The organism is Thalassospira tepidiphila MCCC 1A03514 (genome assembly GCF_001662875.1).
In the GTDB taxonomy this organism is placed as follows: Bacteria; Pseudomonadota; Alphaproteobacteria; order Rhodospirillales; family Thalassospiraceae; genus Thalassospira; species Thalassospira tepidiphila.
In genome coordinates this window covers 1-230,686 of record NZ_JPVZ01000003.1, presented here as the reverse complement: position 1 = coordinate 230,686, position 230,686 = coordinate 1, and the positions used below count along the sequence as shown (strand labels likewise).

The 230,686-nt window shown below is 55.5% G+C and carries 236 protein-coding genes, 1 other RNA gene and 1 pseudogene (1 of these 238 cut by a window edge); 103 read left to right on the top strand and 135 right to left on the bottom strand.

Translation table 11 applies throughout. The annotated features are described in order from the left end of the window. A protein-coding gene (thiD, locus tag TH4_RS08315; RefSeq protein WP_064780644.1) for a bifunctional hydroxymethylpyrimidine kinase/phosphomethylpyrimidine kinase crosses the window boundary here: on the bottom strand, positions 1-718 show its 5' portion. The gene continues 80 nt to the left of window position 1, outside the view; 718 of the gene's 798 nt are visible here — the first part of the coding sequence; it begins with the start codon at positions 716-718; the stop codon falls past the left edge of the window. Positions 719-767: 49 nt separating this feature from the next. After that, entirely contained in the window at positions 768-2,117 is a 1,350-nt protein-coding gene (glmM, locus tag TH4_RS08310; RefSeq protein WP_064781012.1) for a phosphoglucosamine mutase, read from the bottom strand. A gap of 265 nt (positions 2,118-2,382) precedes the next feature. On the opposite strand from glmM, the gene TH4_RS08300 reads away from it, so the two are divergent. Both TH4_RS08300 and TH4_RS08295 read left to right on the top strand, forming a co-directional pair. Then, a complete protein-coding gene (locus TH4_RS08300; protein WP_064780642.1) occupies positions 2,383-4,404 on the top strand; it encodes a sensor histidine kinase in 2,022 nt (673 codons plus the stop codon). Next, positions 4,401-6,398: a sensor histidine kinase gene (locus TH4_RS08295; RefSeq protein WP_083997021.1), complete on the top strand. Its 1,998-nt coding sequence runs from the start codon at positions 4,401-4,403 to the stop codon at positions 6,396-6,398. The genes TH4_RS08300 and TH4_RS08295 overlap by 4 nt, the downstream gene beginning before the upstream one ends. A gap of 35 nt (positions 6,399-6,433) precedes the next feature. Here the strand turns inward: TH4_RS08295 and TH4_RS08290 are convergent, their stop codons facing one another. From TH4_RS08290 to TH4_RS08220, 15 genes are all read right to left on the bottom strand, one after another. Beyond that, entirely contained in the window at positions 6,434-7,159 is a 726-nt protein-coding gene (locus TH4_RS08290; protein ID WP_245227791.1) for a response regulator transcription factor, read from the bottom strand. A gap of 325 nt (positions 7,160-7,484) precedes the next feature. After that, positions 7,485-8,600: a dihydropteroate synthase gene (gene folP, locus TH4_RS08285; protein ID WP_064780639.1), complete on the bottom strand. Its 1,116-nt coding sequence runs from the start codon at positions 8,598-8,600 to the stop codon at positions 7,485-7,487. Between the two features lie 13 nt (positions 8,601-8,613). Then, positions 8,614-10,557, bottom strand: a complete 1,944-nt coding sequence (ftsH, locus tag TH4_RS08280) for an ATP-dependent zinc metalloprotease FtsH (protein WP_063087190.1) — start codon at positions 10,555-10,557, stop codon at positions 8,614-8,616. A gap of 85 nt (positions 10,558-10,642) precedes the next feature. After that, entirely contained in the window at positions 10,643-12,097 is a 1,455-nt protein-coding gene (gene tilS, locus TH4_RS08275; RefSeq protein WP_167351205.1) for a tRNA lysidine(34) synthetase TilS, read from the bottom strand. A gap of 20 nt (positions 12,098-12,117) precedes the next feature. Then, a complete protein-coding gene (gene ybgF / locus TH4_RS08270; RefSeq protein ID WP_064781011.1) occupies positions 12,118-13,170 on the bottom strand; it encodes a tol-pal system protein YbgF in 1,053 nt (350 codons plus the stop codon). A gap of 153 nt (positions 13,171-13,323) precedes the next feature. Further along, positions 13,324-13,818, bottom strand: coding sequence for a peptidoglycan-associated lipoprotein Pal (pal, locus tag TH4_RS08265; protein WP_064780637.1), 495 nt, complete (start codon positions 13,816-13,818; stop codon positions 13,324-13,326). Between the two features lie 129 nt (positions 13,819-13,947). Beyond that, positions 13,948-15,318: a Tol-Pal system beta propeller repeat protein TolB gene (gene tolB / locus TH4_RS08260; protein WP_064780636.1), complete on the bottom strand. Its 1,371-nt coding sequence runs from the start codon at positions 15,316-15,318 to the stop codon at positions 13,948-13,950. 41 nt (positions 15,319-15,359) lie between these two features. After that, positions 15,360-16,304 carry a hypothetical protein gene (locus TH4_RS08255; protein WP_064780635.1) on the bottom strand — a complete coding sequence of 315 codons (945 nt, stop codon included), beginning with the start codon at positions 16,302-16,304 and terminating at the stop codon, positions 15,360-15,362. A gap of 7 nt (positions 16,305-16,311) precedes the next feature. Further along, entirely contained in the window at positions 16,312-16,764 is a 453-nt protein-coding gene (tolR, locus tag TH4_RS08250) for a protein TolR (RefSeq protein ID WP_040824151.1), read from the bottom strand. 2 nt (positions 16,765-16,766) lie between these two features. Continuing rightward, the gene (gene tolQ, locus TH4_RS08245; RefSeq protein ID WP_008891378.1) at positions 16,767-17,498 is read right to left on the bottom strand and encodes a protein TolQ; all 732 of its coding nucleotides are present in this window, start codon (positions 17,496-17,498) and stop codon (positions 16,767-16,769) included. Between the two features lie 7 nt (positions 17,499-17,505). Beyond that, positions 17,506-17,967 carry a YbgC/FadM family acyl-CoA thioesterase gene (locus TH4_RS08240; protein WP_064780634.1) on the bottom strand — a complete coding sequence of 154 codons (462 nt, stop codon included), beginning with the start codon at positions 17,965-17,967 and terminating at the stop codon, positions 17,506-17,508. Next, positions 17,967-19,028: a Holliday junction branch migration DNA helicase RuvB gene (ruvB, locus tag TH4_RS08235; RefSeq protein ID WP_008891376.1), complete on the bottom strand. Its 1,062-nt coding sequence runs from the start codon at positions 19,026-19,028 to the stop codon at positions 17,967-17,969. Before ruvB ends, TH4_RS08240 begins: the two co-directional genes overlap by 1 nt. Next, the gene (ruvA, locus tag TH4_RS08230) at positions 19,025-19,720 is read right to left on the bottom strand and encodes a Holliday junction branch migration protein RuvA (protein ID WP_008891375.1); all 696 of its coding nucleotides are present in this window, start codon (positions 19,718-19,720) and stop codon (positions 19,025-19,027) included. Before ruvA ends, ruvB begins: the two co-directional genes overlap by 4 nt. Continuing rightward, positions 19,717-20,292, bottom strand: a complete 576-nt coding sequence (gene ruvC / locus TH4_RS08225) for a crossover junction endodeoxyribonuclease RuvC (RefSeq protein ID WP_051007649.1) — start codon at positions 20,290-20,292, stop codon at positions 19,717-19,719. Before ruvC ends, ruvA begins: the two co-directional genes overlap by 4 nt. A gap of 34 nt (positions 20,293-20,326) precedes the next feature. Next, a complete protein-coding gene (locus TH4_RS08220; protein WP_064780633.1) occupies positions 20,327-21,073 on the bottom strand; it encodes a YebC/PmpR family DNA-binding transcriptional regulator in 747 nt (248 codons plus the stop codon). 482 nt (positions 21,074-21,555) lie between these two features. Between TH4_RS08220 and TH4_RS08215 the strand changes: the two genes are divergently transcribed. Further along, positions 21,556-23,730: a HAMP domain-containing methyl-accepting chemotaxis protein gene (locus TH4_RS08215; RefSeq protein ID WP_083997020.1), complete on the top strand. Its 2,175-nt coding sequence runs from the start codon at positions 21,556-21,558 to the stop codon at positions 23,728-23,730. Between the two features lie 371 nt (positions 23,731-24,101). After that, positions 24,102-26,339: a methyl-accepting chemotaxis protein gene (locus tag TH4_RS08210; protein ID WP_064780631.1), complete on the top strand. Its 2,238-nt coding sequence runs from the start codon at positions 24,102-24,104 to the stop codon at positions 26,337-26,339. An 81-nt stretch (positions 26,340-26,420) separates the two neighbouring features. On the opposite strand, the gene TH4_RS08205 is transcribed toward TH4_RS08210, so the two are convergent. The 4 genes from TH4_RS08205 to TH4_RS08190 all read right to left on the bottom strand — a co-directional run bounded on the left by TH4_RS08205 (position 26,421) and on the right by TH4_RS08190 (position 28,280). Further along, positions 26,421-27,236: a TIGR00282 family metallophosphoesterase gene (locus TH4_RS08205; protein WP_008891370.1), complete on the bottom strand. Its 816-nt coding sequence runs from the start codon at positions 27,234-27,236 to the stop codon at positions 26,421-26,423. Between the two features lie 127 nt (positions 27,237-27,363). Beyond that, a non-coding RNA gene (gene ssrS, locus TH4_RS08200) (6S RNA) lies at positions 27,364-27,524 on the bottom strand. Between the two features lie 144 nt (positions 27,525-27,668). Then, positions 27,669-28,010, bottom strand: a complete 342-nt coding sequence (locus TH4_RS08195) for a cell division protein ZapA (protein ID WP_064780630.1) — start codon at positions 28,008-28,010, stop codon at positions 27,669-27,671. 3 nt (positions 28,011-28,013) lie between these two features. Next, a complete protein-coding gene (locus TH4_RS08190) occupies positions 28,014-28,280 on the bottom strand; it encodes a hypothetical protein (protein WP_062957704.1) in 267 nt (88 codons plus the stop codon). A gap of 408 nt (positions 28,281-28,688) precedes the next feature. Here TH4_RS08190 and tkt point away from each other — a divergent pair, with 408 nt between their 5' ends. The 11 genes from tkt to TH4_RS08135 all read left to right on the top strand — a co-directional run bounded on the left by tkt (position 28,689) and on the right by TH4_RS08135 (position 39,950). Further along, complete coding sequence (gene tkt / locus TH4_RS08185) at positions 28,689-30,671, top strand: transketolase (protein ID WP_062957703.1); 1,983 nt, start codon at positions 28,689-28,691, stop codon at positions 30,669-30,671. A gap of 113 nt (positions 30,672-30,784) precedes the next feature. Further along, positions 30,785-31,792: a type I glyceraldehyde-3-phosphate dehydrogenase gene (gap, locus tag TH4_RS08180; RefSeq protein ID WP_064780629.1), complete on the top strand. Its 1,008-nt coding sequence runs from the start codon at positions 30,785-30,787 to the stop codon at positions 31,790-31,792. A gap of 120 nt (positions 31,793-31,912) precedes the next feature. Beyond that, positions 31,913-32,635, top strand: coding sequence for a polyamine aminopropyltransferase (locus TH4_RS08175; RefSeq protein WP_064780628.1), 723 nt, complete (start codon positions 31,913-31,915; stop codon positions 32,633-32,635). An 11-nt stretch (positions 32,636-32,646) separates the two neighbouring features. Continuing rightward, positions 32,647-33,078: a hypothetical protein gene (locus tag TH4_RS08170; protein ID WP_064780627.1), complete on the top strand. Its 432-nt coding sequence runs from the start codon at positions 32,647-32,649 to the stop codon at positions 33,076-33,078. A 68-nt stretch (positions 33,079-33,146) separates the two neighbouring features. Further along, positions 33,147-33,788, top strand: a complete 642-nt coding sequence (thiE, locus tag TH4_RS08165; protein WP_064781010.1) for a thiamine phosphate synthase — start codon at positions 33,147-33,149, stop codon at positions 33,786-33,788. 166 nt (positions 33,789-33,954) lie between these two features. Continuing rightward, positions 33,955-34,521, top strand: a complete 567-nt coding sequence (gene efp, locus TH4_RS08160) for an elongation factor P (protein ID WP_008891362.1) — start codon at positions 33,955-33,957, stop codon at positions 34,519-34,521. 54 nt (positions 34,522-34,575) lie between these two features. Next, a complete protein-coding gene (locus TH4_RS08155; protein ID WP_197145227.1) occupies positions 34,576-35,385 on the top strand; it encodes an inositol monophosphatase family protein in 810 nt (269 codons plus the stop codon). Between the two features lie 267 nt (positions 35,386-35,652). After that, positions 35,653-36,867 carry an OmpA family protein gene (locus tag TH4_RS08150; RefSeq protein WP_064780626.1) on the top strand — a complete coding sequence of 405 codons (1,215 nt, stop codon included), beginning with the start codon at positions 35,653-35,655 and terminating at the stop codon, positions 36,865-36,867. 12 nt (positions 36,868-36,879) lie between these two features. After that, on the top strand, positions 36,880-38,064 hold the full coding sequence (locus TH4_RS08145; RefSeq protein ID WP_008891359.1) for a hypothetical protein: 1,185 nt from the start codon (positions 36,880-36,882) through the stop codon (positions 38,062-38,064). A 4-nt stretch (positions 38,065-38,068) separates the two neighbouring features. Continuing rightward, positions 38,069-39,232 (top strand): peptidoglycan -binding protein, encoded by a 1,164-nt coding sequence (locus tag TH4_RS08140; protein WP_008891358.1) that lies wholly within the window; start codon positions 38,069-38,071, stop codon positions 39,230-39,232. Positions 39,233-39,377: 145 nt separating this feature from the next. Continuing rightward, positions 39,378-39,950 carry a hypothetical protein gene (locus TH4_RS08135; RefSeq protein WP_008891357.1) on the top strand — a complete coding sequence of 191 codons (573 nt, stop codon included), beginning with the start codon at positions 39,378-39,380 and terminating at the stop codon, positions 39,948-39,950. Between the two features lie 130 nt (positions 39,951-40,080). Here the strand turns inward: TH4_RS08135 and TH4_RS08130 are convergent, their stop codons facing one another. Beyond that, positions 40,081-40,734 carry a peroxiredoxin gene (locus tag TH4_RS08130; RefSeq protein WP_008891356.1) on the bottom strand — a complete coding sequence of 218 codons (654 nt, stop codon included), beginning with the start codon at positions 40,732-40,734 and terminating at the stop codon, positions 40,081-40,083. Between the two features lie 315 nt (positions 40,735-41,049). On the opposite strand from TH4_RS08130, the gene TH4_RS08125 reads away from it, so the two are divergent. After that, on the top strand, positions 41,050-42,240 hold the full coding sequence (locus TH4_RS08125) for a benzoate/H(+) symporter BenE family transporter (RefSeq protein WP_064780625.1): 1,191 nt from the start codon (positions 41,050-41,052) through the stop codon (positions 42,238-42,240). 28 nt (positions 42,241-42,268) lie between these two features. Here TH4_RS08125 and TH4_RS08120 read toward each other — a convergent pair whose 3' ends face one another. The 6 genes from TH4_RS08120 to TH4_RS08095 form a co-directional block, all read right to left on the bottom strand. Continuing rightward, a complete protein-coding gene (locus TH4_RS08120) occupies positions 42,269-44,035 on the bottom strand; it encodes a SulP family inorganic anion transporter (RefSeq protein ID WP_064780624.1) in 1,767 nt (588 codons plus the stop codon). 65 nt (positions 44,036-44,100) lie between these two features. Beyond that, positions 44,101-45,774 carry a bifunctional protein tyrosine phosphatase family protein/NAD(P)/FAD-dependent oxidoreductase gene (locus TH4_RS08115; RefSeq protein WP_064780623.1) on the bottom strand — a complete coding sequence of 558 codons (1,674 nt, stop codon included), beginning with the start codon at positions 45,772-45,774 and terminating at the stop codon, positions 44,101-44,103. Positions 45,775-45,798: 24 nt separating this feature from the next. Then, positions 45,799-46,683: an MBL fold metallo-hydrolase gene (locus TH4_RS08110; protein ID WP_008891352.1), complete on the bottom strand. Its 885-nt coding sequence runs from the start codon at positions 46,681-46,683 to the stop codon at positions 45,799-45,801. 222 nt (positions 46,684-46,905) lie between these two features. Further along, positions 46,906-47,559, bottom strand: coding sequence for a Crp/Fnr family transcriptional regulator (locus TH4_RS08105; RefSeq protein WP_064780622.1), 654 nt, complete (start codon positions 47,557-47,559; stop codon positions 46,906-46,908). Positions 47,560-47,718: 159 nt separating this feature from the next. Further along, the gene (locus tag TH4_RS08100) at positions 47,719-48,165 is read right to left on the bottom strand and encodes a VOC family protein (protein ID WP_064780621.1); all 447 of its coding nucleotides are present in this window, start codon (positions 48,163-48,165) and stop codon (positions 47,719-47,721) included. A gap of 76 nt (positions 48,166-48,241) precedes the next feature. Further along, positions 48,242-49,051, bottom strand: a complete 810-nt coding sequence (locus tag TH4_RS08095) for a hypothetical protein (protein WP_064780620.1) — start codon at positions 49,049-49,051, stop codon at positions 48,242-48,244. Positions 49,052-49,363: 312 nt separating this feature from the next. Between TH4_RS08095 and TH4_RS08090 the strand changes: the two genes are divergently transcribed. Further along, positions 49,364-52,849, top strand: a complete 3,486-nt coding sequence (locus TH4_RS08090) for an indolepyruvate ferredoxin oxidoreductase family protein (RefSeq protein ID WP_064780619.1) — start codon at positions 49,364-49,366, stop codon at positions 52,847-52,849. A gap of 45 nt (positions 52,850-52,894) precedes the next feature. Here the strand turns inward: TH4_RS08090 and TH4_RS08085 are convergent, their stop codons facing one another. The 8 genes from TH4_RS08085 to TH4_RS08050 all read right to left on the bottom strand — a co-directional run bounded on the left by TH4_RS08085 (position 52,895) and on the right by TH4_RS08050 (position 60,353). Beyond that, positions 52,895-54,073, bottom strand: a complete 1,179-nt coding sequence (locus TH4_RS08085; RefSeq protein WP_064780618.1) for a patatin-like phospholipase family protein — start codon at positions 54,071-54,073, stop codon at positions 52,895-52,897. 404 nt (positions 54,074-54,477) lie between these two features. Further along, positions 54,478-54,948 (bottom strand): cache domain-containing protein, encoded by a 471-nt coding sequence (locus tag TH4_RS08080; RefSeq protein WP_008891347.1) that lies wholly within the window; start codon positions 54,946-54,948, stop codon positions 54,478-54,480. Between the two features lie 79 nt (positions 54,949-55,027). Continuing rightward, complete coding sequence (locus TH4_RS08075; RefSeq protein ID WP_008891346.1) at positions 55,028-56,728, bottom strand: methyl-accepting chemotaxis protein; 1,701 nt, start codon at positions 56,726-56,728, stop codon at positions 55,028-55,030. 36 nt (positions 56,729-56,764) lie between these two features. Next, complete coding sequence (locus tag TH4_RS08070) at positions 56,765-57,118, bottom strand: hypothetical protein (protein ID WP_064780617.1); 354 nt, start codon at positions 57,116-57,118, stop codon at positions 56,765-56,767. A gap of 380 nt (positions 57,119-57,498) precedes the next feature. Continuing rightward, the gene (locus tag TH4_RS08065) at positions 57,499-57,945 is read right to left on the bottom strand and encodes an MmcB family DNA repair protein (protein ID WP_064780616.1); all 447 of its coding nucleotides are present in this window, start codon (positions 57,943-57,945) and stop codon (positions 57,499-57,501) included. Positions 57,946-58,023: 78 nt separating this feature from the next. Continuing rightward, positions 58,024-58,269 (bottom strand): DUF2312 domain-containing protein, encoded by a 246-nt coding sequence (locus tag TH4_RS08060; RefSeq protein WP_007090950.1) that lies wholly within the window; start codon positions 58,267-58,269, stop codon positions 58,024-58,026. 112 nt (positions 58,270-58,381) lie between these two features. Further along, the gene (locus TH4_RS08055; RefSeq protein WP_008891343.1) at positions 58,382-59,551 is read right to left on the bottom strand and encodes a carboxylate-amine ligase; all 1,170 of its coding nucleotides are present in this window, start codon (positions 59,549-59,551) and stop codon (positions 58,382-58,384) included. 1 nt (position 59,552) lies between these two features. Then, positions 59,553-60,353, bottom strand: coding sequence for an N-formylglutamate amidohydrolase (locus TH4_RS08050; protein ID WP_008891342.1), 801 nt, complete (start codon positions 60,351-60,353; stop codon positions 59,553-59,555). 294 nt (positions 60,354-60,647) lie between these two features. Here TH4_RS08050 and TH4_RS08045 point away from each other — a divergent pair, with 294 nt between their 5' ends. After that, positions 60,648-61,397, top strand: coding sequence for a FadR/GntR family transcriptional regulator (locus TH4_RS08045; RefSeq protein WP_064780615.1), 750 nt, complete (start codon positions 60,648-60,650; stop codon positions 61,395-61,397). Between the two features lie 44 nt (positions 61,398-61,441). Next, positions 61,442-62,704 (top strand): glycerate kinase type-2 family protein, encoded by a 1,263-nt coding sequence (locus TH4_RS08040; RefSeq protein ID WP_083997018.1) that lies wholly within the window; start codon positions 61,442-61,444, stop codon positions 62,702-62,704. A 10-nt stretch (positions 62,705-62,714) separates the two neighbouring features. Here the strand turns inward: TH4_RS08040 and otnI are convergent, their stop codons facing one another. Together otnI and gcvA are read right to left on the bottom strand one after the other, a co-directional pair. Further along, positions 62,715-63,506, bottom strand: coding sequence for a 2-oxo-tetronate isomerase (gene otnI, locus TH4_RS08035; protein WP_064780613.1), 792 nt, complete (start codon positions 63,504-63,506; stop codon positions 62,715-62,717). Positions 63,507-63,570: 64 nt separating this feature from the next. After that, the gene (gene gcvA, locus TH4_RS08030) at positions 63,571-64,479 is read right to left on the bottom strand and encodes a transcriptional regulator GcvA (RefSeq protein ID WP_064780612.1); all 909 of its coding nucleotides are present in this window, start codon (positions 64,477-64,479) and stop codon (positions 63,571-63,573) included. 123 nt (positions 64,480-64,602) lie between these two features. Between gcvA and TH4_RS08025 the strand changes: the two genes are divergently transcribed. The 4 genes from TH4_RS08025 (at position 64,603) to hemN (ending at position 67,717) form a co-directional block, all read left to right on the top strand. Then, positions 64,603-65,292, top strand: a complete 690-nt coding sequence (locus TH4_RS08025) for an FMN-dependent NADH-azoreductase (RefSeq protein ID WP_064781009.1) — start codon at positions 64,603-64,605, stop codon at positions 65,290-65,292. A 153-nt stretch (positions 65,293-65,445) separates the two neighbouring features. Continuing rightward, positions 65,446-65,874, top strand: coding sequence for an HIT domain-containing protein (locus tag TH4_RS08020; protein WP_064780611.1), 429 nt, complete (start codon positions 65,446-65,448; stop codon positions 65,872-65,874). Between the two features lie 61 nt (positions 65,875-65,935). Next, the gene (locus tag TH4_RS08015; protein WP_157097724.1) at positions 65,936-66,292 is read left to right on the top strand and encodes a DUF3088 domain-containing protein; all 357 of its coding nucleotides are present in this window, start codon (positions 65,936-65,938) and stop codon (positions 66,290-66,292) included. Between the two features lie 69 nt (positions 66,293-66,361). Next, on the top strand, positions 66,362-67,717 hold the full coding sequence (hemN, locus tag TH4_RS08010; protein ID WP_064780610.1) for an oxygen-independent coproporphyrinogen III oxidase: 1,356 nt from the start codon (positions 66,362-66,364) through the stop codon (positions 67,715-67,717). 51 nt (positions 67,718-67,768) lie between these two features. Here the strand turns inward: hemN and TH4_RS08005 are convergent, their stop codons facing one another. Beyond that, entirely contained in the window at positions 67,769-68,719 is a 951-nt protein-coding gene (locus tag TH4_RS08005) for an EamA family transporter (RefSeq protein WP_064780609.1), read from the bottom strand. 82 nt (positions 68,720-68,801) lie between these two features. Beyond that, the gene (locus TH4_RS08000; RefSeq protein WP_064780608.1) at positions 68,802-69,791 is read right to left on the bottom strand and encodes a mitochondrial fission ELM1 family protein; all 990 of its coding nucleotides are present in this window, start codon (positions 69,789-69,791) and stop codon (positions 68,802-68,804) included. 302 nt (positions 69,792-70,093) lie between these two features. On the opposite strand from TH4_RS08000, the gene TH4_RS07995 reads away from it, so the two are divergent. The 8 genes from TH4_RS07995 to TH4_RS07955 all read left to right on the top strand — a co-directional run bounded on the left by TH4_RS07995 (position 70,094) and on the right by TH4_RS07955 (position 79,458). Next, the gene (locus TH4_RS07995; protein ID WP_245227789.1) at positions 70,094-72,046 is read left to right on the top strand and encodes a sensor histidine kinase; all 1,953 of its coding nucleotides are present in this window, start codon (positions 70,094-70,096) and stop codon (positions 72,044-72,046) included. Positions 72,047-72,093: 47 nt separating this feature from the next. Next, positions 72,094-73,443: a sigma-54-dependent transcriptional regulator gene (locus TH4_RS07990; RefSeq protein WP_064780606.1), complete on the top strand. Its 1,350-nt coding sequence runs from the start codon at positions 72,094-72,096 to the stop codon at positions 73,441-73,443. A 323-nt stretch (positions 73,444-73,766) separates the two neighbouring features. Further along, positions 73,767-74,759: a TRAP transporter substrate-binding protein gene (locus tag TH4_RS07985; protein WP_063087151.1), complete on the top strand. Its 993-nt coding sequence runs from the start codon at positions 73,767-73,769 to the stop codon at positions 74,757-74,759. Between the two features lie 43 nt (positions 74,760-74,802). Then, on the top strand, positions 74,803-75,372 hold the full coding sequence (locus tag TH4_RS07980; protein ID WP_008891328.1) for a TRAP transporter small permease: 570 nt from the start codon (positions 74,803-74,805) through the stop codon (positions 75,370-75,372). A gap of 22 nt (positions 75,373-75,394) precedes the next feature. Further along, entirely contained in the window at positions 75,395-76,804 is a 1,410-nt protein-coding gene (locus tag TH4_RS07975; RefSeq protein ID WP_008891327.1) for a TRAP transporter large permease, read from the top strand. Positions 76,805-76,969: 165 nt separating this feature from the next. Next, complete coding sequence (locus tag TH4_RS07970; protein ID WP_083997017.1) at positions 76,970-77,482, top strand: DinB family protein; 513 nt, start codon at positions 76,970-76,972, stop codon at positions 77,480-77,482. A 198-nt stretch (positions 77,483-77,680) separates the two neighbouring features. Continuing rightward, entirely contained in the window at positions 77,681-78,898 is a 1,218-nt protein-coding gene (locus TH4_RS07960; protein ID WP_064780604.1) for a multidrug effflux MFS transporter, read from the top strand. Between the two features lie 50 nt (positions 78,899-78,948). After that, entirely contained in the window at positions 78,949-79,458 is a 510-nt protein-coding gene (locus tag TH4_RS07955; protein ID WP_083997016.1) for a DinB family protein, read from the top strand. A gap of 27 nt (positions 79,459-79,485) precedes the next feature. Here TH4_RS07955 and TH4_RS07950 read toward each other — a convergent pair whose 3' ends face one another. The 3 genes from TH4_RS07950 to TH4_RS07940 form a co-directional block, all read right to left on the bottom strand. Beyond that, on the bottom strand, positions 79,486-80,271 hold the full coding sequence (locus TH4_RS07950) for an enoyl-CoA hydratase-related protein (protein ID WP_008891323.1): 786 nt from the start codon (positions 80,269-80,271) through the stop codon (positions 79,486-79,488). Positions 80,272-80,388: 117 nt separating this feature from the next. Continuing rightward, a complete protein-coding gene (locus tag TH4_RS07945; RefSeq protein WP_064780603.1) occupies positions 80,389-82,113 on the bottom strand; it encodes a SulP family inorganic anion transporter in 1,725 nt (574 codons plus the stop codon). Between the two features lie 128 nt (positions 82,114-82,241). Beyond that, a complete protein-coding gene (locus TH4_RS07940) occupies positions 82,242-82,514 on the bottom strand; it encodes a helix-turn-helix domain-containing protein (protein ID WP_064780602.1) in 273 nt (90 codons plus the stop codon). Positions 82,515-82,776: 262 nt separating this feature from the next. Here TH4_RS07940 and TH4_RS07935 point away from each other — a divergent pair, with 262 nt between their 5' ends. After that, positions 82,777-83,466 (top strand): orotate phosphoribosyltransferase, encoded by a 690-nt coding sequence (locus TH4_RS07935; RefSeq protein ID WP_064780601.1) that lies wholly within the window; start codon positions 82,777-82,779, stop codon positions 83,464-83,466. An 85-nt stretch (positions 83,467-83,551) separates the two neighbouring features. Here TH4_RS07935 and TH4_RS07930 read toward each other — a convergent pair whose 3' ends face one another. Beyond that, positions 83,552-84,265 carry a glutathione S-transferase family protein gene (locus tag TH4_RS07930; RefSeq protein WP_064780600.1) on the bottom strand — a complete coding sequence of 238 codons (714 nt, stop codon included), beginning with the start codon at positions 84,263-84,265 and terminating at the stop codon, positions 83,552-83,554. Positions 84,266-84,304: 39 nt separating this feature from the next. Then, positions 84,305-84,676 carry a VOC family protein gene (locus TH4_RS07925; RefSeq protein WP_064780599.1) on the bottom strand — a complete coding sequence of 124 codons (372 nt, stop codon included), beginning with the start codon at positions 84,674-84,676 and terminating at the stop codon, positions 84,305-84,307. Positions 84,677-84,795: 119 nt separating this feature from the next. Between TH4_RS07925 and TH4_RS07920 the strand changes: the two genes are divergently transcribed. The 6 genes from TH4_RS07920 to TH4_RS07895 all read left to right on the top strand — a co-directional run bounded on the left by TH4_RS07920 (position 84,796) and on the right by TH4_RS07895 (position 90,639). Next, positions 84,796-85,665 (top strand): LysR family transcriptional regulator, encoded by an 870-nt coding sequence (locus TH4_RS07920; protein ID WP_064780598.1) that lies wholly within the window; start codon positions 84,796-84,798, stop codon positions 85,663-85,665. A gap of 198 nt (positions 85,666-85,863) precedes the next feature. Then, positions 85,864-86,460 carry a hypothetical protein gene (locus TH4_RS07915; RefSeq protein WP_064780597.1) on the top strand — a complete coding sequence of 199 codons (597 nt, stop codon included), beginning with the start codon at positions 85,864-85,866 and terminating at the stop codon, positions 86,458-86,460. 157 nt (positions 86,461-86,617) lie between these two features. Next, positions 86,618-87,460 (top strand): universal stress protein, encoded by an 843-nt coding sequence (locus tag TH4_RS07910; protein ID WP_063087139.1) that lies wholly within the window; start codon positions 86,618-86,620, stop codon positions 87,458-87,460. A gap of 608 nt (positions 87,461-88,068) precedes the next feature. Further along, entirely contained in the window at positions 88,069-89,286 is a 1,218-nt protein-coding gene (gene hemA / locus TH4_RS07905) for a 5-aminolevulinate synthase (protein WP_064780596.1), read from the top strand. Positions 89,287-89,520: 234 nt separating this feature from the next. Next, on the top strand, positions 89,521-90,060 hold the full coding sequence (locus tag TH4_RS07900) for a hypothetical protein (RefSeq protein ID WP_008891313.1): 540 nt from the start codon (positions 89,521-89,523) through the stop codon (positions 90,058-90,060). Positions 90,061-90,132: 72 nt separating this feature from the next. After that, positions 90,133-90,639, top strand: a complete 507-nt coding sequence (locus TH4_RS07895; protein ID WP_063087137.1) for a GNAT family N-acetyltransferase — start codon at positions 90,133-90,135, stop codon at positions 90,637-90,639. Positions 90,640-90,665: 26 nt separating this feature from the next. On the opposite strand, the gene TH4_RS07890 is transcribed toward TH4_RS07895, so the two are convergent. Then, on the bottom strand, positions 90,666-91,409 hold the full coding sequence (locus tag TH4_RS07890) for an SDR family NAD(P)-dependent oxidoreductase (RefSeq protein ID WP_008891311.1): 744 nt from the start codon (positions 91,407-91,409) through the stop codon (positions 90,666-90,668). Positions 91,410-91,612: 203 nt separating this feature from the next. On the opposite strand from TH4_RS07890, the gene TH4_RS07885 reads away from it, so the two are divergent. Continuing rightward, complete coding sequence (locus tag TH4_RS07885; protein WP_064781004.1) at positions 91,613-92,308, top strand: SOS response-associated peptidase; 696 nt, start codon at positions 91,613-91,615, stop codon at positions 92,306-92,308. Between the two features lie 61 nt (positions 92,309-92,369). Here the strand turns inward: TH4_RS07885 and TH4_RS07880 are convergent, their stop codons facing one another. Next, a complete protein-coding gene (locus TH4_RS07880) occupies positions 92,370-92,549 on the bottom strand; it encodes a hypothetical protein (RefSeq protein ID WP_064780595.1) in 180 nt (59 codons plus the stop codon). Between the two features lie 225 nt (positions 92,550-92,774). Continuing rightward, entirely contained in the window at positions 92,775-93,632 is an 858-nt protein-coding gene (locus tag TH4_RS07875; RefSeq protein ID WP_064780594.1) for a universal stress protein, read from the bottom strand. Between the two features lie 340 nt (positions 93,633-93,972). Between TH4_RS07875 and TH4_RS07865 the strand changes: the two genes are divergently transcribed. Further along, a complete protein-coding gene (locus TH4_RS07865; RefSeq protein ID WP_008891308.1) occupies positions 93,973-94,281 on the top strand; it encodes an ArsR/SmtB family transcription factor in 309 nt (102 codons plus the stop codon). Positions 94,282-94,362: 81 nt separating this feature from the next. On the opposite strand, the gene pdxH is transcribed toward TH4_RS07865, so the two are convergent. Continuing rightward, positions 94,363-94,983 (bottom strand): pyridoxamine 5'-phosphate oxidase, encoded by a 621-nt coding sequence (gene pdxH / locus TH4_RS07860; RefSeq protein ID WP_064780593.1) that lies wholly within the window; start codon positions 94,981-94,983, stop codon positions 94,363-94,365. A 146-nt stretch (positions 94,984-95,129) separates the two neighbouring features. On the opposite strand from pdxH, the gene TH4_RS07855 reads away from it, so the two are divergent. The 7 genes from TH4_RS07855 to TH4_RS07825 all read left to right on the top strand — a co-directional run bounded on the left by TH4_RS07855 (position 95,130) and on the right by TH4_RS07825 (position 102,555). Then, positions 95,130-95,606, top strand: a complete 477-nt coding sequence (locus tag TH4_RS07855; protein WP_008891306.1) for an RT0821/Lpp0805 family surface protein — start codon at positions 95,130-95,132, stop codon at positions 95,604-95,606. A 216-nt stretch (positions 95,607-95,822) separates the two neighbouring features. Continuing rightward, positions 95,823-96,752: a DnaJ C-terminal domain-containing protein gene (locus tag TH4_RS07850; protein WP_064780592.1), complete on the top strand. Its 930-nt coding sequence runs from the start codon at positions 95,823-95,825 to the stop codon at positions 96,750-96,752. Between the two features lie 171 nt (positions 96,753-96,923). Further along, entirely contained in the window at positions 96,924-98,264 is a 1,341-nt protein-coding gene (locus tag TH4_RS07845) for a mechanosensitive ion channel family protein (protein WP_064780591.1), read from the top strand. Between the two features lie 101 nt (positions 98,265-98,365). Further along, positions 98,366-99,064 (top strand): thermostable hemolysin, encoded by a 699-nt coding sequence (locus TH4_RS07840; RefSeq protein WP_064780590.1) that lies wholly within the window; start codon positions 98,366-98,368, stop codon positions 99,062-99,064. A gap of 8 nt (positions 99,065-99,072) precedes the next feature. Next, complete coding sequence (locus tag TH4_RS07835) at positions 99,073-101,109, top strand: AMP-binding protein (RefSeq protein WP_064780589.1); 2,037 nt, start codon at positions 99,073-99,075, stop codon at positions 101,107-101,109. Further along, a complete protein-coding gene (locus TH4_RS07830) occupies positions 101,081-101,890 on the top strand; it encodes an SDR family NAD(P)-dependent oxidoreductase (RefSeq protein WP_245227786.1) in 810 nt (269 codons plus the stop codon). The genes TH4_RS07835 and TH4_RS07830 overlap by 29 nt, the downstream gene beginning before the upstream one ends. Next, positions 101,887-102,555 (top strand): tetratricopeptide repeat protein, encoded by a 669-nt coding sequence (locus TH4_RS07825; protein WP_064780588.1) that lies wholly within the window; start codon positions 101,887-101,889, stop codon positions 102,553-102,555. The genes TH4_RS07830 and TH4_RS07825 overlap by 4 nt, the downstream gene beginning before the upstream one ends. Positions 102,556-102,635: 80 nt before the next feature. On the opposite strand, the gene TH4_RS07820 is transcribed toward TH4_RS07825, so the two are convergent. Then, positions 102,636-103,994, bottom strand: a complete 1,359-nt coding sequence (locus tag TH4_RS07820; protein WP_064781002.1) for a YihY family inner membrane protein — start codon at positions 103,992-103,994, stop codon at positions 102,636-102,638. A 202-nt stretch (positions 103,995-104,196) separates the two neighbouring features. On the opposite strand from TH4_RS07820, the gene fabI reads away from it, so the two are divergent. The 7 genes from fabI to TH4_RS07785 all read left to right on the top strand — a co-directional run bounded on the left by fabI (position 104,197) and on the right by TH4_RS07785 (position 110,034). After that, a complete protein-coding gene (gene fabI, locus TH4_RS07815; protein WP_064780587.1) occupies positions 104,197-105,027 on the top strand; it encodes an enoyl-ACP reductase FabI in 831 nt (276 codons plus the stop codon). 83 nt (positions 105,028-105,110) lie between these two features. Further along, entirely contained in the window at positions 105,111-106,214 is a 1,104-nt protein-coding gene (gene aroC / locus TH4_RS07810) for a chorismate synthase (protein WP_064780586.1), read from the top strand. Between the two features lie 48 nt (positions 106,215-106,262). Next, entirely contained in the window at positions 106,263-107,402 is a 1,140-nt protein-coding gene (locus TH4_RS07805; RefSeq protein ID WP_157097723.1) for a hypothetical protein, read from the top strand. 181 nt (positions 107,403-107,583) lie between these two features. Further along, the gene (locus tag TH4_RS07800) at positions 107,584-108,198 is read left to right on the top strand and encodes a dioxygenase family protein (protein ID WP_064780584.1); all 615 of its coding nucleotides are present in this window, start codon (positions 107,584-107,586) and stop codon (positions 108,196-108,198) included. A 143-nt stretch (positions 108,199-108,341) separates the two neighbouring features. Further along, complete coding sequence (locus TH4_RS07795) at positions 108,342-108,959, top strand: TetR/AcrR family transcriptional regulator (RefSeq protein WP_064780583.1); 618 nt, start codon at positions 108,342-108,344, stop codon at positions 108,957-108,959. A 40-nt stretch (positions 108,960-108,999) separates the two neighbouring features. Further along, entirely contained in the window at positions 109,000-109,476 is a 477-nt protein-coding gene (locus tag TH4_RS07790; protein ID WP_064780582.1) for a DUF2269 family protein, read from the top strand. A gap of 129 nt (positions 109,477-109,605) precedes the next feature. Further along, positions 109,606-110,034: a GlcG/HbpS family heme-binding protein gene (locus TH4_RS07785; protein ID WP_008891292.1), complete on the top strand. Its 429-nt coding sequence runs from the start codon at positions 109,606-109,608 to the stop codon at positions 110,032-110,034. 34 nt (positions 110,035-110,068) lie between these two features. Here TH4_RS07785 and TH4_RS07780 read toward each other — a convergent pair whose 3' ends face one another. Both TH4_RS07780 and TH4_RS07775 read right to left on the bottom strand, forming a co-directional pair. Then, positions 110,069-110,809, bottom strand: coding sequence for a TlyA family RNA methyltransferase (locus tag TH4_RS07780; RefSeq protein WP_064780581.1), 741 nt, complete (start codon positions 110,807-110,809; stop codon positions 110,069-110,071). A 62-nt stretch (positions 110,810-110,871) separates the two neighbouring features. Then, complete coding sequence (locus TH4_RS07775) at positions 110,872-111,549, bottom strand: GntR family transcriptional regulator (RefSeq protein WP_008891290.1); 678 nt, start codon at positions 111,547-111,549, stop codon at positions 110,872-110,874. A 318-nt stretch (positions 111,550-111,867) separates the two neighbouring features. Here TH4_RS07775 and dctP point away from each other — a divergent pair, with 318 nt between their 5' ends. The 7 genes from dctP (at position 111,868) to TH4_RS07740 (ending at position 119,722) form a co-directional block, all read left to right on the top strand. Continuing rightward, positions 111,868-112,875: a TRAP transporter substrate-binding protein DctP gene (gene dctP, locus TH4_RS07770; RefSeq protein WP_064780580.1), complete on the top strand. Its 1,008-nt coding sequence runs from the start codon at positions 111,868-111,870 to the stop codon at positions 112,873-112,875. Between the two features lie 106 nt (positions 112,876-112,981). Further along, positions 112,982-113,671 (top strand): TRAP transporter small permease, encoded by a 690-nt coding sequence (locus TH4_RS07765; protein ID WP_008891288.1) that lies wholly within the window; start codon positions 112,982-112,984, stop codon positions 113,669-113,671. Positions 113,672-113,683: 12 nt separating this feature from the next. Further along, entirely contained in the window at positions 113,684-115,000 is a 1,317-nt protein-coding gene (locus TH4_RS07760) for a TRAP transporter large permease (RefSeq protein ID WP_008891287.1), read from the top strand. Then, complete coding sequence (locus TH4_RS07755; RefSeq protein ID WP_064780579.1) at positions 115,000-116,316, top strand: malonyl-CoA decarboxylase; 1,317 nt, start codon at positions 115,000-115,002, stop codon at positions 116,314-116,316. The genes TH4_RS07760 and TH4_RS07755 overlap by 1 nt, the downstream gene beginning before the upstream one ends. Before the next feature lie 12 nt (positions 116,317-116,328). Continuing rightward, the gene (locus TH4_RS07750) at positions 116,329-117,855 is read left to right on the top strand and encodes a malonate--CoA ligase (protein WP_064781001.1); all 1,527 of its coding nucleotides are present in this window, start codon (positions 116,329-116,331) and stop codon (positions 117,853-117,855) included. A 268-nt stretch (positions 117,856-118,123) separates the two neighbouring features. Further along, on the top strand, positions 118,124-118,831 hold the full coding sequence (locus TH4_RS07745; RefSeq protein WP_064780578.1) for a YkgJ family cysteine cluster protein: 708 nt from the start codon (positions 118,124-118,126) through the stop codon (positions 118,829-118,831). A 102-nt stretch (positions 118,832-118,933) separates the two neighbouring features. Further along, positions 118,934-119,722 carry an SDR family oxidoreductase gene (locus TH4_RS07740; protein ID WP_064780577.1) on the top strand — a complete coding sequence of 263 codons (789 nt, stop codon included), beginning with the start codon at positions 118,934-118,936 and terminating at the stop codon, positions 119,720-119,722. Between the two features lie 77 nt (positions 119,723-119,799). On the opposite strand, the gene dxs is transcribed toward TH4_RS07740, so the two are convergent. The 6 genes from dxs to TH4_RS20635 all read right to left on the bottom strand — a co-directional run bounded on the left by dxs (position 119,800) and on the right by TH4_RS20635 (position 125,622). Further along, positions 119,800-121,719, bottom strand: coding sequence for a 1-deoxy-D-xylulose-5-phosphate synthase (gene dxs / locus TH4_RS07735; protein ID WP_008891282.1), 1,920 nt, complete (start codon positions 121,717-121,719; stop codon positions 119,800-119,802). 100 nt (positions 121,720-121,819) lie between these two features. Next, a complete protein-coding gene (locus TH4_RS07730; protein WP_064780576.1) occupies positions 121,820-122,788 on the bottom strand; it encodes an alpha/beta hydrolase family protein in 969 nt (322 codons plus the stop codon). A 25-nt stretch (positions 122,789-122,813) separates the two neighbouring features. Further along, complete coding sequence (locus TH4_RS07725; RefSeq protein ID WP_064780575.1) at positions 122,814-123,695, bottom strand: polyprenyl synthetase family protein; 882 nt, start codon at positions 123,693-123,695, stop codon at positions 122,814-122,816. 24 nt (positions 123,696-123,719) lie between these two features. Continuing rightward, positions 123,720-123,983 (bottom strand): exodeoxyribonuclease VII small subunit, encoded by a 264-nt coding sequence (locus tag TH4_RS07720; RefSeq protein WP_044828501.1) that lies wholly within the window; start codon positions 123,981-123,983, stop codon positions 123,720-123,722. 150 nt (positions 123,984-124,133) lie between these two features. Next, positions 124,134-125,066, bottom strand: a complete 933-nt coding sequence (locus TH4_RS07715; RefSeq protein WP_064780574.1) for a histone deacetylase family protein — start codon at positions 125,064-125,066, stop codon at positions 124,134-124,136. A gap of 307 nt (positions 125,067-125,373) precedes the next feature. After that, positions 125,374-125,622 (bottom strand): hypothetical protein, encoded by a 249-nt coding sequence (locus tag TH4_RS20635; protein ID WP_157097722.1) that lies wholly within the window; start codon positions 125,620-125,622, stop codon positions 125,374-125,376. Positions 125,623-125,755: 133 nt separating this feature from the next. Here TH4_RS20635 and TH4_RS07710 point away from each other — a divergent pair, with 133 nt between their 5' ends. Then, entirely contained in the window at positions 125,756-126,073 is a 318-nt protein-coding gene (locus TH4_RS07710) for an ArsR/SmtB family transcription factor (RefSeq protein WP_008891276.1), read from the top strand. 76 nt (positions 126,074-126,149) lie between these two features. Here TH4_RS07710 and TH4_RS07705 read toward each other — a convergent pair whose 3' ends face one another. From TH4_RS07705 to TH4_RS07690, 4 genes are all read right to left on the bottom strand, one after another. Then, complete coding sequence (locus TH4_RS07705) at positions 126,150-127,004, bottom strand: EipB family protein (RefSeq protein WP_008891275.1); 855 nt, start codon at positions 127,002-127,004, stop codon at positions 126,150-126,152. Beyond that, positions 127,004-127,945 carry an SPOR domain-containing protein gene (locus TH4_RS07700; protein ID WP_209272175.1) on the bottom strand — a complete coding sequence of 314 codons (942 nt, stop codon included), beginning with the start codon at positions 127,943-127,945 and terminating at the stop codon, positions 127,004-127,006. The genes TH4_RS07705 and TH4_RS07700 overlap by 1 nt, the downstream gene beginning before the upstream one ends. A gap of 163 nt (positions 127,946-128,108) precedes the next feature. Further along, on the bottom strand, positions 128,109-129,896 hold the full coding sequence (gene aspS, locus TH4_RS07695; protein ID WP_064781000.1) for an aspartate--tRNA ligase: 1,788 nt from the start codon (positions 129,894-129,896) through the stop codon (positions 128,109-128,111). A 256-nt stretch (positions 129,897-130,152) separates the two neighbouring features. Continuing rightward, the gene (locus TH4_RS07690; RefSeq protein ID WP_064780999.1) at positions 130,153-130,689 is read right to left on the bottom strand and encodes a SixA phosphatase family protein; all 537 of its coding nucleotides are present in this window, start codon (positions 130,687-130,689) and stop codon (positions 130,153-130,155) included. Between the two features lie 190 nt (positions 130,690-130,879). On the opposite strand from TH4_RS07690, the gene TH4_RS07685 reads away from it, so the two are divergent. The 4 genes from TH4_RS07685 (at position 130,880) to TH4_RS07670 (ending at position 135,936) form a co-directional block, all read left to right on the top strand. Next, complete coding sequence (locus tag TH4_RS07685) at positions 130,880-133,027, top strand: RNA degradosome polyphosphate kinase (RefSeq protein ID WP_008891271.1); 2,148 nt, start codon at positions 130,880-130,882, stop codon at positions 133,025-133,027. Between the two features lie 26 nt (positions 133,028-133,053). Then, positions 133,054-134,535, top strand: coding sequence for an exopolyphosphatase (gene ppx, locus TH4_RS07680; protein WP_064780572.1), 1,482 nt, complete (start codon positions 133,054-133,056; stop codon positions 134,533-134,535). 97 nt (positions 134,536-134,632) lie between these two features. Next, positions 134,633-134,974 carry a hypothetical protein gene (locus TH4_RS20860; RefSeq protein WP_245227782.1) on the top strand — a complete coding sequence of 114 codons (342 nt, stop codon included), beginning with the start codon at positions 134,633-134,635 and terminating at the stop codon, positions 134,972-134,974. Continuing rightward, positions 134,974-135,936 carry a DUF1835 domain-containing protein gene (locus TH4_RS07670; RefSeq protein WP_064780570.1) on the top strand — a complete coding sequence of 321 codons (963 nt, stop codon included), beginning with the start codon at positions 134,974-134,976 and terminating at the stop codon, positions 135,934-135,936. Before TH4_RS20860 ends, TH4_RS07670 begins: the two co-directional genes overlap by 1 nt. Before the next feature lie 27 nt (positions 135,937-135,963). Here TH4_RS07670 and TH4_RS07665 read toward each other — a convergent pair whose 3' ends face one another. Further along, positions 135,964-137,124, bottom strand: coding sequence for an NAD-dependent epimerase/dehydratase family protein (locus TH4_RS07665; protein WP_157097721.1), 1,161 nt, complete (start codon positions 137,122-137,124; stop codon positions 135,964-135,966). A gap of 163 nt (positions 137,125-137,287) precedes the next feature. On the opposite strand from TH4_RS07665, the gene TH4_RS07655 reads away from it, so the two are divergent. The 5 genes from TH4_RS07655 to TH4_RS07635 all read left to right on the top strand — a co-directional run bounded on the left by TH4_RS07655 (position 137,288) and on the right by TH4_RS07635 (position 141,740). After that, entirely contained in the window at positions 137,288-138,181 is an 894-nt protein-coding gene (locus TH4_RS07655; RefSeq protein WP_064780567.1) for a glycosyltransferase family 2 protein, read from the top strand. 42 nt (positions 138,182-138,223) lie between these two features. Continuing rightward, positions 138,224-138,994, top strand: a complete 771-nt coding sequence (gene rfbF, locus TH4_RS07650; protein WP_064780566.1) for a glucose-1-phosphate cytidylyltransferase — start codon at positions 138,224-138,226, stop codon at positions 138,992-138,994. A gap of 78 nt (positions 138,995-139,072) precedes the next feature. Beyond that, on the top strand, positions 139,073-140,305 hold the full coding sequence (locus tag TH4_RS07645; protein WP_064780565.1) for a class I SAM-dependent methyltransferase: 1,233 nt from the start codon (positions 139,073-139,075) through the stop codon (positions 140,303-140,305). After that, the gene (rfbC, locus tag TH4_RS07640; RefSeq protein WP_064780564.1) at positions 140,302-140,838 is read left to right on the top strand and encodes a dTDP-4-dehydrorhamnose 3,5-epimerase; all 537 of its coding nucleotides are present in this window, start codon (positions 140,302-140,304) and stop codon (positions 140,836-140,838) included. The genes TH4_RS07645 and rfbC overlap by 4 nt, the downstream gene beginning before the upstream one ends. Next, the gene (locus TH4_RS07635; protein ID WP_064780563.1) at positions 140,835-141,740 is read left to right on the top strand and encodes an NAD-dependent epimerase/dehydratase family protein; all 906 of its coding nucleotides are present in this window, start codon (positions 140,835-140,837) and stop codon (positions 141,738-141,740) included. The genes rfbC and TH4_RS07635 overlap by 4 nt, the downstream gene beginning before the upstream one ends. Positions 141,741-141,763: 23 nt before the next feature. Here the strand turns inward: TH4_RS07635 and TH4_RS07630 are convergent, their stop codons facing one another. After that, positions 141,764-142,678: a LysR family transcriptional regulator gene (locus TH4_RS07630; RefSeq protein ID WP_064780562.1), complete on the bottom strand. Its 915-nt coding sequence runs from the start codon at positions 142,676-142,678 to the stop codon at positions 141,764-141,766. A 101-nt stretch (positions 142,679-142,779) separates the two neighbouring features. Here TH4_RS07630 and TH4_RS07625 point away from each other — a divergent pair, with 101 nt between their 5' ends. After that, a complete protein-coding gene (locus tag TH4_RS07625) occupies positions 142,780-143,643 on the top strand; it encodes an SDR family oxidoreductase (protein ID WP_064780561.1) in 864 nt (287 codons plus the stop codon). Beyond that, complete coding sequence (locus tag TH4_RS07620) at positions 143,640-144,095, top strand: nuclear transport factor 2 family protein (protein ID WP_064780560.1); 456 nt, start codon at positions 143,640-143,642, stop codon at positions 144,093-144,095. The genes TH4_RS07625 and TH4_RS07620 overlap by 4 nt, the downstream gene beginning before the upstream one ends. 361 nt (positions 144,096-144,456) lie before the next feature. On the opposite strand, the gene TH4_RS07615 is transcribed toward TH4_RS07620, so the two are convergent. Next, positions 144,457-144,921 (bottom strand): nuclear transport factor 2 family protein, encoded by a 465-nt coding sequence (locus TH4_RS07615; protein ID WP_064780559.1) that lies wholly within the window; start codon positions 144,919-144,921, stop codon positions 144,457-144,459. Between the two features lie 107 nt (positions 144,922-145,028). Continuing rightward, complete coding sequence (locus TH4_RS07610; protein ID WP_064780558.1) at positions 145,029-145,577, bottom strand: carboxymuconolactone decarboxylase family protein; 549 nt, start codon at positions 145,575-145,577, stop codon at positions 145,029-145,031. 175 nt (positions 145,578-145,752) lie between these two features. Here TH4_RS07610 and TH4_RS07605 point away from each other — a divergent pair, with 175 nt between their 5' ends. After that, complete coding sequence (locus TH4_RS07605; protein ID WP_064780557.1) at positions 145,753-146,331, top strand: TetR/AcrR family transcriptional regulator; 579 nt, start codon at positions 145,753-145,755, stop codon at positions 146,329-146,331. A gap of 87 nt (positions 146,332-146,418) precedes the next feature. Here the strand turns inward: TH4_RS07605 and TH4_RS07600 are convergent, their stop codons facing one another. The 8 genes from TH4_RS07600 to TH4_RS07565 all read right to left on the bottom strand — a co-directional run bounded on the left by TH4_RS07600 (position 146,419) and on the right by TH4_RS07565 (position 154,214). Beyond that, on the bottom strand, positions 146,419-147,051 hold the full coding sequence (locus TH4_RS07600; RefSeq protein ID WP_157097720.1) for a hypothetical protein: 633 nt from the start codon (positions 147,049-147,051) through the stop codon (positions 146,419-146,421). A gap of 144 nt (positions 147,052-147,195) precedes the next feature. Continuing rightward, complete coding sequence (rnd, locus tag TH4_RS07595; protein ID WP_064780555.1) at positions 147,196-148,359, bottom strand: ribonuclease D; 1,164 nt, start codon at positions 148,357-148,359, stop codon at positions 147,196-147,198. 102 nt (positions 148,360-148,461) lie between these two features. After that, positions 148,462-149,550: a succinylglutamate desuccinylase/aspartoacylase family protein gene (locus TH4_RS07590; RefSeq protein WP_082923579.1), complete on the bottom strand. Its 1,089-nt coding sequence runs from the start codon at positions 149,548-149,550 to the stop codon at positions 148,462-148,464. A 17-nt stretch (positions 149,551-149,567) separates the two neighbouring features. After that, positions 149,568-150,473 carry a 30S ribosomal protein S6--L-glutamate ligase gene (gene rimK, locus TH4_RS07585; protein WP_064780554.1) on the bottom strand — a complete coding sequence of 302 codons (906 nt, stop codon included), beginning with the start codon at positions 150,471-150,473 and terminating at the stop codon, positions 149,568-149,570. 132 nt (positions 150,474-150,605) lie between these two features. Then, entirely contained in the window at positions 150,606-151,106 is a 501-nt protein-coding gene (locus TH4_RS07580; protein ID WP_083997014.1) for an ATP-dependent zinc protease family protein, read from the bottom strand. 90 nt (positions 151,107-151,196) lie between these two features. Then, a complete protein-coding gene (locus TH4_RS07575) occupies positions 151,197-151,919 on the bottom strand; it encodes an HdaA/DnaA family protein (protein WP_083997013.1) in 723 nt (240 codons plus the stop codon). A 35-nt stretch (positions 151,920-151,954) separates the two neighbouring features. Further along, complete coding sequence (locus TH4_RS07570; RefSeq protein WP_064780553.1) at positions 151,955-153,049, bottom strand: AI-2E family transporter; 1,095 nt, start codon at positions 153,047-153,049, stop codon at positions 151,955-151,957. Positions 153,050-153,089: 40 nt separating this feature from the next. Beyond that, positions 153,090-154,214: a DUF2066 domain-containing protein gene (locus TH4_RS07565; protein ID WP_245227780.1), complete on the bottom strand. Its 1,125-nt coding sequence runs from the start codon at positions 154,212-154,214 to the stop codon at positions 153,090-153,092. Positions 154,215-154,584: 370 nt separating this feature from the next. On the opposite strand from TH4_RS07565, the gene purM reads away from it, so the two are divergent. From purM to TH4_RS07535, 6 genes are all read left to right on the top strand, one after another. Continuing rightward, positions 154,585-155,658, top strand: a complete 1,074-nt coding sequence (gene purM / locus TH4_RS07560; RefSeq protein WP_064780995.1) for a phosphoribosylformylglycinamidine cyclo-ligase — start codon at positions 154,585-154,587, stop codon at positions 155,656-155,658. After that, a complete protein-coding gene (purN, locus tag TH4_RS07555; protein WP_064780551.1) occupies positions 155,646-156,320 on the top strand; it encodes a phosphoribosylglycinamide formyltransferase in 675 nt (224 codons plus the stop codon). Before purM ends, purN begins: the two co-directional genes overlap by 13 nt. A gap of 178 nt (positions 156,321-156,498) precedes the next feature. Beyond that, positions 156,499-156,882, top strand: a complete 384-nt coding sequence (locus TH4_RS07550; protein ID WP_157097719.1) for a hypothetical protein — start codon at positions 156,499-156,501, stop codon at positions 156,880-156,882. Positions 156,883-157,025: 143 nt separating this feature from the next. Next, positions 157,026-157,154: an aa3-type cytochrome c oxidase subunit IV gene (locus TH4_RS20810; RefSeq protein ID WP_198157185.1), complete on the top strand. Its 129-nt coding sequence runs from the start codon at positions 157,026-157,028 to the stop codon at positions 157,152-157,154. A 212-nt stretch (positions 157,155-157,366) separates the two neighbouring features. Further along, on the top strand, positions 157,367-157,504 hold the full coding sequence (locus TH4_RS07540) for an aa3-type cytochrome c oxidase subunit IV (RefSeq protein WP_114129841.1): 138 nt from the start codon (positions 157,367-157,369) through the stop codon (positions 157,502-157,504). A gap of 175 nt (positions 157,505-157,679) precedes the next feature. Next, positions 157,680-159,731 carry a methyl-accepting chemotaxis protein gene (locus tag TH4_RS07535; RefSeq protein WP_064780548.1) on the top strand — a complete coding sequence of 684 codons (2,052 nt, stop codon included), beginning with the start codon at positions 157,680-157,682 and terminating at the stop codon, positions 159,729-159,731. Between the two features lie 106 nt (positions 159,732-159,837). Here TH4_RS07535 and ndk read toward each other — a convergent pair whose 3' ends face one another. After that, positions 159,838-160,260 (bottom strand): nucleoside-diphosphate kinase, encoded by a 423-nt coding sequence (ndk, locus tag TH4_RS07530; protein WP_008891250.1) that lies wholly within the window; start codon positions 160,258-160,260, stop codon positions 159,838-159,840. 427 nt (positions 160,261-160,687) lie between these two features. Between ndk and TH4_RS07525 the strand changes: the two genes are divergently transcribed. Together TH4_RS07525 and TH4_RS07520 are read left to right on the top strand one after the other, a co-directional pair. Beyond that, the gene (locus TH4_RS07525) at positions 160,688-162,595 is read left to right on the top strand and encodes an ABC-F family ATP-binding cassette domain-containing protein (RefSeq protein ID WP_064780547.1); all 1,908 of its coding nucleotides are present in this window, start codon (positions 160,688-160,690) and stop codon (positions 162,593-162,595) included. Between the two features lie 184 nt (positions 162,596-162,779). Then, entirely contained in the window at positions 162,780-164,081 is a 1,302-nt protein-coding gene (locus TH4_RS07520) for a calcium-binding protein (protein ID WP_064780994.1), read from the top strand. 123 nt (positions 164,082-164,204) lie between these two features. On the opposite strand, the gene TH4_RS07515 is transcribed toward TH4_RS07520, so the two are convergent. The 3 genes and pseudogenes from TH4_RS07515 to TH4_RS07505 all read right to left on the bottom strand — a co-directional run. Further along, on the bottom strand, positions 164,205-165,005 hold the full coding sequence (locus tag TH4_RS07515) for a MetQ/NlpA family ABC transporter substrate-binding protein (protein WP_063087084.1): 801 nt from the start codon (positions 165,003-165,005) through the stop codon (positions 164,205-164,207). 88 nt (positions 165,006-165,093) lie between these two features. Beyond that, positions 165,094-165,753 (bottom strand): methionine ABC transporter permease, encoded by a 660-nt coding sequence (locus TH4_RS07510; protein WP_008891244.1) that lies wholly within the window; start codon positions 165,751-165,753, stop codon positions 165,094-165,096. Positions 165,754-165,855: 102 nt separating this feature from the next. Next, positions 165,856-166,584 (bottom strand): annotated as a pseudogene (locus TH4_RS07505) (methionine ABC transporter ATP-binding protein); the annotation flags it as partial. Positions 166,585-166,908: 324 nt separating this feature from the next. Between TH4_RS07505 and TH4_RS07500 the strand changes: the two are divergent. The 3 genes from TH4_RS07500 to TH4_RS07490 all read left to right on the top strand — a co-directional run bounded on the left by TH4_RS07500 (position 166,909) and on the right by TH4_RS07490 (position 170,778). Next, a complete protein-coding gene (locus TH4_RS07500) occupies positions 166,909-167,778 on the top strand; it encodes a hypothetical protein (RefSeq protein WP_157097718.1) in 870 nt (289 codons plus the stop codon). An 84-nt stretch (positions 167,779-167,862) separates the two neighbouring features. After that, positions 167,863-170,121, top strand: coding sequence for a protein-arginine deiminase family protein (locus tag TH4_RS07495; protein ID WP_167727152.1), 2,259 nt, complete (start codon positions 167,863-167,865; stop codon positions 170,119-170,121). 45 nt (positions 170,122-170,166) lie between these two features. Beyond that, positions 170,167-170,778, top strand: a complete 612-nt coding sequence (locus tag TH4_RS07490) for a hypothetical protein (protein ID WP_245227779.1) — start codon at positions 170,167-170,169, stop codon at positions 170,776-170,778. Between the two features lie 77 nt (positions 170,779-170,855). On the opposite strand, the gene TH4_RS07485 is transcribed toward TH4_RS07490, so the two are convergent. Then, positions 170,856-171,503, bottom strand: coding sequence for a TetR/AcrR family transcriptional regulator (locus tag TH4_RS07485; protein WP_064780542.1), 648 nt, complete (start codon positions 171,501-171,503; stop codon positions 170,856-170,858). 235 nt (positions 171,504-171,738) lie between these two features. Here TH4_RS07485 and TH4_RS07480 point away from each other — a divergent pair, with 235 nt between their 5' ends. After that, complete coding sequence (locus TH4_RS07480) at positions 171,739-172,701, top strand: homocysteine S-methyltransferase family protein (protein ID WP_064780541.1); 963 nt, start codon at positions 171,739-171,741, stop codon at positions 172,699-172,701. 41 nt (positions 172,702-172,742) lie between these two features. Beyond that, positions 172,743-173,390, top strand: coding sequence for a GNAT family N-acetyltransferase (locus TH4_RS07475; protein ID WP_083997011.1), 648 nt, complete (start codon positions 172,743-172,745; stop codon positions 173,388-173,390). A gap of 33 nt (positions 173,391-173,423) precedes the next feature. On the opposite strand, the gene TH4_RS07470 is transcribed toward TH4_RS07475, so the two are convergent. Together TH4_RS07470 and TH4_RS07465 are read right to left on the bottom strand one after the other, a co-directional pair. After that, entirely contained in the window at positions 173,424-173,879 is a 456-nt protein-coding gene (locus tag TH4_RS07470; protein WP_063087092.1) for a DNA polymerase III subunit chi, read from the bottom strand. An 84-nt stretch (positions 173,880-173,963) separates the two neighbouring features. Further along, positions 173,964-175,433, bottom strand: coding sequence for a leucyl aminopeptidase (locus tag TH4_RS07465; protein WP_064780993.1), 1,470 nt, complete (start codon positions 175,431-175,433; stop codon positions 173,964-173,966). Between the two features lie 243 nt (positions 175,434-175,676). On the opposite strand from TH4_RS07465, the gene TH4_RS07460 reads away from it, so the two are divergent. Then, positions 175,677-176,909, top strand: coding sequence for an NnrS family protein (locus TH4_RS07460; RefSeq protein WP_064780539.1), 1,233 nt, complete (start codon positions 175,677-175,679; stop codon positions 176,907-176,909). Positions 176,910-176,920: 11 nt separating this feature from the next. Here TH4_RS07460 and TH4_RS07455 read toward each other — a convergent pair whose 3' ends face one another. From TH4_RS07455 to amrS, 3 genes are all read right to left on the bottom strand, one after another. Beyond that, positions 176,921-177,385 carry a GNAT family N-acetyltransferase gene (locus TH4_RS07455; RefSeq protein WP_064780538.1) on the bottom strand — a complete coding sequence of 155 codons (465 nt, stop codon included), beginning with the start codon at positions 177,383-177,385 and terminating at the stop codon, positions 176,921-176,923. Positions 177,386-177,497: 112 nt separating this feature from the next. Beyond that, on the bottom strand, positions 177,498-177,896 hold the full coding sequence (locus TH4_RS07450) for a (R)-mandelonitrile lyase (protein WP_064780537.1): 399 nt from the start codon (positions 177,894-177,896) through the stop codon (positions 177,498-177,500). Positions 177,897-177,945: 49 nt separating this feature from the next. Continuing rightward, a complete protein-coding gene (gene amrS, locus TH4_RS07445; protein ID WP_064780536.1) occupies positions 177,946-179,043 on the bottom strand; it encodes an AmmeMemoRadiSam system radical SAM enzyme in 1,098 nt (365 codons plus the stop codon). Between the two features lie 117 nt (positions 179,044-179,160). Here amrS and TH4_RS07440 point away from each other — a divergent pair, with 117 nt between their 5' ends. Then, on the top strand, positions 179,161-179,667 hold the full coding sequence (locus TH4_RS07440; RefSeq protein ID WP_064780535.1) for a hypothetical protein: 507 nt from the start codon (positions 179,161-179,163) through the stop codon (positions 179,665-179,667). Further along, positions 179,664-181,127, top strand: coding sequence for an AmmeMemoRadiSam system protein B (gene amrB / locus TH4_RS07435; RefSeq protein ID WP_064780534.1), 1,464 nt, complete (start codon positions 179,664-179,666; stop codon positions 181,125-181,127). Before TH4_RS07440 ends, amrB begins: the two co-directional genes overlap by 4 nt. On the opposite strand, the gene TH4_RS07430 is transcribed toward amrB, so the two are convergent. Together TH4_RS07430 and TH4_RS07425 are read right to left on the bottom strand one after the other, a co-directional pair. Beyond that, complete coding sequence (locus TH4_RS07430) at positions 181,086-181,589, bottom strand: GNAT family N-acetyltransferase (protein WP_064780533.1); 504 nt, start codon at positions 181,587-181,589, stop codon at positions 181,086-181,088. The genes amrB and TH4_RS07430 overlap by 42 nt on opposite strands. Positions 181,590-181,662: 73 nt before the next feature. Then, on the bottom strand, positions 181,663-182,064 hold the full coding sequence (locus TH4_RS07425; protein WP_063087068.1) for a rhodanese-like domain-containing protein: 402 nt from the start codon (positions 182,062-182,064) through the stop codon (positions 181,663-181,665). Positions 182,065-182,170: 106 nt separating this feature from the next. On the opposite strand from TH4_RS07425, the gene ftrA reads away from it, so the two are divergent. The 3 genes from ftrA (at position 182,171) to cysQ (ending at position 184,646) form a co-directional block, all read left to right on the top strand. Next, complete coding sequence (gene ftrA / locus TH4_RS07420) at positions 182,171-183,184, top strand: transcriptional regulator FtrA (RefSeq protein ID WP_083997010.1); 1,014 nt, start codon at positions 182,171-182,173, stop codon at positions 183,182-183,184. A gap of 166 nt (positions 183,185-183,350) precedes the next feature. Then, positions 183,351-183,734 (top strand): DUF2750 domain-containing protein, encoded by a 384-nt coding sequence (locus tag TH4_RS07415; RefSeq protein ID WP_167351204.1) that lies wholly within the window; start codon positions 183,351-183,353, stop codon positions 183,732-183,734. Positions 183,735-183,830: 96 nt separating this feature from the next. Further along, positions 183,831-184,646, top strand: a complete 816-nt coding sequence (gene cysQ / locus TH4_RS07410; protein WP_064780531.1) for a 3'(2'),5'-bisphosphate nucleotidase CysQ — start codon at positions 183,831-183,833, stop codon at positions 184,644-184,646. Here the strand turns inward: cysQ and TH4_RS20625 are convergent. Both TH4_RS20625 and TH4_RS07400 read right to left on the bottom strand, forming a co-directional pair. Next, positions 184,630-184,803, bottom strand: a complete 174-nt coding sequence (locus TH4_RS20625) for a hypothetical protein (RefSeq protein WP_157097717.1) — start codon at positions 184,801-184,803, stop codon at positions 184,630-184,632. The two genes, cysQ and TH4_RS20625, sit on opposite strands and share 17 nt — an antisense overlap. A gap of 171 nt (positions 184,804-184,974) precedes the next feature. Then, a complete protein-coding gene (locus TH4_RS07400) occupies positions 184,975-186,141 on the bottom strand; it encodes an MFS transporter (protein WP_064780529.1) in 1,167 nt (388 codons plus the stop codon). A gap of 270 nt (positions 186,142-186,411) precedes the next feature. On the opposite strand from TH4_RS07400, the gene TH4_RS07395 reads away from it, so the two are divergent. From TH4_RS07395 to TH4_RS07385, 3 genes are all read left to right on the top strand, one after another. Continuing rightward, positions 186,412-187,407 carry an L-threonylcarbamoyladenylate synthase gene (locus TH4_RS07395; protein ID WP_064780991.1) on the top strand — a complete coding sequence of 332 codons (996 nt, stop codon included), beginning with the start codon at positions 186,412-186,414 and terminating at the stop codon, positions 187,405-187,407. Between the two features lie 12 nt (positions 187,408-187,419). Then, positions 187,420-188,832, top strand: a complete 1,413-nt coding sequence (locus tag TH4_RS07390; RefSeq protein WP_064780528.1) for an FAD-binding oxidoreductase — start codon at positions 187,420-187,422, stop codon at positions 188,830-188,832. A 62-nt stretch (positions 188,833-188,894) separates the two neighbouring features. Further along, positions 188,895-189,644 (top strand): DUF4336 domain-containing protein, encoded by a 750-nt coding sequence (locus TH4_RS07385; protein ID WP_064780990.1) that lies wholly within the window; start codon positions 188,895-188,897, stop codon positions 189,642-189,644. A gap of 14 nt (positions 189,645-189,658) precedes the next feature. Here TH4_RS07385 and TH4_RS07380 read toward each other — a convergent pair whose 3' ends face one another. From TH4_RS07380 to TH4_RS07340, 8 genes are all read right to left on the bottom strand, one after another. Next, positions 189,659-190,576 carry a DMT family transporter gene (locus tag TH4_RS07380; RefSeq protein ID WP_064780527.1) on the bottom strand — a complete coding sequence of 306 codons (918 nt, stop codon included), beginning with the start codon at positions 190,574-190,576 and terminating at the stop codon, positions 189,659-189,661. Positions 190,577-190,754: 178 nt separating this feature from the next. Continuing rightward, the gene (locus tag TH4_RS07375) at positions 190,755-191,606 is read right to left on the bottom strand and encodes a 5'-nucleotidase, lipoprotein e(P4) family (protein WP_064780526.1); all 852 of its coding nucleotides are present in this window, start codon (positions 191,604-191,606) and stop codon (positions 190,755-190,757) included. Between the two features lie 171 nt (positions 191,607-191,777). After that, on the bottom strand, positions 191,778-192,092 hold the full coding sequence (locus tag TH4_RS07370; RefSeq protein WP_064780525.1) for an acylphosphatase: 315 nt from the start codon (positions 192,090-192,092) through the stop codon (positions 191,778-191,780). 39 nt (positions 192,093-192,131) lie between these two features. Then, the gene (locus TH4_RS07365; RefSeq protein WP_209272174.1) at positions 192,132-192,515 is read right to left on the bottom strand and encodes a DUF1244 domain-containing protein; all 384 of its coding nucleotides are present in this window, start codon (positions 192,513-192,515) and stop codon (positions 192,132-192,134) included. Continuing rightward, positions 192,508-193,242 carry an HAD family hydrolase gene (locus TH4_RS07360; protein ID WP_008892220.1) on the bottom strand — a complete coding sequence of 245 codons (735 nt, stop codon included), beginning with the start codon at positions 193,240-193,242 and terminating at the stop codon, positions 192,508-192,510. The genes TH4_RS07365 and TH4_RS07360 overlap by 8 nt, the downstream gene beginning before the upstream one ends. Before the next feature lie 281 nt (positions 193,243-193,523). After that, the gene (locus TH4_RS07350; protein WP_157097716.1) at positions 193,524-194,207 is read right to left on the bottom strand and encodes a hypothetical protein; all 684 of its coding nucleotides are present in this window, start codon (positions 194,205-194,207) and stop codon (positions 193,524-193,526) included. Between the two features lie 80 nt (positions 194,208-194,287). Then, positions 194,288-196,288, bottom strand: coding sequence for an acetyl-CoA carboxylase biotin carboxylase subunit (gene accC, locus TH4_RS07345; protein ID WP_064780522.1), 2,001 nt, complete (start codon positions 196,286-196,288; stop codon positions 194,288-194,290). A gap of 21 nt (positions 196,289-196,309) precedes the next feature. Next, positions 196,310-197,842 (bottom strand): acyl-CoA carboxylase subunit beta, encoded by a 1,533-nt coding sequence (locus tag TH4_RS07340; protein WP_063087055.1) that lies wholly within the window; start codon positions 197,840-197,842, stop codon positions 196,310-196,312. Between the two features lie 363 nt (positions 197,843-198,205). On the opposite strand from TH4_RS07340, the gene TH4_RS07335 reads away from it, so the two are divergent. Next, positions 198,206-199,171: an ABC transporter ATP-binding protein gene (locus tag TH4_RS07335; protein WP_064780521.1), complete on the top strand. Its 966-nt coding sequence runs from the start codon at positions 198,206-198,208 to the stop codon at positions 199,169-199,171. A gap of 25 nt (positions 199,172-199,196) precedes the next feature. Here the strand turns inward: TH4_RS07335 and TH4_RS07330 are convergent, their stop codons facing one another. Further along, positions 199,197-201,386: a diguanylate cyclase domain-containing protein gene (locus tag TH4_RS07330; RefSeq protein ID WP_064780520.1), complete on the bottom strand. Its 2,190-nt coding sequence runs from the start codon at positions 201,384-201,386 to the stop codon at positions 199,197-199,199. Positions 201,387-201,675: 289 nt separating this feature from the next. Then, positions 201,676-202,389 carry an ATP12 family chaperone protein gene (locus tag TH4_RS07325; protein ID WP_245227777.1) on the bottom strand — a complete coding sequence of 238 codons (714 nt, stop codon included), beginning with the start codon at positions 202,387-202,389 and terminating at the stop codon, positions 201,676-201,678. Between the two features lie 283 nt (positions 202,390-202,672). On the opposite strand from TH4_RS07325, the gene TH4_RS07320 reads away from it, so the two are divergent. The 3 genes from TH4_RS07320 (at position 202,673) to TH4_RS07310 (ending at position 205,368) form a co-directional block, all read left to right on the top strand. Beyond that, positions 202,673-203,695, top strand: a complete 1,023-nt coding sequence (locus TH4_RS07320; RefSeq protein ID WP_064780519.1) for an ABC transporter substrate-binding protein — start codon at positions 202,673-202,675, stop codon at positions 203,693-203,695. Between the two features lie 98 nt (positions 203,696-203,793). Further along, positions 203,794-204,579 (top strand): ABC transporter ATP-binding protein, encoded by a 786-nt coding sequence (locus TH4_RS07315; protein ID WP_064780518.1) that lies wholly within the window; start codon positions 203,794-203,796, stop codon positions 204,577-204,579. A gap of 18 nt (positions 204,580-204,597) precedes the next feature. After that, positions 204,598-205,368 carry an ABC transporter permease gene (locus TH4_RS07310; protein ID WP_008892212.1) on the top strand — a complete coding sequence of 257 codons (771 nt, stop codon included), beginning with the start codon at positions 204,598-204,600 and terminating at the stop codon, positions 205,366-205,368. A gap of 78 nt (positions 205,369-205,446) precedes the next feature. On the opposite strand, the gene TH4_RS07305 is transcribed toward TH4_RS07310, so the two are convergent. Further along, positions 205,447-206,271 (bottom strand): dienelactone hydrolase family protein, encoded by an 825-nt coding sequence (locus TH4_RS07305; RefSeq protein WP_064780517.1) that lies wholly within the window; start codon positions 206,269-206,271, stop codon positions 205,447-205,449. 281 nt (positions 206,272-206,552) lie between these two features. Between TH4_RS07305 and TH4_RS07300 the strand changes: the two genes are divergently transcribed. Then, complete coding sequence (locus TH4_RS07300) at positions 206,553-207,167, top strand: HAD family hydrolase (RefSeq protein WP_063087047.1); 615 nt, start codon at positions 206,553-206,555, stop codon at positions 207,165-207,167. A gap of 26 nt (positions 207,168-207,193) precedes the next feature. Here the strand turns inward: TH4_RS07300 and TH4_RS07295 are convergent, their stop codons facing one another. Together TH4_RS07295 and TH4_RS07290 are read right to left on the bottom strand one after the other, a co-directional pair. Next, on the bottom strand, positions 207,194-207,667 hold the full coding sequence (locus tag TH4_RS07295) for an SRPBCC domain-containing protein (protein WP_064780516.1): 474 nt from the start codon (positions 207,665-207,667) through the stop codon (positions 207,194-207,196). Further along, the gene (locus tag TH4_RS07290) at positions 207,654-208,352 is read right to left on the bottom strand and encodes an HAD-IA family hydrolase (protein WP_008892208.1); all 699 of its coding nucleotides are present in this window, start codon (positions 208,350-208,352) and stop codon (positions 207,654-207,656) included. The genes TH4_RS07295 and TH4_RS07290 overlap by 14 nt, the downstream gene beginning before the upstream one ends. 230 nt (positions 208,353-208,582) lie before the next feature. Between TH4_RS07290 and TH4_RS07285 the strand changes: the two genes are divergently transcribed. Continuing rightward, positions 208,583-208,849: a hypothetical protein gene (locus tag TH4_RS07285; protein WP_063087045.1), complete on the top strand. Its 267-nt coding sequence runs from the start codon at positions 208,583-208,585 to the stop codon at positions 208,847-208,849. Between the two features lie 94 nt (positions 208,850-208,943). Here the strand turns inward: TH4_RS07285 and TH4_RS07280 are convergent, their stop codons facing one another. The 5 genes from TH4_RS07280 to TH4_RS07260 form a co-directional block, all read right to left on the bottom strand. Beyond that, the gene (locus TH4_RS07280; protein ID WP_008892206.1) at positions 208,944-210,047 is read right to left on the bottom strand and encodes an RluA family pseudouridine synthase; all 1,104 of its coding nucleotides are present in this window, start codon (positions 210,045-210,047) and stop codon (positions 208,944-208,946) included. After that, positions 210,044-210,436, bottom strand: a complete 393-nt coding sequence (gene crcB / locus TH4_RS07275; RefSeq protein WP_063087043.1) for a fluoride efflux transporter CrcB — start codon at positions 210,434-210,436, stop codon at positions 210,044-210,046. The genes TH4_RS07280 and crcB overlap by 4 nt, the downstream gene beginning before the upstream one ends. A 130-nt stretch (positions 210,437-210,566) precedes the next feature. Continuing rightward, positions 210,567-211,097 (bottom strand): DUF1499 domain-containing protein, encoded by a 531-nt coding sequence (locus TH4_RS07270; protein ID WP_167351202.1) that lies wholly within the window; start codon positions 211,095-211,097, stop codon positions 210,567-210,569. Positions 211,098-211,278: 181 nt separating this feature from the next. Next, entirely contained in the window at positions 211,279-211,884 is a 606-nt protein-coding gene (locus TH4_RS07265) for an FMN-dependent NADH-azoreductase (RefSeq protein WP_063087040.1), read from the bottom strand. A gap of 118 nt (positions 211,885-212,002) precedes the next feature. Further along, positions 212,003-213,316 carry a replication-associated recombination protein A gene (locus tag TH4_RS07260; protein WP_064780514.1) on the bottom strand — a complete coding sequence of 438 codons (1,314 nt, stop codon included), beginning with the start codon at positions 213,314-213,316 and terminating at the stop codon, positions 212,003-212,005. Between the two features lie 206 nt (positions 213,317-213,522). Between TH4_RS07260 and TH4_RS07255 the strand changes: the two genes are divergently transcribed. Next, the gene (locus tag TH4_RS07255) at positions 213,523-214,740 is read left to right on the top strand and encodes an MFS transporter (RefSeq protein ID WP_064780513.1); all 1,218 of its coding nucleotides are present in this window, start codon (positions 213,523-213,525) and stop codon (positions 214,738-214,740) included. A 65-nt stretch (positions 214,741-214,805) separates the two neighbouring features. Here the strand turns inward: TH4_RS07255 and TH4_RS07250 are convergent, their stop codons facing one another. The 29 genes from TH4_RS07250 to TH4_RS20455 form a co-directional block, all read right to left on the bottom strand. After that, complete coding sequence (locus TH4_RS07250) at positions 214,806-216,263, bottom strand: DegQ family serine endoprotease (protein WP_064780512.1); 1,458 nt, start codon at positions 216,261-216,263, stop codon at positions 214,806-214,808. Positions 216,264-216,451: 188 nt separating this feature from the next. Then, complete coding sequence (gene rplQ, locus TH4_RS07245; RefSeq protein WP_008892198.1) at positions 216,452-216,883, bottom strand: 50S ribosomal protein L17; 432 nt, start codon at positions 216,881-216,883, stop codon at positions 216,452-216,454. A 197-nt stretch (positions 216,884-217,080) separates the two neighbouring features. Continuing rightward, on the bottom strand, positions 217,081-218,097 hold the full coding sequence (locus tag TH4_RS07240) for a DNA-directed RNA polymerase subunit alpha (RefSeq protein ID WP_008892197.1): 1,017 nt from the start codon (positions 218,095-218,097) through the stop codon (positions 217,081-217,083). 123 nt (positions 218,098-218,220) lie between these two features. Continuing rightward, the gene (rpsK, locus tag TH4_RS07235; protein ID WP_008892196.1) at positions 218,221-218,613 is read right to left on the bottom strand and encodes a 30S ribosomal protein S11; all 393 of its coding nucleotides are present in this window, start codon (positions 218,611-218,613) and stop codon (positions 218,221-218,223) included. Positions 218,614-218,628: 15 nt separating this feature from the next. Further along, a complete protein-coding gene (gene rpsM, locus TH4_RS07230; RefSeq protein ID WP_008892195.1) occupies positions 218,629-218,997 on the bottom strand; it encodes a 30S ribosomal protein S13 in 369 nt (122 codons plus the stop codon). Between the two features lie 119 nt (positions 218,998-219,116). Continuing rightward, positions 219,117-219,761: an adenylate kinase gene (locus tag TH4_RS07225; protein ID WP_008892194.1), complete on the bottom strand. Its 645-nt coding sequence runs from the start codon at positions 219,759-219,761 to the stop codon at positions 219,117-219,119. A gap of 30 nt (positions 219,762-219,791) precedes the next feature. After that, entirely contained in the window at positions 219,792-221,138 is a 1,347-nt protein-coding gene (secY, locus tag TH4_RS07220) for a preprotein translocase subunit SecY (protein ID WP_008892193.1), read from the bottom strand. A gap of 80 nt (positions 221,139-221,218) precedes the next feature. Continuing rightward, positions 221,219-221,704, bottom strand: a complete 486-nt coding sequence (gene rplO, locus TH4_RS07215) for a 50S ribosomal protein L15 (RefSeq protein ID WP_008892192.1) — start codon at positions 221,702-221,704, stop codon at positions 221,219-221,221. Between the two features lie 29 nt (positions 221,705-221,733). Next, positions 221,734-221,928, bottom strand: a complete 195-nt coding sequence (gene rpmD, locus TH4_RS07210) for a 50S ribosomal protein L30 (protein WP_007091489.1) — start codon at positions 221,926-221,928, stop codon at positions 221,734-221,736. A gap of 6 nt (positions 221,929-221,934) precedes the next feature. Further along, complete coding sequence (gene rpsE / locus TH4_RS07205) at positions 221,935-222,510, bottom strand: 30S ribosomal protein S5 (RefSeq protein WP_008892191.1); 576 nt, start codon at positions 222,508-222,510, stop codon at positions 221,935-221,937. Between the two features lie 11 nt (positions 222,511-222,521). Beyond that, complete coding sequence (rplR, locus tag TH4_RS07200; RefSeq protein WP_008892190.1) at positions 222,522-222,875, bottom strand: 50S ribosomal protein L18; 354 nt, start codon at positions 222,873-222,875, stop codon at positions 222,522-222,524. An 11-nt stretch (positions 222,876-222,886) separates the two neighbouring features. After that, positions 222,887-223,420 carry a 50S ribosomal protein L6 gene (gene rplF / locus TH4_RS07195; RefSeq protein ID WP_008892189.1) on the bottom strand — a complete coding sequence of 178 codons (534 nt, stop codon included), beginning with the start codon at positions 223,418-223,420 and terminating at the stop codon, positions 222,887-222,889. A 12-nt stretch (positions 223,421-223,432) separates the two neighbouring features. Then, on the bottom strand, positions 223,433-223,831 hold the full coding sequence (gene rpsH / locus TH4_RS07190; protein ID WP_008892188.1) for a 30S ribosomal protein S8: 399 nt from the start codon (positions 223,829-223,831) through the stop codon (positions 223,433-223,435). Between the two features lie 12 nt (positions 223,832-223,843). After that, the gene (gene rpsN, locus TH4_RS07185) at positions 223,844-224,149 is read right to left on the bottom strand and encodes a 30S ribosomal protein S14 (protein ID WP_064780511.1); all 306 of its coding nucleotides are present in this window, start codon (positions 224,147-224,149) and stop codon (positions 223,844-223,846) included. A 13-nt stretch (positions 224,150-224,162) separates the two neighbouring features. Further along, the gene (gene rplE, locus TH4_RS07180; protein ID WP_008892186.1) at positions 224,163-224,702 is read right to left on the bottom strand and encodes a 50S ribosomal protein L5; all 540 of its coding nucleotides are present in this window, start codon (positions 224,700-224,702) and stop codon (positions 224,163-224,165) included. An 11-nt stretch (positions 224,703-224,713) separates the two neighbouring features. Then, entirely contained in the window at positions 224,714-225,031 is a 318-nt protein-coding gene (rplX, locus tag TH4_RS07175) for a 50S ribosomal protein L24 (protein ID WP_008892185.1), read from the bottom strand. Further along, positions 225,031-225,399: a 50S ribosomal protein L14 gene (gene rplN, locus TH4_RS07170; RefSeq protein ID WP_008892184.1), complete on the bottom strand. Its 369-nt coding sequence runs from the start codon at positions 225,397-225,399 to the stop codon at positions 225,031-225,033. Before rplN ends, rplX begins: the two co-directional genes overlap by 1 nt. 34 nt (positions 225,400-225,433) lie before the next feature. After that, a complete protein-coding gene (rpsQ, locus tag TH4_RS07165) occupies positions 225,434-225,667 on the bottom strand; it encodes a 30S ribosomal protein S17 (RefSeq protein WP_008892183.1) in 234 nt (77 codons plus the stop codon). Between the two features lie 26 nt (positions 225,668-225,693). Further along, complete coding sequence (rpmC, locus tag TH4_RS07160; protein ID WP_008892182.1) at positions 225,694-225,894, bottom strand: 50S ribosomal protein L29; 201 nt, start codon at positions 225,892-225,894, stop codon at positions 225,694-225,696. Between the two features lie 6 nt (positions 225,895-225,900). Continuing rightward, complete coding sequence (gene rplP, locus TH4_RS07155) at positions 225,901-226,320, bottom strand: 50S ribosomal protein L16 (protein WP_008892181.1); 420 nt, start codon at positions 226,318-226,320, stop codon at positions 225,901-225,903. A gap of 12 nt (positions 226,321-226,332) precedes the next feature. Next, complete coding sequence (rpsC, locus tag TH4_RS07150) at positions 226,333-227,019, bottom strand: 30S ribosomal protein S3 (protein WP_008892180.1); 687 nt, start codon at positions 227,017-227,019, stop codon at positions 226,333-226,335. Further along, positions 227,019-227,399, bottom strand: coding sequence for a 50S ribosomal protein L22 (rplV, locus tag TH4_RS07145; protein WP_008892179.1), 381 nt, complete (start codon positions 227,397-227,399; stop codon positions 227,019-227,021). The genes rpsC and rplV overlap by 1 nt, the downstream gene beginning before the upstream one ends. Before the next feature lie 2 nt (positions 227,400-227,401). Beyond that, positions 227,402-227,680, bottom strand: coding sequence for a 30S ribosomal protein S19 (rpsS, locus tag TH4_RS07140; RefSeq protein WP_008892178.1), 279 nt, complete (start codon positions 227,678-227,680; stop codon positions 227,402-227,404). A gap of 16 nt (positions 227,681-227,696) precedes the next feature. Then, on the bottom strand, positions 227,697-228,524 hold the full coding sequence (rplB, locus tag TH4_RS07135) for a 50S ribosomal protein L2 (RefSeq protein ID WP_063087033.1): 828 nt from the start codon (positions 228,522-228,524) through the stop codon (positions 227,697-227,699). 4 nt (positions 228,525-228,528) lie between these two features. Further along, entirely contained in the window at positions 228,529-228,831 is a 303-nt protein-coding gene (locus tag TH4_RS07130; protein WP_008892176.1) for a 50S ribosomal protein L23, read from the bottom strand. Beyond that, complete coding sequence (rplD, locus tag TH4_RS07125; RefSeq protein WP_008892175.1) at positions 228,828-229,448, bottom strand: 50S ribosomal protein L4; 621 nt, start codon at positions 229,446-229,448, stop codon at positions 228,828-228,830. The genes TH4_RS07130 and rplD overlap by 4 nt, the downstream gene beginning before the upstream one ends. Before the next feature lie 5 nt (positions 229,449-229,453). Next, a complete protein-coding gene (gene rplC, locus TH4_RS07120) occupies positions 229,454-230,170 on the bottom strand; it encodes a 50S ribosomal protein L3 (RefSeq protein ID WP_008892174.1) in 717 nt (238 codons plus the stop codon). A gap of 16 nt (positions 230,171-230,186) precedes the next feature. After that, positions 230,187-230,495: a 30S ribosomal protein S10 gene (gene rpsJ / locus TH4_RS07115; protein WP_008892173.1), complete on the bottom strand. Its 309-nt coding sequence runs from the start codon at positions 230,493-230,495 to the stop codon at positions 230,187-230,189. Between the two features lie 120 nt (positions 230,496-230,615). Continuing rightward, on the bottom strand, positions 230,616-230,686 hold a 71-nt coding region (locus tag TH4_RS20455), incomplete at its 5' end, for an EF-Tu C-terminal domain-related protein (protein WP_198525954.1).

Below are 230,686 nucleotides of genomic sequence, written 5' to 3'. Positions count from 1 at the left end.
CATATGCCCGCGCACGGGCAACGGAATCACTTAATCCCATGCCCTGAGCCAGCCCGGTTGCAATGGCACTTGCAAGCGAGCAGCCCGTACCATGATTATTCTCAGACGGAATGCGGGTATCTTCGAAACCTTCGATATCGCGATCCCGGCGCCACAAGATATCGACGATTTTGTCCCCGTCGGCGTGACCACCTTTTATCAGGACGGCCTCGCAACCGAGATCACCAATTTTGTGCGCTGCAGCAATCATATCAGCTTCGCTGGTGATTTTCATACCTGATAATACTTCGGCCTCTGGAATATTTGGTGTCAGCACGGTCGCAAGCGGCACCATATGGGTCATTAGCGCTTCGACCGCGTCTTCCTGAAGCAGGCGTGAACCGCTTTGCGATACCATCACTGGGTCTACAACGACCGAAATACCTGTTGCCTTTGATTTGATAAATTCCGCCACCGCGGTAATGACCGGCACCGAATGCAGCATCCCGGTTTTAAGCGCATCCGCGCCAATATCATCAATCGTCACGGTGGCCTGATGGATGATCATGTCCGGATCGATGCCAAGAACATCGAAGACTCCGGTGGTGTTTTGCACCGTGAGCGCCGTTATCGCAGTTGCAGCATAGCCGCCAAGGGCCGTCACCGATTTGATATCGGCCTGAATTCCGGCCCCACCGGAGCAATCCGACCCGGCGATAATCAAGACACGACCCTTCATACGACCCTTCCTTATCCTGCAGATATCAGGTTTTCGTCACAATGACCGGTTAACCGGCAACGGCGGTGATTTCGGCAACGATGCCATCAACGATCTGTTCGACCTTAATCGCGTCATCACCTTCGGCCATCACACGGATCAGCGGTTCGGTGCCAGATTTACGGATCAGGATACGACCATCACCGTTAAAGGCCCGTTCTGCCAGGGATATGGCTTCGATGACGCTGCTTTGCGCCAAGGGATCAGAACCGGCACTGTAGCGCACGTTTTTCAGGATCTGCGGCAGCGGTTCGAACACACGGCTGAGTTCGGAAACCGGGCCTTCGCGGCTGGCAAGGACCGCCAGCACCTGAAGGGCTGCCAACAGGCCATCGCCGGTCGATGCGAAGTCGGACAGAACGATATGGCCCGACTGTTCACCACCGACATTGCAATCAAGGGCGCGCATCTGTTCGACAACATAGCGATCACCGACCTTGGTGCGGATCAGACGGACATCGTTGCTTTCAAGGTAGCGTTCAAGACCAAGGTTCGACATCACAGTCGCGACCAGCGCGTTCCCGCGCAGCTGACCGGTGCGTTTCCAGTGGGTTACAACAAGGCCCATCAACTGGTCGCCGTCGATCAGATGTCCCTTTTCATCACACATCTGGACACGGTCGGCATCGCCATCAAGGGCAATCCCGACATCGGCCTTTTCGGCCAGAACCCGGTCACACATGGTTTTGGTGTAGGTCGACCCACACTGATCATTGATGTTCAGACCATTCGGGCTGGTGCCGATTTCAATTACATCTGCACCCAGTTCACGCAGAACCTTGGGCGCGACGGAGTAGCCGGCACCGTGGGCGCAATCAAGCACGATGCGCAGACCTTCAAGCGTGACGGAGCCCGGCAGGGATGATTTGACGGCCTCGATATAGCGGCCCGGCGCATCATCAATGCGTTTGGCACGGCCCAGCGCATTGGCAGGTACCAGTTTGCCCGAAAGATCGCTTTCCATCAGGGCTTCGATTTCAAGTTCGACCTCGTCCGACAGCTTGAAGCCATCCGGGCCAAACAGCTTGATGCCGTTATCCTGGAACGGGTTGTGGGAGGCCGAGATCATCACACCGATATCAGCGCGCATCGATTTGGTCAGCATGGCCACCGCCGGGGTCGGCATCGGGCCGACCAGCATGACATCCATCCCCATCGAGGTGAAACCTGCAACAAGGGCCGGTTCAAGCATATAGCCCGACAGTCGGGTATCCTTGCCAATCACGACCTTGTGGCGGTGATCACCACGGGTGAAATAATGGCCGGCAGCCATCCCGACTTTCAGGGCGACTTCTGCGGTCATCGGCGCTGTATTGGCAGTTCCGCGAATGCCATCGGTGCCAAAATACTTGCGGCTCATATTCTGTGTCTCTGCTTGCTTTGCGGGCATTATGCCCTGTCAATTCATTCTGACTGCCGGTTATATCAAAGTGGCGGCGCAATGCCACCGGCAATCGGCATATTTCAGCGCCTATTCTAGTGCCAAACTGGCAATCAATCCGTTAACAGGCAAACAGGGCGATATTCGGATAAAAGCGATGACCTTCGGTCAAAAACCCGCTATCACAAGATGAAGGGGCTAAGGGGCTGAAACCGGGGGAATTTTGCGCAGCATCCGCTTGAATATGTTTCTTTTTGCGATGTTGATTGTGACCGCGTCCGGCATTTTTGCCGTTTACGGACCCAAAATCGCTGCGCATGAGGTTGCCAAAACACTCGTCCTGCCACCCAGCGGACCTGCGGAAGTTATCAATCTGAACCGCTATCTGACGCGTCTGGTGACAGACCGCAAAGAGGAAAGCGCATTTAAAATCCCGTCGATTGCCGAATCTGAATTCGCTTCTGTCCTTGAGGCACGCGGTCCGGGCTATACAGATCGCACCATCTGGTATCGCGCGCCGGTCAAAATCGTTGATCAGCCCGGACGAACGGGAAGAAGCGCCTTTATCGATATCGGACATGTGTATCTGAATGATATCGAGATCAGCATCCTGTCAAATGACGCGCGCCAGATCATCTGGCAGGAACATCTCGGCGATCGAATTCCAAGAGCCAAGGGTGGCCTGCAAAATCTTTCGCACGTTGCCGAATGGCCGAAACTTTCACTTGGCGAATATTGGCTGATTATCGCGGTCCATACCAACAGTGCGCATGTCTTTGAGGCCGAACTCCTGCCTGATACGGCGCTGATCACCAAATCGGGCAGCAACAGTTTCATCAAGGGGGCTACCCTTGGTGTTCTGCTTCTTGCATTCGGGATTTATTTCGCGTTTGGCGTGATGTCGGGGGATCGGTCTGTTCTCTGGTATTCGGGTTATATCTTTTCGCTGTTTCTGATTTCGTTCGGGGTGACGGGCTATGCCCAACTGATTTTCAAACCGTTCTGGTCGCTGGCCTCGGACTTCGTGACGGGAACCGGAACGGCGTTTGCGCTTGGTACAAGCATCATGATGTGGAGCTACATGACCCGTCTTGATCGCGAGAACCGGCCGCTGTTTCGGATCATGGTCGGGTATTCGGTTCTGGCGATGGCAGGTTGTCTGACTGCCACTTCGGACTGGTATATCCTGTATGCCAAAGTGTTTTTCGGGCCTCAGATATTCCTTCTTGCGGTTTTGCTGATCAATCTGATGTATCGCGGATATCGCCAGAAGCACACATTCCAAATGAGTTATTTGATGGTCGCGCTTGGTGTTCCGACCATCGGGGCAATGGCGCATTTGCTGTTGCTGATCGGGTGGTTGCCGGTCAACGGATTTACCACGAGCATCTTTGCCCTCAGTTCATTTATTCAGCTTGTACTGGTCGCCATCGCCATGGCCTATCGCACCTATGGCGTGATCAACCGGCGTGTTGATGCCCTTGCCTCCGGCCAGCGGGCCGACCAACTTGCCAGTGAACAGCGTACCTTTATCACCATGCTGTCACATGAATTCCGCACACCGCTTGCGATCATTCAGCGCTCTGCTGAAATCCTCGGACTACATTTGCAAAAAGAGCCTGAAAGCGTTCTGAACCGGCTGTCGACGATCCAGTCCAATGCCCGGCAGCTGTCGGGCCTTGTCGATGCGTTCCTGACCAAGGAAACCCTTGATAGCGCGACATTCACCACTACGCGCGAAGCGGTTGCCATCGATGCGTTTCTGCGCGATTTGATTGCACAGCGCCAACGCGAGGTCCCCGGCCAGAATATCAGCCTGATCCAAAGCGATGTTGTGATCGTCGAGATTGACCGGATCCTGATGGAACGTGCGCTAATCAACCTGATCGAGAATGCGCGCAAATATGCGCCGGGTGCCGCTGTCTGGATTTCAGCCGAAAGGGCTGCCAATGGCTATGTCTATATCCGGGTTGTCGACGAGGGACCGGGCATTGCCGCCGACGATCTGCAGAATGTTCTGAACGCCTTTTACCGCGGACGGGATTCGGTCAAAATCCAGGGTGTCGGGCTTGGATTGCATCTGACCAAACGCATCATCGAGGCCCATGACGGATCCCTGTCGGTTAGTGTTGGCGAAGAAGGCGGAACAACAATCCTGATCAAACTGCCCTATGACCGCGACATGACGGTGCTTAGGAACAATGAAAACAGGGCTGGCTTCCCGCTTGGTTATACCGAGACGTCCCATGACGGGGGGCGGTCATGAGGGTCAGATCGCCGCTGTTCATGACGCCAACAACACATTCCCTGTCCACCATGGCATCGGCGGCGGCATTGGTGTTGCTCATAATTGCAACCATGGTTTTGATGCCATGGCACGGCGCAAACGCGCAATCAGCCGTGATGCCGAGCAATGATCAGGATCATCTGGTTCTGCCGGGCAATGTCACAGAACCGATTGAGATCACCCGGTTTGTTGCGTCCTTTGCCGACACCACACGCAAGCTTGGCTTTGAAGAGATCCGGGCCCTTCCGGATGCGACCTTTCAGCAGTCACATGCCATACCGTCCTTTGGGTATACCCGCGATGTGATCTGGCATCAGCTTGACCTCACCATCACCAATGACATGACGAAACGCGCCCTACTTGAAATCGGGCCGAACTATTTGAATTTCATTGATGTGTTTCTGGTTCCCGATGGACTGGGTGATCCGGTCTGGCATACCCGCCTTGGCGATCATGTACCCGCCAGCGCGCGCCAATATGGCGGGCGAACACATATTGCCGCCCTGCCATTGATGGAGCCGGGCGATTATCGCCTTTATGTCCGGTCGCAAAGCAATAGCGCCAATCTGATCTGGATGACACTCTGGCCGGCAACCGATCTGGTTTCCTCGCTGTCTTTCCGTGATCTGGCGTCGAATGTTTTCTTTGGCTTCATTCTGGCATTGGGTCTGGCCTATCTGGCGCTTGGTCTGATTGCGCGGGACCGGATTGTCGTTTTGTACAGCATCTGGGTCCTGGCAATCGGTGTCACGGCGGCAGTCGTCAATGGCGTGGTCTTAAGCGAGCTACGACCGGAAATACCGTGGCTGAATGACTTTTTGTTGGGAACAGCCAACATCATTACCTATGGCGTGACGGTGTTTCTGTGGCTCTACATCATCGATGCCAAAAAGAAGCATCCTTTGGCCTACAAGATATGTTGCGCGTACGGTTTTTTCATTCTGGCCTTTGCAGCCGGGGCCACGACCGATCTGTACACCGTCTTTGGCACCTATATCGTGCCAAGCCATTCGGTCTTTATGGCCACGATGTGCGCAATTCTGATCAAACGGGCGTTTGAGGACATCCACAACCCGCGTTACTGGGCGTTCCTTGTGGTTCTGGCCGTTCCGACCGGGGCGGCGATCATGATCCAGCTTGCCCTTTCGGGGGTGATCGATGCGACCAGATTGCGTCTGGAACTGCACAGCTACACCTTGATGTTCCACCTTGTCGGGATGGGCATCATCATGACGGTGCGGTTGTCGCGCATGGACAAGGAACGCGTCACGGTCGTTCGCAAGGCAGAAGAAACCACCTCGCTGGTCGAGGAACAGCGCAAACTGATTTCGATGCTGTCGCATGAATTCCGAACACCACTTGCGGTGATCCAGCGATCATCGGAAATGCTGATGCTGCGTCTGACAAACCACAAGGATGACGTTCTTGAACGTTTGCGACGCATTCAGCTTCAGGCGCAGAAACTGGCGCGCCTTGTCGATATTTTCCTGACCAAGGACGGTATCGATACCCAGGAACTGTCACTTGCGCGCAAGACAGTTCCGATCAACCGGTTCCTTCAGGAATTTGTCGCCCAGACAACACGCGAAGGTGCGGAAGTTCAGGCTGTATTGAGCCGGACCACAGGTATCGAGGTCTTTATCGACGAAACCCTGATGGGGCTTGCGATCACGAACCTGGTTGAAACGTCACGCCGCTTTGCGCACGGGGCACCGATCCACATCAGTACTCACCGACATTCGGAGATGCGGGTTGAAATCAGCATCCCCTGCCGCGGTGAAGAACTTGATGAAGACGAGACCGCCATGATTTCCGATGCGCTGTTCCGACGCGACATGGAAAGCCAGTCATTGCAGCGCGCACTCGGGCTGCATATTTCGCAACGTATTGTCGTTGCCCACGGCGGATCGATCACGCTGCGCCAGAAGGGCGCACGCAGCATCGAGCTTTGCCTGCTTTTACCGTGCGAGTAGCTGGCCGCACGTTATTCGGGCGGGGAACAAACGGATCAGGAAGCCTCGGCCTCGCCGGCAATGGCGGCGGGTGACGTAAAGGCATAGCCACGACCGTAAGCCGTTCGCACAGGCAGTTCTTCGCCGATTTCCTTGATGATTTTTTGACGCACGCGCCGGATTGCCGTATCCAGATTGCGGCAGTTTTCCGCCGTGTCGGCCTTGCCGAGCGCCTCGACGATTTCAGGACGTGTCAGCCACGCCCCATTGGCATCAATCAGGATCTTGACGATGGTGCGTTCGGTCGCTGTCAGTTTGGCTTCATTGCCTTCGGGATTGCGCAGGGTCCAGTTAAGCATATCAAGAACCCAGCTATCCTCGGGAATTGCCGTTTCCGCCGTCGCTTCGTTGTCTGAGCGTGACGCGCGGCGCAGAAGTGGTTTGAGGGCGGCCTCGATCACCGATAGCGGACTGTCCTTCGTCAGATAGACATCGGCACCAGATTTATAGCCGGTCAGGTGATTGTCCATTCCCGAAAGCGAGGTCAGCATCATGATGCCGCAATCAACGGTTTTGCGGACATGCTGGGCCAGTTCATAGCCATCCGCGTCGGGTAGCATAATATCAAGAATGACCGCATCAGGTTTGCGCGCAGCAAGGGCGCGGTAAAATGCAGCGCCGGTTTCACAACCGACCACATCGAAACCGCACATCTCAAGATATTCACACAGATCCTTGTTGAGATCGGTGTTATCTTCCACGACATATACACAGTGCGTCATAGCATTCCAGCCAGACCTGACATCAGCAGGGAACGGCTGCGTCAGACCGCCTATCTCGTTCATCTAAAGACCTTCGCGTTCGCTTGTTGTCCAACCATCAACTGTGACTTTGGTGTCACTTTTGTTTGATACTTATTGGTATGTGGTCAAAGGACCGATTCTGCAAGTATCAACCGTAAATGGTCAGAAAATGCCAGAATCGAATTTGCCGCAAAAAAGCTCGCAACCGATCAGAAGCCAGGCCTCCTTGCGATTGCGAGCCATGTTTTAAACGATGCCGATAAAATGACAAGTTATACGTGCAGACGATGCGCTAAATACACCGTCATACAATGGATGTGGAACTGGCCACAGAAATCGCCTGCACCGTTTCGGGCACATCATGTACGCGGATCATCTGAACCCCGTGACGCCATCCATTGACCGCAGACGCAATTGAACCACCCAGACGCTGCTTCGGGTCGGCCTTGGGATCAATCTTGCCGATGAATGACTTTCGCGAGGTCCCCAGCAGGATCGGGCAGCCCACTCCATGGAAAATGGCCAGACGCGACAGCAGTTCAAGATTGTGCGATAGCGTCTTGCCAAAGCCGATGCCCGGGTCAATGCAAATGCGATCACGTGAAATACCAGCCCGCTCGCAGCTTTCGATGCGATCGAGCAGATAGTCATAGATATCAAGCACCGCACAATCATATTTCGGGTCGGCCTGCATGGTGCCTGGTTCGCCCTGCATATGCATCAGCATCACCGGCTTACCCGACGCAGCCGCAACCTCCATCGAACGTTCGTCGCCTTCAAGCCCCGTGACGTCATTGATGATCGCAGCACCGGCCTCAATCGCGGCCTCCATCACGCCCGCGTGGCGGGTGTCGATCGAAACGACGTGCCCCTTGGATGCCAATTCGCGGATAACCGGGACCACACGATTGATTTCCTCATCCTCGGACACGGTATCGGCCCCCGGACGAGTTGATTCGCCGCCGACATCAATGATCGATGCGCCCTGCTCTATCATCGCCGTGGCGCGTGCCACAGACTGTTCGGTGGTGTTGTAATCGCCGCCATCGGAAAAGCTGTCAGGCGTGACATTTATGATGCCCATCACATGGCAGGACGCCATATCAAGCCCTGCATAGTCCGGGCGTTTGGCCATCAGTCGGTCCAGCACCGCATTGATTTCATCAACCCGGCCACTGTTTTGCACCCAGCCTTCAAGGGCGAGCAGCGGCAAGATCATGCTTTCAGCACCGCCACCTTCGCGGCGGCGGATGATTTCAAGTGCCGAAAAACCCCGGCGTGATCCGGCGAGTGGCAAGGTATTGGGATCATCGGCATGGTCAATGAAACCGGTCGGTGCGTAGTAAAGCGGTCCTTCAAAATCGGCAAAGCCCCGCACATCGGCGGGGCTTCGCAGGACCGATCGTTTGATCTCGTCCATCAGTCTCTTTCTGTTAGCTTCCCGGTTGCGGTTCCGGGGAGAGGTCCCCGCCGCCGTCACCAGGGTTATCCTTGCGGGCACCGCCGGTGCTTGGCACCGTGGAGCGACGTCCGCCACCTGCATCCTTGCCGCCACCCGAAGTATGGCCCGGACGGTTGATTTCCTCGCCACGCAGCAGCGCGTCGATTTCCTTGCCCGACAGGGTTTCATATTCCAGAAGACCTTTTGCAAGCTTGTGCAGGTCATCAAGATGTTCGGTCAGAACGCGCTTGGCGAATTCATACGCCTCGTCGGAATAACGACGGACTTCTTCGTCAATCAGCTGTGCTGTTTTTTCCGAAACGTTTTTGTGCTGGGCAACGCTGTGACCAAGGAACACTTCTTCCTGGTTATCAACGTATTTGACATTCCCGAGCTTGTCGGAGAAGCCCCACTCGGTCACCATCTTGCGCGCATATTGCGTCACCATGTTGATGTCCGAAGATGCCCCCGTGGTGACCTTGTCCTTGCCAAAGATGATTTCCTCGGCAACGCGGCCGCCCATGGCAACCGCAAGGTCGGAAATCAGCTGTTCATAGGATTTGGACACCTGATCACGTTCCGGCAGACGCATCACCATGCCCAGTGCGCGACCGCGCGGGATGATGGTGGCCTTGTGGATCGGATCAGACGCAGGCGTATGGAGCGCGACCAGTGCGTGGCCACCTTCGTGATAGGCGGTCAGCTTTTTCTCGTCATCGGTCATGATCATGGAGCGACGTTCAGCCCCCATCATGACCTTGTCCTTGGCGTTTTCGAAATCAGCCATGGTGACGACGCGCTTGCCAAGACGGGCCGCAAGCAAAGCTGCCTCGTTAACAAGGTTTGCCAGATCCGCACCCGAGAAGCCCGGGGTACCACGTGCAACGGTGCGCAGATCGACATCCGGACCCAGCGGAACTTTACGCGCATGAACACCCAGAATGCGTTCACGGCCTTCCAGATCCGGGTTCGGCACGACGACCTGACGGTCGAAACGACCCGGACGCAGCAATGCAGGATCCAGAACGTCCGGACGGTTGGTAGCAGCCACAAGGATCACACCTTCGTTGGCTTCGAAACCATCCATCTCGACAAGGAGCTGGTTCAAGGTCTGTTCGCGTTCATCGTTACCGCCGCCAAGACCGGCACCACGATGGCGGCCCACAGCGTCGATTTCATCGATGAAGATGATGCAAGGTGCGTTTTTCTTGCCCTGTTCGAACATGTCACGCACACGCGATGCACCGACACCAACGAACATTTCAACGAAGTCAGAACCCGAGATGGTGAAGAACGGAACGTTTGCTTCGCCGGCAATCGCACGTGCCAGCAGCGTTTTACCGGTACCCGGAGGACCGACAAGCAGCATGCCTTTGGGGATTTTACCGCCAAGGCGCTGGAACTTCTGCGGATCGCGCAGGAAGTCGACGACTTCTTCAAGCTCGCTTTTGGCTTCTTCAATACCGGCGACATCTTCGAAGGTCACGCGACCGGATTTCTCGGTCAGCATCTTGGCCTTGGACTTGCCAAAGCCCATGGCCTTGCCGCCGCCGCCCTGCATCTGGCGCATGAAGAAGATCCAGACACCGATGATCAGAAGCATCGGGAACCAGCTGATCAAAGCGCTCATCAAAGGAGACAGGCTTTCTTCAGGCTGTGCGATGATGCGCACGCCCTTGTCGTTCAGCTTTTCAACGAGGTTCGGATAATCCGGGGTGTAAACATTAACAGAGCGACCGTCGCGCGTTTCTGCAGTCAGGTTGTTGCCCTGGATGGTGACTTCGGAAATCTGACCTGAATCCACTTCGGCCAGGAAGTCCGAAAATGCCAGCGACGACTGACCGGACCGTCCGGAGGGCGACTGAAACAGGTTAAACAGCGCCACCAAAAGGATGGCGATAATAACCCACAGTGCGAGATTTTTTCCCATATTCATTCCAAGCTACTGGTCGCAATTTGTGTGTGCCGTGACGCAAAACTTCCTGCGCAGGGTCTGACAATCAAATAGTCATAAGCCCCGCTTACGCAAGTAGGTTGTCGGGTTTCGGTGACGATTTGAAACCACTTTCCCACAAAGGTACTTGCGGCGCAAACTGCCAACTGCCACCAGACGCGATCAGGCCCCTGCCCAGAGGCCGTCCGCAACCGGCGGCGGATAGTACGTCGGAAAGCTCCGAAACCTCAAGCCCGCCAACAGATAACAAGCCTTCTTTATCGTAGAGTGCAGGCACGGATGCAAGGGCCGCGCGCGGTAAATTACCAATAAATGGTGCAATTTCGCCCAACGCGGCGCGAAAAGACTTCGTGTGAAACACATCACAAAGGCCAAGCGGGGCGATCCAACGTCCAGTTTGCCTCAACAGATCAGCGTCATCCGCCTGCCATTCAAAGCGATTATCAAACCGCACAACCAAAGATCGTGTGAGTGATTCGGTATCCAACGCAATCGGATCCTGCTTCATTCGGCCAAGTTCGCGATAAACGCAAATCCCGCCTTTCCGACCGTGCAAGACGCAGCCGCCCAGACTGATGCGGGCTGTTTTATCCGCACCAAGGCGATCAAGCGCATCGCGCAGTTTATCAAGTGCAGGCATATATCCTGCGCCCCCAACCGTACGCACCACCTGCCCCAGCGCATGGATGGCAGCGTTGCGATCTGTTTTCGGATCCAGCAGCACATCCGGGTTAAGGATCGCAACCCCGTTCGCATGCAGGGTCACCGCCCCGGCCAGCAATCGGCCAATGCCCGTTTCAAGATCGCGGCGCGCCGATGCGTCGGCGGTTATATCGGACGGGTGTGATGCCCCTGCCTCAAACGCCTTGCGCACGCGCACACGCTCGAACTTTTCGTCGATGTTGGAAGGATCTTCGATCCACGTCTGCCCGCGTGCCGTCAGGGTCGCCACCAAGTCAGCCTTGGCAACGGCCAAAAGCGGACGCAGCACCCGGCCATGTCGCAGATAGCGCCGCGCAGACATTCCCGCCTGCCCAATCGGGGTCGTGCCGCGATCCCGGCGCATGGCAATGGTTTCGCGTTGGTCGCCTGCATGATGGGCAACCAATAGATGGAAAATGCCGGTATCACGCATCAGGTCATCAAAAATCTGATAGCGGGCCTGGCGCGCCTTTTCCTGCACGGCACCGGTTGGCTTTTCACCCTGCCAGTGTTTGGTGATGTGTTCGATGTTATGGCGGGCAAGTTCGGCTGCGACCCAGCGGGCCTCGTCAGAGGCGGCCTTGCGCAGACCATGATCAACCGTAACGGCGACCACGCGGCCGCCTTGTGCCTGACACCAGTCATGGGCCAAAAGGGCCAGTGCCATGCTGTCGGCCCCGCCCGAGACACCAACAAGGATTTCAGGGGCGGTTTCAAACGGGGCAAACGCCATCATCAGTCTATCAAAGGCAACGGCGTCCAGTGGGGATCCACCGGACGCCGTATTTTGATTTTCTGATGTCGTAAGGTTGCCGATCATCGGTCTGTCATACGCAGGGTTTACTGCGGACATCCACGGTTCTGGCGTTCCTGACGGGCGCGATCCAGAACGACGTTCGAGGCGTTCGGGAAATTGTCGATCAGGTGACCAAAGGCCGTGCAGGCATCTTCGTTCTTGCCAAGATTGGCCAGCGACATGCCAAGCTTCAGAAGGTTATCGGGTGCCTTGGTGCTGTCGGGGTAGGTCTGGAAACCTTCGGTAAAGGCGATGGCAGCATTTTCATACTGGCCACGCACATAATAGGTTTCACCCAACCAGTATTGCGCATTGCCCGCCAGCGGATCGTTGGGATGGTTGCTGACGAAATTGCCCAGCGCCTGTTCGGCTGCCTGGAAATCCTGTTTGCGCAGAAGACCAAAGGCCTCGCGGTATTGTTCTTCAGGCGTGCCGGTGGTTGCCGCCGCACTCTGGGTTGGTGCGGATGCGTTGGATGCGGCAGCGCCACTTGGAATTTGCGGCGGCTGGCCTTCGCTTTCAATCACGCCAAACAGCTGGGTGCCACGGTCATTAAGGGGCTCACCCGAACCGGCAGCCCCCGGTGCGCTGTTGGCGGAAGAGTTATTGGCGCCCTGTGCAGCCGTGCCCCCAGCAAGCGGTGCAGTTGCCCCACCGGCATTTGCGCCACTTGTCGCAACGCCGCCACTTTCAAGCTGATTGAGGCGGAAATCAATATCGGCCACCAGACGTTCCAGACGGTCTTCCATCTTGCGAATGCGGTAGTCGAATTCTTCAAGCTGACCGGTCAATTGGGTGGTCGTGCGTTCCAGTGCGCTGATCTGGACCTGCTGGCGTGCGGCAGCCGGGGTCGCAGCCCCGCCGCCATCACCAGACGAGACAGCTGCCTGTGCGGCGTCACCGGTGCCTTCGCGATAGACATAACGCTGCAAAAGATCGAGGTCCTTGCGCAATTGTTCTACCTGACGCGACATGTTGGCGTCTTGCGCGTGAACCGGCAGGGACCCGAGTGATGTCATGCCAAACACAGCTCCGACGGCAAGGGCCATCAGGATGTTGCGGTTCTTTGGCGAAATGGCGGATCGAACGCGGATCATTTTCGGGTCCTTTTTCGTCAATTCAGTCTTTGAAGGTTCACTATGGAAATACCTGTCGTGACTTTCAAACATTTTCAGGCGGCAAAAATAAGGCGCCTGCCCCAAACGGGACAGGCGCCTTGATCTTCAAGTCAGGCTTTCACCTGCACGCGCTTAACGGATAACCGATACAGAGCGGCGGTTTTTACCCCAGCTTTCTTCGTCATGGCCAAGAGCAACCGGGCGCTCTTTACCATAAGAAATGGTCTCGATGCGCGACGGGTCGATGCCCAGAGCGATCAGGTAATCTTTGACCGAGTTCGCGCGGCGTTCGCCGAGTGCAAGGTTGTATTCACGGGTGCCGCGCTCGTCGGCATGACCTTCAACAACAACTTTGTACTGCGGATATTTCTTCAGCCAAGCGGCCTGCAGTTCGAGGGTGCGACGTGCTTCACCGGCAAGATCGTATTTGTCGAAACCAAAGAAGACGCGGTCACCAACGTTGACAGCGAACCACTCAGGGCTGCTTTCAGCCAAAGAGGTCGAAGACGACGCGCTAGAAGAAGTGCTTGCACCGTCGCCACCAGTGGTTGCCGTGCTATCAGGTGCAGTTTCACAAGCAGCCAGAAGAGCGGCAGCAGCAAAAACGCTCAGAATACGAAGTTTCATTTAAGTTTTCCCCTTAACACCGGACGCATTCGCCCGAGGTTGGTGTTTTCCATGTCTCGCGACACCGAAAATGCCCGCGATTAAAGCGAATCGCATTCAGTGCTTCGCGATGACTATACTCTTGAGATATCAGGGAATCAAGGGCGACCATGCAGGATCCGACCCATCCGCCGGTGTAACGATCTCTCGCTCGTTATAACCGGTAAGATCAATCGAATACAAACGATAGCGATCCTTGGTCCCGTCCCTGGACGGGTGCTGGCGGTAGTACATCAAAACTCGACCGTTCGGTGCCCATGTTGGTCCCTCAACGAGGTAACCCTCGGCCAGCAGCCTTTCTCCACTGCCGTCTGGCCGCATGACGCCGATATAATAACGACCTCCTTCGGATTTGGTGAATGCGATCAGGTCTCCGCGCGGCGACCAGACCGGTGTGGCATAACGTCCACCACCGAAGCTGATGCGCTGTACGCCCCCACCATCGGCATTCATCACATAAAGTTGTTGTGCCCCACTGCGGTCGGAGTTGAACGCAATGCGAGACCCGTCCGGAGAATAGGAAGGCGAGGTATCCACGGCCGGATGGCGCGTCAATTGACGCTTTTCACGCGTGCGCAGGTCCAGTCCATAAATTTCACTGTTCCCGTCAAGCGCTTGTGACATCACAACCGAGTTCCCGTCTGGCGCGAATCGGGGCGCAAAGGTCATCCCCGGAAAATCACCCAGCAATTCCAACTCACCGGTATCAATATCCAAAACATAAACGCGCGGCTTGTCGTTAAAGTACGACATATAAACCACTTCCTGTGCCGTCGGCGAGAAGCGCGGGTTCAGCACGAGGAACCGTCCATCAGACAGGAACCGGTGGTTTGCACCGTCCTGATCCATGATGGCCAGTCGTTTGGTCCGGTTATCGGCCGGACCGGATTCCGAGACGTAGACAACGCGCGTATCGAAATAGCCGGTTTCACCGGTGATACGTTTGTAAATCTCGTCCGCAATCTTGTGGGCAATCCGACGCCAGTTGTTTGGCTGCGTACGATAGGCAACGCCAGACATCTGGGTTTCAGCCAAAACATCCCACAGGCGGAATTCAACACGCAGAAGACCATTTGGTTCGGTCACAACACGACCGTTCACCAGAGCCTGCGCATTGATGGCCCGCCATTCGGCAAAGTTCGGATTCACCGCCAATGATGCAGCACTCTGAATGAATGCCTTTTCATCAATCGGTGAAAACAGGCCCGAACGTTCGAGATCTGCGGCAATCACCTGGGTCATGTTCTGACCGATCTCGGTTTCGGCAACGCCTTCGCCCGGGAAGCGGGTGACGGCAATTGGCATCGGCTTCAATTCGCCCCGGGTAATATCAATCCGGAGTTCCGCCTTTGCCGGCGATATGAACCCGACATTCAGGCCAGCGACAACGGCAAGGGCGCACAGTGCTGCGACACTGCCTTTAGCCCAAAATCGTTTTATTGCGTTGGTCTTGATCGTCATCCTGCCTCGCTATTTTCCACGCGTGTTCAAGAACTTGGTCGTTAAAGGCCCAGCATTTCACGCATGTCAAAATTGAACGTGAATGTGCGCCACATTTCGTATTTATCCAGCGGCAGTTTTAGAGGACTGCATTGCGGATTTAGCACTGCTCGAAGCGCGCTTTCTGCAATCGTACGGCGGGAAGTGTCGCCCTGGATTTCGTTCAGATTGCTAATCCGCGCCAAACGGACGGTTCCGTCCGGGTTTGCACTGACATGAATTTCAACCGCAAAGTTGCCCGCTTCCTTGGCCCCGGCCGGGGGGCTCCAGCATTTTTCGATCTGACGTTTTACGGCATCAAGCTCGCTCATGGTCAGATTGGCATCAAGCCTGGTCGCGACAACCTCGCTGGCATTTTCTTCCGGCGTTTCGTCTGGCTGCTGCTCCGGTGTGGCTTCTGCCGTTTCCTTAAGCTTGCTGACATCCTTAAGAACGCTCATGAGATCGCGTTTCTTCGGCTCTTCCTTTTTCGGCTCCGGCTTTTTGACCGGTTCCGGTTTCGGCGGCGTCGGCTTGGATTCCGGCTTTACAGCGGCAAGCTCTGTCGGCTCCGGTTTCGGCTCAGGCTCTTTTTTAACGTCTGGCGTCGGAACCGGTTCCGGCTTTGGTGTCGGTTTTGGCTCTGGCTTCGGCTCTGGCTTGGGCTCTGGCTTGGGCTCCGGTTTTGGTTCGGGCTTCGGCTCAGGCTTGGGTTCCGGCTTTGGTTCCGGTTTCGGCTCTGGCTTGGGTTCCGGCTTCGGGGTCGGCTTTGGTTTCGGTTCCTCTTTGGGTTCCGGTTTTGGCAAAGCCTTGGTCGGGGCCGCGGAAAATTCATCCACTGTCACGACTTCAACCGAAATGGACTGCAATTCCAACGGTGTTTCATCAAACAGATCGGGCAGCCCAAGCCACGCCACCAGAAACAGGACAGCGTGCAGACCAAGCGATATGAGAGCGTAACGCAGCATGATTCGTTTACGAACCCTTTGCCGGCAATTCGGCGATCAGGGCGACTTTGGTGAAACCGGCATCCTTGATCAGGCCCATGACTTCCATCACACGGCCATAATCAATCGTCTTGTCACCGCGGACAAAGATGCGGGTATCGGCCTTGTTGTCGGTAATGGCGGCAAGCTTTTCGGTCAGGGTGTCCTGCGCGATTTCGCTATCCATGATGTAGATCGTGCCTTCGGCAGAGACCGACACCACCAGCGGCTCATCCTGACCGGTCATCGGTGCGGCACTGGTTTCCGGCAGATCAACCTCTACCCCGACCGTCATCAGCGGGGCTGCGACCATGAAGATCACAAGCAACACCAGCATGACGTCGACCATCGGGGTGACGTTGATGTCACTCATCGCTGCCCGCCGGTTACTCCGGCGACCGCGACGGCGTCCTCCGCCTGATTTGGCAAGCTGTGCGCCCATAATCAGTCTCTCGTGTCGTCAAGTTGGCGCGAAAGGATCGAGGAGAACTCGTCCACGAAAGCTTCGAGGCGGTTGCTGTAACGGTTCAGGTCGCTGGAAATCTTGTTATAGGCAACCACAGCCGGGATCGCAGCAACAAGGCCCATGGCCGTTGCAAAAAGAGCCTCGGCAATACCCGGTGCGACAACCGCAAGCGAGGTATTCTTGGATGCCGCAATCGACTGGAACGAAACCATGATGCCCCAGACCGTGCCAAACAGACCAACAAACGGTGCGGTCGAACCAACGGATGCCAGGAAGGTCATATACCGTTCCACCCGGTCCATTTCACGACCAAGGGTAATTTCCATGGATTTTTCAAGGCGCTGCTGAAGGCGGGCACGCATAGTGTCGCCATGGACACCCTTTGCGTTCGAACGACGCCATTCACGCATAGCCGAAACAAAGATGGCTGACATCGGATCGCGCGGCTTGTCGGCGATACGATCATACAGATCTTCAAGTGATCCACCCGACCAGAAGGCTTCTTCGAAGGTGTTAGCCTGGGCGCGCAATTTGCGCAGCCGCAGGATCTTTTCGAAGACAATCGCCCAAACCCAGACAGAAGCCAGCAAAAGACCGATCATCACTGTTTTGACGACCAGTCCAGCCTGCATGAAAAGTCCCCACAGAGACATATCATGTGCCATGACCGACTGCCCCAGCGTTACCGCGTCGACCACTTGATTTTCCATATTCCCGTCAGTCCTTTGTCACATCAAGACAACTATTAAATACTGTTCTTAGTTCGTCGGGCAGACGTTGTGCCCGAAATTCTTCCAACGACATGCAGGCGAGATAAATCTCGATCACCACCAGTTCGTCGTCGCCCCGCATAATCTTTTGTTCAAAACCAAGCGATGCGCCCCCAACCTTGATCACCCGGCTTTCGACCGTAATACGGTCTTCCAAAAGCGCCGGACGTCGAAAGTCGAGCGTACACTGTCGAACGGCTATGGCAACTTTGTGGCGTTCTGCAATATTTCGATTGGTAAAGCCCAACAGGTTAAGCATCGCTGAACGTGCCCGTTCGGCGAACGCTAAATAGTTGGCGTGATAGACAACGCCACCGGCATCTGTGTTCTCGTAATAGACAATCAGCGGATAGATATGCCGCTTGCCTTCGAAGCGGCCAAGAATGGCGTCGTGATCATTTTGGGCCATCAGGATTCTTCCCCCGCCTGCCCGTCAAACAGATCGGAAAGCGGCATCCCGCCCGCTTGGCGCGGCGGGGTCAGACCAAGATGCTTGAAACCCTTGACACCCAGCATGCGCCCGCGCGGGGTACGCTGGATCAGGCCCTGTTGCAGCAGATAGGGTTCGATCACGTCTTCGATGGTATCGCGTTCTTCGGACAGGGCTGCGGCCAATGTATCGACACCGACCGGACCACCGCCATAGTTGCTGGCGATACAATTAAGGTAGCGTCTGTCCTGGCTGTCGAGGCCAAGGTTATCGACCTCAAGCCGGGTCAGAGCGGCGTCGGCAATGAATTTATCGACCGGCGATTTTTCCGCCACGGCTGCGAAGTCACGCACACGGCGCAACAGCCGACCGGCAATACGCGGCGTGCCACGTGACCGACGGGCAATTTCCATCGCGCCTTCTTCGGTCATGTCGAAATTCAAAAGCCGTGCCCCACGGGCAACGATGCTGACCAGTTCTTCGGGCTCATAGAACCGAAGGCGCAGCGGAATACCGAAACGATCCCGCAGTGGCGTGGTCAGAAGACCCGAACGCGTGGTTGCACCGACCAGGGTAAAGGGCGGCAGGTCAATCCGCACAGAGCGCGCAGCAGGACCTTCGCCAATGATCAGGTCAAGCTGGAAGTCTTCCATCGCCGGATAGAGGATTTCCTCCACCGCCGGGTTCAGGCGATGGATTTCATCGATAAACAAAACATCGCGCGGCTGAAGATTGGTCAGAAGGGCTGCAAGGTCACCGGCCTTGGCAATCACCGGGCCGGATGTTGCGCGAAAGCCGACACCGAGTTCACTGGCAACAATTTGCGAAAGCGTGGTTTTGCCCAGCCCCGGCGGGCCAAAGAACAGGACATGGTCCATGGCTTCTTCGCGCGCACTGGCAGCCTTGATGAAGACATCAAGGTTTTCACGGACTTCTTTCTGGCCGGTAAAATCGTCAAGCCGACGGGGACGCAGCGATCCATCCTGATGATCTTCTTCGCGGCGCTCACCACTGAGCAGACGGTCTTCTTCTTCGCTCACGCGCTAAGCTCCTTTAGTCCCAGACGGATCAGGGTATCGATCGACTTGTCGTCACCCGCCTGCTGGGCGGCCTTGCCCACCGCACCAAATGCCTCGGACCGGCCATAGCCAAGATTGACCAGTGCCGATACCGCGTCTGCCAAAACGACGCTATCATCCACAACCGGTTCGGCTGGCGCTGTGTCGATGCTCACATCTGTGGTGGCCTTGGCTGATTTCTTGGATTTCGCGGCTGGCTTTGCGTCTTCGACGGCGGGGGCCGCTGGGGCCGCAACCGGGCCAAGGTTCAGTTTTGCGGCCTTGTCTTTCAGTTCGCCAACAATACGGGTTGCGACCTTGGGGCCGATTCCCGGTGCGCGGCAAAGGGCCGTGGTATCCTGGGCGGCCAGTGCGCGCAAAAGATCGGTCGGCGTCAGAACCGACAACAGGGCGAGTGCAACCTTGGCACCAACACCCTGAACAGTGGTGAGCAAGGCAAACCATTGCTTTTCGGCGTTATCGGCAAAGCCATAGAGATGAATGTGATCTTCGCGAACGTGGGTTTCGATCATCAGGCCGGCATCGCCGCCCTTTGGCGGCAACATCGAAAGCGTGCGGCGCGAGGCAAAAACAAGATAGCCCACGCCGTTGACATCGATAATCACGCTGTCTTCGCCGATGAAATCCACAATTCCGCGCAGTTTGGCGATCACCTGTATTTTCTCCCGTTTCGTGTTGGGTGCGCCGCCATCGAATTGGCAAGCGACCGGTTCCCGGCATGTTGCGCGTGGCATATGGCAACCGCAAGGGCATCTGCGGCGTCCGGCCCGGCAATGTCACATCCCGGCAGCAGGGTTGAAACCATCATTTCGACCTGCTGTTTGGCAGCATGACCGGCACCAACCACAGTCTTTTTGACGGCATTGGGTGTATATTCCGTTACCGGAATGCCACTGCGCGCCGGTGCAAGCAATGCAACACCACGCGCCTGCCCCAGTTTCAGGGTCGAAACCGGGTTTTTATTCACGAACGTTTCTTCAACCGCGGCCTCGTCAGGTGTCCAGATCCGGATCACTTCGATCAGGCCGGTGTGCAGTTGATCAAGGCGTTCGGCAAGGGTCAATGACTGGGTGGACGTCACCACGCCATTGGCGACATGGCGCATACGATTGTTATCGAGGTCAATGACGCCCCAACCGGTTCGTTGCAGACCGGGATCAATCCCGAGCACTCTGACCACTACATCCCCCAAAAAAGCGGGTTCCAGATACAAAACACCCGCCATTCAAAAGCGAAAGGCGGGTGTTGGCAAATATTAATTAGTTATCGAGACCAGCGACGATTTCGTCGGTCCAGTTAACGTTGGTCCAGACATTCTGGACGTCGTCGTTATCTTCAAGCACATCGACCAGTTTCATAATGCTTTGCGCCTGTTCGACAGAAATGTCGGCTTCGGTGGTCGCGCGGAAGACCAGCTTTGCGCTTTCCGGATCGCCGAATTTTTCGGTCAGGGCTTCGCGCACAGCGTTGAGGTCTTCGATCTCGGTATCGATGACGTGGTTCTGATCATCGGACTCCGCATTCGCTGCACCGGCTTCAAGGGCTGCTTCGAAGATTTCGTCAGCATCGGCCTTGTCGATCGGATAGATGATTTCGCCGACACGGTTGAACATGAAGCCTACCGAACCCGTTTCGCCAAGGTTGCCGCCATGCTTGGTAAAGGCAGCACGCACTTCGGATGCGGTACGGTTACGGTTGTCGGTCAGTGCTTCGACGATGACGGCAACACCTGCGGTGCCATAACCCTCGTAGCGGACTTCTTCGTAGTTGTCGCCCTCGCCTGCACCGGTCGCCTTTTTGATGGCACGATCGATGTTGTCCTTGGGCATGTTCTGGGCACGGGCCGCAGAAATCGCCGCACGCAGACGCGGGTTGCTGTCGATATCTTCGCTGATTTTCGCGGCAACAGTGATTTCACGCGCGAGTTTGGTGAAGATCTTGGCGCGCTTTTTATCCTGCGCACCTTTGCGGTGCATGATGTTCTTAAATTGGGAATGGCCGGCCATAACCTGTAACCTGTCGTCAATGAATTCGAAGTGGAACGGTATCGGGTGATACCACGCCGGTCATACGGGCGTTCCCTGACAGACCAGCCCGCCCGGGCATGTGCAGGATGACACATTCATATCTGCGACATACGCGAACGAAAATTTCGACCGCTCCTATATCCTGTTTACCCAGCAAGGTCCAGCCATGCTTGGCGAGATCGCCAAATATCGGGGGCAAGGGTCAGGTTTTGGGGCTGAATGCACCGAAATCATGACCAACCTATCCGGGGATAGTCGTGCACTATACGCGGATAGATGTTGCAGACGTCTTGATATTCTTTCATTAATGTTCTCTGGTGTAGATATTAAACTAAAGCAGAATACTCTCTAGGGCCAAGCTGTCGCCTAACGCAGGACTGCATATGATCCTGCGGTGCCAGAAACAACCGGAATGGACAAAGAAGCCATACGGAAACAGCCAGGAAAAAAGGTTAGATAGAATGGGAACTAAATTCGGGGTCCAAAGCAAACTTTTGATATCGTTTGCTGTGGTCGGATTGATGGCAGTGATTTCTGCTATTGTCGGTGCTATTTCCTTCAATCAGTTCGGTAATGCGCTTAATACCATTACCGAAGAAAAGCTTCCGCCGATTGCCGCGGCTCAGTCACTGGCAACCGGAAGTGCAGAAATTGTCGCCATTGCGCCGCGCATCGTGGCCGCCGCCAATCCGGAAGAAGAAACCGCGATTAACGAAGAACTTGCGGTTCGTCTTGAAGAGCTTAATGTCCGCATCGCAGAAATTGAGGCGACCGGCTTTATGCCCGCGGTAATTGCAAGCATCAACGACAATCGCGCCCTGCTTGAGGATAACCTCAAACAGCTGCACGAAGTGACCCAGGAACGTTTCCAGATCAGCGACGAAAAAGCCGCGAAACTCGAAGAGTTCCAGAATCTGGCGAAACGGTATGGTGACACCTTAAAGCCGGTGCTGTCCTATACCCAGAACGACATCGCCCAAGGCAGCGAATACGCCGCGTCGTTTGAAGAAGACCCTTCAAAGAAATACAGCGCGGACAAAGAAGAAATTCTTGAGTCCTTCCAGAAGTTCGCATCAGCGATCGAGACGCGTACACCGATCCTTGATATCGAGCGTCTGGGTTCTGCCGCATCAAACATGATCATTTCCAGCACCACGGAAACCCAGGCGGTGCGCCTGTCGATCATTCCGGTGCGTATTCGCGGAACGTACACCGATGCGCTGAGCAAGCTTGAAGAGCTTGATAACGATCGCCTCAAGGCATTCTATGTCGATCTGATCGACAAGATGCAGAAGCTTTCGGTTGGTGAAGGCAGCCTGCCTGAACTTCGCAAACGTGAACTTGAGGCAACCGAACAAAGCCAGGCGCTGGTTGTGCAGAGTGGCGAATATGCCAACGCAATGCGTAACAGCGTTGCCGAACTGGTTGCCGGTCTGAATGCAGAAGTCAATGATGCCGCCGCCCAGGCAAAGGTTGTCGAGAAACAGAGCCTGACCGCCCTGTTTGTTGTCGCCGTCGCAGCCATCATTATCTCGCTTGCGATTTATGTGTTGTATGTGCGTGGCAACGTCCTGCGCCGTCTTGGTGGTTTGCAGAAAACCATGGTTCAGCTTGCTGATGGCAATCTTGATGTCGTCGTGCCGTCCAAGGGCAATGACGAAATCAGTGCCATGGGCCGTGCGGTTGATGTCTTTAAGGACAACGCCCTTAAGGTCCAGGCCATGCAGGCCGAGGAAGAACGCCTTAACCATGAACGCAACGAAGCACTTCGTGACGAGTTGCTGGCACTGGCAGACACCCTGCAGAATGAAGTTGAAAGTGCCGTGAACGAAATCGCGGCCCTTGGTGATCAGCTTCAGGGTGTTTCCGGTCAGATGACCTCAAGTGCGGAACTGGTTTCGGGCCAGACCGAAGAAGTTGCAAGCTCTGCCCAGGAAGCGACCGGCAACGTTGAAACGGTTGCTGCAGCGACCGAACAGCTTTCGGCATCGAATGCGGAAATTAACCGTCAGATGGCGGAATCGACCCGTATCTCGAACGAAGCATCCAACCGTGCACAGGAAACCAACGAACTGGTGGTCAGCCTGTCGCAGTCTGCAGACCGCATTGGCGAAGTGATCGCACTGATCACCGACATTGCCGAGCAGACCAACCTTCTGGCACTGAACGCCACCATCGAGGCGGCACGTGCCGGGGATGCAGGCAAGGGCTTTGCGGTTGTTGCCGCCGAGGTCAAAAACCTTGCCAACCAGACGGAAAAAGCCACCGAGGAAATTTCTGGCCAGATTTCGGGCATTCAGAAAGCCACCGGTGAGTCCGTCAATGCCATCGGCGATATCGGTCGTATCATTGAAAACATCAATGAGATCGCGACCACCATTTCGGCTGCGGTCGAGGAACAGGGTGCCGCCACCGACGAGATCACGCGCAACGTGCGCGGGGCTGCGGATCGCACGCGTTCTGTTTCGGCCTCGATCAACGAGGTTGCCAATGAAACCAGCAAGACAGGCGAACTGTCCAGTCAGGTTCTGGCAACTGCACAGGATGCATCGCAGAAGGTCGAAAACCTGCGTTCGCGGATCAACGGCATTCTGGATGATCTGCGCAAACAGGCACATGATCGCGCAGCGTCCTGATCACAGGCAAAACTTGATGAGAAAAGGCCCGCCATTGGCGGGCCTTTTTGTTTGGCGGTCACATTGAAAGCAGCGTCTTTCGATCCGAAATAAAGTGCAGTCGCTGCGAAAAGCCACTTTGCGCGACCCTGAATTTTATACAGCAGTACAGGTTTGGCCGAAAATTCATGATCCCGATGCGATTCCTGTGCTATATCGGAGAACAATAATAATAGATCAGGCCCCAAATTTCCCGAGATCCTTTCAGGGTCGGATATCGGGTATTCCCCAAAGTGGCTTGGCTGGGAACAAACGTTCAGACGACGTACATACATGCGTCGGCACCATATGTGGCGACGCTTGTCTCTTTGGTCTACGGGGTAGGTTTAATTATGGGTTTAAGTTTCAAGCGCGGCGCAAAGCCGTCATCGTCAAAAAAGAAAAACTCAACAAAGACGAACAAAGCAGGGCTTGGCGTACGTGAAAAGTTGGCGGGTGCCTTCTTTCTTGTCGGTCTGATTGCAATTCTGGCTGCGGCCGTATCGGTCTTCTCTTTTACCAAATTCGGCAACCAGCTTGACACGATTGCCTACGAGCAACTTCCGCCAATGTTTGCTGCCCAGCAGCTTGCAACAACCAGTGCGAAAATTGTGGCCTCCGCACCACGCATTATCGCGGCATCCACCGTTGAAGAAGAACAGGCGGTCAAGGCGGACCTTGATGTGATGCTTGCGAACTTGCAGGAAAATCTTGCGGTGCTGAGCCAGTCGGGCCTTCCGGAAGAAACGCTGTCGGTGATCGAAACGAACGGCCAAAGCCTTGCTGAGTCGCTTCAGGAACTTCATGACACGACGATTGAGCGTTTCGAGGTCGCAGGCCAACTTTCGGATTCCCTTGCGAAGTTCCAGCAACTGACCGGCAAATACAACTCGATGATCCAGCCGATCCTGTCGGCATCCCAAACCAAAATCACCGAAGTCACCAGTCAGGTTCATGACCTGCGTCAGGCCGGCGCCTTCTTGACCGATGAACAGGAAGCCTCAACCAAGGGACTTCTGTTCAAACTCGATGAATTGATGGCAGCCCAAGCCCCGATCCTGCAGCTTGCGAATAGTGGTGCTGAAATCAGCAACACCGTTCTGTCCGCCGCATCATCAGATGATCGCATGCAGCTTCGCATCATGGGCGTTCAGGTCCGTGGGGCGGTTGGTGTCGTTGCCAATACCATTGGCGAACTTGAGAACGAGAAGCTCAAGAAATTCTATGAAGGCCTGCTTGGCGATATCAAAAAGCTGTCGATGGGCCGCAAAAGCATTTCATCCCTGCGCAGCGAAGAACTTAAACTGGCCGATGACCAGATCGACATCGTTGAAGACAGCGCCGAATTTGCCGCCGCGATGGAAGATGGTGTGAACGCGCTTGTCGCCGATCTTCAATCCGGCGTCGACAAGTCAGCCGACACCGCAAGCACCCTGACCCAGCAAAGCTCGATGGTGATGTACGGCGTTGGTGCCGCGGCGATCATTATTCCGCTTCTGATCTATCTGGTTTATGTGCGTGGCAACCTGTTGCGTCGCCTTGCCGGTCTTCAGAAATCGATGATTTCGCTGGCCGATGGCGATCTTGACGCGGCCGTTCCATCAGGTGGCAATGACGAGATTTCTGCCATGGGCCGGGCGGTTGATGTGTTCAAGGCAAACGCGATCAAGGTCCGCGACATGCAAGCCGAGGAAGAACGCCTGAACCGTGAACGCAACGAGGCACTGCGCGATGAATTGCTGTCACTTGCCGATACCCTGCAGGGTGAAGTCGAAAGTGCGGTAACGGAAATCGCCACCCTTGCCGAACAGCTTCAGGGCGTATCAGGTCAGATGACCGACAGTGCCGAACTGGTGTCAGGTCAGAGTGACGAGGTGTCGAAATCGGCCGATGAAGCCACCGGCAATGTTGAAACCGTTGCCTCCGCCACCGAGCAGCTTTCAAGCTCGAACGCGGAGATTAACCGTCAGATGGCGGAAACCACGCGCATTTCGAACGAAGCCGCGCAACGCGCCCAGCATACCAACGAACTGGTCAACAGCCTGTCGCAGTCGGCAAGTCGCATTGGCGAGGTGATCGCACTGATCACCGACATTGCCGAGCAGACCAACCTGCTGGCCCTGAACGCCACCATCGAGGCGGCACGTGCCGGTGATGCCGGCAAGGGCTTTGCGGTTGTCGCGGCAGAGGTCAAAAACCTTGCCAACCAGACCGAAAAAGCGACCGAGGAAATCTCGGGCCAGATTTCCGGCATTCAGAAAGCGACCGGTGAATCTGTTACCGCCATTGGCGAGATCGGCTCGATCATTGATAGCCTCAATGAGATTGCCACGACGATTTCGGCCGCAGTCGAGCAGCAAGGGGCCGCAACCGACGAAATCACGCGCAACGTGCGTGGTGCGGCGGACCGTACCCGTGCAGTTTCCGCATCGATTGCCGAGGTTGCCAATGAAACCGGTCGCACCGGCCAGTTGTCGGGCGAAGTCCTGAACACGTCGCGTTCAGCGTCCGAGAAAGTCAGTGAACTGCGCACGCGCATTACTGTCATCCTTGATGATCTGCGTCAGCAGGCCCGTGATCGCGCAGCCTGATCAAAACCGCACACCTGAAACGACAAAGGCCCGTCATCTGGCGGGCCTTTTTCTTTGATCGGTTGAAAGTCGGCTTGGGTGTCAGGCGCTGGGCCAACTGCCCTTAAGGCGGCCACCGATACGCACCGCTTCAATCCGCTTTGCCAACCCGGTCTTGTCATCGGTTTCAACATAGACGCCGCATACCGTTGCCGGGCCTTCGGCCGGTTCGAACCGGCCGGACGGCATCTTGGTGATGAATTTGCGAACAGAGTTTTCTTTTTTCATGCCAATGACGGAATCAAAATCGCCGCACATGCCAACATCGGTCTGATAGCCGGTACCATTTGGCAGGATCTGGGCATCGGCAGTCGGCACGTGGGTGTGGGTTCCCAGTACAAGCGACGCCCGCCCATCGCAATGATGGCCAAACGCCATTTTTTCCGAGGTGGTTTCGGCGTGGAAATCGACGATCACGGCATCGACATTCTTGCCAAGCTTATGCTTGTTAAACAGCTTGTCCGCGCCTTGGAACGGACAGGACAACGGATCCATGAACAGACGGCCCATCATGTTAATCACGCAGACCTTCTTGCCCGACTTGGTCTTAAAGACATAATCGCCGTTGCCCGGCGTACCATCGGGGAAGTTCCAGGGACGCAGCAGTTTTTCATCTTCGTCGATATAGGCGATGATTTCGCGCTGATCCCAGACATGATTGCCCGTGGTCAGTACATCAGCACCGGCGTCATAGAATTCCTTGCAGATTTTTGCCGTGACGCCAAAGCCGTGCGCTGCGTTTTCGACATTCACCACTGCGATATCAACCGACAACCGATCACGTAGCATCGGGAGCGCTTCAAGCGCTGCCTTGCGACCGGACTGCCCCAGAACGTCGCCAAGATGAAGTAAACGCATTGTGCTTCCTGTATTGCGTCAGCCAGCAGGCAGACATGTTTCGTTTAATGCACCCTGCCCCGGGACGCATGACCGGCATCACGAAAAGGAAAAGGGAGTTTTAGGGTCATGACCCTAAGCAAAATAAGCGGGAGCCACCACTGCCGTTGGCCATTTGGTAATTCCTCGTGACCTGCGAGTGCAGGTGGGCGCCGTATAACGAGACCACGGCCTCGACAGGGACAGCTCCCTAGAGAAATGAGCATCGGCCCCGGGAATTAGCGAACCTGACGAACAGGGCAGCTCCCTTGTGCTGGGTTCTTGATCGCCGCGAACGACGCATCGCAAACTGTCAGCGACCGGAACTTAGTCCTCGACCAGCTGAATTTCAAGTAGATTGCATGAATTCAGCCCGTGATCAGGCCAGCCATGCAGCAGACAACAGTCGCCTGATCAGCCTTTGGCAAGACGATCGGCAAGCACCTCGACGCGTTCGGCCATGCTTTCGATATTTTCTGCCAGTGCGTCACCTTCGGCGGCGGACAGGCTGCCGACCTCTGCAACCGCCGGGCTTTGGCCGGTATTGAGTTTTTCCTGTGCCATGCCGAGCTCGTCGGCAATCAGAAGGCTTGTCATGACCAGCAGACGCTGTTCACCGATCTGGCCCACCGCATCGGAGATTTCCTTGACCCGCTCGTCGACATAGCTGGCAAGCGCGTGAATGCGATCTTCCTGACCGTCGTCACATGCGATGTCATAGCTGCGACCGTTAATGCGAATGGAAACCTGTGCCATGGGTTATGCCTGCTTCTTTGCGGGTTCTTCATCAAGGACGAGTTTGAGTTGATCAACCGCACCATCAAGGCGGTTGGAAACCGTTTCGGTCGTCTGGCAAAGCCGGTCGTAATCTTCGCGGAGAGCCGAAAGTTGTCCGCGCAGGGCTTCGACTTCTGCCGTGTCAGCATTTGCGTCCTGGCTTTTGGCGTCGATCGCCGACTCCGCGACCGTTTCCAGACGTTCCAATGCTGCTTTCAGTCGATCACTTGCCTGTTGCAACCGCGACATGACCCTACCCAAATATTTGCTGTTAACTCAAAGATTACAGACGTCAAACGTCTGCTACGACAGTCCATATTCCAATATGACCTGTCGAAGATGTCATGATCATGGCTGATTTAACACCACAGATTCCGATCAACAACCGTTTTACCCGACTGTGTGCAAAACCAGTCTGATCGGGTGGCACGACAGCCATGCCCGAAACATAGAACTGGCGCTGCAAACAGGTCAACAGGACCCGTAATTGGCCCCGTCAATGCCCGTGTGGTTAACCATAATCGCGAGAACATGGCAGATTTTCGATAGAAGCGGTTGACGTATGCCCCCTGTAAGGGCATCTTCCGCGCGAATTCCGTTAATAAATGGAAAAGTGTTTTCATCGCCCGACCGCGAAACCCCCAGGAACCGCATCACATGACGACGCAAGTAGAACACAACCGCATGGCCAATGCCATCCGCTTCCTCTCGGCAGATGCTGTCGAGAAAGCCAAATCCGGTCATCCGGGCATGCCGATGGGCATGGCAGACGTTGCGACTGTTCTTTATACCAAATTCTTGAAATTCGATCCGAAGCACCCGAACTGGCCAGACCGCGACCGTTTCATCCTGTCCGCAGGTCACGGTTCGATGCTTCTTTATTCGCTTCTGCACCTGACCGGGTATGACGATTTCGATCTCGATCAGATCAAGAATTTCCGTCAGATGGGCTATCGCACTGCGGGCCACCCGGAATATGGCCACGGCGAAGGCATTGAAACCACCACGGGCCCGCTCGGCCAGGGTATTGCGACCTCGGTCGGTTTCGCCCTTGGCGAGCGCATCATGAATGCCCGCTTTGGTGACAGCGTTGTTGACCACTACACCTATGTGATTGCCGGTGACGGTTGCCTGATGGAAGGTATTTCCCAGGAAGCCATTTCGATGGCCGGTCACATGAAACTGTCGAAACTCATCGTTCTGTTCGATGACAACGGCATTTCGATTGATGGCCCGACCTCGCTTTCGACATCGGAAGACCACAAGAAGCGCTTTGAAGCTGCTGGCTGGGACGTTCAGGAAATTGACGGCCACGATCCTGCTGCGATTGAAGCCGCCATTGCCAAAGCAAAATCCACCAACACCCCGTCGATGATTGCCTGCAAAACCGAAATCGGCTTTGGCGCACCGACCAAGGGTGGCACCGCGGCAACGCACGGCGCACCGCTTGGTGCGGAAGAACTTGCTGGCATGCGCAAGAAACTCGGCTGGGATTCTGAGCCGTTTGAAATCCCGGCAGATGTCCGTGACGCATGGCTTTCTGCTGGCGCACGCGGTGCCGAGGACTTCAATGCGTGGGGTTCACGTTTTGATGGTCTCGAAGCTGCCCTGAAAGACGAGTTCGAACGTCGTATCGAAGGCAAGCTTCCGGAAAACTGGATCGAAGCGTTCAACGACTACAAAAAGCAGATCACCGAAGAACTGCCGAAGGTTGCAACCCGCAAGGCGTCGCAGAACGTTCTTGAAGTTCTGACCAAGGCGATCCCGGAAATGATCGGCGGTTCTGCCGACCTGACCGGTTCGAACAACACCAAGACCGGCGTTCAGGCACCGATCACCGCCGACGGTGGTTATGAAGGCGCGTATATCTATTACGGTATCCGCGAACACGGCATGGCAGCAGCCATGAACGGTCTGGCGCTGCATGGTGGCGTTCTGCCCTATGGTGGCACCTTCCTGGTCTTCACCGACTATTGCCGTCCGTCGATCCGCCTTTCGGCCCTGATGAACCAGCGCGTTGTTTACGTCATGACCCATGATTCCATCGGCCTTGGCGAAGACGGCCCGACCCATCAGCCGGTCGAACATGTTGCGTCGCTGCGCGCCATGCCGAACGTGACCGTGATCCGCCCGGCCGATGCTGTTGAAACCGCCGAAGCATGGGCAATGTCGATCACCAACGAAAGCGGCCCGACCGTTCTCGCCCTCACCCGTCAGAACCTGCCGGTTCTGCGCACCGAATATCGTGACGACAACCTTGTCGCACGTGGCGGCTACGTGATTTCCGATTGCGATGGCGATCGTCAGGTCACCCTGATCGCGACCGGTTCGGAAGTCGAGATCGCGGTTGACGCGCAGGCCAAGCTGAAAGCAGACGGCATCAATGCTGCTGTTGTTTCGCTGCCGAGCTGGGAACTGTTTGACGCCCAGTCGCCGGAATACCGCAAGGACGTTCTGGGCAGCGCACCACGCGTTGCCATCGAAGCCCTTTCGGTCTTTGGCTGGGAAAAATATGTTGGCGACAACGGCAAGGTTGTCGGCATGCACGGATTTGGTGCCTCGGCACCGGCCCCGGTCCTTTACGAGCATTTCGGCATCACCGCCGACGCGCTGGTCAAAGCGGCCAAGGAACTGGTTTAATTTACAGGGCCGGATCGGTAACATGCCGATCCGGCCTTTTTTCTATGGGTTCTTGACCCTAAGCCGTGATTGATACTCCCCAGGTACCAATCATTATAATTTTGGAGGGATGAATGGCTATTCGCGTAGCGATTAATGGTTTTGGCCGTATCGGCCGTCTGGTTCTGCGTTCTATCGTTGAAAGCGGTCGCACCGACGTTGAAGTTGTTGCCATCAACGACCTGGGTGACGTCAACACCAACGCACATCTTCTGAAATATGATTCCGTTCATGGCGTTCTGGCCAATGACGTCAAAGCCGAAGGCGACGATCTGGTCATTGACGGCAAGGCGATCAAGGTTTGCTCTGAACGTGACCCGGCGAACCTGCCGTGGGCCGACCTTAAAGTCGACATCGCGTTTGAGTGCACCGGTATCTTCCTTGACGAGGCAGGCGCAGGCAAACACCTGACTGCCGGCGCCAAGCGCGTTCTGATCTCTGCCCCGGCAAAGGGTGACATCAAGACCGTTGTTTACGGTGTTAACTCTGACAGCCTGACCGCTGATGACGTCATCGTTTCGAACGCATCCTGCACCACCAACTGCCTTGCACCGGTTGCAGATGTTCTCAACAAAACCGTTGGCATCACCAAAGGCTTCATGACCACTGTTCACGCCTTCACCGGCGACCAGAACACCGTGGACAGCCTGCACAAAGACCTGCGCCGTGCCCGTTCGGCATCGCTTTCGATGATCCCGACCTCGACCGGTGCTGCAAAGGCTGTTGGTCTTGTTCTTCCGGAACTCAAAGGCAAGCTCGACGGTACCGCGATCCGTGTCCCGACCCCGAACGTCTCGATGGTTGACCTGACCTTCGTGGCTGGTCGTGACACCACCGTTGATGAAGTCAACGCAGCCATCAAGGAAGCCGCAAACGGCCCGCTTAAAGGCGTTCTTGGCGTTTGCGAAGCTCCGCTGGTTTCGGTTGATTTCAACCACAACCCGAACAGCTCGACCTTTGATGCGACCCAGACCCAGGTGATGGACGGCAACTTCGTTCGTATCCTGTCCTGGTATGACAACGAGTGGGGCTTCTCCAACCGTATGAGCGACACCGCTGTCGCCATGGCGAAGTTCCTCTAAGCATCGCTTAGGTCAAAATTTTCAAGGTGCCCGAAGTTCTGCTTCGGGCACTTTTCTTTTGCGCCTCTTTCCGTCACTGTCTAGGTGACACGCCTATCAAGACAAACAGGAGCCCGGCCCGTGAGCCTTCTTTTCAAGGAACTTGATTATCGCCCGACACCGATGGGGGTATTAAGCCTGCGTCGCCGACGTGAGCTGAGCCTTGATATCGATGTCTACGAGATCAAGCTTAATGAAGAATATCTGATGTCGAGCCTGTTTACCGACGCCGAGATTGCGCTGGCCGACCTTGGCCTGGCGGAGCTTGATCGCGACAACCTTGATGTCGTTGTCGGCGGGCTTGGCCTTGGTTATACCGCCAAGGCAGCGCTTGATAATCCCAAGACCGGCAAGCTGACGGTGCTTGATACCCTGCCCGAGGTGATCGAATGGCATCAGCAAGGTTTGCTTCCGCTGGGCGAACAGCTTTCAAACGATCCGCGCTGCGCGCTGGTGCATGGCGATTTCTTCGGTGCGTCGCTTTCCAACACACCGGGCATGAACCCGGATGCGCCCGAGAAACGGCATGACGCGATCCTTTTGGATGTTGATCATTCACCGGGCAATGTCCTGCATGAAGACCACAAGTGCCTTTACACCAAGGATGGTCTGGCCAAGCTTGCCGCCCATCTTGTGCCGGGCGGGATTTTTGCCCTGTGGTCGACCGAGATGCCCGAACCGTGGTTTGAAGAAAACCTGAAATCCGCGTTCGAGACCATCCGGGCTGATGTCATTAAATTCAAACACCCGCTGATTGACCGTGAAGATATCAACACGGTCTATGTCGCGCGCACCAAAGCATAAGAACAACGCAAATGAGCCCCCTGCCCGATCCCGTCATTCGCATTCATGGCATCACCGGCGCCAGATCGGCCTGCCGGGTGATGGGCGATCGTGCCTTTGGGTTGCTGTCGCCGGAACATGCCGCACAAACGCACGGGGCACAGTGGTTTACCGATCTGGTCACGCTGGTGCGTGAAGACTTCCCGGCATGTAATATCACGGCGATCCTTGATTGTCGTGGGAGGGTTTCTGGCGCGTTGGCAGGCATTGAGCTGGGCCTCGATGCGGTGATTGTCGATCCGATACCCGAGCCGCAGTTGGAAAACCTTCGGGATATGGCAGGCCAGACAAGCTGTCTGGTCATGACAGAGTTCCCGGCCAAAGATGTAATTTATCAGATGGCCGATGACCTGTTGCCCGATCATGAACTCGACAAGCGGTTGCTTGCACATATTGCCGCGTAGCCTTGGCAATTGCCAAAACCAACGTCAAAGGTTACATAACACGCAGGAAATCATCAGGAATTATCATCGTGAATTCAGACGAACTTGCCGGTCTTTATCTTCTGACCCCGCCGAAAATCGACCTTGCACCCTTTGGCGAGAAGCTGAAATCCGTGCTGGATACCGGTGCGGTTGATTGCCTGCAATTGCGCCTGAAGGATGTCAGCGATGATGAAATCCGCAAGGCGATTGATACGATCCTGCCAATGTGCGTGGATCGTGACATTCCGCTGATCCTGAATGATCGTCCCGACATTGCCAGGAAATCGGGCTGCGATGGTGTGCATGTTGGCGAAGGTGATGCCAGCTATGACGAAGCCCGCGCCATCATGGGCGAGGAACATATCGTTGGTGTGTCGTGCTATGACAGCCGCCACAAGGCGATGATCGTTGGTGACAAAGGGGCCGATTACGTCGCATTCGGCGCGTTTTATCCGACCCAAACCAAAGAAGCCAAAACCAGCGTCACCCCGGAAATCCTTGAAATCTGGACGACCTTTACCACGGTGCCCTGTGTGGCGATTGGTGGTATTACGGCTGAAAACGTTGCACCGCTTGTTTTGGCAGGTGCCGACTTCATTGCCGTTACCGGTGGCGTCTGGAACCATCCGGACGGGCCAGAGGCCGGTGCGAAGGCCATCAAGGCAGCGATTGCGGCAACCGAGATCTGATTTCATTCATTGGTCCAGCCATGCGCGAATGATGGGGCGTTATGCGCGCAAACCCGGATCAATCTGCTTGCAGCAAAACAGCCAAACTGGTAGGTAGGGCGCCTGAAATGGGGCGCTTGCCCCTTATTGCATTGTGAATCTGTGATCTGAAAGAACGGTTTGTGCCATGAAAATCAACGGCAACGAAATCCGTCCGGGTAACCTTATCGAACATAAAGGTGCCCTGTGGCGTGCAGTAAAATGCCAGGCTGTGAAGCCGGGTAAAGGCGGTGCTTTTAACCAGGTTGAACTCAAAGACATTCGTACCGGCACCAAGCTGAACGAGCGTTTCCGCGCTTCGGAAACCGTCGAAAAGGTTCGTCTTGAACAGAAAGAATACACCTATCTGTTCGCCGATGGTGACATGATCACCTTCATGGACAGCGAAACCTATGAACAGATCACAGTAAATGCCGACCTTGTTGGCGAAGCGGCTGTTTATCTTCAGGATGGTATGGTTGTGACCATCGAATCCTTCGAAGGTGAGCCGCTTGGTGTGACCCTTCCCGAGCATGTCGTCTTCCAGATTGTCGAAGCCGATGCGGTTGTCAAAGGTCAGACCCAGTCTTCTTCTTTCAAACCGGCTGTTCTTGAGAACGGTGTTCGTGTGATGGTGCCCCCGCATATTGAATCGGGTACGCGCATTGTCGTGAACACTGTTGAAGGCACCTATATCGAGCGTGCCAAGGACTAAGGGCGAACCCCGCCCTCTGGTTTTCATTTTAATTCAAACACCGGGAGATATGCCGTGCGAGGCGCCGCCCGTCGTTCTGCGAACATCAATGTGATGTACAAGGCTGTCGAAAAGGCAGCCTACGGACTGAAACGCGACTTCGGTGAAGTCGAGAACCTTCAGGTTTCGATGAAAGGCCCGGCAGATTTCGTATCTGCGGCTGATCACCGTGCCGAAAAACGCCTGCGTGAAGAGCTTGAGCGTTCCCGCCCCGGTTATGGCTTCCTTATGGAAGAAGGTGGCGAGATCAAGGGCACCGATCCTGAGCACCGCTGGATCATTGATCCGCTTGATGGCACCACCAACTTCCTGCATGGCATCCCGCATTTTGCGATTTCGGTTGCCCTGCAGAAGGGTGACGAAATCATCGCCGGCATGATCTATGACGTCGCCAAGGACGAATGCTTCTGGGCGGAAAAGGGCGTTGGTGCGTTTCTTGATAACCGCCGCCTGCGCGTTTCGGGCCGTCGTCGTCTGAACGAATGCGTTCTGGCATGCGGTGTTCCGCATCTTGGTCACGGTGATCACGCGGTATTTGAAAAGCAGCTGCACTCGGTCATGGATCGTTGTGCTGGCGTGCGTCGTATGGGGGCAGCGGCCCTTGATATGGCCTATGTCGCGGCCGGCCGTTATGACGGTTATTGGGAATCCCACCTCAATGCTTGGGATATTGCAGCCGGGATCATCCTGATCTCCGAAGCTGGCGGTTATATCCGCGATGACAAAGGCGGCACCAACATGCTTGGTACCGGCAGCGTCGTTGCAGCCAATGACTATATCCAGCCGGTGCTGGCCAAAACGCTTAAAAAGGCAATCACGGGCTAACACCCGGCTTTTGTTACCCTTTTTTGAAAGGGGCGCTTCGCAATTTGCCGAAGCGCCCCTTTTGCGTTTTCGGTCAAAGCGGTTGTCCATCATCTGTCTCTAAGCTATGGTGCTTGGGACTGTGCGGTCTGATTGCGGGCCCACGGACACCAAGGGGGGGCATTCGGAAAGTTTTGCGGGTGCCTAATGATCGACACAAAACTGTGTGAAATAGAACAACGTTACCAAACGATTTCAAACACAGGGTATTAAGGGGCCTGCGATTTGATGATGGGGTATTCCAAGATTTCGGTGCTTGCGATGACGGCTGCACTGGGCACAACCGTGTTCTTTGCGCCAGATGCATCGGCGCAACAATACTCCCCCGTTTCGAATGACAGCAGCGTTCAGGTAAACTGGGACGTTGCAGATGGCTATGGCGGACAGCCGACCGTTCCGCAATATCTGTCTCCCACCGTTTCACGTGATCATATCGTCATGCCGGGCGGTGATCTGATTTTCCCGGAAACCCGACCGAAATCGACTTTCCTCGCCGCTGAACAATTTGCCAGTGCGACAGGCAATGCTGGCTATGACGGCGGGTTTGAAACCGTTGTCATCGACGGATCAAGTGGCGGCGGCAATGCCTTCCCGACCCAATCAGAATTTTATGGCGTTCCTGGCGTCGTCCCAAATGCAAACCAGCGTGTCGCGGACATGGACGATGGCGCAAACCAGACCATTGCGCTGACCCAGCCGGAACCGACCGCCGCACCGCGCAGCAAACCGGTTGCACCACCTGTGACCGAAAGCAGCGCATCGAACGCACCGACGCCGCTGACCAAACCAACGCCGGCACCGGAGCCTGCGCCGACTGTCGCACCGGCGGCACCGGAACCAACCCCGGCTCCGACAACTTCCCCGGCGACCGAGACGGCAGAAGTATCTGATGCCCCTGTGGCACCGCCTGCCCCGGTCGAGCAAAACAACGCAGCACCCGCGCCGGCAGCACCGGAAGTCGCACCGATTTCCGACACACCTGCGCCCCCGGCAGCCCCTGCACCAGACACCACCCAGCCTGCGACCGAGATGGCAGAACCGGCCCCCGCGCCGACGGTGCCACCGGCACCGGCTGAAGAAGCATCCATCCCGCCTGAAACCTCTGCACCGGCTGCAATGCCGGCCACCGGTGGCGATGAATACAGCCTTGGCTTCGCCGCAGACAGCTTCGAGCTGAGTGCGGCCGCCAGAAGCCAGCTCGACAGCGTGATCGCAACGATGGGGCAGGATGAAGATCTTCGAATTCAGTTGCAGGCCTATGCGCAGGGTGACGGGGCGAATGCCTCCAAGGCGCGTCGTCTGTCGCTGTCACGCGCGCTTCAGGTGCGTTCCTATCTGATTGACAGGGGTGTGCGCTCCACGCGCATTGATGTTCGTGCCCTGGGTGCGAATGTTCCGTCCGGCCCCGCAGATCGCGTCGATATCAAAACCGTTCAACGCTAGGATTAATCCGCTATGAGCAGCAATTCGGCCAGTGGTACGGGATCCCTCCCGCCTATTACCAAACCCGGTAGTTATCTGACACGCATGGCAATCTTTGTTGCCATCATCGCCGGGGTTGGCGCCCTGCTGTTCCCGGCGCTGTCTGATGCCTTTATGGCCAATGCTGTTCTTAATGGCCTGATCCTTGGCGTGTTTGTGGTTGGGGTTATCTACACCTTCCGAATGGCGGCCAGCCTTTCACCCGAAGTGACATGGATCGAGGATTTTCGTCGGTCCCGCCCGGGTCTGACCTCGCAGGTGCCGCCGAAACTTCTGGCGCCGATGGCCAGCATGATGGCCGAACAGCGCCGCGATCGCCCGCAGCTTTCAACCACCTCGACCCGGACCATCCTTGACTCGATCCGCTCCCGTCTGGATGAAAGCCGCGAATTGTCGCGCTATGTCGTTGGCCTTTTGGTGTTCCTGGGTCTGCTCGGCACCTTCTGGGGCCTGCTTCAGACCGTGAACTCGGTCGCTGGGGTGATCAGCAACGTCAATGTCGGCAGCGGGTCCAACATGGACCTTTGGTTCTCTGAACTCAAAGACGGTCTTTCCGAACCGCTGAGCGGCATGGGCACGGCGTTTTCGTCCTCGCTGTTTGGTCTTGCAGGATCGCTGGCGCTTGGCCTTCTGGACATGCAGGCCGGTCAGGCACAGAACCGGTTCTTCAATGATCTTGAAGAATGGCTTTCAAGCTTTACCCGCCTTGGTTCGGGTGGCGGCATTTCCGATGGTGAACAGTCTGTTCCGGCGTATCTTTCGGCCCTGATCGAACAGATGGCCGATAATATGGAAGGGTTGCAAAACTCTATCCAACGGTCGGAAAGTTCACAGATCAAATCGCACAACACGCTGATTGATCTGGCCGACAAGCTATCCACCCTGACTGATCAGATGAAGGCCGAACAGCAATTGATGGTCAAGCTGGCGGAAAACCAGATGCACCTCAAACCGGTCCTTGATCAGCTGGCGGATTCGATGAAAATGGGCAGCTTCGGCATTGATGATAATACCCGCGCCCACATCCGTTCGCTTGATAATACGCTTGGCCGTATTGGCGAAGAACTGACCATGGGCCGCCAGCAATCCACACAGGAAATCAGAAGCGAGATCAAGCTCCTCGCCCGCACCATCGCTGCCATCGCCGAGGAGGGCTGATCGAATGATCGGACTTTCGCGCCGTCGTAACCGCGATGTAAATACCTGGCCGGGCTTTGTTGATGCGCTTGCAACACTTTTGATGGTGATCATCTTTCTTCTGATGATCTTTGTCATTGCACAGGTGTATCTGGGTGCGGCCCTTTCCGGGCGGGACGAGGCGCTAAGTGATCTGACCGCCCAGGTTAACGAGCTGACCAATCTGCTGTCACTTGAGCGTGGCAACAACCAGCGTATGGAACTCGAACTCACCCAGCTGACGACCGAGCTTTCCAATACCGCTGATCAGCGTGATGACCTGCGTGCGCGTGCTGCCACCCTTGCCGATCAGTTGGCGGCAGCCGAACTTTCAACGGACGAAATCGAACAGAAACTTCTGGCCGCCCTTGCGTCGCTTGAAGACAAGGAAGCCGAACTGACCGAGCTTCGGGAAACCACGGGCGAAAAGATCACTGATCAGGAAACCCGTATTGACGAGCTTTCGGCCCTTCTGGCATCACGCGCGGCCGAGTTGGAAGAACAAAAGAACCTTAGTGACGAAGCCAAGGCACAGGTCGCGGCGCTTAATCAGCAGATGTTGGCTCTCCGCCAACAACTGGCCCGGATCGAAGCCGCGCTTGAAACGTCCGAACGCGAGAACGAGGAAAAAGACGCCCAGATTGTCAATCTTGGCAATCGCCTGAATGCGGCCCTTGCCACCAAGGTTGCCGAGTTGCAGCGATATCGTTCTGAATTCTTTGGCCGCCTGCGTGAAGTTCTGGGCGATCGTCAGGATATCCGCGTTGTCGGGGACCGGTTTGTCTTCCAGTCCGAAGTTTTGTTTGGATCGGGTGAGGCAGAGCTTGGCGAAGAAGGCAAGGATCAGTTGGCCAAACTGGGCGAAACGCTGACCACGATTGCCGCCGACATTCCCGATGATATCGACTGGGTGATGCGCGTTGATGGCCATACTGACAAGGTGCCGATCCGAAACCTTCAGTTCGCTTCGAACTGGGAGCTTTCGGCAGCGCGTGCGATTTCGGTGGTCAAGTTCCTGATTGATCAGGGGGTACCGCCCAACCGCTTGGTTGCTGCGGGCTTTGGCGAATATCAGCCGCTTGATAACCGGGATGACGAAATCGCCTATCGCCGCAACCGCCGCATCGAGTTCAAGATTACCGAGCGGTAATCGGATTTAGGAGAACATAGCTTTTAACGGCACCCTTTATGGGTGCCGTTTTCGTTTGGGCGCATTGAAAATCAACAAAAATGGAACCAATCCGCGTTGTGTTACGTTCAATACAGATGAGCCTTTCAACAAACAGGAGGCCCAAATGACCAAAACACATCGCGAGACCGTTGGCGTTTTTGACGATATCAAAATACTCCAACAGGCGGCTGATGATCTGGCGCAAGTCGGGTTTGATCAGCAAAAGGAGCTTAGCCTTCTTGCGAGCGAGAAAACCGTCGACGACAAGCTTGGCCATATTTATCGCAAGGCCGAGGATGTCGACAGCGATCCTGACATGCCACCACTGGCCTACACAACACCGACACCGATTGGTAATGCCGAAGGCGCACTGATCGGTGCCCCGATGTATGCGGCAGCCTTTGGTGCAGCCGGTGCAGTAATCGCGGCTGGTGGCCCCATTGCCCTGACCATTTCGGCAATCCTCGGTGCGGGCGGTGTTGGTGCCGCCGCAGGCGGCGTGATTGCCGCAATGATCGGCAAGAAGTACTCCAGCAGACTGCAAGAAGAGCTTGATCAAGGCGGCTTGTTGCTTTGGATCAGAACACCCGATCCGCAGACCGAGGAACGCGCCAAGGATGTGCTTGGTCGTCACGACGCGCGCCTGATTGAAACCCATGACGTATCAAACGCCACAACCAAACGTGACGTGGTCTGATACGCATTTACCACCAACAGTTTGAATTGCGTGATGCCTGACAAACGGAACAAAACCCCGCCAGATTGCTCTGGCGGGGTTTTGCCTTTGTGCGGTCCCTTGCCCCGGGAACCGCACATCGGGGTTTTGATCAGAGGGACTTGGTGCAGAAGTAGAAGTCCACGTAATCATAATCCGGATTGGATGCCCGTTCTGCGGCGGCCTTGGCGGTATGGGCCGGTGGGACAATGACCTTGTCACCCGGCTGCCAGCCTTCTGGCGTTGCCACACCGTGCTTGTCGCTGGTCTGCATCGCATCAATCATGCGCAGGAATTCCGGGATCGAACGCCCGTTGCTCATCGGGTAGTAGACCATGGCACGCAGTACGCCTTCCGGATCGATGATAAAGGTCGCGCGCACGGCCGACGTATCACCTGCACCCGGATGGATCATGCCATAGGCTTGGGCGACCTCCATTTTAAGGTCGGCAATGATCGGGAACGGGATTTCCACACCAAAGTTCTGTTCGATGTTGCGCATCCACGCAATGTGCGAATGCGTGCTGTCAATCGACAGGCCCAGCAATTCACAATCGCGTTTGGCAAATTCATCGGCGTGTTTGGCAAAGGCGATAAACTCGGTCGTGCAGACCGGTGTGAAATCAGCGGGATGGGAAAACAGCACAAGCCATTTACCACGATAGTCGGACAGGGATTTGACACCATCGGTGGTCGGCGCAGTGAAATCCGGCGCCGGTTCATTAATGCGCGGCAAACCGACACTAATCTTCGGAGATTCAGTCATAGTCAGACTCCTACGTCAGGAATTTGGATCCGCTCCAATTCATTACATTATAATTATTTAACTTATCAAACGAGTACGATGATATTTGTCAATGTAGGATCCGCTCAGTGCGAAAAAAATTCGTGTGAAAACAGTGCCGTGTTTCCTATTTGTCAGTGTTGCATTGTTATTTGATCGACTCTCACCGTCGCGGTTGTTCTGACACGTTTACGGCATTGCAGATGGTGGTTTTCGCTGGCTTGACTTGCGGCTTATGGTTAGGGTCTTTGCGCTCGCCACCAGATTTTGAAACACCTTTCTTGCGTCGGAGCCCCCATGCTGCGTGATATTTCGCCCCAAAGTATATTCATGGGCCTGCTGGCAGGTTTTGTCGGGACGGCCAGTTCGTTTGCGGTTGTCTTGCAAGGTCTTGCCGGGGTCGGTGCCAGCCCCGAACAAGCTGCATCCGGGCTGATGGCGTTGTCCATTTCCATGGGGCTTTGCGCAATTGTCCTGTCGCTTAAAACCCGACTTCCGATCAGCATTGCTTGGTCAACACCCGGTGCGGCCCTTCTGGCGACATCCGGTGCCATTGAGGGTGGATTTGCCGTTGCCGTTGGCGCGTTCATTGTTTGCGCCATCCTGATTATCATCAGTGGCGTTTGGAAGCCATTGGGCCGTGCGGTTGCTGGCATCCCTGCCCCCTTGGCAAACGCGATGCTGGCCGGTGTCTTGCTGGGTCTGTGTCTGGCACCGGTCAAGGCGGTTGCCTTTGACCCGTTGCTTGGTCTTCCGATTGTGATTGCGTGGATCGTGATGGGGCGGTTTAACCGGTTGCTTGCCATCCCTGCCGCCCTTCTCGCATTCGTTGCAGTGATGGTGTTTGGCGTCGAGTTTCCTGAAAATGCCATCGCCGATCTGGGCAGTGCAATTGCGCCCCCCGTCGAATTTGTCATGCCTGAATTTACCCTGACCGGATTGATCGGCATTGCCTTGCCGCTTTTCATCGTCACCATGGCATCCCAAAACATTCCGGGCACAGCGGTTCTGCGCGCCAATGATTATGATACCCCACCGGGGCCGCTCTTTACCGTGACCGGGATCTTCTCGTTACTCTCAGCCCCGTTTGGTGGCCATGCGGTGAACTTGGCGGCCATCACCGCGGCCCTGTGTGCGGGCAAGGATGCCCACCCCGATCCGGCCAAACGGTATTGGGCGGCGGTATCGGGCGGCGTTTTCTATATCGTGTTTGGGCTTCTGGCCGGGTTGGTGACCGCGTTTATCAGTCTGGCACCGGGCATCCTGATCGAGGCGGTTGCAGGTCTCGCCCTGATCGGGGCGTTTGCGGGTTCCGCCGTTGCGGCCTTCAAGGACGAAGACGGACGTGAAGCAGCCGCTGTAACCTTTATCGTCACCGCAGCAGGTCTGACATTCTACGGGATTTCTGGTGCGTTCTGGGGTTTGCTTGCTGGTGGACTGATTTACTTCCTGATGCATCTGCGCAATGGCAAAAAGAAACCGGACTGAAAACTCAATCCGGTTTCGATCTTCGGTCTTAGACCAGTTTGACTTTGGGTTCGGTGCTTGGTGGTGTTTCTGCCACCTGCCCGTCTGTCAGTTTCGAAACAGCTTCGAACTGGGACAGGAAAACCTCGCCGGTCAGTTCATCAAGGAAGTGGGTCTTTTTCAGACGATCCATGACCGGGCCTTTGACCTCGGACATGTGAAGGGAAATACCCATTTCCTCAAGCCGGTGATTGATCGCCTCAAGCGATTCAAGCGCGCTTAGATCGATCTCGTTCACGGCCGAGCACATCAGAACCACATGTTTGAGGTTCTTGCACCCGACCACCCGGTCATAGAGGTAATCCTCAAGATACCGCGCATTGGCGAAATAAAGGCTTTCATCAATCCGGATCGTCAGGACAGACGGATGGGTGATGACCTTATGACGCAGGATGTTGCGGAAATGCTGGGTATCGGGCACAAGGCCGACCTCGGCAATGTGCGGGCGCGATGTTTTATACAAAAACAGCCCGATCGACAGAACCACACCGGCGGTCACCCCGACCTCGACCCCAAGACCAAGGGTCAGAAGGATGGTTGCCAGAACCGCAATGAAATCCGCCTTGGAATATTGCCAACTGGTTTTAAGGATCGAGAAATCGACCAGCGACAGCACCGCAACAATGATGGTCGCGGCAAGGGTTGCCTTTGGCAGGAAGTAAACCAGCGGGGTCAGCGCCACGGCGGCAATCGCCAGACCAACAGCGGTAAAGGCCCCGGCCGCAGGTGTTTGCGCCCCGGCATCAAAGTTCACGACCGAGCGGGCAAAACCACCCGTCACCGGATAACCGCCCGTAAAGGCCGCCCCGATATTGGCCGCCCCAAGCCCGATCAATTCCTGATCCGGGTTGATGCGTTGACGGCGTTTGGCCGCCAGCGTCTGCGCGACAGAGATCGACTCAACAAAGCCGATGACAGAAATCAGGATCGCCGGCACCAGAAGGTCCGCCATCAGCCCCGGGCTGAAGTCCGGCATGGTCAGCGGCGGCAGGCTTTGCGGAACCTCGCCCACGATCTTAACCCCTTTTTCAGCCAGACCAAGATACCAGGTCGCCGCTGTGGTGGCGAAAACGGCAAAGACTGGGCCGGCCTTGGTCAGGACATCGGCGGTACGCGCACCAAGACCCAGTTTGCGCAAGGCGGGTTTAAGGCCCTTGCGCACCCAGAACAGAAAGCCCGTGGCACAAATGCCGATAATCAGGGTCGTCTGATTGGTTTCGGGAATATGGGCAATCAGGGAGGTGACAATTTCCCAAAGGTTATGGCCACCGGCATCCACACCAAGGATGTGTTTGAGCTGACTGGCAGCAATAATCATGCCAGATGCAGTGATGAAACCGGCAATCACTGGGTGGGAGAGGAAGTTGGCCAGAAAGCCCAGCTTGAACACCCCCATCGCCAGCAGGATCGCCCCGGACAGGGCGGCAAGCGTCAGGGCAGCCAGCGCATAACCCATGGTGCCGGTTTCGGCAATATTGCCCACGGCGGCCGCGGTCATCAGCGAGACAACCGCAACCGGCCCGACCGCAAGGGCGCGGCTGGTGCCAAAGATGGCATAAAGAATGATCGGCGCGATGGAGGCATAAAGCCCCGCCTCGGGCGGCAGACCGGCCAGCAACGCATAGGCAAGCGATTGCGGGATCAGCATGATCGTCACGATCACGGCTGCAATCATGTCATTGCCAAAGGCCGTCCTGTCATAGGTCTGTCCCCAGTCAAAAATCGGGACATATTTCCGAAGCATTTTGAAACGCATTGATCGATCTCTTAGATCAAGGTTGATCCAAGGCAGCGTGATCGCTGCCTTGGACGAAGGGTGTTTTAGGCGCCGGTGACTTTTTCAGGCTTCGCCAGCCATTCCTTGCCACGCAGCATCGCCTTCCAATAAATCGGCGGCAGGATTTTTTCCTTAAGCAACCAGGCAAGGTGCGACGGTTTGGTGCCATCGATCAGCCATTTCGGGAAGGACGGCAAAAGCGTTCCGCCATACCCGAATTCAGCCAGAACGATGCGGCCACGTTCGACGGTGAGCGGACAGGACCCATAACCGTCATATTGCGCAACCGGGGATTTTCCATCGATATCGGCAACCACGTTTTCGGCAACTACCGGCGCCTGTTTGCGGGCCGCAGCAGCCGTTTTGGCGTTGGGGGCATTCATCACATCACCCAGTGACCAGATGTTTGTAAATGACTTGTGGCGAAGGGTCGCCTGATCGACATCCACCCATCCGGCGGCATCGGCCAGCGGGGACACACGAATGAAGTCCGGTGCCACCTGCGGCGGGCAGACATGGATCATGTCAAAGGACTTCTCAACGCGTTCGACCTCGGTGTCGGGCTTGGCGACATCGAACCAAGCCTTTTTCGCCTGCCCGTCAATCGCCACCAGATTATGGAAGAAATCGAGATGTGCGTCGTATTTCTTCACATAGCTTTCAAGCGCCGGGACATAGTCCTTTACCCCGAACAGAACCCCACCGGCATTGCAGAAATCGATATCAATGTTCTTCAGAACACCGGTGCGATGCCAATGATCGGCCGAGAGATACATCGCCTTTTGCGGGGCACCGGCACATTTGATCGGCATCGGCGGCTGGGTAAAGATCGCCTTGCCTTCGCGCATCGAGGAAACCAGTTCCCACGTGTAAGGGGCAAGATCATAACGATAGTTTGACGTCACACCATTGCGGCCAAGCGTCTCGACCAAACCTTCAACCCGGTTCCAGTCAAGCTTGAGCCCCGGACAAACGATCAGACGGTCATATTTGACCACCCGGCACCCATCAAGGATGACAGCATCGTCTTGCGGCTCAAACGCAGCAACCGCGGCCTTGATCCAGTGCACGCCCTTGGGGATCAGCGATCCCATGGTCTGGGCCGTGGTGCTGGCTTCAAACACGCCACCGCCAACCATGGTCCAGCCCGGCTGGTAATAGTGGATGTCGGCCGGATCAATCACCGCAATCTCAAGCCCCGAACGACGGGCGATCAGGCTGGATGCCACCGAAATACCAGCAGCACCGCCACCGATGATCACGATGTCATATTTTGCATCGCCCTGATCGGTCGGCGTTTTACCGCCATTCACAATCCGGCGGACAACACCGCCCATGTCATAACCGGCCGCCTTGGTGGCGCGAAGGATTTCGCTGGTATCAAGATGCGCGGCCTGGCTCAGCGACCAAAGTGTGGTCGACCGGGTGCCGGTGCGGCAATAGGCAAAGACCGGCTTGGGCAATTCATCATAAAGGCGACCAAAGTCGCGGGCATCATCATCGCTGACCTTGCCTGAAACAATCGGCTGATAGCGGACCTCAAGCCCGGCCTCCTTGGCCGCGTTTGAAATCTCTTCAAAGGTTGGCTGATCGGCGCCCTCGCCGTCCGGACGGTTACAGACGATGGACCGGAAGCCGCGCTTGGCGATTTCCTTGACATCGTCTGCCACGATCTGCGGACTGACTGAGAACCCGTTGCTTATTGTTTTGATTTCCATGGCTTTTCCTCACCTGAGTGTTGATCAGAGCCCGTTTACCGGGACTTTCAGCATTTTTTTGCCGCTGCTATCCGTCGGCACCTGACCGGCGCGCATATTGACCTGAAGCGACGGGATGATCAGACGCGGCATATCAAGCTGGGCATCACGCTCGGTGCGGAACTTGATGAAGTCTTCGCGGGTTTTGCCTTCGCCAACGTGGATGTTGTGCTTTTTCTCTTCGCCGACGGTGGTTTCCCACTTGATCTCGCGACCGTTGGGGCCGTAGTCGTGGCACATGAACAAACGCATATCGTCGGGCAGCGCGAGGAGCTTCTGGATGCTGTCATACAGCGTCCCGGCATCACCGCCCGGGAAGTCGGCACGGGCCGAGCCGCCATCAGGCATGAACAGGGTATCGCCGACAAAGGCGGCATCGCCCATGACATGCACCATGCAGGCCGGGGTATGACCCGGGGTATAGATGGCAAAGCAGGTCATGGAGCCGACCTGATAGGTATCGCCATCTTCAAACAGGCGATCAAACTGACTGCCATCACGCTGGAATTCGGTGCCTTCGTTAAACACCTTGCCAAAGGTATCCTGAACCACGGTGATCTTGCTGCCGATGCCAAGCTTGCCGCCGAGCTTTTGCTGAATATAGGGTGCTGCCGACAAGTGGTCGGCATGGACATGGGTCTCGATGATCCATTCCAGTTTCAGGCCGTTATCCTTGATAAAGGCAATGATGTTATCGGCGTGGGTAAAGGTGATCCGACCCGCCGCATAATCGATATCCATCACGGAATCGACAACCGCACAGGCGTTGCTTTCCGGGTCCTTGACCACATAGCTGATCGTGTTGGTGTCTTCGTCGAAAAAGGCCGTAACTTCGGGTTTTACGGACATATTGACCGGGTATGCAGACATGGAGTCCTCCTAAACAACTGCCTCCGTGCCGCCTTATGACTGGCGCGCACCGGATGGATTTGCGATGTCCCTTGCCCGCCTTGTTTGCGGACAAAACATCTGGCTATGATCTTTATTTTAGGAGTTCGCGATGTGCACTTCAGTGATGAAGTCACCAAACATCGAAACATTAACACCTAATAATTCTAAAGTCGTAAGGCGGCCGTGCTTGCGACTGCAAATCTAGCTCTGTGCCAGTTTTTCCAACGCCGCGCGATCAATCAGCCGGATGGTGCCGCGTGATTGTTCAATCCAGCACCGACGCTGAAATTCCTGAAGCTGGCGCGAAATCACTTCACGGGCAGAACCGAGTTCGACGGCCAGTTTCTGGTGGGTTGCTGACACCGTATCATTGTCCCCGGCCAGTTCGATCAGCTTGTGGGCCAGACGGATATCAAGCTTCTGGAACGCGATTTCTTCGATCACCATGAACAGATCGGTGATGCGTTTGGAATAGGCGGTAAAGACAAACTGGCGGAACTCGATTGAATCCGAGACAAGCTTGTCAAACACCTTGCGCGGAATTGCCACCGCCCGGGTTTCGGTTTCGGCAATCCCCTCTGCCGAGTAATCCTCATAAGCCAGAAGACAGGCCGTGGTCAGAACACAGCTTTCCCCGGCATGGACGCGATAGAGCACGATTTCACGGCCGGTATCGGATGTTTGCTGGACACGCACAGTGCCATCAAGCAGCAACAACAGGTTTTCCGGCGACTTGCCCGGTCCGAAAATGACCGTATTGGCAGGAACCGTGACGATCTTGCTTTCTTCGACAAGGTAGGATCGGATGGCATCGGGCAAACGTGACAGACCCGGAAACTGGTCGATCCAACTCAAAACCTTATCCCCCTTGAAAGCATGGATTAAAACTACATCACGTTCGATGTAAAAGTAAATTGTCCCCGATGCAACTGTACTTTGGAATATCTATGAAAACGGGCAGCATGTTGCTGCCCGTGCTATGAAGATATGGCGTGATGATGTGATGAATGCGCCCTACCCGGTTTTCTGTGGCGGGATGTGCAGATTGCCCTTCTCGTCAATTTCCCAGAATGGATTAAACGCCACTTCCCACGCATGGCCATCCGGATCACGGAAATAACCGGAATACCCGCCCCAAAAGACCTTTTCGGCAGGCTTCTGGATTTTGGCCCCGGCCTTCTCAGCCTCTGCCATCACCTGATCGACTTCTTCTTCGCTGCGCGCGTTATAGGCCAGCGTCAATCCGGCAAAGCTGGCACCTGTGTCGTCATCAAAGTGCCCGTCTTCCTTAAGCGCTTCGCGCCCGAACAGACCTAGGGCCAAACCGTTGGAGAGTTGGTAAAACACCACCTGCCCTTCGACCATCTCGGTCATTTGCCAACCAAGGCCACCTTCGTAAAAACGCCGCGATCGATCCAGATCCGCAACACCCAGAGTAATCAGCGAAACACGTTGATCCATTTTTCCCTTATCCGTTCGAGCAGATGACTCCATAGCCTCTGTCTGCGAGACTTAATAGAGGTTGAAACCGCTAAGGTTACTTCGTTTCCCATGCGGGGAATTCCGAATCACTCGGTACGAGCCCTTCTCTCTTTTCGTTTGCAAATGAGACCGAAATCGCCGTCGGCTTACGAACGTAAATCGAGTTTACTATATTTTGGGAAGATTTTGCCAACTCGTCACAGACCTTCATGCTGAAGAAAATTGTAGCGTCTAAAGCTCTCAAAACCTGATCAATCGTATCGGGATATCTTGTATCACTGTGACCGTCATTGGAAACTCGACCGAAGTATTTCTCAATAGCCATCTGATGATTTGATTTATCAATTTTAGACAGTTCAAGAGCCAAATCATTCAGATAGTCGATTGATGAATTTAACGTCTCCAAAGCGTCCGCCAAGAAATTAACTAGTGATATCGTCTCTGGAGACGCAGACATATGCTCATATACCAATGACCTTAGATAAAAAATTGGTGGATCTAACTTGTTGATTTTAAGAAGATTCACATGGGCAGTTATTTCGACGTTCCCAGGTTTGGAATAGTATCGGGAGAACGCCTTGTCTATCTCCTCATGCTGCTGAGAATACTTAGTATAAAAAGGGCCGAAGCTCTCCTTTTTGAGATTGATTGAGAACTCGCAAATGTTCTTCGCGGTAATCACGGCAGCATTTATACAGCGAACTTCCGTAACTTTTTCTGCACGCTCTGATTTCCAGCTATGCAGCATATGGGTTACCAAAGCACCAGCGCCGACACTAATGAGCGCCTTCAAATCAAAGGTGTCGAGCATCTTTGTTATCAACGACTCTTCCAAAACTTCACCTCCGCGAACCCAAAAAGACATCCTGTCAGCCGAGTGCAGCGCAACAGGGCCGCAATTTTATTGCGCGTAAATCGGTACCGGAATAAGTAAATAATAAGTTGACCTTACGTCAACAGATGCAATCAGGCGTTTTGCATAGTGCGATGCGACTTCGCTTTGAAAAAAGGTCAGTCTTTATTACCATTTCAAGGTCAGGCACAGGTCCCGCACACCCGACCTGACAGATAAATTAAAGGTCATACCGAAACACTGCACAAACACCCATATCAATAAAAGCAGTGCATCGGGCCCGAAATGACCCCGCATATCAGAGAGATCCCAGGGAGACCGGTCATGGCACAACAATTGGCGGCAGTCCAACTCGACGACAAATACACGCTTGAGGAAGGCCGGGTTTACCTTACAGGTATCCAGGCACTGGTCCGTTTGCCCCTGATGCAGCGCCAGCTTGATGCGCGCGCGGGGCTTAATACCGCCGGGTGCATTTCGGGATATCGCGGATCGCCGCTTGGTGGACTTGATCAGCAACTTTGGCGCGCCCAAAAATTCCTGACCAAGCAGCAGATCGAATTTCAGCCGGGTGTGAACGAAGACCTTGCTGCCACCGTCGTTTGGGGCAGTCAGCAGGTTAATATGTACAAGGATGCCAAATATGATGGCGTCTTTGGCATGTGGTATGGCAAGGGCCCGGGTGTTGACCGGTCCGGTGACGTTTTCAAACACGCCAACCATGCCGGCACGTCCAAGCATGGCGGTGTTCTGGTTCTGGCCGGTGATGACCACAGTTGCAAATCATCCACCCTGCCCCATCAGACCGAATATGCCTTTATCGATGCGCAGATCCCGGTTCTTAACCCGTCCGGTGTTCAGGACATTCTCGATTACGGCCTGCATGGCTGGGCGATGAGCCGCTATTCCGGTTGCTGGGTGGCGATGAAAACCATCGCCGAAACGGTGGAAAGTTCGGCCGCGGCCGATGTCGCACCGGATCGCATTACCCCCGTCATCCCGACCGATTTCCCCATGCCCGAGGGCGGCCTGCATATCCGTTGGCCCGATACGCCCAAGGAGCAAGAACATCGCCTGATGAAATACAAGCTCTATGCCGCACTGGCATATGCGCGGGCGAACAAGCTGAATAAAACCGTGATCGACAGCCCGAATGCGCGGCTTGGCATCATTACCACCGGCAAGGCCTATCTTGATGTCATGCAGGCATTTGATGACCTTGGCATTTCCGAAGAAGACGCCGCCAAGATCGGCATTCGCGTGCTTAAGGTCGGCATGAGCTGGCCACTGAACCGCGAGGATGTCCGCGAGTTCGCCCTGGGGCTTGAGGAAATCATCGTCGTCGAAGAAAAACGCGCGGTGATGGAAAACCAGGTCAAGGAACAGCTTTATAACTGGCGCGAAGACGTCCGCCCGACCGTGATCGGCAAGTTCGATGAAAAGGGCGAATGGATCCTGCCATCGATGGACGAACTGACCCCTGCCCGTGTTGCCGTGGTTCTGGCCGAACGGATCAAGCGGTTCTATGACAGCCCGGCCATTCATGAACGCATCGACTGGCTTGCCGAAAAAGAAAAGGAAATTGCCGAACCGCGCCCGGATGTTGCACGCATTCCCTGGTTCTGCCCGGGTTGCCCGCATAACAGTTCAACCAAGGTCCCCGAAGGCAGCCGTGCCATGGCCGGTATCGGCTGCCATTACATGGTCAACTGGATGGATCGATCCACCGAAACCTTTACCCATATGGGCGGCGAAGGTGCGACATGGATCGGACAGGCACCGTTCACCCATACAAAGCACGTCTTCCAGAACCTGGGCGATGGCACCTATTACCATTCAGGCTCCCTTGCCGTGCGTGCCGCAGTCGCATCGGGTGTGAACATCACCTATAAGATCCTGTTTAACGACGCGGTCGCCATGACCGGCGGGCAGCCGGTTGACGGGCCACTGACCGTGCCGCAAATCACACGCCAGATGTTTGACGAAGGTGCCAAACGCATCATCGTTTTGTCAGACGAGCCCGAAAAATACCCGATGGGTGCTGACTTTGCGCCGGGCGTTGATATCCGCCATCGCGACACGCTGGAAGACACCCAGAAAGAACTGCGTGAGATCGAAGGCGTTTCGATCCTGATCTTTGATCAGACCTGTGCGGCCGAAAAACGCCGTCGTCGCAAACGCAAACTGATGGTTGATCCGCCCAAGCGCGTGTTTATCAATGATCTGGTCTGCGAAGGCTGCGGTGATTGTGGCGAACAGTCGAACTGCCTTGCCATCGTTCCGGTCGAAACCGAGTTTGGCCGCAAACGCGCGATTGACCAGTCGGCGTGCAACAAGGATTTCTCCTGCCTCAAGGGCTTCTGCCCAAGCTTTGTCACCATCGAAGGCGGCGAACTTCGCAAACCCGATGCCGCCGCCAAGGGTGATACCGGTACGGATGCAGTCTTCGCCAGCCTGCCACGCCCGACCCTGCCTGAAATTGACGAACCATGGTCGGTTCTTGTCACGGGTGTTGGCGGCACGGGTGTTGTCACGATCGGAGCACTCCTTGGAATGGCGGCCCACATCGAGGGCAAGGGTATTGTCGGCCTTGATATGGCGGGCTTGGCACAAAAAGGCGGGGCTGTTGTCAGCCATATCCGCTTTGCCAACGATCAGAACAAGCTGCATGCCGCGCGCATACCGGCTGGTGAAGCCAATGTGGTTCTGGGCTGTGACCTTCTGGTTGCGGCAAGCTATGAAGGGCTTGCCAAAATGCGCCGGAACTTTACCCAGGCGGTGATCAACACCCATGAAACCGTTACCGGCGCCTTTACCCATAACCCGGATTTTGAGCTTAAGATCAACGAGCACATGAAGGTCATCAGTGACGCCTGTGGATCTGATGCGGTGCATTTCGTTGAAGGCAGCGACATTGCGACCCGCCTGATGGGCAATTCGATTGCGACCAACCTGTTCATGCTGGGCGTTGCCTGGCAGCGCGGTCTGATCCCGATCAGTGAAGAAGCCCTGATGCAGGCGATTGAGCTTAATGGCGTGTCGATCGATATGAACAAGCAGTCCTTCCATTGGGGACGCCTGTATGCCTATGACCGTGATCGCGTGATCGGGATCGTCGGCCCGAACGAGGCCGAAGCCCACCCGATTGCGACCGAGCTTTCCGATATCGTCGCCAAGCGCCGCGCCTTCCTGACCGATTATCAGAACGCAGCCTATGCCGACCGTTTCACGACCCTTGTTGATAAGGTTGCAGCCGCCGAGAAGCGCCTTGGCGATGAAGATGATCTGGCCCGGACAGTGGCGAAATACTATTTCAAACTGCTGGCCTACAAGGACGAGTATGAGGTTGCCCGTCTTTACACCGATCCGGCGTTCCTGAAAAAGGTCACCCAGACCTTTACGGGGGATTACAAGATCAACTTCCATCTTGCGCCGCCGTCACTTGCCAATACCGATCCCGAAAGTGGCAAGCCGCAAAAGTCGGTTTACGGTCCGTGGATGATGTCGGCGTTCCGCATGCTGGCGAAACTGAAGTTCCTGCGCGGCACCAAACTTGATCCGTTTGGCCGCAACCCGGAACGCAAGATCGAACGCCAGTTGATCACGGATTACGAAAAACTGGTAACAGAGGTGATTGACGGCCTTAACCACGAAAATGCACGCATCGCCAAGGCGTTGCTGGCCCTGCCCGAACACATACGCGGTTACGGCCACGTCAAGGAAGAACACATCACCAGGGTCAAGGTGCGCGAAGCCGAACTGCTTGAACAGTTCCGCAACCCGCCCAAACATCTCAAGGCGGCGGAATAAGCCAAAAATCAAAAGGGCCGCATCATGCGGCCCTTTTTTTGTTACTTACACAAAGCGCGGAAACCGGCTTTGGAATTCAGGCAGAATGCGCATCGCGCCTTCGCGCAAACTTTTAACAGACTTTTCCTGACGTTTGCGTTGGCGGTAATCCGCAATCATGTGATCGGTTGACTCAAAGCCATCCTCGATCCCGCGATCAAGGTTTTCCCACGTCCAGTCATAGTTGATGTGCGGGGAAACCGGGATTTCAACGATATCGATCTTGCGGCCACTTTCGGCGACTTCACGTTTGAAGGCAGCAACAGCGTCTTCGCTGGCCGATGCGGCAAACAGCATGATCAGGTTGTTGAGCGCGTCATACAGGTTTTCTGGCTGACGCACCTGCTTAAGATCAAGAATACGACTTACCCAGACCTCATCAACATCCGGATGCAGGCGCAGAAAATCAAAGAAGTTGACCGTATCAACAGTCGCCCCTTCGCAATAGGTATCGCCGTTGATTTCGACCGGCTCTTCGATAAACGGCAAGGCAGAACAGGCACACAGCGTCTGCGCGTTCATCTGTGGCAGGTCGTAGTGATCTGGTTTGTTGGTGAAAAGTTCAAGCCGCTGTTTGGAAAGGTTATAGGCGTTGTGGAACATGGCCGGCTTGTCGGGTTGATACAGCCGATCAAAGTTCAGCCGGTCCAAAAACATGCTGTCTGGTGAATAGATCTTGGCCAGTCCCTTGGTCTGGGTCTGATAGATCGATCCGACCAGAAGACGCGACAGGGGATTTGCCGCCAGAAAACCGTTTAGCAAAACATCGTTGAAATTGTGCGGCGTCCAGTATTTCGGATTGCCCATGAAATGCTGCACATGTTCAACGGCCTCGCCGATGGCGTCGGGCACGATCAGCCCCTGATAGCTGTTAGGGTTAAAGAAGTAATTGAGTTTGTTGGTGAAATCAGAAAAGAAGTCCGGTGCAAAGGCCGATGCAATCGGGAACCGTTCATAGACACTTGCGGGTCGGAAAATTTTACGAAAGAAGGTGATGGTCTGGTCAAGTTCCTGACCCTCGTCGGCCTGATGCCAGGCAACCGAGAGCCAAGCGCCAATACAGGCAGACGACCAGATATCAAATTTTATATCCGGTTCCTGCTGCAGACGCTTAAGCACCCCGATGCTTAAGCCAACAGCAGGCCCGCCGCCTGACAGAAAGATAGCTCGTTTGATCTTTTCCACGTCGCGATCTCCTTGTTGAAAACCGAATGGTTCGGTCCAAACAACATGGCGCAAACGATAAGAATGCCATCGCGTGCACCACCGCTCACCCCCAGGAGATACCAGTCCATCTTTGCGGACCTGTAGATACAGCCATCATTATAATGATTTTAAGCCGCTACATTTGAGACAATTATTCAATAGTGATGTGACAAAATGCGCGATTACATATACTTAGATATATTAAATCTGTTGACTCATATACTAAATCGCACTTTTGAACAGATTTATGTTAAGTATTTTCTAAACTATTCACACGAAATCCCACTCATTTAACTTAACAAATATTTTACTATTCGATCCATTTTACTTGAAACACAAAAACCGCCCGAAGGCGGTTTTTGCTTTTTGGAAATTATTACTTCTTAGTCGTAATAGCCCACCATGAAAATCTTGCCGTCATGGGCTTTCACCCAGGTTTTCTTTTCGGCAAGTTTTTTGGTCTGCGGATGAGTCCACGTGTAGTTGGACCAACCACCATCCGGCGATGCCTTTCCGGTTTCGACCATGTCACGAATGATGAACTTGCTGTTCACATCCTGAAGGTCCCAAAGGCCCGGGTTGTTAACAAGCTTCGGGTTGATCGCGTGTGTCAGGAACGTGCCTTTTTCGCCATCAGCAACAATGACGTAAAACTCGTCAAATACGAATTCACCGGACTTGTCGTTGAACATATCAAAGGATTTCTCCTGCCCGACGTCGTCATAAAGGGCGATTGCCTTATCCACCAGATCCTTGGCAGTTGCTTCCTTATCCTGGGCCATGGCCGACGATACACTCAAAACCATCAGCAACGACGCCAGAGCCGCACCGAAAGAACGCAAAACCTTATTCATCCTGAATTTCCCTTGTTGATCATAGATAGATGTCGTGATTGACGATTGGTTGGTTGAAACAAATGAACACAAAGGTCCGTCAGACGGCGCGCAGCCGTGCAACAAGACCATCAACCGAACTGCTTAGCCCTGCCATTTCGCGGCTAAGCTCTGCGGTTGCCTCGCCCACACTTCCCGCAGAATCACGGGTCGCCCGGGCAATGTCGCGCACATCACCAATGCCGCCTGACACGGTTTCCGCATAACCGGCAGCCTCGGTGATACTGGTGCTGATCTGGCCTGTCGCGTTGCCTTGCTCCATGACAGATTCAGCCGTCAGTCTCAGAATTTCGTTGATGCCCTGAACGCTTTCGACAATCGTTCGGATCGCTTCGACCGCCTGCCCGGTTTCGGCACGGACATTGGCAATTTCAGATGCAATTTCCTCGGTCGATTTCGCCGTCTGGCTGGCAAGGTTTTTGACCTCGTTGGCAACAACGGCAAACCCTTTGCCGGCCTCACCGGCACGGGCGGATTCAATCGTGGCGTTAAGGGCCAGAAGGTTGGTCTGTTCGGCAATATTGCCGATCAGGGCAGCGACATCCTCGATGCGGATGCTGGCTTCTTCAAGACGGCGGATTTTCTCATCCGCGTCGCGGGCCTGTTCGCTGGCTTCCTGTGCCTGACGGCTACTTTTCTGGATTTCCTCGCTGATATTGGCAATCGCCGAAGCCAGGCCGGATGCCGCCTGGGCGATCTCGCCCATGTTGTGGCTGGACTTGCCGGATGCATCAAAGGCGTTCTCGCTCTGATGGTCGGTGCGTTCGGCATTGTCGAGAAGGGCCGATGCGGATGCGCCGATTTCCTCGATCGCGGCACTGACAGCCGTTGCTGTGCCCTGTACCGACGTTTCAATATCGCGCGCCAGTTCCTGCATGATCTGGCGTTTTTCCTCGACTGCGCGGGCTTCGTCCTGCAGGCGCTGTTCTTCGGCGGCTTCAAGGCTTTCGGCGTTCTGGCGGAACACTTCAACCGCATCGGCCATCTTGCCCATCTCATCCTTGCGTGCGGTATAGGGAACCGAAATATCGGTTTTGCCTTCGGCAATTTCGCGCATGACATGGGTCAGCTTTTTGACCGGCGCCCCGATCAGGCTTGCGATGACAAAACTGATCACCGCCATGGCGATCGATGCCGACACAGCTGCGATAATTGTCTGATCTTGGGCTGAACTGCCAACCGCCATGGCCGCACCGCTCGCACTGTCCATTCTGAGTTCTGCGGTTCCGCGCAGCTTGGAAAGAATATCCATCAGTGCTTCATAGTCGGACTGTGCAGACCAGGAAAAGCTGAGCGCCCCGGTATAGTCGATGTCGAGCATGCCAAGGACCTGATTGACCTTGCCAAGATAGCCATCAAAGCGTTCCTGCGCATCAACCGACATCTGGCGACCGGATTCCGGGAGACTTTCGTTTTCAAGCAACGTCACAAAGGACTGACGCGCTTCTTCGATCTGGGTTTCAAGATCCTGGGAAACGGCTTCCATCCGGTCGCCTTCAACACCGGCGGCCGACCAGGACAGCATGCGATAAAGGGTCTGGTGCACCCGGGTCACATTACGATCAATCTCGCCAATATCCTTGACCTCGGGATATGCCTTGCTGACAGCGAACTCCAGACCATCTGAAAGTGACATGATGGCCCGCCCGCCAATCAGGCTGACAGCGATGATCGCAATAACCGCAATAACCGGCAAAATGGAAAGTTTGGTCCCGATATTCAGATTCGCAAAAGTCTTCATTCTTTGGATATCCAAAATTGACATTCACAGATGACATCAGGCGGCGTCGTTACTTGCCGCCAGAAGTTTGGCAACAGTCACGTCGCCGGTGGTATTTCGATATGCAGAAAGAACATCGTTGGTCGCGCGATAGCCGTCCTCGATGCTTTGATCGAGGTTTTCCCACGTCCAGTCGCAGCTGATATTTGCGTCAACCGGGATTTCGATGACCCGGATATCGCGCCCGCTTTCGGCGACCTTGTATTTGAAGAGCTTGACGTCATCTTCGCTGGTGGTTGCCACAAACAGCATCACCAGATTGTTCAGCGCGTCATAAAGATTTTCGGGTTGGCGGATCTGTTTGATGTCGAGGATACGGCTGGCCCACACCTCGTCGAGATCAGGTTTCAAGCGCAACCTTCTTAAGGCACCGATACTAAAACCAACTGCTGGTCCACCCCCAGCCAAAGCGATCGCACGTTTCTTTTCCGCCATGTCGTCGTCCCCCGATGAAGGAACCGGGCATTACACCCAACACGGGCCAGTCGACACAAAGGTCAAAGACAGAAATCGAAAACTGCTCAGTCTGGCCCAAACGTTCTCGCAATGCTTATATTGCATCGCACAAACACAACCCTTAGACCAGTGCGCTTCGTCACACCTAAACCTATACGTTTTGATACTACTCAGATGTATATTAAAAGTTGAAATCCATATTATTACTCAAATATCAATAACTTAATACCATTCATAAATATGAAATAATAACAGGAAACTATCCTTTCGAGAGCCTATCCCAATACATTTTCCTTTGAAGAAAACTTGTTTACTCGCCCTGCTGCGGTCTGTCCGAAGGAGATCAGAAGCTTTTTTCGACGCGCTGCGGAAAGCTTTTTTTCCGCACTTGCACGGATGATCGCGGCTTCAAACCGGTCGGCAACGATCAGCCCGACATCATCAGGAATCAGATCCTTGGGAAAGTGCATCGGAACTGCAAAAAAGAACCGGTCACAATAATCCAGATAGCTTTGCCATTTTTGGTCGACACGGAAATCCTCGACCGATGACTTGACCTCGACCGCCCAAAGCTCCCCTTTGGGGCCAAGCGCCAACACATCAAGCCTGCGACCATTGCCCAGACGAAGCTCCGTCAGGCAGGCCATTTCATGATGATATAACAGCCGACAGACACCTTCGGTGACCTCGGCGGTGATTTCGGGGCGGGATGCGGTTGTCATGCGCCAAGATTACAAAAGCAAAAGCCCGCTTGAAAGCGGGCTTTTGGTATTCTCGGCAGGTCTGCTGACAGGACGGCGTCAGCTCATACCCAGCGCACGTTTGTACACTTCCAGGATTTCTTCCTGTTCGGTGCGCTCGTGGTCTTCCATTTTGCGCAGACGAATGATCTGGCGCAGGATTTTCACGTCATAGCCAAGCGCCTTGGCTTCGCCATAGACTTCCTTGATGTCAGCCATCAGGTTGGCTTTTTCTTCTTCAAGGCGTTCGATACGCTCGACATAACTCGCAAGCTGATCGGCTGCGATACCACCGACTTCGGTCATCAATTCTTCTCCGATGATGGATTGCACAGCGGATATCCGATGCGCGGAATTCAAAGGGCCCAAACCCGTTTCGGCGCGACGATACTCAATGCACCGGTCGCTGACAAGCCCGTTAGGTATCCGATCTTGCGTTGGGATCCGTCCGTTCAATCAGCACGTCGGCAACCGCGATCAATGCGTCCTTTGACGAGGCACCGAGTTCGATTGCCGCATCATAGATTTCGCGCTGTCTGCGGGCACTGGTGCCGCGTTTTATGATGGTGCGTGCATGTTCGACTTCATCGACACAGCCAAAGAATTCGGCGTCGGGTCGGATCAGTTCCAAGATTTCCTCAAGCAGATCGGCATAAGGCACGATTTCACCCCGGCCAAAATCGATCAGCCCGGCCTTCTCACCCGGATCACTGCCATAACGGCATGCCCGCCAGCGGTTTTCGCGCACCAGCATGTTGGCATAAATTCGCCAGCGTTGATTGTTGCGCCGCAATCGATACAGCATCCGCATCAGGCATCGCGTAATCGATGCAACACAGACCGCGTCTTCCAGATCCGTGCAAACATCGGCGATCCGCATTTCAAGCGTCGGCCAACGATCAGAGGGCCGCAAATCCCACCAAAGCTTCGTGCCATCTTCGATCACACCGGCATTGATCAGCATATCGACATGGCGGCGATATTCCGCCCAGGATCCAAACACTTCCGGAAGGCCGGTTCGAGGCAGGTTATCAAACACAGACAAACGAAATGTCTGAAGTCCGGTTTCCTTGCCACGCCAGAAGGGTGAACTTGTGGTCAGTGCCAGAAGATGGGGCAAGAAATAGCTCGCCTGCGCCATCAGTTCGATACGCAGGTCGTCATCTTCGATCCCGACATGAACATGCATCCCGCAAATCAGCAAACGGTCGACCACGGTGCGCAGATCACGCGCGATGGTGTTGTACCGTTCGCCATCGGTATGTTTCTGATCGTCCCATTGGGCAAAGGGATGGGTCGATGCCGCCAGCAGCGCCATATCGTATTTCGCCGCCACCTCGGAAAGCGTGCTGCGCATTTCAATAAGCTGCTCGCGCGCTTCAAGTGCGCTGTTGCAAACCTTGCTTCCGGTTTCGACCTGACAGCGCATGAACTCGCTTGAGACCTGGTCGCCAAGCTTTGCCTTGGCATCCTTAAGGAATTCGGCAGGCGGGTCTTTGGCAAGATCGCGGGTTTCACGATCCACGAGCCAGAATTCTTCTTCTATGCCGATGGAAAATCCCGGCTCCCGTGCGTTGGCCCCTGCCAAATCAGTCTCTCCTGATCTTGTATAGGTTCGGATCCGCAAGGATGTCGGCAAAGGCATCGCCAAGGATTTTTGCCCATTTTTCACATCCCGCATCAGTATCAATCAGATCCTGACGGATTTCAATCGACACACAGGGAAGACCAGCCGCCTCGCCGTGATGGTCAATGGTGTAATCGGCCAAATGACGCCCGGAATAAGGTTCGTTATCGCCAATGGTCAAATCCGGGTTTTGCGCCCGAAGTGTTTCAAGCAGAGGCACCGGAATGCGATCATCCTGATCCCACAACACACCAATCTCCCACGGGCGCTCAAAGCCCTGAAACACGGGGGTAAAGCTGTGAATGGCGATCAGCGCCGGGGCGATTTTATGGGCGTGGAAATTGGCAATCTGTTCTTCGATCGCCCAATGATAAGGCAGGAAAATCTCGCGGATGCGCTGCATATGTTCGCTGGGCGAAACATTCTTGTTGCCCGGCACCACGGTCTGGTCGGCGATTTCAGGCATCCCGGTCGGATCCCAAAGCTGGCGGTTACAATCAATGACAAGCCGCGAAAATCCGCCAAGAACTGCGCGGCAATCAAACCGTTCAACCAGAATTTCGGTCACCTTGCGCGCACCAATATCCCAACCGATATGGCGTTTGCGCTCTTCCTCGGGCAGGCCAAGCGTGCCAAGGCTTTTGGGGATTTCCCGGGACGCGTGGTCACAGACAAAAAGCGAATGACCCTTGCCGTTTTCGTTCAATATCTCAAACGGGGCGGGATCATCATGGCCCAAAAGGGTCCCGGCTTGGTTCGGCACGCGTGTTCTCCTGAAATCTGGTGGTCATTGGGTATCTGCAAGGTCCGATGGCGGTATCCCTCGGTATCACTGCCGCCGAAACGCCAGTGAAAGTGGGGCGGATACGCCACTCATCCCTTGTTGAACTATCAATTTATCTCTACCGAAACAAGATTGCACTGCAATAAGCGCGCGCGGTGCATATCGACACTTTGCGTCGCCGCCAAACATCCCGTAAACTGGTATGACCATTGCGCGAACCAATATCGACATCGCTGCACTGGCAGAGAAAAACACGATTGGAGACAACCCAACATGCCGTCTGCCAAGACGCTTCAGGCACAAGACGACGCGGAAACCAGGCGTCCCAAAAGGATTGCGGATCAGGTTGCCGATCAAATTCTTGAAAAGATCTCGGATGGCATTTTTCTGCCCGGTGATCGTCTGCCCGGCGAACGCCAGCTTGCCGAAAGCATGTCGGTCAGCCGCGTGTCGGTACGTGCCGCCTTGCAAAAGCTCAAGACCCGCGGGTACTTGCGCGCGGTTCAGGGTGGCGGCACGGAAATCCTGTCATCCACCGGGATTGACATGGACACCGCGATGACCGATCTGGTGCGCGATTCGATCAGTAATCTGCGCGATCTTCAGGAAATTCGCTGCACACTTGAAACCTGGGCCGCACGGCGGGCTGCGATCAACGCCAGTGACGAGGATATCAAACTTCTGCGCATGGCCTATCGTCAGGCGCATGACCCACGGCGGGCCGCCAAATACCGCGCGGATGATGACCACCGCCTGCACATGATGATCGGGCGGGCGACGGGCTCGATCATTTACTATCACGTGATGAAAATGCTGCATGATGTGTTGCAGGCAGCACTCAATGAAATCCGCTTCAATGGTATGGTCGGCCCGACCTTTGATCGCATGGTGCAGGAACATCACCGCGACATTATCGAAGCCATCGCGGCCCACGACCCGGACGCCGCCGAAAAGGCGATGTCGAACCATCTGCAGGCCGTGATCGATTTCTTCAAGACCGCATCCGACAAGCAGGCAACCTAAAAACCCGGACCAAACCGGCCACAATCCAATCAGGGAAACCCGATATGACGACTTCGCGCGAAAAACTTCTGGCTTTGATGGATGCGGCACTAAAGGCCGCCGACCCCGGGGTTCAGATCCCGCGCAACCTGCCCGAACCGCCAAAGGGCAAAACCATCGTCATTGGTGCGGGCAAGGCATCGGCCAATATGGCGCGTGCGTTCGAAAAGGCCTGGAAAGGCGATGTCGAAGGTCTGGTCGTCACCCGCTATGGCCATGCGGTTGAGTGTGACCAAATCGAAATTGTCGAGGCATCCCACCCGGTACCCGATGCGGCGGGCGAAAAGGCAGCAAAGCGTATTCTTGATATTGTTTCCGATGCCGGCCCCGATGATCTGGTCGTTTGCATGATTTCCGGCGGTGGGTCGGCCCTTCTTGCCCTGCCCGGTCCGGGTTTGACACTTGAAGACAAACAGGCCATCAGCAAGGCGCTTTTGCGCAGCGGTGCGACGATTTCGGAAATGAACTGTGTACGCAAACATCTATCCGCGATCAAGGGTGGCCGCCTGGCAAAGGCCTCGGCACCGGCGCGCATAGTGACCTATCTTGTATCTGATGTGCCGGGTGATGATCCGGCGATCATTGCGTCTGGCCCAACGGTTTCCGATCCGACGACCGGGCAGGATGCGCTTGATATCATCCGCCATTATCAGATCGATATTCCGCAGGCTGCCAAGGACCTTCTGCAAAGTGCAGAGGACGAAACAATAAAGCCCGATGATCCCTGCTTTGACGGCCATGAAACCATCATGCTGGCCCGCCCGCAGGACAGCCTCGAGGCCGCCGCATCGGTTGCACGCGACATGGGGCTTAATGCCGTCATCCTTGGTGACGCCATCGAGGGTGAGGCACGCGAAGTTGCCATCGTTCATGCCGGAATTGCCCATCAGGTTGCCAATCATGGCCAACCGGCGGCAAAGCCCTGTGTCCTGCTTTCGGGCGGTGAAACCACCGTCACCGTGCGTGGCAAGGGTGGCCGGGGTGGCCGCAATAGCGAGTTCTTGCTGTCACTTTTGCTGCAACTTCGTGATCAGCCGGGTTTCACGGCACTGGCGATTGATACCGATGGCATTGATGGCAGCGAGGACAACGCCGGGGCAATCATTGACGCCAAAAGTTGGCAAACCGCCCAGAAGGCCGGTATTGACCTTCGCGAATATCTTGCCAACAACGATGCCTATAGCGCGTTTGCCAAGATCGATGATCTTCTGGTGACCGGCCCGACGCTGACAAACGTGAACGATTTCCGTGCCATCCTGATTGAATAAATCCGGGCGATCAGGCGCCGGGTTTTGGCATCCAAGGACGGACCCAGCCAAGCCCGTCTTCGGTCTTGCCGTGCGGTTTGTATTCGCAGCCAATCCAGCCTTCATAGCCAATGCGATCCAGCATATAGAACAGGAAGGGGTAATTCAGTTCCCCGCTGTCAGGCTCATGCCGACCGGGCGCACCGGCGACCTGAACATGGGCGATGCTGTCGATATGCTTATCCAGCCGTGCAGCGATGTTCCCGCCGACAATCTGGGCGTGATAGATGTCGAACTGTAGTTTCAGTCGCGGGTGATCAAGCTGCTCAAGGATCACGGCCGCCTGCTCGATGGAATTAAGCAGATAGCCCGGCATATCAAGCGGATTGATCGGCTCGATCAGGATATCGACCCCGGCCTGATCGGCAAGGTCCGCAGCATAAAGCAGATTGTCGCAATAAAGCCGGGCGAGTTCGCCGGGATCTTCGCCCTTGCCTATCAGCCCTGCCATGCAATGAAGCATCTTGCAATCGGTTGCCGCCGCGTAATCAAGCGCCTGCACGACTGAGTCGCGAAAAGCTTCCTCGCGCCCCGGGCGACAGGCAATACCACGGTCACCCGCCTCCCAGTTACCGGCTGGTAGGTTAAACAAAACCTGCTCCAGACCGTTGTCGCTCAAAAGCGATTTGACCGTGGAGAGCGGCATGTCATAGGCGCCGATATATTCCACCCCGACAAAGCCGGCATCTGCCGCCGCTGCGAACCGTTTTTCAAACGGCAAGTCGGCAAACAGAAACGAAAGGTTGGCGGCAAAGCGGGGCATGATCCATCCACACGAATGATTAACAATGGCACATGGTTTCCGATGCAGCCCGCAAGGTCAATCATCAATCGCCGGATTGCTCGGTACGTAGCGCCGAAGATGCCACTTCGCTTCTGATCCACTCCCCGAATGCTTCAACTTCGCGAAGGTTGTCGCCCCGGCCAGTGTGCACATAGTGATAACAATGCCCTTTGATTTCGGGGCCAAATGGCATCACCAGCAATCCTGCATCAATTTCTGCGCACACCATCACAGGACTGGCCAAAACAACACCTTGGCCTGCAATCGCCGCCTGAATGGCGTGACTGTCATCGGAAAAACTGATCCCCGCAGATGGCAAGTGATCTGCAGCACCTGCCACCTGCCCCCATCTTTGCCATGTCGGGGTCGCATCATCGGGGCGTAACCAGTCAAAATGCAGCAAGGTCGCATTGCGCAAGTCTTCCGGTTTTTTCAGGCCCAGTGCCGGACTGCAAAGTGGCACGAACTGTTCGCGAAACATCTTGTGCGCAACCAATCTCGGATAGGGCCCAAAACCATATCGAATGGCAGCATCCGCTACACCGCCGGCAAGGTCGACGGCCTCTGGCGAGGTATGAAGTCGCAAGTTGATATCGGGGTATTCCGCCTGAAAACCAGACAGGCGTGGCAACAGCCATTTTGCTGCAAAGGATGGAATGACCGAAACCGTGATGCTGCGCGATACCGGGCGGTTCCGCACTCGATCAACCGCCTTGGCAAAGGCGGCAAAGCCATCACGCAAAACCGGATACAACTCCTGCCCGACATCGGTCAGAACAACCTGTCGTGGCTTGCGGTCAAACAACCGGACCCCCAGCGTTTCTTCAAGCAGACGCACTTGATGGCTGATCGCGGTCGGCGTGACGCCAAGCTCGGATGCGGCATTCTTGAAACTTTGATGGCGTGCTGCGGCTTCAAAGGCGCGCAGGGTCGCAAGCGGCGGCAACGACATATGAATGAATTCAATTCATCTGTTGGCTGAGTAATTCGATTTTGCCGTGTGAATAAAATTCCGTCAATCCTTGGTAATCAAACCAAAACACAGATGATCCATTTTCATCACATGGAGAACATGATGACCAGAATTCTTCATATCGACAGCAGCGCCCGGCCCGGCAGATCCGATCAGAAACAACATGGTTCGCACAGCCGCCGCTTGTCGGCCAAGTTCATCGAACACTGGCTGGCCAAGCGGCCGGAAACTGAAATCATCTATCGCGATGTCGGCGCAAATCCGCCAAGCCCGGTGACCGGGGATTGGGTCCATGCTGCATTCACCAAACCCGAAGACCGCGAAGAATGGATGCGCCGCACCTTGCGCGAAAGCGATCAACTGGTCGACGAACTGCTTGCCGCCGACATCATCGTTGCCGGGGTGCCAATGTATAATTTTGGCATGCCGTCACAGATGAAGGCCTGGGTCGATAACATTGTCCGCGTCGGCCGGACATTCGGCTTTGACCGAACGCGTGGCGACATTCCCTACTGGCCAATGGTGACCGGCAACAAATCGATTGTCGCCCTGTCATCACGTGGCGACCATGGCTATGGGCCGGATGGTCGTATTGCGCACCTGAACTTTGTCGAAGGCGGGCTGTTTACCCCGCTGCAATATATCGGCATCACCGATCAGTTTGGTGCGGCCATTGAATATGACGAGTTTGCCGACGAACGAACCGAGGCCTCCATTCACGCAGCCGAACAAGAAGTCATCGGTATTGTTGATCAGCTTCTTGCCAAACATCGCGATGTAAAGGTCGCATGATTTCCCGGGCGGGAGGGCCTGACCTTCCCGCCAATTTTCGCACATACCCGTACAGCTATCTGACGGATTTCACACCACAGACCAAGACAGAGAAAGAACGGCGGGTTATAAGCAGGGTCATTGATCGGGCTATCACGATAACAAGGACTGACCATGAATAACGCATTCACCCTTCATCCCCAGCTTGCCGCCGATACCACCCTCGTCACCGACGGGCCGCTATCGCATGTGCTTTTGATGAATGATGCGCGTTATCCGTGGCTTATTCTGGTGCCCAGACGCCCCGACCTTGTCGATTATGACAACCTGAGTGCGGAAGACCGCAAAATCCTGGGCGATGAAGTGGCTGCCGTTTCAAGCGTCATCAAACGTCGCTTTGATGCCTTCAAAACCAATGTCGCGATGCTGGGCAATATGGTGCCGCAGCTTCATTGCCACGTCATCGGCCGTTTCAAGCACGACGCCGCATGGCCGGGCCCGGTTTGGGGTGTTGGTACCGCCGAACCCTATGACGAAGACGAAGGCCGTGACCGTCTGGCCGCCCTTCGTGCCGATCTGATATCGGCCTTCAAGCATCTTTGAAGGCCGTCCCTGACATCGCCAAGGCGCAAACACGGCGCCACCACCAAAAAGGCCAAACCCCATGCCGGATCTGGAACGCGATACGATATTCCTGCTCAAACCCGACTTTGAAGATCCTGCATGGCCAAACCAACGCTTTTACTGCTGGCATTGTGCGTTGATTGACGGGGTTTTGGGATCTTTCCCGGACTTGCTTGCCGGACTTGATATTCGCCATATCAATTGGCCCCGTCCCAGGCACGATGTGGTTGCGCAGTTGGGCAAAAATCATCAGTCACTTCCGGTAATGATCCTGAAATCCGGCGAGACATCATCACTTCAAACCGGTACCGCAAATGGTCATGCCTTCATTGATGGCAAGGACAACATTTTGCTGGCTTTGAGCGAACGACACGGCTTCCCTGTTCCTCACCCTTGACGCATATCAAGGCAGCCAAGTTTGGAATAATGCAAAAGACGGACAGAACGAATTTTCGGGATGTCCGTCATGCAGCTTGCCCTTTACGAAAAATACGACCTGCGACTGCCGCGCTATACCAGCTATCCGACCGCGCCGCATTTCCATGCCGATGTGAATGGCGAGGTGTTTGAAGGCTGGCTGGGTGATCTTGATCCCGCGCAACCTCTATCGCTTTATCTGCACGTCCCCTATTGCGAGGAAATGTGCTGGTTCTGCGGCTGCAACACCAAGATCACCAAAACTTACAAGCCGGTAAATGGCTATGTCACAGCCCTTCTGACCGAGATTGAAGGCACGCTTGGCAAACTGCCCACAGATCAGAAATTCACTGTGTCGCACATTCACTTTGGCGGCGGCAGCCCGACCATTCTCAAGGCCGATGATCTGCGCGCCATCATGGCCGCAATTCGTTGTCGCCTTGATATCCTTGAGGATGCCGAAATCGCCATTGAAATGGATCCGCGCACGGCGACCGATGACTTCATGGAAGCCATGGTCGAATGCGGCTTTAACCGTGCCAGTATCGGCATTCAGGACTTCAACCAACAGGTCCAGACGGCGGTCAACCGCATTCAAAGCATGCAGCTTGTCCGTGATGTGATTGCCAAATTGCGCTCGCACGGGATTGCCGGCATCAATGTCGATCTGATGTATGGCCTGCCGTTCCAGACCGTGGACTCACTGCGCGAAACGGTTGATCAGACTGTGGAGCTTTGCCCCGACCGGCTGTCGGTCTTTGGCTATGCCCATGTGCCATGGATGAAAAAGCATCAACAGCTTATCCCGACCGAGGCCCTGCCAAATACCGCGGAACGCTGGGCACAGTATGAGGAAATCCAGAACCGCCTTGCCAAGCATGGCTTTGTCGCCATCGGACTTGATCACTTCGCCCATCAGGCCGATAGCATGGCACGCGCCCTGTCTGATGGCCTGCTGCATCGGAATTTCCAGGGCTACACCACCGACCGGGCAGAAGCCGTGATCGGGTTTGGCCCGTCTGCGATTTCGTCCCTGCCGCAGGGTTATGCGCAAAATGACCCGGCGCTGGCCCGCTGGCAGCGCGTGGTCGAAGGTGGCAAATGCGCCATTGAAAAGGGCGTTGCCCTGACCAGCGACGACAAATTGCGCCGCGACATCATTAATGAGTTGATGTGCAATCTTGCCGTCGACCTTGAGCCGGTTTGCGCCAGCCACGGCATTTCGGCCGATCGCTTCGCGCCAGAGCTTGAGCGCATCAAGGCAATGACCCGGGATGGCATTGTCGAAGTTCAGGGGAATTACATTAAACTGAGCGAGTTGGGCCGTCCGCTGGTGCGTGCGGTTTGCGCCGCATTTGATACCTATCTCAACCACGCGCACGGGCGTCATTCACAGGCCGTTTGATAAACAAACACGCTGCAAGAAGGGAGCCAAATGGCTCCCTTTTTTCTCGGCTCAGGCCCCTTTGCGCAGGGTCAGAATGACAATACCGCTGACCACGACCAGACCGCCCAGCATCTGGATCGGGCTGATCATCTGTCCCAGAATGACCCAGCCAAACAGCAATGTCGCAATCGGCTCCATATTCATCACCGGCGCATTGCGCGCCATATCAAGGCGCGGCACATTGATGAACAAAACCGCGAACGCCCCGCCGTAAAGCAGCATCAAGGCCATAAGCCCCATCCATCCCGGCGTGGCATTCGGAAGCCCCATGCCACCCGGCACAACATCACCGATCCCGGCAATGATCATCGAAACAAAAACAACCAGCATGGTGAACATCGAACGGACCGGACCGCTGATCCCGGCAAGCTTGTGATCGGTCACCCAAAAAGCCACCGAAAGAACGGTCGCCGCCATCAGGGCAAAGCCGATGCCCAGCCACCAGCTTGACGTCACCTCTGCCCCACCGCCGAGAATACCCGGAAGATCAAGCGCCAACACAAGGCCCGACAGGATAAACAACATCAAACCTGCCGCGCGCAATGTCGGGCGCGGACCGCCAAGCCCCCATGTCAGCAAGGCAAGAATGATCGGGAACGTATTGGCCGTCAGCAACGCCAGGGCGACCGGCACACGGGCCACTGCGGAATAGAGACACAGGCTCTGGATCGTGATCATCAGGCCAAGCACCAATTGCCAGCGCACCAGCCCCCGCGGTAAACGAATGGAATGACGTTTGAAATAGACGATCGCAATCAGGATCGAAAGCGCAACAGCCGAGCGGCATAAAACAGCCAGAAGCAGCCCTGTCCCGTTTTCAAATGTCAGACGTGCGGCAACATGGTTTGCCGCAAAAAAGCAGGCAACAGCGGCCAAAATCGCAACAGCGATATGGCGTGGAAACAATTGCGGTGCGTTTAACGCACGCACAGCTGTGGGATCGGTCGAGGACGAAGACATCGGGGCGATATTCCTTGGTGGTGGTGCCCCGCGAATAGACCCGATACACCACGACAAAACAAGGTGTTATCGACCTTTCAGGTCAGGGAGCCCCCAAAAGCTCCAGACAGCGCTGCGCAACCATGCGGGCTGGCTGCAAGGACGGGTGCTTGAATGGCACCAGCTCTGTGTCGGGCAAAAGCGGTCGCGCATAACCGCCCTCATAAAGGCTTTGATGCAGGCGTTTGTGCCGTTTGTTGGCCAGACCATCGGGATCAAAGATATAGACGCCACCCGGCGCCGCCGCCGCCTCGCAACACATCGAAACGGAATCACTGGTCACGATCTTCACATCGGCAAGTGCTAGATAGCCGAAATACGAGTTTTCGGCCTGGGATGTCCAGTCATGCAGGTGATAAGGCACACCGGACGCTGCCAACCGCTCGGCAATCAGGGCTTCGTTTTCCACACCCGTACGGCGGCTGGTGGTGACAAGCAAAGACCCGTTGACCGCACTTGCGGCTTCAACCGCCTTGTCGATCAGTTGTTCTGCCATGTCTTTGGTAAAGGTCGTGCGCTTGGTACTTCCGCCAATGATCAGGGCAAACTTTGGCTCCGGCAGGCCTTTGAAATGCGGGCGCCATTTGTCGGCCTCGATCAAAAGCCTGCTTTCGGTCACACGGTGCGGCGCACCCGGGATTTCAACGATATTTTCACGAATGACAGAACGGTCATGTGCCGGAACGGCAATAAGATCAAAGGCACTTTCGAAGCCATCCGGGCGCATGATGATGCAAATGCGGGTATGGCCGCGACTTTGCTTTTTGATCCAGCGTGCCACGGGCGCTGAACGCCGCCCGCAACAGATGACAAGATCCGGCCAGGGTGCCACCAGTCGCCTGCGCGATGCCTCATCAATCCCGATCAGACTGGTTCTGCGGATAAAGTTCGGAAGACGCACAAATTTCGTAAACCCGATATCAATGCGCTTGAAAGGCTGTGCCAATGCCTCGGCAACCCCCAAACACTGATTGACATTGCCGGTCCGGTCATCGGCCAGAACCCAGATCAGGTGTGTGTCTTCGTCGCTCATGCAGGGAACTTTCCTGACAGGTTTGTTCGGGCTTGATCAACCGTGCATAAATGTGGTCTGAAAATCCCGCGGATGCTTTCCTGATAGGTACAGCCTGATCCAACGATTATCAAGCATGACAAGCATCGGTAAAATTTGCGCTGGGCTTTGAAATCTTTTTGTAATCTAATCCCGACGCCCCACCTTTAAGGGAAGACTTCCCACCCTTAAGAAGGGGTCGATCAAAGCCCAACGCCAACGTGGACAGAATGCTGAACTCTTCGGTTTCAATCAAAAGAATATCCCGGATCGTATTATGCGGTTTGCTTGCACTGCTGCCGGTAACCGTATGGTTGGTCACGACGTTCTGGCATGAGGCAAAGCTGATCGACATCACAGAAGATGGCCGCAACAAGCTTGAGCTATATCGATCCAACCTTCAGGGCGCGATCAAGGAACATGAATATCTGCCGATTACGCTGGCATCGGATAAACGCATCATCGATCTTGCAATTCATGCCGATCCGGTGATCGCCAAGGCCGTCAACATTTACCTTGAAAAACTGGCCGCCGACAGCGGCGCCTCAGACATCTATTTCATGGATCAAAATGGCGACACCCTGGCTGCCAGCAACTGGAACAGCGATGCATCCTTTATCGGGCGCAACTTTTCATTCCGCCCCTATTTCCAGCAGGCCAAAAGCGGCCTGACCGGTCATTACTTTGCCTTCGGGATTACCTCCAACGTACCGGGTTATTATATCTCCCACCCGGTGCGCCCGGACGGGACGAGTTTTGCAGGGGCCGTGGTGGTCAAAACCCACCTTGAAACCCTTGTGCAACGTTGGGCACGCGGCAGCGAAAGCGTTCTGGTCACCGATCAGAATGGAGTCGTTATCATTTCATCCAACCTCGATTGGCGGTTTCGCGACCTTGCCGGGCTTAGCAACAATGACCGCCCCCGCCTGATCGCGTCGCGCAAATATGGTGACTACCCACTTGAACCCATGCCTTTGCTGGATGGGGCATGGCCGGTTGACGATAACCCGGCAATCCTCAGCCTCGGCCCGGTTGCCAGCGAGGACGAGGCACGAACCGCCAACGAACAAGCAACCGGTAAAGTGCAAACGCGCCAGACGACGCCAGACAAGACAACTTATCTCGTGACGGCAAGCACACTTCCCAAGCAGGGCTGGCGGATGTTTCTTTTGACCGATAAATCCGTGCTGGATCGATCCGTAATCAGTGCCGGTGCAATGGGCGGGGCTGCGCATATCATTCTGACCGGACTGATTTTCATCATCCTGCAACGCCGGCGCGCGATGCTTGAACAGCTTGAAATCCGCGACTGGTCGCAACGCGAACTGGAACGTCAGGTTCGCCTGCGCACGACCGATCTCATGAACACCAACCAGCGCCTGGCAGAAGAAATTACCGAGCGATCCCGTACCGAAGACGCGCTGCGCACGGCACAGGCCGAACTGGTCCAAACCAGCAAGCTTGCCGCCCTTGGTCAGATGTCCGCCGGGATCGCCCACGAAATCAACCAGCCCCTGACCGCCATCCGGAACTATGCGGAAAACGCGATGAAGTTCATCGCACGCGACAATAAGGAAACGGCAAACCGCAATCTGCAACGGATTTCAGAACTGACCGACCGCATGGGGCGCATTACCGGCAACCTCAAAACATTTTCGCGCCGCCCGGAACAGGATAATCATCCGGTCGATGTCCCGGCCCAGATGCAAATGGCAATTGATCTTGCGATCGAAAGCGGGCGCGCAGGTGTCGAAAACATCACCCTGCACCAGCATGGCGATGTCAAACACGTCATCGCGGAGGCCAATCAGCTGACCCAGGTCTTTACCAATCTGATCAATAACGCGGCGGATGCCTGCCAGAATATGGCCAACCCCGAAATCGATATCGCGATCACCGGCGGCGAAGACCGTGTGATTGTGAAGGTCAATGACAACGGGCATGGCATTTTGCCAGACAACCTGCCCAAGCTTTTTGATCCCTTCTTTACCACCAAACCGTTTGGGGATGGCCTGGGGCTTGGGCTTTCGATCTGTTATGGCATCATTCGAAGCTTCGGCGGAACGCTCCGTGCGGAAAACCGCCCGCAAGGCGGCGCATCCTTCATTGTCGAGCTCCGCTATGATGGCCCCGGCGATACGGAGCCGAAAAACAGCATCTCGACGCCCGCCTTCACGGCTGCTAAAACACCCTCAGAAACCCGCACATACCTTGCAAACCATCACGATCAGGGCTGACACACAAATTGTCCTCTGATCCAGTTATCGGGTCAAAGGATAAGCCAGTGCCAACCAGTGCCGAATGCGTTCTGTTTGTTGATGACGACGAAGATGTGCGTGAAGCCGCACAGCAAACGCTGGAGCTTGCCGACATCCCTGTCGAAGTGTTCTCGGACGCCGCATCTGCGGTTGAACGCCTGAAAAAGGGCTGGCCGGGTGTAGTGATTTCCGACATTCGCATGCCGAAGATGGATGGCCTTGATCTGCTGACAGAAGTCAAAAAGATCGATCCGGAAATGCCGGTTATTCTGGTCACCGGGCATGGTGATGTCGCAACCGCCGTTCAGGCCATGCATGACGGGGCTTTTGACTTTATCGAAAAGCCCTATGCCCCGGATCTGTTCATCGACATTACCCGCCGCGCAATGAGCCACCGCGCCCTTGTGCTTGAAAACCGCACACTCAAGATCGAACTCGCACGACATTCCAAAAACGCATCGGACTTCATTGGTCGCAATCCGGCAATGGAAAAGCTCCGTACCCTGATCGGCAATGTCGCGGCCACCAACGCCCATGTCCTGATCAATGGCGAAACCGGATCGGGCAAGGAAGTGATCGCGCGCAATCTGCATGAAATGTCGGGGCGTCCCGGCCCGTTTGTGGCGGTGAATTGCGGCGGCATGCCCGAACATCTGATTGAATCAGAACTGTTTGGTCACGAAGCCGGCGCCTTTACCGGGGCAGATCACAAACGCATCGGCAAGTTCGAATTTGCCGACAAGGGCACGCTGTTCCTTGATGAAATCGAAAGCATGCCGCTGGCGCTGCAAATCAAATTGCTGCGGGTTTTGCAAGAACGCGCGGTAGAACGGCTTGGATCGAACCGGGTTCTGCCGATCGACTTGCGGGTTATTGCTGCAACCAAGGTTGATCTGAGGTCGGCGTCGGCACGCGGTGCGTTCCGCGAAGATCTTTATTATCGCCTGAATGTCGTGCAACTGCATATCCCCCCGCTTCGTGATCGCAAGGATGACATCGCGCTGTTGTTTGAATACTTCACCCGTGATGCCGCCAAGCGGTTCGACCGTACCGTCACCGCCTTGAGTGCGGCGGAACTGGCACGGTTCAATGCCTATGACTGGCCGGGCAATGTACGCGAACTCCGCAATGCCGCCGAACGCCGGGTGCTTGGTCTTGATCCCCTGGCAAACAGCGAGGATGGCGAAGACAGTTATGCCGTCCCCCTGCCCCAGCAAGTCGAGGCATTTGAAAAAAGCCTGATTACCGAAGCCCTGCGCGAACATGGCGGCAATGTAACGGCCACGGTCAGTGCGCTTGGCGTCCCGCGCAAGACGTTTTACGACAAGCTGACCAAATACAACATTGTCCCGGCCGAATTCCGACGCCCGCGCTAATCAACCGATCACGAGCCCGTCAGTTAGACGGGCTTTTTTTTCGTCATCCGATCCTTCAACTCTGGATCCGGCACCCTGTGCGGTCTGTCGCACATTAGCATGAAATTCGTGTGCGCCTTCACACACGAAATAGCCAAAATTTGCTGCATCGCAGCAACGTGAAATTCACCTTATTTCATTGATATAATTACATAAATCCAACTGATTTCGAACTGGCCCAGTGCTTGCTGATTACGGCACAGCGCCAAACGGCGTTTTAGAACGACGCCAAAAATGGCGCGCTAACGGGAAAACAGATTTAATTCATCAAGGGAGACGTTTTGATGCGTCCTATCAGCAAAAGCATTCTTGCTGCTGGCGTTGCTGCCGCAGCACTTCTGGGGTCCAACTTTGCCGCGTCGGCACAGGAAGTGATCAAGTTCGCGCACGTTGTTGCGCCGAACACCCCGAAAGGCCAGGGTGCCGACTTCTTCAAAAAGCGCGCCGAAGAAATCCTCGGCGACAAGGTCCAGATCGAAATCTATCCGAACTCACAGCTGTTTGATGACGACAAGGTTCTTGCCGCCATCCTGCGTGGTGACGTTCAATTCGGTGCACCGTCGCTTGCGAAATTCGGCAAATGGACCAAGAAACTTCAGGTCTATGATCTTCCGTTCCTGTTCAAGGACATGGATGCGGTTTCCTGCTTCCAGAACGGCGAAAAAGGTCAGGAACTGCTGAACGCGATGTCGTCCAAAGGCCTGACCGGTGTCGGTTACTGGCACAATGGCCTGAAACAGCTTTCGGCCAACAAGCCGCTGCGCGCACCGGAAGATGCTGCTGGTCAGAAATTCCGTATTCAGTCGTCTGACGTGATCGCCGCCCAGTTCGAAGCTGTTGATGCGGTTCCGCAGAAAATGGCCTTCTCGGAAACCTATTCGGCCCTTCAGACCGGCGTTGTTGACGGTCAGGAAAACACCTGGTCGAACATCTATTCCAAGAAGTTCTTCGAAGTTCAGGATTATATCACCGAATCCAACCACGGTCTGCTTGATTACATGGTTGTGACCTCGACCAAGTGGTGGGACGGTCTGGATCCGGAAATCCGCGACGGCCTTGCGCAGGCGATGAAAGAAGCCAGCGACTATGCAAACGGCCTGTCGGCGGAACTGACCGCTGAACAGCGTCAGGCAGTTATTGACTCCGGCGAAACCGAAATCCTGCAGCTTTCCGGTGAAGAATTCGCCAAATGGCAGACTGCAATGAAACCGGTTTGGGATGAGTTCTCTGGCGATATCGGCCAGGACATTATCGACGCCGCTGCTGCGTGCAACTGATCCGTACTTTTTTCCCAACATCATCGGAAAAGGGCCGTTCAAGATGATCTCAACGGTCGTTAACCGGCTGGAGGAGGGCATTATTGCCCTCCTGCTCGCCGCTATGACATCGCTTACCTTTGTAAACGTCGTCATGCGTTACGTGTTCAATTCCGGCCTGACCTGGGCCTTGGAAACCACGGAATTTCTTTTTGCCTGGCTGATCCTGTTTGGCATGTCCTATGGGGTCAAGGTTGGGTCGCACATCGGGGTGGACGCCCTCGTTCGCCTGTTCCCCAAGAATGCCCAGCGCGTCATCGGTTTGATCGTCGTCGCGGCCGGCATTCTGTATTCGAGCTGGCTGATTATTGGTGGCTGGGAGCTGGTCAGCTTCAACCACATGCTTGAAATGGAAGCCGAAGACAGCCCGATCATGCTGTGGATCGTCTATCTGATCATGCCGGTGGGTGCCGCTTTGCTGGCGTTCCGTCTGGCACAGGTTGGTTGGCGCATCATTACCGGCCAACAGGTTGGCTTCAATCTGGCTGACGAAGCACGCGAAGCAATTGATCAGCTTGGCGCAAGCACCGTGGAGGACGACAAGTCCGCCACCGCTTCGACGCCAAAATCGTAAGCCGGACAGGGGGAACATTCAAATGACTATCGCATTCCTGTTTATCCTGCTGTTTGGCTTGATGGCGCTTGGTGCACCGATTGCCATTTCGCTGGGTGTTGCGTCGCTTTCGACCATCCTTCTTTTTGGCGACGACAGCCTTGCCACCCTGGCAGAAAAGCTTTTTGGCGGGATGGAACACTACACTCTTCTTGCCATTCCCTACTTCATTCTGGCATCTGCCTTCCTGTCGACCGGCGGCGTTGCCCGTCGCCTGATCCGCTTTGCCATTGATACCGTGGGCTGGTTCCCCGGTGGTCTTGCCATGGCATCGGTTCTGGCCTGCATGCTGTTTGCCGCTGTTTCGGGATCAAGCCCGGCGACCGTCGTTGCCATCGGCTCCATCGTGATTGCCGGTATGGTGCGCGCAGGTTACCCGCAAAGCTTTGCGGCTGGTGTGATCTGTAATGCCGGTACGCTTGGCATTCTGATCCCGCCATCGATCGTGATGGTTGTTTACGCCGCCGCGACCGAGGTTTCGGTTGGACGCATGTTCCTTGCTGGCGTTATTCCGGGGATCATGGTCGGCCTGATGTTGATGATTGCGATCTATATTGTCGCACGCATCAAGAAACTGCCAAGCCAGCCCCGCCCGACCCTTGGTGAATGGGGCGGTGCGCTGTTTTCGGCATCGGGTGGACTGTTACTGGTTCTGCTGATCATGGGTGGCATTTATGGCGGGGTCTTCACCCCGACAGAGGCCGCGGCGGTTGCTGCGTTCTATGCCATGTTTGTTGCCGTCCTGTTTTACCGCGACATGGGCCCGATCAAGGAACTTTCATGGGTGCCTGAAAACGGCAATACCGGCATTGGCAGCCTGATGGCGCACAACCTTCCGAAAATGGGCAAGGCACTGGTCCTGATCCCGTTTGACAAGGAAGTCCGCCACGTCCTGCTCGATGCGGGCAAGGTCACGATCATGCTGATGTTCATCATCGCCAACGCGATGCTGTTTGCCCATGTTCTGACCTCTGAACGCATCCCGCACACCATTGCCGAAACCATCATTGGATGGGGTCTTCCGGCGTGGGGCTTCCTGATTGTCGTCAACATCGTTCTTTTGATTGCCGGCAACTTCATGGAACCATCGGCGATCCTTCTGATCATGGCGCCGATCCTGTTCCCGATTGCCATGCAGCTGGGCATTGATCCGATCCATCTGGGCATCATCATGGTGGTCAATATGGAAATCGGCATGATCACGCCGCCGGTCGGATTGAACCTGTTTGTGACATCCGGGATTACCGGCATGCCGTTGCTTAAGGTCGTGAAGGCCGCCTTCCCGTGGCTTCTGATCCTGCTGGGCTTCCTGATCCTGATCACCTATGTCCCGGTGATATCGACCTGGCTTCCGACCACCCTGATGGGTCCGGAACGGATCATGACCCACTAACCGGGTTTGATCGCAAACACACAAAAATCAAGGGCGGCATTCAATCGGATGCCGCCCTTGCTGTATTTCAGTGCCACGGTCCGCGACATGCGGTAGTATTGGTTAAACCCATGACAACCAAGAAAAACCAGGCCTGATTGCGCCTCTGGAAGGAGCGGTTTCAAAATGTCCAAGATGAATTTCAACGACTATGGCCGCTGCATGGCGACCTATAACAGCTGGCAAAACGGCGTGCTGTTTGACCTCTGTGATCAGATCGGCGATGTCGAACGGCGGATGGATCGCAATATGTTCTTTGGCTCCATCCACAACACGCTAAACCATATCCTGTATGTTGATCTGCGCATTCTGACCATCCTGCGCACCGGTGAAGCCGGTCCGTTCGAACCAACCACCATCGTTGCCGACGATTTCGAAACGCTTAAGGCCATGCGGGCCGAAGTCGATGCCGACATCACCGAATTCGTCGAAGGCACCGATCACAGCTGGCAGGATGAAATCCGCGAACTTCCCTTCCCCGATGGTGTCACCCGCAAACTCCCCCGACAGCTGTTTCTGGTGCAACTGTTCAATCATCAAACCCATCATCGTTCTCAGATCACAAGTGAACTGCACAAGATGGGCCTTGATTACGGCAACACGGATGTGCCCTACACGCCCGATCTGCCAATAAGCTAAGACGCAATCCAAGCAACCGCTGGCAGAAGCCTGAATTTTATGGATAATACAGGGCTCGGGATTAACATATCCGACGCCCCACATTGCTGCGCCTTGGTCACTTTGCTTACCTGCGCGTGCTTGCATACTTCGCGCAACGCGTGCCCTCTGATCGGGGGCTCTGACCCGCCGCCAAACACTGAACGGAATTGATTGCGCATGTCCACGCCCCTGCCCGGCGCATCGCTTGACCCGAAAAAGCTTGCCATCTTGCTTGCTGCACTGGTTGCGACGGCACCATTTGCCATTGATACCTACCTGCTGGCGATCCCGGCAATGGCGCGCGACTTTGGCGAAGCCACCCATGCTGTCGAAGTCTCCGTCAGTACTTTCTTGATCGGATTTGCCTTGGGGCAACTGATCGGCGGACCGCTGTCTGACCGGATTGGTCGACGGCCCATCGCCTTGGTCGGGTTGGTCATCTATATTGTCACTAGCGCGATCATCACCACCGTCGACAGCGCCTTTTCGCTGAATGTCATGCGCTTTTTCCAGGCGATTGGCGGCGGATTTTCGATTGTGATTGTCGGGGCGTCGGTGCGCGATCTGTTTGAAGGCAAGGAAGCTGCGCGCATGTTTGCGCTGATTGCGGTGATCATGATGATTGCACCGCTTGTCGCGCCAACCATCGGCTCGTTACTGCTGGTCTGGTCAACATGGCAGTCGATCTTTGTGCTGCTGATTGTCTATGGCAGCCTGATGCTTGCCATCGTTTACCTGAAACTGCCCGAAACAAGCTTGATGCGCCGACGCCATCCCGGCCCGGTGCGCCGGGTCTGGTGGACTTATCTGGAAGTCCTGCGCACACGCAAGGCGGTTGGTTTTATGCTGACCCATGCCGGGGCCAGTGCGGTGATGTTCAGCTTTGTCACCGACAGCCCGTTTATGTATATCGATTTCTTTGGCGTGCCGCAGGCATACTTCCCCTATCTGTTCGGGGCCAATGTTGCGGTGATTATCATCTGTAACCGGCTCAACAACCCGTTGCTCAAACGCCTCGAATGTCATCAGATTCTAAAAATCGGCACCGGCATTCAACTTGTCGCGACCATCGGCTTGTTCATTGCGACAAATGTCTTTGAACCAAGCTTGTGGACAGTGGTGCCATTCATCATGTTCTCGGTCGGACTGATCGGTCTGACGGCCCCGAATGCCACGGCATCCTTCATGCAGTATTTCCCGTATATCGGCGGTACGGCGACGGCCCTTTTAGGGACGATCCAGTTCGCCACCGGCGCGGTTGCAGGCATCGTCATCGGTCATTTTCACGACAACACTTTGTTGCCACTGACCGTATCGATGCTGGGCTTTGCGATTTTTGCCAATCTGATGGTCCATTTTATGGCCGACGCAAAACAGACAGAATCCCCCACCTGATCACGCTGCTGATCACACCGCCCCGCCACCCTCATTTCAGGATATCTTCAATGGCCCGGATGACATTTGACGACTATGGCTGCGCAATGGCCAAATACAACACGTGGCAGAACAGCGTCCTTTATGATCTTTGCGATCAGATTGGCGACGAAGAACGCCGTCGTGATCGCGGCATGTTCTTTAAGTCGATCAATGCCACCCTTAATCATCTGGTGCATATCGACCGTCGTATTCTCAGCATCATGAAAACCGGAAACGCCCCGGCCTATGACGCCCACACCCAGGTCGCCGATGATTTTGATGAGTTGCGCCAAATCCGCCGCGAACTTGATGCCGAGATCGAGGCATTTGTCGCCTCGGACGATCGTGACTGGCAGGATGGATATCGCGAATTCACCGGTGTCGACGGCATTACCCGCGACCTGCCCCGCCCGCTATTTTTGGTGCAATTCTTCAATCACCAAACCCATCACCGTTCCCAGATCACCAGCGAATTGCACAAGATGGGCATTGATTACGGCGTCACCGACGTGCCATTGACACCGGATTTGGGACTTTAATAGGCCGACTGTTAAAGCCATTTCTGCCTATTTCCCGGTGAAGACCGGTTTGCGCTTTTCAAGAAACGCAGTGTAGCCTTCCTTGAAATCGGCACTTTCAAAGGCGCGGTAGCCTTCATCAAATTCATGCATATCAATTGAGCCACCCTGGCGCAGACGGTTCAGCATGCTTTTGTGTGCGCGCTGCGTCAGCGGCGCACCACCGGCGATGCGTTTGCCGGTCTTGGCGACTTCTTCGTCAAACACCTCAAGTGCCACATGACGGGCGATAAAGCCGATCTCGCGCGCCCGGACGACATCAAAAACCTGCCCTTCAAGCAGGATTTCAAACAAAGCTGCCTCACCCAGCAGATCAAGCATGATTTCAAGTTCGGGATAGCCAAGTGTCGCGCCAAGCTTCATCGGCGGTACAGCGAATTTTGCGTTATCGGCGGCAATGCGCATGTCGCATGCTGCTGCCAGCACGAATGACGCCCCCATACACGGGCCATCAATTGCGGCAATCACCGGATGGGTGCAGTTCTGAATGGTCTGAAGCGCCTCGGCATGCAGCATGCCGTAATCGCGCGCTTTCTCGAACCCGGACCGTTCACGCACGAATTCATGAATATCTGCCCCGGCACCAAAACCGGCCCCTTCGCCACCGCGAATAATCACGCAGCGCAGATCAAGATCATCCGACAATTCGTGGACAATCGTCGCCAACGCGCCCCACATTGGTTTGGTCAGGGCGTTTTTGCGTTCCGGCTGACAGATCGTGATGGTGGCTACACGATCATCAATGGTGACATTCAGTCCGGTCTGATCAGTCATGGCATTTCCTTTTGGGGCTTGCTGTTTGGGCACAGCTTAAATCGGCATAACGATACCGAATAAACCCAAAATGCTGTTTTGCCAACAAAAGACCAATTGGTTGCGCCCGGACTGCGGTTAATCCCGCAACGTGCCAAGCTTTTCGCCCAGCCATTTGACAGCCTGTTCAACATCCGCCTCGTAATGGATTGCTGGCGGCTTCATGCCGTGGACAAACAAATCGCGCCGGATATCGTGTTTCGTGCCGCTAAAGACAATCAGCCCGCCCCGGCTGCGCACTTTTTGAACCAAACTTGCCAGCGTATTGGCGGCCGTGGAATCAAGAAAAGGCACGGCTGAAAAATCAACAACCAGTGCGCGGCGCGTATCACCGATCCGATCCAGCACCGATCCGAAAGCCGCCGTCGCCCCAAAGAAAAAGACACCGGAAATTCGGTAAACAACGATGTCGGGATCACCGGCCGATACGGGGTCCGATGCCATCAAGACCACCTGATTATCCGCCCGGTCTTCGGCAACGAAAGGTGTGGCACTTTCGATATCGGCCATCCGTGACATACGCCGGATGAATAGAACCGATCCCAATGCAAACCCGACAACAATCGCCTCAAGCAGATCGCGAAACACAGTCAGAAGCAACGTTGTCAGCAAAACCGCCGCATCACCGCGCGATGATCGCAGCAAAGTAACGATGGCGTGCTTTTCGATCATGTTCCAGGCAACGGTCGCCAACAGACCGGCAAGGCATGCCAGGGGAATGAACCCCGCCAAGGGGGCCGCAATCAGAATGAACAGCAACAGGAACACACCGTGCAAAATTCCGGCGATCGGACCGTGCGCCTTGGATCGCACATTGGTTGCTGTGCGCGCGATGGTGCCGGTAACGCAAATGCCCCCGAACAGGCCCGAGGCAACGTTTGCAACACCCTGTGCCACCAGTTCGCAGTTTGATCTGTGACGACGTCCCGTCATGCCATCGGCCACCACAGCAGACAGCAGCGACTCAATCGCCCCCAAAAGCGCAAAGGCAATGGCGTTTGGCAGCACGGCCTGCGCCTTGGCAAAATCAATATCAGGCAAGGATGGCATTGGAAAACTGCTTGGAATGCCGCCGTAAATACTGCCGATCGTTGCGACCGGAAGATCAAACACAGCCGTTATCAACGCGGCACCGACCACGGCAATCAGCATACCCGGCCAATGCGGGCGAACATATTTAAGCCCGACAATCACCAGAATAGTCGAGCCTGACAGCATCACGGTCGCAATATCCATACTTGGCAAAGCGGCCCAGATAACCGGCAATTTTTCCAGAAACGGTCCCGGCTCCGGACCACCAAGATCAAGTCCAAGCAGGTCCTTGATCTGGCTGGCAAAGATGATGAAGGCAATCCCGGCGGTAAATCCAACCGTCACCGGATAGGGAATAAACTTGATATAGGTGCCCAGCCTGAACAGGCCGATCAGAACCAGAAGCACGCCCGCCATGATCGTTGCCAGCAACAAGCCATCCATGCCGTGCGCCTGAACAGTGGCTGCGACCAGTACAATAAACGCACCCGCCGGCCCCCCGATCTGAAACCGGCTCCCGCCCAGAAGCGAGACCAGTATCCCGCCAATAATCGCGGTATAAAGGCCTTGTGCCGGTGTCGCCCCGGATGCAATTGCAATCGCCATCGACAATGGCAAGGCAACGATGGCAACGGTCAGCCCGGCAATCGCATCTGCGCGCAATTGCGCAAGACCATACCCTTCACGCAGAACGGTGATCAGTTTCGGTGTAAACAGTTCGACAAAATCCGGCTTGGGATACCGGCTTTTCTCTGGATTTGCTGGCTTCATTTTGCTTGGCACCCTCGTTGGGTGATTGCACACATCATGTTCCCGGCGGGGCCGGGATGATACAGGCCCTTACCGATCAGCCGTCACCAAGTTTGGCGACTGCACGATCCGGCATTTTTGACTGCACGCTAATCGTTTCTCGATTGTCGGGTTTCGGCTTCCTTCAGCCGAACACCCCGACCGGCCCCCATACTCGGAGCCTGTTCGCCAATAAGCTCGATACCTGCACGGTCAAGCGCCTCAACCACCTTTGAAAGGGTATCTACGACTCCTCGTACATTGCCCTGACTGGCTTCCATGCGCTGAATGGTCGGAACCGAGACGCCTGACATTTCTGCCAGCATTTTCTGATCAATTCCCAAAAGGGCCCGCGCGGCCCGCATCTGTCCGGCTGTAATCATCAAGTCACCCTTCCAACAGGCAGATCATCAAACTCCAGATGTAACAAATTCACCATATAACTTCAATTATGATATCTCAGATATCACTACTGGCGCATTATGTATCATCCTGACAACGACAGCACCCCACCTGAAACCCCTTGCTCGGGCAACAGAAACCGCAAAGAAACCTGACCAAATGGTCAGCGGCTTTTCTTTGCGCTTTTCGGCCAAAAGCGCTAAGAGGTCCGCAAATAGTCGATCCGGAGAAGGTATAGCCGCCATGACCACTGAAAAACCGACCGCGCATTGCACCTATGCTGCCAAAACTGTCGCCAAGATTTTGCTGGATATCGGGGCTGTGAATTTCCGCCCGGAAGAGGCCTATATCCTGACATCCGGCTGGGCCAGCCCGGTTTACATCGATTGCCGCAAACTGATTTCCTTCCCGCGCGCACGCCGCAAGGTCATTGAACTCGCCGCCCGTCAGGTATCCGATGCAGCTGGCTACGAGGCCTTTGACGCGGTTGCTGGTGGTGAAACGGCTGGTATCCCCTATTCCGCATGGCTCGCCGATGCGCTTGACCTGCCGATGCAGTATGTCCGCAAAAAGCCCAAGGGCTTTGGCCGCAAAGCCCGCATCGAAGGCGACATCCATGAAGGCCAGCGGGTTCTTCTGGTCGAAGACCTTGCAACTGACGGCGCATCAAAGGTCAACTTCGTCAACGCCATCCGCGAAGCCGGTGCCGAGTGCAAACATGCCTTTGTCGTCTTCTTCTATGACATCTTCGAAGGTGCGCTTGACGAACTGCGCAAGGACGACATCGAAATGCATTACCTTGCAACCTGGGCCGATATCCTCGCCGTTGCCGAAGAAGGCGAATATTTCAGCAAGGATGCCATCGAAGGTGTGCGTTCCTTCCTGAACGACCCGATCGGCTGGTCAAAGGCCAATGGCGGCAAGCACGACTAAGCTGCAACAGTCCTAAAAAACAAAACGCCCGCACGATAACTTCGGCGGGCGTTTTTTATTGCCTTTATGGCGGCTCACAGCGCAATCACATCACAGACTTGGCGGTCGCAAGGACGATGCTGTCTTGCGGTATCATGCGTAAACGGTTTGCCAGATATCCGTCCTTGCACGCGATGAATTCGTGCAGTTCCTGATAATAGGTGGTGGGCACTGCGTTTCGGACCGTCTCGTGCTTGGCCAAATCGCTAGCCCAGCCGCGCAACCCGGGAAAGCCGGCAAACAGATCCCGGTTCAGCCCGACCGCGATCAAGGCAAAAGGCCGAAAAACCGTCGCAAAAACGATATCAAGCATCGAAAGGTCTGTGTCCGTGTCCAAGGCCTGTGGCGATATCAGATCCGACACAATCGACATCTGTTTGTGGATCTGATGCATCGTCGCATCAACGCTGCTTTCAGACAGATCGCGATAAATCAGATCCGCGGTAAGCGATAATAGCTTATCGCCAATCGCAATCACCGCCTGCGCCAAGGCAAGATCATAGGCATCCGCCCCACACGGTTTTTTACCCGTTATTGCCTCAAGGTACTGACAGATGGCGGCGGCCTCAAACAAGGTCCGCTCATCATCAACCACCAGAACGGGAACGTTTCCGGTCGGGCTAAGTGCCAGAAACCAGTCGGGTTTGGCATCAAGGGCGATGTCTGTGCGTTTATGGGCAATGCCATTTTGCGCCAGAACCATCGCCACACGCTGGACATAGGGGCAAAGTCGGTGACCGATCAAATGATATGATGACATCAGCTCCACTCCCGCGCCGCATCACAACCAATCATCGCCTTAGCCCATATGATGGATGTTGAGTTTGTTACCATCGGGATCGCGGAAGTAGGCGGCGTAAAACCCGTTTTCATGGCGCTGTCCCGGCTCACCTTCCGACGTTGCACCAAGCGAGATCGCCTTTTTATAAAGCACATCGACCTGATCACGTGACGCGGCTGAAAGGGCGATCATCGTGCCATTTCCAACCGTTGCCGCATTCCCGTCAAACGGAACATGCACCGAAAATGCCGGGCTGTTTTCGCCAGCACTCCAGACGATAAAGTCCGGCTGTTCAAAGACGCGCTGTGCCCCAAAATCGGCAAGCAATGCGTCATAGAACGCGCCCGAACGCGATAGATCATTGGTGCCGAGTGATGTGTATCCGATCATGTTTTCTTTCCTGACATATGAAGGTGAATTCCTTGATACCGTCACCGTAAGGAATTTCACTTTTGCAATACATAGGCAATTTTGTAGTATCTGATTGCAAATTTGAAACGGAGCACCGATTGGACTGGAACTATATCAAGTCGTTTCTCGCCATCGCGGAAACAGGGTCACTTGAATTGGCCGCGCAGAAAATCCGGGTTAGCAACACCACGGTGTTTCGCCATATTCATGCGCTTGAAGAACAGGCTGGCACCCGGCTTTTTGATCGCATCCGTGGCCAATACAGCCTGACCGATGCCGGGACAGAAATGCTTGTCCCCGCCCGTCAGATCATGAACAGCTTTGATGTTATCAACACCACCATCTCGGGCGCTGATGCTACACCGGCCGGATTGGTGCGCATCACTGCACCGACCAGTTTTTCCTATTTCTTTCTGCCAGACCATCTCGCCTGGTTTCAGGATCAATGGCCGGACATTCAGATCGAACTGCTTGCCAGCAACCTCGAATTCAATATGACACAGCGATATGCCGATATTGCCGTGCGGGTTGCGCCCAACCCGCCCGAACATCTTGTTGGCAAGGAAATCCGCACACTGGAATGGGGCATCTATGGTGCCGCAGACCGATATCAACCGGCAATGCTTGATGACCTGCTGGCGGAGCCCTTCATCGGCGCATCCGGAACGCTGGCAAGTTACGCACCCTATAAATGGCTCGATGCGAACCGCCGCACGCCGCATAAACAGCAAACCGATGATCTGATCGCAATGGCACATCTGGTGCGCGCCGGATGCGGTCTGGCCTGTTTGCCATCCGATCTTGCCCTTCCGGGTTTGCGGTTGCTTGCGCCTTTGCCGGAAATACCCGCAAACAAGCTTTGGGTTTTAACCCACCCTGATCTGCGCAACATATCGCGCATCCGCGAAACCATGCGATGGATCCGCAAATCATTAAAGGACGATCCGCGGCTTTCACCGGGCAAATAACTGTGAACGTGACGGAAGCTCCATATTATCGTCTGATTGCATTCCTTGGCCACGCACTTGCCCGGACTGGACAGACTCCGTAACGACGTTCAATATGTTCGCAAGCAAAAGCAAAGTCATAGCAGCGACTGTGGCAGAGTTCGGGACAACAAACTGACGTGACCAAGGCGCGCCCGCCACCGGTCGGAGGAACAACGCATGTCGATGCGCAAGATTGCCAAATGCCTGCCCGCAATCGGACTGGGCCTTGCCCTGTCGGGGTGCATGGCCCCGGTCGAAGAACCGGTCACGATGTCCAACAGTTCCGGCACCATTGTTACCCCGTGGGGTGCACCGGCCCAGAATACCCGCCTGGCATCACCGTCCACCATGACGGGATCTACGTCTGCGGGGGAAAATGACAATCTCATCATGATGGACGATCCCAATCGCAAGGCGATGGATGAAATGCGCCAAAAGCAGATCGACGAAGCCCGTATTGCGCTGGGCATTCTTGATCGAATGGCGCAGCGCTGCGTTCAATCCGGCGATGCCGCGGCCTGCACAACGCTTCAAACCAATTGGAGCACCCTGTCACAGCAATTGCACAAAACCCTGTCAATGATGTCAGGCGACACAATGCAGATGCCAAACAGTGTTCCGACCGATGATCCGGCGATGCCCGCGATGAACGACAGCGCACCGATGTCACCTGCCCCCGTCACCCCCCCTGCCACCACAGGTGCTCCGGCTGGCGGCGACATTCCGACCATGGAAAAAACAATCCCGATGACCGAACCGGGTGCGGACGGGTGATTCTTGGCCCGAAATTACAACTTGGAATAATTTAATTTGAGATAGAGCAAAGAAACCATCCCGAGACGACGATAGGGTAGCCACAGACATTAAGGCCAAGGGCAATTTGACAGATTTCGGGTCAGCCCCACGCCACCTACCGAATGGAGATCGGATCATGTATCGGGATATTCTTGTTCATATCGACACCTCAGCTGCCTGCAAGGAACGCCTTTCTGTTGCGTTGAAAGTTGCCAAGGCGCAGGACGCGCACCTTACCGGTCTTTTCCTGCTGCCCTATCCTGAAATTCCGCGCTTCATGGAAGTCCAGATCACCGAAGAAATTATCAATCAGCAGCGATCTGCGATGGCGGAAACGGCAAAGGCGGCGCGCACCCAGTTCGAAGAAACCTGCAATGCGGCCGGTGTTGCTTTCAGCTGGCAGGAAACCTCCTGCCCGGCGTCCGAAATTGCCGATACCACCGCAATGTATGCCCGCCATCATGATCTGACGGTTCTGGGCCAGCACGACCCGGAAAGTTCCGATCCCTGCTCTGTCTCGGAAATGCCGGACAAAGTCATCCTGACCGCCGGTGCGCCGGTTCTGCTTGTGCCCTATGTCGGCAAGTTTGATACCATTGGTGATCGCGTCATGGTCGCCTGGAAGCCCTATCGCGAGGCCGTACGTGCGATGAATGACAGCATGCCGTTCCTCGAGGCCGCAAAATCCGTTCTGGTTCTCTGTGCCGACCCGAACAAGGGTGCCCGCGACACCATGCCGGTTCCGGGTGTCGATATTGGCGAACGCCTGAAATGCCATGGCGTGAATGCCAAGAAAGAAAGCATGAACGCTTCTGGCATCAGTGTTGGCGACCTTATTTTGTCGCGCGCAGCCGATGAAAGCATCGATCTGATGGTGTGCGGCGCCTATGGCCGTCCGCGCCTGCGTGAACTGATGCTTGGTGGCGTCACCCAGCACCTTCTGCGTCACATGACCGTTCCGGTCCTGATGTCACACTAGGCAACTACATTTCGCATTCCCAAAAACCGGCCGGAACTTTCGGTCGGTTTTTTATTGGCTTTGCCGATTGCAAGCTTGCAGACAGGCAACCGCACACGGACTAATCCCTTGTCCAGACAAGGAAAAATCAAGCAATCCGCTTTTAGCTCTGTCACCAAATTCAAAAATTACTGGCAAATTTATCTGATCATCAACATTAATACATATTGAAAATCATATGTAATTTCTGTCATGATTGATTTTTCCGATGGATGAAAACGATTTAATTGTGGTGCAAAAGCTGTTCGAATCCTTGCCAAATGACGCCAACGAGGCCAAATTGGGTCTTAAGACAAAACGGAGCATGCTCCGAAAAGAGATCGACACAAGAAAGATGGATCGCCTTCTCTGATCTGATGGTTCCAAACAAGACTGGAATCGCTTTAATTTTTGACAAGGGTCAATGCCGTATCCGCCGTCATGGTTGATAAGGGAACCATAAAGACCCGGTCGAACCGGAGGATATGTCCAGAATCAGGTCGCTGATCTGGACGAGACCAGAGCTTTGTGATGCCACGACCAGATACAAAGTCCGTGACACTGCAAAGAGACAGGCGAAAGAAACAAGTATGAATTACAACACCTTCTTCAAAGATGCGCTGTCCGGCCTCAAGGCTGAGGGCCGCTATCGTGTATTCGCCAATCTCGAACGTATTGTCGGAAAATTCCCCAAGGCGCTTTATCACCCCGATAACGGCGAAGCCCCGCGTGAAATCACCGTATGGTGCTCGAACGATTATCTTGGCATGGGCCAGCACCCCAAGGTGCTTGAAGCCATGCAGAACGCCATTACCGGTCAGGGTGGCGGTGCGGGTGGCACGCGCAATATTTCCGGGTCCAACCATCTGCATGTCGCGCTTGAGCGGGAGCTCGCCGATCTGCATGGCAAGGAAGCTGCCCTTCTGATGACCTCGGGCTATGTCGCGAACTGGACCACGCTGTCAACGCTGGGATCGAAGCTCCCGGATTGCGTGATCATTTCCGACTCCGAAAACCACAATTCCATGATCGAAGGCATGCGCCACTCCAAGGCAGAGCGCCGCATCTGGAAACATAACGACGTCGCCCATCTGGAGGAAATCCTCAAGGATCTCGGGCCGCAGCGCGCCAAGATCGTCGCGTTCGAGTCTGTCTATTCGATGGATGGCGATATCGCGCCGATCAGTCAGATCCTTGATCTTTGCGAAAAATACAACGCGCTTTCCTATCTGGACGAGGTTCATGCGGTTGGCATGTATGGCCCGCGCGGCGGTGGCGTTGCCGAACGTGATGGCGTCATGCACCGCGTCGACATCATCCAGGGCACGCTTGCCAAGGCCTTTGGCGTGATTGGTGGCTATATCGCGGCCAAACCTGAAATCGTCGATTTCGTGCGCAGCTTCGGCAATGGCTTTATCTTTACCAGTTCCCATCCGCCAAGCATTGCGGCGGGTGCGCTGGCAGCCGTGCGCCACCTGAAAGAAAGCAATGTCGAACGCCTTGCCCAAAAGGAACGCGCCGATACCCTGCGTGCACGCATGCGCGCAGTCGACCTTCCGGTCATGGACGCGCCAAGCCATATCGTTCCCCTGATGGTGGGCGATCCTTCCATGTGCAAGGAAGCCAGCGACCGTCTGCTGTTCGAACATGACATCTATGTCCAGCCGATCAACTATCCGACCGTCCCGCGCGGCACCGAACGCCTGCGCTTTACGCCGGGCCCGCTGCATAATGACGAATTGGTCGATCATCTGATCGACTCGCTCCTGTCGGTCTGGAGCAAACTGGGCATTTCCAAGGTCGCCTAACGCGCTTGGCAATCAGAAAATCAAAAAAGGCCGGTGGCAATTGCCCCGGCCTTTTTGATGATCCGCCCCATGTAAAGGCCTGCAGCCGGGATCAATGATGTTCGGCCATTTGCTTTCACCGGGCGGCGTCCTATATTGAGGCTGTCTTGCCGGTTTCGCGTCGGTAAAGATAATACTTTGCAATTAAGAACTGTTCGCGTTAATGTCGGACCTGTCATCAAACAGGGACCGCCCATGTATTCGGATAAAACCTTGCTCCCCAAAGAATGTCTCCGCCTGTGCGCACTTGGCACCCTTGCCCTTTCCGAAAAGCCGATCAGCTATGGCGATCTGGCCAACGAGGTGCGCCATTTCATGTCGCACATCATGGGGCCGTCCCTGGATATGATGGGAAGTTCGCTTCAGCTGCTCAAGCTTGAAGGGCTGGTCAAGGAAGATACCTCAAGCGGCGGGTTGTCTGATGCGCAACTGAGCCTGACCGATGCCGGGCACAAGAAGTTCATCGAACTGATGCAGGGCAATGTGCGCGATACATCGGGCGAGCTTTCACGCCTGATCATGGCGCTCAAGATGCGGTTCTTGCATCTGCTTGATCATGACATCCGCACCGAACAGATCGAAATCCTGCAAGACGTCTGCGAACTTGATCTCGAACGCGTGCTGGCCCTGCGAGATGAACACGCAAACGAGGCCGAAAACTTCACCAGCTGGCTCGAAATGGAAGTCAAACGCCTGGAGCAAAAACGCGACTGGCTTAAAAGCCTTTCAGCGTAAACCGTTTTCCCGTTATAGTCGTGACGGATGGCCCGCAGGAAGCAGGTCCAACGTCACAGGCAGGGACGGAAAATGTTGATACGTGAAGAAACCGAAAAAGATATCGCGGCGATTCACGCGTTGCTGGATGGTGCCTTTGCAACTGCACCCCACAGTCAGCAGACCGAACATTTGATCGTCGATGCGCTCCGAAAAAGTGGTCAACTTACCCTTTCCCTGATCGCGGAACAGGACGATGAAATTGTTGGCTGCATCGCGTTTTCACCGGTGAAAATCGATGGCAAAGCCTGCGGTTGGTTTGGCCTGGGACCCGTTGCGGTCACGCCGGACCGGCAGGGCTTGGGCATTGGCTCCGAGCTGATCCAAAGCGGCATCCGCCATTTGCGCGCCGATGATGCCCACGGCTGTGTCGTGCTGGGCGAGCCGGATTATTATGGCCGGTTTGGCTTTGCACCCCTGCCCGACCTGAAACTTGAAGGCGTGCCCGACGAATATTTCATGGCACGCCCATTGGTTGATGAAATCCCGGCGGGTTTAGTCGAATACGATCCGGCCTTTTACATCAAAGCTGACAGCTAAGAAGTCATCCAGTCCCGATCTGCCGATCAGTACAGATGCTGCCCGCCGGTGACAAAGATTTCCGTGCCAGTTACATAGGTACTGTCATCCCCCACCAGATAATGCACTGCTGCCGCCACGTCTTCGGGCGTGCCCATCCGGTTCATCGGAATGCGCGGCACAAGCGCCTCATATTCCGGTGAAATCATATCGGTCTTGATTTCGCCCGGGGCCACCGCATTGACCCGCACTCCAAGCTCGGCGAATTCAACGGCCATTTCACGTGTTAGCCCCGAAAGGGCTGCTTTTGAGGTCGAATAGGCCGATCCGGCAAACGGATGGACGTAATGCCCCGCGATCGAGGTAATGTTGCAAATTGCCCCCTTGCCCCGATGCAGTGCTGATGCAAACCCGCGCGAAAGTGTAAGCGGCGTAAAGAAGTTCAGCTCAAACACATCGCGCCAGGCAGCAATATCACCATTCAGACAGCCAAGCCGTTCCTTATAGGGGGTCTTGGGCGATACACCGGCATTGTTGATCAGGGCATGCAACGGATCATCGCCCAGAACTTCGTTCGCCTCGGCGATAAAGGCTTCGACCTCTGCCGGTTTGGACAAATCAGCACGGATATGGATGCCCAATGCCGGATCGCGCGGGCAGCTTGGCGGTGGGGCTTCGCGTGAACAGCAAATCACCCGCCAGCCGCGCTTGGCAAAATATCCAACCGTAACATGGCCGATGCCACGACTGGCACCTGTCAGAACGACTGTTTTCGGGGCATTGCTGCTCATTGGTGTACTCACTTCACTAGGGTATGAACCCAAACAGAATTTTGCTGGTTTTCTTATAGCACCACAGGCCCCGCCATCGAAGGAAAAGCCTTGTACTGTAAGATTTTTCTGCAGTCACCGTCGCGATATAGGCTGCCCCACAGGCATTTGGCAAGGGATGCGAAACAGGCTATGTTTTGGTCATTGTAAAGATGGGCAAGACCATGTGCAGCCGCTTTGATCTTAACAGCGATATCCGCGCCTTTCAGGTTCAGCTTGGCCTGGAAATGGAAGATATCATTCGCATGCCATTACCCGACGGGTTCAATCGCAACGGACCCGATGACGAGGACGAAGACGCTGCCTTCGACAGCCTGACCGGTACGCGTCGGCCGACCGATCCGATTGCCGTCATTCTGCCGCATCAAAAGGCCGCCATTCGATACTGGGGGCTTAGCATCCCGGGCATGAACAGCCCGATGATCAATGCGCGCGCCGAAACCCTGACCGAAAAGCCAACCTTCCGACCACTTTTGAATCGCCGCTGCCTGATCCCGGCAAACGGATGGTATGAATGGCGCAAGGACGGCACGGCAAAGCACAAGAACCGCATCACCCTGCCCGATCATCAACCGTTTCTGTTTGCGGGCCTCGAAAACGGACGTGAAGCCACGATCATCACCTGCGCGCCATCGGGCTCAATCGCCCATATTCACAACCGGATGCCGGCTGTGATCGGCCCGAACCATCTGGCGGCCTGGCTTGATCCGCACATGGCGTTCGAAGATCTGGGATACATGTTGGGCCCGTTGCCCGATCATGTTCTTTCATGGCAGGAAGAAAGGTCGGATCGCCCCGAAACAGATCAGAATACGGGTGCGGATGAGAAAACAAACCAGATTGATCTGTTTTCAAAATAGGCTGCTTGGGCAGGCACGCAGCCTGTCTGGCCCAATCAGTCCATAACTGGGAATAAGATGATTAGTCGCTGTCAACGTCGTTGGCGGCGCATGGTGCCGCATTGCATGACTGCAACGCACCGCCAGCTTGACCAGACAGCAACGCAGCAAGATCAGGCACACCAACATTCGGATAGTTAAGTTCCTGTGCCAGGTCTTCGGACATCGAAGCGAAATCGATGATATCGCGCAATGACAACATGGGTTTTCCCCTGTCAGACGTTGATTTCCCACAATGCGAAACACCTCGTTTAGGGGCAGTACTGCCCCCGATGGGGTTTCGTCACTTTCTTATTTCTGTAACCCTGTTCCTATTTATCCCGCAACGCAACAAAAAAAGGCGCATCAAAAATGCGCCTTTTCAGTCATATACCATCGGTTAGGTAATATAATTTCGCGATATCAGGCGCTTAAGCAGCCCCTTGGCTTAGTGCATTATCCAAAGCGGCAATGCACATTTTGCCAACATATCCTGCGTCACACCGCCAAGGATCATCTCCTTGAAGCGTGAATGGCTGTACGCCCCCAGAACAATGGTATCGGCACCGCATTTTTCTGCCTCGGAAATCAAGGTATTAGCAACCTGTCCGGTTTCGGTACTCTCAACCACGGCCGCATCGACTCCGTGCCAGCTGAACTGTTCGGCCAGCGCCTTGGCGCATGCACGGCCATAGGGAACCTCGCCGACACTGACAATCGTGACTTCCTTGGCATTGCGCAACATCGGCATGGCGGAAGTGACCGCGCGCGCGGCCTCGATCCCGCCATTCCAGGCGATCATGACTTTTTCACCGATGGTCGCCGGGGTTACTTCTGGGGCCACCAGGATCGGCCGTCCGGTTTCCATCAGGGCTGCATCAAAGGTCAGCGATGCGGAGGCTTCCTTGGGATCCCGGCCAATCACCACCAGATCGAAAAGGCGCCCGCGGCGGGCCACTGTTTCGTCTTCGCGTCCGCTATCCTTGCGCCAGGCGCAGGTCGGCTTGGCGTCTGCGCTCGGTGTGTTGGACTCTTCAATGCCGGCCTCTTTAACGGCGGCGGCAAACGATGCCTTGCCGCTGGCTTCGCGCTTTTCGGTTTCGGTGGTGGCGGCCTGGATCATTTCTTCGATGATCAGGCCTGACATGCCTTCGCCAACAATCGGAATGGCGTCTTGTGGTTCGGCCGCGACAAAAAGCGCCTCAAGATGCGCGTTGAACGACTTGGCCAGTTTAAAGGCCGTCGCCATCACACGTTTGTCGATTGCCGTGCCTGATACCGGTGCCAGAATGGTGCGAATTGCCATGTTAACTACTCCCGCCTGTCGAACAGGTCATTGAACCTGCCTGAAATACCGACTGATGATGCCTTTACTGCCAAGCAGTCTGAGGTCTTTTGCCCCAGCTTTCTTTGTTCAAGATCAAAAATTTGCGAAAGTTATTATTATTCTTATACTTTGTTGGTGTCGGTGGTTGGTGCCGGATCGGTTTTTCTCAATCGACCATGCACAAAATGATTGTAACATGAATGCCAACGATTACGATGACGCTTTAAAGATCGAGATATTATTCTCTTGGGTAGGATACCGGGCATTCAAAGCAAAAATGCGACCTGGTGTGCAGAGTTAAGAACGGGGTTACTCGCGGATGGACTATACGGCACTGCACGAGAATGCACGTGAAGCTGCAGAATTTCTCAAAACGCTCGGCAATGAGTGGCGTCTGCTTATTTTGTGCTCTCTCGGCGACACGGAAAAATCCGTTGGCACGCTGGAAAATGAACTGGGCATCAAACAATCCGCCCTGTCACAGCACCTTGCACGCCTGCGCCGCGAAGGGCTTGTAAAAACCCGCCGCGATGCGCAAACAATCTATTATTCGCTGGCCAATCCCGACATCATGAAGATCATCGCTGTGCTGCAGGACACCTTCTGCCCGCCAGAACCCGCAGTCTAAAACGCACCAATCAAGAATACAAAAACGCACAAGGCTTGATCACCTTGTGCGTTTTTTGCGTTTCGGATTCTGTCGCTGTCCTTACGGAAACAGCTTTTGCGTATCCCAGCCGCTATCGGCGTCATCGCGGGTAAACAGCTTGCGGTCATGCAGGCGGAATTTGCCCTCTGCCCAGAACTCGATCCGATCCGGTACAAGGCGATAACCGCCCCAATGTTCCGGGCGCGGCACTTTGCCAAGACCAAATTTGGCGGTGAATTCCGCAACCCGTTTTTCAAGATCAAACCGGCCACTCATCGGGCGCGACTGAATGGATGCCCAGGCTCCCAACTGGCTGCCGCGCGGGCGGGATGCGAAATATTCATCTGACTCGGCTGCATCGACCTTGGCAACCTTGCCCTCGATGCGCACGCACTTTTCAAGCGTCTTCCAGTGGAAACACAGGGCAGCAAAACCGTTCTCGGCCAACTGGCCACCCTTGCGGCTTTCATAGTTGGTATAGAAAACAAATCCGCGCGGATCAAAACCCTTAAGCAGCACAATGCGCGCCGACGGGCGACCTTGCGCATCGGCAGTCGCAAGCGTCATCGCATCCGGATAGGCAGTCTCGACCTTTTTTGCATCCGCAAACCAGGTTTCGAACATGTCGAACGGGGCATCGTGGGGTTCATGCCCAATTTTTGGCGCATTTTTCTCGTTCATTGCGAAAGGATTTCCTTTGGCTGATTAAATTTGTTGCCGTCAGGACGACATATTTCGGAACTACGGTGGCAGCAACAACGTTGGATCAATATATATACCCAAAGAATATCGGTTGGGACTGTAAAGACAAGATGGGCAAATTAAACATGAAATTCCGTCAGATCGTTATCCCGGTGGTCATGACCGCCTTTATCGCTGGCTGCGCCCAGGATCAGGGTCAGAAGCAAACGGCCGGCACACTTCTTGGTGCCGTCGGTGGTGCCGTCGCAGGCGCACAGTTCGGCAAGGGCAGTGGCCAGCTTGTCGGTGTTGCGCTTGGTACGCTTGCCGGCGCCTTTATCGGCAGCGAAGTCGGCAAGTCGCTTGACAATGCCGACCGCGCCATCATGGCAAAAAGCACCCAGCGCACGCTGGAAGCCACCCCGACAGGTCAAACCACCACTTGGAACAACCCCGATACCGGTGTTCAGGGTACGGTGACCCCGACCCGCACCTATCAGGAACCGAAAACCCAGGAATATTGCCGCGAATACCAGCAGACGGTGATGATCGGTGGTCAGGAAGAAACGGCTTATGGCACCGCCTGCCGCCAGCCGGATGGCAGTTGGAAAGTTGTCAACTAAGCCTTGCTAAAAATCTGAAATGACAGGCGGTGCGGTCCTTGCGATCTGCGCCGCCTTTTCATATCTGGTCATCGGTTCGGGCGACAAACCCGTCTTAATGTCATTGTTTCGGATCAGATGCGGCAAAATGGTTCATCTTTTGCGGCGCATGATCTAATAATGAACACAACGTGCAAATCACATAACGTGCTTTTAGTTTCTGGAACCGGTCAGTAAATGCAGGATCCCTACAAGACACTTGGCGTCGCCAAAAACGCCAGTCAGGAAGAAATCAAAAAGGCCTATCGCAAACTGGCGCGTGAACTTCACCCCGATGTCAATCCGGGCGATGCCAAAATCGAAGAACGCTTCAAAAAGGTATCGAGCGCCTATCACCTTCTTGGCGATGCGGAGCGCCGCAAGAAATTCGACAATGGTGAAATCGACGCCGATGGCCGCGAAACCAGCCCGTTTACCCGTGGCGGCGGACATGCCGGTGGCGGCTTTGGCGGCGGTGATCCGTTCGGCGGCTTTTCCGGTGCCAATGCCGAGGACATCTTTGACGAAATCTTCGGCAAGGGACGCGCACGTTCTGGCGGCGGCGGTTTCGGTGGCTTTGGCGGGGAACGCAAACCCAGAAAGGTCAAAGGCCCGAACATCTCCTATGAGCTGAGCCTTGATTTCGCCGAGGCCATCCTTGGCACGACAAAGCGTATCAATCTCGCCAGCGGCAAAAGCCTTGAAGTCCGCATTCCGCCCGGAAGCGAAAACGAACAGACGCTCCGTCTTAAAGGCCAGGGGATGGCTGGCATGAATGGTGGCGAGGCCGGTGACGCGCTGATCAAGCTGCATGTCCATCCGGACAAAACCTTCCGACGCGAAGGCAATGACCTGCATTGTGATCTGGCAATCAGCCTGTCTGAGGCCATTCTGGGTGGTTCGATCGAAGTGCCGATTGTCGATGGCAAGGTCAATATGAAGCTGCCTGCCAACGCCAATAGCGGCACCAAACTGCGCCTGCGCGGCAAGGGTGCGCCCTATGACCGGGGCAACAAACGCGGTGACCAATATGTTCACCTGACGGTCAAGCTGCCCGAAGAACGCGATGACGAATTGGTCGAGTTCATCAAGGACTGGTCTGAAAAGCACCCCTACAAGGCGCGTTGACCCAATAATCCAAAGCCGGCATTCGCCGGCTTTTTTCTTGGCCCGTTGGCACCCGGGGGCAGGCCGCACAAAAGGCCATGCGTTGAAAGGTGCCTGTTAATCGCGTTCCGTGTTACCATATTGTTTTAACGGGCTTTGTCGCAAAGAACGAAACCGATCATCAGGGACAATATGGAACAGCTCAGCAACCCGGACATCTATTTGCAATGGCTTGAACAGGCAATCGCCTGGATCTCTGCAAATGTCCTGCTGGTCCCGATCCTGATCCAGATTGCTGCCTGCCTGCTTGCCACCATCCCGGCCTTTTTGCTGCGTGGTCGTCTGGCGTCGCTTCTCGCACGCTTGCAGGATTGGAAGCCGCTTTTACCCTATGCCGGGTTTCGACGCTTTGCGCTGGTTCTGCCCAGTCTTGCCTTCCCGCTGATTTTTGTCATTGCCATCTGGCTGCTTGATGCCATCGCCATTCAGGCTGGCTACCGCCATAACATCATCCGGTTGGTTGCAAGTCTTCTGAATGCGTGGATTGTCATTCGTCTGGCCGCGGCCATTGTCAATGATCCTGTCTGGTCACGCACCATTGCCACCGTCGCTTGGACGTTGGCGGCACTCAACATTGTCGGATGGCTGGAACCAGGCATCGCAATCCTTGACGGGCATGCGATTGAGTTCGGCGAGTTCCGCATTTCGATCTATGGCATCATCAAAGCCGTTCTCTCGCTTGCAGTTTTGCTGTGGGTGGCATCCTTTGCATCCCGCCTGTTTGAACAACGCATCCGCAAGGTCCATCACCTGACCCCGTCGGTGCAGGTCCTGATGGCAAAGCTTCTCAAGCTTATCTTGCTGTCGATCGCCGTTTTGTTTGCACTTTCGACGATGGGTGTCGATCTGACGGCACTCGCCGTATTTGGTGGCGCGGTTGGTGTCGGGATCGGCTTTGGTCTGCAACGCATTTTCGCCAACCTGATCAGCGGCGTGATCCTGTTGCTTGACCGCTCGATCAAGCCCGGCGATGTCATTGCGATTGGCGATACCTTTGGCTGGATTCAATCACTGGGCGCGCGGTATACTGCGGTTCGAACCCGCGATGGCACGGAATTCCTGATCCCGAACGAAGACCTGATCACCAATCAGGTCGAAAACTGGAGCCACTCGGACGTCAAGCTGCGCCTGAAGGTGCCGGTCGGCATTTCCTATAACTGCGATCCCCATCTTGCGATCAAGCTGTGTAACGAGGCGGCGGCAAAATGCGCGCGCGTGCAGGACAATCCGGGGCCAAACACCCTGATGCGCGGTTTTGGTGACAACTCGGTCGATCTTGAAATCCGCTTCTGGATCAACGACCCGCAAAACGGACGCGGCAATATCATCAGCGAAGTTTTGCTCAATGTCTGGGATGCCTTCATCGAACACAATATAGAAATTCCGTTCCCGCAACGCGATCTGCACCTGCGCAGCAGCGATGAACCGATCCGCGTGGAAATGACACAAAGCCCTTCCTCCAAACGATCCTGACCCTGCCAAACACCTCGATTTAAGTTGATTTTAGCTCTTCAGCTTGCTGTCAGGTTGCGACGCCAGAATGCGTTATTCACGTATCAAAAGGCGTCCACTGAATGCTGCAGCTTAATTACAACGAAAACGGCAATCCCTCGGCCAGACTTCGTTTGCAGAAGAACGGGTTTCTGTCCCGCGTGCCGACGCATGCTTGTGCCATTTCAATCCTGACCAATACGGCGCGCGAACGCGCCGAGGTCGAGGATTTTATCTCTGGCATCTATGCCCGCACCTATGAGGCAGAAATTTCAGTTCATTACGACACACTGATGAGTGTGCGCGATGATCACGGCGATATTGTCGCCGCCCTTGGTTTTCGCTCCGCCGGGCATGGTCCGCTGTTTCTAGAACAGTATCTCCGCCGACCGATCAATTCTATTCTGGGCATTCCCCGCCACGAGATTGCTGAAATCGGCAATCTGGCATCAAACGGATCAGGCGCATCATCTTTCCTGTTCACCGCCCTTTCGGCTTATTTGCATCATAGCGGCTTCAAACAGGCGGTTGTGACCGGTACCGCAAGTCTTGAAAAACGGTTCCAGAAAATGGGGTTGGCGCCGGTGCGTCATGCACTCGCCGACCCGGCCCTGCTTGAATGCGGCAACACCCATTGGGGCCGGTATTACGACACGCGCCCGCATGTTCTCTCGGGCTCTGTCACTTTGGGATATCTGCGCCTGCAATCACTTTTTGGCGCCGAGTACAGCCACATGCGCCCGCGCCTTTATCCCCGTCTCCAACATAATGGCGAGGTCTGAGTCTGATCATGCTGTTTTCACGCATTGGCCAACACCCGGCCGACAAAATCGCCCTTAGAAGCCAAACCGGTCAGATCACCTATCGCGACCTGATCCGGCGCATTGACGACCACGCCAAAGACCTTTCCGATGTCGATGTTCTTGGCATCGCGCTTGATAACGGCATCGACTGGGTACTTTGGGACTTGGCGGCACTCAAATCGGAAACCTTCTGCGTTCCGATCCCGCCCTTCTTCACCAAAGCACAGATTGATCATGCCGCCGCAACCGCTGGTATCACTCATATGATCACACCAGATGGCATGGTGCGAACCGGTCTTGCCAAATCCGCGACCATCCCGGCAAAAACTGCAAAAATCACCTTCACATCCGGCACCACCGGCACCCCCAAAGGTGTCTGTCTGCCTGCAACCGCCATGTTGAATGTCGCAAGCTCGATCTATCAGATGCTGGGCGACGAATTTGCCGGTACGCACTTTTCCGCCCTGCCCCTGGCCGTCTTGCTGGAAAATGTTGCTGGCGTCTATGCCGGACTTCTCGCTGGTTGCACCGTGCATCTTACGTCCTTGCGGAACTTTGAGGCGCAGTACGAAAACCTGCATGGCTTGCTCAAGGGGGCTGATGCCACCTCGATCATTCTGGTGCCGGAACTGCTGCGCGCCCTGATGATGCAGGTCATGCAGTACGGCCCGCTGACCAAACTTGATTTCATTGCCGTTGGCGGCGCGCGGATTGATCCCGCCCTGATTGCCAAGGCCCGTCAGATCGGCCTTCCGGTTTACGAAGGATATGGCCTTTCTGAATGCGCATCGGTTCTGTCGTTGAACGTTCCGGGCAAGGACAAACCGGGCACGACGGGCACGTTGCTGCCACATGTCAGTGCTGAAATCGTCGATGATGAAATCGTCATTCGCAATCCAGGATTCCTTGGCTATGTCGGCGATCCGCCGGCGGCAAACGCAGCCCTCTCGGAGCGCCTCGCCACCGGTGACCTTGGCCGGATTTCAGACGACGGCTTTGTGTCCGTTACCGGACGGCGCAAAAACGTCCTGATTACCTCAAACGGGCGCAACATATCACCCGAATGGCCCGAGGCCGCCTTGCTGGCCCAACCCGCCATTTATCAGGCAATCGTTTTTGGCGACGGCCAAGCCCATCTTGAAGCGCTGATCGTGCCAAGCCGTGCAGATGCAGACATCAACGCCGCCATTCAGGCCGCAAACGCCAGCCTGCCCGACTATGCCCAAATCAAACATTTCACGCTTTGTGCGCCCTTCACCGCACAAAACGGCTGCCTGACCGGAAATGGTCGGCCCAAGCGTGATGTGATCGTCAAACGATATATCTCCTCACAGAACACTTCGGAGCTCGCCATGAATTTCTATGATCGTCTTGTTGCCCAAACCGCTGATGCCCGCGCAGCCCTTTATCACGTCCCGCAGCTTGTCGACGGACTTTCGGGCAACATCTCCCGCTCCACCTATGTCGCCTACCTGACCGAGGCCTATCACCACGTCAAACACACCGTTCCCTTCCTGATGGCGATGGGATCGCGCCTGCCCGATGACAAACGCTGGCTGCACAAGGCGGTGATTGAATATCTCGAAGAGGAAGAAGGCCACGAAGAATGGATCCTCAATGATATCGAGGCCGCCGGTGGTGACCGCGAAGCCGCGCGCAATGCAACGCCCAACCTCGAAACCCAGGTGATGGTCGCCTATAACTACGACTATATCGCGCGCAAGAACCCGGTCGGTTTCCTTGGCATGGTCTTCATGCTCGAAAGCACGTCAACCCAGATCGCAAGTCAGGGCGCGGATGCCGTCATGAGCGGTCTGGATCTTCCAAAATCGGCATTCAGCTATCTGTTCTCGCACGGTTCGCTTGATATCGAACACATGAAATTCTTCGAGAAAACCGTCAACCAAATCACCGATCCGAACGATCAGGCCGCGATCATCGAAGTTGCCAACAACACCTTCCGTCTGTTTGCCAACCTGTTCGCAGCGATCCCGCATGAAGGACAACGGAAAAATGTTGCTTGAGGGAAAAGATATCTTTCTCACCGGGGCAACCGGCGGGATTGGAAAACCCCTTGTGGAAATCCTGAAAGAACGCGGTGCCAATGTCCGGTCCTATGACCGGGCATCCGAAGGCGATCTGATGGAACGCATTGATACGACCTGCAAGGCGCTTCTCGAAAATACGCCTGACATCCTGATCAATCTTGCCGGGATCAATGATTTTGGCCATGCCGAAGATCAGGATTACGATGCCCTTCTGACACTCAATCTTTTGGTGCCGATGCGGCTGTGTCAGGCGGTCCTGCCCGCCATGCGTGCCCGCAATCATGGCCAGATCGTCAATATCGGCTCGATGGTTGGGTTGATCCCGTTACCGCACATGACCGGCTACGTGGCAGCCAAATCCGGCCTTAAGGGATATAGCGACGCCCTGCGTCGGGAACTGTGCAACACGGCCATTACTGTCACCCACATCGCGCCACGTGCGGTCAATACCGGCATGAATAGCGGCAAGATCGGCATGCTTAATCGCAAGACCAAAGCCACCGAAGATCGCCCGCGGGATGTCGCGCTTCGCATTGCCAGCGCGATTGAACTTGACGCCAGTGATTTTCGCCTTGGCTGGCCGGAACGGCTGTTTGCCACCCTTAATGCACTCGTGCCCGCGATGATCGACAAGGGCCTGCGCAAAAACACCCAAATTGGCGAAGAGATACTGGCAACTGACAAGGCCAACGCCAAGCCAGCCCTGATCATCAATGGCACAGGATCAGAAAGTGCCGCACAGAGGAACATCGCATGAAACGCAAAAACATGATCACCTTATCGGGCCTTGCGGTTGGTCTTCTTCTGGCTTTACCGGCAACGTCGCAGGCGCAAACCGCAAACCCGGCCGTGATGAAGGCTGTCAGCCACTTGCAACATGAATGGGCGCACATCAAATACGAAATCACCGATGAAGATGCCCAACTTGATGCCATTCACAAACTCGAAGCCGATGGCGAAAAGCTGCGTGCAGAATTCCCCGACAGCCCGGAACTGCAAATCTGGCAAGGCATCATTCTGTCAACCGATGCCGGGATTGTGCGCGGTATTTCGGCCCTTGGCAAAGTGCGCGACGCCCGCGAACTTTTTGAAAACGTGATTGCCACCGCACCGACCGCAATGGATGGTTCTGCCTATACCTCGCTCGGATCGCTTTATTATCAGGTGCCGCCATGGCCGCTGGCCTTTGGCAGCGACGCCAAGGCCGAGGAAAACCTCAAAAAGGCGCTTGCGCTCAACCCGAACGGCATTGATCCGAACTTCTTCTATGGCGATTTCCTGCGCCAACAGGAACGCTATGACGAAGCGCGGATCTATTTCCAAAAGGCGCTTGATGCCCCGGACCGCCCGGACCGTCCGCTTGCCGATGCTGGCCGTCGGGCCGAAATTGCCCTTGCGCTCAACCAAATGGCCTCCCGATAAATACGACCGATCATCAACACATCAAAAAGGCCGGGAAGAATATCCTCCCCGGCCTTTTTCAATAACCCGCGAAACGGCCATCAGCTCATGATGCCGGTCATGTCTTTTTGATTGATATCGTCTGACTTGTCCTGATCCGGTTCTTTCTTTTTCTGCTCGGGGATTTTGTCGTCAGGCCGCGGGGTATCAAGCAGATCGCCCACCTTCACATCCAGAACCGTTTTGCGTTTTTCTTCCAGTTCGATCAGGCGTTCGCGCATGGCAATCGGCCAACCGCTATCGGTCTGCACGACCAGCAACCGGTCGTAATCCAGAAACAGGCCAAGGCGGCTCATCAGATCCATCAACGAAATCCGCGACAGGTCTCCCGAAAGCAACCAGCGATGCTTTTCCGAGCGATCAATCAGCTTTTCGCGCCGCAACGCAGCCAACGCCCAGTTCAGATCACGCCCACCCAGTTTGACGTCGCGCATCATCTTGCGATAGGTCGGCGGCTTGGCGGCCTCGTGGAAACGATTTTGCAGATATTCCAGAACGCGCAGCACCGCGATGATCCGTTCCATATGCCCCGGCACCGCACCGCGCGGATCGGGAACGATGCCCGCCGCCCGTGCCGCACGCCATTCGGACCGGCCCGCTGCCACCTGAGCCCCCAGAAGGATCACGATCCAGGTCAGATACATCCACAACAGGAAAATCGGCACAATCGCGACTGCGCCATAAATCGTCTGATAGGTCGGGAATGTCGTGACATAATACGCAAACCCCTTTTTCAGGGTTTCGAACAAAACGGCGGCCACAACGCCACCGACCACACCATCAATAATCACGACCGAGCGGTTCGGCATGCCGATAAACAGCAATGAAAAAGCCACTGCCGACAGGACAAACGGCGCAATAAACGTCAGTTGTCCGATTTGTTCGCCAAGGGCGTCCCCGCCAACCAGATGGCGCATGGCAAAAATATAGGACGCCAGTGAAAGGCTAAGCCCCAGCAACATTGGCCCAACCGTCAAAAGCGTCCAGAACACCACCAGACGCGACAGAAGCTTACGCGGGCTGGTCACACGAAACACATCGTTCATCGCACCTTCGATGGCGCTGAGCAACATCACAGCCGTCAGGCCCAGCACGATTGTGCCAATCGCCGTCATCTGTCCGGTATTTTGCAGGAAACTGCCAAGATACTCTGTGACCTGCGCGCCGGTTTCCGGCAGGAAATTGTTCAGGACCACGGTCATGATCGTGTCCTTGAACTCATCAAAAACCGGAAAGGCCGACAAAACCGTCAGTGCGATGGCCAGAAACGGCACCATCGCCAAAAGCGTCGTATAGGACAAACCGGCGGCACGTTGTATGGATTTGTCATGGACAAAACGCATACCGGCATAGCGCCAGAACGCGGTTCGATCAGAGAGCAATTTCTGAATTTCGGCCATTAAACGCTTATCCCCACGCATTTTCCGGTTATACTGCACCTGATCAACAAGATAGCGTGCCTGCACACGTTATGACAGGTCAGATTGACCTTGGCCGCGCTTTGTGTAGGATGCGCCGAATGTCTAATGCCTTCTGGGCCGGTCGCGGCTTTTCTTGAATGCCTCTACCTGCCAGAGAGAGATCGTGGGAACGAGAGGAAATATGAGCCTGTCCACCGACAATATTTCGGGCCTTATGGCCGGTAAACGCGGCCTGATTATGGGTGTCGCCAACGATAAATCGATTGCCTGGGGCATTGCACGTGCGGCCGCTGCGGCTGGCGCCGAGATCGCCTTTACCTTCCAGGGCGAAGCCCTTGAAAAACGTGTGCGCCCGCTCGCAGAGTCCGTTGGCAGCAACATCGTTCTGCCATGTGATGTGACCGATGCGGCCAGCATGGATGCCGTGTTCGAGACGCTTAAGGAAAAATGGGGCAAGCTTGACTTTGTCGTGCATGCCATCGGTTTCTCCGACAAGAACGAACTGCGTGGTCGCTATGTCGATACCTCGCCGGAAAACTTTGCGCTTTCAATGAACATCTCGGTCTATTCCTTTACCGCGATCGCACAGCGCGCGGAAAAACTGATGACCGATGGCGGTTCGCTTCTAACACTTTCCTATTACGGCGCAGAAAAGGTCATGCCGCACTACAACGTCATGGGCGTTGCCAAGGCGGCCCTTGAAGCCAGCGTGAAATACCTTGCCAATGACCTTGGTCCGGATCGCATTCGCGTCAATGCCATTTCGGCGGGCCCGATGAAGACCCTTGCCGCATCCGGGATTGGCGATTTCCGCTATATCCTGAAATGGAACGAATACAACTCGCCGATGCGCCGTAACGTTACGCTTGATGATGTTGGCGGATCGGGTCTGTACTTCCTATCAGACCTTTCGACCGGTGTTACGGGCGAAACCCATCATGTCGATTGCGGTTACCACACCGTTGGCATGAAACAGGCAGACGCACCTGACATCACTGTCCAGAAATCCTGATCTGGGCCTGATACGATTTTGCGGGCTGCCCTGATGGGCGGCCCGTTTTGTCTCTTAAATATTTGAATTCTGGATAATCGGTTATGGCTGGCAACAGTTTTGGAACACTTTTCCGCTTCACCACCTTTGGCGAAAGCCACGGCCCGGCCATTGGCTGTGTCGTTGATGGTGTGCCGCCCCTGCTTGAGCTCACCGAGTCCGATATTCAGAATTATCTCGAAAAACGCAAACCCGGTCAGTCGCGCTTTACCACCCAGCGCCGCGAACCAGATCAGGTCAAAATCCTTTCGGGCGTGTTCGAAGGCAAAACCACCGGCACCCCGATCGGGCTTCTGATCGAAAACGTCGATCAGCGCTCCAAGGATTATGGCGAGATTAAAAACCAGTTCCGACCGGGTCATGCCGATTACACCTATTGGGAAAAATACGGCACCCGCGATTATCGCGGCGGCGGCCGTTCGTCGGCCCGCGAAACAGCGATGCGGGTTGCCGCCGGTGCAATTGCCCGCAAGGTATTGGGCGACGACATCAAAATCCGTGCGGCCCTGGTCAAAATGGGCACCAAGGAAATCAACCGGGCGAACTGGGACTGGGCTGAGGTTGATAACAACCCGTTCTTCTGCCCCGACGCGCAAGCCGTTCCAGTGTTCGAGGAATATCTTGATGGCCTGCGTAAGGATGGCTCATCCGTCGGTGCGGTGATCGAAGTCGTCTGTTCCGGCGTCCCGGTGGGTCTGGGTGACCCGGTTTATGACAAGCTTGATGCCGATCTGGCCAAGGCGATGATGACGATCAATGCCGTCAAGGGCGTTGAAATCGGCAACGGCTTTGAAGCCGCCGAACTGACCGGCATTGAAAATGCCGATGAAATGCGTCTGGGCGAAGATGGCAAACCGGTCTTTGGCTCCAACCATGCCGGCGGTATTCTCGGCGGCATTTCATCGGGTCAGGACATTGTCGTGCGCTTTGCCGTCAAACCGACCAGCTCGATCCTCACCCCGCGCAAAAGCCTTGATATCTATGGGAAGGAAGTCGATGTCGTCACCAAGGGTCGCCATGATCCGTGTGTTGGTATCCGTGGCGTTCCGGTGGGCGAAGCGATGGCTGCGATCACGCTTGCCGACCACCTTCTGCGCCACCGCGCACAGTGCGAAGGCTGGAACACCAACAAGCATTTTCCGAGCTAGTTTTCCGACGCAATCGGAACGGGCGAATATCGCATCACAACTGGTTTCATGCCGCGTCTAAGTGGCATGAACCCGATATTGCTCAAAACCCTGATCCAACTTGCTGCATCCAACAAAAAACCGGCTCCCAGCGGAACGGTTGGCAGTGACGCGCAGCTCAAAAATCGCATCGTCCTGTTTGCGGACGAAGCCGTCGCCCTGCCCGACTGGGGGATTTCAGGGCTGCCGTCCATGATCCTCGGCGCGGCACCGCAAACCTGCCTGTTTGTCAGCGACCTCACTGTCGATGATGACGGCGAGGATAAGGACGACCCGGGCAGTTCCGATAGCAGCAACGATGACACGTCAGATGCATCTGCCAGCGGATCGGTATCTTTCTCCCTGACCATCAAGGCCCCGCCTGCCGCCGACAGCAGCCTTAAGTCGCGCACCATTGTCTGGAAGCTGACCTTGCCAGTTGCGGGCTTTCGCGATGTGCAAACAGGTGCTAGCACCCCGCCCGTGCACGCCCCTGTGATCAAAACCCGCATCAAGCTGGGCGGCGTTATCCGTGATGTCGAAATCGGCCTTCTGGAAATGGGTCCTCTGGATCAACCGCTTCTGATCGGCAAAGACACGCTCTCAAATAAATTCCTGATCCGCCCAGACCGGCCCGAAGATCAGAAGACACCAGCCGCCCCCACGGTTGACCTGACGCCGGCACCCGCCGAGACGCCAAAGCCGGGCACTACCCCGGCGCCTGAGACCTCAGATGCGGCGCAGGCAGAAGCACAAGAACAGGCAAATTCCGAGGCAGAAGCAGAGCCAAGCGATACCGCAAAACCCGCCCCGGATTCACAGCAATCCCAAGACGACACGCAATCGCTCGACGCACCTCAAACGACAACGTCGCAGGACACCCAGGCAGCGGCAACCGACGATGACGGGAAAACGGCCGATGCTGATCCGGCCCAAGCGAACACGGATCAGGCAACCCCGACCCAAAACCAGCCATCATCAGAAGACAGCGATAAAACCGAAAACACGGTGGACGCCGATCCAAACGACAGTTCAAGCAAGCCAGAGCAAGACACCACTACACCAGCGGCACCAGCGACCCCCGACACACCAAGCGCACCAGAACCAGCGGCAACCAATGCAGACGCCCCGAAAACCCAACCGGCTGAGCAGGAAAATAACTCTGCCTGAAGCAGCCCCGAAACCTGAAGCGCCAGACTTCCCTCGCGCCATCCCGTCACGGGTGGCGCATTTTTTTGTCGATCAAAGTAATTTTCGGCGCTTCTCACCTTGTAGTTTCGCATCGCGACCACATCTTTACCCCATAACAAAAAACCACGGTCCCAAACGCGGTTGGGAAAAGGCAAAACCAATGACCATCGATCTGGACTTGGCCGGTCTGTCGCGCAGGTCTGCGCTCAAGGGCTGGTTTGCCGCAGGCTCGGCACTTATCGGCAATTCCATTCTTTCACCGGTTTCCTACGCCAGTGACAGAACCCTTCCGGCGACCCCGGCTTGCGGAGAGGATATCGGCCCAACGCGCAGCATGACCGAAGGCCCGTTCTATAGCCAAAACCCGCCCGAAAAGCGCAACTTCCGAAACGATGCTGACGGCACACCGGTGACCCTGCTGGGCTATGTGCTGAACACGGCCTGTACGCCGATTGCCAATGCGATTGTCGATCTGTGGCATGCAGACTCAGATGGCCGTTATGACAATCAGGGCTTTAACATGCGCGGTTATCAACGCACTGACGGCCAGGGGCGCTATTACTTTGATACCATCCGCCCGGCCGAATATGCCGGACGCACCCCGCACTACCACGTCAAGATCACCCCGCCCAACGGCCGAACCCTGACCACCCAGCTTTATTTCCCGGATGAACCGCGCAACGAGCTTGATCACCTGTTTGACAGCGCGCTTCTAATGAACGTCCATCCGGCAAGCGATGGTGAAATCGGTCGGTTTGATTTTGTTCTGGCCTGATTGGCCCGTACTCAGACATCACGACAACCAGTAGCCTTCCGCGATCACATCCGTATGAAAAAACGTGATTTTTGGTCTTGCGCCCTTGTGTATCACGCCTTAATGTTAACGAAGTTAACATAAGAAAAACGAGATACGTGCAAATGGGAAAGTATCACCACGGTGATGTCCGGAATGTCCTCCTGCAACAAGCTGAAAACATCCTGACGGACGAAGGCCCGACTGGCTTGTCACTGCGCCGTCTGGCGCGGCTGACCGGTGTGTCGGAAGCCGCCCCCTATCGCCATTTTGACGGCAAGGATGGCATTTTGGCGGCAGTCGCGATTGCCGCCTTCGAAAGGTTCGCCGAACAACTTGAAAGCGCCGCGGAAAGCCACCCAAACCACGAAGAACGCATTATGGCGCTGGGGGCTGCCTATGTGCAGTTCGCTGTCGAAAACCCGCAGCATTTCCGTCTGATCTTTGGCCGGGAACGCCCGCCACTCGATCAATATCCCGAACTGCGCGATGCCGCTGATAACGCCTTTGACGTCTTGCAGCGTGCCGTCACGTCGGTTGATCGCAAGGCCGAAATGACCCTGGCCGAGGCCGCCAGCGCCTATAACCGCTCCCTCGCCGCATGGAGCCGCGCACACGGCATCGCCATGCTGGTGATTGATGGCATGATCGTGCCCCCCGCTGATCAGGATCTTTCAAGTTTTGTTCTGGGCCTTCTGGCCGAAGATCTGACCATGCCGGTCAACACCGACAAAGCCCCTTAACCCACAACGGGCAGTCGCCTGTTACCAACCGGAAAATCAGATGGAATACGCAACCGTCAAACTCATACACGTCATTGGCGCCATCCTGTTTTTGGGCAATATCATCGTATCCGCCGTCTGGAAAATTCAGGCAGACCGGACCAACAACCCGGTCGTTATCGCCTTTGCCTGTCGCCTGATCAATGTCACTGATCTTGCCTTTACCGCGCTTGGCTCGGCCCTGATCGTGATTGGTGGCATCGGTCTTTTCCACGCGACCGGCATCGCACTTTCAGAGGCCCCCTATCTGATCTATGGCATTGGTCTGTTTGGCATGGCGGCAATGCTGTGGTTGGTGGGACTTCTGCCGCTTCAGATCTATATGTCAAAGATCGCGGCCAAGACCGTCGCAAACGGCGAAACCGAAATGCCCGCAAGCTATGAGAAATGCCGCAGGCTTTGGAATATGGTCGGGCGGATTGCCATCCTGTTTCCGCTGGGTGCACTTTACCTGATGATCATGCGTCCCGACTTCTAAGTGATGGGCGCAAAATGCTGCGCCTTCCACCATACGGAAAGCCGTTTTATCTGATTGATCGGCTTTTGGCGCAGGCCCTAAGATGCCGCCAGTTAATTACATCAAAGAAAACGTCCCGGGAGAAGTCCAATGCTGACCATCAAACGCCTGTCCATTGAGGATGCCTATATTCTGATCGAAGGCGCACGTAACCGCGCCAATGAAATCGGCGTGCCGATGTGTATCGCGATTACCGACGAATCCGGTGTGCTGATCGCGTTTGAGCGCATGGATGGCGGCAAGGTCACCAGCACCACCATCGCCCAGGACAAATCCTTTACCGCGTCGGGCGCACGCAAGGGCACGCATGAATATGCCGCGGCTGCCCAGCCTGGCAAACCGGCCTATGGCATCGATAGCGAAATCGGCGGCCGCCTGTCGATTGTCGCCGGTGGCCTGCCGGTCTTTGTTGACGGGGAATGTGTGGGCGGTATCGGCGTCAGTTCCGGCACCCCGCCGCAGGATCAGGACTGCGCACAGGCCGGTATTGATTTCTTCATGAAAAAAATCGGCAAGTAATCTGAAAATCGCGGGTGGAAATTGGGCCTGTTTATCAGGCCGTTTTCCGCCCGCAAATCAGGAATTCAACATTGCCTTCGGGACCGGTGATCGGGCTTTTGGTAATGCCAAGCACCTCCCAGCCCGGAAGATTTGCCAGCCAGTCAGAAATCGTGTCGCAGACTTCCTGATGCAATTCAGGTTCGCGCACGACACCCTTTTTGCCAACCCGTTCCTTGCCGACTTCAAATTGCGGCTTGATCAGCGCAATCAGATAACCGCCCGTCTTGACCCGCTCCATACTGGCCGGAAGCACGGTACGAAGGCCGATAAAGCTGGCATCGCAAACAACGATATCAATGGCGTCAGAAATCTGTTCTTCGGTCAAATGCCGCGCATTGGTCTTTTCCATGACCACAACGCGGTCATCATTACGCAGCTTCCAATCAAGCTGCCCCTGCCCGACATCAACGGCATAAACCTTGGCCGCCCCGTTCTGAAGCAGAACATCGGTAAAGCCGCCGGTGGATGCACCGACATCGACCGCGATAAAATCGGTCACGTCGATATCGAACTCGGCCAACCCTTTTTCAAGCTTGAGCCCACCTCGTGACACCCACGGATGGGGCTGCCCGCGCAGCGTAATGGAAATGTCTTCCTTGCACGGCATGCCCGGCTTATCGAGCCGTTGCTCGCCGCTAAAGACATTGCCTGCCATGATGAAAGCCTGCGCCTTGGACCGGCTCTCCACCAATCCACGTTCCACAAGCAACTGATCCAAACGTTTCTTTGCCATGAGCGCGTTTTAACGTACCCGCCCCAAAAGGTCACGCATTTGGTGTCGGTATTAAACCGGAATTAGCTGGCCAGCGGTTCGAGGTATCCGCGCGGCACAATCGCCAGAAGATCATTAAGCGACTCACCCTGAACCGCCACATGCTGCTGCATCAGTTTGCCCGCCGTCTCGGCCTCGCCATTGGAAATGGCACTCAGGATATCGGCATGTTCGTTGTTGGATTTCTTCACACGCCCCGGACGGTGCAATTGCAGGCGGCGATAAGGTGCCAGTCGGTTGCGCACATTCTTGGTCTGACGTTCAAGGAAACTGTTGCGGCATCCGGCATAGATCGCCTCGTGGAAGCGGACATTGGCCTCGTAATAGGCGTCCGCATCGGCATGATCCTTAAGCCCGTTGCACTCTTCGGACAGCGCAATCAGGTTTTCGATATCCACCCGCGGCATACGTCGTGCCGCCAACCGCGCACACATGGCTTCAAGTTCGGCCATGACTTCGAACATTTCAATCAGTTCGGCAACCGTGATCGAGGCAACAATGGTGCCACGGCGTGGCATGGTCGCAACCAGTCCCGAACCGGCAAGTGTCTGAAGCGCTTCACGCACAGGCGTACGTGAAACACCGAACCGTTCGCTTAACGAACGCTCGTCAAGTTTGTCGCCAGGCTTGAGCACACCGGTCACGATATCGCGTTCAAGTTTCTGGACCAGATCGGTGGCAAGCTTTCCGTTTTGCGACATGTGGGACCTCGTTTTTCGTCACTTACTGGTATACCAGAACACATATTCTGGTACCAATCAAAGCCTTTTCGATGCTGCTTTGCGATGATTTCCTGCTGCATCGCAAAAGTTCAGGCGCGGTTTTCCTAAATCCCCCGGCAAATACTAGGGCGCGGATTTGTGGCACTGCAAAATGACGTTCTGGTATACAAAATTGCATGGACAGCATGCCAGAAATCTGTAACGCTTTCTTCCAATGCGAAAACCGCATCAATAATAAGACGCGCAAAAAGCCGTCAAAATGCATTCAAAACGCATGCTTCATCCGGGAGGATAAAGATGAAGATTTTCAAGAAGACTCTTACGGCGTCTGTTGCCGCCATCTCCATGTCTGTTGCTGCCTTTGGCATGTCCGCATCTGCGGGTGCCGAGACGCTCAAACTGTCTCACCAGTGGTCGACCAGCGACATCCGTCACAAGGTTGCACAGATCGTCGCCGATGAAGTCAAAGCCGCAAACGTTGATCTGGAAATCCAGATCTTCCCTTCCGGCTCCCTGTTCAAGGCAAAAGAACAGTGGACCCCGATGACACGCGGGCAGCTCGACATGATCGTTTATCCGCTGGCCTATGCCGGTGGTCGTGTTCCGGCAACCAACCTGACCCTGATGCCGGCACTGGTCAAAAACCACGATCATGCCAACCGCATCAACGAATCCCCGTTCATGGCTAAAATCGAAGAACTCCTGAACGAAGATGGTGTTGTAACCGTTGCCAAGGGTTGGCTGGCCGGTGGCTTTGCCTCGACCAAGGGCTGCATCCGCAAGCCGGAAGACGTCAAAGGCCTTCAGATTCGTGCCGCCGGCAAATCGTTCGAGCAGATGCTTGAAGGTGCCGGTGCATCCATCGCTGCCATGCCGAGCTCGGAAATCTATCCGGCCATGCAGACCGGCGTTCTTGATGCCACCAACACCAGCTCCTCAAGCTTCGTTTCCTATCGTATCTACGAGCAGGTCAGCTGCTACACCCCGGCCGCAGGCAACGCACTGTGGTTCATGTATCAGCCGGTCCTGATGTCGAAGAAAAGCTACGACAACCTCAATGATGCGCAGAAAGAAGCCCTGGCTGCTGCTGCGAAAAAGGCCGAAGAATACTACACCACCGAAGGCCGCAAGCAGGACGCTGACAGCATCGCTGTCTTCAAGGAAAACGGCGTTGAAATCGCCGAACTGACCGACGAAGACTTCGCTGCCTGGCAGGCTCTGGCCAAGGAAACCTCCTACAAGAAGTTCGTTGAAGAGACCCCAAACGGTCAGGAACTTCTTGATATGGCACTTGCAGTCGAGTGATCGGTTCTTGACGTGAAGTGATGGTGGTGCCGGTCTGTCCGGCACCACCGCATTCCTCAAAATACAAAAATATAGACCAATACGGTTCCGTCAGAGGAGAACGCGCGTGTCGAACGCCATGTCCCCGCACCCACTTCCGATTGATCTGCCAGACGATTTCACGCAGACACCAAGTGCGTCGCATTCCGTTAAATCAGATATGCCTCCCCCGCCTGATGTCGAGCCGATCGACCATCAAAACGCCATGGCCGCAAACCGGTCCCAGGCGCCAAAGGGCCCGCTTGATGGCGTCATTTCTGCCATCCATTTCTTGTCGCGCATTTGCGGGATCGCATCGGCAAGCATGTTTGCCATTGCGATGCTGATCATCTGCCAGCTGGTCTTCATGCGCTATGTGCTCAATGAATCCACCGTCTGGCAGACTGAGGCCGTCATCTTCCTGATGATCGGCGCAACACTGGTCGGCCTGCCCTATGTTCAATTGCTGCGCGGTCACGTCAATGTTGACCTGTTCCCGATGTACCTCAAACGCGGCGCACGCATGACCCTTGCCATCCTGACCCTGTCATGTGGCATGGCGATCAGCGCACTGTTTGGCTTCTATGGTCTGGAACTGGTGATCGAGGCCTATGAAGGCGGCTGGTTGTCTGAAACCATCTGGGCCGTCGCACTCTGGAAACCCTATACCGCGCTGCCGATCGGCTTTGGCTTGCTGTTCCTGCAATTCTTTGCCGATTTCCTGTCGCTCATCACCCGCAGATCGACACCGTTCGATATTCGCGACGACATTTCCTAAGGAGGCCGCATCATGGATCCCTTGCTTCTTGCGGCCGTTGTCGGCATCGCAACCACCCTTGTTCTTTTCTCCGGCATTCCGGTCGGTATTGGCCTGCTTCTGGTCAGTGTCGGCTTCATCATCACCTTTGATGGCACCGGATCGCTGCCGCTGTTGCCGGAAATCCTGTTCGGCAAACTCGAAAGTTTCGAAGTTCTCGCCATCCCGATGTTCATCCTGATGGGCGCGGTTGTTGCCTCATCAAGGGCCGGTGGTGACTTGTATTCTGTTCTTGATCGCTGGCTGACCCGTATTCCGGGCGGGCTTGTGATTTCAAACCTTGGCGCCTGCGCGATCTTTTCCGCCCTGTCGGGTTCGTCACCTGCCACCTGTGCCGCAATCGGCAAGATGGGCATCCCGGCGATGCGCGAACGCGGCTTCCCCGATACGGTTGCAGCCGGTTCAATTGCCGCTGGCGGCACACTTGGCATCCTGATCCCGCCAAGTGTCACCATGATTGTTTATGGCATCTCGACCGAAACCTCGATCGGGCGCCTGTTCCTTGCCGGTCTTCTGCCGGGTCTTCTGGTCACCGCCCTGTTCATGGCCTGGTCGCTCTATTCGACCTGGCGTCAGGGCAATGCCCAGGCCGCCCTTGGTGTTGTCAAATACACCTGGAAGGAAAAGTTTGAAATCCTTCCGCGTGTTCTGCCCTTCCTTGTCATCATCGGTGCGGTTCTGTTCGCCCTTTATGGCGGTGTTGCGACACCTTCGGAAACGGCCGGTGTTGGTGCACTGTTCTGCCTGATCACCGCGATGATCGTGTATCGCATGTGGAAACCGGGTCAGCTTTGGAATGTCATGCGTGACACCACCAAGGAATCCGTGATGATCCTTTTGATCATCGGGGCTGCCGGCCTGTTTAGCTACATGCTGTCATCACTGTTCATCACCCAGTCGATTGCACAGTGGATTTCCGCCCTTGAGGTCAACCGTTGGGTTCTGATGGGCTTCATCAACGTGTTCCTGCTGATCAGTGGCTTCTTCCTGCCGCCGGTTGCAGTCATCCTGATGAGCGCACCGATCCTGCTGCCGGTGATCATCAATGCCGGTTTCGATCCTTACTGGTTTGCCGTGATCCTGACAATCAACATGGAAATCGGTCTGATCACCCCGCCGGTTGGTTTGAACCTGTATGTCATTAATGGCATTGCGCCCGACATCCGTCTGCAGAGCATCCTTAAGGGCGCCTTCCCTTACGTGATGTGCATGATCGCAGCGATCATCATTCTGTGCTTCTTCCCGCAGATCGCCACCTGGCTTCCGGAAACCATCATCGGAGGACGCTAATGTCAGGCATGTCTGTCAAAAGCTGGCTTTCAAGCATTGCCGACCGTGGTCGCGAACTGCTTGATCTGCCACTCTCGACCCCGCAGGACCCGCTCAAGCAGCTTGGCGCCATGTGCAAGGACCTTGTTTCGCAAAAGGGCGAGGCACGTGGCACCGCGGCTGCACGCGAAGTGGTGCGGCTTTGGGAAAACCTTCCCGAAGAAGACCATCTGGCCTTCTTCCGGATGATGCAAAATGACTTTAGTGCTGATCGCGCCAAGGTCACCAAGGCCGCCGAGGCCTTTGCCAAGGACCCGTCCGAGGCAAACCTCGCCGTCCTGACCCAAACGTCCGAGCCGATCCGTCAGGAACTGCTGCGCAAGATCAACATGGCACCCGGTGGCACGCGGGCCATTGTCGATATGCGTGAAACCCTGATCGCACTGTTGAAGAACAACCGCGATCTTGAACCGCTCAATGCCGATATGCAGCACCTGCTGACCAGCTGGTTCAACCGTGGTTTTCTTGAACTGCGTCATATTGATTGGGATACCTCGGCAGCCATCCTTGAAAAACTGATCCGCTATGAGGCGGTCCATGAAATTCAGGGCTGGGAAGATCTGCGTCGTCGTCTGGCGACCGACCGGAAATGCTTTGCCTTCTTCCATCCGGCCATCACCGACGATCCGCTGATCTTTGTTGAAGTCGCCCTCGTGCACGGTTTGGCCGATAGCGTTCAGGCGCTTCTGGCCCCGGAAATCGATGAAAAGGCCCCGGAAACTGCCAACACTGCGATCTTCTATTCGATCAGCAACTGTCAGGCGGGCCTTAAGGGGATTTCGTTTGGCAACTTCCTGATCAAACAGGTGGTCGAGGAACTCAAACGCGAATTCCCGCAGCTCAAACAATTCGCCACCCTGTCGCCCATTCCGGGCTTCATGGGCTGGCTGCGCACCCGCCAGAAAAGCAAGGCCGACGACGCCGAACTTGCCGGTCAGGTGCTTGACGGGCTTAGCGAAGATGACTGGATCAACGATCCGATCAAGGTCGCCAAGCTGCAAAAGCCGACTTTGGCGCTGTGTGCCACCTATCTTGCCACCTGTAAACGTGGCAAGTCCCCGCTTGATCCCACTGCCCGCTTCCATCTGGGCAATGGTGCACAGCTTGAACGCCTGAACTGGCTTGGCGATACCTCCGAAAAGGGTCTGCGTCAGGCGGGCGGCATGATGGTGAACTACGCCTATCACCTCAATGATATCGAGAAAAACCACGAAGCACTGATGAATGACGGAAAGATCGCCACATCGAAATCCGTCGCACAGCTTGCCGGAATTTAAACAGGTATGACCATGTCAGATAATCTTCTTCAAACATTTCTGGACCGTTTTCCGGCCGACAAATCCCGCACGTTTCTGATTGAACGCGACGGCACCGAACGCAGTTTTTCGTGGCTGCTTGATCGCACCGGTCGTTATGCCGCCGTGCTGGCATCCCATGGTGTGGTCAAGGGTGACCGCGTTGCCGCCCAGGTCGACAAATCATCCGATGTGATCGCGCTCTATCTGGCGTGCCTGCAACTTGGCGCCATTCACCTGCCGCTCAACACCGCCTATACCGGCGATGAAATCGCCTATTTCCTCGGTGATGCCGCACCGCGTGTCTTCGTCTGCCGTCCGGGCCATATCGATGCGGCCAAGGAACTGGGTGACAAGAATGACGTCGCGGCGGTCCTGTCGCTCGGATCAAACGGCGATGGCAGCCTCAATGACGAAGCCGCAAACGCCACCGCCATGACCGACATCGTCGCCGCCGACAAGGACGACGTTGCCGCGATCCTGTACACATCGGGCACCACGGGCCGGTCGAAAGGCGCGATGCTGACCCATAACAATCTTGGCTCGAACGCCAAAACCCTGCATCAGGCATGGGGCTTCAAGCCGGGTGATACCTTGCTGCATGCCCTGCCGCTGTTCCACACCCACGGGCTGTTTGTTGCGATCAACATCATGCTGATGAATGGCGGTAAGGTGATCCTGCTTCCGAAATTCGATGCCGATGACGTGATTGAACGTCTGCCGCAATCAACCGTCCTGATGGGCGTTCCGACCTTCTATACCCGCCTGCTGGCCCATCCGAAATTCACCAAGGATGTGACGGCCAACATGCGCCTGTTCGTCTCTGGCTCGGCCCCGCTTCTGGCCGAAACCCATGATGCGTTCTTTGAACGCACCGGTCACAAGATCCTTGAACGCTATGGCATGACTGAAACCTGCATGAACACGTCCAACCCGCTCGATGGTGAACGTCGTCCGGGTGCGGTTGGCCCGACCCTGCCGGGGATTGAGGCGCGCGTTTGTGACAAGGACGGCAATGTTCTGGGGGCCGGTGAAATCGGCGTGCTTGAAGTCCGTGGCCCGAACGTTTTCAAGGGCTACTGGCAGATGCCGGAAAAAACCGCGTCCGAGTTCCGGTCTGACGGCTTCTTTATCACCGGCGATCTCGCCACCATCGGCGAAGACGGCTATGTCACCATCGTTGGCCGCGACAAGGACCTGATCATTTCCGGTGGCTTTAACGTCTATCCCAAGGAAGTCGAAGAAGTCATCGCCGAGTATGACGAGGTCGAAGAAGTCGCGATCTTTGGCCTGCCCCATCCCGACTTCGGCGAAGCCGTTGCCGGTGTGATTGTAGCCGCCAATGGCGATAAAGCCGACCCCGAAGCCATCATCAAACGCACCCAGGACAAGCTGGCGAAATTCAAGGTGCCCAAACGCATCTGGGTGATCAAGGAACTGCCGCGCAACACCATGGGCAAAATTCAGAAAGCCCAACTGCGCAAACAATACGAAGACACCTTTACCTCCCCTGCAGCATAAGCGTTGCAGTCTTATACTCCCGCTGCCCGGAGCCTTTCCTGCTAACAGAAAGCTCTTTCCCGCAGCACCCATCGGGTCTCTGACCCTACCTCCCCGGCCGGATTTATCTGGCCGTTTTTTTTTGCCTGCACGGCCAAAACCCGAACGTCACGAATTCCGCCGTTATGCAATTTTTAGGGAATAACGCCAAACAATGCTAAATTAGACAACGACCAATAACCAATCTGAAGGCATGTCTTGAGTACCAGCACGAAAGTAACTGGGATTGATGACCAAGCTTGATGACGCAATAGACCGGGTTTCGCGCAACATCGTCCAGACCGGCGCCCTGACGACTGAGGCATCGCGCCGCTACGAACAGATGTTTGCCGATTTCCGCACCGAACTGGACCGCGCCCTTGATGCGGCCGATACGCTTGCCGGTGCCGCAGCGGCCACCATTGCGATACTCGAACAGGCATCAAACCTCTTGCGCCAAAGCTTCCCCAACCCGCACCCGCGCGCCTGTCGCGATCAATGCAGCGCCTGCTGCCACCTGTTTGTCAGTGTCCCGCCCGGCGTGACCGACCTGATCGCCGCCTACATCACGGCAAATTTCACCACGCCACAGATCGATGCCCTGAAAGATCGCCTGCGCAGTGCCGCAACCGACATCGAACAGTTTACGAAAATCAGTGACGTCCGGGTCCGCTGCCCGTTGCTTGATGAACAGGATCGTTGCAGCATTTACGCCATCCGCCCGCTGACCTGTCGCGCCTTTACCTCGGCCAATGCCGGTCTGTGCCATGCCATGGTCTTTGGCGACAGCGCGCAGCAATCCACCCGCATTGATCAGGATCCCGGCCATTATCGCCTGCATATCGCAGCAACCGAGGCGCTGCAAAATCTCGCAACCCGTCGCGGCCTTAACGGGCGTCAGGAAGGCTTCGTTCACGCCCTGCTCGATCGGCTTGAAAACGGGTCAGCATCCGCCTGATACAAACGCCTTGCAATTTCGCACAAACAAGACCATTTCCCCAGAGTTCCTCAAGGGCTGCGCATCCGCCCGGCCTTGCCATCAAAACCAAATGGGGCAGACATGGATAACCCGTCCGCAAAATCACCGCGCGTGGCCTTTGTCACCGGTGGCGCCCAGGGCTTGGGCCTTGGCATCTCAAAGCATCTTCTGGGCCTTGGCTGGAAGGTCGCGATGTTTGATCTTGATGCCGATGCGGGCGAGGACGCGCTTGATGGCCTGACGGACGCTGAACGCGACCGGACCATTTTCCTGCAGGGCGACGTCGCCCATGAGGCCGACATCAAACTTTGCATCCAGCAATGCGTTGACCGGTTTGGCCGCATCGATGGCCTGATCAACAATGCCGGGATTGCCAATCCCCATGTCCCCAACATCGAAGACCTTGAATGGGATCAATGGCAACGCGTGATCAATGTCAATCTGGGCGGGGCGTTTCTGGCAACCAAGCACGCAACACAGCATCTGCGCGATACCAAGGGTGCGATTGTCAATATCGCCTCCACCCGCGCCTTCCAGTCTGAGGCCAACACTGAACCCTATGCCGCGTCCAAGGGCGGCATTGTTGCCCTGACCCATGCGCTGGCGGTCAGTCTTGCGGGTGACATTCGCGTTAACGCCATCGCACCGGGCTGGATCGAAGTTGGCGACTGGCAGAAAAACGCCAACAAAACCGAACCCGATCACAGCGAAGCCGACAAGGCCCAACACCCGGTTGGCCGTGTCGGCACGCCCAAAGACATCGCACAGGCCGTCTCCTTCCTGCTCGATGGCGATAAATCCGGCTTCATGACTGGTGAAACCATCCGCATTGATGGCGGCATGACGCACAAGATGATTTACGTCGACTGACGAACCCCAGGAACGAAAAAGGCCGGTCTGTCATTTCCGACAACCGGCCTTTTTTATTCTCGAAATCTTTGACCTGATCAGGCCCGTGCCTTGCTTTCGCTCATACCAAGCGCACCGAGCGCGGTCTTGACGATGGCCTTGGCATCAAGCCCGGCCTTCTCGTACTGGATTTCCGGCTTGTCATGATCAATCAGCGCATCCGGCAGCGCCATGGTGCGGATCTTAAGCCCGTTATCCAGCAACCCGTGGCCTGCCATATGTTGCAGGACCATCGCACCAAAGCCGTTGATCGATCCTTCTTCGATGGTGATCAGGACTTCGTGGTTGCGCGCCAGATCGGCAATCAGTTCATGATCAAGCGGCTTGGCAAAGCGCGCATCGGCAACCGTCGCAGGCAAACCGCGAGCGGCAAGGTCTTCGGCGGCAATAAGCGCCTCGGCCAGTCGCGTGCCATAGGACAGGATGGCAATCTTGCCACCTTCGCGCAGGATACGGCCCTTACCGATTTCAAGGACTTTGCCCTCGGCCGGCATTTCAACGCCAACACCCTCGCCGCGCGGATAGCGGAACGCAGATGGTCGATCATCAATCGCCCAGGCGGTTGTGGTCATATGGACAAGCTCTGCCTCATCAGCCGCCGCCATCAAAACGAAGTTCGGCAAACAGCCAAGATAGGCAATGTCATAGGCCCCGGCATGGGTCGCCCCATCCGCCCCGACCAGACCGGCACGGTCCATCGCGAAACGCACCGGCAGGTTCTGGATCGCGACATCATGCACGACCTGATCATAACCGCGTTGCAGGAAGGTCGAATACAGCGTGCAGAACGGTTTGTACCCTTCGCACGCCATCCCGGCGGCAAAGGTCACGGCATGCTGTTCGGCAATCCCGACGTCAAAGGCACGATCCGGGAAATGATCGGCAAAGATGTTCACACCCGTGCCAGACGGCATCGCAGCCGTGATCGCGGTAACTTTCTCGTCTTTTTCCGCAAGCTTCACCAGCGTCTCGCCATACACCTTGGTGTAGCTCGGCGCATTCGGGGTCGGCTTGGCCTGTTTGCCGGTGACGACGTCAAACTTGGCAACGCCATGATATTTGTCGGCGGCATTTTCCGCCGGGCCATAGCCCTTGCCCTTTTGGGTGACGGCATGGATCAGGATCGGACCATCCACATCGGCATCGCGGACGTTTTTTAGAACCGGCAACAGATGATCCATGTTGTGACCATCAATCGGCCCGACATAGAAGAAGCCCATTTCTTCAAACAGGGTCCCGCCCGTGACCATGCCACGGGTATATTCTTCAAGCTTGCGCGCGGCCTCTTCGATCTGGCGCGGCAGGTGCTTTGTCAGGCCCTTGGCCGCATTGCGCAGCCCCTGATATCCCTTGCCCGAAATCAGGCGCGACAAATAACCCGACATCGATCCCACCGGCGGAGCAATCGACATGTCGTTGTCATTGAGGATGACAATCAAACGCTGATCGGTGGCGGCGGCATTGTTCATCGCCTCATAGGCCATGCCCGCACTCATCGACCCATCGCCAATGACGGCAATCACATTCTTGCGCTTGTCATCCGATAGCTGGTTGGCAACTGCCATACCAAGCCCGGCCGAGATCGAGGTGGAGCTATGCCCGGCCCCGAACGGATCATATTCGGATTCGGATCGTTTGGTGAAACCGGACAAACCGCCACCCTGACGAATGGTGCGGATACGATCACGCCGCCCGGTCAGGATTTTATGCGGATAGCACTGATGACCAACATCCCAGATCAAACGATCATAAGGCGTATCAAACAGGTAATGGATCGCAACCGTCAGCTCGACCACACCAAGGCCAGCACCCAGATGCCCGCCAGTCACCGATACCGCATCAATCACCTCGGCGCGCAACTCGTCTGCAACCTGCTTCATCTGGGCAGGCTGCAACTTGCGCAGCTCTTCAGGGGTATTGATGGTATCCAGCAGCGGGGTCTTGGAGGTCGTGCTCATTCCGATCTCGATTTCAATTTTTTATATGGCGTTGGTTACAACAGGGTGACTGTTATGGCGCCATGTTGCAAGCTGCGTAAAATAGCGAGGTTCGACCGAATTAGCGACCCTGAATTTCACCGGTTTTTACCTTATAGAGGAAACGGCGGATCACTTGTTCGACAGTGCGGTGAATGGTGTCGCGATCCTGACCAAAATCGCGGCATAAATAGCCAAAATTCTCTGCAATATATGGGGTGCATTTCGGCAAGAAGGAATAGTGCCCCGCCCCCTTGACCTTCACAAACTTTGCCCGCCCGCGCAAAAGCTTGCGGAAGTGAGCGGCGTTAACATTCTCATGCAGGATTTCATCCGTATCGGCCTCGACAAACAGCATCGGGATATCGATATCACTCAATCCCGCGTCCGTTGCCGCCACGCCAAAGGCTGGCGCAATCGCGATGATGGCGGCAATCCGGTCATCACGCTCGGACACCACTGGCCCGCCATACACAGTGTGCAACCGATCAAGGTGATCATCGCTTGGCGCGTGCTGGCAAATCACGTGATCCGTATCAGCGTTGATTTCGCAATAATCCTGCCAGGCCTTGGCATCAAAATCCCACCCCGCCAGCTTGAGAACCGTCGCCCCACCTGCCGAATGACCAAGGGCATAGATTTTGTCCTGGTCAATCTGCGGCCCGATTTCGGAATGCTGCAGTAACAGATCAAGGGCCAGACGCATTTCCTGCGGGCGGCGCTCGATAATCGCCAATTGCCGCGCTTCGGACGCATCCAGATAATTGTCGCCATGATGCTGCGGGGCGGCGACGATATAACCCCGCCGTGCCAGATATTCCGCCAACCAGAACTGATTGAACCGATGCCCTTCCGACCCATGCGAAAACAGCACGATGGGAAACGGGCCGTCATCGGCAAAGGCGGCCCCGCGCGCCGCACTGGAAACCACGCCCATATGGCGCACCGAACTTTCCGGTGCTGTTGCCGGATACCAGATCGCTAACGGAAACGGATCCTTGTCAAACAGCCGGTCTCGAAAACCGGCTGTATATGGGGCATGATCGGTCATGGTAATGATCTCGGGCCACGGCCGATTAACGGCCGCGTTCAACCACAAAACGCGCCACTGCACGCAGCGGTTCGGCCTCGTCGTCAAAGCAGTTCAGATGATTGATCGCCTGATCGCACAGCATTCTGGCCTGCGCGCGGGCCTGATCAAGGCCGAGCAATTTGACGAAGGTTGATTTTTCCTGATCAACATCCTTGCCCGCCGTCTTGCCGAGTTCTTCCGAACTTGCCTCGACATCAAGGATGTCATCCTTGATCTGAAACGCCAGCCCCATGTCATGGGCATAGGATCGAAGCGCCAAACGAATGCTTTTCGGCGCCTTGCCAAGGATCGCCCCGGCTTCGCAGGCAAAGGCAAACATCCGCCCGGTTTTAAGCAAATGCAGGTGTGTGACCTGCGCCTGATCAAAACTCTGTCCTTCCCCGGCCAGATCGATCATCTGTCCCCCGACCATGCCATACGGCCCTGCTGCACGGGCAAGGGCACGGACAAGATCGGTGCAAACGCGCGGATCGGGATGGGTATCTTCATCGGCCAGCACTTCAAACGCCTGGGTCAGCAACGCATCACCGGCAAGGATCGCCGTCGCCTCGTCAAACTGCTTGTGGCAGCTGGGCTTGCCGCGACGCAGATCGTCATCATCCATCGCCGGCAGGTCATCATGGATCAGCGAATAGCTGTGCACCATCTCGACCGCCGCGGCAACGCGCAGGGCAGACCGGCGCGATACCTTGAACAAGCCAGCAGAGCTCAGCACCAGAAACGGGCGTAAGCGTTTGCCATCGCCCAGCGTCGAATAGCGCATCGCCTGATACAGGCGCTGCTCGATCTGGCCATTGGCGCGGGGCAGGATCCCGTCAAGCGTCTCGCCCAGATCAGCAGACGCCGCACTCAGTTCGGCAATCATGTCGTAACTCACGACGGTCTCCGATTATTCAATTTCGGTCGGGGTTGCCGACGGGCGGCCATCCGCATTCAGGGTGATTTTTTCGATGCGCTCTTCAGCCGCGCGCAGTTTGTCCGCGCAATGGCGTTTCAGCGCCGCACCGCGTTCATAGGACGCAATGGCGTCATCAAGCCCGACCTGCCCCTGTTCAAGCTGACGCACAAGGGTTTCAAGCTGCCCAAGCGCCTCTTCGAAACTCAGTTTCGCGATATCTTCAGGAATAGCGGGAGATGCAGTAGCCTCGGACATGTAAGCTCCATTTCTTAGATCGGCGCGGAGTTTACGCGCAAGTCACGATCAGGGCAACCGAACAGAACGCAATTTCGTCTGACTGAAACGCTTTTGTCGAGCGATACCCGGGTGATCTTGGGGTGATGTTTGGCTGATCTTGGACTGCCCTTAATGGGCACCCATCAATGTCCGCACATGTTGCACGGCACTGGTCGCAAGCGACGGCAAATCATAGCCCCCTTCGAGCAAGGACACCACACGCCCACCACACTGTTCCTCGGCGAGATCCATCAACTGCTTGGTCATCCAGACAAAATCATCCGCCACATAGCAAAGCCCCGCCAGCGGATCATTCTTGTGCCCGTCAAAGCCCGCCGAAATGATCAAAAGTTCCGGCTTGAACGCGGCAATACCCGGCAAGACCGTCGAATTGAACGCTTCCTGTACTTCCGCAGTGCCCGATCCGGCAACCATACCGACATTCAGGATATTATTGGCACATCCGCGCTCGCTTTCCGCCCCTGTGCCCGGGTAAAGCGGCCATTGATGGGTCGAGCAATAAAACAGGTCCGCATCATTATAAAAAAGGTCCTGCGTGCCGTTGCCGTGATGGACATCGAAATCCATCACCGCCACCCGCTTGATGCCAAATTTGTTGCGCGCATGGTGGGCGGCAATGGCGGCATTGTTAAACAGGCAAAACCCCATCGCCCGGTCATATTCGGCGTGGTGTCCCGGCGGCCTGGTGGCGACAAAGGCATTCTTTTCATGCCCCTCCATCACCGCATCGACCGCGACACAGGCCCCACCGACCGATCGCAATGCCGCCCTGCCCGAACCCGGCGAGACATAGGTATCGCCATCAAGCGGCTCAATGCCGTGGTCGGGGATGCTTGCCATCACCTTGTCGACATAGGCCGGGTCATGCACTTTCTTGATCAGGTCGATATCACCCAGCGGCGCTTCTTCGCGGTGAAGGAACATGAATTCCTCGGCCTCGAAAACGCGCTGGATCACGCGCAGACGATCGGCACATTCCGGGTGTCCCGGGCCAGTATCATGTTCAATACAATCGTGATGGGTCACGAACAAAGTCGCCATTTTTCTGCGTCGCCTTCCTGAATGGTCCGATATGGTGCGGTGCTGGGACCGGGCCCAGGTCACGGGATCGCGTTGACCGCGTCCGTTATTTTTATCCTGCTTTGCTTGTTCTAGCGCAAAACCGGATGCTTCTCTTTGTTCTAAATCAGCACATCACCGAACGATAAGGCAAGCTCTTTGGCCTTCGATCTTCGCATCATTTGGCGCGTGCCACGTCTGCTACTAATACTTTCACAGTTTTGCCGTTTTCTCGGGTTTGTATATGCTGGTATCGATTATGTTTCAAACCGAGCAAACGGGAACATAATCAAATAAAAACAGGTCCTGTCGGAATCGGTGCAAAGGTTTCATTCGCCCGCACACCGCCCAAGGGATCAAATTCGCGATCGCCAGAGAAAAATCTGGTGCATGGAAGGAAGTTCGACAGGCCGGATTCCGGCACAAACACCATCAGCAGCAGGTCAGATACGAGTAAACACTCTCTTGACAGATTTGTAATATACTTGAGAATAAGTTTACCGATGAATTCCTGTAATTTGTTGGTGGCAGAAGTCACTATCCTTTAGGTATTATTACCGCAGTGACTTCGCGCCAGTCGGATCAGAAGCCACCCGATGGCTCCGTCTGGTGATTTGTCGAATTTTCATTGGGACAATGGCCGCTTGCGGTCAGGCTCATAAGGAAGCCAAATGGAACTTAACAACTTAGAAGAAAAGGCCGAACAGGCTAGCACCCTGTTAAAGGCCATGAGCAATCAGAGCAGACTGCTTATCCTTTGCCAACTCAACGAAGGCGAAAAGTCGGTTGGCGAACTCGAACGCATTGTCGGGCTAAGCCAGTCCGCCCTCTCGCAGCATCTTGCACGCCTGCGTCGTGACAAGCTCGTCCAGACTCGTCGCGAAGCACAGACCATCTACTATTCGCTGAATGGTAACGATGCTCTGCGCGTGATCGAGACCCTCTACGGGCTTTATTGCAACGCCTCACGCAATTCTGCTGCTGCGTAAAACACCCGGGCACTCCCCACTAAAAAAGCCTGCCTTTTTTGGGCAGGCTTTTTTACATCTGGATTTTAAAATCTGTCTATTGCGATCCGCATTCCGGCAGCGGCAGCTTGGTGACCTTGTCCAGCGTGCCCAGCACTTCAAACTCGCCATAGTCAAAACGCATGCCATGCGCGACACCGTTATCGCCAAAATCAACCGCCATCTCGGTTGACGGGCCGTTTTCCGCAGCCCCGATCGGATAAAATGCCAGGTTCATGCGATGGAACGCACCGCGCGCAATCGCGTCGGGATCGTTGGCGGTGTTATCGGCATCCTTGCTGCCTGAAATCACCACAGCCACCCGGTTGGTCGGGGTATCGCCGCTGCCATCAAACACCAGATCATTGGCAAACCGCACCCCGTCTTTCGCACGTTTCAGCAACACAAGCGAATGCTGGGTCGGGAACATGGCATCGGCCGGAAGTTCTTCCTCGACCTCGACCGGGATTTCGTAACTGACCTTGACCATATCGTCCTTGCGGACCGCCTTGCCGACGATCTCGTCGACCTTGGTGCCATCAAGATAATCACGCATACGGAAACGATATTCCGTCCCGTCGAAATCTTCCCACTGGGTCATGGAATAGGCTGAATTGATCGGCGTGCCTTCGCTGCCCTGAAGGATCATGATCTGCTGCATTTCCGTGACCCAGCCATCGCACATCTTCTCAAAGCGATAGCCAAGCACACCGGACGCATCAACAATCGAGCTGCCCTGTTCGGCATGGCTCAGCTTGAAGTGATATTCCGCCACATGCGGCACGATGGCATCTTCGATGCCCGTCACATTACCAGCCTGCGCGGCACAGCCACCAAGACCCAAACAAAAGATCAGCGTTCCTTTAAGGGAACGCTGACGTTGCTTAATCTCTGAAAAAAATCCAGACAACATCACTCTCCGGTGGCGCCAACTCCGACAATCCAGGGATCTTTAACCCCCTTTTTGGCAGCAAGAAGGCGCAAATCATGTGCGTGTTCTGCCGAAAGCGGCCCGACCGCAACACGAAGATACGGCTTACCCTTTACTTCGGCATTCAAAAGGCGCGGCTGGTATTCCTTATAAAGGCCCAGCGCCCTGTTGGCACGCGCTTCATCTGCAAAGCTTGCCAATACCACATAATCACCGGGCAGCGGCGCGGCAAGGTCATCCCCTGCAAGCGCGTCCCCGTCAAGTGCTGCATCCACCGGTTTGACCATCACATCATCCCCGTCCCCCAAAACGGCCGGATCGACCAATGCAGCGGTGACGGTTTCCTTCGGCGCGGCAATTTCGACTGCCGGTTCGTCACTGACATAACCTGCAACGGCGGCATCCGCCTCGACCTGCGGGTCGATCGGACCGAGGTCACTGCGATCAACGGCAACGTCTTCGACTTCGATCTGATCGCGTGCAGAGGCAACCTCAACCGCATCAACCGTATCATCGGGCGTCTTTTTCGGGGTCAGTGGCGGCAAATTGGTGGTGACAATCGCGTTGGATTTAAGCGCCGTCGCACTTGGCCGTGACCAATCCTCGGCCGGGGCATTCACCGCATAGATTTCCGGGCGGGCAACGCGCAGTTCCTGTTTGATTTCAGGCTCGCCCATCACGGCAAGGGCTGCGGCCTCTTCGGCCAGAATGGTCTCGTCGTCCTTGCAGATGGTCTGTTCCAAAAGCGGGCGATGCAGCGCGCAATCGCGCTCGGCAACGAAAGAAACCGCATGATCGGTTGTGCTTTTGCCGGTCGACACATAGCTGATCAAATCACCGGCAAGCTTTGCCACCGTCAACTCAATCGGACCACCGCACGCGCCAAGCGCCAAAGGTGCCGCCACCACAAGAATTTTTCTCAACAGGCCATCCCCCGAAGGATCGAATTTTCTTTTCCTCCGCTACAGTGGCCCAATGGCGGTTAATATTAGGTAACGATTGCCAATAGATTCCCCCAAAAGAAAACGGCCCGGAAAGCTCCGGGCCGTCTGTATCTTCAGTATTTCGGGCAAGGCCCCAAACACATCAGTCTTTTTTCGCTTTCGGCGGCAGCTGCACACGCAGGTGCAATTCTTTCAGCTGCCTGTCATCGACTTCTGCCGGCGCATTCATCATCAGATCCTGTGCCTGCTGGTTCAGCGGGAAGGCAATGACTTCGCGAATGTTCGGCTCATCAGCCAGCAACATGACGATACGGTCAACACCCGGGGCCGAACCACCGTGCGGCGGGGCGCCGAATTTGAACGCGTTGATCATGCCGCCAAAGCGGTCATCGACAACGTCCTTGCCATAACCGGCAATTTCAAACGCCTTGTACATGATGTCCGGGCGATGGTTACGAATGGCACCCGATGACAGCTCGATACCGTTACAAACGATGTCATACTGCCACGCCTTGATATCAAGCGGGTTCATGTTTTCAAGCGACTCAAGACCACCTTGGGGCATCGAGAACGGGTTGTGGCTGAATTCGATCTTGCCGTCGTCGTCTTCCTCATACATCGGGAAGTCAACAATCCAGCAGAACTTGAACATGCCTTCTTCGCGCAGTTCCAGCTCGTCACAAACCTTGTCACGGACCTTACCGGCGAACTTGGCAGCGGCCAGTTCCTTGTCACAGGCAAAGAACACCGCATCGCCATTGGCAACGCCGGTAATTTCCTTGATCTGTGCAATACGCTCGGCATCGAGGTTCTTGGCAATCGGGCCTTTTGCTTCGCCGTCTTCGCCGTAAACGATGTAACCAAGACCAGCCGCACCTTCATCACGCGCCCAGTTATTGAGCTTGTCAAAGAAGCTGCGCGGGCGCGATGCGGCACCGGTTGCCGGGATCGCACGAACAACCGAACCTTTTTCAATGTTCGATGCAAAGATGCCAAAGCTCGACCCACGGAACGGCTCGGTAACGTCCGAAATGATCAGCGGGTTACGCAGGTCCGGCTTGTCGGATCCATATTTCGCCATCGATTCATCAAACGGAATGCGCGGGAACGGATACGGGGTCACATCACGACCACCGCCGAACTCGACAAAGATGTCATGCAGAACCGGCTCGATTGCGGCAAACACGTCGTCCTGGGTGGCAAAGGCCATCTCGAAATCGAGCTGGTAAAACTCACCCGGCGAACGGTCGGCACGTGCGTCTTCATCGCGGAAGCACGGTGCAATCTGGAAATATTTGTCAAAGCCCGAAACCATCAGCAGCTGCTTGAACTGCTGCGGTGCCTGCGGCAGGGCATAAAACTTGCCCGGATGCATACGCGACGGCACCAGGAAGTCGCGTGCGCCTTCCGGCGAACTTGCGGTCAGGATCGGCGTCTGGATTTCAAGGAAGCCCTGTGCGGTCATTTTCTGACGCATGGCCGAAATCACCTGCGAACGCAGAACGATGTTCTTGTGCACGCTCTCGCGACGCAGATCGAGATAACGGTGACGCAGGCGAACTTCCTCGCCGTATTCGACATCGCCAAACACCGGCATCGGCAGAACTTCGGCCGAAGACTGAACTTCGATGTTGGACGCATAAACTTCGATCTCGCCGGTCGGCAGGTTCGGGTTGATGGTCTCGGCCGTACGTTTGACAACCTTGCCATCGACCGTGATCACGCTTTCGGCGCGCGCTTTATCAAGCGTCTCGAACAGCGGGCTCGAAATATCGATCACGACCTGGGTGATGCCGTAATGGTCGCGCAGGTCAACGAACAGAAGGTTGCCGTGGTCACGTTTACGGTGAATCCAGCCAGACAGGCGAACTTCCGCATCGGCGTCAGTCGCGCGCAGCGCATTACAGTTATGAGAGCGAAAAGGATGCATTGTCATTCCAGGTTGCTTTGTATTTTGGGCCGCAAATTTGGCCGCAAAGGTGCATGCCAGACCCGCGCTGTCAAACAAAAAACGCACCACAACATGCCCGCCAACCAGTGATTCATGGCGCTTATGTGTGATGTTCCCCTGCCCGACGGGCGCGGTATCTCAAAATTTCAGCGGTATAAAACGCGCAGACAGGCCCTTCGTCAAGTGCCAGTAATGCAGAGCAGCTAACGCAGACCAGCTAATGCAGATCAGCAAATCATTCCGCGCTGATCTTGATGGCCTGAAGATCCTTGACTTTGATAAAGTCGATCAGCCGTCCACTGCCCGGTGTGATTTCACCCCAGTGATCAACATCGAACTCGAAATGCGCAAGCCCGCAGGTCGGATATTTGCGCGCCATGATCTCGCGGGCCTCAATATTGCCACCGCCATAAAGGGACTGGGCAAAAATCTCGATCCCCGGATTATGGCCGATGAACATCACATGCTTGGCGTCTTCATGGGTGTGATGCAGGTTTTCAAGCAACACCCGCTCGCTGGCCATATACAGGTCTTCGTTATAGATCACGTCGGCATCGGTTGCGAAATCCCGCCCCAACAGGCCAAGCGTCTGTACCGCACGTGCCGCCGTCGAACACCAGATCAGGTCCGGCACCAGTTCATGCTGACGCAGATAGCGGCCCATAAAGGGTGCTGCCTTTTCACCACGACGGTTCAGTTCGCGGTCATGGTCGGCCCGACCCGGATCCGCCCAGCTTGATTTGGCATGCCGAAGCAGCAGCAACGTCTTCATATCTTCGTTTCGCGAATGATGATCAACGGTGTACCTGCATGCCATATCGAAGGCTTTGATGCCATCAGAAAAACTGACACATAAATTTAAGAAAATTGCACCCACCCAAGCAGTTATCCTATACTCCATTTGCAACCGGGAACTGTCGCATAAGTTCAAGGACGTTCCCTCAATCCGCAGGAGGCATAGCGTGACACACGCCGCTGCAGTTCAGTCAAGCGCGATCACCATTGATTCGGAAAGCCGCTTCATTAACCGCGAATTATCGTGGCTGGCATTCAACAATCGCGTTCTTGAAGAGGCCCAGAATACCGGCCACCCGCTGCTTGAAAGACTGCGTTTCCTGTCGATTTCGGCCAGCAACCTTGATGAATTCTATATGGTCCGCGTCGCCGGCCTCGTTGGTCAGGTCCGGGCTGGCATGACCAAGGTCAGTCAGGATGGCATGAGCCCGTCCGAACAGCTGCGCGCCATTACCTTTGATGCCAACCAGTTGATGCAGGACCAGCAACGCGTCTGGCGCCAGCTCAGCAGCGAGATGGAAAAACAGGGCATCTCGGTCATTGATCAGGGCGACCTGACCCAGACCGACCGCAAATGGCTTGATGGCTATTTCACGCGCGAAATCTTCCCGACGCTGACGCCGCTTGCCATCGATCCGTCGCACCCCTTCCCGTTCATCCCCAACCTTGGCTTTGCCATCGTCATGCAGCTGTTTGATCCAGCAGACGGGCACAACATGCGCGGGCTTATTCCGGTACCGCAAAAAATCGGCCGGTTCCTGCGCCTGCCGGGCCGCAATGAACGTTATCTTCCGGTCGAACAGGCGATCTTGCTGTATCTTGGCAAGCTGTTCCCGGGCTTTGATATGATCGAACACGGTTTCTTCCGCGTCATCCGGGACTCGGACGTTGAAATCGAAGAAGAAGCCGAAGATCTGGTGCGCGTTTTCAAAACCGCACTGAAACGTCGCCGTCGCGGCAGCATCATCCGCCTCAAGGTCAACGCGGCGATGCCCGAAGACCTGCTTGATTTTGTCATCGATGAACTTGATGTCGCGCTCGAAGAAGTCGTTAAGGTCGATGGCCTGCTCGGCGTTGTTGATGTCAAACAGCTGATCGATTCCGATCTGCATCATGACTTGCTGTTTTCGCCCTATGCCGCACGTTATCCGGAACGGGTGCGTGACTTTGGCGGCGATTGCTTTGCCGCGATCAGCAAAAAGGATCTGGTGGTTCATCACCCGTTCGAAGATTTCGACGTGGTGGTGCAGTTCCTGCTTCAGGCCGCCCGTGACCCCGATGTGGTCACCATCAAACAGACGCTGTATCGCACCTCGGAAAACAGCCCGATCGTCAAGGCCCTGATTGCCGCGGCCGAGGCTGGCAAATCCGTTACCGCCATGGTCGAACTCAAGGCCCGCTTTGACGAAGAAGCCAACCTGCGCTGGGCGGCTGACCTTGAACGTGCGGGCTGTCAGGTGGTCTACGGCTTCCTTGATTGGAAAACGCACGCCAAGGTGTCGCTGGTGGTCCGCCGTGAAACTCACGGCCTTAAGACCTATACCCACTTCGGGACCGGCAACTATCACCCGATCACTGCCAAATTCTATACCGACATCTCGTTCTTCTCGTGCGATCCGGCACTCGGGCGTGATGCGGCCAGCATCTTTAATTTCATGACCGGCTATGCCACCCCGCGCTCGCTTGAAAAAATCGCGATTGCACCGCATACCCTGCGCCCGACCCTGCTCACCCACATCGATCAGGAGATCGAGAACTGCAAGGCCGGCAAGCCATCTGGCATCTGGGCCAAGATGAACAGCCTGGTCGATCCGGTGGTGATCGATGCGCTTTATCGCGCAAGTCAGGTCGGCGTTCATATCGAATTGATCGTGCGCGGCATTTGCTGCCTGCGTCCGGGGGTTCCGGGCCTTTCGGAAAATATCCGCGTCAAATCGATCGTCGGCCGGTTCCTTGAACATTCGCGCATTGTTGTCTTTGCCAACGGGGCAAAACTCCCCTCGCGCAAGGCCAAGGCGTTTATCTCCTCGGCCGACTGGATGCCGCGTAACCTGAACCGCCGTGTTGAAACCCTGGTTCCGGTTGAAAATCCGACCTGTCAGCAACAGATTGTTGAACAGATCATGATCGCCAACCTGAAAGACACTGCACAGGCATGGCATCTGCAGCCGGACGGCTCCTATGAACGCTGCGAGGCAGGTGAAAATGCATTCTCGTCGCACAAATATTTCATGACCAACCCGTCACTTTCGGGCCGCGGAAGTGCGCTGGATCAAGCCGACCCGAATGTTCCCGTGCTACAGCTTGACGACTAAAGACGACCAACAGGTGCCAACATCTTATGCTGACTGACCAACGGGCTTCCAACCGCATCGCGATCATAGATGTTGGCTCCAACTCTGTGCGGCTTGTCATTTTTGATGGCATGACCCGCGCACCGATGCCGATCTTCAATGAAAAGGTCATGTGCGGCCTTGGCCGTGACCCGGAAAACACCGGCAAGCTTAACCCGGAGGGGGTGGAGCTTGCCGTGGTCGCCATGCACCGCTTTGCGAAACTGTTGCGTGCGATGAAAGTCACCCATGTCGATGTGCTCGCAACCGCTGCTGTGCGCGCTGCCAGCGACGGCAAGGAATTCTGTGATCGCGTGGCATCGGAAACCGGCCTGACGGTCAAGGTGATTGACGGCCTTGAAGAAGCCCGCCTGTCGGCCCTTGGCATCATATCCGGTGATCCGATGGCATCGGGCATCATGGGCGATATCGGCGGCGGATCGCTGGAACTGGTTTTACTTGATCAGGGCGAGATCAAAAAACGTGTCAGCCTGCCTTTGGGTGCGATGCGCCTGCATACGGTGTTTGGCTCTGACCGGGCCCGCCTGACGGCTGAAATCAATCAGCACCTTGATACGGTCGATTGGCTGGCTGAGGGCAAAGGCCAACAGCTTTATGCCGTTGGCGGTTCCTGGCGCTCAATCGCCAAGCTGTTCATTGCCCAGGAAAACTATCCGATTTCGGTGGTGCATAATCTTGCCATGCCGCAGTCGGAAATGGCCGAACTGACCCACATCATTTCCCAGCAAAGCCGGGTATCGCTTGAAAAGATCGGCGGTGTGTCCAAACGCCGTATCGACAGCCTGCCGCATGCATCGCTTGTCATGAACATGCTGATGACCCGCATGAAGCCAAAGGAAGTTGTCTTTTCCGGCCATGGGCTTCGCGAAGGCTGGATGTATGAAGTCCTGCCCGAAGATCTGCGTCAACGCGACCCGGTGCTTGAAGCCTGCTTTAGCTTTGCTGAAGACGGCGAACGTTTCCATCAGCACGGCGAAGAAGTCGCGCAATGGTGCGCGCCGATCTTCTCGGAACTGCCGGTCAATATCGAACGGCTGCGTTTGGCGGCCTGCATCATCGGGGATATCGGCTGGAACGAACATCCCGATTACCGCGCAGAGCAAAGCTATAACCGCATTCTGCGTCATCCCTATATCGACCTTAATCACCATGACCGGGTGTTCCTCGCCTACACCATCGGCTCGCGCTATACCGGCAATTTCAAGGGCGACGAAGCCAGCGACCGCATCCTCAGCGACGAGGACCGCCTGACGGGCCGTTTGTTTGGCCATGTCATTCGCTTGGGTCATACGCTGTCTGGCGGGGTCGAAGGCATCCTGCCGCAAACGCAATTGCTGCTCGAAGAAGGCAAGCTGATCTTGCAATTCGAAAAGCAGGCATCGGCCCTGTACGGCGAAGTCGTCGAACAGCGCCTGTCGAAACTGGCCAAGCTGATGAACCGCGAAAGTGTTGTCCGCCTCGCCGAATAGCGCCCAAACGCGCACAATCAGACCGCGCATTTTATTGACGCCCCACACCAAAACCGGCACCATCAACGATCTCTTTTCTGATCAGGAGTGCCGTGTCATGACCGACACCAAACAGCCATCCGATCACACCGCGCGTGACATCGTGGGTGCACTGGCGCACATGTCGTTTCAAACGCTTTGTCAGGAAATAACCGTTCTGCCAGATACCGACGACGACATTGAAAAGCTTCGCGCAGCGGCCCGCGATGATGAGAAATCACTGATTGACCTTCTGATTGCACTGCGGTCTGCCCGCCTTGGCGACATTGCGCCCTTGTTTGCCAATCCGGACGACGATCCGGCCAATGCCAAAATCGCCGCATCCGATGTGCCCGACAACATGCTCTCATTGCTGAGTGCCCTTCGGGCGAGCTCAGGCGTCCCGATCCCGGGCGAATAATGAAACCGCTCGACACCCAAGCCACGCTGCATGTCCGTTGCGGATCCGATATCCGCGATGGCCTCAAGCAGGCAGGCTTCATCGGCGATTTTCTGGAATTCTCCGATCCGTTTTGTCAGGGCCCGGTGCCCGATCTGCCACGCGATGCCTTCATCGAAACCCGTGCGGCCTTTATTGCCGGTGCTTACGACCTGCCAAGTGATGCAGCACTTGAACGCCTCAGGCGAGAATATGATGCGCTGGGTCGCCTTGGGCAGTATGACCATGTCGTGCTCTGGTTCGAACATGACAGCTACGATCAGCTGATCCTGGCCTTCCTGATGGATGCCATCGCCACCATCCAGCCCGAAACCAATATCGACGTCATCTCTGTCAATCACGCGCCCGCATCCGAAACCATCGAACGCTTCATCGGCCTTGGTCAACTCTCCCTCGATGGTCTGATCTGGTGCTGGAACACTCAACGCACGCCACTTAACAGCGACATGATGACATTTGGCAGCAAAGTCTGGAAGGCAGTCCGCCAAGACACCCCGAAAGACCTCAAAACGCTTGCGGAACCCGGCAATGCACCCCTGCCCCACATGCCAGAGGCCGTCAAACGCCACCTCGCCGAACTGCCCGATCCGCAAACTGGCCTGAGCCTGACCCAAAAACTCACCCTGCAAATCATCAAAGACTACAGCCCGCTCCCCGTCGGCAAGGTCTTTGGCCACCTGATGCAAAGCGTTGATCCGCTGCCCTATCTCGGCGATCTGATGTTCTGGTCAGAAATCCAATGGATGATGGACTGCCAAGACCCGCTATTCACCCTGACGCCCGCCGCGCCCAAAACCAACTGGGCCGAACGCACCATCACACTCACCAACACCGGCCACGAAACCCTGACCGGCAAACGTAATTTCCTCGATAACTTTACCGGCGTTCGTTGGGTCGGAGGCATAAGAATCAGCCCGCTATAAGCGGACTGGTTCGTCGACTCTTACGGTTTAAGCGTTCCAGAAAAGATCCGCGTTCACGTTCTGGTTTTCCACCAGATACTTAAGCTGCTCAAGACGAATGTGCTTTCTACCAAACAGGTCTTCTGCTTTCGCTTTTTCCGCTTTCAGGCGCTCAGCAACCTGCGCAGCCCCCTTTTCTGCATTCCATTTGAAACCGATATTCGGAAGCACACTATGAAGCTTGTCAAATGACACGCGGTAGCTGCGTGCATCCGCCTGCGCGTCATCGGAATAAGTCAGATCACAACCCGGAACGACTTTCTGAACGGTTCTGGCAATATCAATAACCTGATAATTCTGCTCGTTGGTGCCAACGTTAAAGGCTTCCCCACTCACAAGGTTGGCTGGTGCGGTCAGAACTGCTTCAAAACTCGCGCTCATGTCTTCGACATGCAAAAGCGGGCGCCATGCAGATCCATCAGACAAAAGCTTCACCTCTCCAGAAACAATCGCACGGGCTGTCAGGTTATTCAGGACAACATCAATACGAATACGCGGGGAGTCACCATAACACGTCGCATTGCGCATGAAGACTGGCTCGAAGTTCTCGTCTTTCATCGCAAGCAAGGCGTTTTCACAATCAATTTTGCTTTTCGCATAAGGCGTCAGAGGAAGCGTTGGCGATGTTTCATCGACCGGCTTTGAAACATCAGCAGCACCGTAAAGCGAACAAGAAGACGCAAACACAAAACGTTTGATGCCATGCTTCTTGGCTATCTCGGCCAATTTCATGGTTGCCTTGAAATTGATATCGTCAGTCAACTCCGGCGCAAAATCACCCAGCGGGTCATTGCTGAGCGCAGCCAGATGAATGATGGCTTCAACGCCTTCGATATCCTTTTCCTGCACATTTCGCATATCAACGGTTCTGACTTCATCCACGGATGGCGGCGTCCAAAGGTCGAGACCATTGAAATAGCCTGTATCAAGACCGATGACAGAATGGCCGCGGGACTTGAGATACCCGGACATGACACTTCCGACATAGCCCTGATAACCGGTCAATAATACTTTCATAAAAAGTCTTTCTGTTGATATGCGTGTTAAGGAGTTCGTTTTGCGGCACAACCACCCGCATCCGCAAAGCGAACAAGCAATATTTTTCCTGCCGCATTTTCTAAATCCTCGCGGAAATGCTTTCAACAGCAAAACAGCAAACACCCTTATAAGCGCACTAAAACTTCTGAGCTTTTTAAGGCGCGGGAATGCCCACGATTATTTTCAACTTGGCCGGAATCTGTCGTTGGACATTATGTTCGGATTGAGTATGTTCAGCCCCACACGGGACATGGATTTTCTGCAGGAAAAATAAATGACGACGAGAACAACAGTTATCACGATCACCCATAACGGGGGGCTCGTTATTGGCGGGCTGTTGAAATCGCTTCCTGCCGACCTGCCACTGATTGTCATCGATAACGCTTCCGAGGACGATACGCTTGATATCGTCACCAATTTGCGCCCGGATGCCAAAATCATCCGCAATCGCGTTGGCCTTGGCTATGGAACCGCTGCGAGTCAGGGTCTTGAGATTGTCGAAACCGAATTTGCCCTGCTGGCCAATCCGGACTCTTTGATGACCGGTGATGCCATTGACGCACTTGTCGCCGCCGCGGACCAATACCCAGATGCTGCGATGTTCGGCCCACTGCATAAGGATGGCAACGGCGATATCGAACCCAGCCATGATGTCGAACTCTGGAAACGTCGCGATTATGGCCGACTTGCCTATGATTGCGTGCCCGAAGGGCCGCTCTGCGTCGAATTCCTATCCGGCGCGGTCAATCTGGTCCGCATGGACGTCATGCGTCAGGTTGGTTTCTATGATCCGGAAATTTTTCTTTATTTCGACGATGACGACATGTGCGCACGCATGCTCCGTGCCGGGCATGGCATGATCCTTGTTGCTGATTCAGTTGTCATGCATCTCAATGGGGGGTCAGTTCGCCCCAACCGTGCTTATTACTGGGAAAAGTTCTGGCACCTTGCATGGTCACGCATATACTTTGAACGCAAATATAAGGGCCGTTTGGCGGCGATATGTCTTGGTCTGAAACACACTGTGCGATTTGGCTGGAAGGCCCTCTTGTATGGGATCACCCTGCAACGCAAAAAGGGCTGGCGTGATCTTGCAAGATTTTTTGGCTCGCTTGGCGCGTTGATCGGTCTGCGGGCCTCAAAACAGCCGCGCGCGACACAGCGTTAAGGCCTCTGAAAGCAAACCCTGAGTGAGTGGAATTCTTTTCAAATGAAGGCAGTAATTCTTGCAGGCGGATATGGCAGCCGACTGAGTGAAGAAACATCGGTCAGACCAAAGCCGATGGTCGAAATTGGTGGCAAGCCGATCCTGTGGCACCTGATGAAGATTTACGCGGCACACGGGGTGAATGAATTCGTGATCTGCCTTGGCTACAAGGGCTATGTGATCAAGGAATATTTCGCCAACTACTTCCTGCATCATGCCGACGTCACCATTGATATGGCGACCAATCAGCTCGAATACCACAATGCCAATGCAGAACCCTGGAAAATAACGCTGGTCGATACCGGCCTGAACAGCATGACAGGCGGCCGTATCAAGCGTGTCGTTGACCATCTTGATGATAATGCGCCCTTCTGCCTGACCTACGGCGACGGGCTCGGCAATGTTGATATCACCGCCAGTATCGACTTCCACAAAAAACAGGGCCGCAAGGCAACCATGACGGTGGTCTCACCTCCGGGCCGCTTCGGTGCGACGGTCCTTGATGGCGATCGCGTCACCTCTTTTCAGGAGAAGCCGCTTGGCGATGGTGCTCGCATCAATGCTGGCTTCTTCGTCTGCGAAAAATCCGTGCTCAACGAAATTGCCGAAGACAAAACCGTCTGGGAAGCAGAACCGCTGCGCAACCTGTCTGATCAGGGTGAACTTTCTGCGTGGCGTCACGATGGTTTCTGGCAACCGATGGATACACTTCGCGAAAGGCATATGCTTGAAAACTTGTGGTCAGAAGGCAAAGCACCGTGGAAAGTTTGGTAAGCCAAACCCGATCACGGCTGAAATGCGCTAAATCCCGGGGCTCCAGATCGCCCCGCCTGATGTGATGATGGATACGAAATGACAACGCCAACCTGCCGCGCCTGCGGAACCGACCTGAAACACACTCTCGTTGATCTTGGCCTGAGTGCGCTTGCCAACTCCTATGTGCCGATGGATCGAGCTGATCAAAACGATCCACGCTATCCGCTGCATGCGCGTGTGTGCGGGAACTGTTTCCTGGTGCAGGTCGATGACGTTGTCCCGCCGTCTGACATCTTCAGTCATTACGCCTATTTCTCAAGCTACTCCTCAAGCTGGGTCGAGCATGCCCGCAAATACTGCGAAGCAGCAGCAGAACGGCTTGATCTTGGCAAAGACTCTTTCGTGGTCGAAGTGGCATCCAACGATGGCTATTTGCTGCAGCATTTTGTTGCCAAATCAATCCCGGTTCTGGGCGTTGAACCGGCTGCCAACATTGCCAAGGAAGCCGAGAAAAAAGGTGTTAAAAGCCTGGTGGCCTTCTTTGGCAAGGAAACGGCCGAAAAGGTCGTCGCCGAACACGGCCACGCGAACCTGACCGCCGCAAACAACGTTCTGGCCCACGTGCCCGATATCAACGATTTCGTTTCAGGCTTTGCCACTGTTCTAGCCGATGACGGGGTATCAACCTTTGAATTCCCGCATCTTCTGAACCTTCTGGAAAAGACCCAGTTCGACACCATTTACCACGAACATTTCTCCTACCTGTCGCTTTACGCGGTCGAGAAATGTTTTGAGCAAAATGGCCTTAAGGTCTTTGATGTTGAAGAACTCCCAACCCATGGCGGCAGCTTGCGCGTCTGGGCCCAGAAAACCATCGGCACCCGGCCCGAGACTGACCGCCTTGCAGCCCTTCGCGCCAAAGAGGCTGATGCTGGCATTGCGACCCTTGCCTGCTACGAGGGCTTTGACGCCAAATGCCGCAAGATCCGTGACGACCTTTTGGCGTTCCTGAAATCGGCCAAGACAGAGGGTAAAACCGTCGCCGGTTATGGCGCGGCCGCCAAGGGCAACACGCTGTTGAACTACTGCGACATTGGCACAAATCTGATTGATTTTGTGGTTGATGCCAACCCGCACAAGCAAAACACGCTCCTGCCCGGAAGCCACATCCCGGTCCACGCCCCCGACCACCTCAAGGTCGCCAAGCCGAATTATGTCCTGATCCTGCCCTGGAACCTGTCGACCGAAATCATGAAAGACATGGCGCATGTCAAGGATTGGGGCGGACAGTTCATGGTTGCCATCCCCAAGGTCGAAGTGATCGGATGAAATTTGTCGCGACAGACATAAAAGGCGTCGACCTGATCGAGCTTGAAAAGCACAGCGATGATCGCGGCTTTTTCGCGCGCTCCTTCTGCAAGCAGGAACTTGCCTCTAACGGCCATGAATTCGATATCGATCAGGCAAATCTGTCCTTTAACCATCACGCGGGCACGCTGCGCGGCATGCATTATCAGGCCGTCCCGGTTGGTGACCCAAAGATCGTGCGCTGCATTTCCGGTGCGATCTTTGATGTTGTCATTGACCTCCGCCCAAGCTCACCGACCTATTGCAAATGGGTCGGTGCCAAATTGTCGGCAGCTAACCGCAATTCCCTGATCATCCCGGCAGGCTGCGCACATGGTTTTATGACGCTTGAACCCAATACCGAGGTCCTCTATCTGATGGGCGCCCCCTTCGTGCCCGATCTCGCATCGGGCGTGCGCTGGAACGATCCCACTTTTGACATCGAATGGCCAGAAAAGCCTGCGATCATTAATGACCGCGATGCCAACTACCCAGATTACGAGCCGTCAAAATGAAGGTCCTCGTCACCGGCGCCAACGGCCTGATCGGCCCCTATGCCTGCCAAAAACTGATCTCGGCTGGCCATGATGTCATCACCTGCGGGCGCTCTGCCCTACAAGCTGGCGATCTGCCCGGGCGGCATATCGCGGGTGACCTGCTGGATGCCAGTTTTCGCAAACACCTGATCGCATCCGAACGTCCCGACGGCCTGATCCACCTGGCCTGGCAGACCACGCACGGTCATTTTTGGAACGCGCCGGATAATCCCGATTGGCGCGAAGCCAGTATCGATCTTCTTGATCGTTTCCATGATCAAGGCGGCAAGCGTGCCGTGCTCGCCGGAAGCTGTGCCGAATATGACTGGCAAGGCATTGCGGCGGGTCAGAAACTGACTGAGGATGCAACCTGCAATCCGCACACAATCTATGGTCAGGAAAAGCACAAGCTTGCCCAGCATTGTCTGGACCTGAACGCCAAGGGTGCCTCCATCGCCTGGGGACGCCTGTTCCTGCTGTGCGGCCCGAAAGAGGCCCCCGCACGGTTTGTTCCGGCCATCACACGCGCCCTTCTGGCTGGTGAAGCCGCCAAAATGAGTTCCGGCAAACAAATCCGCGATTTCATGCATGTCGCCGATGCCGGTGCCGCCTTTGCCAAGCTGATCGATCATCCCTTCACGGGCCTGATCAATATCGCATCCGGCGAAGGCCACAGCCTGCTTGAGGTAGCCGAAACCATCAAAAGCCTCATTGGCCGTGGCACCATCGCAGCGGGCAGCATTCCAGACCGCCCTGATGACCCGCCCTATCTGGTTGCGGATACCTCAACGCTTACCGAAACGGTTGGATTCAGACGCGAATTTGATCTCCAAGCGGCACTTCAAAACTGCATTGAATGGTGGCGATCCCACCCGGCTTGATTCGGGCTTTTTCAAGCGCCTCCCTACCCCAACCCGCGCGACGCCCGGAAAATCTCGCTTCGAAGCCATTTATGTGCGGCATTGGCGGCGTTGCGGACGTGCCAGTATTGGGCAAAGCCATATTCCCGGAATTCAAGCGGCAGATCGAACTGGCCAAAATCCTGCATCATGGAGCCTGCCAGGCGCGATGGCAGGGTGGCGATGATGTCAGTGCCGCGGATGAGGTTGGCGACACTGGCAAAGGTCGGCACCTGTAATACTGTGCGGCGTGATCGGCCAAGGCCACGCAGGATGTCATCAATTTCCGAACTGTCATTGGCCCCGATCATCACGCGCGCATGACTGGCTGCACAATACAGGTCCAGCGTATCGGGTGGCCCGTCGTGAAATGCCGGATCATAAAAGCACCGCATCCGTTCACGAAACAGGCCCTGGCGCGCGATATCGCCATGCTTCCCCGATTGATCAATCGTGATCGCATGATCAATCGTGCCATCGCGCAGCCATTTGACCATGCGGTCTACCCCCGGCACCGATACGACCTGAAGCCGCACATCAGCAGAACATTTTTGTAACCGCTTCATCAGGGCCGGCAAGATCACCGCCACCTCGTGATCATTGGCACCAAGCACAAAGCGGGCACCATGATCCGGGTTATTCGGATCAAACGCCACCACACGGGTCAGGCCGCGCAGGCCCTGCAACAACCCACGCACCTGCGGCGCGATTTCATCGGCATGGGCGGTTGGCGCAACCGATCTGCCTGACCGGACAAACAACGGGTCGCCAATAATCTGGCGCAACCGATCCAGCCCGTGACTGACCGTCGGCTGCCCGACATCAAGGCGGTGCGCGGCGGCTGTCACCGATCCCTCGTCATAAATCGTCAGGAACAGCCGAAGCAGGCGATAATCAAGATCCAATTCATCGATTTTCATACATAAGTATTATCATACCCATCGAATTGATCATATGCATTATTGGGTCCAGATTTCTCCCATGAACAGGCGATGCCTGAACCCTTATCGGAGAAACTGACATGACCATCCTCATCACCGGTGCCACCGGCCAACTCGGAAGCCTTGTTGTCAAACATCTGCTTGATCGCATCCCGGCAAGTGACATCGACGTCAGTGTGCGCAAGCCGGAAAAGGCCGCAGACCTGCGCGCCAAGGGCATTGATGTCCGCGCGGGCGATTTCAATGACCTTGCCCTGATGACCAAGGCGTTCGCCGGCATTGACACCGCCCTCATCATCTCGGCCGAGGACGACAACGCCACCCGCATCAAGCAACACCGCACCGCCGTCGATGCCGCCAAGGCCGCAGGTGTCAAACACATCGTCTATACCGGCATTGTCGATCCCAAGGCGGATGCCGATTTCACCTATTCGGCCATTCACCTTGATACCGAAAATTACATCCGCCAAAGCGGCCTCGCCTTCACCATTTTGCGCAACAGCTTCTATGCCGATCTTCTGCTGGCCGGTGTGCCACATGCGCTTGAAACCGGCGATTTTGGCGCCCCGGCCGGTGATGCCAAAATCACCTACATCCCGCGCAATGACCTGGCAGAGGCCGCCGCCGTGGTTCTTGCCAAGCCGTCTGACCACGTCAACAAGATCTATGACCTGACCGGGACCAAGGGCGTGACGCACGCCGAAATCGCCGGCTACATCGCGAACGCCACCGGCAAGCCGGTCAAATTCGTCGACCTGCCTGCAGAGGTCCACACCGGCATCCTGAGTGGCCTCGGCCTGCCCGATCACCTGATCGAAGCCCTTGCCGGTCTCTATGTAGGGGCGAAGAAAGGCGACTACGAAACCGTAAGCAACGATTTCGAAAAGGTTGTCGGGCGCAAGCCACAATCAGTTGAAGACTTCATCGCAAAGGCTCTGAAATGAACCGCTTTAAATCAGGACTTCTCATCCCCGTACTCGCAACCTTCCTTGCCACCATCCAACCGGCTCATGCCGGTGAGATTGAGGATCGCAACACCGCAAACGCCGTCGCCTTCTATGAAATGGTCTTTAACGAAAAGGACGTGGACGGCGCGATCACGAAATATATCGGCGACGAGTATATTCAGCATAACCCGTTTGCCGCCGATGGCATCGAAGGTTTCCGTAGTGCCATCTCTGGCTGGCTGGCGTCAGATCCCTCTATCCATGCTGATATCGTCCGCACCGTCGCCGAGGATGATCTGGTCGTGCTGCATGTCCGGTCAACCTCCGCGCAGGGCGAAAGCGCTGTGATGGACATTTTCCGCTTTGATGACAACGGCAAGGTTATCGAACATTGGGATGTCGTTCAGCCGGTTCCGGCGACATCGGCAAATAACAACACAATGTTCTAGGCCCTCAACGCCTCTCATCACATCAAGCCCCCGAAAAGGTGCTTTTCATCTGACAAAAAACGGGCCCCGAAAGGGGCCCGGCAAGTTTTCAGGGAGGCATCAGAAACGGACCAAACGGTCCCTGACCTTCAGGGGGTAAAGGTCAGCAGAGAAGAGACAAAAAGCACAGCCGTCGAGGTAATCGAAAAAGCGATATATTTGATAATCATGTTCAGGCTCCTATGCGGGGGGCGGGGGTACAGGCAAGACAGCACCGGGGACGCACCATCTTGCCTGCCAGGGGTAAGGCCCCAAGTAGAACGCGTTTCCGCCGAACTTTCCTGTCCATTGCCGGAACCGGAACATGGCGGGGTTATCGGGACTAAAGCCCCAGGTCTGACAGCCCCGGATGATCATCCGGACGGCGGCCAAGCGGCCAATGGAACAGCCGGTCTTCAGCCGAAATCGGCTTGTCATTGATTGATGCCACGCGATGGCGCATCAGGCCGTCTTCATCAAATTCCCAGTTCTCGTTGCCATAGGCCCGAAACCAGTTGCCGCTGTCGTCGCGATACTCATAGGCAAAGCGCACAGCGATGCGGTTTTCGTGAAACGCCCAGAGTTCCTTGATCAAACGGTACTCCAGCTCCTTGGCCCATTTGCGGGTCAGGAATTCAACGATGTTTTCCCGACCCTCGAAAATCTCGGCGCGGTTCCGCCAACGGCTGTCTGGCGTATAGGCCAGCGACACCTTCTCGGGATCGCGGCCGTTCCAGCCATCCTCGGCCATACGGACCTTCTGTTTGGCGGTTTCGACGTTAAAAGGCGGAAGAGGAGGCCGTGACATCAATCTGATCCTTTGGTGTTTGGTCGATAAAGGGACCCCGGTCGGCGCGCAGCAACATGCGGAGGGGGGAATGCCGACCGGGGGAGTTGCCGGAAGTGAACCCTGCCTTAGGCAGCAGAGGCATTCACCACCGGGAAATCAATCGGGGTATCAAAGGCTTCGTTGAGGTAATTGGTCAGGGTATTGAGCGCGACATGGGCCACGATCTCGACCAGTTCCGCCTCGCTGTAACCGGCAAGTTTGGCGGCACTGACGTCACCTTCACTCACCTGGCCACGGTTTTTGACCAAAGCGACGGCAAAGCGCACAGCCGCATCCGCCTTCTGATCGCTCGACGTGCCATTGCGGTTTGCCGCAATCTCGGCGTCATCAAGTTTGGCGATGTTTTTGCCCAGATAAGTATGCGCCGACAGGCAATAGTCACAGCCATTAAGCTGTGCCACCGCAAGGGCAATGCGTTCGCGGGTCTGCGGATCGAGCGCACCTTTGGCAAGCGCCCCATTCAAACCAAGATAGCCCTCAAGGGCGGCCGGACTGTTTGCCGTCAGGCGAAACAGGTTCGGAACCGAACCAAGCATCTTGTTCACACCTTCAAGAAGCGGCTGGGAAGCTTCCGGTGCAGCATCGATCGAAGCAGGCAGGGAAATACGGGTCATTGAAACTCTCCTAAACAAGTTCGGGTTGATCAGTGTTGAAAACATGTATACAGACAGGTCTGTCTACATGTCAAATATATTTTTGGAATGACCGTTCCTGCATCTGAAACGCTTGCAATTCTGCGGCTTTCCCGCCACAAGAATACAGACAGGTCTGACTATTGGAGTAAGAAAATTGAAGTCTAAACGCGACGTTCTCGTCGATACGGCCCTGCGACTTTTCTATACACAGGGCTTCAACGCCACCGGAATCGACAAGATTCTGGCCGAGTCCGGCGTCGCCAAAATGACGATGTACAAACACTTCAAGTCCAAGGATGAACTGATCCTGGCCGCCCTTACGCGCCGCGATGAACAATTCCGTGACTGGCTGACCGCTGAAATGCAAAAGGCATCAACCAATCCGCGCGATCAGTTGCTTGCGATGTTTGATGCGCTCGAAGAATGGTTTCATGGCCGCGCCTTCAAGGGCATGGGCTTTTCCGGCTGCGCGTTCATCAACGCTTCAAGCGAGTTCGCCAAACTTGATCACCCGGCCCACCAGATCGCCGCCGAACACAAACGCTGCGTGCTCGAACATATTGCCGATCTGTGCACAAAGGCCGGTGCAAAAGACCCCGCACAACTCGCCCAACAACTCGCCCTTCTCAAGGAAGGGGCAATTGTCACAGCCCAGGTGCGCGGCATGCCCGAATCGGCCCGGATCGCCAAAACCATGGCAACCGCCCTGCTTGATACCGCCCTGCCCGCCTGATCGTTTGGTCAAACCGGTTCAAAAACAAAAACGGGGCCGTCGGGCCCCGTTTGATATCTACGCCACAGTCCGCCTTTGGCGCAGGGATTACTCTTCAACGAGCGTGCGCACGTTTAACATCATGCTGCCTTCCGGACTGGGATAGACAGGATACCCCATTAGGCCACCACCATCCATGGCTTCAAGCCCCTTAACGCCAGAAGTCGTCAAATCAATCTGACCGGCAAATTTCTCTGCAATTCTGGAATTGTCTGCGGCAACCAAAACATAGTAGTCACCCGCTTTGGTCGGGACAAAAATGATCCCGCCACCACCGCCCATACCCTGAATATCGCCTTTGATCGTCTCGATCTGTTCATAATCAGGGTCAAACAGGTAAGCGTTAAACGGCATCACTTTCTTGCGAAAGCCCAAGCATTCGTAGCAAAGCGAACTGACATGGATCCAGTATTTCTGATCGGCATCCAGTGTGGTTCGACCGACCTTGAAGTTATTCAGGCTGCCTCCCTGCGAAAGTGCAGGATCGGTAATGCGAACCCCGAATGTCTTCCAGTCATCGGCCTCGACAAAAAAGCTCGGCTCGCTTTTTACCGCCTCGGAAACTGTTTCATAGGTTTTGGGCGGATTCTCCAACAACCTTTTGTAATCATCTGTCCCAGAACTTGAGCATGCCCCCAATGCCAGCGTCCCAAGTAACGCTACAATCCCGATTAATCTCATGCTAGAGCCTTTCCATGCGTCGAAACGGCTCCACCATCAACTTGCTGCACCATCCTAAATAGATCAGTTTTAGGGTTTTACAACAAAGAAAAACGGGCCAAAGGCCCGTTTCTTTTTCGTCAGTTTCGAAGGCAGTATGCTTGGCTATTTATCAAGCTCGACAAAGACCACTTCGCCGTCTTTAAGCTTAAGGCCAAGCTGGCCGTGCTTGAGACGCAGCGCGTATTGCCCGAAAAGCTCGCGCCGCCAGCCACGCATGGCCGGAACGTCTGCATTGTCATCAGCCGCGATGTTCTGAAGATCGTCGCTTGATGCCACCAGGCGCTGGGCAACGCCCTTTTCTTCGGCACAGAGTTTAAGCAACACCTTCAGCAACTCGACCGTCGGGCCAATCCCGGCTGGCAGTTCGATGCGTTCCTTTGGCTTCGGCCACTGATCTTGCGGGCTATCAAGGGCTGCCTTGATCGCCTCGATAATCGCCTGCCCCGGTTTGGAGGTGCCAAAGTTTCGGCCAACGCCACGGGTTTTATCCAAATCCTTGTCGGTCATCGGCTGACGGGCAGCGATATCAAGCAAGGTATCATCGCGCAAAACCCGGTTGCGCGGCAGGTTCTTGCGCTGTGCTTCAGTCTCACGCCATTCGCCAAGCGCGCGCGCCACCGCAAGGAATTTCGGGCTGTTGGATCGGGTTTTAAGCCGCTTCCATGCCTCGGCCGGATCAATCGAATAGATCGACGGATCGGTCAGGCGTTCCATTTCCTCAAACAGCCAGACCGCACGACCATTGGCCTCAAGGCGTTCATGAAACGCTTCGTAGATCACGCGCAGATGGGTCACATCCGAAAGCGCGTAACTGATCTGTTTGGTCGAAAGCGGACGACGCGACCAATCGGTAAAGCGCATCGATTTATCAATGCTCTTGCGCGCCACCTTGTTGACCAGCGTCTCATAGCCGACCTGATCACCATAGCCCAGCACCATCGCCGCCACCTGGGTGTCAAATACCGGATGGGGGACCTTGCCCGACAGATGGACGAAAATCTCGATATCCTGGCGGGCAGCGTGAAACACCTTGACCACCGCCTCGTCCTGCATCAGTTCGAACAGCGGCGTCAGGTCAATGCCCTCGGCAAGCGGATCGACCGCAGCCCCGTTATCGGACGGCTCCGGACTTGCCAGCTGCACCAGACACAGTTGCGGCCAATAGGTCGAGTCCCGCATGAATTCGGTATCGACAGTGACATATTCGAACTTGCGCAATCTTTCACAAAGACTGCGAAGTTCTTCTGTAGTTGTAATTGGTTCCATGCCGACTGCTATAGCATTGCCTGCCACAATTCGCCAGTGGCTTCGATGCAGGGCTGATCTTCGCCGTATTCGGGCAACATATGCCCCAAGGCTCTCCAGAGATTAGATAATCTCGTCCTCATCCAGAAGCGGATCGGATTGCAGATGGGTTTCGATGGCGTCCATGCGTTCCTGGACTTCCGACGGCCGCTTGATCGACGCGATATGAAACAGCGCGTCCCCCTGATTGACAATCGGGTGGTTGGTCCGCCCAATAATCAAACCTTCCTCGCGCACGATGACTTCTTCGTCACGTTGCCCGAACGGATCGGATACCGCCGCGGCCACATCCCCGGCCCGGACAAACTCCCCGGCCAGTTTGAAGGTCCGCAAAATGCCGCCCGCCGGTGCGCGCAGCCAATGGCTGTTGGAGGATTTGAATGATGGCACGCGCGGTTCGCGCACGGTGCGCTGCGATGTCATGCCCAGTTTGCGCATCACGCGCAAAACGCCCGACACCCCTGCACGGATCGACATTTCATCAAAACGAAGCCCCTCGCCCGCCTCAAACAGCAGGATCGGCACGCCAAGCTCGCGTGCGGCTTCGCGAAGCGATCCGTCGCGCAGCGGACTGGTCAGGATGATCGGCGCACCAAACGCCTCGGCATATTCCATGATATTCGGGTCATCTTCATTGACCCGGATCTGCGGCAAGTTAACCCTGTGAACCGCCGCCGAATGCAGATCGATACCGAAATCAGATCTCTCGACAATTTCATGCAAAAACAAATGGGCCAGCTGTGCGGCCAGGGATCCACGCGAATGCCCCGGGAAGCAGCGATTCAAATCGCGCCGGTCAGGAAGATAGCGGGTGTTGTTAAGGAACCCGAACGCATTGACCACGGGCACGGCAAGCAACGTTCCACGCATGCCGCGCAATGCGGTTGATTTCAAAACGCGGCGGATAACCTCCACCCCGACAATCTCGTCGCCATGGACAGCACCACTGACGAAAATCACTGGCCCCGGTCGTTTGCCATGCACGACATTGACCGTCAGATTGACCGGCGTGTGGTTGGACAAAAGCGAGATCGGGATATCAACAATCTGGCGCGTGCCCGGAGCAACCTTTTTCCCAGCGATTTCAAAATCAGGGTTCTTGGGGGTTCTGGGCGCTTTGCCTTTCCCCTTCGGTGATCCGGTTTCGCTCATTGTGGTATCCCTTGTTCTTATCCCTTGCCTTTGGTCCGCACCTTACCGGGTTTGAAATCTTTTTCCATGAATTCAATGATCATGCCGGCAATGTCCTTGCCCGTCGCATTCTCGATGCCTTCCAGTCCCGGTGAGGAGTTCACCTCCATCACCACCGGCCCGTGATTGGATCGCAGGATATCAACACCACAAACATTAAGCCCCATCGCCTTGGCGGCTTCAACGGCGGTTGAGCGTTCCTGCGGCGTGATGCGGATCGCACGCGACGAACCACCACGATGGATGTTGGACCGGAAATCGCCCTCAGCCCCTTTGCGTTCCATGCTGGCAACCACCTTGCCACCAATCACAAAGCAACGGATATCGCTGTTGCCGGCTTCCTTGATGAATTCCTGCACCATGATCGCAACATTGGCGCCACGGAACGCCTCGATCACGGATTTGGCGGATTTTTCGGTTTCGCCCAGAACCACACCGATGCCCTGTGTGCCTTCCAGAAGCTTGATCACCACCGGCGCACCACCAACAATCGACAGAACTTCATCAGTCTTTTTCGGGTCATGGGCAAAGGCTGTCACCGGCAGACCAATACCGCGGCGTGCCAGGATCTGCAGCGAACGCAACTTGTCGCGCGATCGGCCAATGGCAACAGACTCGTTTAACGGATAGACGCCCATCATTTCAAACTGGCGCAGTACTGCCAGACCGAACTGGGTCACCGACACACCGATACGCGGGATCACCGCGTCATAACCGGTAAGCTTGTCACCGCCGTAATAGATTTCCGGTTTCAGCGACGTGATGTTCATCGACACCCGCAGGGTATTGATGATGTCCAACTCATGCCCGCGTGCTTCGGCCGCCTCGACCAACCGTTTGTGGGAGTAAAGGTTTGGATTGCGTGCAAGCATCGCGATTTTCATAAGATGTCCCCCAAGGTCGGCAAAACGAAGTGCGACCGGTATAATACCGGTGGCTGGCGAATGCGGAATTGTCAGAAAGTAAAACGACCCTGTCGGGATCTTGTTCCGGCAATGGGTCGTTCTTCTGCGCGTCTATCTCTGTTCCGGCTTCCCTGCAAGATAAGATTTCGATGGCAGCACCAAAAATCTTCCTGCTTTCATCGCTGTGCGGCCCAAAAGCATGGGAAAGCCCATGATTGACCGGTTTGCCAGCGATACTTCAACTTTCAATTTGTGATGCCCAACCTGGATATGGGTGGCAATCACAAACCGTTCTTCGGCACTTCCGTTCGAAGAGCGAATCTCGCGCATTTCAATCAGCGGTGCCAGACAATCGATCCGCCCATGCCCGTCCCCGCGATAATGCGGCAGGGTAAATGATACAAAATCCTGCCCGTCACGCACGACTTTCTTTGGATTAAGCGCATGCAGCGATGATGTTCGGGCCCCGGTATCAACCTTGGCCTTGATCAACGGCACGCCAAGATCAGGAAGGCCGATCCATTCCCGCCACCCCAAAACATGTCCATCGGAAATCAGGGTATCGGTCTGGCTCTTAAGCGACGGTTTTGCTTTTACGCGTTGCGGGCTCACATGCAGCTTCCGGTTATTGAATGCAATCTGTTAGGTGGTGGTGATGATAACCTGTAACAACCTGATCGGCTTACGAAATTCGTTTCGATGTTACGATTTCGTGGCCATGTCATCCATGACACTGCGCACCAGCGGCAAGGTCACCGCCCGCTTTTCGGCCAGTGCCCGACGATCAATGGCCGCCACCAATTGACTTAACGCCGCAAAGGACCGTTCGATCCTTGGCAAAACGTAACTGATGATTTGCGGGCTGGCGGGGATCTGCCGGTCGGCAAACAGCTTGATCAGTAATCCGACAATCAAATCATCATCCGGCGGGGAAATCTCGCACACCAGGGCTGCGCCGAGCCGTGATTTCAGATCGGGTAAATCAATGTGCCAGCGCGATGGCGGCTGGCTTGCGGTCAACAACAAATGCCCACCGCGTTCCTTCAGCATATTGTAAATATGGAAACAGACGGTTTCATCAAGGCCCGCGCCGGCCACAAGGTCCGCATCCTCGATCACAAGACCGGTGGCATCGCCGAGAAGCTCATCTGGATTGATCCCGTTCAAGTCCGATGCTGCGACCTGCAACGCACCGGATCGCGCCCGCCACACTTCCGCCAGATGACTTTTCCCGCATCCCTTTGGCCCATACAGGCACAAGGCCGGGGCTGGCCATTTCGGCCATTGGTCGATCCACGCCACCGCTTCGCTGTTGCAATCGGCCACCATGAAATCATCGCGCCCCAACGCCGGACGCATTTCAAGCGCCAGCGGCAATTGCTGCGGGTCGTTATCTTTGTCCGGCTTGGATGTCACCCGGGTCACAGTAAACTCAATTTGCTGATCTCGATCTCTGGGGGCTATTTCTCGGTCTCGGTCGTGGCATTGTTGCCAGCGTCCGGTCCGTGATCATAAAGCCTGCTATCGAGATACTGCCTTAAGCCATAACGTACAAGCACGCCGATCACAGCCGCCACCGGCACGGCCAGCATCACACCAAGAAGTCCAAACACCGCACCCCCGGCAAGCAAGGCAAACATCACCCAAACGGCATGCAGCCCGACCTTGTCGCCCACAAGCTTGGGGGTCAGGAAATTGCCCTCAAGCACCTGGCCGATCAAAAACACCAGCGCCACCAGCCCAAGATCAAGCCCAAAGCCAAACTGTGCCAGCGCCACACCCATGCCCACTGCAAATCCGGCAATCATCCCGAAATAGGGCACAAACGACACAAGCCCGGTCATCAAACCAATGACAAAGCCAAACTCAAGCCCCGCCAGCGTCAGGCCAAGCCCGTAAAACAGGCCCAGCAGAATGCATACCGTCGCCTGCCCGCGGACAAAGCCTGCAAGGGTTTCGTCAATCTCGCTGACACACTGGCGGATATCCTTGGCCGACCGTCTGGGCAGGTAACTGTCCACCTTGGCAACAATCTTGTCCCAGTCGCGCAGCAGATAAAACGACACCACCGGCGTAATGAACAGCAAGCTCAGGAAGTTCAAAAGTGCGAGACCGCCCGAAAGCACATTGGTCAGAACATTACCGACCCATTTAAGGGCATTGGCACTCTGTCCCTTGATCGCATCCGATACACTTTGCAGGGTTTCGGGCGCGACACGATCAAGCACATTTTGCAAATACGGCGCGACATTGGTTCGCAACGTGTCGACATAGCCCGGAAACCGCTCAAGGAATCCTGCCAACTGGCTGCCGATCATCGGCACGACAATCAACATCACCAGAATGAACACAAGGAAGAAAAGGAACGTGATGATGCTGGTCGCAATCACCCGGCTGGCCCCGCGTTCCTCAAGCCGGTCGGCAAGCGGATCCAGGAAATAGGCAATCGCCATCCCGGCCACGAACGGCAACAGGATGCCCGAAAACAGCCAGATCAGGAAAAAGAATCCAACAACAAAGATCAGCCAGAAACGTGCTTGCTGTCGTAATGTCATTCCCCGGCCCCTGTTAAACTGTCCCTGTCCTGCAAAAGGCTTATCCGCCTAACGACAGCCCCTGCAAACGATCCGCCCCGCTTGGCTGGATGAACCAAAGTTCCCCCATCCGCGACAGGCTCAGGTTCTGCTGATTAAGCGCTGTCTGCAACTGATTGGCCGATCCGACATATTCGATTGATACCTGCACTTCGCGCTTCGACATCGCGATCACCCGCGAATTGCGCACCACCGGAAGCCCGATCAGCTTGTTCTCGATCCCCGCCCAGTCTGCAAGACCGGTAATCGGGATAAACACCATCAGGTTGCCACCCGTGCTGTAATTGATCAGGTTGGCGCGTTTCCAGCCATCAGCCAATTGCTCTTGAACCGATTTGGCGGCGCGCACCAGCGTTTCATTCAGCGTCTCGCCAGCTTGCGTCTTTTCCTGCACACCAAAAATCTGCGGCGCGCCATTGGGCTCATAACGGGTGACGGATACATCAACCGTCTCGCCGCCTTCTGGCCCGCTGACCTCGGCACTGGCGACAACAGCCACATCCGCGCCATAACGTTTGGCAAGCTGGGACAGACGTTCCATCGATCCGCTTTCGGCCTGCTCGGCCGAAACGGTGCTGATATCGGTCAGATCGCCAATCGGCGCCTTGATCGGCACCAGTCCCGATGTCGCGATATTGCGCGCCCAGACATCGCGCCACGGATTGGGATCATCCCACAGATTGACGAAATTATTCGTGCGATAGACCGGCACGATCATCACCGGTTTGGACTGCAATTCGGCAAATGAAATATCGCGGAACCGCAAGAACCGGCGAAGCTCGTCATCCTTGAAGCGCACGGTCATGTCCGCAATATAGCGCACGGATGATGTCTTTTCGTCCGACACCCCGAAATCGCGCACCATGTTCGTGATCACCGATGTTTCCGGTGTCGCAAGTCCGGCGCGATCTTCGGGCAGGGTCAAGCGGGCAACCACTTCTTCAAACGCCTTGCGCTGACCGATTTCAAGTGCACGCTCGCGCGCAGCAGCCGCAGTTTCGGCGCGCTCGTCAACATGAACACCGCTGACGGTGAAAATGTCCTGCGCCGCTGCCGGAAAGGCCATAATGGCTGCTACGGTGGCGGCACCCGCCCACATCTTGATGTTTTTCAATGAAGTAAGCACGTATGCCTCTTTGCCCTAGTCTTATTTTAAGTCGTGTCTTGTTGTATTCTTCTATAACGCTCTTTGTGGCATGTTGAACGCATTCTGCAAAGAAAACTCTGTCATGCGCAGGTGATCATTGCATATTGCCCGCGTTTGAGTATTTTCGGCCCAGCGGAAATTATCAAGCCCGCGTTTTTTATCAGCAGGATCGCGATATCCTCTATATCTGATTAAAGGCGTCAGTAAGGCGGATTGGTCAAACAGCAGGTTCCCTGCGACCCGGACCGCAATACGACAGTTGCCCGTCGATTGGACGTCGATACGTGCTGATGAAAAACGCGGTTTTGCCGCCTTTTATTCATGCATGTTTGATGCCAGGGACCCCGAAATGACCACCTCTAACGGCCTTACCTATAAGGACTCCGGTGTCGATATCGATGCCGGGAATGACCTTGTCGAACGAATCAAACCGCTTGCAAAAGCAACAACCCGTTCCGGTGTTGCCGGTGGTCTTGGCGGCTTTGGCGCCCTTTTTGATCTGAAGGCTGCCGGATATAACGACCCGGTTCTGGTATCCTGCACCGATGGTGTCGGCACCAAGCTGAAAGTCGCCTTTTTGGCTGACAAACATGACACGGTCGGCATCGACCTTGTCGCCATGAGCGTCAATGACCTTGTCGTACAGGGCGCAGAACCGCTTCTGTTCCTCGATTACTTCGCAACCGGCAAGCTTTCGGTCGATAACGCCGCAAGTGTCGTGGGCGGTATTGCCGAGGGCTGCAAACAGGCGGGTTGTGCGCTGATCGGTGGCGAAACCGCCGAAATGCCCGGCATGTATGCCGACGGCGAATATGATCTGGCCGGTTTTGCGGTTGGTGCGGCCGAACGCGGCGAACTGCTTGATGGCTCCAACGTTGCCGAGGGCGACGTGATCCTTGGCCTGGCATCCAGTGGCGTTCATTCCAACGGCTATTCGCTGGTGCGCAAGGTCGTCGATATGGCGGGCCTTGGCTACGCCGACGAAGCCCCCTTCGCACCGGGCAAAACCGTTGGCGAAGCCCTGCTTGAACCGACCAAGGTTTATGTCAAAAGCTGCCTGGCGGCGCACAAGGCCGGTCTGGTCAAGGCACTTGCCCACATCACCGGTGGTGGTCTGACCGAAAACGTCCCGCGCGTTCTGCCTGAAAACCTGACCGCTGTGTTTGATGCCAGCACCTGGGAATATCTTCCGGTGTTTAAATGGCTCGCCAAACAGGGTGGCATTCCGGCAACCGAAATGGCACGTACCTTTAACTGCGGCATTGGCATGTGCGTCGTTGTTCCGGCCGATAAAGCCGATGAAGCCGAAGCCATCCTGCGCGAACACGGCGAAACCGTCAGCCAGATCGGTGTCATCGGCCCGCGTGCTGGCGATGGCCCGCAGGTCGTGATCAAAAACATGGGCCCTTCATGGGAAAAGTAACCAAGTTGAAGCTCGCCGTTCTGATTTCAGGCGGCGGGTCCAACCTGCAAGCCATCATCGATGCCTGTAATGCGCCCGACTACCCGGCCGAAATCGTGCTGGTCTTTTCCAACCAGCTTGATGCAGGCGGGCTTGAACGCGGCCGTCGTGCGGGCATCCGGTCGGAGGCCATCTCGCACAAGGGTTATCCCGGCGGGCGCGAGGCCTATGATAATGCCGTCAGCACCCTGATCGAAGAAAGCGGTGCCGACCTTGTCGTTCTGGCCGGTTACCTGCGTCTGGTCAGCGAAAGCTTTGTCACCCGCTGGAAAGACAAACTGATCAACATCCACCCGTCGCTTTTGCCAAGCTTCAAGGGTCTCGGTGTGCATCAGGCCGCCCTGGATGCCGGGGTGAAATTCGCTGGTTGCACGGTGCATTACGTCGTCCCCGAAGTCGATAGCGGCCCGATCATCGCCCAGGCCGTCGTCCCGGTCCTGCCCGGCGACGATGCAGGCAAACTGGCGCAACGCATCCTTAAACAGGAACACCGCATCTACCCGCAGGTTATCCGCTGGATCGCCGAAGGCCGCGTCTCGGTCGATGCCAAGGGCATCGTGACTGTGGCCGACGCACCCAAGGCCGATTTCGCTGAAATCAACCCGGCGCTCGAGCCCGGATGAAAGAACCTTTGGCGCTGGCTGCGCAGGTTTCTGAACGCATAAAAGGCGGGGCATAATCATGTGCCCCGCCTTTTTCGTGACCTGCTGCCAGATCCGCAAACCGGGGTCATAATCTTTGCGCATTCTGATGCTGTTATGGGATTACCGAATGCCCCCACCGCCACGGAAAACCGATATCATGATGCGCAAGCTCTTAGGACTGATCATCCCCCTCGCCGTTTTGGCCATGCTCACCAGTCCCGCAGTTGCCGATTCCGATCCAGAACTGGAGTCTTACAAGGCCGACATGCAAACGGGTGAAAAATCCTGGCGGGCGCAAAAATGCGCCGTCTATCAGGAAACCCGGGATGAAATGCTTGATGAAATTCCGCGCGGCGCACTCAGCCCCGAATTTGCCACGGCCGAAGAAGATTATATCGAAAATGGCTGTGCCGGGCGCGCCTATGCCTGCCCGAAATCCAAGACGGAACTCGACTATGCCAACAAGATGTCGTTTGCGATGATGAGCCACGGGCTATCGGGCACCTTCCTGCCCTATGGCTGCAAATCAAGCATCCAGTAACCCCTTGGCATCAAACACAAAGCCGCACCGATGTGAAGTCGGTCAAATGTCTAACATCTATGGTTAATCTGCATCTTGCACTGCATCAACTTCGTGGATATACATTTGAACAATCCCAAAATATCCAATCCAAGGAGGCAAATTTGCAGGGTAACGATTACGAACTGACTGAAACCCATGTCAGCATCTATCACGGCTACACCAACTTCGTGAAATGGGGCACCATCTCGATCATTGCCCTGCTGATCCTGATGGCGATCTTCCTTCTGTGATCTGCCAACCGGCATCGATCCGAAAAATAAAAAGCTGCCGTTTTCCGGCAGCTTTTTTGTTTTTCAAAGCCTGTAGGCTTGAGATTGAACAGATGAAAACAGTCAACAACATCAAAGCAATTCACCCCTGAGTTGATTTGCGCTACCATCACCTTGTTGTCTTGCGTGATAACAGCAAACCAAACAATGGTCCCAACAACAGGGAGGAAACAATGCAAGGAAGCGATTACGACGAAGGCCTGGTGCACCACCACGAGGAAGGCTGGCACCACTGGACAAAATTCATGCTCTGGAGCGTGATCTCGATCGGGGTTCTCCTGCTGCTGATGGCCGCATTCCTGATCGACTAAACTCGCCTCAATTCCCTTTTATGCCGTAATAGAGCTGCCCGCTTTGCACGCCGCAAACGGGCAGCTTTTCTACGTTTTTACCGCAAAACATTGAAAAGAACGCCCCCCGGCCCAACCTCAAGACCTAACGCGCCACCAAATTGGAACAGTTCAAAAAACGTCTGGGGTGGAATGTATGCTCGACCGTTTTCGCATCAGCACAAGATTGATGATGGCCTTCATCACAATGGCACTCGTCACCACGCTTACCGGTGTTGCGGGCATTGTGTTCACCAAACTGCTGTCATCTGAAAGCAAAACCGTCGCGGTCGATCTTGCGCCGCTCGGCGACGCCGCGATGGAAATCAAGCTCACCGCCACCAACGCCCATTTGCTGCTTGAAGAAATCATGGGCGGTGATACCTCCGAAGACATTAACGAGGTCTGGGCCCTTCTCGATGAATCGCGCTGGTACGCCAATGCGATCCTTGAAGGCGGCACCAATGACGAAGGAACCTTTGTCGCCTCCCAAAGTCCCGCTGTCCGCGCCCAGATCGAAGACGTCCTTGTCGCCCTTGACACCCTGATCGCGGTCAGCGAACGCCGCTATGCCCGCATAGCCTCTCAGGAAGGTGTCGGCACCGGTGCCGATCAGCAATTCGACAGTCTCTATGAAAACCTGCAAACCGACCTTGGTAAGCTCCTCCCGCCGCTCCGCCAAAGCACTGATCCTGCTGCCCTTGCCGCCATCGAAAACGTTGGCGAGGCCCGCTATCGTCTGGCCAACGGCCACCTGTTTCTCGAAGAACTTCTAAGTGGTGATCCCGAACTGACCTATGACGGGGTTGCCGAAAACTTCACCGAAGCCCGCAACCGCATCACCGCGATCAACATCCCGGCGCTGTCCGATCAGACCACCAAGCTTGCCAATGATATCAACGCGCTTGCCAACACCGCCAAGACGCGCGCGGACAATACCCTTGCCAATCTGAGTGCTGATGCCGAGGCCGATGTCGAATTTGATGCCAGCTTCGAACGTTTCATCAGCCTTGCCGACGCGGCTGAGGAAATCGTTCATGACGACATGGATGCCGGCCTGTCGGACATGGAAAGGCAAATCACCCTGTCCGAAGCCACGATGATCACAGTCACCATTGTCGGCTTTGTTCTGGCCATCCTGTTTACCATCGGTGCACGCCGCGGGATTGTCTATCCGATCACGCGTCTTGCCGATGACATGGGCAAACTGGCCGGGCGCGACATCAATGTCGACATCCCCTATGTCCGTGCCCAAACCGAAATCGGCGACATGGCCCGCTCCGTTCAGGTTTTCAAGGACAATATGATTGCCTCTGACAAAATGACCGCCGAAAAGGAGCAGGAACAAAAGGCCCTTGATGCCGCCAATACCGCCCGCCTCGCATCGATCAAGAAATTCGATGGTGAAATCAGCCGCATTCTTGGCTCTGTGACCGGATCGGTCGGCACCGTCAAGGACACCTCCGACAATCTCAACGAAACCGCGGATATCAACGCCGCCATGGCAAACGACGTCAATCAGGCATCGTCGGAGGCCAACCGTAACGTCCAAACCGTTGCATCGGCGGCTGAAGAACTCAGTGCCTCGATCAATGAAATTCGTGCCCAGGTCGACCGCTCGCTTGAGATTTCCGGCAGTGCAGTTTCCCAGGCCGAACACACCAACCAGCTGGTCGAAGGTTTGGCCGTATCTGCCGCCAAGATCGGCGAGGTACTTGGGCTTATTTCCGATATTGCCGAACAGACCAACCTGCTGGCCCTTAATGCCACGATCGAGGCGGCCCGCGCAGGCGACGCTGGCAAGGGCTTTGCCGTTGTCGCATCCGAGGTCAAGAACCTCGCCAATCAAACCGGCAAGGCCACCGATGAAATCGGATCACAGATCACCGGTATTCAGGATGCCACCAAACAATCGGTCGATGCCATCAAGGGCATCACTACCGTTATTTCCGATATGAGTGAAATCGCATCATCAATTGCCGCTGCCATCGAACAACAGGGTGTCGCCACCGCCGAAATTGCCGCCCGCGTCCTTGATGCCTCGGACGCAACCAGCAAGGCGTCCGATCAGTCTGACAGCATTCAGTCCGCGGCCGAGCAAAACCGCGCACGCGCATCCGAACTGGCCAAGGCCGCCCACGAACTCGCCTCTGGGTCAAACGCGCTGCGCCAGTCGGTCGATACCTTCCTCGATGATGTGCGCCAATGATCCATCGCGTTTCGCACAATCACCAAACATTGCCGTAAAACAAAAAACGCCCCGCAACTTGCGGGGCGTTTCATGCCGGAAGAACCGGTAATTCGGTATTCTTGGCTTAGCCGACGATTTCGGTCTGAGCGAAGAAATATGCAATTTCGATTGCAGCGTTTTCGAGCGAGTCCGAACCGTGGACCGAGTTCGCTTCGATGGATTCTGCAAACTGTTTGCGGATGGTGCCTTCCTCGGCATTTGCCGGGTTGGTTGCGCCCATTACTTCGCGGTACTTAACGACGGCATCTTCGCCTTCGAGAACCTGGACAACAACCGGGCCAGAGACCATGAAGTCTACCAGTTCGCCAAAGAACGAACGTTCTTTGTGAACTGCATAGAAACCTTCAGCCTGAGCGCGGGTCAAAGCGACGCGCTTCTGTGCGACAATGCGCAGGCCAGCTTCTTCGATGACGGCATTGATTTTGCCAGTCAGGTTGCGGCGCGTTGCGTCCGGCTTGATGATCGAAAGAGTGCGTTCGACAGCCATTGGTTTCACCTAAGCTTTGTAAAAATTCGTTACCCCCAAAGAGGGCCCCCAAGAAGCCCCCCGAGTACAAAGGGCCTGCGGAAGATAAAGGCGGCACCAAAGACCGCCCTTATCATCCACAGACCCGAAGGTTGGCGCTATATAAACGGGGTTGGATCGCAACGCAACACATAGTTCTACCGCTGCAAACCAGACCTGCAGCCGTTGCATTCACCCGTTTCGCCTGCAAAACGCCCCCAAAAGGCATGAAACTGCGATTTAGCACCGGTTTTGCCCGGATCTGTCATCGAAATCACACCGGCCATGACAATTTGAAGAATCCTTGCGTCAAACACGCTCCTGTCCTATTGAAAGCACAGAAATCCTTGCGATTCCCCCTAAACTGCGCCCAAAGCGCCCGCAAACCAGTTCAAGAGACCAACCGAAAATGCTGCAAATTACCGACCTCACCTATCGCATTGGCGGACGTGTCATTCTTGACCGGGTATCGCTGACCATCCCCGATGGCCACAAGGTCGGCCTGATCGGGCGCAACGGTGCAGGGAAATCGACCCTTCTCAAACTGATCTCGGGCGACCTGCCCGGCGATGGCGGCGATATTGTGCTGTCCAAGCGGGCCCGCATGGGTGTGGTATCGCAAGAAGCCCCGGCAGGTTCGCGATCCCTGCTTGAAACCGTTTTGGCGGCCGACACCGAACGCGCCGATTTGCTGGCAGAGGCCGAAACCACCACCGACCCGCACCGCATCGCCGAGGTCCATACACGCCTGGCCGATATCGAAGCCCATACCGCCGAGGCGCGTGCTGCCGCCATTTTGTCCGGCCTTGGTTTTGACGGCGATGCGCAACAACGCCCCTGTGATGATTTCTCGGGTGGCTGGCGCATGCGTGTGGCCTTGGCGGCCACCCTTTTCCTGCGCCCGGATCTGCTGCTGCTCGATGAGCCGACCAACCACCTTGATCTCGAAGCCACCATCTGGCTTGAAAACTATCTGATCAACTATCCCGGCACGATCATCCTGATCAGTCACGATCGCGATCTTCTCAACCGGGTGGTCAAATCGATTGCCCATCTGCATGACGGCACCGTCACGCTGTATGGCGGCAACTACGACAAATTCGCCAAGACGCGTCGCGAACAGATGGAACTGGCCTCCAAACATTACGAAAAACAGATCGCCCAGCAAAAGCATCTGCAATCCTTCATCGACCGCTTCCGTGCCAAGGCCAGCAAGGCCAAGCAGGCGCAAAGCCGTGTCAAAATGCTTGAAAAAATGGGCCCGGCCATCCCGGTGGTCGAGGATCGCGGCATTTCCTTTGACTTCCCAAGTCCCAAGGAACTGCCTCCACCCCTGATCAACATCCATGATGGCGATGTCGGCTACGAAGAAGGCAAACCGATCCTGCGCAATATCAGCCTGCGCATTGATATGGATGACCGCATTGCCCTTTTGGGTGCCAATGGTAACGGTAAATCGACCCTGGCAAAGCTTCTGGCCGATCGCTTGCAGTTGATGTCCGGTGAAAAGCATGCGTCGAACAAATTGCGCATCGGCTATTTCGCCCAGCACCAGACCGACGAGCTGCGCGGCGATGAAACGCCCTATCAGCATATGGCATCCCTGATGCCCGATGTGATCGAACACAAGGTCCGCGCCCAGCTCGGCCGCTTTGCCTTCGAAGGGGCCAAGGGCGACACCAAGGTCAAGGACCTCTCGGGTGGGGAAAAGGCCCGCCTGCTGTTTGCCCTGATGACGCTTGATGCCCCGCATATGCTCATCCTCGATGAACCGACCAACCACCTTGATATCGACAGCCGCGATGCGCTTAACCATGCGCTCAATGCCTATGAGGGTGCGGTCATCATCATCAGCCACGATCCCTATCTGATCGAGGCCTGTGCGGATCGTCTGGTTCTGGTGGCGGACGGCACGGTCACATCGTTTGACGGCGACGTTGCCGAATACCGCCAGTATCTTCTCGATCGTGCGCGCATGGAACGCCGTGCCAACAAGAACGGCGGCGAAGACGGCAACGGCAATGGCAAACCCGCCAAACGCGACCGCAAGGCCGAACGCCAGCAGGCGGCTGAAAAACGCAAAGTCGCCGCCCCGATCAAACGCGAAGTCGAAAAGCTCGAAAAGCAGATGGAAAAGCTTTCCGAACGCAAAGCCGGCATCGAAGAAAAAATGGCCGACCCCACCCTTTACGAAGACGCCAACGCCCAAAAACTGGCCGACATCCAAAAGGAACTCGGCCAGATCGAAAACGAACTTGCCATGGTCGAACAGAAATGGCTCGACAAGCAGGAAGAATACGACGCGATGGTCGCCTGAGACCCTCGCCTCAATCTGATCAACATACAGGCCCGCAATACATGATTGCGGGCCTGTGTTGTTTCTGCCCTTTGCGCAGCACTTCCGTACGGAACAAGCCCGTCGGCAACCAGTCATCAAGTCGCCAAAATTCCGACACAACCTTGGATTGCCGGGGTAAAGGCATTCCACGCAGGAGATGGTCATGGTTGACAACATCTATGGAACCGACGGCAACGACACGATTATCGGAACAGAACAGGACGACAGGATATATGGACGCGAGGGCGACGATTATGTCCGCGCGCTGGGCGGCAACGATCACCTGTTTGAGCTGGGGTTTGGTGATGACACGCTTGATGGCGGTGCCGGACATGACGACATCAATGGCAGTGCCGGAAACGATACGCTGTTTGGCGGGTCGGGCAATGACGAACTCAATGGCGGATCGGGTGCTGATGTGATTGATGGCGGCCCCGGTCGCGATGAAATCACCTTCGGCTTCACGCAAGCCCCCTCAGGTCAGGGCGTTTACGTCAATCTCACGACCGGCATCGGGTTGGGCGGCGACGCGGAAGGCGACCGATACAGCAATATCGAAGATATCCGCGATACGACCTACGGCGATGTGCTGATTGGCGATGACGGCAAAAACGCCTTTTATCAGGTCTACAACCGCACCGATGACGGTGACGTCATGCAGGGACAGGGCGGCGATGACACCTTCTATGCCGCGGCCAGCACCGACTTTTCCGAGGACCGCACCAATATCTTTGATGGCGGTGACGGGATTGACACCATCAGCTATATCGCCGGATGGGGCAATGATGCGCCCTATGGCGAATATGGCCCGCAACCGGTCATCAATCTTGAAACCGGCACGGGCCGCACCGGCGATCATTTCATCAGCATCGAAAACGTCGATGGCAGCAATCAAAGCGACCTGATCATTGGTGATGATGAGGATAACCGTCTTATCGGCAATCGTGGAATGGATACGATCTATGGCCGCGATGGCGATGACGTCATTGTCGGCGAAAACATCCATGGCGAGGCCGGCAATGATACGCTCACCGGTGAATGGTATGACGTCTCGCTCTATGGCGGCGATGGGCATGATACGCTGCGTGCCGGTCCCCTTGGTGATCCGGTTTTCAGCGACAACCTTTTGTCGGGCGGGGCCGGCAATGACTGGCTCGAAGGCAATAGCGGCAACGATACCTTTGTTTTCGATGCCGAGGCCTCAAGTCGTGACCGAGTTGTCGGGTTTGAAACCGGTGACAGCGATGAAACTGGCAATCATCCCGATACCCTGCTTCTGACACACGATCTTCAGGTACGCTCCGGCATCACGGATTTCGAAAGCTTCCTCGATCACACCACCCAGACCGGCGATGACCTTTATGTCGATTTCAGCAATGGCGATCCGTGGACATTTGGCGTGATCATCGAAGACACCGACAAGGATGATCTGACCGCCGACAATCTCCTGTTTGCCGATGTCTAAATCGGGCCAACTCAAATCCTCATACAATTGGATTTTGGGCTTTGTTTGACCCGGACATAAAAAAAAGTCCCGCAGGATGCGTTTCCTGCGGGACTTTTCAATTATTTTGAATAATCGCGATGATTATTCAGGAAGCTTGAATACCGGCAGAACCGATCCTTCATACTTGGTTTCGATGAATTTGCGCACCGCATCATCGTGATAAGCTTCAACCAGCGTCTTGACCCACGGCTCGTCCTTACGCGCCGTTTGGGTAACAATAACATTGGCATACGGGCTGTCATTGCCTTCGATCGCAATCGAATCCTTGATCGGGTTCAGACCGGCTTCGAGCGCATAGTTGGTGTTAATCGCCGAGGCATCCAGATCATCCAGCGACCGCGGAAGCTGTGCGGCGTCAAGCTCTACAAAGCTGATATTCTTCGGGTTTTCGATGATATCAAGCGGGCTGACCACAAGGCCCGCTGCCGGATCAACCTTGATCAGGCCATGGGACTGCAGCACGAGCAACGCACGACCGCCATTGGTCGGATCGTTCGGAATTCCGACTTCGGCACCTTCGGCCAGTTCATCCAGGCTTTTGATCTTGTTGGAATAAATACCCATCGGGGTCAGGATGTTATATCCCACGACCGAAAGCTCATACCCGCGATCCTTGATCTGATTATCAAGATACGGCACGTGCTGGAAGCTGTTGGCATCGAGATCGCCATCATCAAGCGCCTGGTTAGGAATCACATAGTCCGAGAAGCTGACCAGTTCGATGTCCAGGCCCTTGGTGGCTGCGACCTTGACGACTTCTTCCATGACTTCTTCATGCGCACCCGGGGTAACGCCGATTTTGATCGCGTCATTGGCCAGTGCCTGACCGGTGAGCGCGGATGCCAGAACGGCAGCCGCCGTCAGTTTAAGGAAAAACCGCATTGTAAAACTCCTTGATTTCATTTGGGTTTGTGCGGGAATTTGGCGAATGTGAGCAATCCTCACATTCTGATTTTGGTCGATGAGATGCTCAGATGTTGCGTTTGTCGGCCTTGCGCGCCAGATAGTCGCCAAAGCTTTGCACGACCTGCACCACGACAATCAGCGTGATGACAACGGCGGCCATGACATCCGGGCGGAAGCGCTGATAACCATAGCGAATGCCAAGGTCACCAAGTCCACCGGCACCAACGGCCCCGACCATCGCGGAATAGCCAATCAGGGTCACCGCGGTCAGGGTCAGACCATGAATGATGCCCGGCAATGCTTCGGGCAACAGAACCTTGGTCACGACCTGGACCGGGCGCGCGCCCATGGCCTGGGCCGCCTCGATCAGGCCGCCATCCACTTCGCGCATCGCACCTTCGATGATCCGCGCAATGAACGGAATCGCCGCCACGGTCAGTGGCACGATGGCAGCAGACGTGCCGATCGAGGTGCCGACGACAAAGCGGGTAAACGGAATGATCGCCACCGCCAGAATGATGAACGGGACTGATCGCGTCGCATTGACCAGCGGGCCAAAAACACGCTGGAACCAAAGCGCTTCAAACAGCTCCCCCCGGCCAGAAGTTGCCAGCAACACACCAAGCGGCAAGCCAAAGGCCGTCGCAATCGTAAGCGAGACGGCCACCATATAAAGGGTTTCACCAGTCGCCTGCAGCAGAATGGGTGCAAGGGTAGAAAACATGACTTAGCCCTCCTGCCCGGCGGCAACGCCGCTGGTAGTTGTGTTGGTTTTTGGGGTGCTGTTCGCTTCCGATCCGGCGCGGAAATCCATGAATTCATCGGCCAGAAGTGACTGGGTGGTGGCGTGTTTCGGATCGGCAAAGATGCCTTCAACCGCGCCCTCTTCGACAATCACGCCAGCATCCATCACCGCCACACGGTCACACAGCGCCTTGACCACCGCCATTTCATGGGTGATCACCACCATCGTCAGACCAAGGCGTTTGTTGATGTCCTTAAGGAGGGTCAGGATCTGACGGGTGGTTTCCGGATCAAGGGCGGATGTCACCTCGTCACACAGCAAAACCTTGGGGTTTGAGGACAGAGCACGCGCAATGCCGACACGCTGTTTCTGACCGCCCGACAGTTCAGCCGGGTGGCGATCACGCTTTTCTTCAAGCCCGACGAGGGGCAACAGCGGATCAACCGCCTTGGCGATCTCGGCCTTGGTCGCACCGGCGAGTTCAAGCGGCAGCGCAATATTGTCGAACACAGTGCGCGACGACAGAAGGTTGAAGTGCTGGAACACCATGCCGAGCTGGCGGCGGAACAGTGGCAAGTCGCGTTTGGAAAGGGTGGTGACGTCGGTGCCATCAACCGTGACCGAACCCGACGTCGGGGTTTCAAGCAGGTTGATGCAGCGGATCAGGGTTGATTTGCCCGCACCGGAGCGGCCAATAACGCCGACGATTTCGCCAGCAGCGATATCAAGATTGATGCCGCGCAGCGCAACATGTTCGTCGCTGCCACGCCGGGCTGCATATGTTTTCTGGACGTTCGAGAGCCGGATCATGGATCCCAACCTTTCCGTAGATACAAAAAAACCGCCACGGCTTTACCGAGGCGGTCGTACATACGGAGCATATACGCCCTCTCGCTTTAGCCGAATTTTTAGCGCGCCCGCAAGCTGAGGAGCAAATCGGCGCGTTCAACACCCCTTGTCTATCTGACCCGGTGTCATTGTTCAATGGCTAAAATCATGCATTTCACGCATGGCATGTATGATTTCCAAAAATACAACACAAAATTTTTGTTCATAAAACGTGCAATGGCCCGATATCACAACGCCCCAACCTGTTCGTCTATCAGTGGTCGATATCAATGCGGGATTGAACAGATGGCCTTTGCCAACCGGATCAGTGACCTTGCCCGAACATTGGCGCAATACCCGACTTTTGTCACGGTCATGGGCAATAAGGTGGATGTGCGCACCAAGGAGCAATTGGCAACCCTTGCGGCCGAGACAGCCAAGCTCGAAGCATTGGCGGCCGAGGGAGATACCGCCATCGCAAATGGCACCTGCAAGGACCCTGCGGGGCTTTCATCCCGGCTGGACTTCAACACATCGCAGATTTCATCCCTGCTGACCGCCTTTGCCGCCCAGGATTCCGAGCGCCTGAAATCGATGAGCATCATCAGCAAACAGAAGTTCGACGGCTATGCAAAGAACCGGCTGGGTGCGGAGAAGCGCTTTGCCGATGAGGTTTCAACACTGCTCACACAGGAAGCCAAAGCGGTCGCCGGACTGGCAAAGAGTGAAAGCGGCAAACCGGATGCAAAGCCGGATACAAAGCCGGACGCCGGGCCCGAAAGCCCATCCACGCCCAAACCGGAAGACCGCGTTAAACCGCCACCATCAAAGATACCGAGTGTGCAAGATACGATTTCCGCCCTGCCCGGTTACCTGCGTGCCACCATTCCAGAAATCGTCAAAAAATATGATGACGCGGCTCTGTCAACGCAAAGCAAAAGCTATGCGGACTCCGCGATCAAACTTGGCGCGAACTCAAGCGAGGCCGTCAGAATCTACGTCGTTCTGGTCTTCACGTTTGGCCCGGATTTTCTGTCCTCCACCACAAAGATCGGTTGGGTCAACGACATCATCAACAATCCGCAGCTTGGCACGATCGACCAGCGAATTCTGATACTGCGCAACGCTGTTGAGATGCGACGCAAGCTTGATCTGCCGATCTTGGACGCTGCCTAACCGTCTTCCCCACAACAGGAAAATGCAATGGTCACATTCACAGTAAAAGTCACCCGACCCGCATCAAACAAGCTTCTGAAGGCTGTGAGTATCGACGTTGCGGGAACAACAAACGCTCAGAAGACACCATCGTTCGGAGACGATGACACATCGCTTTCCCAAGAATTTCAGCTTGAGCCAGGTGATAATTATACAATCACAGTCACGGGTCCCGGTTACCTCAGAACGCAAGCACAAAATGTTACAGTGTCAGATGATGGCGAAATAACAATCGCGCTTAAATCAGTCTGGTTTTCCCTTCATACTGATCGCGACCGTGATGGCAAAATCGAAAACGATGATGACACGCCTGCAGCGATAAACGGCCTGTCGCCCGCAGCCATCACCTTTGGCGTTGATGGCGTTGGCGCGATCATTCCTGTGAACTGCAACCGTGATGGCAACAATACCGCAATTGCCTATAGCGATTGCCAGGATGACAAGATCAATTCCGACGAAGACCTGTTAACCGGGCTTTCGCGCATGAAGATTGTCAGGCATTCCGCCGGTGAGGCTGCGGATGTCGATGCAAACTGGGTGATCAAGCTCTCAGTGGAGCCAACAGGTGCTGAAAACCCGGCCGAACAACATGTTCGCATTTTCTCGAAAGCTGGGACAGACGCCACGGAACTTGTCAGCCCCCAGAAAGGGAAAACAGCGACGTTGGATGCAGCCAATATCAATCCAACCCTTGTGCTGCCGCTTGAGATGATCCGCTTTGCCGGCGAGGATTTTGAGTCTGGCACCGTCAAAATAACACTCAGCGTCATTCAACCCGAATATGCGGGACCAGACACCCCAAGCTATACCTTCACCGAACAGGTCGTCGCCGCAAAGTGGGTCGCAAATCACCACTTACACCAAGTGACAAAGCTTCTGGTTACAAGCGACAGCTTCAATGAAAAATTTATCGCAACCCTTGAAACAGAGGTAGCCAAGGAGCCATCCGGCCCATCGGATCTGCGCTACGACATTCTGAAATCGATACAGAAGCAGGTCCTGATCCCGTACCTTGACACTGACAAGTGGACTGTTGCGAAACCTTCGGCCGATGTCATGAGCCCCGACCAATGGATGCGTGACACAATCTTTTCGGGCTATAGCAGTTGGCCGGGAACGGCAGGTAACCATAAAAGCCAGACAACATTCATCAAAATGCATCGGCAGCGCGAACTACAGAACTGGGTTTTCGGTGACCTTCTGAGCAAAGATCATGCGGTTTACTACCCGGCAGCGGGGAGCGGCGATGCTGTAAACTCTGCCAATTCGGGCGGAAACTTTGAAGTGACGCCCCCGGTCAAGAAAGCCGGTGGGAACACCTATCCGCTCGGGCGTATATATTACGGCCATAGTGCAAAAAACCGACTTGGCGCGAACAGCACTTTAAGGAAAAGCCGTCATAAGATTGATGAAAGCACCAGATCTTTTATCGCGGCGCAAGCCCTTCAATACCCGATTGAACTTGATACTGACTGGCTTGCCGTTGGACATGTTGATGAAATGATGACCTTCCTGCCATACCCGGGCGGTAGCGATAACAAGAAATGGAAGCTTTTGGTCGCAAGCCCCAAGAAGGCTTATGACCTGATGACGGACAAAAGAGCTGAGAACGTCATTTTTGGCGGAGCAAAAGTTTTGCAACGTCCGAAATGGGACACCGATCACTTTAATTATACGCCCCTCAAGCTGCACAATACCGTGGTTAGCTGTACCATCAACGATTTACTCGGGAATGGGAATGCGCCGCTCCTGGCACCGAACGGCTATGCATATACCTATGATCTCCTTAAAGGCTGGAACGTTGGCGGGGTGGAAAAGGCAATCGGTGACAATATCGATATCCTGAAAAACGAGTTTGATTTGGAAGACGACGATATCGTTCGAGTGCCAGTGATATTCTATCCAAGTGATCATGTTAGTGGCGGTCACGCATATGTACTTCCGAGCACCGACAAGGTCGACAACACCAAAAGCCGACGGAACGGATTCAACATCTTCCCTGGCCGCGGTGAGGGATTTAAATGCGGCGCTTTGACCGCGGATATGCCCAACATGTTTGTCGGCAACACTCAGCTTTATATTCCCAAGCCGTATGGCCCCTGGATCGACACCGGCGATGAAGGCACAAGCTTTGATCTTTTTGAAAAGTACCTGAAAGACGAAATTGCCAAATTCAACGGTGCGCTGAGTTGTAATTTCATTGATGACTGGGATCACTATCATGCATGCGAAGGGGAAATTCATTGTGGCACGAACGAAATACGGCAACCGTCGCAAACCGATGAAAAATGGTGGGCCATTTGATTGCGGCCATGCTGCATCAATATTCCATTCTCAGGAGTACGCAAAATGAGCGCACAACAGGACTATCAATCCGCACTCAGCAAGATTTCGGATCGTGAGAAGGCGGCAGCTGGTCGAGTTTCCGGTCGCCCCAACGCAGGAAGTATGGCCGCTATTTTTGCAGCATATGGCAACAGTATTGCGGCACCGATGACAGAAGACCTCAAGACCGGCACCTGGAAAACCATGCCTGACTGGAAGCTGTCGGCCATGATTGACTATCTTTCTGGTTACGGCACTTCTGTGGCTGTCCCGGTCCTTCGTCAAATCGAAAAGGAGTATCCCGTGAGCGATATCCAAACAGAGGCAAAAGAGGTGGCGGACCATCTGGCAACACTTGAAGTTGCTGTCTCCGAAGCGCGCAAACTGGATTTCGTCCAAACGGCAATTTCGTCAGGCGATGCCAATGCCATTGCAAAGGCCGGTTTGCTTGCCCTGTCAAAGATCGATCACGACTGGAACAACCGCGCATCGGAAATCCAGACCGGGCTTTCAAAGCTTGCGCGCGACTGCTTCCCTGCTGTTAATGAAATTTCGTCGGGCAAGGTGACCCCGGATGAACTGGTCAGGGCGCTGGTTGAAATCCTGTTTGAGGACAAGGACCACTTGGCGACATAAGCCCGCAAAGAGTGAAAGCCAAACAAGAGAGTTGAGCTTTCGGCCTTTTTCACCACGCCTTGCTATTGAACACTCTATCACTGTGTGAAAAGCAGCTTTAAAAAACTGCGCAACAGCATGACCTGATCGGCGAGTTTGCGGGGTTCGTTGAGTGCCTTTGACATCACGATCCCGCCTTCGAGCACGGTTGAAATCATGTCGGCGACTTGTTCGAGGTCGACTGGCTCGGTCGTTTGATACTGGGTTGCGATATCATCAAGGATCGCGCGGAACCGGGTGCGCCAGGCCAGAACGGCATGGCGGTTGAGGTCACGGACTTCCTTGTCAAACAGCCGTTCCTGATAGCAATAGACCGCAACGATGCAGCCCGGATGACCGTTGGGGAGATCTTCGAGCACCTCGGCCAGCATTTTAAGGGCTGCCAGCAATTGGTGCAGCGGATCGTCGACCAGTTCGCGGGCGCGATCAAACACCTGATCGAGGATTTCGTCATCCTGTTCGATATAGCGTTGCAAAAGCGCGCGGGCGAGTTCGTTCTTGTCGGAGAAATGATAGAAAAACCCGCTTTTGGTCAGGCCGGCTTCGCAAATGATTTCCTCGATCGAGGTCGCACCGAACCCCTTTTCCAGAACCGCCTGCGATGCGATTTCCAGAATGCGTTCGCGCGTGCGTTCGCCCTTGCGTTTGGGGCCACCGAATGTGTCGGTGATTGTCAGTTTTTCCATCTCAACCCTCGCTTACCCTACCGCCGGTACAGTTTTTCGTCGTCAAAGGCCGTCATGGCCGCGCCGAAAAACACCGAATAACTCATAAGTATCTGTTTTGAATATATTTTTGAAAATCTGAAAAACCTGACCGTGTGCCTACTAGAAGCGAAACTCAATCAGGGCGAGATTTCCGGTCCGCGATTACATACCCCCGCGGTAGAAATTTTGAAACCCAAAACTGAAATTTGGACCCATGAGCACAGGCAATCTGCCCCTTCCGCACCACGGAAAGGTAAAATTCATCACCGATGGTGGTCTTGAGACCACCCTGATATTTCATGACGGGATCGAGCTTCCGCATTTTGCATCCTTTGACCTTTTGAAAACGGATGCGGGCTGTGCGCGTATCACCGCCTATTACGAACGTTACCTTGATCTGGCCAAGCAGGCCCAAGCCGGATTTATCCTTGAAAGCCCGACATGGCGCGCCAACCGCGACTGGGGGGCCCGGATCGGCTATGAAGAGGATGACCTGGCCGCCATCAACCGCAAGGCCATTGCCCTGATGGCGGAGCTTCGCGATCGTTATCATTCGGATACCACACCCTGCCTGATCAGCGGCAATATCGGACCGCGTGGTGACGGGTATGTCCCATCGGACCGGATGACGATCAATCAGGCGCGCGCCTATCACGCCCCGCAGATCGTGACTTTTACCAAGGCTGGGGTCGATATGGTGTCGGTCGTGACCATCAACTATCCCGAGGAAGCCATCGGCATCGCCCTTGCCTGCCGGGATGTTGATATTCCTTGCGTCATTTCGTTCACGGTTGAAACCGATGGCAACCTGCCCAGCGGCGAGACCATCCGTGATGCGATTGCCATGGTTGATGCCGAGACCGGTGCCTATCCGGCCTATTACATGATCAACTGTGCCCACCCGGATCATTTCCGCGACCGGCTGGAAGAAAGTGGTGACTGGAAAACGCGCATTTGTGGTGTACGGGCCAATGCATCCCGTCAAAGCCACGCCGAACTTGATGCCAGCACGCATCTTGATGATGGCGATCCGGAAGAACTGGGGCAGCTTTACCACGATCTGGTTGATCTGCTGCCCAATCTGGCGGTGATTGGCGGTTGTTGCGGCACAGACCATCGCCATGTTGCGGCCATGACCAAACATGCCCTGCCGCGCCTTTTGGCGGCAGGCGCCTAAGAACCAAACATGAAAACCCAAAAAAAAACAGGATACGAGCAATGATTGCAGAACCCGTACTGGAACGGGCGGCACATAAGGGTGCCGCCCATCCGAGCCATCCACGACAAGTCACGAGCTTTGTCAGAGCGACCAAATCGGATGCCGATGCAATGGCCCAGCTGATCAATATCGCCGGTGAAGGTTTGCCGGTCTATTTGTGGCAAGACATGGCAGAAGGCAGCGAGACGGCCTTTGATGTCGGTCGCAGACGCGCACAACGTGATGAAGGCGGTTTTTCATATCGCAACACCACGCTTGCCGTCTGTCATGGTGAAACCGTTGCGGCACTTGTCGATTATGCCCAACCCGATCAGCCAGAGCCGTTTGACCCGGCGGATATCCCGGCGATGTTCGTGCCGATCCTTGAGCTTGAAAGTCTGGCACCGGGAAGCTGGTACATCAATGTTCTTGCCGTCTTTCCTGCCCACCGCGATCAGGGGATTGGATCGGCATTGCTCGCACGGGCCGAGGCCAATGCCCAGCATGCCGGTAAAAAGACCGTCAGCGTGATTGCATCGGATGGCAATCCCGACGCCATTCGCCTTTATCAACGCCAAGGCTTTGTGGCCTGCGCCCAACGCCCGATGGTCAAGGAAGGTTGGGAAAATCGTGGTCAGAACTGGATGTTATTGATCAAGGAAATCTGAACAGAACCGTGAAACGACAAAGGCCGATTGCTCTTAGCTTTCGGCCTTTTTTTCCCACGACCCTTGCGGGGTTTGCTGCCAGTAGGACAGTTTGTGTCCGGCGTCTTTCCAGTCTTTCCAGCGCGTGCGGGCTTCAGAAACCGCATCGTGATCGCGATCATCAAACAGCATGATGACGCGTTCATAATCCCCCACCTTGTCGCTCATGGCGCGGTCGGTCAGAAACAGGAACTGGGCATTGTTGGGATTTTCATCCTCGGCCGTCAGCCAGACCGGCTGCATTTCGGCATCGCCGTCGGACTTCGATCCGTGGGGCAACCAGCTTGCGGCGTCATAGGTCCAAAGCAGGGTATTGATGGCCTCGACCCGTTCTTCGACACCGGTCATCACCACGGCACGCTTTTCGCGCTCCAGCGTTTTGGAGAGCAGCGTGGGCAAGGCCCGTTCCAGCGGCATGCTGGTGAGATGGTAAAACCAGATATCAGCCATAAGGCGGTTTTATCCCGAACATGAAAACGGGGCAAGGTGATCAACACCCTGCCCCGTCTTTTATTCAGTTATGCGTTCCTGAAATCAGGACTCGTAGTTATCGGCAACAAAGCGATCAAGCAGACGCACGCCAAAGCCGGTGCCGCCTTTTGGCACGACTTCCTTGTCCGCCGTCGACCAGGCCATGGCGGCGATATCAAGATGCGCCCACGGGCGATCCTTGGTGATAAAGCGCTTGAGGAACTGGGCCGCAGTGATCGATCCCGCCGGACGGCCGCCGACGTTTTTCATGTCGGCAATGTCGGATTTAAGCTGCTTGTCATAGGCCGGTGACAGCGGCAAACGCCAGACACCCTCGTCAACAGCAAGGCCAGCGGTGCTGATCTGGGTCGCCAAGTCATCATTGTTCGAAAACAGACCGGCATTTTCATGACCAAGCGCGATGATGACAGCACCCGTGAGCGTCGCAAGATCAACGATCAGACGCGGGTCGTATTTTTCCTGCACATAGGTCAATGCATCACACAGAACCAGACGGCCTTCGGCGTCGGTATTGATGACTTCAATCGTCTGACCGGACATCGAGGTCACAACGTCGCCCGGACGCTGTGCGGTTGAGGATGGCATGTTTTCAACAAGGCCAAGCACGGCAACCACATTGCATTTCGCCTTACGACCGGCGAGAGCCTTCATCAGGCCAGAAACCACGCCGGCACCGCCCATATCCCATTTCATGTCTTCCATGCCGGCAGCCGGCTTGATCGAAATACCGCCGGTATCAAAGGTCACACCCTTGCCCACGAAGGCAATCGGCGCGTCCTTTTTCTTGCCGCCGTTCCAGCGCATGACGACCATGGCCGGTTTGCGGGCAGAACCCATGGCAACGCCCAGAAGCGCGCCCATGCCGAGCTTCTTCATTTCCTTTTCGTCAAGGACGTCAATCTCGACACCGAGTTTTTCAAGGGCAGAGACTTCCTTGGCAAAGCTTTCCGGATAAAGAATGTTGGCCGGTTCAGACACCAGATCGCGGGTGAAGAACACGCCTTCGACGACCTTTTTGGCACTTTCAAACTGTTTCTTGGCGTCCTTGTGATCGCGGGTGGCGATATCAAACGCCTTGAGGACCGGTTTGTCTTCCTTGGTCTCGGTCGTGCGGTATTTATCGAAACGATAATCGCGCAGCATCGCACCGGTTGCGAAATCACAGGCGAGGTTTTCCATATCAAACAGAACGGAAAGCTCTTTCTCGCCGGTGGAAAGCGCACGGGCGGTGACGGAACCACCAAGTTTCTGGGCGGCAATCACGTCAAATTCGGCTTCCTTGCCGATCCCGAAAATGATCACGCGCGACAGATCGACATTGGAGGGAGCCAGCACCTGAAGGCTTTGGCCGGATTTGCCCTTGAAGGTCGACGCCTTGATCGCCTTGGTGATCGCACCCCCGGTTGCCTCATCAAGTGCGACGGCACTGGGCATCAGATCGGCACCCTCGGTCGCAAAGGCGATAACGGCACCGGTTTTCGGAATGGCGAGATCGGAAAACGTGATCTTCATGGTGAACAGGACTCCTGTCATGTTTCGGGGCGCAGTCCTTGATCAAGCAACTGCAAAGAAATTGATGCTCCTAATCTAGCGCGTTAAACGCGGTTGAAAAGGCTTATCGTTCAAAAAGGTGCGGGATTTCACGTAAAGGCAACACCAACCCGACAAAACGCCGTCCCAACGAATTGCGCAACATCAAGGCGCGATCAGGTTTGATCGCTACTATGACGCATTCCAACATTCTGGAGGTATGTCATGGCTGGCAGAACCGCACCGATTTCGATTACCGAACCACACAGGGCCACACATCCGTTCTGGACGGGGGCTTTTCGCCCGCTTTTCCTGCTGGCCGGGGTTCTGGCCATCGTGGCTGTTGTCTGGTGGGTGGCGGGTTTTGTGCATGGCATTGCGACCCCCAGTCTGGGAACAGGGTCATGGTGGCATGCCCATGAAATGATTTTCGGATTTGGCGGGGCGGCCATCGGGGGATTCTTGCTGACCGCGATTGCCAACTGGACAAGCCGCCCACCGATTTCCGGGGGCATGTTAATGGCGTTAACCACAAGCTGGCTGATCGGGCGGTTGGCGATTGGATTTGGCGAGACTCTTGACCCGGTTTTGACGATTGCCGGGGCGTTGGTCTATTTCATCTTTTTGCTGGCCCTTGGTGTGCGGGAACTGGTTGCCGCCCGCAACTACCGCAATATGCGGGTTCTGGCCGTCATTTCCATGATCGCGCTGTTTGATGCGCTGTTTGTTGCCGCCTGCCTTGATGTCATCGCCCTTGATCCGGTCCTACTGTATCAAACAGCAATTTTGACGATCATATTGCTGATCGGTTTGATCGGCGGGCGGGTCATCCCGGCCTTTACACGCAACTGGATGCAACGCGAACAGATCAGCGCGCCGATGCCTGCCATGTTCGGGTGGTTTGATATGGTCTGTCTGGCCAGTATTGCGCTCGGCATCGTTGCCGTGATCCTTGATCCGGCGGGCGTGATTGCCGGTTCTGTGTTGCTGTTTGCCGGGATTGTGCATGCCATCCGTTTGTTCCGATGGCGCGGTGCGCACAGCTGGCGCGAACCCATCGTGATCATGCTGCATCTGGGTTATTTCTGGGTGCCTGCCGGGCTTGTCCTGCTTGGCGTTGCGATCCTGTGGCCTGATGTCATGAGCAGCCGTGATGCCCTGCATGCGCTTACCGGCGGGGCGATGAGTTGCATGATCATTGCCATTGCCGGGCGGGCCGCCCTTGGTCATACCGGGCGTGAAGTACGCGCAGGTTGGGCCTTGAACAGTGCGTTTGGGCTTATCTGGGTTTCGACCGTATTGCGCGTCATGGTCGGTTTCGCCGGATCGGGCTATGTCACCCTTCTGGCGATTGCGACCATGATGTGGATTGGCGGGTGGCTGGCGTTTTTGATGGGTTATGCGCCGGTGTTGCTGGGACCAAGCCAAAAGAAAACGCGCGGCATTCCGGTGCAGTAAAGCAAGGCGACCTAGCCAAAATCAAACAGCGAAAGCGACGGGTTGGATTTGATGTATTCGACTTCGTCGTTTTCGACATCACCCGTGGAATGCCAGCCGTGGCTTTCATAAAAGCCGTGCGCGCGGTTTTCGGGATTGGCCCCGGTGGTCAGCGAGATGTCATTACATCCCTTGGCAAACAGCCAGTCTTCGGCGGTGCGCAGCAATGCCGCCCCGACCCCGCGGCCTTCGAATTCCGGATCGACAAACAGCGCCCAAAGCGTTGCTTCTTTGGGGATGGCAATGGCGAAGCCTGCGGCAGAGCCATCAAGATCGGCAAGCCAGATGCCGTATCCCTGTTCCAGCCATTTGCCAAAGGCGGCCTTGGTGATGCCGCGTTCGGCCAACTCAGACGCGGAAAGGTGGTTTTCACGCACACGGCTTCGGATGGCAAAAATTGCCCCAACATCGCCCAAACGGGCTTTGCGAATTTTCATCCCGGCCACTGCGTGTGCTTTCTTTCCAACCGCGTCAAACTGTGCGGCAATTTAGCGATGTGACGCCCCAGTGCCAGTAAAAAATGCCGGCAAAAACGATCACCCCGCATACTTATTGGCCGAGATAATCCGCATCCGTCACGGGTTCCAGCCAATCGACCGGGGAGCCATTGAGCTTTTCCTGAATGGCGATATGGGTCATGGCGGTTTCGGGACCGGCCCCGTGCCAGTGTTTTTCGCCCGGCTCAAACCAGACGATATCGCCGGGACGGATTTCCTCGATCGGGCCGCCTTCGCGCTGCGCACGACCAAAACCGGCGGTCACGATGATGGTCTGGCCCAGCGGATGGGTGTGCCATGTGGTGCGTGCACCGGGCTCAAACGTCACGTTGGCGGCGGCCACACGGGCGGGATCAACGGCACTGATGATCGGCTCAATCCGGACCTGTCCGGTGAAATATTCCGGGGATCCGACGGTTGAGGCCTGCGATCCGGCGCGTTTGATTTCCATGACGTTCTCCCTGTGGAATTATGGCTGAAGTCTTATTGGTTCTGACTGCTTAGTTGCTGGCCATCAAGCGGACCGGCTGGCGTTTCGGGCCCCATGTCCCGGGTTTGGCCTGAAACACACCGGCACAATGTGTACCACAGCTTCTGCACGCGCCATGGGCATCAAGGTTCCAGTCAGACAACTGATACCAGTCACGGCCAATCAGGATATCACCGCAACCGTGGCAAAAGGTGCTGCTGTGGGTTTTGTCATGAACATTGCCGACATAGGCATAACGCATGCCGTTATCCATGGCGATCTTGCGCGCACGCACCAAGGTTTCGGGCGGGGTGCGTGGGGTATCCATCATTTTCCAGTCGGGATGAAAGGCCGAAAAATGCATCGGCACATCGGGGCCGAGTTCATTATGGACCCACTGGGTCATTTCATGGAACTCGGCGTCACCATCATTTTCGCCGGGGATCACAAGATTGGTCAGCTCCATCCAGACCCCGGTTTCATGGCGCAGATATTTAAGCGTTTCCAGAACGTCATCCAGATGGGCCGAGCATAGCTGGTGATAAAAGCGATCCGTAAAACCCTTCAGATCGACATTGGCGGCATCCATGTGGCGGAAGAATTCCGCGCGGGCCTTATCGCCGATATAACCCGCCGTGACCGCGACGGTGCGTAGGCCCATTTCCCGGCAGGCAATGGCGACATCCACAGCATATTCCAGAAAGATCACCGGATCATTATAGGTAAACGCCACTGCCGAGCAGCCATGCGCCTTGGCGGTCTTGGCGATCATTTCGGGTGTGGCGAGCGAGGAAAGCTTATCCATCTCGCGTGCCTTCGATATTTCGTAATTCTGGCAGAACTTGCAGGTCAGATTACAGCCCGCCGTGCCGAACGACAGGATCGGGGTGCCAGGCAGAAAATGATTGAGCGGCTTTTTCTCGATCGGATCAATGCAAAAGCCCGAGGATCGGCCCCATGTGGTCAGCACCATCTGATCGCCTTGGCGGGCGCGCACAAAACACAAGCCCCGCTGCCCGTCGTTGAGCTTGCAAAAGCGCGGGCAGACATCGCACTGAATACGGCCATCATCGAGATGGTGCCAGTAACGTCCGGGGACGGTGTCGGTCAGGGATGCACGATCAGTCATCGGCGTTTTCCAAATGCAAAGCTTCCTCTTTGAAAATCTAGTCCTGATCGCTATCTTTTTCAAAAGATAGCAGAGAAAGCTCCTGATGCGATGACCATATAACTTCGGACCAAAACATTGGATATTTTAGGAAGTTTCCTTTCCGGCGACCCGAAAAAAGTTTGGTTGGCCAGTAACGCGATTAGGGAGTTACGTGACGAAGATGAGCTCCGTAAAATTTCAGAACACTTGAAAAAGATAAGAAAAGAGACAAAACACGTTTTCAAAGATGGTGGCCCTGGTTTGTTATCCAATTCTTACCACCTGAATTTCGCGCTGGAGAAATTAAGATTCATCAAAGAAGCTGCCGGTTGCCAATGCGAACTTTATCCTAACAACATGTTTTTCAACCCGAATAAAGAAGCTGACAAAGGCTTTGTTGTTATCACTGATAAACTAGAAGACGCCCTAAATTGGACCGCGGACTATAAATGCGAATGTACAAGCTGCGGCAATAAGTTCCACGTCCATCAGGGTGAGTATCACTATACGTGGTACGATTGGACCAACTTGAATCCGCGTGTTCGACATACCTCGGAAACATTGCTTCAAAAGGTTTTTAAGTACGTCAAAGGAAGGCTATGACCATCATCCGCCCGCCTGCTGTTGCCGGGACGTTTTATCCGGCCGATGCCGACATCTTGCGTAGCGAGATTGACGGGTTGATGGATGCGGCCTTGCATTCGGATGCCGTGTCGGGGGATGCGCCGCCCAAGGCGATCATTGTGCCGCACGCGGGATTGATGTTTTCGGGTGCGATTGCCGCACTTGGCTTTGCCACCGTTCGGGCGCTGAAGGATACCATCAAACGCATTGTGATCATTGGCCCGGCGCATCGCATGGCGTTTCAGGGGATCGCGCTGGCGCGTGCTGATCAGTTTGCGACGCCATTTGGTACTATGCGCTGTGACCTTCCGGCGCTGCAAAAGGCATTGGCGTTGCCGCATGTTCAGATGCTCGATGAGGCGCACACGCTTGAGCACGGGCTTGAGATCGAATTGCCGTTTATCCAGCGCCTGTTTGGCGAGGATGCTGACATCGGCATTGTGCCGCTTCTGGTCAGCCGATGCAGCCCGCGTCAGGTGCATGAGGTGATCGAGAAGCTTTGGGGCGGGCCGGAAACCCTGATCGTGATTTCATCGGATCTGTCGCATTTCCATGATTATGACACCGCCCAACGCATGGATAACCGCACACGCGCCATGATCGAGAATTTCGATGCCGAGAACATTGATACCAGCGATGCCTGTGGCGCGTTGCCAGTGGCCGGGATGCTGATGGCCGCACGCAATCGCGGTATGAAGATCAAGACCCTTGGCATGCGCAATTCCGGCGATGTGACGGGCGATAAATCGCGTGTGGTCGGCTATGGCGCCTGGACGGTTTATGATGCGAAGGCCGCGAATATGCAGGATAACGGCGTGGATGACTTTACCAAGGCGACCGAACATCTGATCAAGACGCATGGGGCAGAGATGCTGGGCCTTTGTCGGCAATCGATCCTGCATGGGGTCGAGACCGGGGCACCGTTGCAGGTTTCACCAAGTCAGTTTGACCCGGCGCTTGCGACACCCGGCGCGTGCTTTGTAACGCTTAAGAAAGCCGGACAGTTGCGGGGCTGCATCGGGTCGATCATGGCCCATGCACCGCTTGCCACCGATCTGTGCGAAAATGCGTTCAAGGCAGCGTTTCGGGATCCGCGCTTTGCCGGGCTCGGCCGCGATGAGATCAATGATGATCTGGAGCTTTCGATTTCTATCCTGTCGCCACCGGCGCCGTTCCCGTTTGACGGCGAGGCCGATTTGATCAGCAAACTGACACCGTTCGAGGACGGGATTATTTTATCGGATGGCAACCGGCGGGGCTTGTTCCTGCCGCAGGTTTGGGATCAGTTGCCCGATCCGAAGGACTTTCTGGCACAGCTTAAGCGCAAGGCGGGACTTCCGATGGATCACTGGTCGCCCAACATGCGGGCCGAGCGGTTTGTGACGCGCGGGATATCGTCACGCGATATCCAGGCAAGCGGGTTCTGGTTCGCCCGCTGAGAGGTCTTTGACCGCCACGGAAAAGCGGAATTTTGATTTCGCCACCGCCCCAAGGCGTTCATAAAACCGGATGGCCCCCGTGTTCCAATCCGGTGTTTGCCATTCCATCCAGCCAAGGTCATGATCCTTAGCATAGCGTGCAGCAGCCTTCATCAGCAGGCCCCCGATCCCGTCCCCGCGGCACGATGGCGCCAGATACAAACAATCCATATGCAGATAGTCCGCGGCGTTCCATGTCGAGAACTCGCGCGCGGCGGACAGATAGCCGATCATATCGCCCGCCCGATCGGCAACAAGGATGAGGGCCCGCGCAGCATCGCCAAAGATATGCTGTGGCAATGCGGAACGCAGGTGAGCACGGTCAACGGTTGCGCGTTCATAGGCCGCATGATCGGCGATCAGATTGATCAGCGCATCAAGATCGCCGGGCTGAACCGGCCTTATGACAGTGTCGTGTGGCACGTGGCTTTACCTTTTCGTACTTCGGCAAAATGGAAATACCCCGCCGGATGGGATCACCGGCGGGGCATCATTATCAATCCTTGCCAGTCACAAGGCTGAAGCCCTCGTCGATCCAGCCGGTGATGCCGCCAATCATCAGTTTGACCGGAAGGCCAAGCGCCGAAAGACGACAGGCCGCCTTGTTAGCACCGTTGCAATGCGGGCCTGCGCAATAGACAACAAAGGTCTTGCCGGTCGGGTATTCTGCCATGCGGCGTTCGGTCATCTTGCCATGCGGCAGGTTCAAGGCACCTTCGATATGGCCGCTTTCATAAAGGGCCGGCGAACGCACATCGAGAAGAATGAAATCATCCGCACCGGCCTGAAGCGATGCATGGGTATCCCAGCAATCGGTTTCAAACGCCAACAAGGCGTCGAAATGCGCACGGGCAATGTGGGACGGGGCTGGCGGGACTTCATTAATGTAGCTGGTCATGTTTCGATCTCCATCAAATTGATGACGCCGATATTAGGCCTTGCCCGATTTTGCAAAAGTGACCAAAATGCCATTATTCAGTAATTTTTCGCCAAAGTGACGACGGATGCTACAAAGCCCCCAACATGCCGGTACCCAGCCGCACGAACCCAATCATCATGTGCCCAATCATCATGTGGTGGTTCTGGCCTATGACGGGCTTTGCACATTTGAGTTCGGCATCGCGCTTGAGATCTTTTCCCTGCCGCGGCCGGAGTTTGATTTCCCGTGGTATCGGTGCTCCATTGCCGGGGTTGATCCGCATATTCGCGCCATGGGGGGCTTTTCAGTTGCGGTTGATGCCGGGATGGAGCTTTTGGAGGATGCGGACACCATCATCATTCCGGGCTGGCGCGGGGCGGATGCCGTGCCCGAACCGGCATTGCGCGACGCCATTTTAAAGGCACATGCGCGCGGATGCCGGATCGTCACGATCTGTTCGGGGGTGTTTGTTCTGGCCCATGCCGGGATCTTGCAAAATGGTCGGGCCACGACGCATTGGCGCTATATCGATAAATTCCGCGCGATGTTCCCGGAAACCGAAATTGTCGATGATGTGCTTTATGTTGATCACGACAACATCATTACCTCTGCGGGCAGCAGTGCGGGGATTGATGCCTGCCTGCATGTTATCCGGTCCGACCATGGCGCGCAGGTGACCAATACCGTAGCCAGACGGCTTGTCATGCCGCCCCATCGCGATGGCGGACAGGCGCAATATGTCGAGGCCCCTATTCAGGAACGCCCGGGCAAATCGATTGCGGCGGTTTTGGATTGGGCGCGAGAAAACCTTGATCAGCCGATTGAAATCAATGACCTTTCACGGCAATCGGGTTTGAGCCAACGCACCTTCTTGCGCCGGTTCCGCGATGGTACGGGCCTGTCGCCACTAAAATGGTTGCGCCGGGAACGCATTATTAGGTCGATGAAACTGCTTGAGGAAACCGACCTTGCGCTGGTCGACATTGCCGAGCAATGCGGGTTTCAATCGCTTGAGACATTTCGCATCGCCTTTCGCGATATCGCCGGAACGCCGCCGGCAAGCTATCGCAACCGTTTCAAGCTGCGACAATCGGCTTGATCGTAACATCATAAAAAGAAGGGTCGCTGCCCCGCCTGAAACGTAAAGCAGGCCTTGCAATGGATCACACGTCCCCACATATGCGCGCAAAGCGGTTTGTCCCGTGTGGGGCTTTATCGAAGAATATCCGCCCGCACGGCTTTTGGAACCAACAGGATTAAAGATGATGGCAAGCAGCACACAGATTGACACGCGCTACGCCGACTTCATTCACGAAGTCGCCGAATGGGAAGGCGTTTGGGCGCTTTATCATAATGGCTGGTTGCTGCAAACAACCGCGACCGGTGAGAAATACTGCCCGATCTTTGCCACCCGCGATGAAGCCAAAAGCTTTGCCGCCAGCATCCAGAGCGACCATGTCCCAAGTGCGATCACGCTGGTTGAACTGACCGAAAGCGTGATGATGCAATGGCGCGCCGAAGAGGTCATGGCCGGCATCTGCCCGACCCCGGCCAAACCAGCCATCGTGGTCAGCCTTGACCAGCTGAGCGATGATATCATGGCAGCGCTTAAGGACGTCATGGACGAACGGTTTGGCACGCAAAGCTGAAAACAGGTACGCGTTACAAGGCCGGACTGGACGTTACGGGCAAAATTCCCTATTCCCGTGGGATAGTTGATTTTTACCCCGAGAAACGAGATTGCCATGACCGTTGCCCTGCCCGCCAATGCCGATGCCCTTGAAAACGGACTGATTGAAATTGCCCGCAAGGCCGGGGCGGCGATGATGGAAATCTATCAGACCGATTTCGAAGTCCGGTCCAAGGATGACGCCAGCCCGGTGACCGAGGCCGACGAAGCGGCAGAGGCCGTGATCCTGCCGGGGCTTCGCGCACTTACCCCCGATATCAAAATCGTGTCCGAGGAAAGTGCCGCCAAGGGCGATGTGCCCGATGTGAACGGGGAGACCGATTTCTTCTGGCTGGTGGATCCGCTGGATGGCACCAAGGAATTCATCAAACGCAATGGCGAGTTCACGGTCAATGTGGCCCTGATTGCCAAGGGAAAACCGGTTCTGGGCGTGGTTTATGCCCCGGCAATCGACAAGCTTTATTACGGCGGGCCGGATGGTGCGAAACTGATCGAAGGCGACGTTGCCCCCAAAATCACCGCGATTTCTGTGCGCGAGATGCCCGAAGACGGCGTTGTCGTTGTCGGGTCACGTTCGCACGGCGATCCGGAGGCGATGAAGGCCTTTCTGGGCGATCTTGCGGTCAAGGAACTGCGCCCGGCGGGAAGCTCGCTCAAGCTTTGTCTGGTCGCGGCGGGTGAAGCCGATCTTTATCCCCGCCTTGGCCCGACCATGGAATGGGACATCGGCGCCGGTCATGCGGTTCTGGCGGCGGCAGGCGGTATGGTTGAAAATATGGACGGATCAGGATTCGTTTATGGCAAGGCCGATTTCCGCAACCCGTTCTTCATCGCGCGCAGCCCGAGCGTGCCGGTCAAATACGAGAACTGATCCTTCGCAGAGCGGGATCAAAAGCAAATTTCAAAGCCGCATCAGCAGCTTGCCCATCCCGCGCTGCAACAGTGATCAAATCGGCATTTTTCGGGAAAGCTTGAAACTGCTCCACCCCGCAGTTTTCTTGACTTTCAGGACGTTTTGCGCTATCCATTCCTTATCGCCACACAGAGTGTAGGTGACGTAAATAGCCGCCGGAATCACGGCGACGCGGTCCGATTTCACCACCGCGGGGCGAAACCGGGCTAGAGCGTAAATTGGAGCCGCCATTTTCATGGCGGCTCTGCGCTTTTTGGGGTGGTGTTTAATTGCCGAAGCCCCGTAGCTAGCTCTGACGGCGCAGCATCAAAAGCCCGATCGACAGCCCCGCAGCACCCAGCACCAAAACAGGCAAGGCCCAGCTTCCGACCATCACCAGAAGCGATGTCCCCGCCGACGGACCAACAATCGCGCCTAGCGTATAGCTTTGCGAGACAATCACCAGCACGCCGACCTGATATCCCTGCCCGCGTCCGCTGGCGGCAATCAGGACAGCCGCGGTATAAAGCCCGGCGACAGCAACGCCCAACATGAACTGGATGGACGCGGCAATCACGCCATATCCGGCCACTGCCATTGGCACAGCCCCGATCAAAAGCAGCCCGAAACACAGAGAGGCCAGTTTGGTTGGCCCGGCCTTGTCGGAGATATAACCCACCAGCGGCTGACACACGGTTCCACCGAAGACAAATACCGCCGCCATCCATAAACCGGCATCGGCAAGCCCGGTATCGCGTTGGGCCTGAAGCGGTAAAACCGACAAAAAGCAGATTTCAACGAAGCCTGCGACCAGGGCGATGACCACCAGATCCCAGTTATCCGTCCAGCGCCGCAATGCGGCCCCGGCCCCCTTGCCGGTCGACGCCATTTCGATGGTCGGCAGGAAAAACGCACAGACAAGCGCAATCACGCCTGCCAACACCGCCAGACCTGACATGGCAAAGGCATCATTACCCAACCAGCCGATCAGGATAGGGCCAAGAACAATCCCCAGCCCCATCAGGGTTTCGTGAAACCCGACAACACGACCGACCTTGTCGCGGGGTGCCAGTTGCACTATCAGCCCGTCACAGATCACCCAGCGCAGGATCAGGCCGACACCGGCAAACAGTGTTGCCGGCAGAACCCAAACCGATTGCGGCGCATACATCACAACCGCAATCAAAAGACAGAATGACGCGCTGCTGATCAAAAGCGGGATCACGGGATGGGTCTTGCGAAGGATGGCGGCGACAAAAAATCCGCCAACCAGATCGGCAATCCAGTACAGCGACAGCATCATGCCGCCATGTTGTTCGCCCAGCCCCGCATTGGTCAGCGCCAATGGCAACAAGGTATCAATCACCCCGATCTGGATCACTTGCGACACAAAGGAGGCAAGATTGACCAAGGCAAGCGACATCGCTGTTGCAGGCGGGATTGATGTTGATTTTAAAAACAGTCTGGCTGGCATGAAAGGCCCTCCTTGCGATGCATGGCACCGTTCGGGGACCTGACACGGGTGTCTGGCGACAGGTCGAAAATCGGATTTGCAGGCCTTGACACTCACCAAGTGCGAACCGCGTTTTTGTCGCAGTTCTTCCTGTCGGAGGCCACGTTAATTCGAAGCAGCAGAGCTTTCAATCCACATTCGCGCAATTTGCGGTTGTCGATGTTGCAGCTTGTCATTCGGGGTCATCATCGCTAGGTATCTCATAGCGCTATATTTTTCATGGAATGCTTGATGTCCCCGGCTTTGACCATCCGTCCCTATTCCGAAGGTGCCCTTAGTCAGGCGGCAGCGAAGCTGCGCGCCGGTGAGCTGGTGGCCTTTCCGACCGAGACGGTCTATGGGCTGGGCGCGGATGCGACCAATGCCGATGCGGTGGCGGGGATTTATGCCGCCAAAAAACGGCCAAGCTTTAATCCGCTGATCAGCCATTTCCCCGACCGCGATGCCGCCGCCAAACATGCGGTGTTTGATGCGCGGGCCGATAAGCTGGCCGCGGCGTTTTGGCCGGGTGCGTTGACATTGGTTCTGCCGCGCCAGGCAAACAGCGATGTTTGTGATCTGGTCACAGCCGGTCTTCCCAGCATTGCCGTGCGGGTGCCGGCCCATCCGATGGCGCGTGAATTGTTGCGTGCGGTGGGTCGCCCGGTGGCCGCCCCGTCCGCCAACCGGTCTGGCAAGATCAGCCCGACCACAGCCGCCCATGTTGCGCAGTCGCTGGGTAATGCGATTGGCATGATTTTGGATGGTGGACCGTGTGGTGTCGGGCTTGAAAGCACGGTGATTGACCTGACCACGGATCGGGTGGTGATGCTGCGCCCCGGCGGGGTGACGGCCGATCAGGTTTCGGAACTGCTGGGTACGGATGTTGTCATGGCAGAGTCCGATGATACCGCACCCAAAAGCCCCGGCATGATGACCAGCCATTATGCGCCGGGCCTGCCCGTGCGGCTTGACGCCACCACTGCCGATCCGGCGAAATATGGCCATGAGGTTTTGCTCGGCTTTGGCGATTGCAATACCAAGGGATTTGATGCGGTGTTGTGGCTTTCGAAATCGGGCGATGATATCGAGGCCGCCGCCAACCTGTTTGCCAAGCTGCATGAAGCCGATCAGAGCCACTTTGCCGGGATTGCGATTGCACCGATCCCCGATAACGGATTGGGCATTGCGATCAATGACCGCCTGAAACGCGCAAGCGCCCCGCGCGCGACGCATGACGGCAAGTAAGGGAACAACACCATGTCGTTCCTGCCAGAAGCCGCACTTGATGAATTAAAGGACCTGCTGGGCCCCAAAGGGTTCAGCATGGAAAGCGATGTGCTGGCAGCCCACAATGCCGAGGCGCGCGGCAAGTTTGAAGGCCATGCCGAGATCATCCTGTTTCCGGCCAGCACAGAGGAAGTCGCCAAGGCAGTTGCCATTTGTGCCGCACATGACATCGCGATTGTGCCACAGGGTGGCAACACCGGGCGGTGCGGCGGGGCGGTTGCCGATAGCAAACAGGTTCTGATCAACCTTAAGCGCATGAACCGCGTCATCGAGATTGACGGGCGTGATTTTACCGCAACTGTCGAAGCCGGTGCGATCCTGCAAAACATTCAGGAAGCCGCAGAGAAGCAGGATTTGCTTTTCCCGCTGTCGCTGGGTGCCGAGGGGACCTGCCAGATCGGTGGCAACCTTGCCACCAATGCCGGGGGATTGAACGTTATTCGATACGGCAATGCGCGCGATCTTTGCCTTGGGCTTGAGGTCGTGTTGCCCGATGGCACGGTGTGGAATGGTTTGTCCAAGCTTCGCAAGGACAATACCGGTTATGACCTGCGCGATCTGTTTATCGGCGCGGAAGGCACGCTTGGCATTATCACCAAGGCGACGCTAAAGCTTTTTGCCCAGCCAAAACACATCGCCACCGCCTGGATTGCCGTGCCGTCGCCGGAATGTGCGATTGACTTGCTTGCACTCGCGCGCCGCCATACCGGCGATGCGATTGCGGCGTTTGAGTTGATCAGCAGTTTTGCGCATGATCTGTCGGTGACCTATTTGAAGGGCCTGACGCGGCCGCTTGCGACCAAGACAAACTGGCATGTCTTGATCGAGCTGACATCGTCGCGCCCGAAGGATGATCTGGAAACACTTCTGGTCGATCTGTTGGCGCAGGCAGTTGAGATCGGGCTTGCGACGGATGCGACCCTTGCCCAGTCCGAGGCCCAGCGTAAAAACCTGTGGGCGATCCGCGAAGGCATCCCCGAGGCGCAAGGATATGAAGGCGGATCGATCAAGCATGATGTATCCGTGCCGGTTTCAAAGGTTGCCGAGCTTTTGAAACGCGGCATGGTGCGTGCGGATGCGCTGATACCCGGCATTCGTCCCTGCCCGTTTGGCCATGTGGGTGATGGCAACATCCATTTCAACTTCACCCAGCCTGCGACCATGGACAAGCAAGCCTATCTTGCGCAGTGGGAAAGCCTGAACAGCGTCATTCACGACATTGTTGTCGAGCTTGGCGGATCGATCAGTGCGGAGCACGGCATCGGGCAGCTTAAGCGCGATGAGCTTGCGCATTATGCCAGTGTGGAAAAACTGAAATTGCTGCACGCCATCAAGGCGGCAATTGATCCAGATGGCAGGCTTAATCCGGGCAAGGTTGTATAATCGCCGCTACCGCCACCCCGCCCGTACCTGCGTCCCCCGCCTTATAGATGGAAGACCGCCTCATGTTCTCTGTCGAAACCTATGCCCCGCTTGATCACGCCAAACCGATTGCCGAGAATGTCTGGATCTTTGATGGTCCGGTGATCGGGTTTCGGTATGCCGGGCTTAAACTGCCCTTCCCGACCCGGATGACGGTTATCCGACTTCAAAGCGGCAAACTGCTTGTCCATTCGCCGATCCGGCTGAATGAAACTCTTAAGGCCGAGGTCGATGCGCTGGGCGAGGTTGCCTATCTGATTGCGCCCAACACCATCCATTATGCCGGTGTACCCGACTGGCAAAAGGCCTATCCGGATGCAAAGGCGTTCTGTGCGCCCGGTGTGATCAAACGCGCCAAGTCGGTCGGGATTGCGGTCAATTTTGATGCGGAACTTGCCGATACGCCGGAGTCTGAGTGGGACGGTGAGATCGAACAAGTTTTGGTACGGGGCAGCTATTTGAACGAGGCGGTGTTTTTCCATCCCGCGTCCAAAACCCTGATCCTGACCGACCTGATCGAAAACTTTGAAGCCCCTAAAATCAAAAGCCCGATCTGGCGGTTTATGGTCAGGCTGTTTGGCACCATGGACCCGCATGGCAGCACGCCACGCGACATGCGCCTGACCTTTGCCGGGTATAAGGAGGCCCTACGCAAGGCGGTCCTGACCATGATAGGCTGGAAGCCGGACTATGTCGTTCTGGCGCATGGGCGGTGTTACGACACCAATGCGGTGGCGGAGCTTAAACGCGCCTTTTCCTGGGTTCTGAAGTAACCGGAAGTCTGATTTTACTGCCGAAGGGCCATGATCCCCGCCCCGACAATCAGGACAATACCGACGAGCGACAAGGCATCAGGGGTTTCGGCAAAGAAGACCACACCCCAGACAAACGAAAACCCGACATAGGCAAAATCAAACGTGCCGATCATGGCGGGCGGGCCGTTTTGATAGGCAATGGCCGCCCCGATGCTGCCAATCAGGATGGAGGCCGCAAGGATCGCCATGGTGCCCAAACTGGTCAGGGTCATGGTGCTCCAGGGGGCAAGAAGGAAGCCATCGCGCATGTCATCAGACAGCAGGCTGATCACCAGCGCAGCAATGGCCCCGACCGCAACAAAGGCGATGTTCAGCGCAAGCGAAAGCTTGATCGGATGTTCGTCCCGGCATTTGGTGCGGGTCAAGATCATCGCCACCGCATACAGCATGGCCGCGAACAGCGGCAGCAATGCATAACCATTAAAGTTTCCGGCATCCGGACGCAGAATAAACAACACGCCCGCAAAGCCGATGATGACGGCAAGCCAACCGGTTCTACTGATTTTGGTTCGGGTCGTGACGGCGCTGAATAGTGTGATGAAAATCGGCAAGGTGTAATAGGTTGCCGCCGCCACAGACAGGGTCAGATGCGGCAGGGACAGATAATAGCAAACCCACATCACCACCAGCAGAAGGCTGCGCAACGTGGTCCAGCCAAAAGCATGGCCAAGGCGCAAGGCCGACGGGGATCGAATGGCGAGATAGCCCAACAGAAAGGGAATGGCGATTGCCGATCTGACGACGAATATTTGCCAGATGACGAACTGGCTGCTCGATTGCTTGATCAGCGCATCGCCCAGTGACAGGGCGAAAACGGTAAAAATGATCGTTCCGACAGCCAGTGGGACACGATCACGGTGCGGGGTGGCGGCGTTGGCAGTCGCTTTCATAACATCCTGCGTGGTGGCGCGTGGTGACGCATGGTGGCGCGTGCAAAGCGGTTAAAGCCTGATGCATGACCCTAACACCATTACACGGCAAAGATGAACCCCGGAGGTCGCGCAGAAGGTTAGATATAAAAAAGGCGCCCCGGTCGGGACGCCCTTTAACGTAAGCACGCGGCAGGGATTACTCGGCCGGGCCTGCCCACGGGGTCATGGCATTTAGTTTGTCCTGACGGCGTTCGTCGCCCGACTTGCCCCAGTCGCCACCGAAGGCGGCAGATTCCCACGAGCCGTAGCTCGGGTTGGGCAGCATGAACCAGCGTTCGCCCCAGTAATTGCCGTATTTTTCCATGACTTCGAGACGTTCAGCGATCGAGCCATCAATCTCGTCGGTGAAGTCACCAAAGTTGTCACCAAACTGCATGATCACACGGTAGTCTTCGGCGACAGCAGCCCGGCGCGGGGTTTTGTTCGAGCCCCATTCTTCGACTTCGCCGCGCAGCATGACATGCTTTTCATCCGCATAGGGGAAGCCATATTTCTTGAGGTTTTCGATGGTGGGTTCTTCTTCCGGTGCCTTGCGGTTCGAGACATAGAAGACTTCAACACCGCGGGCGGCAGCCGCCTTGGTGAATTCCAGCGCGCCCGGGGTCGGGGTGGAAATCATATCGTGCACAAAGGCCGCCCAGGTTTTGGAGCTGTAATGGGTTTTGTCGGTGACAACCCATGCCTGATAGGCGGAGTTATCCAGAACGGTTTCATCCACGTCCAGAATGACAGCCGGCGGCTTGGTCATATAGTTGCCGTCCTGCTCGAGCGCTGCGGTCCAGCTGTGATCGCCAATGGCAGCATCAAGCAAACGGGTCGCCCCGGCATAGACCGACATAGCGGTCGTTTTGTATTCGACCGAGGTCTGCAGCCACAGCGTGCCGTTCAGGCCGTCATTCTGTTCCGGCTCTGCCTGTGCGCCGAACGCGCAAAGCGCACTGGTCGCAACAATGGCAGCAACGCCAAATGATTTTGCGATAAAGGTCATGTGTAGTCTCCCTGTTGATTTCCCGACGCATTGCGTCTGACCATGCAGTCAGGATTTCATAACCATGCCACCGCAGTGCGATAAAGAAAAAGCCTTTTTCCAGAATCAATTGGAAAAAGGCTTTTGCAATCGGTTTAACAAAGCCGCCAATGACTTGACGCATAGTCTGTTTCAGGCGGTTGGGCGCTTCTCGAACGTGGCAAACCCGTCTTCAAGTGCTGGTTCTTCGTGAATGCGATCAACGCGCGCATGGGTCGGGCCTTCATGGCAGGCGGTGATCATGGATTGCACCCCCTTGGCCGGACCGCAAAAGACCGCCTCGACCGAGCCATCATTGCGATTGCGCACCCAGCCGGTCAGATCGCGTTTACGGGCTTCTTCGACGGTCCAGGCGCGATACCACACACCCTGCACCCGGCCTTCGATCCGGGCATGGACGGCGATGTTGCCATCCCCCGTTGACGGGTCGGGGCTTGTATCGGTCATGATCGGGCCTCCTCCCTTGTCGATGGTTTTATCCCGGGCTTATTTCGCGCCGGGGATCTTGGCATGCAGATGGGCGGTGTCCTGAAACTTTTGTTTCTGTTCATCAGATGCCGGTGCCTGATGGTTATCCTTCCAGGCGTCATAGGTCATGCCATAGACGACTTCACGCGCCCCATCATAATCTATGGCGACACCATGTTCGCGGGCAGCTGCCAGATACCATTTGGCGAGGCAATTGCGGCAGAAGCCGGCAAGGTTCATCAGATCGATATTCTGAACATCCTTGCGATCTTGAAGGTGCATCACAAGGCCACGAAAGGCAGCGGCTTCGAGTTCGAGCTTGGTTTGCGGATCAAGATCGGCCGCCGGGCCGTTGGCCAAAACGGCCTCGGTGGACATTTCAGAACCGGCGCAATCAGACATGTTCCATACTCCCGCTGGTCTTTTGGTTTTCGAGTTTCTCGATAATCCCGGGCACGTGGGCAATGCTTTCGGCCGTGATGACCTTGTCATTGTCGATCTCGGTCTGATCGACCATTTCATGCACCCAGGTGATTTCATAGGGAATGTGGATCGCGGTCGCGCCGCACGCAAGGACCGGCAGAATATCGGATTTCATCGAATTGCCGATCATGATCGCTTCCTCGGGATCAACGCCATAGCGGCCAAAGATGTTGCGATAGGTAAGCGGATCCTTTTCCGAGACAATCTCGATCCCGTCAAACAGGTCCTCGAACCCGGAGCGATCAATCTTGAGCTGCTGGGCAATCAGATCGCCCTTGGTGATCAGGACTACCTTGTAATTCGGGTGCTTGGCATACTGTTTCAGCACGTCTTCGGCCCCGTCAATGATCCGGGTGGGCGCACGCAGCATGGATTTGCCGGTTTCGGCCAGTTTATGGATGTCCTCGGCGCTGATTTTACGATCAGACAGTTCGATCGCCGTTTCAATCATCGACAGGGTAAAGCCCGTCACGCCATAGCCATAGATGGAAAGGTTGGCCAACTCGGCCTGATAGAGACGATCATCAACCAGCTCGGGATCAACATAATGTCCCAGCATTTCGCGAAGCTGCACATGGGCTTGGCGGAAAAGTGGCTCGTTGTGCCACAGGGTATCGTCGCCATCAAAAGCAATCAGCTTGTACATTCTTAAGCCTCGTTTCTTGTTATTGGATGGCCGCAGGCACGTTCAATGCGTTGGCAGTCAACCTCGATGTTCACAGGGTATTACGGCCTCAATTCACGACCATATGGCAGTGCAAACGCCCCGTAAAGCCCCGTTATCTGTATTTAATATGCGTGAAACGGATCGGAAAGACCTTGAAAACACAAGTGTTTGAACAGGTTAAAGAAAAGGCGCTGCCGACATAACCGGACAGCGCCATATTTGGAGTATTCAACTTCTGATCTAGGCTTCAACAATCTTGCCTACGCCAAGCGGATTGGAGAATTTAGCGTGTTTGGACCAACCTTCGCCTCTCCATCCTCACTTAGGTTCACAACCCTTAACAAACTCAACAGTCCAGGCCAGCGAGCCATTTCACCGCCACCTCGAGGCTCTTCTTCGTGTTTCCAAGCTTTCGGATGGCACCAAAAATGCACTGCATGGATACCGCTCTCCATTGCAATGTTGAGTGCGTTCTGCACAACCTCAAGGTATTCTTCTTCGGTAAATTCTGCTGAGACAGGTACTCTAGGCATTACAAACGTCAAACTCGCTTGCAAGTCAGCACCTTGATTCTTGCATGCATCAAGATCACCCTCCAAGAACCAACCTTTGATCGTGCCATCTCTAGTACCTGGCACAAGCAGCCGCTGCTTTGCTTCTATCTCCACAGTTCGTTGTCCCCGTTTTTGACAGATGTACAGATCACAACGGCCGTCGTTCTCTTCTTCCCCCACGTACTTTTTCGTCACGTACTCTTCCATAGAAATCAAACCGCACTGCCAGCATGCAGCTTGAAGGAACGAAATGGTTGCTCGTTCGTTGAAGTAGTGAGGTAACTCTTCCCAATCGAAGACGTTCCCGTACTGGTCCAAGTTTTCTGAAAACTGCTCAAAAGCAGGTTTCAGAAAGTCCAACTCCTTTGAGAAGCGCGATACCTTATGCACAATTTCCCTCCTAAATAGAAACACCGCGACACATTTAACACATGTCGCGGCGAAGATGTCTCGAATATAAGAGGAGCCAGCTATTCGTCTTTTTCGAACTCGATGATGATGGCATCGACCGAGAGGTTTGCCCCCTGCTCGGCATGGATCTTTTTGACGACACCCTTGCTTTCGCATTTAAGGACGTTTTCCATTTTCATGGCTTCAAGGATGCAGAGCTCCTCGCCCGGCTGGACGGTCTGGCCTTCTTCGACCGAGACCTTGACCAGCAAGCCCGGCATTGGCGAGAGCAGGAAGTTCGACATGTCTGGCGGGGCCTTGAACGGCATCAGTTTTTGCAATTCCGCGACGCGTGGCAGCATGACCTTGAAGCTGCGCTGAATGCCGTTGGCGGCGAGTTTGTAGCCCACCCCTTCGACGTCGATCTGCACGCAGACCGGCGCACCGTCGATTTCACCGACAAACAGCGGATCGCCGATTTTCCAATCCGAGACCACGCCATAGCTGCGATCCCCGATGGCGACGATGTAATCGCCGTTAACACCATCGAACTCGATATCGAACGGGGTGTGTTCATCCCCGCAGACGGCGACCCAGCTTTCGGCGATTTCAAGCGGATGGTCACTGACCTGACCGGTGATGCCGGCATTGCGTTCAGCGTGGCGTTGATTGATGTAGGCCGCGACCACGATCAGGGTTGCCGGATCGTCGTTGGGCAGATCATCGGCCGAGAAACCATCAGGGTATTCTTCGGCGATGAAGTTGGTGGTGATGTTGCCATCCTGGAAGCGTTTGTTGGCCATGACAGCGGCCAAGAACGGGATGTTATGCGAAATGCCGCGGATGTAATAGGCATCAAGCGCACGGCGCATTTCACCAATCGCCTGATCGCGGTTTTCACCATAGGTGATCAGTTTTGCGACCATCGGGTCATAGAACATCGAAATCTCGCCGCCTTCATAAACGCCGGTATCGACACGTACGGTGTCAGACTCTTCTGGCGGCTGATAGCGCACCAGACGCCCGGTCGAAGGCAGGAATTCACGGAAGGGGTCCTCGGCATAGACGCGGGTTTCCATCGCCCAGCCGGTCAGTTTGACGTCATCCTGCTTGAGCGTCAGCTTCTCGCCATCGGCGATCTTGATCATCCATTCGACAAGGTCCTGACCGGTGACAAGTTCGGTCACCGGGTGTTCGACCTGAAGGCGGGTGTTCATTTCAAGGAAGTAGAAGTTCTTGTCCTTATCGACGATGAATTCCACGGTGCCTGCCGAGCAGTAATCCACCGCACGCGCCAGTGCCACGGCCTGTTCGCCCATTGCCTTGCGGGTGGCGGGATCGATGAACGGTGACGGGGCTTCTTCAACGACCTTTTGATGGCGACGCTGAATGGAGCATTCGCGTTCGCCAAGATAGATCGCGTTGCCGTGTTTATCGGCCAGCACCTGAATTTCGATATGGCGCGGTTCTTCGACGAATTTTTCGACAAAGACACGGTCATCGCCAAAGGAACTTGCGGCCTCGGACGTGGCACGTTCGAAGCCTTCGCGGCATTCGGCGTCATTACGCGCAATCCGCATGCCCTTGCCGCCGCCGCCAGCGGATGCCTTGAGCATCACCGGATAGCCGATCTCGTTGGCGATCTTGATCGCCTCGGCGGTGTCCTTGATCACGCCCATATAGCCCGGAACGGTCGAAACACCGGCGTCGGCGGCGATTTTCTTGGACGTGATCTTGTCACCCATGGCGGCAATCGCACCATTCGGCGGGCCGATGAAGGCAATACCGACGGCATCAAGTGCCTTGGCGAAGGCCTGGTTTTCCGACAGGAAGCCGTAGCCAGGATGGACAGCCTCGGCCCCGGTGGATTTGCAGGCCTCGATGATGTTTTCGATAATCAGATAGGACTGGTTGGATGGTGCCGGACCAATACGAACGGCCTCGTCGGCCATCTGGACATGAAGGGCGGCCTTGTCGGCATCGGAATAGACCGCAACGGTTTTGATGCCCATTTTGCGGGCTGATTTGATCACACGGCAGGCGATTTCACCGCGGTTGGCAATCAGGATCTTGCTGAACATTTTTCTGTCTCCCAATTTGTCTTACAGCGGAATGTTGCCGTGTTTCTTTTCAGGGTTCTTGATGTCCTTGTTGCGCAGCATGCCAAGCGCCTTGCAGACGCGGCGGCGTGTGCCATGCGGCATGATGACATCATCAATGAACCCCTTGCGGCCCGCGACAAACGGGTTGGCGAATTTTTCGCGGTATTCCTCGGTGCGGGCTTCGATCTTTGCCGGATTATCCATATCCGCGCGGAAGATGATTTCCACCGCGCCTTTTGGCCCCATCACCGCAATTTCGGCGGTCGGCCAGGCATAGTTGACATCCCCGCGCAGATGTTTCGATGACATCACGTCATAGGCGCCGCCATAGGCCTTGCGGGTAATGACGGTGACCTTGGGCACGGTGGCCTCGGCATAGGCATACAGCAGTTTCGCACCGTGTTTGATGATGCCGCCATATTCCTGTGCGGTGCCCGGCATGAAGCCCGGCACATCGACAAAGGTGACAATCGGAATGTTGTAGGCATCGCAGAAGCGCACGAAGCGCGCGGCCTTTTTGGAGCTGTCGATATCAAGGCAGCCGGCAAGGACCATCGGCTGGTTGGCGACGACACCGACCGTGCGGCCATCCATGCGCGCCATGCCGATAATGATGTTTTTGGCGTAGTCGGCCTGAATTTCAAAGAAGTCACCCTCGTCGACGATCTTGGTGATCAGTTCCTTCATGTCATAGGGCATGTTGGGGTTTTCTGGCACCAGGGTATCGAGCGAGAAGTCATCACGATTGATCGGATCTTCGCACAGGCGTGCTGGCGGGTCTTCCTTGTTGCACAGTGGCAGGAAGTCCATGAAACGACGGGTCTGAAGCAACAGATCCACATCATTGTCAAAGGCGAGATCAGCAACACCCGAAACACTGGTGTGGGTCGATGCCCCGCCCAGCTGTTCGTGGGTGACTTCCTCGTGGGTGACGGTTTTGACCACATCGGGCCCCGTCACGAACATATAGGAGCTGTCCTTGACCATGAAGATGAAGTCGGTCATGGCCGGGCTGTAAACAGCACCGCCGGCACATGGCCCCATGATCAGGGAAATTTGCGGGATAACGCCAGATGCCTCGACATTGCGCTGGAAGACATCGGCATAGCCGGCAAGACTTTCGACACCTTCCTGAATCCGCGCCCCGCCCGAATCATTAAGCCCGATCACCGGCGCGCCGACCTTCATCGCCTGATCCATGATCTTGGCGATCTTGCGCGCATGTGCGCCCGAAAGGGCGCCACCGAAAACGGTGAAATCCTGAGAGAATACAAAGACCAGACGGCCATTTATCGTGCCATGCCCGGTGACGACACCGTCGCCAGGAATGCGGTTTTCGGTCATGCCGAAATCGACGCAATCATGTTCGACAAACATGTCCCATTCTTCGAAGGAGCCTTCGTCAAGCAGCACATCAAGGCGTTCACGCGCGGTGAGCTTGCCCTTGGCATGCTGATTATCAATGCGGCGCTGGCCGCCGCCCATGGCAGCTTCGGCGCGCTTCGCTTCGAGTTTGGCGACAATATCCTGCATGTTGCGTTTTCCTTGCTGTGGTCGGCCTTCTGGCACTTTTCGGCCCGGTATGCGCGTCTGGAGAATGAAATAGCATTATTCGGTACTGGAATGCCAATTATTTTTGCTGTTCTGACAGAGCTCCAGAATAGCCCCTAAACACCTGATTTCCCTAACGTCATTTCGATATATCCGCGCAGGCTGGACTAAAGTCTAGAGCAGCATGTCCGCCCGACTTATCCGCCCATCCCCGCCGCTGGATCATTTTGATGCGCAAGGCGTTGGCATTATGGTGCACAGTGCAATCGTCCCTGATCCGGGGCACCCAGAACACGTACACCAAGCATACCTTTATCGCCCTCGTCACCACAATCGATTGAGCCCATGTTTAAATTCAGCCCGCGCAATCCGGAAAAAACCGGCGACGACCGCCCTGCTAGCTCCCTGTGGGGGTATGTCTGGCGCATGAGTGGCTGGCATCAGGTTGTGGTGTGCAGCCTTGCGGTGCTGGTCGCCGCCCTTGGCATTGCACCGATTGAGCTGCAACGCCGGATTGTCGATAACGCCATCACACCACAGGACTTTGATCTTTTGATCACGCTGGCGGCCCTTTATCTGGGGCTGATTATCGTCCATGGCGGGATCAAGTTTGTGCTTCGGATTTACGAAGGGTGGCTGAGTGAAAGTGCGATCCAGTATAACCGCAAGCACTTAACGCGCCTGCACGCCCATAACGAGGCCGGCAGCCAGGATGAAAGCAACGGGCGCGCGGTTTCGATTATCGGGTCCGAGATCGAAAAGCTTGGCGGGTTTGTCGGCGATGGCCTGTCACAGCCGGTGGTCAATAGCGGCATGCTGATCTTTGGCCTTGGCTATATGATCAGTGTCGAGCCGATGATTGGCCTGATCGGGGTGATCGCCCTGATCCCGCAGGTCGCCCTTGTCCCGGTCATTCAGAAACGCATCAATGCGCTTATTGAAGCACGGGTTGAGAAGATGCGCGATGTCAGTGACGAGCTTTCGGAAATGTCGACCGACAAGGATGATGACGAACAGCTTCGCCCGATCAACAAGGGCATCACGGCATTGTTTGACAACCGCATGCAGCTTTTCATTCTGAAGTTCGGCATGAAGTCGCTGATCAATCTTTTGAATGCGCTGGCACCGATTTGCGTGCTGTTTGTTGGCGGTTACCTTGTGATTCAGGGCCAGACATCGGTCGGTATTATCGTCGCCTTCATTTCAGGGTTTGATCGGATGTCATCGCCGATGCGTGAATTGCTGTCCTATTACCGGGTGGCCGCACAGGCAGCCGTGCAGCACAAGATGATCGCGAAGTGGATGCAGTAACCCTGCGAACGCCCGCCAATCTTACCTAGCAGTCCTGATTTTGCGGGTTCAGGGCGTATCGGCCGCACAGTTCCCGATCAAGCGCGCCGCATTCGTTGCAGCCGCCTTCGACATAGAAGCAAAAACGGTTACGCCCGCAATTCTTGGCGCGATAAAGCGCCTTGTCGGCATCGCGATAGATTGAGTCCGGCGTTCCGTTATGATCGGCACAGGTCGAGATGCCGATACTGATGCCAACATGGACTTCGTTGCCATCAATGATCAGGGGACGTGACACTTCCTCGATAATCCGTTGGGCCGGAATGGCAGCATCGCGGACATCATCCATCAATGGCAGGACCACGGCGAATTCATCGCCGCCAAGACGGGCGACGACGTCGGCTTCGCGGCAATTGCGTTTGATGATTTCGGCAACTTCAACCAGAAGCTTGTCCCCGACCGGATGGCCAAACGTGTCATTCACTTGTTTGAAGCGATCAAGATCAAGCAGCAGCAAAACGATGCTTTTTTCAAAGCGCCGGTTGATCTGAATGATCTGCGACAGCATTGAATTGAACTGATAACGATTGGACAGACCGGTCAGCTGATCGGTCTGGGCAAGCCTGCGAATTTCGGCTTCGACCGCCTTGGTCGGCGTGATATCGGCATGGGTGCCCGACATGCGCAGCGGATTGTCATCCGCATCCCATTCGACGACCTTGCCGCGATCAAGAACCCATACCCAACTGCCATCCTTGTGGCGCATCCGGCATTCGCACTGATAGTGATCGGTTTCGCCGCGGAAGGTGCGTTGCAAGGCGGCCTCGGACTTTTCGAGGTCTTCGGGATGGCAATATGCCAGCCATGTATCAATGCTTATGGGACCAAGTTCGTCGAGCGTGTAGCCGATGATTTCGGCCCAGCGCTCGTTAAACCGGGTTTCGCCGGTCTGAACGTTCCATTCCCATGTGCCAGCGCTGGTACCCCAGATGATTTCATCAAGACGCTGGCGTTCCTCGGCCAGTTTGCGGTTGGCATCCTTGAGCATGCGTTCGTAATGTTCGCGCTCGGTAATATCGACATTGGTGGTGTGAATGTATTTGCGTTCATGCAGCTCTATCAGGCCGGCATGCACCTGCATCTTGCGGATTTCGCCATTCCCCAGGCGATGCTGAACAACAAATGACAACGCGCCATGTTCGAGAACCGCACTGACATGCCTGTGCAAGGACGGTGCGCCATCGACATCAAGGTCCGGGATCGTCCGACCAACAAGACCGCCATCGGCAAAACCATAAAGCTCTTCTGCTGCGCGGCTGGCATCAACAATCCGGCCATCTGCCGGATCGACCAGAATGTTGATCGCGGTTGTGTTGCTAAACATCTGACGGTACAGCAGTTCACGTTCGCGGAAAGCGACCTCGGCCTGTTTGACATCGTTAATATCGGCAAATGAAACGATGACGCCGTCAAAGGTGCCGGTCTGTTCATTATGCAGGGGTTCTGCATTAACCCGGATCCAGGCAAATTCGCCATTGGGGCGATTGACCCCCAGCACAACACCATATTCGCGTTCACCGGTTGCAAGCACCCTTTTGCCGGGAAGCTCATCGCGGGTCAGCGGTACACCATCTTCGCGCACAAAGGTGCACGGCGTTTCGGGCACGGTCTTTCGGCAAAGTTCGTCGCCCGTGAGACCAAGAATCTCAAGCGCAGTATTATTGAATTCAACCACCATACCGGCGGCGTCATAGACAACCACCCCCTCGGCGAGGGAGTTAAGAAGGCGCTTGTGCAGATTACCGCCCTTTTGCAGCGTGTGACTGGTGCCATCCGATGACGACAAGGTTTGCGCCGCGTAAAGACGGGTCAAGCATCCCGACGTCACAACTTCGCCATTGGCCAACTCGTGGATCGTCGCGCAATCTTCGACCGTGATCCAATTGCCATCCTTATGGCGCAAGCGGAAGGTAAGCCGCCGGTTGGCATCATTTGAGGTCTGTTGATTGCGGTGCTGCGCGTAGATCAAAGCATCATCGGGATGAAGCAAGGACACCCAACCCTGTGTGCGATCAAAGTCGCTGTCTTTCGGATCGTAGCCAAGCAATTCAAAAACGCCTGCGCCGAAATAGTTCCGTGACGGGGTCTTGCGGAAAAACTCATAGAGAACCGGCACCGCACCAGCAGCGCAAGCGTCAGTTCCTGTCTGTTTGGTCAAGTTTACCGACAAATTCATCCCGTCGCCGTACTGGCGTCTCCTTCAGGAAACCAAAGTAACCGATACTAATGTATAGGTATCGTTTTATACCTATTGAAAATTGATGCAAAGCAGATTCTGCAGCGAAGACGCGAAATCGTTTTCCCGAACGAGCTAACTTATTGAACTGAAGCCCCGGATCGGCAATCCCTTCAAAAGTAGAACACCGATAAACAAGGCTCTGGCATGCACAGGAAACAGGCATAAAAAAAGGAGCAGTTACCTGCTCCTTTGTATGGGTCATGGCGTTTGCGCGGCCAGTTGCGGTTTAGCCCAGCAACTCCAGATAACGTCCGGCGGCCAAAAACTCTGCCCGGTGACGGTCGAGACGGGCAATAGCCTCGGCGTCGTCACCCCACTTTTCCATCGCATAGCCTTCGTCAAGGATCGAGGCCTCAAACGCGGTTGTGGTGTCGAGCTTGCGGTTCATCACCGCAAGGCCAATGATCACGGAGCCGGATATCGTCGTCAGACTGTGCAGGGCTGTAAGGTAATAGTCGTCAAAACCTTCAACATGATCCTGCAAACGTAGCAATGCGTGGTCATCCTGGGTGATCGGCATCACACCTTCGGTGACCGTCAGCACCACCCCCAGATCGTTCTTTGACCAATCGAGCAGCGGTTGCCATGTCTTGGCCTGACGTTCGATCAGGTCTTCGGGGAACGATGCGCGATAGCACAGCAAATCCGATCGGCCATAACCGGTCAGTTCAGCAATCACCGCATCACGGTTCGGCCGCACCCGGTCGATCGCGGTCGCGGCAAGCTGCATGATCGGCATGGTGGAAGGCTGGACTTTTTCGCCCTGTGCGTCCCATTCCGCCGCGATTTCACGCGCAAGGACTTCGGATGGCAGCAGGAAATCGGCCTTGGCCGGTGTTTTCACCGCACGACCATCAAGAAGCACGCGCCAGCCGGCACCGGTTTCATCGGCGCTCGCATCGGCCTTTTTATAGAAACGTTTGATCGATTGTGTAAGCATGACCGCCATATGCCCAAAAGCAGCGGATTGCGCAAGTGATTTGCCACATAATTTGCCAGATAAAGAGCGCCAATTGAGCGATTATCAAGAATTTCTGTATAATTTTTGATCAAATTGCCCCATTGACCAAATAATAAACACCCTTACTCTGCTGGGCGAAGGTTACAAAACCGCGACAAAGCGGACGCACAGGCGACATGGCATGACCATTGCTAAGTGCGCATTGGATTTATCAGGTGGCTGGATTGTTTCATCGATCCGCATTCAGGAGGCTTCTTTAGACATGACCACGTTTACGAACCGACTTTTGGGGGCTGCTATCGGGGCGGCTGTTGCCCTTGGCGCGCATGCGGCCCTGGCAGATATGGCGATCAAATTCTCGCTCGACTGGAAATACGAAGGTCCGGCGGCACCGTATCTTCTGGCCAAGAAGAACGGCTATTTTGACGAAGAAGGCCTTGATGTCACGATTGACTCGGGCAACGGTTCGGTCGGTGCGATCACCCGTGTTGCCAGCGGCGCCTATGACCTTTCGCTTGCCGACATCAACTCGCTGGTGGAATTCAACGCATCCAACCCGGATCGCGCCATGAAGTCGATCTTCATGGTGTATGATCGCCCGCCATTTGCGCTGTTCATGCTGAAAAGCTCCGGCATTACCAAGCCGGAAGATCTGGTTGGCAAAACCCTTGGCGCACCGGTCTTTGATGCGTCCCGCAAACTGTATCCGGCCTTTGCATCGGCCACCGGTCTGGACCTTGACGCTGTGACCTGGGAAAGCATGGATCCGCCGCTGCGTGAGCCGATGCTGGTGCGTGGCGATGTGGATGCGATTTCCGGTCACTATTTCACCTCGATCCTGAACCTGCAGGCTCAGGGTGTTGCCAAGGATGACCTGACCGTCTTTATGTATAAAGACTTTGGTATGGACTTCTATGGCAACGGCATTCTGGCATCGCCGGACATGATGGAAAACCACCCGGAAGAAGTTAAAGGCTTCCTGCGTGGTGTGGTCAAAGGCTGGGCGGCGGCGATTGCCGATCCGCAGTCTGCAATTGACGCCCTTAAGGAAGTCGATCCGCTGATCAACCCGGATCTTGAGCTGCAGCGTCTGCAGATGGCGATTGATGAAAACGTCGTCACCCCGGCAACCCTTGAAGAAGGCATGGGCCTTGTCAAAGCCGACCGTATGGCCAAGGCCATTGATCAGGTTGCCCTGGCATTCGGGTTTGAGAACAAGCCGTCGGTTGATGACATCTATACCGACGAATTCATGCCGTCTGCCGAAGACCGCATGCTGAAGTAATCATCTTATGAGACGGGGCAGTCGGATTTTCTGACTGCCCCGTTTTCCATGACAGAGAAACAAGAATACGAACAGGCCAAGCAGGGGGAATAACTGCAGTGTCCAAAAGCTTCGTCGAACTCAACGACGTCAAACTTCGCTATAGCGAAGGCGATGAACTGGCGCTTGAAACCACCAATATGAAGATCGACAAGGGCGAATTTATCGCCGTTGTCGGCCCATCGGGCTGTGGCAAGTCATCCTTGCTGAAACTGGTTTCCGGCCTGATGCCGCCATCTGAGGGCAATGTCATTGTCGATGGCAAGGAAGTTTCAGGGCCGCTCAAGATTGTTGGCATGGCGTTTCAGAACCCCACCCTTTTGCCGTGGCGCACGACCCTTGATAACGTTCTGTTGCCGATGGAAATCGTCAAGCCGCACCGCAACCGCCTGCGCAAACATCGCGCGGAATATGAAGAAAGCGCGCGCAAGCTTTTGGCGACGGTCGGGCTTGAAGGCCACGAAGACAAATATCCGTGGGAGCTTTCGGGCGGCATGCAGCAGCGCGCATCACTGTGCCGGTCATTGATCCATGAGCCGGACCTTTTGATGCTCGACGAGCCGTTTGGCGCGCTTGATGCCTTCACCCGTGAAGAGCTTTGGGACATTTTGCAGAACCTTTGGATGATCAAGCCGTTCACGGTTATTCTGGTCACCCATGATTTGCGTGAGGCCGCCTATCTTGCCGATACCATCTATGTGATGTCCAAACGCCCGGGTAAAATCCTTGTGGAACGTGAAAACACCCTGCCCCGCCCCCGCGATCAGGAAACCACCTTTACCCAGCCTTTCACCGATCTTGTCCACGAATTGCGCAGTCACATTCGTGACGTGCGAGAAGCATAAGGAAGGGCGGGAAAAGTCATGAAAAAGAAATTGAACCTTCGCAAAGCAACGCCGTGGCTGAGCGCCATCGGGCTTTTCGTGCTGTGGGAATTGATTGTGCGGATTTTCAACATTCCGCCCTATGTCCTGCCGACCCCGTCTGAGAGCATTATTGTCGGCTGGCAGTTCCATGAAGCGATCTGGATGCATGCCTATCACACGCTTTATACGACACTGGCGGGCTTTGCCATTGCCGTGGTGTTCGGGGTTGTGCTGGGTGCGCTGGTCGGATCAAGCCGGGCGATTTATGACGCGGCCAATCCGCTTTTGGTCGGGTTTAACTCTGTCCCCAAGGTGGCCCTTGTCCCGGTTCTGGTGATGTGGTTTGGCATCGGTACGGTGCCGGCGATCATCACGGCGTTTTTGATTTCGTTCTTTCCGATTGTGGTCAACGTTGCCACCGGCCTTGCCACGCTGGAGCCGGAACTGCGCGATGTGTTGCGGTCGCTTGGCGCGACACGGCGTGACATCCTGATCAAGGTCGGCTTCCCGCGGGCGATGCCGTACTTCTTTGCATCCCTTAAGGTTGCGATCACCCTAGCCTTTGTCGGCTCGGTGATTTCGGAAACCGTCGCGTCGAACGTGGGTGTTGGTTATTTGATGTTGTCGGCGTCGTCGAAATTCAACATGCCGCTGGTGTTTGCCGGATTGCTGGTGATCGCGGTGATGGGGATTGCGATGTACGAGATCTTCAACGTCATCGAACGCCGGTCGACCAAATGGGCAAACCGCGGAAATCCGACGAACTAAACCCCATTTGAACCAATCATCAGACAAATAAAAAGGCCGGGAAACCCCGGCCTTTTTTCATCGTACCATTGGCGATGGTTAGCTTAGATGTTCGTCAAAGAAGGCCATGGTGCGTTCCCAGGCCAGCATGGCATCTTCGCCGTCATAGCGGCCACCCGTCGGGTTGGCAAAGGAGTGATCGGCGTCATACCAGAAGAACTGGTAATCGGTCTTGCCAGCAATGCGGAGCGATTCTTCGAAGCCTTCGACCATTTCCCGGTTGATGTTTTTATCAAGGGTACCGAAATGGCCCATGATCGGCGCATTGAGCGTTGCGACCTGTTCCGGGGTCTTTTTGACGTTACCGTAATAGATCACGGCTGCGTCAATATTGGTCGCAAGTGCTGTATTGAGCGACCAGCCACCGCCAAAGCACCAACCGACCGAACCAACCTTGCCAGTTGAGTCCTTGTGGTTACGCAGGAATTCGACCGAGGCCTGCAACTTGCGGGTCGCAACCGCCGGGTCCATCGAAGACATCAGGGAACGCGCCCCATCCGGCGTGGTGGCAGGTGGTTTGCCATACAGGTCAACCGCAAGCGCGATATAGCCCTGCTTGGCATATTCAGCCGCCACTGCGCGGATATGATCATTAAGCCCCCACCATTCGTGGATCAGAATGACCGTCGGTGCCGGAAGGGTTGCCGGCATGGCGACTTCGGCGACCATTTCATCGCCTTCTGGCGTGGTGATGGTCACTTTATCAAGTCCGTGGCCCGCCGCATGGGCCAGCATCGGGTCGGCAAGAATAACAGCCAAAGGCAGGGCAACTGCGCCCTTCAGAAACAGTCGGCGTTCTTCATCGGTTGCCTTGGGCGGCGGACCGAGATGTTCGTGGGAGCCACATCCGTCTAGCGTACACATGTTCTAGCCTCCTCTGATTCCTGTTTTCGGGTTTTCCCCGTATCACCATCATTTGCGACGGCACGCCCGGTTGGCAAATGACATTACTGTCATCTGGCCTGTCATCTAGCCTGTCATCTATATTCAGACGCGACCGCATTTCATTCAGGTTTGTTTACGGTGCCAATCGCAACAAGGATCATGATAACACAGCGTTTGGCCCCTAACTGCTGCTTGCACCATTGGACGTCCCCTGATTAAAAGGGGCACCCAACAGCCACAACCCGCCAGATGGAGAAGACATGCGCGATATTGAAACGGTTTTGTTCGACCTTGGCGGCGTTCTTGTCGATTGGGATCCGCGCTATCTGTATCGCAAGATGTTCAAGGACGATGCGGAGATGGAGCGTTTTCTGGCCGAGGTTTGTCATCCGCACTGGAACCATCTGCATGATCAGGGGATGCTGAGTTTTGCCAATTCCATCCCCGACCTTCAGCACCGCTATCCGCAGCACCATGACGAGATCGCCGCATGGCAGGAACGCTGGCCGGAGATGCTAAAAGGCGCGATTGATCGCACGGTCGGTATTCTTGAAGACCTTAAAAAACGCAAAAAAGTGCGGCTGTTTGCCCTGACCAACTGGTCGGCAGAAACATGGCCGCATGCATTGGAACGCTTTGAGTTCCTTGATCACTTCGAAGATATTCTGGTGTCTGGCCAGGAAAAACTCGCCAAGCCCGATCCGCGGATTTTTGATCTGGCGATTTCACGCTTCAAGCTTAACCCGCGCGAAACCCTGTTTATCGATGACAGCGAGCGTAACATTCAGCAGGCGCGAGAACTGGGCTTTATCACCCACTGGTTCCGCGACCCGGTGAAATTGCAGCGTGAATTGATCGAGTATCAGCTGTACTGATCAGCGGACCGATATCAAAGCCGCCCCTAGCGGCGCTGGCGCAGATAATTGCCAAAGCATTCGCCAAAGGCAAATTCCCAACCCTTGAGGTAGCCTTCGCGAAGGGCTGGCGCGATTTGGCCGACATTTTCCCATGCCTTGTGCTCCAACCGGATGACACAGCGACCAAACTCGTTGAGGTCAAAGGACACCTCAACCAGGGTAAAGTCGCCGGCATTCCAGCCCGGATGCCAGGTAAAGGACACATGTTCGCCCGGTTGCCAGCTTCTTACCCGCCCCCAAGGGATATCATCCTGCCCCTTGGCGCGTTCGATAATTTCACCGCCAACACCGTCATTGAATTCGACCGTGATGCAGTCCTTTTTTGTGATCGAATGGGTATCGGTCGGCCACCAGTCGCCAAAGCCCGATGTGAATGCCTTGAACGCATCATCCGGATCGACGGCCAGGGTCAGCTCAAAACGGATCGGGGCAAGGTCGGGGTTCTTAAGCGGCGTCACGGTCAATTTCCCAAATCGTATCAAGGGCAGCAGTCAGTTCATCAAAGTGGCTGATGACGGCGTGCGCACCTGATTTATGCAGCGTATCGACATCATGATAGCCCCAATCAACGCCGATGGCGATCATGCCAGCCGCCCGGCCCATTTCGATGTCATAGCTGGTATCGCCAACGATCACCGCATTGGGCGCATCGACCCCGGTTTCTTCAAGGGCCGCCATCAACATCGCGGGATTGGGTTTTGACGGATGATTGTCACAGGTCTGAAGGGTGACAAAGCGGCCTTCAAGTTCGTTGCGCGCCAGCACCGCATCAAGACCCCGACGGGCCTTGCCGGTTGCCACACCGCTTAGCCATTTGCGGCCATCGATTTCCATCAGAACTTCGTGCACACCGGGGAACAGCGGCTCGTGGAAATCGGGGGTCTGGCGCAGGGTGAAGAATGCGGTTTTATAGGCCGCTGTCACGGCTGCGATGATGTCCTCATCCACCCGTGCCGGGCTTGCCAGCTTTGTGATGGCTTCGGGCAGGCTCAGACCAATGATGGTGCGCGTGTTTTCAAGCCCCGGACAATCCAGGCCATGCTGCGCAAAGGCATGATCCATGCAGTGCGCAATGGCGTGCTGGCTGTCAACAAGGGTGCCGTCGCAATCAAAAATCACAAGTCGGAGCGGATCAGTGGTCATGTGGGGTCTTTCATCAAAAATTTGGAACGCGGAGACTAATCGAAAGCGTTTCAAAGATCGAGTCTCCCGCGGTTGTATTGCCGTGCATTTTTTGTGCTGTGCGGGAAGCACCAGAAACCACAAGTGAATTTTGTATTACTGTCTAAGCGGAGCAATGCGCGCTACAATTGAATTCTGGCCTACAGGGCCCTGCCCGACAGAGGCAGGCTCTCTGCGACAGGAGGCAGACCATGCTTACACTTCGCGACTGCATCGACTTCAGCGACCTCACCGAGGAGGAAGTGCTGGCTATTGCCGAGTGCGAGCATATTCCATTGGTCACCGCCCTTGAGGAGGGTGAGTGCATGGTGCATACCAAAAACGGCCGCAAACAGCTTGCCGTGATGATCAAGGGCCAGGCCGAAATGTGTGAACGCATGGGCAATACGGTTCATGCCCAACACCTGAACCGGGTCTATGACGCCTTCATGAGACGTTTCGACAGCAAAAACACCTAGTACAGACTGTGTCCCAACGCCGTTTGATCAGGAGGACGAAAAAGCCGACGCAATGCGTCGGCTTTTCGGTGTTTGGTGCCGTTTCGACAACACCCTATTTCTTGCGTGCACGCGACGGTTTTGCCTTTGGCTTGGGCTTTTCTTCCTTTTCGCGGTGAATTTCCGGGGTCAGGAATTTGGTCGGCGTTTTCGGATCGAAGTTCAGCTTTTTGAGCGTTTCGGCAAAATGTTCCGGCACGGGTGCCTCGATCACGACGCGATGGCCGGTGACCGGGTGCGGGAAATCAATCGCACGCGCATGCAGATGCATCTGATTGGACAGGCCATCAATAAACGCCTTGGGCCCACCATATTTGCCGTCGCCGAGGATCGGGCATTCGATGGCCTCGCAATGAACACGCAACTGGTGAGTACGACCGGTCAGCGGTGACAGGGCAAGCCATGCGGCCTTGCGCCCGGCGCGATGAAGCTGGCGGAAGACGGACTGTGCCGATTTACCGAGCTTCTCGTCGATGACCATTTTCTCCCCGCCCTTGCCAGCGATTTTGGCAAGCGGGGCATCAATCATGCCTTCGCGTTCCGCAGGCGCACCGGTGACAATCGCCCAGTAAAGCTTGCGGGTCGATTTATCCTTGAACGCCTTGGTCAGCGCATGGGCCGCCGATGCCGAACGGGCCAGCAACAGCACACCACTGGTGTCCTTATCCAGACGGTGGACCAGCTTCGGGCGTTCCTTGCTATCAAGCTTCAGCGCATCAAGCATGCCATCGACATGAACATTGGTGTTGGTCCCGCCCTGCACGGCAAGGCCGGCGGGCTTGTTGATTGCCAGAACCAACTCGTCATAGAAAATGACGGAATCGCGCAGTGCCTGCAGCTCTGCCTCGGTCGCATCGGACTTGGCGGGGCCAGCGTGTTTGCGTTGCTGGACTTCAGACGGGTTATAGCCCGAACCATCTTCGCCCCATGGGCCGGTACCACCACCGGACATGACCGGCGCAGGTGGTACACGGATTTCCTGGCCCGGCTCAACACGCTGATTGGCCTTGGCACGTTTGCCATCGACACGGATCTGACCGCCACGCAGGAATTTCTGGACCTGACCAAATGTGAATTCGGGACAGTTGCGCTTGAACCAGCGATCGAGCCGAATGTCGGCCTCGTCTGCCTTGACCTTGCGCAGAGTGACACCACTCATTGCAGAATACCCCTTACCAGCGCGATTGCGCCAAACAATGCCGAAATACCGACCACCACGGACACACCAACATAAAGGGCGGCAAGCCCCATATTGCCCCGTTCATACAAGGTCGCGACATCCAGCGAGAACGTCGAAAAAGTTGTAAACGCCCCCAGAAAACCGGTCACAAGGAGTGCGCGCGTTTCAAGCCCCATGGATAGTTTCAGGGCGGAAACCTCGATCAGCACCCCCATCAGGAACGAACCGACGACATTGACCGTCAAAGTTCCCCAGGGAAATCCAGTGCCCATCACAGAACCCATCATGACGGAAACACTGTGACGCGCAACGGCACCAATGGCACCGCCCAAGGCAATGGATGCGATTAACAACGGTGAAAATTGCATGGCGCGGAACCTATTCCCTCAGTCCTGAAATGTCACGTGTGAATACGGCATGGGCCCATGCCAGCCAAGGGTATCAAACACCATGGCCGACGGATGATCAATCGCGTTGGCATTGGCTGTTTATCCCGGTTTACTGATTTTGTCCCATGCGGGCTTCGACATCGGCAAGCCAGGCCCGTGTGCGTTTTTCATTTTGCCCGAAATCATCGCGGCCATAGACCGATTGGGCGAACAAACAGAAAGCCACATCATTGCCGGTTTCCGGCAGGATCAACTCGATCTCGACCCAGTCGGGAAAACGAAATACTGCCGAGCGTGCCAGGAAATAAAGGCGACCGGCCTTGCCACCCGAAACATCGGTCATCAACGTCATGCCGTGATCCGGGGCGGTTTCGATCAAAACCTCGGTCAGTGTCGCGACCGACGCCGCAAAAGACGGACTTTGCATGGCGCGGTCACTGTCAGGTAGGCGATCGACCGGACAGGCAAGGAAGAAATTCGGCACATTCGGAAGGTCGGCATCGCGCCCGAAGGTCATATTGGGGGGATCGCCAGCAGGCAACATATGATCCATCAGCCCGGTAAAACGGACCGTTACGAAAATGCCTGCCAGTACCAGCAGTCCCCAGATTGCAACCATCGCCAGCCGTTTCAATGACACCACCTGCCCTTTTGCGAACTCCGATACCATAAACACAAAAGGTTAAGAATCAAAATGCCCGAACGGGAGGGAACCGTCGGGCATTTCGGGAAACACGCCCGTCAATCAGCAAACCAAGGGGGGGGGGATATGGAAATTCGCTGATCGGCGGGAATGTATCGGGACTTTTGAACCGGGATGCTTAGGCAGCGGCCGGCAGCTTGGCCGCTTCGACATTGGCAATGGCCTTGGCCATGGCTTCTTCGGCGTTAACACCAAAGCCAGACGCTTCGACGACTTCAACATCGGTGATGCCGATAAAGGCCAGAACCTGTTTGAGGTACGGGGTCGCGAAATCAGCCGGGCTATTGACCGGAACGCCACCGGTTGCGGCGACGATGTAGGCTTTTTTGCCTTCGACCAGACCAACCGGGCCGTTTTCGGTGTAGTTGAAGGTCACACCAACGCGGGCGATCAGATCAACCCAAGCCTTAAGGGTCGACGGGATGGAGAAGTTGTACATCGGTGCACCGATCACAAGAACATCTGCATCCATAATCTCAGCCACCATCTTGTCAGATGCGGCGATCACTTTTTTCTGAGCTTCTGAACGGTTTTCAGCCGGGGTGTAATAGGCACCAACGGTTTCGCCGGTGATCGCTGAAACGACTGCCTCGTTGGTGTCGCGTTCAATAACGGTTGCCGACGAATCAGCGGCCTTGATGCGGTCGATCAGTTTGAGGGCGATCTGGCGGGAGTTCGAGTTCTCACCATTCACAGATGCGCTAACATGCAGAACTTTAGTCATTTTCAGTCTCCGAGTCCGGGTTTGTTTGTTGCCCTGAACTTACGCCTGCCAAACCGATCTGTTTAGCCAGAGACTCTTCACCAGATTGTTTCCATTTTGGAACCTAACACGCCCTACGCTAGTTATTGTCGCGTTTCTTTTGACGCTCTGCGCGCAGGCGGTCGAAATATTCGACGCGCTTTTTCAGATCGCGTTCAAAGCCGCGTTCAACCGGCTCGTAGAAATTTTGCCGACGCATGCCTTCGGGGAAGTAGTTCTGGCCGGAAAAGCCATCTTCCTGATCATGGTCATAGGCATAGCCGGTGCCATAGCCGATATCCTTCATCAGCTTGGTCGGCGCATTAAGGATATGGGCGGGCGGCATCAGCGACCCGGTATCGCGCGCGATCTTGAGCGACTTTTTATAAGCCGCATAACCGGCATTGGATTTCGGCGCGAGGGCGAGATAAATCACCGCCTGTGCCAGGGCCAGTTCGCCTTCGGGACTGCCAAGGCGTTCGTATGATTCCCACGCGCCAATGCAGAATTGCTGTGCCTGCGGATCGGCAAGGCCGATATCCTCGACCGCCATGCGGGTCAGTCGGCGGGCGACGAATTTGGGATCCTCTCCCCCGGCCATCATACGGTTGAACCAATACAACGCTGCATCCGGGTCCGACCCACGAATGGATTTATGCAGCGCACTAATCAGGTTGTAATGGCTATCATCGCCCTTGTCATAGATCGGCATGCGCTTTTGCACGGTGCGGGCAAGCTCCGCCACGCCAAGCGGACCATCATCTTCGCTGGGCGGCAGGGAAAACAGTTCCTCTGCCAGGTTCAGGCAATAACGCCCATCGCCATCGGCCATGGCGCGCAGGGTTTCGCGTGCCTCGGGCGTGACAGGCAGCTCAAAGCCCATTTCCTTTTCGGCGCGTACCAAAAGTTCTTCAAGGCCCTGATCATCAAGACGCTTGAGCACCAATACCTGACACCGTGACAGAAGTGCTGCGTTCAATTCAAAGGACGGGTTTTCGGTGGTCGCACCGATCAGGGTGATGGTGCCGTCTTCGACATAGGGCAGGAAGCTGTCCTGCTGGGCCTTGTTGAAACGATGGATCTCGTCAATGAACAGCAAGGTCGCCCCACCGGTCGAACGGCGCGCACGGGCACGTTCAAACACCTTGCGCAGGTCAGCAACGCCAGAAAAGATCGCCGAGAGCGGTTCAAACGCCATATCGGCAACATCGGCCATCAGCCGAGCCAATGTCGTTTTGCCACAGCCCGGCGGCCCCCACAGGATCACAGACGGCACACGGCCGGTCTTGATCATGCGGGTGATCGGGCCATCATCGCCAAACAGATGCCCCTGGCCCACCACTTCATCGAGTTTGGCGGGGCGCAGTCTGTCGGCCAAAGGGCGCGTGACCTGACTTTCAAACAGGGAAACCATGCTGGAACAATACGATGTTGGTTTTTGGGGCGTCTTGACCGGAAAGTAACACGCAGATGACATTGATGACAGACGAAACATCGCCGATTGACGCTGGCATATGTGCGGCATAGCTTTCAGGCTTGTTTCCATCCAAGCAACAAAAAGAACACGTTCGTGACGCTCGTTTTTGCCTGCCTGCCCGACCTTGATTGTCGGTGCCTGCCATGACGTCGACTTTACATGGCACGCCCGCCAAACTGCCGATCGTGATCGGGTTGGGCACCGGACAGACCCTTGCATTTGGTACCACGCTGTATCTGCCGGCCATTCTGGCAGAGCCGATGGCAAATGAGCTTGGCATTCCACCCGGTTGGGCGTTTGGCGCCTTTTCACTTGCGCTGGTGGTTGCCGCCCTTTTCGGCCCCAAGGCCGGGGCGCGGATTGATCAATTTGGTGGGCGCACGGTGCTGGCGGTGTCCAGCCTGATCTTTGCGTGCGGCCTTGCGATACTGGGTACGGCCGATAACCTGACCATGATGTGTATAGCTTGGTGCGTGATTGGTGTTGGCATGTCGATGGGGCTTTATGAGTCGGCCTTTGCCACGCTGAGCTGGATTTATGGCCATGATGCACGCGGCCCGATCACCGGCATTACCCTGATTGCCGGATTTGCCAGCACGATCTGCTGGCCGATTACCGCCGGGTTAGAAGCCGAGTTTGACTGGCGCACGGCATGCTATTTCTGGGCGGCGATGCATATCGTGCTGGGCTTGCCGCTTAATCTGTTTCTGATCCCGCGGACCAAGGGAGACGCGCATACGAGGGCAGAACACGAAACACCCAAGGCGGCGCCTGCCCAGGCCAAGCTATCGCGTTCGGATATCTTCAACATGCCGATGATCCTGCTGGCCATCGTATTTGCCGCCAGTTGGTTTACCGCAACGGCCATGGCCGCCCATTTACCACGCCTGTTACAAATTTCGGGGATGGATGCGACGGGTGCGCTGATTGCGGCGTCGCTTGTGGGGCCAGCACAGGTTGCTGGCCGGTTGGCCGAGTTCGGGTTGCTGAAAAAGATGCATCCGCTGATTTCATCACGGCTTTCGGCCCTGACCCATCCAGTGGGGGCTGTGTTACTTTTGATTTTTGGCGGGCCGGTCGGGATGCTGTTTACCAGCCTGCACGGCATCGGCAACGGGATCCTGACCATCGCCAAGGGCACCTTGCCACTGGCGATCTTTGGCCCGGTTGGATATGGCGCCCGGCAAGGCTATATCATGGCACCATCGCGCTTTGCACAGGCGGCGGCCCCGTTTGTCTTCGGGCTTTTGATTGATGATTACGGTCAGTATGCGATTTTTCTGACCATTGCGCTTGGCCTTATCACCTTTGCCGCCCTGATGATGTTGCGTCATCGCCCCGCCCCCGGCAATGCAGGCTGAACAAGATACAAAAAGGCGCGCACCACAGCGGTACGCGCCTTTGTTTTCGGTATCAGGCCTGACAGTTACAGGGTGAAATCGCCGGTCAGGACCTTGCCATCGCGTTTGACGGAAATCTTCCAGTCGCGGCTGCGTTCGCCGGCACGGACGACTTCCTTGAAACGCGCGACGGTATCAATCGGCTGCCCATTGACCTCGACAATATAGTCACCGGCCTGAAGACGCGTGCGACGTGCGAGGCTATCGCGGGCAACGGCCAGGATCATTACACCTTCGCTAAGCGTATCGATGCCCAGCTCATCGGCCAGTGCCGGGTTCATGTTGGCGATTTTGGTGCCGCTGAAAGGATTGCGGCCATCAATGATGCTTTCGTCACGGGCGGGAATTTCCGGTGCGACTTCCAGCGGCATGGCAAGGATGGTTTCGGCCCCGCGCCGCAGGACTGACAGCTTTGCCTCGCCGTTCAGCTCAAGCGTTGCGATACGGAATTTAAGCTCGTTCGGGTTATCTACCGCCAGGCCATTGACCGCGATGACAACGTCACCCGATTGCAGGCCGCCGCGTTCAGCCGGGCTTCCTGCGCGAACCTTGTTGATCAGGACACCATGCGGGCGATCCAGTTCAAGCGAGGCCGCCAGATCGGCCGTCACCGACTGCCCGGCCGCCCCCAGCCAAGGGCGACGCAGATCGCCACTGATCAGGCCGCGCATCACCACCTTGACCATATTGGCCGGAACCGCAAAGCCGATGCCGTTCGACCCACCAGACTTGGTAAAGATCGCCGAGTTCACCCCGATCAGGTTGCCATCAATATCGACCAATGCCCCACCGGAGTTCCCCGGGTTAATCGCGGCATCGGTCTGGATGAAGGATTGATAATCCTGACCGGTGACACCGGCACGCGCCAATGCCGAAACGATGCCACTGGTCACGGTTTGTCCGACACCAAACGGGTTGCCGATGGCAAGCACAAGGTCGCCGACCTCGACCGCGTCAGAGTCGCCAAACGGAATGGCCGGCAGTTCGTTATCAACCCCGCGCAGTTTCAGGACGGCAAGATCGGTGCGTTCGTCCGAGCCAACCAGATCGGCATCAAATTCACGGTTGTCATGCAAGACGACGCGGATCTCGCTGGCGCCATCAATCACGTGATGGTTGGTAACCACCGTGCCATTGCCCGAAACAATCACACCAGATCCGAGCGAGCGTTCAACACGTTGGCGCGGGGCACCGAAGGCACCACCGAAACGATCACCAAAGAACTGTTTGAAGAACGGGTCGTTGAAGAACGGCGTCCGCTGGCGTTGTTCGACGACCCTCTTGGTGTAGATGTTGACAACCGCCGGGGCGGTTTGTTTGACCAATGGCGAAAGCGACATCTTGATGTCCGCCTGGCTTGACGGCAAACGCCGGTCCAGGGTGGCTTCATCGCTTTGGGCATGGGCCAGATTGCCTGTACTGGAAATCGTCGCCAGTCCGATTAAGGCAAAGGCGACAATCTTTGAAATCCATCTTGCCTGCACGTCACACTCTCTCTGTTGGTTTGCTTGTTCGCGGTCCTGTGACCGACAAAGACTTGTCATCAATTAGGGAAACTAGACCTTACGCGCAACCTTGTCGGAAATATGAAATTTCTGAAATTTAGCCAAAAGAAAACGGGCGACACCGAATGGCATCGCCCGTTTCTGTTTCTTAAAGGCCGAAGCGTTGCTTATTCAGCAGCTGCTTCTTCGCCTTCGCCCTCTGCTTCGAGGCGAGCACGGTCTTCCGCGCCTTTTGCATCGGCGTTGCGATCGACAAGTTCAATCACAGCAACCGGAGCCGCATCGCCATAACGGAAGCCAGCCTTGAGAACACGGGTGTAACCACCAGCGCGCTCTTTGTAGCGGTCAGCGATTTCGCCGAACAGCTTGGCAACGACTTTGTCATCACGCAGGATCGAAATGGCCTGACGGCGTGCATGCAGGTCGCCCCGCTTGCCCAGCGTAATCAGTTTTTCGACATACGGGCGAAGATCCTTGGCCTTCGGAAGAGTGGTTTTGATCTGCTCGTGGGTGAGCAGCGAAACTGCCATGTTGGCAAACATCGCCTTACGATGGGACGAAGTACGATTAAGCTTACGGCCTTGCATACCGTGACGCATGGTAACTCTCCTTAATAGCCTGGCTTCGCTCACGAAACCGATTGTAAAACCGCGCCGCCACCCTGATCACTTTTACACAAAGGCCAGGTTATGCACGTGCGGTGTGGGCAACAAGCCCGCCGGATGCCCAAACAACTGGGGTCCCCGGTTTGGAACACGAATGTTCCGATCTCGGCCCGAAGGCCGAAGACCCGTTCTTAGAACGGATCTTCGAACTTGCGCGCAAGTTCTTCGATGTTTTCCGGCGGCCAACCGCCGACTTCCATACCAAGATGCAGACCCATCTGAGCCAGAACATCCTTGATTTCGTTCAGCGACTTACGGCCGAAGTTCGGCGTACGGAGCATTTCTGCTTCGGTCTTCTGAACAAGATCACCGATATAGATGATGTTGTCGTTCTTCAGGCAGTTAGCCGAACGTACCGACAGCTCAAGCTCGTCAACCTTACGAAGAAGGTTACGGTTGAACGGCAGTTCGTCTTCTTTCTTCTCTTCGACAACCGCTTCCGGCTCTTCGAAGTTGACGAACAGCGACAGCTGGTCCTGAAGGATACGGGCAGCAAGTGCAACCGAATCTTCCGGGGTCAGTGCACCGTTGGTTTCAACGGTCAGCGACAGCTTGTCAAAGTCGGTATCCTGACCAACACGGGTGTTTTCCACCTTGTAGGCCACTTTACGGATCGGGCTGAAGATCGCATCGATCGGAATAAGACCAATCGGCGCGTCCGACGAGCTGTGCGAGCTGGCTGCAACATAACCTTTACCGTTATCAACGGTGAATTCGATGTTGAGCGTAGCACCATCGTCAAGATGGCAAAGCTCGAGATCCGGGTTAAGGATTTCGATATCCGCACCGGTTTCGATCTGACCTGCGGTGACGGCACCAGGGCCGGTCGCCTTCAGAGCCATTTTCTTCGGACCTTCAGCATGCATGCGCACGCCCATGGTCTTGATGTTCAGGATGATGTCGGTGACATCTTCACGCACACCCGGGATCGACGAAAATTCGTGCAATACACCATCGATCTGGATCGCGGTAACTGCCGAACCCTGGAGCGACGACAGCAGAATGCGACGCAGCGCGTTACCCAGAGTCTGACCAAAACCGCGCTCCAGCGGTTCTGCCACGATCGTACCAATACGGCTGGCATCAGTACCCGGAGTAACATCAAGCTTCGTCGGCTTAATCAGTTCCTGCCAGTTCTTTTGAATCACGAGACCCACCTTCGCAACTGGAGCCTATGGAAAGGAGGGCAATAAACTTGCCCCCACGAGAAACGCGAAGAGGCCCGGTCATCCCGGGCCCAAACGCGGGGTCGTCCGCAAGGATCGACGCGATTAGACGCGACGACGTTTACGCGGACGGCAACCGTTGTGCGGAATCGGCGTTACGTCTTTGATCGACGTAATGGTGAAACCGACAGCCTGAAGCGCACGCAGTGCAGATTCACGTCCCGAACCCGGGCCTTTAACCTGTACTTCGAGGGTTTTCATACCGTGTTCAGCAGCTTTTTTACCTGCGTCTTCGGCAGCCATCTGTGCGGCATACGGAGTCGATTTACGCGAACCGCGGAAACCCATACCACCAGCGGTCGACCAGGAAATGGTATTTCCCTGTACGTCGGTGATGGTGATCATGGTGTTGTTGAAGGTCGCGTTTACGTGCGCGATACCGTTCGTAATGTTCTTGCGCTCGCGGCGACGCACGCGAGTCTGAGGAGTCTTCGCCATTGTCGTTCCCCTACCTTACTTCTTCTTGCCAGCAATCGGCTTAGCCGGGCCCTTACGGGTGCGAGCGTTGGTGTGGGTACGCTGACCGCGTACCGGGAGACCGCGACGATGACGCAGGCCGCGATAGCTGCCCAGGTCCATCAGACGTTTAATGTTCATTGCGGTTTCACGACGGAGGTCGCCTTCGACGGTGTAATCAGCGTCGATGACTTCACGAACCTTCAGAACCTGGTCATCAGAAAGCTGATGAACGCGGGTTGCGGATTCGATGCCAACCTTTGCGCAAATTTCTTTGGCTTTAGCCGGGCCAATACCGGTGATGTAGGTAAGCGCAATCACGACACGCTTAGCGGTCGGGATGTTTACGCCAGCAATACGAGCCACTATGTGAACTCCTGTTTCCTGTTAACAAACCCAGGGGCAGATCCGGTAGGGTAGGACGGTGCAAAAGCGGGCCAGCATTACTGCCAACCCGCCAGCAAAAAAACGCCCTGCCCGGGAAATTACCCCAGGATGGCTTCAATCTCGCGCGTAACTTGGTCGATTTCAGCCATCCCGTCAACTGTTTTCAGCTTACCGACCTTTTCATAGTAAGGAATGATCGGTGCTGTCTGCTTGTGATAAGCTTCCAGTCGCGAAGTGACCGTCTCGGCATTGTCGTCCGCACGGCGTTTAAATTCGGTGCTGCCACATACGTCACAGACACCTTCCTTGGCGGGTTTCTGGAACTCGTCGTGATAGCCCTGCCCGCATTTCGCGCAGGTATAGCGGCCAACAATACGGGCCACCAGTGCTGCATCGTCAACACGCAGTTCAATCACATAATCAAGTGCCAGTCCCTTGGATTCCAGCATCTCGTCCAGGGCTTCTGCCTGGGCGGTCGTGCGTGGGAACCCGTCCAGAATGAAACCACCCTTGGTATCATCCTGGTCAAGTCGTTCGGAAATCAGACCGATCATCAGATCGTCGGATACGAGCTGGCCCGCATCCATGACTTCCTTTGCCTTCTGCCCCAGTTCCGTGCCAGCAGCAACCGCCGCGCGGAGCATGTCGCCCGTCGAGAGCTGGATCATGCCGCGTCCTGTTTCAAGACGCTTGGCCTGGGTACCTTTCCCTGCGCCGGGAGGGCCAAGAAGGATAATATTCATCGTCTTCCCCCTGAATGCGGTGGTCGCTTGTTAGCGGCGGCGACCACGCAGTTTGGATTTCTTGATCAGGCCTTCATACTGATGAGCCAGCATATGAGACTGAATCTGCGCAACGGTATCCATGGTTACCGTGACAACGATCAGGAGGCTAGTCCCACCAAAGTAGAAGGGAACAGACCATTCCGCGATCAGAAGTTCCGGCAGGATACAGACGAATGCGAGATACGCTGCACCGATCACCGTCAGACGGGTCAGAATGAAATCCAGATAGTTGGCTGTATTTTTACCCGGACGAATGCCCGGAATAAAGCCACCATGTTTCTTCAGGTTGTCTGCCGTGTCTTCCGGGTTGAAAACAACCGCGGTGTAGAAGAAGGCAAAGAAGACGATCAAACCGATATAAAGCGCAATATAAAGCGGCTGACCACGGCCAAGCAGTGCAGTTGCAGTCGTCAACCAGGCCGGGGCATCAACACCGGTGGTGAACTGGGCAACCGACAGCGGCATGAGCAGCAGCGAGCTTGCGAAGATCGGCGGAATAACACCGGCAGTGTTGATCTTGAGCGGCAGGTGCGAGCTCTGACCTTCCATGACCTTCATGCCGACCTGGCGTTTCGGGTACTGGATCAGAACGCGGCGCTGCGCACGTTCAACAAAGACGATGAAGGCGATAACTGCGATTGCCAGAACGATGATTGCAACGATAACCAGTGCAGAGATCGCACCGGTACGACCCAATTCAAGGGTGCCTGCAATCGCGCTTGGCAGACCGGCAACAATACCGGTGAAGATGATCAGCGAAATACCGTTACCAATGCCACGCTGGGTGATCTGTTCACCAAGCCACATCAGGAACATGGTGCCACCAACAAGGGTGATCACAGCGGTAATGCGGAAGAACATGCCCGGATCCACAACAGCAGCACCGGTCGAACCGGTCATGCTTTCAAGACCAACAGCAATGCCCCATGCCTGCACCGTTGCAATCAGCACCGTCAGATAGCGGGTATATTGATTAATCTTTTTACGACCCTGCTCGCCTTCCTTCTTGAGTTGCTCAAGCGTTGGCGAAACAGTCGTCATCAACTGAATAATAATCGAGGCCGAGATGTACGGCATGATATTCAGCGCGAAGATCGTCATACGACCCAGCGCACCACCGGCGAACATGTCAAACATGCCCAGAACGCCACCCGCATTCTGACGGAAAATGTCAGCAAGAATAGACGGGTCGACACCAGGAACCGGAATATAGGTTCCAAGACGGTAAACAATAAGCGCGCCCAAAGTGAACCAGATACGCTTTTTAAGCTCGGTTGACTTTGAAAAAGCGGACCAATTCAGGTTCGCGGCAAGCTGCTCGGCGGCCGATGCCATGCACTCATCTCCCAATACACATAAACTGGAGGGTCCGGTCCCGTGTACTGGAACCGGACCCTCTCGAAGTCAATTTAGGCTTATTCTGCGGATTCTGCAGCAGCGACCGGAGCAAGAACCTTGACCGAACCACCAGCTTTCTCGACAGCTTCAACAGCTGCTTTGGAAGCACCGGAGATTTCGATGTTCAGTTTCGCTTTCAGTTCGCCTTTGGCAAGAAGACGCAGACCGTCTTTCTGCGGACGAGCCAGACCTTTTTCCGCAAGAACAGCGACGGTGACATTTGCACCTTCTTCAAGAACGCCGTTATCAACGGCAGTCTGAAGGGTACCAAGGTTCACAACGCCGAACTGTTTCTTGAACGGGTTTTTGAAGCCGCGTTTCGGAAGACGGCGATAGATAGGCATCTGCCCACCTTCGAAGCCATTGATGGCTACACCCGAACGGGACTTCTGACCCTTCTGACCTGCGCCAGAAGTTTTGCCTTTGCCCGAACCGATGCCGCGACCGACGCGGGTGCGCGCCTTGCGGGCACCCGGGTTATCGGCGAGTTCGTTGAGTTTCATCGTTCAACACCTTTTCGATCTGGGGTCAATCAAGCCTCGTCCACACGGACGAGGTGTTTGACCTTTGCGATCATACCGCGAACAGCCGGAGTATCTTCCAGCTCACGAGTCCGGTGCAGTTTGTTCAGGCCAAGACCAACAAGGGTCTGGCGCTGATCAGCCGGACGTCCGATCGGCGAACCCGTCTGGGTAACGCGTACGGTCGCTTTTTTCTTAGCAGCCATATCGAATTACTCCTTTTCGAGAACGGCGGCAGCAGCCGAACCGCTATCGCGACGGGCAACGACGTCACCGACTTTCAGGCCACGCTTAGCAGCGACCTGACGCGGGGAAGCACCGTTGACCAGAGCGTCAAGGGTTGCGCGGATCACGTTGTGCGGGTTGTTCGAACCGGTGCATTTGGACACAACGTCCTGAACGCCCATGGTTTCGAAAACCGCACGCATCGCACCGCCTGCGATGATACCGGTACCAGCCGGAGCGGAGCGAAGGATAACCTTGCCTGCGCCGAAATGGCCCTGCGTATCATGGTGAAGGGTACGGCCTTCACGCAGCGGAACGCGGATCATGTTACGTTTAGCAGCTTCGGTGGCCTTACGGATCGCTTCCGGAACTTCACGGGCTTTACCCGTGCCGTATCCGACGCGACCGCGCTGGTCACCGACAACTACCATTGCGGAGAAAGCAAAGCGACGGCCGCCCTTAACGACTTTCGCGACGCGGTTGATACCAACCAGCTTGTCGACGAGTTCGTTTTCTTCACGGGCTTTCGGCGCCTGCTGCTGTTGATTCTGGTTACGTGCCATGGTCGTGCTCCTTAGAAGTCCAGACCGCCCTCACGGGCGGCATCGGCCAGAGCTTTCACCCGGCCATGGAACAGATACCCGCCACGATCGAAAACGACCGTTTTCACACCAGCTTTGACTGCGCGCTCGGCAATTGCCTTGCCAACCAGAGCAGCGGCGTCGGCATTGCTGCCTTTCGCCTTCAGATCTTTCTCCATCGTCGAGGCAGCCACCAGGGTGGTGCCTTTGACGTCGTCGATGATCTGAGCATAGATGTGGGCGTTCGAACGGTGCACGCTGAGGCGCGGGCGACCGGCCGCTTTCTGGCGGATCGCAAAACGAACGCGACGCTTGCGGCGTTCGAATAGGCTTCTCACGTTTTTCATCGTGCCTGTCCTTACTTCTTCTTGCCTTCTTTGCGCAAGATATACTCGCCTTCGTAGCGGACACCCTTGCCTTTGTAAGGCTCCGGACCGCGCCAGCCGCGTGCATTCGCAGCGAACTGACCAACGAGTTGTTTATCTGCGCCAGAAATGGCGACGAGGGTCGGCTTTTCAGCAACGACGTTAAGACCCGCAGGGATCTCCATTTCTACGTCATGTGAGAAGCCAAGCTGCAGAACCAGGTTTTTGCCCTGAACCTGCGCACGGTAACCAACACCGGTGATTTCCAGTTTCTTGGTGAACCCTTCCGAAACCCCGGTAACGAGGTTCGCGATATTGGCACGGGTAGTACCCCAAAGGGCACGTGCGCGCTTGCTATCGTTTTTAGGTTTCACGAAGATCTGGTTATCTTCCTGAGTGACGGATACGTCCGAGGTCAAAGCCAGGTTAAGCTCACCGAGCTTGCCTTTTGCGCTGATCTGCTCTTCGGTCAAGGTGATGGTAACGCCGTTAGGCACGACCACCGGGTTTTTTCCTACTCGCGACATCGTTGGCCCTCCTTAGAATACCTTGCAGAGGATTTCGCCGCCGACATTCTGCTCGCGAGCCTCCTGATCCGATAGAACCCCTCGCGGAGTGGACAGGACTGCGATGCCCAGACCGTTATATACCTTCGGAAGATCTTTGATCTTCGAATATACACGACGACCCGGGGTCGAGACGCGGTCGATCTGCTTAATCACGCCATCACCCTCAAAATATTTGAGTTCGATGGTGATTTCGCTGACGCCCTTGCGAATTTCATTAACATTGTAACCGCGGATATAACCTTCGCGCTGGAGAACATCCAGCACACCGGTACGCAGTTTCGAAGCCGGCGAAACGACGCTGGATTTACCAACGCGCTGGCCGTTACGGATACGCGTGAGCATATCACCGACTGGATCAGTCATCGACATGTGATGTCCTCCTTACCAGCTCGACTTCACCATGCCCGGAATCTGACCACGTGAAGCAAGTTCACGAAGCGCGATACGGGACAGGCGGAATTTGCGATAGACACCACGCGGACGACCGGTGATCTGGCAGCGAATACGCTGACGGATACGAGCCGAGTTACGCGGCAGCTGGGCGAGTTTCATCACAGCAACGATACGATCCTCAGGGGTCGTCTCGCGATTTGCGATAACCGCTTTAAGGGCGGCACGCTTGGCAGAATATTTTTTTGCCAGGCGTTCACGTTTGAGTTCACGCTCTACAGCGCTTTTCTTGGCCATGGGCCAACCTCCGTTAGTTTCCGAACGGAAGATCAAAGCCCTTAAGAAGGGCGAGAGCTTCATCGTCGGACTTAGCCGTGGTACAAATGATGATATCCATCCCGCGAACAGAGTCGACTTTGTCGTACTCTACCTCAGGAAAGACGAACTGTTCTTTCAAGCCCATGGCAAAGTTGCCACGACCATCGAAAGATTTTTTGTTCAGGCCGCGGAAGTCACGAACGCGCGGCAGCGCGATGGTGACCAGGCGGTCCAAGAACTCAAACATACGGTCGCGACGCAAGGTCACTTTACAACCGATGTTCATACCTTCACGCAGCTTGAAAGCCGCAACGGACTTTTTCGCTTTGGTGAAGACAGGCTTCTGACCGGTGATAGCAGCGAGATCCGCAGCAGCACCTTCCAGCTTCTTACGATCCTGGGTGGCGTCGCCGACACCCATGTTGATCACGATTTTCTCGAGGCGCGGAATCTCCATGGTGTTCTCGTAGGAGAACTCCTTCTGGAGTGCGTCACGCACCACTTCTTTGTAATGTTCGCGCAGGCGCGTCATTTTTCCGTCCCTCAGTTGTCGATGACTTCGCCGCTGAGCTTCGCTACGCGAACCTTGCGACCATCATCGAGGGTCTTGAAACCGACGCGGGTCGGCTTGTTTTCTTTCGGGTCAACAATCGCGACGTTGGAAACAGCAATTTTTGCTTCCTTTTCGACGATGCCACCAGCATCAGCACCGGTCGGGCGCTGGTGACGTTTCACCAGGTTAATGCCCGAAACCAGAACTTTGTTCTCGGTCGGGAAAGCGGCGAGAACTTCGCCGGTTTTCCCTTTGTCTTTACCCGTCAGAACAACGACGCGATCGCCCTTTTTAATCTTGGCAGCCATTACAGCACCTCCGGAGCGAGCGAAATGATCTTCATGTAACCTTTAGAACGAAGTTCACGGGTTACCGGGCCAAAAATACGCGTGCCGATCGGCTCGCCGTTCGCATTAATGAGAACGGCAGCGTTGCGGTCAAAGCGGATCGCCGAGCCATCGGCACGACGAATTTCCTTTGCGGTGCGAACGATGACAGCTTTGTGAACTGCACCCTTCTTTACGCGACCGCGCGGAATGGCTTCCTTGACGGAAACCACGATAACATCACCAACGTTGGCGGTTTTGCGCTTCGAGCCGCCCAGCACCTTGATGCACTGGACGCGGCGAGCGCCGCTGTTGTCGGCGACGTCCAGATTGGACTGCATCTGGATCATGGGTTTACCCCTTGACTATGATTGGGCTGAGGACTCACTCCTCGACCACTACTTCCCAAGACTTCAACTTCGAGATCGGTTTGCATTCGCGAATGCGAACAACGTCACCCGTTTTGAAGCGGTTCTCTTCATCGTGCGCGTGGAATTTCTTCGACTTACGCACGTACTTTTTATACAGCGGGTGCATGACCTGGCGCTCCACTCGGACCACCACGGTCTTGTCGTTTTTGGTCGAAACGACTGTCCCCTGCAATACACGCCTCGGCATGTGTGTCTACTCCTCTGCGTGTCCAGTTAGGCCGCGGTTGCACCCTTCTCGTTACCGAGAAGGGTTTTAATGCGGGCAATATCACGACGGACCTGGCGGACCCGCGCAGTGTTCTCGAACTGCCCCGAAGCCTGCTGGAAACGCATATTGAACGATTCCTTACGCAGGTCCAGAAGCAGCTGCTTCAGTTCGTCAGCGCTTTTAGCGCGGAGATCAGCAATTTTCATCACTAATTACTCCCCTTCACCAAGACGGGTGACAAACTTGGTCTTGATCGGCAATTTTGCCGCTGCCAGCTCGAAAGCACGGCGTGCAAGATCCAACGGAACACCGTCGAGTTCAAACATGATCCGACCCGGTTTAACGCGTGCCGCCCAATATTCAGGCGAGCCTTTACCTTTACCCTGACGGACTTCGGCAGGCTTCTGCGAGACCGGGAGATCCGGGAAAACGCGAATCCACACACGGCCTTGACGGCGCATGTGGCGGGTGATCGCGCGGCGAGCCGCTTCGATCTGACGCGCCGTTATACGCTCCGGCTCCATGGCTTTCAAGCCATAAGCGCCGAAATTAAGTTCGGTACCACCCTTGGCTTCGCCTTTGAGGCGGCCTTTGTGGGCTTTACGGAACTTTGTACGTTTCGGAGAAAGCATATCGGGATCTCCTTACTTACGACCGGAACCAGCCGACTCGAGAGCGCGACGCTCAGAAGCCAACGGATCATGTGCCATGATTTCGCCCTTGAAGATCCAGACCTTCAGACCGCAAACACCGTAGGTGGTGTGTGCTTCCGAAGTGCCATAATCAACGTCCGCACGCAGGGTATGCAGCGGAACGCGACCTTCACGGTACCATTCGGTACGGGCGATTTCAGCGCCACCAAGACGACCAGCAGCATTAATACGAATGCCACCGGCACCGAGACGCATTGCGTTCTGAACCGAGCGCTTCATAGCGCGACGGAACGAAACACGGCGCTCAAGCTGCTGGGCGATGTTGTCAGCGACCAGCTTGGCATCGAGTTCCGGCTTGCGGATCTCGATGATGTTAACCTGCACTTCGGCATTTGCCAGTTTCTGCAGATCGTTCTTGAGCTTCTCGATGTCCTGGCCTTTTTTCCCGATCACAACGCCCGGACGAGCGGTGTGGATCGAAATGCGGGCTTTCTTCGCCGGACGTTCGATAATCACCTTCGATACACCCGCCTGTTTCAGACGGTCGAAGATGAAATTGCGGATCGCGAGATCTTCGTGAAGAAGACCAGCGAAATCGGCCTTGTTGGCGTACCAGCGGGAATCCCAGGTACGGTTAATGCCAACGCGCAGACCGATCGGATTAATTTTCTGACCCATTACTCGGCCTCCTCACGTTCGCAAACGACGATGCGCATGTTGGAGAACGGCTTAATGATTTTGCCAACACGACCGCGTGCACGGGCGCGCCAGCGCTTCATTACGAAGGCCTTACCAACAGATGCCTCTTTAATATAGAGACGGTCAACATCGAGCTGATGGTTGTTTTCGGCATTAGCAATTGCCGATTCCAGCAGCTTTTTGACGTCCTGCGAAATGCGTTTATTGGAGAAGGTCAGTTCTGCCAAAGCAGCTTCTGCCTTCATACCACGAATCGACTCGGCGACGAGGTTGAGCTTACGCGGGGAAATGCGTACTGCCCGGAGCGAAGCCGCGGCCTCGTTATCCGCCAGCCGACGGATGTCAGCTTTCTTACCCATCGTTACTTCCTCTTCGCCTTTTTGTCGGCCGCGTGACCATAGTAGGTACGGGTCGGCGAGAATTCACCGAACTTGTGACCAATCATATCTTCGGTCACGAGCACCGGCAGGAATTTCTGGCCATTGTAAACCCCAAAGGTGAGGCCTACGAATTGCGGCAGAATCGTCGAACGCCGCGACCAGGTCTTAATTACCTCATTCCGGCCTGAGGCACGGACAGTATCGGCTTTCTTAAGAAGGTATCCGTCAACAAACGGACCCTTCCAAACGGAACGCGCCATAGTCTAGCCTCCTCCGTTAGCTCTTGTGACGACGGCGCATGATGAGCGCGTCGGTCTTTTTGTTCGAGCGGGTACGTTTGCCCTTGGTAGGCTTGCCCCACGGCGTAACCGGGTGACGACCACCCGACGTACGACCTTCACCACCACCATGCGGGTGATCGATCGGGTTCATGGCAACGCCACGAACCGAAGGACGCTTGCCAAGCCAGCGATTACGGCCGGCTTTACCAAGGTTCGAGTTCTGATGGTCCGGGTTGGACACGGCACCAATGGTAGCCATGCATTCACCACGAACCAAACGTACCTCACCGGAGGACAGCTTAAGCTGGGCGTAACCCTGGTCCTTACCAACAAGCTGTACATACGAGCCTGCTGAACGTGCGACCTGACCACCTTTACCGGCTTTCAGTTCGACGTTATGGACAATGGTACCGACCGGAATATTCTTCAGCGGTGCGGCGTTACCCGGCTTAATGTCTACGCGTTCAGCGGCAACAATGTTGTCGCCGACAGCGAGACGCTGCGGTGCGAGGATGTAGGCCAGCTCGTCGTCGGAATAGCGAACCAGTGCGATAAACGCGGTACGGTTCGGATCATATTCCAAACGCTCGACGGTACCGACGACGTCAAACTTGGTACGTTTGAAGTCGATGAGACGGTAACGACGTTTGTGACCACCACCAATACGGCGGGCGGTGATACGACCAGTGTTGTTACGGCCACCTTTCTTGCGAAGACCTTCGGTCAACGCTTTGATCGGCTTGCCCTTGTGGAGATCAGAACGATCCACGAGAACCAGCTGACGGCGACCAGGAGAGGTTGGTTTAAACTTCTTCAAAGCCATTGTCTTAGATTCCCGTAGTCACATCGATGGACTGGCCCTCTTCGAGGGTCACCATCGCTTTCTTGAAATCGCTCCGACGACCGGAAATACCGCGAAAACGCTTGGTCTTTCCTTTTACCACAGAGGTATTGACCGCCTTGACCTTCACCCCGAACAGACCTTCCACAGCAGCCTTGATCTCCGGCTTGGTGGCGTCGATCGCAACTTTGAACGCAACTGCGTTGTGTTCAGAAATCAGCGTCGACTTTTCAGTGATATGCGGGGCGCGGATGACTTCGTACATCCGCTCTTTGCTGATGATCGTCATTTGAGACGTGCCTCCAACGCTTCGACCGCACCCTTGGTCAGCACCAGGGTGTCACGGCGCAGGATGTCATAGACGTTAGCACCAATCTGCGGGAGCACATCAACCTGCGGGATGTTGCGCGCTGCGCGTGCAAAACCTTCGTTGACCTGCGCACCGTCGATGATCAGTGCAGACTTCCAGCCGAGTTTATTGAAAACTGCGACCAGATTCTTGGTTTTGGCGTCCGAGAATTCCGCATTATCAAGAACGATAAGCTTACCGTCTTTTGCCTTAGCCGACAGAGCGGTTTTCAGCGCGAGTTTACGGAACTTCTTGGTCAGATCGTGTGCGTGGTCGCGAACGCGCGGACCGTGCACGGTACCACCACCACGGAACTGTGCGGCTTTACGGGAACCGTGACGTGCACCGCCACTACCCTTCTGACGCACGAATTTTTTCGTGGTTGCGGAAACTTCGGACTTTTCCTTTACCTTGTGAGTACCGGCACGGCGTTTTGCCAGCTGCCAGTTCACCATGCGGTGCAGGACGTCACGACGTACTTCCAGACCAAAGATGTCTTCTGCAAGATCAATCTTACCGGACTTGGAAGCGTCAAGTTTGAGAATGTCGAGCTTCATGATGCTTATTCCTTATCCTCGGCGACAGCTTCTTCAGCGGCCGGGGCAGCACCCTTGAGCGCGGCCGGGAACGGCAGACCTTCCGGTGCAGCACGCTTCACGGCATCCTTGACAAGGACATAGGCACCCTTGTGACCCGGAACGGCACCATGCACCAGGATCAGGCCTTTGTCGGCGTCCGAAGACACGACTTTAAGGGACTGAACGGTTACACGTGCGGCACCGAGGTGACCAGCCATCTTCTTACCTTTGAAGACGCGGCCCGGGTCCTGGCACTGACCGGTGGAACCATGCGAACGGTGCGATACAGACACACCGTGCGACGCACGCAGACCACCGAAGTTGTGACGCTTCATCGCACCGGCAAAACCTTTACCGATGGACGTGCCGATTACGTCAACGTACTGGCCTTCGACGAAATGGGTGGCAGCAAGTTCTGCACCAACTTCGATCAGGCCATCTTCGCTCACGCGGAATTCAGCAAGTTTGGCTTTCGGCTCAACCTTGGCTTTGGCGAAGTGGCCACGCATCGGCTTGGATACGTTTTTCACTTTCGCTTTGCCATAACCAAGCTGAACAGCGACGTAGCCGTCGGTGTCGTTGGTACGGTTGGCGACAACCTGAAGATCTTCGACCTTCAGAACGGTTACAGGAAGGTGGGAACCGTCGTCGTTGAAGACGCGGGTCATACCGACCTTCTGGGTAATAAGTCCACTACGCATTGCGGCTTACTCCCGATTAAAGTTTGATCTCGACATCGACACCGGACGCAAGGTCGAGCTTCATAAGAGCATCGACGGTTTGCGGGGTCGGGTCGACAATGTCGAGAAGACGCTTGTGCGTACGGATTTCAAGCTGTTCGCGTGACTTTTTGTTCACGTGCGGAGACCGCAGAACAGTGTACTTTTCGATGCGGGTCGGCAGCGGAATCGGGCCGCGGACCTCTGCGCCAGTGCGCTTCGCCGTATTGACGATCTCACGCGTGGACTGATCCAGCACGCGATGGTCAAACGCCTTGAGGCGAATGCGAATGTTCTGACTATCCATGTAATTATGTACCGGAGCCCTCAAAAGGACACCGGCCCCTCAACTGGAGTTGACGATTGCCGCAAAAGTGTTGCGGGCGGCTTACATAGCCGCCCGCTCCACAAAGATCAAGAGAAAAAATTATTCGATGATCTTGGCAACAACGCCCGCGCCGACGGTACGACCGCCTTCACGGATTGCGAAACGCAGAC

Coding starts and splice junctions, on each gene's coding strand:
- glmM (WP_064781012.1), bottom strand. CDS start 2,117: ATGAGCCGCAAGTATTTTGGCACCGATGGCATTCGCGGAACTGCCAAT.
- TH4_RS08300 (WP_064780642.1), top strand. CDS start 2,383: ATGTTTCTTTTTGCGATGTTGATTGTGACCGCGTCCGGCATTTTTGCC.
- TH4_RS08295 (WP_083997021.1), top strand. CDS start 4,401: ATGAGGGTCAGATCGCCGCTGTTCATGACGCCAACAACACATTCCCTG.
- TH4_RS08290 (WP_245227791.1), bottom strand. CDS start 7,159: ATGACGCACTGTGTATATGTCGTGGAAGATAACACCGATCTCAACAAG.
- folP (WP_064780639.1), bottom strand. CDS start 8,600: ATGGACGAGATCAAACGATCGGTCCTGCGAAGCCCCGCCGATGTGCGG.
- ftsH (WP_063087190.1), bottom strand. CDS start 10,557: ATGAATATGGGAAAAAATCTCGCACTGTGGGTTATTATCGCCATCCTT.
- tilS (WP_167351205.1), bottom strand. CDS start 12,097: ATGATCGGCAACCTTACGACATCAGAAAATCAAAATACGGCGTCCGGT.
- ybgF (WP_064781011.1), bottom strand. CDS start 13,170: ATGATCCGCGTTCGATCCGCCATTTCGCCAAAGAACCGCAACATCCTG.
- pal (WP_064780637.1), bottom strand. CDS start 13,818: ATGAAACTTCGTATTCTGAGCGTTTTTGCTGCTGCCGCTCTTCTGGCT.
- tolB (WP_064780636.1), bottom strand. CDS start 15,318: ATGACGATCAAGACCAACGCAATAAAACGATTTTGGGCTAAAGGCAGT.
- TH4_RS08255 (WP_064780635.1), bottom strand. CDS start 16,304: ATGCTGCGTTACGCTCTCATATCGCTTGGTCTGCACGCTGTCCTGTTT.
- tolR (WP_040824151.1), bottom strand. CDS start 16,764: ATGGGCGCACAGCTTGCCAAATCAGGCGGAGGACGCCGTCGCGGTCGC.
- tolQ (WP_008891378.1), bottom strand. CDS start 17,498: ATGGAAAATCAAGTGGTCGACGCGGTAACGCTGGGGCAGTCGGTCATG.
- TH4_RS08240 (WP_064780634.1), bottom strand. CDS start 17,967: ATGGCCCAAAATGATCACGACGCCATTCTTGGCCGCTTCGAAGGCAAG.
- ruvC (WP_051007649.1), bottom strand. CDS start 20,292: ATGGCGGGTGTTTTGTATCTGGAACCCGCTTTTTTGGGGGATGTAGTG.
- TH4_RS08220 (WP_064780633.1), bottom strand. CDS start 21,073: ATGGCCGGCCATTCCCAATTTAAGAACATCATGCACCGCAAAGGTGCG.
- TH4_RS08215 (WP_083997020.1), top strand. CDS start 21,556: ATGGGAACTAAATTCGGGGTCCAAAGCAAACTTTTGATATCGTTTGCT.
- TH4_RS08210 (WP_064780631.1), top strand. CDS start 24,102: ATGGGTTTAAGTTTCAAGCGCGGCGCAAAGCCGTCATCGTCAAAAAAG.
- TH4_RS08205 (WP_008891370.1), bottom strand. CDS start 27,236: ATGCGTTTACTTCATCTTGGCGACGTTCTGGGGCAGTCCGGTCGCAAG.
- TH4_RS08195 (WP_064780630.1), bottom strand. CDS start 28,010: ATGGCACAGGTTTCCATTCGCATTAACGGTCGCAGCTATGACATCGCA.
- TH4_RS08190 (WP_062957704.1), bottom strand. CDS start 28,280: ATGTCGCGGTTGCAACAGGCAAGTGATCGACTGAAAGCAGCATTGGAA.
- tkt (WP_062957703.1), top strand. CDS start 28,689: ATGACGACGCAAGTAGAACACAACCGCATGGCCAATGCCATCCGCTTC.
- gap (WP_064780629.1), top strand. CDS start 30,785: ATGGCTATTCGCGTAGCGATTAATGGTTTTGGCCGTATCGGCCGTCTG.
- TH4_RS08170 (WP_064780627.1), top strand. CDS start 32,647: ATGAGCCCCCTGCCCGATCCCGTCATTCGCATTCATGGCATCACCGGC.
- efp (WP_008891362.1), top strand. CDS start 33,955: ATGAAAATCAACGGCAACGAAATCCGTCCGGGTAACCTTATCGAACAT.
- TH4_RS08150 (WP_064780626.1), top strand. CDS start 35,653: ATGATGGGGTATTCCAAGATTTCGGTGCTTGCGATGACGGCTGCACTG.
- TH4_RS08145 (WP_008891359.1), top strand. CDS start 36,880: ATGAGCAGCAATTCGGCCAGTGGTACGGGATCCCTCCCGCCTATTACC.
- TH4_RS08140 (WP_008891358.1), top strand. CDS start 38,069: ATGATCGGACTTTCGCGCCGTCGTAACCGCGATGTAAATACCTGGCCG.
- TH4_RS08135 (WP_008891357.1), top strand. CDS start 39,378: ATGACCAAAACACATCGCGAGACCGTTGGCGTTTTTGACGATATCAAA.
- TH4_RS08130 (WP_008891356.1), bottom strand. CDS start 40,734: ATGACTGAATCTCCGAAGATTAGTGTCGGTTTGCCGCGCATTAATGAA.
- TH4_RS08125 (WP_064780625.1), top strand. CDS start 41,050: ATGCTGCGTGATATTTCGCCCCAAAGTATATTCATGGGCCTGCTGGCA.
- TH4_RS08120 (WP_064780624.1), bottom strand. CDS start 44,035: ATGCGTTTCAAAATGCTTCGGAAATATGTCCCGATTTTTGACTGGGGA.
- TH4_RS08115 (WP_064780623.1), bottom strand. CDS start 45,774: ATGGAAATCAAAACAATAAGCAACGGGTTCTCAGTCAGTCCGCAGATC.
- TH4_RS08110 (WP_008891352.1), bottom strand. CDS start 46,683: ATGTCTGCATACCCGGTCAATATGTCCGTAAAACCCGAAGTTACGGCC.
- TH4_RS08100 (WP_064780621.1), bottom strand. CDS start 48,165: ATGGATCAACGTGTTTCGCTGATTACTCTGGGTGTTGCGGATCTGGAT.
- TH4_RS08095 (WP_064780620.1), bottom strand. CDS start 49,051: ATGTCTTTTTGGGTTCGCGGAGGTGAAGTTTTGGAAGAGTCGTTGATA.
- TH4_RS08090 (WP_064780619.1), top strand. CDS start 49,364: ATGGCACAACAATTGGCGGCAGTCCAACTCGACGACAAATACACGCTT.
- TH4_RS08080 (WP_008891347.1), bottom strand. CDS start 54,948: ATGAATAAGGTTTTGCGTTCTTTCGGTGCGGCTCTGGCGTCGTTGCTG.
- TH4_RS08075 (WP_008891346.1), bottom strand. CDS start 56,728: ATGAAGACTTTTGCGAATCTGAATATCGGGACCAAACTTTCCATTTTG.
- TH4_RS08065 (WP_064780616.1), bottom strand. CDS start 57,945: ATGACAACCGCATCCCGCCCCGAAATCACCGCCGAGGTCACCGAAGGT.
- TH4_RS08060 (WP_007090950.1), bottom strand. CDS start 58,269: ATGACCGAAGTCGGTGGTATCGCAGCCGATCAGCTTGCGAGTTATGTC.
- TH4_RS08045 (WP_064780615.1), top strand. CDS start 60,648: ATGCCGTCTGCCAAGACGCTTCAGGCACAAGACGACGCGGAAACCAGG.
- TH4_RS08040 (WP_083997018.1), top strand. CDS start 61,442: ATGACGACTTCGCGCGAAAAACTTCTGGCTTTGATGGATGCGGCACTA.
- otnI (WP_064780613.1), bottom strand. CDS start 63,506: ATGCCCCGCTTTGCCGCCAACCTTTCGTTTCTGTTTGCCGACTTGCCG.
- gcvA (WP_064780612.1), bottom strand. CDS start 64,479: ATGTCGTTGCCGCCGCTTGCGACCCTGCGCGCCTTTGAAGCCGCAGCA.
- TH4_RS08025 (WP_064781009.1), top strand. CDS start 64,603: ATGACCAGAATTCTTCATATCGACAGCAGCGCCCGGCCCGGCAGATCC.
- TH4_RS08020 (WP_064780611.1), top strand. CDS start 65,446: ATGAATAACGCATTCACCCTTCATCCCCAGCTTGCCGCCGATACCACC.
- TH4_RS08015 (WP_157097724.1), top strand. CDS start 65,936: ATGCCGGATCTGGAACGCGATACGATATTCCTGCTCAAACCCGACTTT.
- hemN (WP_064780610.1), top strand. CDS start 66,362: ATGCAGCTTGCCCTTTACGAAAAATACGACCTGCGACTGCCGCGCTAT.
- TH4_RS08005 (WP_064780609.1), bottom strand. CDS start 68,719: ATGTCTTCGTCCTCGACCGATCCCACAGCTGTGCGTGCGTTAAACGCA.
- TH4_RS08000 (WP_064780608.1), bottom strand. CDS start 69,791: ATGAGCGACGAAGACACACACCTGATCTGGGTTCTGGCCGATGACCGG.
- TH4_RS07985 (WP_063087151.1), top strand. CDS start 73,767: ATGCGTCCTATCAGCAAAAGCATTCTTGCTGCTGGCGTTGCTGCCGCA.
- TH4_RS07980 (WP_008891328.1), top strand. CDS start 74,803: ATGATCTCAACGGTCGTTAACCGGCTGGAGGAGGGCATTATTGCCCTC.
- TH4_RS07975 (WP_008891327.1), top strand. CDS start 75,395: ATGACTATCGCATTCCTGTTTATCCTGCTGTTTGGCTTGATGGCGCTT.
- TH4_RS07970 (WP_083997017.1), top strand. CDS start 76,970: ATGTCCAAGATGAATTTCAACGACTATGGCCGCTGCATGGCGACCTAT.
- TH4_RS07960 (WP_064780604.1), top strand. CDS start 77,681: ATGTCCACGCCCCTGCCCGGCGCATCGCTTGACCCGAAAAAGCTTGCC.
- TH4_RS07955 (WP_083997016.1), top strand. CDS start 78,949: ATGGCCCGGATGACATTTGACGACTATGGCTGCGCAATGGCCAAATAC.
- TH4_RS07950 (WP_008891323.1), bottom strand. CDS start 80,271: ATGACTGATCAGACCGGACTGAATGTCACCATTGATGATCGTGTAGCC.
- TH4_RS07945 (WP_064780603.1), bottom strand. CDS start 82,113: ATGAAGCCAGCAAATCCAGAGAAAAGCCGGTATCCCAAGCCGGATTTT.
- TH4_RS07940 (WP_064780602.1), bottom strand. CDS start 82,514: ATGATTACAGCCGGACAGATGCGGGCCGCGCGGGCCCTTTTGGGAATT.
- TH4_RS07935 (WP_064780601.1), top strand. CDS start 82,777: ATGACCACTGAAAAACCGACCGCGCATTGCACCTATGCTGCCAAAACT.
- TH4_RS07930 (WP_064780600.1), bottom strand. CDS start 84,265: ATGTCATCATATCATTTGATCGGTCACCGACTTTGCCCCTATGTCCAG.
- TH4_RS07925 (WP_064780599.1), bottom strand. CDS start 84,676: ATGATCGGATACACATCACTCGGCACCAATGATCTATCGCGTTCGGGC.
- TH4_RS07915 (WP_064780597.1), top strand. CDS start 85,864: ATGTCGATGCGCAAGATTGCCAAATGCCTGCCCGCAATCGGACTGGGC.
- TH4_RS07910 (WP_063087139.1), top strand. CDS start 86,618: ATGTATCGGGATATTCTTGTTCATATCGACACCTCAGCTGCCTGCAAG.
- hemA (WP_064780596.1), top strand. CDS start 88,069: ATGAATTACAACACCTTCTTCAAAGATGCGCTGTCCGGCCTCAAGGCT.
- TH4_RS07900 (WP_008891313.1), top strand. CDS start 89,521: ATGTATTCGGATAAAACCTTGCTCCCCAAAGAATGTCTCCGCCTGTGC.
- TH4_RS07895 (WP_063087137.1), top strand. CDS start 90,133: ATGTTGATACGTGAAGAAACCGAAAAAGATATCGCGGCGATTCACGCG.
- TH4_RS07890 (WP_008891311.1), bottom strand. CDS start 91,409: ATGAGCAGCAATGCCCCGAAAACAGTCGTTCTGACAGGTGCCAGTCGT.
- TH4_RS07885 (WP_064781004.1), top strand. CDS start 91,613: ATGTGCAGCCGCTTTGATCTTAACAGCGATATCCGCGCCTTTCAGGTT.
- TH4_RS07880 (WP_064780595.1), bottom strand. CDS start 92,549: ATGTTGTCATTGCGCGATATCATCGATTTCGCTTCGATGTCCGAAGAC.
- TH4_RS07875 (WP_064780594.1), bottom strand. CDS start 93,632: ATGGCAATTCGCACCATTCTGGCACCGGTATCAGGCACGGCAATCGAC.
- TH4_RS07865 (WP_008891308.1), top strand. CDS start 93,973: ATGGACTATACGGCACTGCACGAGAATGCACGTGAAGCTGCAGAATTT.
- pdxH (WP_064780593.1), bottom strand. CDS start 94,983: ATGAACGAGAAAAATGCGCCAAAAATTGGGCATGAACCCCACGATGCC.
- TH4_RS07855 (WP_008891306.1), top strand. CDS start 95,130: ATGAAATTCCGTCAGATCGTTATCCCGGTGGTCATGACCGCCTTTATC.
- TH4_RS07850 (WP_064780592.1), top strand. CDS start 95,823: ATGCAGGATCCCTACAAGACACTTGGCGTCGCCAAAAACGCCAGTCAG.
- TH4_RS07845 (WP_064780591.1), top strand. CDS start 96,924: ATGGAACAGCTCAGCAACCCGGACATCTATTTGCAATGGCTTGAACAG.
- TH4_RS07840 (WP_064780590.1), top strand. CDS start 98,366: ATGCTGCAGCTTAATTACAACGAAAACGGCAATCCCTCGGCCAGACTT.
- TH4_RS07835 (WP_064780589.1), top strand. CDS start 99,073: ATGCTGTTTTCACGCATTGGCCAACACCCGGCCGACAAAATCGCCCTT.
- TH4_RS07830 (WP_245227786.1), top strand. CDS start 101,081: ATGAAGGACAACGGAAAAATGTTGCTTGAGGGAAAAGATATCTTTCTC.
- TH4_RS07825 (WP_064780588.1), top strand. CDS start 101,887: ATGAAACGCAAAAACATGATCACCTTATCGGGCCTTGCGGTTGGTCTT.
- TH4_RS07820 (WP_064781002.1), bottom strand. CDS start 103,994: ATGGCCGAAATTCAGAAATTGCTCTCTGATCGAACCGCGTTCTGGCGC.
- fabI (WP_064780587.1), top strand. CDS start 104,197: ATGAGCCTGTCCACCGACAATATTTCGGGCCTTATGGCCGGTAAACGC.
- aroC (WP_064780586.1), top strand. CDS start 105,111: ATGGCTGGCAACAGTTTTGGAACACTTTTCCGCTTCACCACCTTTGGC.
- TH4_RS07805 (WP_157097723.1), top strand. CDS start 106,263: ATGCCGCGTCTAAGTGGCATGAACCCGATATTGCTCAAAACCCTGATC.
- TH4_RS07800 (WP_064780584.1), top strand. CDS start 107,584: ATGACCATCGATCTGGACTTGGCCGGTCTGTCGCGCAGGTCTGCGCTC.
- TH4_RS07795 (WP_064780583.1), top strand. CDS start 108,342: ATGGGAAAGTATCACCACGGTGATGTCCGGAATGTCCTCCTGCAACAA.
- TH4_RS07790 (WP_064780582.1), top strand. CDS start 109,000: ATGGAATACGCAACCGTCAAACTCATACACGTCATTGGCGCCATCCTG.
- TH4_RS07785 (WP_008891292.1), top strand. CDS start 109,606: ATGCTGACCATCAAACGCCTGTCCATTGAGGATGCCTATATTCTGATC.
- TH4_RS07780 (WP_064780581.1), bottom strand. CDS start 110,809: ATGGCAAAGAAACGTTTGGATCAGTTGCTTGTGGAACGTGGATTGGTG.
- TH4_RS07775 (WP_008891290.1), bottom strand. CDS start 111,549: ATGTCGCAAAACGGAAAGCTTGCCACCGATCTGGTCCAGAAACTTGAA.
- dctP (WP_064780580.1), top strand. CDS start 111,868: ATGAAGATTTTCAAGAAGACTCTTACGGCGTCTGTTGCCGCCATCTCC.
- TH4_RS07760 (WP_008891287.1), top strand. CDS start 113,684: ATGGATCCCTTGCTTCTTGCGGCCGTTGTCGGCATCGCAACCACCCTT.
- TH4_RS07755 (WP_064780579.1), top strand. CDS start 115,000: ATGTCAGGCATGTCTGTCAAAAGCTGGCTTTCAAGCATTGCCGACCGT.
- TH4_RS07750 (WP_064781001.1), top strand. CDS start 116,329: ATGTCAGATAATCTTCTTCAAACATTTCTGGACCGTTTTCCGGCCGAC.
- TH4_RS07745 (WP_064780578.1), top strand. CDS start 118,124: ATGACCAAGCTTGATGACGCAATAGACCGGGTTTCGCGCAACATCGTC.
- TH4_RS07740 (WP_064780577.1), top strand. CDS start 118,934: ATGGATAACCCGTCCGCAAAATCACCGCGCGTGGCCTTTGTCACCGGT.
- dxs (WP_008891282.1), bottom strand. CDS start 121,719: ATGAGCACGACCTCCAAGACCCCGCTGCTGGATACCATCAATACCCCT.
- TH4_RS07730 (WP_064780576.1), bottom strand. CDS start 122,788: ATGACCGATCATGCCCCATATACAGCCGGTTTTCGAGACCGGCTGTTT.
- TH4_RS07725 (WP_064780575.1), bottom strand. CDS start 123,695: ATGATTGCCGAACTGAGTGCGGCGTCTGCTGATCTGGGCGAGACGCTT.
- TH4_RS07720 (WP_044828501.1), bottom strand. CDS start 123,983: ATGTCCGAGGCTACTGCATCTCCCGCTATTCCTGAAGATATCGCGAAA.
- TH4_RS07715 (WP_064780574.1), bottom strand. CDS start 125,066: ATGGCGACTTTGTTCGTGACCCATCACGATTGTATTGAACATGATACT.
- TH4_RS07710 (WP_008891276.1), top strand. CDS start 125,756: ATGGAACTTAACAACTTAGAAGAAAAGGCCGAACAGGCTAGCACCCTG.
- TH4_RS07705 (WP_008891275.1), bottom strand. CDS start 127,004: ATGTTGTCTGGATTTTTTTCAGAGATTAAGCAACGTCAGCGTTCCCTT.
- aspS (WP_064781000.1), bottom strand. CDS start 129,896: ATGCATCCTTTTCGCTCTCATAACTGTAATGCGCTGCGCGCGACTGAC.
- TH4_RS07690 (WP_064780999.1), bottom strand. CDS start 130,689: ATGAAGACGTTGCTGCTGCTTCGGCATGCCAAATCAAGCTGGGCGGAT.
- ppx (WP_064780572.1), top strand. CDS start 133,054: ATGCTGACTGACCAACGGGCTTCCAACCGCATCGCGATCATAGATGTT.
- TH4_RS20860 (WP_245227782.1), top strand. CDS start 134,633: ATGACCGACACCAAACAGCCATCCGATCACACCGCGCGTGACATCGTG.
- TH4_RS07670 (WP_064780570.1), top strand. CDS start 134,974: ATGAAACCGCTCGACACCCAAGCCACGCTGCATGTCCGTTGCGGATCC.
- TH4_RS07655 (WP_064780567.1), top strand. CDS start 137,288: ATGACGACGAGAACAACAGTTATCACGATCACCCATAACGGGGGGCTC.
- rfbF (WP_064780566.1), top strand. CDS start 138,224: ATGAAGGCAGTAATTCTTGCAGGCGGATATGGCAGCCGACTGAGTGAA.
- TH4_RS07645 (WP_064780565.1), top strand. CDS start 139,073: ATGACAACGCCAACCTGCCGCGCCTGCGGAACCGACCTGAAACACACT.
- rfbC (WP_064780564.1), top strand. CDS start 140,302: ATGAAATTTGTCGCGACAGACATAAAAGGCGTCGACCTGATCGAGCTT.
- TH4_RS07635 (WP_064780563.1), top strand. CDS start 140,835: ATGAAGGTCCTCGTCACCGGCGCCAACGGCCTGATCGGCCCCTATGCC.
- TH4_RS07630 (WP_064780562.1), bottom strand. CDS start 142,678: ATGAAAATCGATGAATTGGATCTTGATTATCGCCTGCTTCGGCTGTTC.
- TH4_RS07625 (WP_064780561.1), top strand. CDS start 142,780: ATGACCATCCTCATCACCGGTGCCACCGGCCAACTCGGAAGCCTTGTT.
- TH4_RS07620 (WP_064780560.1), top strand. CDS start 143,640: ATGAACCGCTTTAAATCAGGACTTCTCATCCCCGTACTCGCAACCTTC.
- TH4_RS07615 (WP_064780559.1), bottom strand. CDS start 144,921: ATGTCACGGCCTCCTCTTCCGCCTTTTAACGTCGAAACCGCCAAACAG.
- TH4_RS07610 (WP_064780558.1), bottom strand. CDS start 145,577: ATGACCCGTATTTCCCTGCCTGCTTCGATCGATGCTGCACCGGAAGCT.
- TH4_RS07600 (WP_157097720.1), bottom strand. CDS start 147,051: ATGAGATTAATCGGGATTGTAGCGTTACTTGGGACGCTGGCATTGGGG.
- rnd (WP_064780555.1), bottom strand. CDS start 148,359: ATGGAACCAATTACAACTACAGAAGAACTTCGCAGTCTTTGTGAAAGA.
- TH4_RS07590 (WP_082923579.1), bottom strand. CDS start 149,550: ATGAGCGAAACCGGATCACCGAAGGGGAAAGGCAAAGCGCCCAGAACC.
- rimK (WP_064780554.1), bottom strand. CDS start 150,473: ATGAAAATCGCGATGCTTGCACGCAATCCAAACCTTTACTCCCACAAA.
- TH4_RS07570 (WP_064780553.1), bottom strand. CDS start 153,049: ATGACATTACGACAGCAAGCACGTTTCTGGCTGATCTTTGTTGTTGGA.
- purM (WP_064780995.1), top strand. CDS start 154,585: ATGACCACCTCTAACGGCCTTACCTATAAGGACTCCGGTGTCGATATC.
- purN (WP_064780551.1), top strand. CDS start 155,646: ATGGGAAAAGTAACCAAGTTGAAGCTCGCCGTTCTGATTTCAGGCGGC.
- TH4_RS07550 (WP_157097719.1), top strand. CDS start 156,499: ATGATGCGCAAGCTCTTAGGACTGATCATCCCCCTCGCCGTTTTGGCC.
- TH4_RS07540 (WP_114129841.1), top strand. CDS start 157,367: ATGCAAGGAAGCGATTACGACGAAGGCCTGGTGCACCACCACGAGGAA.
- TH4_RS07535 (WP_064780548.1), top strand. CDS start 157,680: ATGCTCGACCGTTTTCGCATCAGCACAAGATTGATGATGGCCTTCATC.
- ndk (WP_008891250.1), bottom strand. CDS start 160,260: ATGGCTGTCGAACGCACTCTTTCGATCATCAAGCCGGACGCAACGCGC.
- TH4_RS07525 (WP_064780547.1), top strand. CDS start 160,688: ATGCTGCAAATTACCGACCTCACCTATCGCATTGGCGGACGTGTCATT.
- TH4_RS07520 (WP_064780994.1), top strand. CDS start 162,780: ATGGTTGACAACATCTATGGAACCGACGGCAACGACACGATTATCGGA.
- TH4_RS07515 (WP_063087084.1), bottom strand. CDS start 165,005: ATGCGGTTTTTCCTTAAACTGACGGCGGCTGCCGTTCTGGCATCCGCG.
- TH4_RS07510 (WP_008891244.1), bottom strand. CDS start 165,753: ATGTTTTCTACCCTTGCACCCATTCTGCTGCAGGCGACTGGTGAAACC.
- TH4_RS07500 (WP_157097718.1), top strand. CDS start 166,909: ATGGCCTTTGCCAACCGGATCAGTGACCTTGCCCGAACATTGGCGCAA.
- TH4_RS07490 (WP_245227779.1), top strand. CDS start 170,167: ATGAGCGCACAACAGGACTATCAATCCGCACTCAGCAAGATTTCGGAT.
- TH4_RS07485 (WP_064780542.1), bottom strand. CDS start 171,503: ATGGAAAAACTGACAATCACCGACACATTCGGTGGCCCCAAACGCAAG.
- TH4_RS07480 (WP_064780541.1), top strand. CDS start 171,739: ATGAGCACAGGCAATCTGCCCCTTCCGCACCACGGAAAGGTAAAATTC.
- TH4_RS07475 (WP_083997011.1), top strand. CDS start 172,743: ATGATTGCAGAACCCGTACTGGAACGGGCGGCACATAAGGGTGCCGCC.
- TH4_RS07470 (WP_063087092.1), bottom strand. CDS start 173,879: ATGGCTGATATCTGGTTTTACCATCTCACCAGCATGCCGCTGGAACGG.
- TH4_RS07465 (WP_064780993.1), bottom strand. CDS start 175,433: ATGAAGATCACGTTTTCCGATCTCGCCATTCCGAAAACCGGTGCCGTT.
- TH4_RS07460 (WP_064780539.1), top strand. CDS start 175,677: ATGGCTGGCAGAACCGCACCGATTTCGATTACCGAACCACACAGGGCC.
- TH4_RS07455 (WP_064780538.1), bottom strand. CDS start 177,385: ATGAAAATTCGCAAAGCCCGTTTGGGCGATGTTGGGGCAATTTTTGCC.
- TH4_RS07450 (WP_064780537.1), bottom strand. CDS start 177,896: ATGGAAATCAAACGCGCCGGATCGCAGGCCTCAACCGTCGGATCCCCG.
- amrS (WP_064780536.1), bottom strand. CDS start 179,043: ATGACTGATCGTGCATCCCTGACCGACACCGTCCCCGGACGTTACTGG.
- amrB (WP_064780534.1), top strand. CDS start 179,664: ATGACCATCATCCGCCCGCCTGCTGTTGCCGGGACGTTTTATCCGGCC.
- TH4_RS07425 (WP_063087068.1), bottom strand. CDS start 182,064: ATGACCAGCTACATTAATGAAGTCCCGCCAGCCCCGTCCCACATTGCC.
- ftrA (WP_083997010.1), top strand. CDS start 182,171: ATGCTACAAAGCCCCCAACATGCCGGTACCCAGCCGCACGAACCCAAT.
- TH4_RS07415 (WP_167351204.1), top strand. CDS start 183,351: ATGGCAAGCAGCACACAGATTGACACGCGCTACGCCGACTTCATTCAC.
- cysQ (WP_064780531.1), top strand. CDS start 183,831: ATGACCGTTGCCCTGCCCGCCAATGCCGATGCCCTTGAAAACGGACTG.
- TH4_RS20625 (WP_157097717.1), bottom strand. CDS start 184,803: ATGGATAGCGCAAAACGTCCTGAAAGTCAAGAAAACTGCGGGGTGGAG.
- TH4_RS07400 (WP_064780529.1), bottom strand. CDS start 186,141: ATGCCAGCCAGACTGTTTTTAAAATCAACATCAATCCCGCCTGCAACA.
- TH4_RS07395 (WP_064780991.1), top strand. CDS start 186,412: ATGTCCCCGGCTTTGACCATCCGTCCCTATTCCGAAGGTGCCCTTAGT.
- TH4_RS07390 (WP_064780528.1), top strand. CDS start 187,420: ATGTCGTTCCTGCCAGAAGCCGCACTTGATGAATTAAAGGACCTGCTG.
- TH4_RS07385 (WP_064780990.1), top strand. CDS start 188,895: ATGTTCTCTGTCGAAACCTATGCCCCGCTTGATCACGCCAAACCGATT.
- TH4_RS07380 (WP_064780527.1), bottom strand. CDS start 190,576: ATGAAAGCGACTGCCAACGCCGCCACCCCGCACCGTGATCGTGTCCCA.
- TH4_RS07375 (WP_064780526.1), bottom strand. CDS start 191,606: ATGACCTTTATCGCAAAATCATTTGGCGTTGCTGCCATTGTTGCGACC.
- TH4_RS07370 (WP_064780525.1), bottom strand. CDS start 192,092: ATGACCGATACAAGCCCCGACCCGTCAACGGGGGATGGCAACATCGCC.
- TH4_RS07365 (WP_209272174.1), bottom strand. CDS start 192,515: ATGTCTGATTGCGCCGGTTCTGAAATGTCCACCGAGGCCGTTTTGGCC.
- TH4_RS07360 (WP_008892220.1), bottom strand. CDS start 193,242: ATGTACAAGCTGATTGCTTTTGATGGCGACGATACCCTGTGGCACAAC.
- accC (WP_064780522.1), bottom strand. CDS start 196,288: ATGTTCAGCAAGATCCTGATTGCCAACCGCGGTGAAATCGCCTGCCGT.
- TH4_RS07340 (WP_063087055.1), bottom strand. CDS start 197,842: ATGCAGGATATTGTCGCCAAACTCGAAGCGAAGCGCGCCGAAGCTGCC.
- TH4_RS07335 (WP_064780521.1), top strand. CDS start 198,206: ATGTTTAAATTCAGCCCGCGCAATCCGGAAAAAACCGGCGACGACCGC.
- TH4_RS07330 (WP_064780520.1), bottom strand. CDS start 201,386: ATGAATTTGTCGGTAAACTTGACCAAACAGACAGGAACTGACGCTTGC.
- TH4_RS07325 (WP_245227777.1), bottom strand. CDS start 202,389: ATGCTTACACAATCGATCAAACGTTTCTATAAAAAGGCCGATGCGAGC.
- TH4_RS07320 (WP_064780519.1), top strand. CDS start 202,673: ATGACCACGTTTACGAACCGACTTTTGGGGGCTGCTATCGGGGCGGCT.
- TH4_RS07310 (WP_008892212.1), top strand. CDS start 204,598: ATGAAAAAGAAATTGAACCTTCGCAAAGCAACGCCGTGGCTGAGCGCC.
- TH4_RS07305 (WP_064780517.1), bottom strand. CDS start 206,271: ATGTGTACGCTAGACGGATGTGGCTCCCACGAACATCTCGGTCCGCCG.
- TH4_RS07300 (WP_063087047.1), top strand. CDS start 206,553: ATGCGCGATATTGAAACGGTTTTGTTCGACCTTGGCGGCGTTCTTGTC.
- TH4_RS07290 (WP_008892208.1), bottom strand. CDS start 208,352: ATGACCACTGATCCGCTCCGACTTGTGATTTTTGATTGCGACGGCACC.
- TH4_RS07285 (WP_063087045.1), top strand. CDS start 208,583: ATGCTTACACTTCGCGACTGCATCGACTTCAGCGACCTCACCGAGGAG.
- TH4_RS07280 (WP_008892206.1), bottom strand. CDS start 210,047: ATGAGTGGTGTCACTCTGCGCAAGGTCAAGGCAGACGAGGCCGACATT.
- crcB (WP_063087043.1), bottom strand. CDS start 210,436: ATGCAATTTTCACCGTTGTTAATCGCATCCATTGCCTTGGGCGGTGCC.
- TH4_RS07265 (WP_063087040.1), bottom strand. CDS start 211,884: ATGACTAAAGTTCTGCATGTTAGCGCATCTGTGAATGGTGAGAACTCG.
- TH4_RS07260 (WP_064780514.1), bottom strand. CDS start 213,316: ATGGTTTCCCTGTTTGAAAGTCAGGTCACGCGCCCTTTGGCCGACAGA.
- TH4_RS07255 (WP_064780513.1), top strand. CDS start 213,523: ATGACGTCGACTTTACATGGCACGCCCGCCAAACTGCCGATCGTGATC.
- rplQ (WP_008892198.1), bottom strand. CDS start 216,883: ATGCGTCACGGTATGCAAGGCCGTAAGCTTAATCGTACTTCGTCCCAT.
- rpsK (WP_008892196.1), bottom strand. CDS start 218,613: ATGGCGAAGACTCCTCAGACTCGCGTGCGTCGCCGCGAGCGCAAGAAC.
- TH4_RS07225 (WP_008892194.1), bottom strand. CDS start 219,761: ATGAATATTATCCTTCTTGGCCCTCCCGGCGCAGGGAAAGGTACCCAG.
- secY (WP_008892193.1), bottom strand. CDS start 221,138: ATGGCATCGGCCGCCGAGCAGCTTGCCGCGAACCTGAATTGGTCCGCT.
- rplO (WP_008892192.1), bottom strand. CDS start 221,704: ATGAAACTCAACGAACTCGCCGATAACCCGGGTGCCCGCAAGGCGCGC.
- rpmD (WP_007091489.1), bottom strand. CDS start 221,928: ATGGCTGCTAAGAAAAAAGCGACCGTACGCGTTACCCAGACGGGTTCG.
- rpsE (WP_008892191.1), bottom strand. CDS start 222,510: ATGGCACGTAACCAGAATCAACAGCAGCAGGCGCCGAAAGCCCGTGAA.
- rplR (WP_008892190.1), bottom strand. CDS start 222,875: ATGAAAAACGTGAGAAGCCTATTCGAACGCCGCAAGCGTCGCGTTCGT.
- rplF (WP_008892189.1), bottom strand. CDS start 223,420: ATGTCGCGAGTAGGAAAAAACCCGGTGGTCGTGCCTAACGGCGTTACC.
- rpsH (WP_008892188.1), bottom strand. CDS start 223,831: ATGTCGATGACTGATCCAGTCGGTGATATGCTCACGCGTATCCGTAAC.
- rpsN (WP_064780511.1), bottom strand. CDS start 224,149: ATGGCCAAGAAAAGCGCTGTAGAGCGTGAACTCAAACGTGAACGCCTG.
- rplE (WP_008892186.1), bottom strand. CDS start 224,702: ATGACGCGCCTGCGCGAACATTACAAAGAAGTGGTGCGTGACGCACTC.
- rplX (WP_008892185.1), bottom strand. CDS start 225,031: ATGGCTGCCAAGATTAAAAAGGGCGATCGCGTCGTTGTTCTGACGGGT.
- rplN (WP_008892184.1), bottom strand. CDS start 225,399: ATGATCCAGATGCAGTCCAATCTGGACGTCGCCGACAACAGCGGCGCT.
- rpsQ (WP_008892183.1), bottom strand. CDS start 225,667: ATGCCGAGGCGTGTATTGCAGGGGACAGTCGTTTCGACCAAAAACGAC.
- rpmC (WP_008892182.1), bottom strand. CDS start 225,894: ATGAAAATTGCTGATCTCCGCGCTAAAAGCGCTGACGAACTGAAGCAG.
- rplP (WP_008892181.1), bottom strand. CDS start 226,320: ATGCTTTCTCCGAAACGTACAAAGTTCCGTAAAGCCCACAAAGGCCGC.
- rpsC (WP_008892180.1), bottom strand. CDS start 227,019: ATGGGTCAGAAAATTAATCCGATCGGTCTGCGCGTTGGCATTAACCGT.
- rplV (WP_008892179.1), bottom strand. CDS start 227,399: ATGGGTAAGAAAGCTGACATCCGTCGGCTGGCGGATAACGAGGCCGCG.
- rpsS (WP_008892178.1), bottom strand. CDS start 227,680: ATGGCGCGTTCCGTTTGGAAGGGTCCGTTTGTTGACGGATACCTTCTT.
- rplB (WP_063087033.1), bottom strand. CDS start 228,524: ATGGCTTTGAAGAAGTTTAAACCAACCTCTCCTGGTCGCCGTCAGCTG.
- TH4_RS07130 (WP_008892176.1), bottom strand. CDS start 228,831: ATGACGATCATCAGCAAAGAGCGGATGTACGAAGTCATCCGCGCCCCG.
- rplD (WP_008892175.1), bottom strand. CDS start 229,448: ATGAAGCTCGACATTCTCAAACTTGACGCTTCCAAGTCCGGTAAGATT.
- rplC (WP_008892174.1), bottom strand. CDS start 230,170: ATGCGTAGTGGACTTATTACCCAGAAGGTCGGTATGACCCGCGTCTTC.
- rpsJ (WP_008892173.1), bottom strand. CDS start 230,495: ATGGATAGTCAGAACATTCGCATTCGCCTCAAGGCGTTTGACCATCGC.